Genomic DNA, 182,357 nt, shown 5'->3' on the forward strand with positions numbered 1-182,357 from the left:
CATTTCTTAATAATCTTCTTTTTTACATCTTCAAAGTTTACGATATTTGTAGTGGGTTTGATCTCAAATTGCTGTAAGTCATTTAATTCATAACGGTTAGTAAGTGTACTTATAGCTTCAACAGCAATCCACAAATCCTCTGCAAGCAGGGTTTGAATTGAGGAAGTCGCAAAATCTGTTAGTTCAGGCATTGGTAAAGTTGCGATCGCTAATTTCTATCTTAAAGACGAAACCAAACTATCGGTAGCAAGTACCGCCAACACCAAACGAATTGTGGGTAATAATTGACTGCGCCGCCATTGTGCCTGACTTTGCAAAGCATTAATAGTTGTTTGGATTTGCCTATCGGGTAAAATTTTCTGTACTGTAGCCGCCACCACTTCCCCATCAGCACCGCTATAGGTACAAAAGAAGGCTTGCGCCGCCGTGAAGGATTCATCGGGAAAAGCCGAGGTTAGGCGTTGAATTAAAGGTTGCTGCAACTGACGCTGGGAATCGGTAACGGGAAGACTTACGCAACGCCGTAGTACATCAATTCTGACTAAGGGATCGGGATGTTGTAATAAAGGTGCGAGTATTGCTGATAACTTTGCCTGTGCTGAGGTAGAAAGAGAATTGCTAGGAATCCTTGTTACCATCGTAGAAATCGCACAGGAGGCTGCATAGGCGCTTGGGTACTCACCGAACGCGAAAATACCGCCGCTATGAACCTTTAGTTGACGGCTTGTAATGCGGCAGCATTGAGCAATTGTATTATGTTTGCATTTCGCCTGGAGGCATCTAAAGATGAGATTGCCAGAACTACCCATCAGAACGCTCGATTACCGCCAAGTCAATGCCGCAAATTCCCTCTTGCCAACGCCATCAGTTCTTTCAAGTTCAGCATGGAAAGATATTCATTTCGAGCTTTTTCAACAGCCCCCTTTTGAGATCGCCGAGCATCAACACACAATGCACGTCATTGCTTGCGGGGTTCCCTATCCACAGACAGAAACAAGGCTTGACTATTCATGCGGAGAAAGGTGGCTGGATGGAAAGCTAAAAAGAGAGATACGAAATATTGGAGATATTGCGATTATACCTGCCGATATTTTCCATCAATGTAATTGGAACACCTCAGTCCAGTTTATGGTTTTAGCAATTGAGCCTTTACTCCTCAAGCAAGTCGGTCAAGATTGGGTGAATCCCGATCGCATTGAACTAATTCCTCGGTTTATGACGGCACAAGATGCCCCGATCCAAGGCATTTTTTCAACTTTAAGAAAAGAATTAGAAACTGGCGGGATCGGCGGTTCTCTGCTTGTTGATAGCCTTAAAACGGCGTTAGCAATTCACTTACTACGGAATTACTGCACTATATCACCAAAACTTTCTAGTTATGGTGGTGGTTTACCCAGTGCCAAACTAGCCTTAGTGACAGACTACATCAACGCACATCTGCATCAGGAATTGAAATTGACAGAAATTGCAGCGTTAGCTCAAATAAGTCCTTATCATTTTTTACGGTTGTTTAGGCAAAGTATGGGTATAACACCCCATCAGTATATTTTGCAGAGCCGGATTAATCAGGCGAAGTATTTATTGCAATCAAGGGATCTGAGCATCGCGGACATTGCGGTTAGAGTTGGCTTTTGCGATCAAAGCCATCTAACTCGCTGTTTCAAACGCATCCTTGGCATGACCCCAAAACAATTTCTGCAACGTTAGCCGCAAGAATGTCCTAAAATTCAGCAATTTTTTTCTAGAGTCTAGACTAACTAGTTTTCTAAACTATCAGCAGTAGTTTCTATAAAAAAAGATGACACCTATCGAACAGATGACTGTCCCGCTCTGGGGATTAGTTATTTTCATGGGATGGACGATCGCGCTCGTTGCTTTTTTAATCATTGTTAGGATTCGGCATTTATCTACTGGTGGCTCCCCAAAAGATTTTGGAATACCAAATGATGAAAGCTTACTTTGGCGATTATTTCGGGTGCAGTCTAACTTGATAGAGAACCTTCCTCTATACATGGCAGTTGTGTTTCTCATTACAGTTCGAGGAGTATCAGGAATAGCGATTAATTTGCTGATAGTTGCGTACATCATATCTCGACTTATACACTCAATCATTCATATTGCTGGTATCAATCCAACATTTCGAGTTTTAAGTTTAGCGGTTCAGTTTGCTTGTCTAATCACCTTAACTGTCATGGCAATCTTATAGTTGAAAAAAAAGAGCCAGTCACTGTGCAGATTTACACAAATTATTTATTAATCCATCATGCAACAATCAACCGTTTGATCAAGTATAAAAGTTCCTGAGCAACGGGGTTGCGATCGCTAAATTTGTTAAATAACGTTCAATAACAGCATAACGACGCTTTTTGAGTAATTGCTTGAGGAAATGGGATCTTTGTTTAGTGGGAATTGCTTCTAACCCAGCAATTAGTTGGTTATCATCTCCAAATAGCACGATTAAACCCAGTGCTAAAGAGCGTATTCTGCAAGATGAATCGCTTAGACTTTGGTTAATCAACTCAATATTTTGACTACCATAACAGGATTGTAAAGACAAACAGCTTTGATAAAAATCTCCTTGAGCAAGCTGATTTAACGTACTTGCTAAGGCTTTATTATCCCTTGACTGCCTGCCTATTTGTACCATCTGCTGCATCCTTCTTTGATGGGTCAACGGTTCTAGAGTTCGCAGCAAGGTAGTTAGATTCATAAAAAAGTTGTAGGTAACGTCAGCTATAAATTAAGGATGCCCATTTTTTGTAAAAAATCACTAATTAACGGCTATCTTAAGCGATCGCCCTTTTTGATCCAATCTTCATTAACCAAAACTTGCTTTTTAGCCCGTTTATATTAGTACAGATAATCGTCCAAAAGAATTGTCTCTACTCTTAAATACATTGTTAGATACTGGGTTAACCTAGTTCTATTTATCAAAAACGCGATCGCTAAGAGACAGCAAGAAACTGGGGTTAAATCCGCAAATCTTGTTTTTAATTAAATGCTCTAAGGCGTTAAACTTTTTGGTTATTATGTAATCTTATTCGCCGTTTTCGTATCAAAGGGATATGATTTAGCAATGGCAATTATTGATGGTATGGAAGAAAGAAGCCTAGACGTGGATATGCCTTTGAGCGTTTTATATTTAATTGCGCCTAGCTACTTACTAGCTAATTATTCTTGTACAGATATCCGAGGTAAGCGGTGTTTGAAAGAGCAAAGAATTTCCCAAGAAATTGTATTTAGCTGCTTTGCCCAATCATCGGCGGAAATTTGTACGTTACCATCAATTCCTAGCAATGTTACTATTTCTCCCGGTGTCAAATCTGGAATAGCACTAACATCTAGCATTAATTGATCCATTGTAATAGCCCCAATTTGGGGTATTTTTTTACCGCGAATTATTACCATCATTTGATTGGATAAATTACGCGGCACTCCATCGGCGTAACCAATCCCAACTACGGCAATTAGAGTCGTGCGATCGCTAATAAATTTGTGACCATAACTTACACCTGTTTGAGGCGCAATAGTTTTGACTTGCGTTATCCTGGCTTTGACTTGCAACACTGGTTTCAGATTCACGGCGCTTTGCAGAGAAGTAGCTGGGTAAAGACCATAAACAGCTAAACCCACCCGTACTAAGTCGTAATGCAACGATGGAGCGGTTAAAGTAGCCGCAGAATTGGCTAGATGCTTACAAGGTACAGGTAAGTTGATGTCGGCAAGTTGAGCAATTGCCGTTTCAAAGCGTTGTTGCTGCAAGTTCATCACTGTGCGATCGCTACTTTCGGCTGTCGCTAAATGAGAATAGATACTAGCAATTTGCAGATGAGGCAAATTATGCACCAATTGCACAAATTCAACGGCTTGCTGCCAAGATAGTCCTAGGCGCGACATTCCGGTATCTATTTTGATATGTACGAGCAGATTGTCTTTTAAAGTTTGAGAATACAGTATAGCTGCGTCCACGCTGCCTAAAGTTGGTTGAAGTTGCCAATGCGCCACCGCTTCAATTTGCTCAATAGTGTAAGTTGCTCCCAATACCAAAATTGGTGACTCGACCCCGCTTGAGCGCAACTCAATTCCTTCGGGGACTGTCGCCACGCCTAACCAGTCAGCGCCAGCTTCTATAGCCGTCTTAGCTACTGCGATCGCCCCATGACCGTAAGCATCAGCTTTAACCACTGCCATCAGTGTAGTTTGGGGCGCTAACAGGCTTTTTAATTCCTTAACATTATGTTTTATGGCACTTAAATCGATCTCTACCCAAGCGCGTTGACGAGCGCCAAGCCCAAGATCGCACCCAATAGACGTAATTTTTTGGACTTGTTGTTGTCCCATTACTCACACGCAATAAAATCGTTAGCTCTAAGTAATAGCAAAAAAGAGCCGCATTTAAGAGGTTTTTCTAGAGCGAGCGCACTTACTGAACAATCTTTTAGCGACATTTACTAAATTGTGTTAATATCAGTAAAAACTGTCTGCGATTTGATGTCAATCGATGGCAAAAGTTTTAGTTCTCAACGCCTCTTACGAACCGCTCAACATTACAAGTTGGCGACGAGCGGCTGTCTTGCTGATTAAAGGCAAAGCAGAACAAGTAGAAAATAACGGTAAGTTTATCTATACCGGGTTTCCTTTTCCCACCGTTATCCGCCTACGCCATTTCGTGCGCGTACCTTACAAAGAAATTCCCCTCACTCGTCGTAATATTCTCCATCGTGATGGTCATGGTTGCCAATACTGTGGTTATACGGGTGATGATTTGACTTTAGATCACGTGATGCCGCGATCGCGCGGTGGTGGCGAAACTTGGGAAAATATGGTGGCAGCTTGCGTTCGTTGCAACGTTAGAAAAGGCAATCGCACGCCTCAAGAAGCAAAAATGCCTCTATACCACCAACCACGCAAACCTTATAGTAGTCTTTACTTTGAAGTCAGTAAGCATCTAAAAAGTGGGCTACATCAAGAGTGGCAAAAATACATTATTGGGCTTTAGGCGATCGCTCATCATTTATATAAATAAATTAATTATGGCTACAAAGCTGTAGGTATAAGCGTTAGATGTCATTATTACCCTGTAATCAGCTACCTCTAAATGAGGATATCTTAAAAAATTATAAAAATACCTTTACAAAACTAAATAGAGGAGGTAGATTGAATACAAGGAAGCAAAAAACTTCTGATTATCCAAAAATCAAGCAATCATAAAGAAATGACAACAACATTACAAAGACGCGAAAGCGCCAGCGTATGGGAAAGATTCTGTAGCTGGGTAACATCCACCGAAAACCGTCTATACGTAGGTTGGTTCGGAGTATTGATGATCCCCACACTACTAGCAGCGACAACCTGCTTCATCATCGCCTTTATCGCCGCACCACCAGTAGACATCGACGGCATCCGCGAGCCAGTAGCAGGTTCATTGATTTACGGAAACAACATCATCACCGGTGCAGTAGTACCTTCCTCGAACGCCATCGGCTTGCACTTCTACCCAATATGGGAAGCAGCATCATTGGACGAATGGTTGTACAACGGCGGCCCTTACCAATTAGTAGTATTCCACTTCTTAATCGGAATATTCTGCTACATGGGACGTGAGTGGGAACTATCATACAGACTCGGAATGCGCCCCTGGATTGCAGTAGCTTATTCCGCACCAGTAGCCGCAGCAACAGCAGTATTTTTAATCTACCCAATCGGACAAGGATCATTTTCCGACGGGATGCCTTTAGGAATCAGTGGAACATTCAACTTCATGTTAGTATTCCAAGCGGAACACAACATCTTGATGCACCCCTTCCACCAGTTAGGAGTAGCCGGAGTATTCGGCGGTTCATTATTCAGCGCTATGCACGGTTCGTTAGTAACATCCAGCTTAGTTCGTGAAACAACAGAAACCGAAAGCCAAAACTACGGCTACAAATTCGGACAAGAAGAAGAAACTTACAACATCGTTGCAGCCCACGGCTACTTCGGACGGTTGATCTTCCAATACGCATCATTCAACAACAGCCGCAGCTTGCACTTCTTCCTAGCAGCATGGCCAGTAATTGGCATCTGGTTTACATCCTTGGGCATCAGCACCATGGCATTCAACCTCAACGGATTCAACTTCAACCAGTCAGTAATTGACTCTCAAGGACAGGTAATCGGAACTTGGGCAGACGTACTCAACCGCGCTAACCTAGGAATGGAAGTAATGCACGAGCGCAATGCTCACAACTTCCCTCTAGACTTGGCTGCGGGTGAAGCGACACCAGTTGCTCTAACTGCACCTGCAATCAACGGTTAATTTTTAACCCGACATAGCTAAAATATTTAAAGCGCTCTCCACTTGGAGGGCGCTTTTTAGTTGTTTATGTTTAAAATTAGTGTCATGACAATAATTCCTGAACCGTTAAATTTTGCCAGTGCGATTGCCTATACTCAAGAATTACTAGCACAGAGTGAAATATCAGCTTCCGAAGTAGCCCAATTAGTACAAACTGAAGAAGGTGCTAGAGGTTTTTTTGTTACTTACCTGACCTCAGATTTTGCAGTGTCGGAAGAAATTATTGTAGGATTGCGATCGCATCCTGAAATAGTAGCCGAATTACTGATAAAAAACCTAGCAATGTCTACAGCACAAGAGTTGTTTCACCATCGCCGCCAAGATGAAGAAATGGCTAAATCATCCCAACAGGTGCAAGAAAGGACGGCGCGATTGATAAAATTAGTAAACTTAGATTTGGTATCCGAGAAGTTGCAGCAGCTAGTCGCAACTATTGAAAATGGCGGTAACTATCAAGCTTTTTTAGAACGTTGGAATTACGACGACGAACAAAAACAAGCAATAAAAGTAGCAGTTAATAAAGTTTTAGGTAAATAGTAGCCTTGCAAAATTCCACCGAGTATTTTTGTGCTTATTGTGGCGAATCCAATGTTGCCTTTATCGATTTGAGTGCGGGTAATTATCAATCTTATATTGAAGACTGTCAGGTTTGTTGTCGCCCGAATGTGTTGTATATTCAAGTTGACGAAGAAACTCTAGAACTAAGCGTAAATAGCGAGTATGTAGAGTGAAAATATTTATTTTAAGGAATAGAAAGTTGTGGAAATGAAAACAATTATTTCTCGTTATTTGCCTATAGTTTTAACCCTAGTTTTTTTACTAGGAGGAACGATATTATTTTCCGGGCAAACTAAACTATTAGCAGGTACTAAACCCAATAATCTTGGTATGGCTACAGGTCAATTATTAGCTTGTCCTGCTACCCCTAATTGCGTCAATAGCCAGAGTTTAGATGCCGAGCATAAAATTACACCTCTAACCTATACTTCCTCTGCGGAAGATGCTTTTAATACTCTTAAAACTGTTGTTCAATCTTTTAAACAATCTGCGATAGCGCCAGCGCGCTCGCAGAGCTTCGCCCAAGAAACAGGTAATTATATCTACGCAGAATTTACTATTCCTGTAGTCGGATTTGTGGACGATGTAGAATTTTTGTTAGATAAAGATGCCCAAGTAATTCATGTTCGTTCAGCTTCCCGTTTAGGCGAGTCAGATTTAGGGGTAAACCGTAAACGAATTGAGACAATTAGAGCTAAATTTAATCAGTTGCAAACAGAAGTAAAAGCTTGACAATATTGGCTCTACTTCTACACCTAGATAGAGATTTTTTTTGTTACAATTGTTTACGTTAATATTAATATATACAATTGACCTCAGCGCTGACTATGTCTGACACCCTAACCAAGCTGACTTATCAGACTTTTCAAAATGGTAAAAACTACTTTGGTTTAGCTCATAAATACTTAAGTTTCCAGGTAATGGGCTTAGTATCTCCCCAGTTGAAACCAAAACCATCGCCCCTTACTCCAGCATTACTACTGAAACTCCAAGCAAGATTAAACCAATTGCTAGAAGCAGACTGGCAAGATGCGGAGAAGGGAGTATACGCTCATAGTTTACTATTTGATAATCCTTGGTCTGACTTTTTCCGTTACTATCCTGAAGTTTGGCTAGATATGCCGCAAATTTGGCAGCGACTCAATGAGAAAAACTATCAAGATTTTTCTGTAGAGGTAGCCCAAGACGACTATCCTAATTACTATTTGCAAAATTTTCACCACCAAACCAATGGTTATTTAAGCGATTCGTCAGCTAATTTATATGACTTGCAAGTTGAACTATTGTTTGGTGGTTCGGCTGATCCTATGCGGCGGAGAATTTTAGCACCTTTAAAAGCTAATTTAGCAGCTAATCCCAAGCCTCGGATACTAGATGTAGCTTGCGGTACGGGAAGAACATTGAAGTTATTACGAAACGCTTTCCCCCAATCGTCGCTATTTGGTACAGATTTGTCTTCCGCTTACTTGCGAAAGGCTAATCAAGAATTGTCGCAAATTCCTGGAGAATTACCGCAACTTCTCCAAGCTAATGCGGAGGAATTGCCCTATTTAGATAACTACTTTGATGCAGTAACTTGTGTATTTACATTCCACGAGTTGCCAAGTGCTGCACGTCAGCAGGTAATGGAGGAGTGTTTTAGAGTAGTGCAACCAGGGGGAGTTTTTGTAATTTGCGATTCTATTCAAATGTCAGATTCGCCGGAAATGTTGCCGATTATGGATAGTTTTCATGAAACCTTCCATGAACCTTACTATAAGCAGTACATTAGCGATGACTTGGTAGAACGGTTAGAAAAGGCGGGTTTTGAGGATATTACAACTGAGGTACATTTTATGAGTAAGTATTTGATTGCTCATAAAAAAGCAGCTTAATTTAGTAGAGGGGTTCAAAGCCCCCTCTATTGACGAGAGCCTATAAAATACATTGCATTGCCAATAAATCAAATAAAATACTATATGCTTACAGGCGTTAGAGTAGGTTTAAGCAATTAAAAGTAGAGTATTTTAGGAGTTATAAGTATGACTAATGCCGATGTGATCGCAAATCAACCCATAACCAGCGAACAAGTAATTAACAATCTAGTGGAAGAAGCGACATCCAGCCATATAGATGTAATTCAAACCGTAATTGCTAGTCTTGAACAAGACAACAGCGCAATGGTAAGCCAGACGGACTCCAACTATTTATGGAAATTTAAGTACGGTAGTGTTGAAGTATTTGTACAGCTTAGTGGACTAACAGACGAAGATACGATCGCAGTTTGGGCAAAGGTATTGAATCTACCAACCAAAAATGACGCGGGATTGATGCGGAAGCTGTTAGAAATGAATTGGACTAATACCTTTGAAGCTTGTTTTGGCATCGATAAAGAGCAAGTAGTTGTCTTATCAAGCCGCACTTTAGCAGAATTGTCACCAGGGGAAATTTCTCGCATCATCACGATAGTAGCCACAATCGCCGATGACAATGACGAAGCTTTGCAAGCGGAATTTGGTGCAGCCTAAACCTTGTTGGCGGCTAATTCCACTGTTAGAAGCATCTGGGCTAATGCAAATGGCAATAGATAACTGGTTGGTAGAACAACATCAGTTAGGTTTACATCCGCCAACCTTGCGTTTTTATACTTGGTCGCCTGTAGCAATTTCCTTGGGCTATCATCAGTCTAAATTTCCCCCCCATTGGCAACAAATTACTTGGAATAGTCAGCCTGTAGACTTAGTACGTCGTCCTACGGGGGGAAGGGGGGTATTGCATCAAGGAGACTTAACTTATGCTGTGGTGACATCAGGATTAGACGGTAATCGAATGCAGGTGTATCAGCAGCTTTGTAAGTTTTTGATTAGTGGGTGGCAAAGTTTAGGAGTAGAGTTGCAATATGGTGTAGCTGGGCGGGGATATATTCATAACCCTAATTGTTTTGGTACTGCTACGGGCGCGGATTTGGTGTTACTTGATGGGAATAAGTTAATTGGTAGCGCTCAGTTAAAACGCGGTCAGGTAATATTGCAACATGGTTCAATGCGTTTAGCACCGGATCAGGCATTATTTGAGCAAGTGTTTGGTAAAGAGATTTTTCAGCCTATAAAATTACCTCTAATTGAACCGACTGCTGTAGTAACAGCATTAACTACTGCTGCTAGCAATTGCTTTAACATTCAATTAGAGGTAAAACCTTTATCTGCGGTAGAGTGGGAAGCAATTTCATCTAGCCTTTCGTAGATTTAGCGATCGCACCTAATTGTAAACTAGGCGGAAAACTACCATCGTCTTTAACTCGCTTGATATCAGCGTCAGAAAATGGTTTATTGAGCTTTGCACCCACCACCCGAACAATATCGCCGCGATCGATTATTCCTGCTACAGCATCGGCGGGAGAAAGAACTACAATTCGGGGCAATTGCTGGGTTTCTAGCTTTTCAATTACTTCTACTAATGGTGTAGACTCTGTAACCGAGGGAACTTCTGTTAACGGATGCAAGATATCGTGCAAAGTTTTGTTTTCCCACTCGCTACGCTCTACAGCCCGTAAATCATCCACCGATACTATCCCCCGGTATCTGCCCTCAGAAGCGGCAAAATAGACCTCTGGGGCGGTGGTTTGGAGTAAATAAGAGTCTGCAAAGGAGCGCAGGCTTTGATCGGCATCAATCACCCTAAAATCGCTACTAATAGCATCATTAGCAACTAACTTGAGTAAAATTTCTTGCAAGGAAGTTACGCTATTGTAGGCGTTGGCATTGCGAATCCCAAACCAGCCTAGTAAAGCAATCCACAAGCCAGTAATTAATTCGCCAGTAAAAAAGTCTATGGCTAAACCAGCCGCGATCGCACTCCAACCTAAAATTACCCCCGCTCTTGCTGCCCAATGTACTGCTGTAAAGCGGTTTCCAGTAGCTTTCCATACGGCAGCTTTCAACACTTGTCCGCCATCTAAAGGTAAGCCAGGAATTAAGTTAAATAGGGCAAGAACTAAGTTTATTTTGGCTAAATCTCCCGCCATCTCACCGACTAAACTACCGCCTGGTAAAACTTGGTTAAGTACCGCCAAAATTACAAATAAACCAATACTAACGGCGGGCCCTGCGATCGCAACTTGAAAAGCGCCACCGGGAGTTTTTGATTCTTCTTCAATTGCGGCAATTCCACCAAAGAAAAATAAAGTAATCGATTTAACCTTAATTCCCTGATTTTGGGCTACTACACTATGACCTAGTTCGTGCAGTAATACTGAACCAAACAGCAGTAGAGCCATTACTAGCCCCGCACTCCAAGATAGTACGCTACCCCATTGAGTATAAGCAACGCCAAAATTTACAGTGGCGATCGCTAAAATCCCAAACCATAGCGGATCTAAAAATAAGGGTATTTCAAATAAAGATCCAACTCGCCAACCTGTTTGCATGGCATTTTCCTATAACTAAATATTTCCAGGCGACTGCTACAGCAATATGTTGAGCCGCAGCCTGTAACTCCTAGCATAGACAATTGATTGTTAACAGTGCGACGGAAAACTATTCGCATAATCCGTACTTGCAAGCAATCACGGGAATATATAACCGATAAAGGGCGCAAAAATGCGCCCCTATAGTGATTTCAAAATCAATAATAGAGACGTTGCATTGAAACGTCTCTACAATTCATCCACCTAATCAGCAATGCCAGATTTTTTAGCCTACTTCAAGACACCAATATTTGTAAGTCCCAAAACGGTAGCAATCCCCAGAATGTGACCAAAGCTCATAGAAGCTAAGAACGTACCAACGCTAGGATTATTAAATAGCGAAGGGAATGGTAAAGGCATTTTAGGGCCAGCTTGAGGATAGCGGATGGTTCTACCTGCAACAAGCAGGATAAATAAACTAATACCTACAATAATCGCTGTTCCCGTCCAACTCCATCTCACAGTATCGGGTACAGTTGGTTGTACTGCGCCTAGTAACATCAAATTAAGCAAGGTGATTCCTCCCGAAAAAAGGCTATTAACAACTAAGGATTATCAAAATAAACTGGCACAAAGCTAAAATTTGTTTTAAAAGTTAATTAAAGATTTGATAAGAATTGCAATGCGAGTCAAAATTTGCGGGATTACTAAACCAGACCAAGGAAAAGCGATCGCCTCAATGGGTGCAAACGCCCTTGGGTTTATCTGCGTACCTGCTTCACCACGTTACGTCACTTCTAGCCAAATTCGCGCCGTAAGAGAACAGTTACCAGACAATGTAGAGCGGATTGGGGTTTTTGCCAATTCCACTATTGCAGAAATAGATCGAATAGTGGCGGAGGCTGATTTAACTGGGGTACAGTTGCACGGTGACGAATCGCCAGATTTTTGCGTCCAACTTCGCCAAGTTTTGCCGCAGGTAGAAATCATCAAAGCGTTGAGGGTGAAAAACTCCCAAGCCCTAGAACAAGTAGATATTTATACAAGCTACGTTGATACATTGCTGCTTGATGCCTACGATCCTCAGCAACTAGGCGGTACAGGTAAAACTTTAGATTGGGATGCTTTGCAAGCATTTAATCCTAAATGTGCTTGGTTACTAGCTGGAGGGTTAACGCCTCTTAACATACTTGAGGCTTTAAGTCAAGTAAAACCTAACGGAATTGATTTATCTAGCGGTGTAGAACGCAATCCTGGAGATAAAGACTTAAATAAAGTATCTCAGCTATTTGAGCAACTAAAATCTAGTCATTTCGTTTAAAACTTAACCAAATGCAGAAATTGAACTTTATTAATTCAATTTCTGCATCAATTCAAAGGTTTTGTTGTCTTTGCTACAAATAAATCAGTGAATTATTATAAATGTCTTATTAGGATAATAAAACGTTAATGTAACCTAAATCAATGACAGCCAAAAAGAACCTTGTTGTAGTTGGAAATGGCATGGTAGGGCATAAGTTTCTAGAAGAAATGATTGCCACAGGTGGGAGTAATTCTTGGAACATTATTACATTCTGCGAAGAACCTCGCGTAGCCTACGATCGCGTTAATTTAAGTGGTTACTTTTCCGGCAAAACCGCCGCAGACTTGACTTTAGTTACACCCGGCTTATATCACGAAAATAATATTAAAATTTATATAGGCGATCGCGTAAGTTCCATCGACCGTCAGCAAAAAGTAGTCCATAGCGCCAATGGTTTAGAAATTACTTACGACAAAATAGTATTAGCTACGGGTTCTTTTCCTTTTGTACCGCCAATTAAAGGTAAAGATAGCGCTGGAACGTTTGTTTATCGCACCATTGAAGACTTAGAAGGGATGTCTGCGTATGCCAAAAATTGCCAAACTGGGGTAGTAATTGGTGGAGGTTTATTAGGCTTAGAATGTGCAAACGCTTTGAAAAATATGGGTTTGAAAACTCATGTAGTTGAGTTTGCACCGCGATTAATGCCTATGCAAATAGACGATAACGGCGGTAATGTTCTTCGCAACAAAATCGAAGAATTAGGTGTTAGCGTCCATACAAATAAATCTACAACAGAGATTGTCAGCATGGACGGTAAAGTTGCCAAAATGACCTTTGCTGATGGTTCGGAATTACAAACAGATATGATAGTATTTTCGGCAGGAATTCGCCCCCGTGACGAAATTGCTAGAGAATGCGGTATAGAAGTAGGCGATCGCGGTGGTATTGTAATTAACGAGCATTGTCAAACTTCTGATGCTGATATCTATGCGATCGGTGAATGCGCCCTTTATCAAAACCGTATTTATGGTTTAGTTGCCCCTGGTTATACAATGGCAAGTGTAGCCGCTAAAGTATTAAGTAACATTCCGAATAGCACGTTTGTAGGCGCAGATATGTCTACAAAGTTGAAACTTTTAGGAGTCGATGTAGCTAGTTTTGGCGATGCTTTTGCTAAAACCTCTGATGCGAAAGAGATTGCAATTACAGATTCAGTTACCGGAACTTATAAAAAGCTCGTTGTCAATTCTGATGGTAGCCGTTTATTAGGAGGAATTTTAGTAGGCGATGCGGCGAGTTATGGTACTTTGCTGCAATTTGTGCAAAATAATATCGCTTTACCACCCCATCCAGAAGACTTACTATTACCACCACGAGAAGGTAAAGTATCAACAGCAATGGGGGTAGAAAATCTCCCAGACTCGGCGCAAATTTGCTCTTGCAATAATGTAAGTAAAGGACAAATTTGCACGGCGATTCAAGAAAACAATTTCACAGATATAGGTAGCGTCAAAAAGTGTACTAAAGCGGGTACTGGTTGCGGTGGTTGCGTCCCCTTAGTAACAGATTTACTTAAGTATGAAATGAAAAAAGCCGGGATAGAAGTAAAAAATCATCTCTGCGAACACTTTGCTTATTCCCGTCAAGAAATTTACCATTTAGTCCGCACTCACAAAATTATTACTTTCGATGAATTGCTACAAAAACACGGTCAAGGTAAAGGATGCGAAATTTGCAAGCCTGCGGTAGCTTCTATTCTCGCTTCAACTTGGAATGACTACATTTTGAATCAGCCTCATGTAGGTTTGCAAGATACCAACGACGCATTTTTAGCCAATATTCAAAAAGACGGGACTTATTCAGTAATTCCTAGAGTACCTGGCGGCGAATTGACTCCAGATAAATTAATTGTTTTAGGACAAGTAGCTAAAGAATTTGGGCTTTATACCAAAATTACCGGGGGACAAAGAATTGATTTATTAGGCGCGAGAGTGGATCAATTACCGCCTATTTGGCGCAAATTAATTGAGGCTGGGTTTGAATCAGGACACGCTTATGGTAAAGCATTAAGAACTATCAAATCCTGTGTAGGTAGCACTTGGTGTAGATTTGGCGTACAAGATTCTACAACATTAGCGATTGATTTAGAATTACGTTATCGTGGATTGCGATCGCCTCACAAGCTAAAATCGGCTGTATCTGGCTGTACGAGAGAGTGTGCGGAAGCTCAAAGTAAAGATTTTGGCATCATCGCTACCGAAAAAGGTTGGAATTTGTACGTCTGTGGTAACGGCGGAATGAAGCCGCAACACGCACTTTTACTCGCTGAAGATATAGACAGAGAAACATTGATTAAGTATTTAGATCGTTTCTTAATGTTCTACATTCGTACCGCCAATAGATTAGAAAGAACTGCCACTTGGTTTAATAAGCTAGAAGGTGGAATTGACTATCTTAAGCAAGTAGTGATTTATGATTCATTAGGAATTGCTGAAGAATTAGAACAAGAAATGCAGCATTTGGTAAATACCTACGAATGCGAGTGGAAAGCAACCATCGAAGACCCCGAAAAACTCAAGAGATTCCGCCATTTTGTTAATTCTGATACACCCGATCCAAGTTTACTTTATGTAGAAGAAAGAGAACAAAAACGTCCCGCTTACGAATCAGAGAAACTAACCGCCCAAATCTCGTAGTATTGTTAGGAAAAATTAGAGGAGACACGAAAAATGGTTCAAGCTTTACCTAAAACTAAATGGGTTGATATTTGTGCAATTGCAGACATCGCCCCAAATACCGGAGTATGTGCATTAGTTAGCGGCGAACAAGTAGCAATTTTTAGAGTGGGAGATACAAACGATGTGTACGCGATAAGCAACTACGATCCATTTAGTAAAGCCTTTGTAATCTCTAGAGGAATTGTAGGCGATCGCAATGGCATAACGAAAGTAGCATCGCCAATCTACAAACAAAACTTTAATCTAGCAACCGGACAGTGTTTAGATGACGAAACCGTTAGTATAGCTACTTATGCAGCAAGAGTTATGGAGGATAAAGTACAAATAGCAACAAGCTAACTGAATTACTATAGAAGATAAGAATGCCAGGATCAGGAGTTTCGCCATGAGCCAGACTACAACCGATAGAGTGCGCTGGACAACAGCAGACATAGAACTCTTAGCCAGTAGCGAAGGTACGCGCTATGAAATTGTTGACGGAGAATTGTTTGTGACTAGATCGCCACACTGGATACACCAAGAAACTTGTGGCAATATCTACTCGCAGTTACAAAATTGGTCAAGAGCTAAAGGTTTAGGACGGGCTACTATCAATCCTGGCATCATATTTACAGATGCCGATAATGTGATTCCCGATGTAGCTTGGGCTAGTAAAGAACGACTAGCAGTTTTGCTAGATGATGCGGGACATTTGACAGGCGCACCAGAATTAGTTGTAGAGGTATTATCGTCTGGTGCAGAACAAGAGCGTAGAGACCGGGAAATTAAACTCAAACTGTATTCTCTAAGAGGAGTACAAGAGTATTGGATTGCAGACTGGCGGTTGGAGACAGTGGAGATTTATCGCCGCGAAAATGCCGCCTTAGTATTAGTAGCAACGTTGACAAGTGAAGATGAAATAAATTCGCCTTTGTTGCCAGATTTTGCTTGTTCTGTGGGGCGGTTTTTTAGGTAGAAAAGGATTAAATGCGATCGCATGAACTCGTTAAGATAGTAAAAAGCGATCACCACAATGATAAAACTACGCAATTTATCAAACAAATCTATGTACGAACACAACTATTATCAGTTGATAATTGAGTAAAATTTATGGAGGAAATAGAGATACATTCAATAATAAAGTAAAATTAGTATTAGGAGCCTTTATATAGTGATTACAGTTGAATAATGATGCAATCTAACAGATTAAGGCGATTGGAGAATATTCTCGATGAAGCGGTCACAAACGGGGCAAGAGATCAGAATTCTGCAAGGGTTTTATTGGAGGCAATGAATCTTGATTTTGCGCCTCAAAATATTGTGGGTTTCTACGAACTTTTGAGCAAAGCAAAGGAAGATGCAAAAAGTTTAAGGAATTTTTCGAGAATCGATAGATACATTAAAGTAATAGAGGATCTTAATACAGTTTTTATTACTAATCATATTTATGGTTCACTGTGGAAGACATTTGCTGATCATATTGAAAGTGGAAATGTTCTTAATACATTAGACGCACTAGCCAATTATCTGCATTCACAAGAGCCGAAAATATTTTTAGAACAAAATTTTTTAACAGAACTTAGAAATGAGCTTGAAGAGTTATTAAACAAAGTTTTGAAATCAGACTTGTCTAAAGAATTACAAAAATATTTGTCTGTAAGAATTGAAAATATCTTAAAAGCAATACGCATATATAATATCGATGGAACCAAAGGATTAGAAGATGCTGCTAAATCATTGTTAAATGATTTATTACTCACAGAACATAAACTAAAAGACGAAGATAAGCAAAACCCCATATATACACAAGTTAAGGCATGGGGAATTAACCTAACAATATTTTTGACCTCAATGATTGGGGTTGTTCCCGATATATGCGAATTTTGGATACCTAACTTTCAAGTCCTAGCCGCAGATAGTGAGAAGATAGCTGAAATTCTTAGTGAGGAATCAGATATTCAAGAGGTTTTCAAAAAAGCTTCAGATATACTTAAACAAGAGCCAAACAAAAGCATTTCAGCCAAGGAGCAAAAAGCTCTTCCTCCTTCAAAGGAGGATGTAAAAAATGACATTGAAAATTAAATTTTGATAAAGTTATTTTAGGTAAATTGGTAAGGTGTCCCATTGACTGTTTGCGAAAATGCGATCGCACTCCCACAAAAAGAAGTGCGATCGCGCTTCTTCTAGTCCAGATACGCTAATCTATTCCTAATTGGCAAAAAGGAAACGGCGATGAATTGGTGGCAACGACTGAAAAAAAATCCTTTAGCCCGATTTGGGGCGATATTACTGTTAATTTTCTATATATCAGTATTTGCGGCGGATTTTGTTGCCCCTTACGATCCCTACGATGCTCAAGCAAATGGCTCTTTATTGCCGCCAACTACAGTTTATTGGAATGACGAGGCGGGGTTTGGGCCTCATGTTTATCCTACAACTCAGGGTAAGACAGATTTGGAAACAGGCGATCGCAAATTAATTGTAGATCGTCAAAAACCTGCATGGTTACGGCTATTTGTCCAAGGTGCGCCTTATCAAATGTTTAAGTTTAGTCTGCCTTTACCTCCCACTTTTGCGGAAGTAGAAATATTTGGCGGTATTCCTGGCAATTTACACTTGTTTGGAACTTCAGGAGACGCGGAGTTTAACCTACTTGGTACAGATGAACAAGGGCGCGATCAATTTACGCGATTATTACATGGTGGGCGAATTAGTCTTAGTATTGGCTTACTAGGGATTGCAATTACTTTTCCTTTGGGTATGATTGTCGGTGGTATTTCTGGCTACTTTGGCGGCTGGACAGATAGTATTATTATGCGCTTGGTAGAAGTGCTAATGACGATTCCGAGTTTGTACCTTTTAGTTGCTTTAGCGGCAGTTTTGCCACCAGGGTTGAGTAGCAGCGAAAAATTTATTTTAATTGTCTTAATTACTTCTTTTATTGCCTGGGCGGGTTTGGCAAGGGTAATTCGCGGACAAGTGCTATCAATTAAAGAGCGCGAATTTGTCCAAGCAGCTATTGCTATGGGTGGCAATTCGTTTTACATTATTCTCCGCCACGTTTTGCCCCAAACGGCTAGTTATATTATTATCTCTGCAACTCTTGCCGTTCCAAGCTTTATTGTGGCGGAGTCGGTACTTAGTTTGATTGGTTTGGGAATTCAGCAACCCGATCCTTCTTGGGGTAATATGCTGTCGCTGGCAACTAATGCCTCAATTTTAGTGCTGCAACCTTGGCTAGTTTGGCCGCCAGCGTTACTAATTATTCTGACTGTATTGGCGTTTAATTTGCTCGGTGATGGATTGCGCGATGCTTTAGATCCCCGGAGTATTCGGCGGTAGAAAGTTATCAATCCCAAATCCGACAGCGCGATTAGGGTTAGCTAATTCGACGGCTAAGTTTAAAGCTGCTTGTCTGCCAATTTCTGTTTCAAAGGATGAGGAGAAAACAGCGTCAATGTTGTACGTTTTGCAAAACTGACGCAAGCGAGAAGGATAACCAATAATGCTAGGTTTAATCACAAAAATCCCTTGCCATCCCTTTTGATAGCAAGCTTGGAGTTGATTAAAAGTTGCCACCGATTCATCAAGAGCGATCGCAGTATTATATAAATTACTTAACTCCTGCATCTGCTCAAACTGTTCTATCCCTAGCGGTTGTTCGATAAATTCAATTAATTTACTACTGTCACTTTTTTGCAACCATATATTAGCTTCGTCGTAAGTCAATCCGCCATTAGCATCTAAGCGCAATTTTACAGGTTTTGGAATTTGGGTAAAGGCGGCAAAAATTTCTAATTCCTCCACAATTGGGTAAACTCCAATTTTCCATTTAAAAGTACGATACCCTTGTTCCCAAAGCTTACCCCATTGTTGTAATGCGTCTTTTCCGGCACTTAGTAAGCCACTGTAGGTTAGATGGTTTGAATTTTGATTTTTGAGTGCCAAAGCTGACTCAAAGCCAAATTGACAAGCTGGGAGCGAGTCAGGAATTGAGTAAATAGTTTCTGTGGTAATTTCTGTGGGTAGTTGATGACAATAATTGAGGGCTTGGGTTACAGTTTCAGTACCAAACCAGCTAATCGGGGCAATTTCTCCCCAACGGGTTTTACCTAAGTTATCTGTAAGACTTAAAATAATCCCTTCCCTAACTTCCCATTTGCCGTGACTTGTTTGCAGAGGTTGCTTAAACTTGCGTTGGTAAGGCTGAAAAGAGAATTGGTACATTAACCGTTATTGGGATTGGGTTTCTGTCTTCTTTTAGAAAATACAGACGTTCCGGTGGAACGTCTCTACATTAACCGCCTGCAATCATAAATCCCAAACTCAGCAGTAATCCGCTCCAAAAATGTAAGGCTACGGCGATAAACTTACAATTACTAACTATGTCTGGGCGATCATGATTTTGCTGTACGTGTCGAACTAATTTAACCGCAAAAGGGCAACTCAACCAAATAAGTAATGTCCACATTGGAAAGCTTCCCAAGGCTACTAATACCGTTGTCAGTACATAAATGCTTCCACCCAGCCAAGGTAATAAATTAGCAGCTTTTAAAGTACCTAAACGCACAATCGGCGATTTTTTCCCGGCGGCTAAATCATCGGCTATTTGGTGAAAGTGTGAGCAAAATAAAATTAAACTTGTAGCAACTCCCACCACAACTGAAGCTGATAAGCTAGTCAGAGAGAAGCTTTGCGCTTGACTATAGTAAGCGGCGGCGACAGCCAAGGGGCCAAAACAAATAAAGCAAATGATTTCGCCTAAACCTTGATATCCCAAGCGAAAAGGCGGCCCTTGATAGGTGTAGCCTAATCCGCAACACAATAGAATTAAGCCAATAATAGTTACGTCTTTTTGCCAAAAGGCGATCGCAAGTATCCCAAATAGACCTAAACCTAAAAACAAATTACCTAACCAAAAAATTAGCTGTTTGTTTCCAGTTAAATTTACCAGAGAATGAGCTTTATTTTTATCAATTCCTGTTTCTGAGTCAAAAACATCGTTACTAAGATTAATCCAAGCAACAATCAAAATCGCTGATATCAAAAAAGTAGCAAAATGCCATCCTTGAAATATTTTAGTTTCGGCAAAAGCTACCGCCGTTCCCACCCAAATAGGAATAATAGCAACACTATACATCGGCGGCTTAATTGCTGCCATCCACAAGTTAGGTTTTGCGTAGGAGATAAATTCGGTAGTCATAATATTAATTCAATTCTTTTTATTGTCGTTCCAAAAAAGTGTTAAATAAAAGATGCTTTGATTTATTTACGAACAACTGAATATCAAACCTTTAGTTTAATAGCATTTAATTGGGGTTTTATATTCATTTTTTTATACAACTTAATTTTTCAAATAGGACAGTTATTCGCTAACATAAAGGTATGTTGCTAACAATAGCTAGGACTTATATACTATACGGGAGACAAAGGTACAGTAATGAGCATAAAACTTAATCTTTGACTAAGTGGCTAAAGGTTGCCCCAATATGATACCCCTAGAAATATCATCACAAGAAGCCGCTTTTTAAGAACGGAAGTTTAAAAAAGTTTACTATTTTTACATCCATGCCAGTTCTACCTTGTCTTACCAGTTTTTCTTTAGACTACAAAAAACTATATCAATTTCTCTTAGCTTGCCAGCAAAAATGTTTGCTCAATAGTTGCCAGCAATTCGTTAGCATACCTATGGCAATTGAACAAGTAGATCCGTTAGTTGTTTTTGAGAATATTGCCCAATTTGAACAATTAAACTTTTATTTTGAGCATAAAGGCAAACAAGAAGCAACGGCGGCAATGGATGCGATCGCTCATTTACACTTACAAGGTAAAAATAGATTTAGTAAAGTTCAAGAGTTTATCAAATCTTGTCAGGCAAAGACAGTAATTTTTAGCAATCTTAATAATATTGCTTTACCGCCGCGTTTTTTCTGTAGTTTTAGTTTTTTTGACGAAAACGAGGCAAATTATCCTTTTCCCGCCGCCACCGTATTTTTACCACGCTGGCAAATTACTAAGTGTATCGACTTCTGTGTATTAGTTGCGAATCTAGTCATTGATGCGAAGACAAACTTAGAACTACTACTAGACGAGTTACAAAATAATATTCAAAATATTCTCAGCTTAGATGGTCGGTTAAATAAATATCATCTACCAGGCAAGTTAATCAAAAAAGATGTATCAAATATAGACAGATTCAAACAAACAATCTTATCAGCGCTTGAATCTATCAAGCAAAAAAAGCTTGACAAAATAGTTTTAGCTCAAACCTTAGATGTGTTGGCTGGCAAAGATTTCAGTTTATATAACTCTTTAAATAATTTGCGGCAAATCCACCCAAATTGTTATGTCTTTTCGACAAGTAACGGCAAAGGACAAAACTTTATCGGTGCAAGTCCAGAGCGTTTAATCAGTATACGCGATCGCCAATTAGTTATCGATGCCTTAGCAGGAAGCGCCCCACGAGGAAAAACCGCCACCGAAGACGCAGACTTAGCAAACTTATTACTAAATAGTGACAAAGAAAAACGCGAACACAAAGTAGTTATAGACTTTATCACTCAACACTTACAGGCGCTAGGGATAGAAGCCAATATATTACCCCCCAGATTGCGCCAACTATGCAATATTCAACACCTGTGGACACCGATAGAGGCAAAAATCCCCGTTAATGTGCATCCTTTGGAGATTGTGGCACAATTGCACCCTACCCCCGCCGTTGCCGGAGTTTCTAGAGAGTTAGCTTGCGCGGAAATTCGGCGTTATGAAGACTTTGAACGCGGATTGTACGCCGCACCTTTAGGATGGGTAGATTACCAAGGAAACAGCGAATTTATTGTTGGGATTCGTTCGGCTTTAATAGATGGCGATCGCGCTAGACTATACGCAGGAGCAGGAATCGTCAAGGGTTCTGATCCAGATAAAGAATTAGCCGAAATTCAACTCAAACTCCAAGCACTGCTTAAAGCTTTAGTCTAAATCCCGATGTTGAAAAGATTTAGCATCAACCCCGGTATAAGTTGCCGCAATGTGTCCGTCACCGACAAGCTGATACTTGTAAGTAACTAGCCCTTCTAAGCCCACTGGGCCGCGCGGGGGTAGCTTTTGGGTACTAATTCCCACTTCTGCCCCAAAACCATAGCGGAAGCCGTCAGCAAAGCGCGTAGAACAGTTGTGATAAACCCCGGCGCTATTAACTTGAGATAGGAAAATATTTGCAGTGGTAGAATCTTCCGTTGCGATCGCATCGGTATGTCCTGAACCATAATAATTAATGTGGGAAGTCGCATCGGCCAAAGAATCGACTACTTTAATTGACAAAATCAAATCGCTATATTCTGTCTCCCAGTCGGTATCATTGGCGAAAGCTACATCAATAATTTTGCACGTACTTTCATCGCCTCTTAATTCTACTGAGCGTTCTTTCAAAGCACTAGCTACAACGGGGAGAAACTTCGCCGCAATATCAGTATGGACTAGCAACGTTTCAATCGCATTGCAAGCGGCGGGATATTGGGTTTTGGCATCAATGGCAATTTCTACAGCTTTGGCTATATCCGCCGCCGCATCCACGTATAAATGACAGATGCCTTCAGCGTGACCTAATACAGGAATATGAGTATTATTTTGCACAAAGCGGACAAAAGAATTTGAACCTCTAGGGATAATTAAATCTACATACCTATCTAACTTTAATAGTTCTAATGTTTCTTCCCTAGTTGTAAGTAATTGCACAACTTCAGGGCTAATGTTTGTTTGAGCGAGTCCGTTGTGAATTGCTGTTAAGATTGCTTGACAAGAGTTAATCGCCTCTTGTCCGCATTTGAGAATTACGCCATTTCCCGACTTAATTGCCAAAGTAGAAATTTGAATAGCCGCGTCGGGTCTAGCTTCAAAAATAACTCCCAAAACCCCTAATGGACAAGTAACGCGCTTAAGGATTAAATTGTCATCTAGTTGGCGATGAATTTGAATTGCACCTACAGGATCGCTTAAATTGGCAACGTCTCGCACTCCAGCAATTGCATCGTTTAGCTTGGCTTCGTCCAACTTTAGGCGGTTGTATAAAGGTTTGGGAATGCCTGCACTGACGGCGGTTTGGCAATCAATCCCATTAGCAACTATAATTTTGGGCTTTGCTGATTCTAAAGCTAGTGCGATCGCATTTATTGCCCGATTTTTCTCCTCAGTGGTAAGCGTGGCGAGATTTTGGGCATGATTACGACAAATAGACGCGACTTTAATTAAAGAATTATCCATATCAATTAATTTAAGTATTGCATCGCGATCTTGATAGTTTTATTTTGACTAAAGTCAAAACTTGCTTCCGTAAACTTAGGAGGACGGGTTTTTGCTTTAGGATTGTTAGAAATCCCAAAACCTTCTGATGGAATCCCTAAAAAGTTGGTATTTAGCTTACTGTCGCTGTTTTTATCTGCATACAAAGCAACGGCATACTTACCAGGTTTTAAGCCGTAAAAGTGTTTACTGGCAACGGTTCCCGTAACTTTAGTACATCCGCTTTGCACCACACCTCTAGCACTTGCCGGAAATCCTTGATCGTTAGCGTAAACTCTTAGGCAAACTTGCCCCGATTGATGCCTCAATCCATCTATTACAACTGTTAACTTTGCGCCCTGTTGCGCCTGTACTGATAAAGGTATCAAGCCCGATAAAGTAGCTAGTAAAAATACATTAAATTTGTTCATATAAAGTAGCTAGTAAAAATACATTAAATTTGTTCATACCTTATTTTAGGAAAAATCCGCATTGGCGACAAGCAAGGCAAAGTCAATCTCTAGCATGGTGACAAGGGGAAATGCGATCGCTACTCTGAAGGAAATGTCAAAATAAGAAAGTTACAAAAATTACTATTTAGGCTCCTAATGACTAGCGTATCACCTGCAACACCGCCTTTGGAACGTCGCAAGCCAAGGGAAAACGATTGGCGACTGTTCCTCCGGTTAGTACCTTATGCGCGTCGTCACGGGCGATTGCTATCGATTTCGATGTTGTTGCTTGTACCTTTGGCGATATCTGGGGCGCTGCAACCTATTTTAATTGGACAAGCAATATCTTTAATTCGCAAAGAATCAAGTGCTTATGAATTTTTGCGAAATCTCCCCCTAGCGCAAGGATTGGGGATTCTAGAAGGATTATTACTAATAACCGTTGTCATTAGGCTAGTATTTTCCGGGATTCAAGGCTATTTGGTACAAAAAGTAGGTCAACAAATCACCGCAGATATTCGAGACGATTTATTTGAGCGCGTTACCTCTTTAGCGGTACGTTTTTTTGATCGCACTCCGGTAGGAAAATTGATAACTCGTCTGACTAGCGACGTTGAGGCGTTGGGAGATGTATTTACAACTGGGGCGATTGGGATTGTCAGCGATATATTTTCGATGCTGGTAATTATTGTATTTATGTTTCGGGAGCAATGGCAATTAGCTTTGATGTTGGTGTTGATGCTATTGCCAATTACCGCGTTAATTGTTTACTTTCAGCAGCAGTACCGCAAAGCAAATTACAAAGCTAGAGAAGAATTATCAGCGCTCAATTCTACTTTGCAAGAAAATATAGTTGGCATTAACGTAGTGCAGTTGTTTCGCCGGGAAAGATTCAACTCCCAGTTGTTTCGCACTACCAATGAGCGCTATATGAAGGAAGTAGATGCAACTATCTTCCACGACTCCGCCGTCTCAGCAACTTTAGAATGGATTGCTTTAGTTGCGATCGCTGCTGTACTCTGGCTAGGTGGAATATTTATCTTGCGCCAACAGCTAGATATTGGGCGTTTATCCACCTTTATCTTATTTGCTCAACGATTATTTGACCCTTTGCGCCAGTTTGCAGAAAAATTCACCGCTATTCAAGCAGGTTTTACAGCCGTAGAACGAGTTAGCGATATTTTAGACGAACCGATTGAAATCCGCGACCCCGAAAAAGGCAAACGGGCGATCGCGTCTATGATATCTATGGGCGAAATTCGGTTTGAAAATGTCTGGTTTGCCTACAAAGACGACGATTATATAATTAAAGACTTGAGCTTTACGATTAAGCCTGGCGAAAAAATTGCTTTAGTTGGGCCGACAGGCGCGGGGAAAAGCTCCATAATTCGTCTATTATGTCGCCTGTACGAACCTAGCCGGGGACGTATCCTTGTAGATGGAGTAGATGTAAGAGATTTACCGCAATCAGAATTACGCCGTCGTATGGGGGTAATTTTACAAGAAGGTTTCTTATTTGCGGGGGATGTCAAAAGTAATATTACCTTGGGCGATACTTACTCTATGGACGAAATTCGCTCCGCCGCCCAAAAAACCAATGTAGACAAGTTTATCGAACAATTGCCCCAAACCTACGATACCCAGTTGCGAGAGCGAGGTACAAACCTTTCTAGCGGTCAAAAACAGTTGTTAGCCTTTGCACGGGCGGCTATTCGCAATCCACCAATATTAGTATTAGATGAAGCAACCGCGAGCTTGGATGTGGGTACAGAAGCTTTGATTCAAGACGCGCTAGATAAATTGCTAATTGGACGTACTGCGATCGTGATTGCTCATCGCCTTTCTACTATCCGTAATGTAGATCGAATCTTTGTCTTGAAGCGCGGACAATTAATTGAGTCGGGTACTCATGAGGAATTATTGCAACAAGAGGGACTATACGCCAGCTTGCATAACCTGCAAATGTTTGGAAGTTAGATTATATTTTTTTTGCAATCCCAAATTCTAGGCATTTTCAGACTCAATGTCACAATATCTACAGCCTGACATTATTTGATTAATATGACAGAAGTGATAATACGTGTCAACGAACAAGGAAAAGTTGTAATCCCAGCCAATTTACGCCAGGAATTAGGTTTAGTTTCTGGGTCAAAGTTGATAGTTCACTTGGAAGGTAGAAGAATTGTTTTAGAGCAGCCAGAGGATGTTTTTAGGCGGCTGCGTTCTACTTTTAATTCTCCCAAATCTTTAGTCGATGAGTTAGTTGAGGAGCGACCTACAGAGGCGAGACATGAGTAGTTATGTTTTAGATCCGTCAGCAATTTTAGCTTTGCTTAATTTGGTGTTGCCCAATTTTTGGAACGCCTAACAATTAGTCGATTTGAGCCATGTTTGTATATTCAGTCAATAACTCATCAAGAGTGTCTGTTTCTACTTGAGGACTCCAGATTAACTCAAACATGATCAAAAGGATAAGCTAAATTTCATTTTCCTAAGTCTGCAAGTTGAGGGGGAAGTTTGATATTACCTCTAGCCGTCCGCAACTGACCTTTTTCTAAACGCACTTTACCTCTAATCATCGCTATTTGCGCCTGTCTTAGCGCTTCGGCTTTAGTTATTGATATTCTTAACTACGGATATAGTTGGGACATTAGGGCTAAAGTCCCTTCATAAATACCTCATTTAGGCTCAGTATAAGGCGAGGCTGCTAATAGGCAAGTAAAAACTGCCTATTCTACTGTGACTTTTTTAATATTCTTGGATAGTAAAAACTTTTACAGACGTGCCTTTTTGATTCTGCTTTTTAATCCGAATTAGCCTGCCTTGCAAAGAGCGATCATCTTGTAAAATAAATTCATCAATTAGCTGGACTTGTCCTTTATAATCTTGATCGTCTTTACAAATAATAATTCCACTATGAGCTTCGCCTTGTTGATGTAGAGAAACAAAATCGTCTCGATTAAGAGTAATAATAATTTTATTTCTTTCTTGAGCAAACTTCAAAACGTTTTCATCGCTAATAGACTTATTCGCTTGCTGGGCTTCGTAAGAGGTTAAAACATCATAATCAAGCTGCCGTAGTTCTTCAATTATCGCTCTTGGAAGATTCTCGTCAGCATAAAATCTAATCGTTTTCATCCCAGCTAGCGATTAATTGGTCAATTTCTTGTGAATATTGACCATAATATGACCAAGCTGCTGCTAAATCTTGTTGATTTAACCCTAGATAATTTCTCAGTAATTCTTCTTCCGATGCGCCCTGCTGACGAAAAGAAACCAGCGTCCAAACAGGGATACGAGTGTCTCGAATCCGTGCATTTCCGCCACAGACTCCCGCAGTTTTTTGAATTAGTTTATTCTGGTTGTGTTGTAGAAAAGATAACATACGCGCCAACTAGCTAAACAGCCAAACTCTTACAGTTTTTTATGAGTTCGTGTAGCATTACTGTTTACAGGTGTCAACACCGATCTCTTGATAGTATAACGTTAGCTTTGAATGCGATATCGCCTTAGTTGGTTAATCAATCTCTTTAACCTATGCCCTTATACTGCACCAAAAACCATATAAACCAGTCAGGAAGCGGCTTTTGTACCAGTTGCGGCGAAGTTTTGTGGCTGCTACCTGGGTATATTCTCGCCAGTCGTTATCGAATTAGTCAACACCTCGGACATGGTGGTTTTGGGCGCACTTATTTAGCAGAAGATTTGCATCGGTTTAACGAGCGCTGCGTACTCAAACAATTTGCCCCCCAAGAACAAGCAACTAGCCAGTTAGAAAAAGCTAAGATGTTGTTTGAACGTGAAGCCAGCGCCCTCTACAAGCTCTCACACCCGCAATTACCAGCATTTCGAGAGTTTTTTGCTGCCGATTTGGGCAAGGGGGCAAAGGGATTGTTTTTAGCCCAAGATTACATTGAAGGCACAACTTATAGCGATTTACCCAAGCCGTTAAGTGAAGCAGAGGTGAGTAAGTTAATTAGCCAATTGCTGCCAGTATTAACTTACATTCACTCCCAAGGAACAATTCACCGCGATATCTCTCCTGATAATCTAATTTTACGCAACGAAGATCGCCTGCCAGTATTAATTGATTTTGGCGGTGTAAAGCAATTAGTCACTGCAAGTATTAACCAAAACGGACAAGTATTGACTAAGTTGGGCAAACAAGGCTACGCTCCCGAAGAACAGTTAAGATCGGGGGAAGTGTTGCCTAGTAGCGATTTGTATGCGTTGGCGGTAACGGCGATAGTATTAGTTACAGGTAAAGAACCAGACGAATTGTACGATAGCTATAAGGGAACTTGGCGTTGGGGTAAGGAAATTAGAGTTAGTGGCAAGTTAGAGAAAGTATTAAAAAAAATGCTGGCTTATAAACAGTGCGATCGCTACAAATCGGCAGAGGATGTGGCAAAAGCTTTGAAATTACCTGCTAATTTACCAGAAATAACTAATCTCTCGCAAATCGCTACAGTTAATGTAGTCGGACAAAAAAACTTGCCAACGCCCATCAGCAAACCCCAAGGCAATACACAAGTTTTGGTTGCGAGTCCTAGGTTTGGTTGGCTAAAACCGATAGTTTTAAAAGTTGCAGGCGCAGGTTTGCTATTATTTGTAGTTATAAATGCCTTGCCTTTGCTAAGTTCGTTAAAGTCATTAGTACCTGTAATAGCACCTACTGTAACGGTTACAGACGCTCAAGTTGCAAACTTAGTTCGTCGCCGCCAAGCGCTCAAAATTAATTCAAGGTTTTTTAATACCACAGTAAACGAGGCTTTTTATCAGAAACACCCCAAGTTAAATCGCCGCAGTTTAAAACCTGCCCCTGAAGACGCAGATTTGAGGACTGATTGGTACAATATTGCCGAAGACTTGCTGAATAAATTAGATAGTCTCAGTCCCGAAGCAAGGCTTAAACTAGGTACTTATAGCAAAACTAATCGCCATCAGTTTAAACAAGAGAGCGATCGCAAGTTTTATCAATGGTTTCCTCAACAGCGAGGTAAAAAACTTAATCCCAATACTTATGGTCAAATTTGGGAAGCGATCGCCTTTGATAAAATCCGCCTTTAGGAAAGGGTGATAATAACAAATTAGTGATGTTTTCTTGACTGCCAATGCCGCCTACAACTCCTCAATACTGCACCAAAGGACACGAAAACCCGTCAGGAAGTCGCTTTTGTCTTCATTGTGGCGAACAAATGGTATCAGCACCCGCACCCCAGGGTATTTATTCAGGGCTAATTTTGGGCAGTCGCTATCGAGTTATTCGCCAATTAGGACAAGGTGGTTTTGGGAAAACTTATCTAGCTGAAGATGTCAACCGCTTTAATGAATTGTGCGTACTAAAAGAATTTGCTCCCCAAGTGCAAACTAGCGCGGTTTTACAAAAAGCTGAGGAATTATTTGCCCGTGAAGCTGGGGTACTTTATCAACTGCAACATCCCCAAATTCCCCGTTTCCGTGAATTATTCCGCGTCAATGTTGAAACCAAAGACTATTTATTTTTAGTCCAAGATTATGTAGCAGGAAAAAACTTATTTTCTTTGCTGCACTCCCGTCAACCACCGCGATTGACAGAAGCTGATGTAACGCAATTATTGCTAGATATTTTGCCAGTTTTAGAATACATCCATTCTTTGGGAGTAATTCACCGCGATATTTCCCCCGATAACTTAATACTGCGAGATTCTGACTCGCGCCCGGTATTAATAGATTTTGGTGGAGTCAAGCAAATTGCCGCCACTGTATCCCAATTAGCCCAGTCTGAAGCCGGAAAAGCTGCCCCTCCAGCCACGTTACTCGGAAAGGTAGGGTATGCCCCTAACGAGCAAATGCGGACGGGTACAGTTTACCCTCACAGCGATTTGTATGCCTTAGCAGTAACGGCTTTAGTATTGCTAACCGGAAAAGAACCCCAATCATTAATCGATCCGCGCACCTTATCTTGGCAGTGGCAACAAGAGGTAAATGTTAGCAATACCTTAGCTACGGTACTAAATAAAATGTTGCAGCCAAAAATGAGCGATCGCTATCAAACTGCGCGAGAAGTTTGGAGTGCCTTAAATACTTCTACTCCCGAAAATACTTTAGCCATTGCGCCAGCTTATACCGGGGCTTCGGTAATTAATACTTATCAAGCACCAACCCCTGATAGTTATCCTAGCCCCCCCGGATTCCCCATCGGCAAAACAATACTCGGATTTTTGTTTTTATTCGGGTTAGCAAGTGCGACTTTTTGGGGAGTAGGTAGCCTAATGAAGTCTACTAATGTTGTGCCAATTATCGAAACGCCATCCCCACCTATAGCAAGTGTTAGTCCATCAATTACACCCACACCTACACCCCAGTTACCCGCCGCCGAAAGAGCGATCGCCGATGCTTTAATTACTAGACGACAAAATCTAGGCATTAGTGAAACCTATTACTTTAGCGTCATGGATCGGCTATTTTGGGCAAAATATCCCGATTGGCAAGGGCGCAAACTTACAAGCGATCCAGCTTACGCAGAGATACGGAGTCAATGGTATAAAATTGCGGATGAATTGCTCGATAAACTCGAAACAATTAGTGTTACTTCACGGCAAAACTTGGGAAACTATACTAAAGCCGATCGCGATCGCACGGTAAACGCAATTAATCAAGTATTTGTCGGTAGCCGCTCGTTGTACGATCTTACCGATGCTGCCTTTTTTAACTTATTTCCCGACCAAAAAGGCAAAAATTTTGTTACTCAACCCGTCGGGCAAATTTGGAGTGCGATCGCCCAAGACAAAGCTAGTAATATTATTGCAGGTACAGCTTACGAAAAAATTGTCTTTGCTCCCGATACCACTAGCACCCAACTAAGCGGTAGCCTCAATCCTGGTGAAGGAAAGGTTTTTGTAGCCCAGTTAGTGCAAGAGCAATTGATGAAACTCGATTTGCAAGCAGAAGCTCAAGTTTTGGTTTCTATCTATTCTCCTACAGGTAAAACTTCATTGTTAGAAGACTCTGCAACTCGCACTTGGTCGCAAACTTTACCTGAAGATGGCTACTACGAAATAGTTGTAGTTTCAAATGCCTCAACGCCGATGGATTATCAACTTAATTTGAGTGTAGAAGATAAATTACCGCAGCCCATAATTGAGCCAATCGCCCCCGACGCAACCCCAACACCGACACCTACAGAAACCTTACCTAGCCAGTAATCAGGCGTAAAATCTTAAGGTTTTAGACCTAATATTATTTTACTTTTTGGCGGCGAGGCTGAATAAGATAAGTGAAAAAAATATCCGAGTGTTAGGCTGCTTGCGAAGTTGATACAGGGTAATCTAACGCTCGCCAAGCTGCGACTCCGCCTCTTAATTCCGATACATTCTGAAACCCTGCATCCCGCAATAGTGACGCAGCAAAAGCTGTTTCTTCATCGGTTTCGCCGTAAATATAAATATCGCGGCTGTTTTCTAAAGATGATTTCGCGCGATTTACAAGTTCTGACACGGGCATAGGAATAGCACCTAGTATATGCCGAAAATTAAATTCTGTGCGATCGCGTGCGTCAATAATTGTCAATGCTGGTTCGCCCCAATCTAACCTTGATTTCAATTCAAAAACTAGCGACTTAGCCTTAAATGGTGGCGGTGTGGGGATCATTCCTAAAAACTGAACCATAACTATTACATTTATTAATTTTCTTTTTCATAATGTAACAAAAAACTTTAATGTTTACAAAGTTTTGGGAATAATTCTCAGAATTTTGGGTCATTAATGAGTAACAATCTACTTATCTATATTTATTTATTGTCATAGTGTGTCCTGTCGTACACTTATTCAAATAAATAACCCACCTCTAAAAGTCTAAAGGTGGGTATTTTAAGCCCTGTTATTTTAATTAAATGCAGTTGGACTATTAATTTTTAGGAAAAAACGTTATCTACACGTCTTTCTTTAGAGTTTCAGCGTGATTTTGCAATCTAGATACTACATTGTAGTCATCCGCACCCGCCGGAGTTCTCGACTCGATAATGCCTTCAGTAGGCCCGCCGATGGCTTTCCATGCTGGTAAACCACCTTTTAGCTCAGATATATGCTCAAATCCAACACTGCGGAGTTGTTGGGCGACAAGGGAAGTTTCTTCATCGGTTTCGCCATAAATGTAAATATCGCGACTAGGAGCAATAGTATTTTTGGCAATTTCTACCACTTTATCTTTAGACATTGACATAGCGCCCATGATATGCCCATCATTGTAGACCATGCGATCGCTCACATCAAGAATTGTAAAAGCAGGTTCTCCCCACTCTAGACGGGATTTCAGTTCGTGAGCATTGGATTGCGAATCGATGGGTGGCTGGGAGGGAATAATGTCACCGATAGGATTATTCATAGGTTTGTCCTATTTGATTTGATTACACGCAATGTACCAAGGATTCCACTCTTAAACGATCTTTCTTTAGAATGAATCCTAAAACAATTGGGTATGAAGTTTGAGATGAATCTGCTTTGAACGAATTAATCGCCAAAAATCACTAAGCTTGTCACCATCAAGTTTAGAACTTTTAACTTGACGCTATCTATGGTTTTGGATACTTTATAAATCAATTTTGTAACTCTTGTACGCAAAAATTTTACAAAAATATATCTTTTGAAGGATAGAATAAGTGCTGTTGTCTAAAATCAAGTTTAAGCAAAAACTGCGTGCAGTCAAACTCCATCGAGCAAAACAATTCTTCTCTGCAAGAATTACCACATAATAGTTACTCAGAACTTCCCTTTACTCTAAAACAATTGAGAGCCGCAATTCCTGGTTATTGCTTTGAACCATCGGCGAGGCGATCGCTTTTTTACTTTTTCAGCGATATTACAATTATTGGCATCCTCTATTGGGGAGCCGCTTTTTTTGATTCTTGGTTGGTTTATCCCTTTTTCTGGCTGATACAAGGTACGATGTTTTGGGCGCTTTTTGTGGTTGGACACGACTGCGGTCATGGTTCTTTTTCCCAGAAAAAATGGCTCAATAATTTAATTGGGCATTTATCCCATACACCACTTCTTGTCCCTTACCACGGCTGGCGCATTAGTCACAGAACCCACCATCAAAATACAGGAAATATTGAAACCGACGAAAGCTGGTATCCCGTTACCGAAGCGAAGTATCGAGAAATGCAGTGGTGGGAAAAATTCCTGCGTTTTGAGGTATTTCTGCTGATGTATCCACTTTATTTGTTCAAACGTTCTCCTGAGCGGGAGGCTGCCTCTCATTTTATGCCCGATAGTCCTCTATTTCGCCCCTCTGAAAAGTGGGATGTGATTGTTAGTACAATTTGTTGGGCATTAATGGTTGGCTTTTTGGGCGGCTTAACTTATCAATTTGGTTGGTTGTTCCTGCTGAAATACTACGCCGGGCCTTATTTAGTATTTGTGGTTTGGCTTGACTTGGTAACTTTTTTGCACCACACAGAGTCTGATATTCCTTGGTATCGCGGCAAAGATTGGTATTTTCTCAAAGGTGCATTATCTACCATTGACCGCGATTATGGTGTTTTTAATAACATTCACCACAATATTGGTACTCATGTAGCGCATCATATCTTTTTAAATATGCCGCACTACCACCTAAAAACTGCTACAGCATCAATTAAGCCCCTATTAGGTGAGTATTATCGTAAATCAAATGATTCTATCTTCAAGGCACTTCTGCATTCCTGGAAGAGTTGCCATTTTGTTAAGGATCATGGGGGTAAAGTTTTCTATCAAAGCAAGAGTGATTTGACTAAAGGATAATTTAGTTAACTATCGGATTGTAGAGGCGTGTTAATAGCACGCCTCTACAACGAAAACTTGTAATTATCTAAAAACAAACAAAATAATTACTCCCAAGTAGAAATACTCCGCAGCACATCAGGAATTTGCTCCTGAGTGGCGGGAAACTCCAAAATAGTCTCGCTTAAGCCCAAATATCGGGATTCGCTAAACGATAACAGCATCCGAGATAATGCTACCCATACCTCGGCTTCGTATTCCCAGTCACGATTGCGGTAAGCTTGTCCTGCAATCGAGCGTAACGCCCAAAAATAACTATTTCTGACTACTGAGCCACCTTTTTTAAATTCTGGGACATCTTCTTTATGGATGTAAAGAACCATAGCTTCAATTTTGGCTCTCATAAATTGTAAACCTGGCGCGATCGCAACTACTCTATAATGACCAAATTTACAAACTTAAGCATCAACTATTTCAAAGTTTGATCCCAATATTTGTTGAATTTGCTCAATGCAATGAATAGTTTTTTGATAAGCTGCTTGGTTTTTTTGAGTAATAAAGTTTTTTGAAGCTTGTTGTAAGTCTTGAATAGCTGCTTGCTGGTAACCTAGCTGATGTCTAGCAATACCTCTATTTACATAAGCTTGGGAATTAGCTGGGTTGAGTTGCAAAGACGTTGTAAAGTTTGCGATCGCATTATAATAATCCCCATGCAGAAAGCAAGTACAACCTCGGTTATAATAAGCCCTAGCATCCTGGGGATTGAGCCGAATTGCTAGAGAAAAGTCTTGCATAGCTGCTTGATAGTCGGCTAATTCAAACCTAGCGAGTCCTCTATCGGTATAAATGTCTGCTAATAGAGAATGAGACATACTTGTAAGTTGTACCAAAGCAAGATTTAGATCAGCGACGGCTTTGAGGTAGTTTTTCTCGCCAGCTTCAGCTAAGGCGCGATTGTAGTAGGCGCGAAAATCGCACTTATGCAAAGCAATTACGCGATCGCTATCGATAATAGCAGCTTGATAGTTTCCTTGGCGGTAGTAGGCAATAGAGCGGCTGAGGAGGGGTTCTGTAGGGTTATTTGCTAGAGTAATTGCCTTAGTACAGTCAGAAATCGCACTTTGGTAATCAGCTAACTCAATTCGCGCATTACACAATTGACTATAAACTTCTGCTTGGCTGTTTTGCGCAGCTACCGGGGAAGTAAAGGCAAAAGTTACGATAACGAGTATTATGACTGATAATATTTTCTGCATAGGTTCTCTTTTTGCACTGTTGCTATTTTGAGTTGAAAGCCTTTTGCAGTCAAAAGACAAGTTGTAAAACTTGCAGCTAATTTTAATAAACTAAATGCAAAAAACCATCTCTGCAAACCGAGTATTAATCCAACGCTTGACTCCCTATTTATTTTTGCTTCCAGCGCTGTTGATTTTGGGATTAACGGTATTTTTACCAGCTATGCAAGCTTTTTATCTCAGCTTTACTCGCTACGAGTACGATTTGACGCAACCGCCGCAGTGGATAGGGTTAGCTAATTTTAAACGTTTATGGAGCGATCGCGTGTTTTGGAAAACTCTGCAAAACACCGTACTTTATCTTATTGGTGTCGTGCCGATTTTGGTAACTTTTCCACTTGCGATCGCAATTTTAGTTAACCAAAAACTCCGGGGAATGAACTGGTTTAGAGCCGCCTTTTATACCCCTGTAGTAATTTCTATGGTGGTGGCGGGAATTGCTTGGCGCTGGCTGTACGCCGAAAATGGCTTACTCAACCAAATTATTAAAAGTGTTTTTGCTGTTAAAGAGGGTGTCGGGTGGCTAACCAGCCCTCAATTTGCCCTATTTAGCGTCATGGCAGTAACGATATGGAAAGGTTTGGGGTATTACATGGTTATTTACTTAGCAGGGCTGCAAGCTATCCCCGCAGACTTGTACGAAGCCGCCGCTATAGATGGTTCTGACGGTATCTCTAAGCATTGGGATATAACGGTTCCTTTGATGAAACCTTATATAGTTTTGGTAGCTGTAATCTCGGCAATTTCAGCTACCAAGGTTTTTGAAGAAATCTACATTATGACTCAAGGAGGCCCGCGCAATAGCTCCAAAACAGTAGTTTATTATCTCTACGAGCAAGCCTTCCAAAACCTAGAAATTAGTTATGCTTGCACAATTGGGTTAGTGCTGTTTTTGGCAATTTTGGGCTTATCTATCTTGAATTTGAAGCTATCGGCTGGGAGATCGAGTATTAGCTAGGGATTCATAGAGCGATCGCATTTTCTGGCTGATGAATAATGCCCGCAACAATTTTCCAGGGATTAGCGGTGGCTTCTGTAGCTGGAGGTTCTGTAGCTTTAGCGGTAGGTGCAGGTGGATCTTTGCGGAAAGTGTAAGTAACGCCGATTCGCTCTAGCTCAACTTCTTTCGTATCTGTCCCTGGCTCTTTTTTATAGCGAATCGCCGAGCCACTGACGATCGCAATATTATCGCTCAACATTTTTGCGCTGAGGTTATCTACATCTAGTTTGCTACAAGTGAAGTTTTGCTTTTTCAATAGCCCCATAAATTGGGTAAAAACGCCCTCAACCTCCTGTTCTGTAGTCATTGTGGCTACGACTCCTGTAGTTATCAAAATAGAACCCAAAGCAAAGAAAGGAAGTATTAATTTAGGATCGAGTTTGTTAAATACCTCAGAATATTTGATAAATTGTGCTTTTACAGCTTCAATTTCGTTAGACATATTAGATTTGCTCCTTTTAAGTAATTTGAAAATTTCTGGATGAATGCGATAGCGCCAGCGCGCCCGGTTACGGGCTTCGCAAATTCCGGCGGGTATATCGTGTCCAACACCGTCCATTTCGATTAGTTGAGAATCAGCGATTAATTTGGCGTACTCTATAGCATGAGTAGCGGGAATTAAAGGATCGGCTGTACCGTAGAGAATGAGAGTAGGAATATCGATTAAAGCTAAATCTGGTATGGGCGATCGCGCGATCGCACTTAGTTGATGAGTTATACAATTAGGGTTGTAGCGTGTACTTTCCTCTACACTGTCTTTGTATAACTGGGTGTACAAAGGAATATCAAGCGGATAAGTTGTACCAACCAGCACCGACCAAAACCCCAAATATTCCTCTAACGATGGGACTTTAGCAAAGAAAGATAGAGATAAAATACTGCTCTTTGTCAAGGCCGAAGCATCAGCAAAAGAGACAATAGAAGTAAGAGACAAAACCCGTTTGGGGTAGCTAATAGCTATCCGTTGCGCGATCGATCCTCCCATAGATGCACCGATAACGTGCGCTTTGTCAATCTCCAATGCTGTGAGCAACTCTACGCTATCGGTAGCCAGATCATCTAAAGAATAGGGTTTTGTTTCCCAGTCCTTAGTATTGCTCCAGGTTGATAAACCTATATCTCGATTATCGAAGCGAATGACGTAGTAACCTTGTTCTACTATAGGTTCGTAGAAGTAAGGAAACCAGTTACTGACAACCCAATCCCATAATTAAGAGTACGGCGGGATGTGTGCGATCGCCAAAGGTTTCTACATAAATGTCAATATTGTTGGCTTTAACAGTTGTTTGCATGATTTTGTGGTCATAAACCATAAGTTGTTATTTTTATTACTCCGGTGAATCTCTGATTGCAATTACTACGTCACCAATCATAAATTCAGCTTCTGCAAATGCTTTGATTACATCTTGATTAGACTTTTCACCTGTATCAAATCGTCTTAGTTCTGCCGCTTTTAGATGTCTATGTGCTTGACGAAAACCATTACCTTTGCGCCCTACATCTGTGGTTTTAATTAATGCTACTGAGGTGGCACTTGTAGCCGCCAAAACTTTTATCCAAAATGGTTCAAGTTCTTCTGTAAAAGTAGCGACTAACACAGATGATACTACTGAAATCACTCCTAAAGCTATGTAAGTGGAGTGTAAGCTTATTGCACTGTAATGCCATCTTTTGAGTTGAGATTTTATTTCTTTGTCAATATTTTGGGTCATGATTGTAATCCTATCTAGTAGTCAAAGCGATCGCTTACCGATTAAGCGTAAAAACCACTAATTCTTATTAATAAAAACCGCTAAGAATATCGAGTAGTTTTTTTAAAGGTGTACGGTGATAGAGAAAACCTAATGTATTTTCTAAATACTCTAAATTTGCTGGAGGGGCTGTCAAAAGTTTGTCCGACTTTACTATATCGCTCCACCAACTTTGTGGCTGATTGATAGCAACACCAATATCTTTCATTTTCATCAAAAACTCATGAGCAACTAAGCCATAACATACAGGAGTCGGGTGAAATCCATCTAAGCCAATAAGTCCACCTATAAATCTATTTTCTGGATTATTGTCGTTAGGGTTTAGACGAATATACCGAGTGTCTATCAGAGGTTTTTCTGCTGAAGTTATTCGGTGCGGAACATTAGTTCTTAATGCGTCAATTAATTCTGTTGGAAAAGTATAGCTAACCTTTCCCCCCTGACGACGAAATGCTAATTGATCGAGCTTTTCACACAGATCAACAACATGAAATCCTTCCTGGGTAGCAACCTCTTTGATAGCTTGATTGTACTGGTCAATAATATCATCTATTAATTTGGCTTCTGTACCTACTAAATGAGGATATTGTTCAGGGTTTTTACTAAACTCATCATCCCAAATCCAAAAATGAGTATAAAACTCATAGTATCCATTTGAAGCCAGTGCGTCTGTTCCCGTTCTTCCAGGAGTAATGCCGCGACATATTGGAGGAATAGTAACATGAGGAATAGTTGCTAGAAAAACGTTTTTAGCATTTATAGCTTTAATTTGAGGAATAATTCTTTTAAGTAGTTTTCGGAAATGTTCTGGTTGCCAAAGATTGCAGCTTTGTTCGCCTGCTAATTTATAAATGTCTTCGGGTTTAGACCAATTAATTTTTAACTGAATAACCGTACCTAAACAGTTATTTGACCCTAGCCAGAAAATTAAATTATCAATTCCACCCTGCGTTTGAGCAATTTCTTGAGCAGCAGTGACTTGTGAATATTGCTCAAATTGACCATTTAAACTTGGATTTAATGTTCTCCTTGCAGCACGATACATTGCTAACTCAGGTAGTTGTTGAAAAAAGTTATCTTTAAGTTTTTGCTTTTGTAATATACGGCGGCAAACTGCGTCTGTTAGCGTGTCACAATTTCCTAGTTTAAATCCTAAAACGCCTAAATTGTGATGTAAAGAACCCGTACCGGAAGCTTTGGTTCCTTCTCCTGTTTCCCAATAATCTTCTACGCGATCAAGTAGATTTTGCACTGCTAAAAAGGCAGGAGCAATTTCAAATAAATCAATTTTATTTCCAAATTTTTCAACTAGCAGGCGTAACAATTTTTCTATATTTAGGGGTAAACCACCTTCACCTGTAAAATCAGGACGTTTGAATTGATCTAAATCTGGATCGCCAAGACAACGGGCAATTAAAGCAGGATATGCAATATCTGTACGACAAACACCCCCGCTAGTAACGCCGTGAGTCAAGCTATCACCGATCGCAACGAGTGGAACTGGCATAATTCTTCTCCATTTTTAAAAGTTTGTAGTTATCAGTGTAAAATTTTGGATGACCAAAAAACAATTTTGAGTACGAGTTTTTGATAGTTTGACCTACTAAAAACTTATGATTAACAGCGATCGCATTAATTTACTATTAGAAAATGATGGGCGATCGCATTTTCAAACTTTTGGATTATTGCCTGAAATCCTGACGAGATTGCCAACTAGGAAGCATTTTGACAAGCTTGTGCTGCAACATTTTCACTGGTGTCGGTTCTAACTTGACGGATTTCTGTTTTACTACAACTACCAAATCGAGTTTGAGTACATATCTCAACATTTTTATAAAGTAGCTTATTCACGCAACTAGCAATTCCATCGGGTGAACCACCTCTAGGCTGACTAGAACCAGTGGGAGCGGTGTTATTTGTAGGTTGAGGCTGTGGTTGGGCAGAACTTGGACAGCCAAACGGCGTACAAGCATCGCCTACAGGCGGATTAGGGCAACCAAAGGGATTACACTCTGCTGCACTTGATGGGGAACAGCCAAAGGGGTTGCAGCCAGCAATGGCGGGTTTATTGGCGAGGGCGATCGCAATGGCGCTGACTGGAATTGTTAGCAAAAATGCTGTAGTTAGCGACTTTTTGAGAGTTTGTAACATTTATTAATTCCTATTTAAGTGTGCTGATTAACTTAATCTGCTCACCAACTCCATCTTTGATCTGTTATTGAATTATTGTCTCGGTTACGTCCAGACAGTTCACAATCCCAAAGTTGTAACTGTGCGCCATTCTGTTGACCTGGAGCGCCAGCAATATCAATACACTTCCCAGACAGTTGATTTTTAATGAATCCTCTACTCGTCAATGCCCATCTTTGATCTGTATCAGGATCGGAGGTTTCACAATCATAGAGTATCAATGGCGTACCATTGGCAGTCCCTGGATAACCAGATACATCAAGACATTTTCCAGAGAGCGTATTTATGATGAATCCTCTACTCGTCAATCTCCATCTTTGATCTGTATCAGGATCGGAGGTTTCACAATCATAGAGTATTAATGGCGTACCATTAGCAGTGCCTGGATAACCAGATACATCAAGACATTTTTTAGACAACAGGTTCCTAACAAGCCGTCCACTAGCCTGTTGTGCAAAGGCACTTTGGCTTACATCAACACACATCGCCATTAAGCAAGCTGTACCGTAGCATAGAAATCTCTTTAAATTCATTTCTTACTTCCTTATTCGTAACTCAAACATGACTATTTATTTAACTGCTTAATATGGGATAACACTCACGCTAGTTAGGTTATCCTGTACATCTGCCGTTTAATTCCAGAAAGGCATTAGCAACTTTTGCTGCGCCTTAACTCAATCAATCACCTCAACGAGATCGTACTTATCAAGAAAAAAGTTTGACTGCTTGTGGTGCGAACAAATCCAAGTTAACCGTTAAATATCGGCTTTGTCAGTCGGTAAAAGGTCAGTAAAAAGTCAGATAAAAGTCAGTAACTTAGCTAAATGCGATCGCACTATTCCACCTTTTTGTCAGGAATTGCTGGGATTTGAAGGTAAAAGTTAAAATAATCTGGCATTTAAGCGCGATCGCCTCCGAAATTAAGATAATACTCTTTGTAGTGAGTAACCAACCTATCCCCCTTGTGCCAATGACTGTTGAAGATGCAATCGCATTTATTGAGCAAGTTGTACAACCCAAACAATTGAATAAGATACAACGCCTTGTTCTGGATTGCTCTTATCAAGGTCATTCTTATCAAGAAATGGCGATTGGTTCTGGGTATGACTGCGGCTATATTAAAGACACTGGTTATAAATTGTGGCTGCTACTATCTGATAGTTTGGGAGAAAAAGTAAATAAGCAAAATTGTCAAGCAGTTATTAAACGTTTGGCTCAAAAAAGTATAAATCCTGCTCCTGTAGTTTCTTTGAGTCAAGATTGGGGAGAGGCAATAGATGTCTCAGTGTTTTACGGGCGAATTATTGAATTAACTACTTTGCAACAATGGATAGTAGGCGATCGCTGTCGATTGATTACAATTTTGGGTATGGGCGGAATTGGTAAAACTGCTCTGGCGGTAAAAATTGCCGAACAAGTAAAAGCAGATTTTCAATTTTTAATTTGGCGAAGTCTGCGTAATGCACCTGCTATTGAAAAGCTGCTATCTGACTTAATTTTATTTGTTTCTAACCAGCAAGCAGGCGAAAAACCTGGAAGTATTGACGAGCAAATTTCTTTATTAATTAAATACCTCGCCTCCTCGCGCTGTCTGTTGGTGCTTGATAATACTGAAACAATCTTGCAAAGTGGCGAACGAGGAGGAAACTATCGTCAAGGTTATGAAGGGTACGGACAACTAATTAGACGCATTGCTGATGAGCGTCATCAAAGTTGTTTGATATTAACAAGTAGAGAAAAACCCGTTGGATTGTCGGCTAGAGAAGGTGAAATTCTCCCGGTAAAGTCACTCTCTATTACGGGAGTTGCTCAAGAAACCGGGCAAATAATTCTGGCATCTGTTGGTTTAACGCAATTTGACGACGCAAAAGAATTAAGTGATCGCTATGCTGGTAATCCTTTAGCGCTAAAAATTGCCGCCTCTACAATTAAATCTTTATTTGGCGGTAATATTAGCGCCTTTTTTAACCAAGGAACTATAGTATTTGGCGATATCTGGGATTTACTCGAACAACAATGCGATCGCTTATCCAACGTAGAAACGCAAATAATGCGGTGGTTGGCAATTGCCCGCGAAAGGGTGACGTTACAAGAATTATACGCAGACATCATTCCCAAAATCCCCCAGCGCGAACTAATGGAAGTGCTGGAATCTTTGCAAAAGCGATCGCTAATTGAAATTAATACTTTTGGCTGCACCCAGCAACCCTTAGTTATGGAGTATGTAACCGAGCGCTTAGTTAAACAGTTTTATACTGAAATAGCTGATCATCAATTGCAGTTACTTAATAGCTATGTCTTAATTAAAGCCTCCGCTAAAGACTACATCCGAGAAGCACAAATTCGGCTAATTCTGCAACCTGTAAGTGAAGCGCTAAAAAATAGCTTTGAAAATAAGCAGCTACTTAAAGCCCATCTCGATCAACTTCTGGGGACTTTACGGGCTAACTCTGCTTACCAAAATGGTTATGCTGCGGGAAACTTGCTTAACTTGTATTGGCATCTGCAAACTGATCGTAGTGATGCTAGGGACTATTCTTACTTGGCTGTCCGCCAAGCTTACTTACCCAACGTAACACTACATCAATTCAACTTTACTCAAACAGAATTTGATCGCTGTGTGTTTGCGGAAACTTTTGGCGGTATTACTGGTGTTGCTTTTAGCCCCGATAATCAATTACTCGCAACTAGCGATACTGGCGGCAAAATTCATATCTGCCAAGTTAGCGATCGCACGCAATTAACTATTTGCAAAGGTCATATACATTGGGCTTGGGCGATCGCATTTAGTCCTAATGGGCAGCTTTTGGCAAGTGTGGCGGATGATTATTTGGTCAAGCTTTGGGATGTAAAATCTGGAAATTGTCTAGCTACTTTAGAAGGGCATACTTATTCAGTAAATACGGTAGCTTTTAGTCCTGATGGGCAAACTTTGGCTACTAGCGGTCAAGATCGAGAGATTAGGCTTTGGGATTTGAGTAATATCAAAAATGCACCCCGCGTACTGAAAGGACACTCTGAGCGCGTGTGGTCAGTGGCTTTTAGTCCTGATGGACGAATGCTGGCTAGTGGATCTGAAGATAATGCGATCGCTTTATGGGATCTAGCAACGGGTAACTGTCATTATCTCCAAGGACATACAAACTGGGTGCGAACTGTTGCTTTTAGCGTTGATGGGCAAACTCTTGTTAGTGGTGGCTACGACCAAACTTTAAGGTTTTGGGATGTTAATACTCGACAATGCTTGAACATCATTTCCGCGCATACAGGGGTAATTACCGCCGTGAGTTTTAGTAGTAACGGGCAATGGTTGGCTAGTAGCAGTTACGATCAAACTCTCAAACTTTGGGATGTCAGAACCCTTGAATGCCAAAAGACTTTTATCGGACATACTAACCGAGTTTGGAGCGTGGCGTTTAGTCCCGACAATCAACAACTAGCTAGTGGCGCAGATGACCACGCAACGGCGTTGTGGAATATTAAAACTGGGGAATGCGATCGCACAACTATCGGACATACTAATTCAGTTTTGGCACTCGCTCTAAGTAACGACGGTAATTTATTAGCAAGCGGACACGAAGACCAAACTATTCGGCTATGGAATTTAGCTCAAGGTAAATGCTGTCAAACTATCCAAGGACATACTAACCGCGTTTGGAGCGTGGCTTTTGCGCCTCAAGAAGAAGTTTTAGCCACAAGTAGCGCCGATCGCACTATTAAATTATGGAACTATAAAACTGGGGAATGTCTGCGGACTATAATGGGTCATTCTAGTTGGGTTTGGTCGGTGGTTTTTAGTCCTGATGGCGATTATTTAGCCAGCGCTAGTTACGACCAAACGGTCAAAGTGTGGGAAGTGAAGACCGGAAAATGCCTGCAAACTTTGACAGAACATACAGCGTCAGTAACGGCGGTAGCTTTTAGTCCTGATGGCAAACACTTGGCTAGTAGTAGTTTCGACCAAACTATTAAAGTGTGGGAAGTTTCCACAGGACAATGTATTTTTACGCTGCTAGGTCATACTAATAGCATCTGGGCAGTTTCTTTTAGTCCTGATGGTCAACAATTAGCTAGTGGTAGTTTCGATTGTACTATCCGTGTCTGGAATATCACTACAAGAGTATGTACGCATATATTAAAGGGACATACCGCCCCTGTTACTTCGATTTATTATCAACCGATGCAGACAGCTTTCCCTACCGCAGATAATTGGCAATTAGTGAGTGCGGGTTTTGACCAAACTATTCGCCAATGGAATTTACAAACTTGCGAATGCACCCAAATGACCGGACATACAGGAATTGTCTATGCGATCGCCATGTCTGCGTCTATACCCAAGCAAATTGTTTTTAGCGGCAGTTTTGACGAAACTATTAAGGCTTGGAATCTGGAAACGGAAAATTGTTTTTTATCTATGCGATCGCCTCGTCCCTACGAAGGAATGCAAATTACTAAGGTCAAAGGATTGACTCAGGCACAAAAATCAACCTTAAAAGCTTTAGGTGCTATAGAAAATTAGACGTTGTTTTAGATACATTAATTTTGGTATAGAGACGTTGCAATGCAACATCTCTACAATGTGGTTATTTCTTGCGTTTACGCCAATTACTAAGACCAAATAATCCTAAACCTAATACTCCCAAAACAGAACTTGGTTCGGGTACTGCTGTGGCGATAAAACCGCGCTGTACGCCGTTATAAAGACCAACTCCAATAATATCGCCATTATTATTAATCTCCAACGCCGAAGTAAGTTCCCATCCTACGCTGGGGTCAACCAAGCTATTGAGATCGAGTATTTCGCCATCTTCCCATAAAAAAGCGTGTTGTGTAGATTCCCCTGACAGGGTGGAATCGCCAACTATCTGTTGGGAATTATTAACGCCCAAAGCCTTGCTAAAATTACCACCTAATGACCCTAAACTAACTCCGATTTGGGTAGGATCTTCCCACAAAGTAGCAAACTCTACATCATTTGAAAGGGAGTTGCTAGAGCTACCAACAATATTACCTGAATCGTTAATATCGCTTGCAGTAGTACCATATAGATAGAGTAAGGGATCTTCAGGCTCGGTTGAAGCGGGAATAAGAAAATTCTCACCGCTATTATTAGTTGTACCCTTGATACCAATTCCACTATATATGCCCGTACCAATTACTTGGTCTTGATTATTGATAGCAATATTAGAAAGGCTTCTGGTAAATATAGCTTCAATTGTCGAGCCGTCGCTTTGTTGCACTAAGCCGACACGACTATCATAATTTAGTGCTATTGTACCCGAATCGTTGATGTCTTCTGCTGTGTTGGGAGAACAAAAATCACTACAGATTTGATCGCGGGGTAAGCCAGAAATTGTCAGTCCGTCGGAAATGAAAGCTTGATCGGGTATGGTTTCTTGATACAGCGTAGATTCATTGATTGTCAGCCCACCGCCGACGATCGCACCTTTATTATTGATAGATGTAGCAAAAAGATCGCTATTGTTAGCGCCCTGAAGGGTATTTAGATTAGTGACATTGCCATTTTGCCACAAATACTGTTGTCCTACTACCTGAGCGCTATCATTGATATCTGAAGGCAGAAAATCTAAACCAGTAATTGCATACAAAGAAGCTGCATTAACGGGTGCAATGCTTCCTAGTCCAATTGCGATTCCAGCAGTAGCGATTGATAGTTTTTTGACTGAAAACATGATTTTCCTATTCTTACAATTTGACAAAATAATTCGCCTAGCCTGTTATTAGATAATTAGTCTTATCTACAATAGATTAGTTGTTTAATAAAAGCTTTTTTCTATCGCTCAATTAGTGCGTAATTTTTCAACAAGTTAAATATAACTTATAAATTTATATTTTTATGTAAAATTACTGTGAAGTTAGCCATATATAAAATTACTGTAACGTTGCTCAAGTGCTTGTGTATGGCAAGTTTAACTAGTAATGAGTATCAAATTATACTTATATAAACCTATACTTATAAGTATAATTTAAAAGCTGTTTTGGTACTCGAAAATTGCCAAACTTTCAGCGTTTAAATTTGATGAAGCTCGGATACGGACGCGATCGCTCAACCGATAACTTAAACCAAATTGGGTAGGATCATTAGTGGTGAGTATTTTTAGCACCGACACCGAAAGATTGCGCGAAAGATCGACATTTCCTTCGGCTGCTAACCCCAAGGTTGAACTGCGCGATTCTTCAGAAGTCGTGACTGTTGGAAATAGACGCAATTCGTCTAAACCCAAAGCATTACCAATGCGGCTGAACGTGCCTTGAAAATTGCCTAAGATTGCTGAACCTGCTAAGTTGGCTAAACCTAATGTGCTGTCACCCCGTCCAAGAGTATCGACAAAGCCACCACCAATTAGGGCAACAATTTCGTTTTGGCTGCGGCTAGGATCACTGGTTAATTCTAAGTTATCAAAGAGTTGACTAGCGGGGCCTTGTACTCTAGCTTGAACGCGCACGGTGCGCAGAGAGCCAAGATCGGTAGCCAAAGCTTCACTAATTTCCGAGGAAATAGGAGATGATGGAACTCGACTTGATTGAGTTACTTCGGGAACTCTAGCCACCAATCGAACATCAAGATCGGGGTCTAATCCGCGATCAGGAATAAACGTTGCTTGATTTTTGTAGTCACGAGAGAGGACAAATTGAGTCGTAAATAAATTGACCCCCCCACTACGCAAACGAATATTACCTTGGGGGCGAATATCGTCTAAAGAGCCGTTGATAGTGAGCGTACCGCCTGCTTGAAATTGTAAAATTGGCTGACGAGCGATCGCAATATTATCGCCCAAAGTCAATAGCAAATTATTAAATGCTGGAGAAGTTGAAACGGGACTAACCGTAGATGGACGTAAAGAATTAGCTATTTGTTGACGGCTAGAAGTTGCCGCATCTTGATTTTCACCCAGCAATACTTGACCATCGGCTAACAGCACTTCACCGCCAATTACAGGACTATTTGCAGCGCCAGAAACGACTACATTACCACTTGCGCCCCCCCGATACAATCCTTTGAGATTGAGTGCCAGTTGGTCTAAGTTAAAAGTTAGGGGATTAGCTAAATCGGGGTCATTGGGTGGCAAACTTTTAAAGATGGGGAGAACACCTTTAACTACTACTTGACCTTTAGAAAAATTGCCTTGGAGATTTTCAACTTGTAAGCGGTCAAAATCAAAGTCTACAGTCCCCGTTACATTGGTCAAAGGTTCCGGTAAAGCTTGGGCGGTAATTGTGGCGTTGTTGATTGTAGCAACACCTGTAGCTACTGGTTGCTTGAGCGTTCCCCGGACTTGGAGTTGCACTTTGCCTTGACCATTTTGCCAAGCTACTTGATTAGTAAATAAATTGAGTAATGCCAAACCTTCATCTTGAACGTTGATATCTAGCGTAATGCGATCGCTCTCAGGTTTAACGGTCACAAAAGGCAAGGCTAGAGGGACGTTACCACTAATTGTTACAGGTTGGGGGCTATCAACTTTAATCGTGCTATCGAAGTTTAACCGAGCGTTGTTATAACCAAAGCTGGAAGTTGCGTTATTAATTTCTTTTTGGTTTAAAGTGCCGTTTGCTAAACTAAGTTTGCCGATTACTTGGGGATTAGAAAGTTGTCCTGTTAAAGTTGCTTGCGCGTTGAGGTTTCCTGTTATATCTACAGGCAATTTCACAAAACTATTGAGCGCCTCAATAGGAAAATTGTTGATTTGCAATTGTCCGGTTTGCCTTGTACCGCCAATTTGACCGCTAAATGCTACTAATGACTGGTCTGATTGCAGACGTAAGGGGGCAAAAGTTAAAACACCGCCCATTAAGCTACCTTCTGCTTTTACTTGATTTGCAGTGTAGTAGTTGCCTAGTTTCCAGTCTGTACCGTCAATGTCAAACTTTACTGATACATTTGGTACAGTGCCATTAACTGCAATGTCTGCGTTAAAAATTCCCTCTAAGTCTTCAAGCTTGGGTATTTGGGGCGAATTGCTACGACGCTCTTGTTGCTGTAGCTGTAGCAACATATTAATTTCCGAGTAGCGGCGCAATTGAGCAAGCAAAGTTGCACCGGGTAAGCCTACGGGTAAAGCCCGGAGACTATTTGCGCCTCCTGGGGTTGGTAATACACCACTAGAATTTTGTAAACTTATTAATTGAAAAGCAGCGATCGCATCAGTGACTTTTCCATTTGTAACTTTCAGTTGTCCTTTGATTTGAGGAGCGCCCGAACCATTGGGGGCAAAGCTTCCGGTGGCTGCATAGAGACTTTCACCAATTTTAAATCGGGCATCGGTTAAACTTACAGCGCCATTATTGTAGGTAAATTGTCCGGTAAATTCTTCGCCTTTAAGCCGACCTAAAACGGGTTGAGAAATAGCTACATCGCCAGCGACGGCAATTGTTTGTTTATTAACGGTAAAATCTCCCGTTAGCAAGCCACCGACAGGTTGCGAACCCAAAGCAGTATTAGGCAAGCGTAAGGAAAGCGCCAATAAGGGGAAGTTTTCGACCTTTACTAACAGATTTTCGCCGTTAGTTTCACCTGTTGCGATCGCGCGATCGCGTTGTACAGTAAAAGAATTAGGGAGATAATTAGGGTCAAGGTTTAGAGCAATGCGATCATTATTTCCTTTAACATCTAACTCCACGCCGCTACTCGTTGTAGTCTGTACGTTTCCGGTTAAAACTCTTTCAAAAGCCAGCTTATTTACTACCAAATCGCGTAGCCGCACCGCCCCTACTACATTGGGAGTTGGTAAAGTACCGCTAATTCTCCCAGCAAAATCTCCCTTTCCTGCCAAACTTACGGTATTAGGAAGGTTAAAAGGTAAGTCTTGTAAGGCGTAGTTTTTTGCCTGGACTTGCAAGTTTAATGATTCAATAGCGGGAATTTGCGGATTAACAAAAACAACTCCACTAGCAATAGTGTCAACAGAAGTAGCTTTTAAGACGGTAACTTTTCTGCCATCCCATTTAATGTCTGCCGTTAGCGGTTGCGTTACTAAAGACACTCCTTGAGACAATATTACTTGTCCGTTGGCGCGAACTCCTGCCAAATTGAAAGCTGCAACATTTCCATTTACCTGCAATTGACCGTCTAAATTGCCGCGTAAATCTGGGGAAAATTGACTTAGTTGGAGTTGGTTGGGGTTGACAAGCGCTTGAAAATTGCCTTTATTTAGCTGAATATTTGTCGCCACAATCCTACCACTAGCAGCATTTAATTGTCCTCTCCCGGTGGCAGAAATTGCATTTAGTTCAAAGGATTCGGTAGTTCCAGAAGCCTGAAATACCCCGCTTGCTCTCCCTCTAAACTGCGGTGGTACAGTAGTAGGAACTATTTGTTGTAATTGCACATCTTCAGCTTGAACAAGGGCTTGATAATTGCCTCTATTTAGCCTGATATTGGTAGCTGTAACCGTTCCATCAGCAACCTTTAAGCGTCCGATTCCCGTAGCTGCGATCGCATTGGGCGCAAAAGATGCCGTAGTTCCAGAAGCATTAAATATACCCGTCAATCTGCCTTGTCTTAACTGTGGCGGTACAGGGACTAAACTACCTAGTTGCACATCTTGAGGTCTAACAAGGGCTTTATAGTTACCTTTATTTAGCTGGATATTGGTAGCTGTAACTGTACCACCGCCAATATTTAAGCGCCCACTTCCCGCAAGTGCGATCTCATTTGGTTGAAATGATGCCGTAGTGCCAGAAGCCTGAAATACGCCTGTTAATCTGCCTTGTCTTAACTGGGTTGGGACTTCTACTAAACTACCTAGCTGCACGTTTTGAGGTTTAACTAGGGCTTGCCAGTTACCTTTATTTAGCTTGATATTTGTAGCTGTAACTGTACCGCCGCCCACCGCTAATTGCCCAACCCCTTCAGCTAAGATCGTTTCTGGCTTAAAAGACTTTGTAGAACCTAAAACGTTAAATCGACCGCTTGAAGGCGCTTGCAAGGCTGGCGGAACAGAAGTTAGTTGTCCTAGCCTGACTCTATTTGCAATTATGGATGCTCTAAAAACTTCGCCTTTTAATTGTCCCGCCGCTTGGACTATACCGCCTGCTACCAAAAGCTTTGTATCGCGGAAGGTGAAAGTATCAGCGTTATTTATAACAATTTGTCCGCTACCAGGATAACTCGCTTGGGGTGCTTGCCAATTGACAATGGTTTGTAAGTTACCGATACCGCCGCTAACAAAAGTTTTAGCCGATACTGTACCAAGTCTTAATTGTGGCGAGATATTGTACTGACGCGCGATCGCATCTCCGGGAATATTTCGCGCCACCGTATCAAATCCTAGCTGTGGCGTTTCCCCTAATTTAATAATCCCATTTCCGGTAACTTGTCCTCCGGCGACGGGAATTGCTTGAATATTTCTAAAAGCAATTACTAATTTTGCGGGTGCATAGGCAAATTCACTGCGGATTTGCTTAAAATTTATTCTGTCAATCCGGGTGATTTTAGTATTGACTACCGTACCGGATAATACTGGCGTTTCTAAAGCGCCCACCAACTGAACCTTAGCGCTTACATTCCCGCTTACTGGTACGGGTAATTGCAACTTTAGAGTTTTTTGAGCATTAGCTAAAGTCACCGATGGGACAATTGCGCTAATATTGTAACCTCGCTGCGTATCTAAAATTCCGTTGGCTATTAGCCCAATTAAGCCGTAGCTAGTGGTAACTTTATCTAGTCCAATCACCGTACCAGTAAACCGCAGATTACCGTTTGCTTGCTTAAAAGCTTGGGGTAGTTGCTTTACTTTGGCGGTAACAGAACTTAAATTAACTGCGCCAGTTAATAATATTGGTTGCTGTGGCTTGCTGTAAATTTTTAAATTGCCACTAACTCTACCCGATTGGAGTTCTAGAGGTAACTTAATTAAGCGAGTTGCTTCTGATGCTAAAACATCTTGAGCGCGAAGCTGTAAGTTTGTTTCTTCAGTTTTAGGACGGGTTTCGCCTCTAATCGACAGGCTACCATTAGTTGACAATTGACCGTTTAGATCGTACTTAACTAACTGGTTATTTTCTAAAAGTTGAGCCGAACCATTGTCTATATTGACTTGTACTTGATTTTTGCCCTTAGTTTTAATATTTGGGACTAATACAACATTAGCGTTTTGAACCCGAATATTATCTAACTGGGTTTTAAAAGCTCCTTTACTCTCTTGGGTATTGATGGTAGTAGCAATCCACTGTCCGGTTGAATCTTGGTCAATATAGACATCAGGATTAATTAGAGTTATATCTAGCTTTAAAGTCCGCGTCAATGCTAGTTGAAATAAGTCAAACTTAACTTCTACAGCTTCCACCGTAGCGCGATCGCGATCTTTATTTGTAGCAGGTATGGCAGACTTACCAAAACGCAAGCTAGTTAGGGAAACTCTTTCAACTTGTCCTAGCTGAACATCTCGATTTAAAGTTTGAATTAAATTTGCTTGGATTATCGGCGCTAATTGCTCTTGCACAAAACCCCACAGCCACCAAGCACCCCCCGCAACTCCAATTAAAACGGGAATACCTAAATATATACCTGTGCGTCTAAATAACATAAACCAGAAACGCTGACGGGAATTATATTTATTTTTGCTATGGACTTCTGCCGATAATTTCGTCATTCCACCTCACAATTAGCAAAAGTAACCGAATCAATAGATGTTACAACTGCTGTGTTCCTACGGCAAGGGGTACAAAAAATTCTTAATGGCGCGATCGCCTAGGATAGAAGCTAAGGACGCTAATTTATTATAAGTAGTTGCAAAAAATTAATTTAAGTTAGCGCTAGTTCTTTATGGTAGAGAATGGTGAAACCTGAAAAATGAGTAATTGAGGATCGAAACTAAACATGGTCGCACCTATGCGCGTATTCGTTTTATTATTTAATGCTCGTACCGAAAACGAGGGTATCCATACAATTCAAGTAGGCGATCGCAATAAGCTATTGATGTTTGAATCAGAGGATGATGCTACTCGCTTTGCACTCATGTTAGAAGCCCAAGACTTTCCTCCAGCTACGGTAGAAAGGATGGATAGCGACGAAGTAGAAGAATTTTGTAATGGTGCTGGCTACGATTGGGAACTTGTACCCGACGGCGCTTTAGCTGTACCACCCGAAAGCAATGTTGAAGATACCGACTGGAAAGAAGAAGGTAAAAATCCCTCACCAGACGACAAAGAAATAACCGACGACGATGCAGAATTAGACAGGATTCGCCGCCAGTTTGAGGGATTGCTGTAAATGACTAATTCAGATCGGGGATACTTACTAACTGAGCAAGTTAATCCTCATAGTCAAAACTTAGACAAGCTAAGTTGTCTAGAAATTGTCGAGTTATTTAACCGCGAAGATGAAAAGGCGACTTCCGCCGTCGCCGCAGCAAAAATCCCCCTAGCGGAGGCTATCGAGCGTACGGCGGCGGCTTTAAGCAAAGGTGGGAGGTTATTTTACATTGGTGCGGGTACGAGCGGTAGATTGGGCGTATTAGATGCGGCGGAATGTCCGCCAACTTTTTGCACTCCGCCAGAATTGGTACAAGGTATTATTGCGGGGGGTGCGGGGGCTTTGCTAAAGAGTTCTGAAGACTTGGAAGATCGCGCCGAAGATGGTGCAAGTGCGATCGCAGTGCATCAAATTACCCAACTAGATGTAGTAGTAGGAATTACCGCCGGAGGAACTACACCTTATGTACACGGCGCTTTGCAAGCGGCAAGGCAAAGCGGCGCAACTACTATTTTTATCGCTTGCGTACCTGTAGAACAAGTAAGTATCCCCGTAGATATTGACATTCGGCTCTTGACTGGTGCGGAAATTGTTGCAGGTTCTACACGGCTTAAAGCTGGTACGGCGACAAAACTTGCCTTAAATATTTTATCTACAGGGGTAATGGTAAAGCTAGGCAAAGTTTACGGCAACCGGATGATTGATGTAGCAGTAACTAATAAAAAATTACGCGATCGCGCAATCAGAATGCTACAAGATTTAACGACCTTAAACCCTGAACAAGCAGATTTATTGCTCGAACAAAGCGGTAAATCGGTCAAACTTGCTCTAGCTATGCACTGGACGGGTTTAGACAAAGAAGCAAGCGCTCGCTTATTATCTACACATCAGGGCAATTTAAGAGCCGCAGTAGAAAGGGGTAATGGGTAATTGGTAATGGGTAATTGGTAATTCCCACTTCTTTAGGCAATACTGCCGCGTTTTCGGGCTTCTTTGTAGGAAATCGCTACATTTTGTAACCCGGCTTTAATCATTTGCTGTTCTAACAGCGCAAAGAAACTCGCGCGATCGCCTCCTCGTACTACTGCCTGATTGTGCGCCTCAGCCAGTGCTACGGGGTAGCCATAGCCTTTTTGCACCTGTGCCAACATCAAGCCCAAAGATTGCTCTAAAAGTACCGAATCTTCAGCTACCCAAGCTGGTAATTCAATTCGAGCGATTTCTGTACCGACATGGACGTAGCAAAAGTAAATACTATGAGTATTGTAAGATTCAGTAATTCGCGCCGAACTTCGCCAAAAAGCGCTACGTTGCCCAGGTTTTAGCTCAATTGTCCACAATGCCGCGTCTTTAAGCGGTTCTAATACCTGACAAGGCAGTTTTTCTAATTGATTAGGACAATAGGTAATACAATCGGGGTTTTCATGAATGCAGGCTTGCAAGCGTAAAAAGTTGAGAGCTTCCCCGCTTCTTGTGGCGCTAAGATAACCCATAATTGGAATGCCAAATTCCTGCATCCGATCCCAAGCATCAATAATTGGTGGCAAAATGCGATCGCGCGCTTCGTGAGGTAATTGTTCTAAAAACCAGTAAATCAACGATCCATCAACCATTGCCAATGTTGGCACAGACATCGGCGCATTTCCGGCTAATTCTGCCAAAACTACGGTTTCTGAAGCGGTACGTTTGTAACCCATCCATTCCTCAGTCCGAATTCCCCATTGCCTTGACACATACAAGTCTTCGGGGCGATAAAATACTTCAGGCAAACTATCTAATAATGGCTGGCGATTTTGCCCGTAGTGCAGCATGACTCTACCAATATTTAGCAGATAGCAATAGGCAATTTCGTGATGGTTGGGGGCAATTTGCGAACCATCAGTCGCAATTACTGTATGCACTTTTGGCGGTACAGGTAAATCAATACAGGTATTGAGGGGTTCTACGGGAGTAGCTGCATTAAATAATATGCGATCGCGCCATTGTTTTTGTTTTTCTACTAAAGCCGCCTGTTGCGCGTAGGCAGCGGTGAGTAATTGCTGCGCCAACTTTCTACGCTGAATACCCGCCGCCGCTTCCAACGTTAGGTGCTGGCTAATGCCTTGCATCGAATTTGCTAGTTTTGTAAGGTCAAGCATAGGTAGCCAATAGCCCGTGTGTTCAACGTTAGCAGATAGGAAAGTTGGTTTGCGTAAAGTCCGATAGCGATATTAGCTCAATGCCGGAGGTTTGACGGGCTTGTTCTCGCTCGGATGCCACATTGTATCCCCAGTCGGCTAAATAAAGCTTTACGGCGGCAAGAATAGGCTGTTGTTGGACTACTTGTAGTGTTTTTAGCCGATCTTCTACAAACCATATTACTTTAGTTTCTGCCATTAACTCTGTTAAAATTTGGTGCTTAGGACGCTTGGATTCTTTACCGATAATGCAGTGTTCAGGTATTTCTACTCCTTGCTGTTGCAACAACTGACGCACAAAGCGCCCTTCTTTAGTTGTAATAATCATTATATGTATGTTGCGATCGCTCACATTTTGCATTTTTTCCACTACACCGGGGTAAAATCGATGCAAATTCAACCAGCTTTCTAAATCGGTACTAATCCACTCATCGCGGATTTGGTCAAGTTTTAAGGCAATATCTGCGGCAATTAATTTGTCTTTTTGCAGGCATAATTGAGAAATTTCTCCCCATTGATGTAATATTTCCTGTTCAGAAATTCCCTCTACCAAAGCTTTAATTAGTATTGGCATTTCCCAGCCTGTTTCGATTACAGGTCTTAACCTATAGAAACTAGCAGCTATTTCTGCTGATGGCGTGTCGCTACTAGGCGACCATATTTGGCAGTAAGTACGCCAAGCCGTTTCAAAATATTCTTTCAGCCCATCACAAACTACACCGTCAAAGTCCAGGGCTAAAATGCTAGAAGTATCTACCTTCATTAGTTTTGGTGCAATAAATTTTTATCTATCATTGCACGCAATTTAGTTTAACTGGGGTGCTAGGATTCGAACCTAGGAATGCCGGGACCAAAACCCGGTGCCTTACCACTTGGCGACACCCCATTGATTTCACCTTAGCCATTCTAACAGGCATCTGTAGGAAACTGTCAAGGATGATTGAAAATTAATTTGCTAAATAAACAAAAAAGTTAACTTTTCCAGTCATATTCCATATATTCAGCCGTTTTTATAGCTTCCTCTTTGCCTAAGAGTTTGGCAACAACATAGAGAGACATATCGATTCCGGCAGAGATTCCGGCAGATAGGATTATTTTGCCATTATCTACAAAGCGATCGCCTGCTCTAATTTCCGTATTAGGAGCAACTTCTTTGAGTAAATCTATAGCCAAGTGATGAGTAGTTGCAGCTAAGTTTTCTAGTAACCCAGCTTTAGCGAGTAGTAAAGCTCCCGTACACACAGATAGTAATAATTCTGAGTGTAAATAACTTTGTCTGATCCAGTCAATCAAAACAAAGTTGTGCATCTGTTGGCGCGTACCAAAACCACCGGGTACTAACAAAATATCTGACGGCGGACAGTTTGCGATCGCGTATTGTGGGTTAATGCTTAATTTATTGCGAGCAAGTATTGGTTTTGAATGTTCGGCAACTGTATAAACGTTAAACGGTTGAGAATTATTCTGTTTACCTGTAACTCCAAATACCTCATAAGGCCCGCAAAAGTCGAGAATTTCTACATCATCAAATATCAAAATCGCCACATTTCTACTTTGAATCATAACCTTGCCGATTTAAAGGTATAACTAGAACAGAACTTTATTGTTAGCTTTTAAAACGTTATTGTTTCCGTAATTGTCCCCTATTTCATTGTTTATGTAACTATAAAAGTAATACATCTATTCTATTTTTGAGCATTAAAACTATGATCTTTGATAAGTTTAAATTTGGTTCTCTACTTACAGGAAGCATTGTTTTATTAGTTGTGGCAATTATTTTCAAACCATTTACAATCGTAAATGCTGGGGAACGAGGGGTAATGTTACAATTTGGCAAAGTTCAAGACAACGTCTTAGATGAGGGGATTCATCCAATAATCCCTATTATTACGCAAGTAAAACGTCTTAGCGTCCGCGTTCAACAAAATAGTTTTAAGGCGGATGCAGCTTCTAAAGATTTACAAAAAGTTTCTACCCAACTTGCAGTAAATTGGCATATTGATGCAAGGCAAGTTAATAAAGTTTTTCAGCGAATTGGCGACCAAGAGGAGATAATTAGTAGAATTATTACCCCCGCAGTTTCGGAAGTATTGAAAGCCGCTACTGCCAACAAAACCGCGGAAGAAATTATTACCAAACGCAACGATTTGAAACAAGAAATAGATAATAATCTCAAAAATCGGTTAGCTAATTATGGCGTACTGATTGATGATGTTTCTTTAGTTGATTTCACTTTTTCACCAGAATTTAGTAAAGCTATTGAATCCAAACAAATAGCCGAACAAGAAGCCAAGCAAGCAGAATTTATCGCTCTCAAAGCCGCCAAGGAAGCGGTAGGCGAAGTAAACCGCGCTAAAGGACAAGCCGAAGCGCAAAGATTGCAAAGACAAACTTTAACCAAAGAATTGCTGCAAAAACAAGCAATTGAAAAATGGGATGGGCGCTTTCCTACCGTAATGGCTGGTGATGGCGCATTACCCTTAATAAACCTCGATGCTGCTACTTTGTCTACGCCAAAATCTAAGTAGATAATTGAGTTAAAGAGTATAGTAAGTTTTCAGTAGTGCGATCGCTAAGTTCTTCTATGTTCAAAGTTCGTTCTACTTTAGCAAAATCTCGCTCTATAGATTGGGTGTAACTGGGATCGTAATGACATTGCAATAAGTCTTGAACAAACTCTTGCCATAGTCCACCATCAATTAGCTGCTCCCATTGATTTATTTTATCTTTACCGTAACGAGGTTTAAGTAGTTGCAATTTAGCTTTGAGGATTTCAGGATTATCGACTAAGTGCGGATAGGTTGCTAATAAAAACTGCACTCTAGCTTTTAATGGTAATTGAATCTCTGTGCAACTTGCTTGTTTCATTTTCTGCCATAAAGACGGCGGTAAATGAACTTGTCCAATCTTGTTACTTTCTGATTCTACCCACACTGGTAAACTCGGATTAAAACTTTGCAATTGTTGCAGCAGTAAAGACTCAAATTGTTTTTGTGTTGGCTGAGAAAGAGCTTTATTTGTCCATTCTTCCCCCAAAAGCGAACCGCGATGATTGGCCAAAGCTTCTAAATCGAGAACTTGTTGACTTGTGCGTTGACTCAATTGCTGCAAAATATGGGTTTTGCCTGTACCTGTAAGTCCGCAGAGTATCTTATAGGTAAATTGGGTAGGTAATTGTTCTAACTGCTGACGCACATAAGCGCGGTAAGTTTTATAACCGCCTTCGAGAACGGTAACTTGCCAGCCAACTTGTGATAATACTAGCGCCATGCTATTAGATCGCTGTCCACCACGCCAACAGTAAACCAAGGGGCGATAGTTTTTATCTTTTGATTCGAAATGGTCAATTAAGTGTTGAGATAGATTGGAGGCGACTAGAGCCGCTCCTTTTTTTCGGGCAGTAAAAGGCGATTGCTTGTAAATTGTGCCAACTTCCGCCCGTTCTAAGTTACTCAAAACGGGCAAATTTATCGACCCCGGAATACAATCTTCGGCAAATTCGGCGGGGGAGCGAACATCAATAATTTCGCTGTAAGTTTCTGTCCAAGGCTGTTTAGTAAAGTTAGGAGAAGGCGGCATTTACAATCAAGTTCTAGGTTTCTTGATTGTGACACTCAAAAGACTTTAAATGACTCGCACTTAGAAGACGTTTTCAAACATCCTCTAAGCAGCGAATATTAGCTATGAACCATTAAAAATTGACCGTTACCATTATATTCACCGTCACAACTAGCAAAGTTGCAAACAAACCACATCAAATAAAACCGCCAAATCCGGCGAAACTTAGCATAATCCATACCGTAATCTAAATGTTTGACGGTTGCTTGATTGTTATCAAAATTAGTTAGCCAAGTAGCAAAGGTTTTAGAGTAATTAGAACCATTTAGATACCATTTGTTAATAGTTTTGAGATGTTGATTGTGGCTAGGGACTGCGTCGTAATTCCAAAACCTACCGTGAGGGAAAATGTATTGATGAGTGTAAACACTAGATATATGATTGGGTGTGCGGACGGTAATTATATGAATGAAAACTTTACCATTATCTTTTAGAAATGAAGCTAATTTTTTAAAAGCGTTTGTTAAGTTGCCCACATGACAAAAAACCCCAATTGAGAGAATTTTATCAAACTTTGTTTCAAAGATTGCATCGTTCAAGTCGCCTTCGTGTAAAGTAAATCTATCCGAACTAAGATAGCTTACGGGATCAAGCTTTTTGTGGCGAATATATTCACATTGTTCGTGACTTAAATTTAGACCTGTAAACTTAACGTTAGGAAACTTAGACAAAATGTAATTAGGAACACACCCCCAACCGCAGCCAAAATCTAAAATATTATCTCCATCTTGAATGTCTAATTTCTCAATCACATCCTCAATCATCATCATTTGAGCTTGCTCAAGATTTAATGCTCCCTTTTCCCATAATCCCATACTGTATTTAGGATAAATAAGCGGATAATCCCCCAGCATTTGATTTAACATTGTTTGCGGTAAGTCGTACTGAACCTTCATTAAATCTTTTGAACCTTCTGCAAGATGTTCTGTTTCGTTTAATACCCATTCGTAAGGTGCGAGTAGTGAGGGAAAATACTGAAACATGACTGGCATACAAGTATTAAAAAGGCTCTGGATCACATAATCGGGAGCTTCTAATCCGTTGATATAAGCCTCTGCTACTGCCATTTGTAAGGTGTTAGCAATTTCAACAGCCCCACGAGTTAAGTGATATGCTAATGGGCTTTTAAGGTTGACATCTCCTACTAGCGGAATATGTTTTTGGATGTCTTGCGGCATACTGCGGTTAGTCATCTTTTATCCCTTTAATATTAAAAAGCTTGTGATATCTAATAACAGTAAGCCATAACAAAATAGTAAGTTATCTATTTAGTGAAAGTTTATATAGCTACATAGAGGGGACACCACATTGCAACATCTCTTTGCCAAAATTCATACATATAATTAGTAACGTCGAATTTTTGAATGGGTTAAAACTCTAAAAATCAATGTTCAATTGTTGAATTATGCTGGATTTCAAAGCATGAGAGGAACTGCTTATATATTTAGATGCTATGGATAATTAGTTATTAGTATAAGTATTGCGGCGCGATCGCACGGCAACACTCAGATAATATAAAACTATGGTACAAATCTCTAAAACGGTAATTATTCCCGATGACCAACTTGAATTAAGCGCAATTCGTTCTCAAGGTGCTGGCGGTCAAAATGTCAACAAAGTAGCAACGGCGATTCATCTCCGGTTTGACATTAAGGCTTCTTCGTTGCCCAACTATTATAAAGACATACTATTGCAATTGAGCGATCGCCGAATTACAAAAGATGGGGTAGTTGTAATTAAAGCCCAAGAACACCGCAGCCAAGAACAGAACCGAGAGGAAGCAATAAAAAGACTGCAAGAGTTGGTTAGAAGCGCCATTATCGTACCCAAACTCCGCAAAGCCAGTCAACCGTCGCGTAACTCCCAAAAAAGGCGGCTAGATAGTAAAACTAAGCGATCGCAAATTAAGGCAAATAGAGGAAATATTACTGAATAAGTTGGATAGTCAGGGCAGAGTATTTTTGTTAACGTTGAAAAGCTATCAATCGTACTGCTGATATGGGAGAAAAAGCTATTATTGCAGGAGCATTACTGACTTGCACTAAACAAAACATGGGTTTATGAACGAAGAAGCTCGGCAGATTCACTCTTACTTTCGGGAACATTCATTACCGCTTCCTACAACTATTGCCGAGAGCATTGCTCAAATCAAAACCTTTGCGTTGCAAGAGTTTGACCGAGAAATTGTCCAAAAGCAGCTTTACTATCACACCCGCGATCATATAAACAATGTTCAGCGACGAGCAGACCAAATTTTTGAAGTAGTTTGTCCTTATTGGAGCGCATCAAATCAAATTACCGCAATTGACATCTCGCGGCGAAAATTGCTACTAGACCTATGTGCGGTTTCTCATGACATGGTGCAGGTGTTTATTGCTCCCACCCAAGCGCACGCTCCTAGGCGGCGACAACCGGGAGTAAGTGAAATGGCAACTATTGAGCAATTGCTAGATTATATTAATCAGTTGAACCAATTGCTAGAAGATGCTCCTAAAAGCCCAGCAAGATTGACTGACGAGGATATAGCAATTATTAGAGATGCGATTTCAGCAACAATTTGTGCCTATGATTCTACAGAGCAAGCAATTTATCAACCTGATCTTTATAACCCGAATAAATCCTTATCGCCTGTCGCTCGGATTCTTGCCCTAGCAGATATTGGGGCTTTGGGTATAGACGGAGTGGAGGTTTATCACCAAGAAGGAAGCCTGATTGTTTTAGAAGAAAACCTCGATTTGATTCCACTTATTTTGGATGGAACAATCTACTCTTTAAAATCGCACAACTTTGAGCTTTATCAAAATATTCAGAAACGCTTACTCAATCGATGCCGCTTTCAAGTAAACTTTGCTAAAAGTCGGGCTGCAAGGTTGGAGCGTGAAATTGCCGACTTTCCAGAAGGTGCAATTTCACCACTCCATGAAGTGTTTAAGTACCTAAACCCAACCGCAATTGCAGAAGTTGAAGCAAAGACACCAACCGATGAAAGCGCAACTCTTGAAGTGCTACTACAATTTTTTGAATTTGAACGATACATCAACTTTAAGACGATTGCAAAAGATTCTTTAGTTCTTGCTCCCGATGATTAAGCCTTTCTGCCAACAAATTGACAATAAATCGATGAATATTAGATGCTAGGAGGGGATCTTTTGCTTCAATTTGCGTAAACGCTTCTGTAGCCAGAAAATACACAGTGCTTGGTTTATCAGCAACAACAGATGCCATCCTCTGGGTTTTGCGATAAAGACCCATTTCGCCAATTGTATTACCAACGGTATAGGTACGAATGCGCTTAGTTTGTCCCTCGCCCAGTTCTAGCACTACACTTACTTGCCCCGATCCAATAAAATATAAGCCGTCAAAGGGATCGCCTTGCCGAAACAGATGTTCCCCCGCAGCTAGTTGACGAACTTCAAGACAGTTCATTAGGCGATCGACTTGTTTTGGGTCGGCAAAATCTGATTCCAAGTGTTCGTGCAGACTTCGCTCTTTTAACTGACTTAAACTGCTCGTTTGCAGAATTTGTTGTTCGCACCATTCCAGCCCCCGATCCAAGTCAGCAAAAACATGACAGAAAGGATCGTCAGCTTCTAAACATTCTCCCTGCTGCAACAGTTGCATCGCGTCTGGTGACAAATTAGTAAACAACACGTGAATCTGCTTTTGGGTTGCAACTTGCTTAAGTTTGGCAAAACTAAGGACGGCTGAAGCATCAAGTCCGCTTACCAAACGAAAGTCTAAGACTACAAATTTAACTTCTTTGGCGGCAGAATCGTCAATGCGACTTCGGATCTGATTAAGTAATTTATTCGCCGTCCCAAAAAAGATTAATCCTTGCAATTCTAGGATAAAAGTTTGCTCTCCTTCTACTTGCAAGATGTCCGTTTCCTCGGAAGTCCTCATCACATTACTATTGTGATAATCACCAGAACTAGCGCGTTTTGTAATCGTCAAACGACTATAACTGACCACAAATAGCACGATCGCGGCAATTAATCCGACTCCAATACCCTGAAGATAGCCTAGCGTTGCAGTTACGAGGACAATCAGAACGATAGTCGCGTAATCTGAGCGCGAAAATTTGAACCATCCTCGATAGAGCCATTCATAAAAGAATTCTATTCCCAGTAGCAGTGGAATTCCCACCAAAATTAATTTAGGAATGTACGATAGCAGCGCCGCGCCACCCAATAGCATTGCTAGGCAAATACCAGCGACTAACCCACCTGCAAGGCGACTGCTTGCCCCTAAATTGCGAGAAAGCGTGTTCTCTGCCACACTGCCAAAGCCGCCGATACCGCCACCTATTCCCGACGCGATCGTGCCAGTTCCAGCAACTTTTAACTCGTGATTAAGATCCAAATCCCGCCCCGCTAGTAACTCAATTCCGTTCGCATTCAGCAACAGCGCCATAGAATCGACCAGCCAGAGTGCTGCTATACTTGGAATTTGCCTAGTAACAACACTCCAATCCGCTCCACCCAATGACTGGAATGTACCAAATTTATAAAGACCTCCTGGAGCAATTTTCGCCAGCAGCAACCCTTGCTCCTGTGCCTGTGCAATTGGGGTTCCCGTTATTGCCAACCCCACATAAAACAGTGCAATCGAACCTATAATAATCCCAGGAATTACCAAAAAATGATCGATGCGGTGGGGAAGCGCAAACATGGCGATCGCAAAAATCAAAGCGGGAACCCACTGAAGCAAGACAATCGGCTGAAACAATGCCGAAATAGTGAAGTGGTGGTGATCGATGCCACTAATGGTATGAAATGCGCCTAAAACTAACAGCGCTCCTGTTCCTGCCAAAAAGCCACCCACAACCGGATAGGGAATAAACCGGACAAATCCACCCAGCTTAAACTGTCCTAAAGCTAGAAAAATGATGCCGCTACCTACTGTGTAGACAATAATCGTGGCTGTTACTGTAAACAGCTTGTCCTCAAACGCAGCGTTGGGCATCTGCTCAAAGATTTGGCGAGCCACCAGACTCAGAACCGGAATGCTAGGCTCTGAAACCGTCGCCACAATTGGGGAATAGTAACTCAAGCAAGTAGCGATCGCACTCACAACGGTCGCACTAAATATAATCAGCCCGATCCCGGATGGCGCGGCGCTTGCGAGTTCCCCAGAGAAAATTACTGTCCCGAAGGAGGCGGCGGTAATAACGATTAATAGTCCCATAGTCGCGCCTGAAATCAGATTCAAGACGAGGGGGTTTGCAGCAGGTTTGGAATGCGCTATTTTAGACACTTTTTATAGAATTGCTGAATGTGATAGGATTTTTAGATAACTTTTTCATATTACAAGAATTATCAACTCTGTTCGCGCTAAGTAGTAACGTTTCGTTCTGGCGTGACCTTAAAGGCTAGATCAGAAAAGTAAGGCTCTAGGTTTTGCTACTGCTTAGGCGCGCAACTTAAAGTTTGTTAATATTAAGCGGGTTGTCGGCAGCTTCTCACTATGCAATTTCAATCAGCACTCGACTGGGCAAAGGAGCAAGTAGAATATCTTTTTCAATCTTTACTAAACGCCTTTAACATCAGTTTGTTCGCGTTTGGAGGAGAAAAATTTTCCTTTGGCTCGATTACAGAATTGATTGCTTGGGCGATCGCAGTTTTAGCGATCGCCGGGACGACGAAGCAACTACTAAAACAACGCATTCTGCCTTCCTTTGGCTTAGAAGTTGGCACGCGCGAATCGCTTTCAGCCATTACAAGCTATATCATTACGATTGTTGGCTTATTAATTGTTTTGCAAACGACGGGAATTAATCTTAGTTCTTTAGCCGTATTTGCAGGCGCGCTGGGAATCGGCTTCGGGATTGGCTTACAGAATTTAGCCAGTAACTTTATTAGTGGTCTAACTTTACTATTTGAACAACCAATCAAAGTAGGTGATTATGTTGAAGTCGATAAATTAGCCGGAACCGTTGAAAAAATCGCTATCCGCTCGACAACAATTCGTACTGTTAACGGCATAGTTGCGATCGTGCCAAATAGCCGTTTTCTCGACAATAATGTAGTCAATTGGAGCTACGGCGATCCTAACTGTCGGATTAATATCAAAGTGCGGGTAGTAGAGGAAAGCGACTCATTTACCGTGATGGAAGCCTTACTCGCGGCTGCTCGTCAAGAATCTAGAGTTTTATCTTCCCCTTCGCCAGAAGTTTACTTCAAAGGTGTTAAAAAAGATACTCTAAGATTTGAACTATTGGTTTGGATTCAGAATCCGATAGAAATGGATGCGATTAAAAGTGCGCTGCAATTTTTGGTTGAAACAGAATTTCGCGATCGCGCTATTGACACCAAATCAGCCCCAACAACAGTCGTATTAGACAATCTGCCGACACTAACAGCATTGCTTCAGTTGCCAAATAAGCAAACAACCAATGGTTCGATAGTAGCATCGGGCGATAGCGCAAGCACACCCGGTAACGGGCTTCGCCCTCTTAATTCCACGACTGCATTAGAAAAGCCGATTGGCGGCTTTTTGTTGCGCGATCTGCTGCGAAAAGTCAGCTATTTTCAGCAATGTAGTGATGTTGAACTGCGACAAGTAATTGAGAAGGGATACCGCAAAAAATTGGCAAGCAATGAAATTATTTGCCGAGAAAACGATCCGGGCGATTCGTTTTATATTATCTTGTCAGGCGCGGTGGAAGTTTTTGTTGAATCGATTTCTCAACAAGTTGCGATCCGTACCACTGGGGAGTTTATTGGGGAAATGTCCCTCCTAATGGGCAGTCCGCGCACAGCAACGCTGCGTACAATAGACGAAACAATCTTGTTTGTAGTAGATCGCGATAATCTGCAAAGCTTGTTGCAGAAACATCAAGACTTAGCAGACAAAATTGCCGAGGAGTTATCAAAGCGCCAAGAAACGTTGAAAAGCTTAGGAATTACAATCGGCGCAACAAATATTGAAGAAACGCCGTTTAATCAAATTCGCAAACGAATTAGAGCCATTTTTGGAATTTGAGTTAAATAAATGCTAATGCTACTGTTTCATGTTGGAGACAATCTTTATGCCCTCGATAGTTCTCAAGTCGTTGAAGTGATTGCGATGGTTGCACTAAGGAAAATTTATCATGTTCCAGAATATGTAGCTGGATTTTTCAACTATCACGGCACTATTGTTCCTGTTATTGACTTATGTAACCTTATTGGGGGCATAACTTGCCGTCCTCGTTTCAGCACTCGAATAGTTATGGTCAACTATACGGCAGAAGACGGCAGACAAACGCGTTTGGGACTGATGGCAGAACGAGTCACAGAAACTTTGACTAGGCCCGATATTGACTCAAAAAACGCGCCTGTCGCCAGCAATGTGTCTTATCTTGGTGAAATGTTTATGGATGAATTAGGCATAATTCAACTTATTCATTGGGAGCATCTGATCACAGAAGCCCAACACGCATCACTGTTAGCCGGAGGAAGCATTGAAACTAATGGCGCAAGAAGCAATTGAAGCCTTGTTGAGGCAGAAAATTGGCTTAGATGCCAATAGTATTGGTTCAAGAACGATCGCCAGAGCCGTTGAACAACGTCAAATTGCTTGTGGCTTACCTGATCGGGCGGCTTACCTGCATCACTTACAAACTGTGGCTAGAGAACTTGAAGAACTAATCGAAACTGTGGTTGTTCCAGAAACCTGGTTTTTTCGAGACACTGAACCCTTTGTTTATCTCAATCAATACGTCAGATCCGAGTGGCTAAAAGCAAATTTCAGCATTCTGCGCGTTCTCAGCGTACCTTGTTCAACTGGAGAAGAACCTTACTCTATCGCCATGACACTGTTAGATTCTGGCTTAAATCCTACCCAGTTTTGCATTGATGCGGTTGATGTTAGTAAACGGGCATTACTGAAGGCAAAACAAGGAATCTACAGCCAAAGAGCCTTTCGTGGCGGCGGCGATCGCGCTGGAGCAAAAGGGCGCTACTTTGAGCAAGTCGCTGACAGCTACCAGGTGAAACCTTTTGTCCGCGACACCGTAAAATTTATTCAGGGAAATCTTTTAAACCCCGGATTTTTAGCTGGAGGCAAATATCAAGTTATTTTCTGCCGCAATCTATTAATTTACCTTGATGGTGCTGCCCGAAATCAAGGGATGCAAGCGTTAGATCGAGCCTTAGCACCTGGAGGTCTATTTTTTGTCGGCGCGGCAGAGACAGGGCAAATTCCCACTAACTATACGCCTATTCGTCATCCCATAGCCTTTGCTTACCGTAAAGGCGATAACGTAAGCTGGAACGGTAACGGGCGTGTCCCCAATGTTTTGCCAAAAGTTACAAGGGCAATTACTACTCCCGATTCTCCGTTTCAAGCACCGCCAACTATTCGCGCCGTGTTGTCTCCTCCTCCTCCTCAACAACTTGAAATTGCTAAACAGTTAGCCGACAGAGGACAATTGATCGAGGCAGCAAAGCTAGGTGAATTATACTTGAGCGCAAACCGTACCCATGCTGAGGCTTACGTTTTGTTGGGCGAAATCTATCAAGGACTCGACCGAATTGAACAAGCAGAACAGTCTTTTAGTAAAGCAATTTATCTCAACCCCCATGCTATCAATGCCTTAATTGGGTTAGCACTATTAAAAGAGCAACGAGGGGATTTCCTCGGAGCAGAAATCTTAAGACAGCGCGTTCAACGACTACTCAAAATTCAAAACAAGGGTTCAAATAACGGTTCGAGCGATGTGGAATAGAATTACAAATCGGATTTTGCTTGGCTACTCAATTCCTTTATTGTTTCTACTGGTATTGAGCGCAGTGGTTTACTCGTCTACCGCAAACGCCTTCAAGTTACAACAAGAAGCGGATCGAACCGAACGAAACATTAGGAGTACTGATGCAATGACGGCTGCAATCAATCGGATGATCGGTGGTACGCGAGGTTATCTACTTTTCCCCAACGATCGCTCCCACGTCAGCGTCTATAACGAAGGACACAATGCGTTTGTTGAAAGCGCCAGAAATCTGACAGCTATTTCTGACCCAAGAACAAGAGAACTTGTAAATGAACTGTATCAATTGGGTGAAAGTTACGACGAAATTTCCCAAAATGCGATCCAGTTGGTAAATGAAAAAAGGTTAGCCCAAGCGAGGGTGGAAGTAAATAAACCCAGGATTTCAGCCGTACTCGAACGCCGCAATCGACTCATCAAAGAACTAGCTACTCAATTCAATCAAAGCAATCAAACTGTAAGGAACTCTCAGCAGTTTTTACTGACAGTAATTATTATTGGGACAGGGTTAACGATTCTAGCGACCATTTTAGCGGGGTTGTGGACAACTTTGCCGCTCAAAAGACAACTCCCCAAAGTAGTGAACGCGGCAATAGCGATCGCCGATGGCGACCTTACTCAAGAAATTGATGTTACAAGAGATGGCACGGAAGTAGAGCGACTCTTAGTAGCGTTTAAAAACATGACTAAAAATTTGAATGTGTTAATCGCTCAAGCGCAAAGGTCAGGAATTCAAATTGGGACATCAACAACTCAAATTGCCGCCGCCGGAAGACAGCTAGAAGCAACGGTAAACGAGCAAGTTGCGTCCATAAACGAAGTAAATGCAACCTCTAGGCAAATTGCATCAACGGCTGGCGACTTAGTAAAGGGGATGGAAGATGTGACCAGGACAGCCCAGGCAACAACTCAATCCGCAGCCAATAGCCAAATAAATTTAGAGAAAATTCAAGGGGCGATGCAGAATTTAGGGCTGGCGACTAACTCAATTTCTTTAAAATTAAAGATTATGGATGAAAAAGCAAATAATATCAATAACGTTGTTGCCACTATTACCAAAGTTGCCGACCAAACAAATTTACTATCTCTCAACGCCGCGATCGAAGCAGAAAAAGCCGGGGAGTACGGCGCAGGCTTTGCGGTAGTAGCAAGAGAAATTCGCCGTCTAGCAGACCAATCAGCAGTGGCGACTTTAGAAATAGAGCAAATGGTTAAAGAGATGCAATCGTCGGTATCTACTGGCGTGATGGAGGTGGATAAATTTAGCCGCGAAGTCAGTCAATATGTCGAGGATGTTGGCGAGATTAGCACTCAAATCGGTGGTTTTATTAAAGATGTCCAGTCTCTAGCGCCGCAGTTTGGAATTGTCTGCCAAAGTATGGACGAACAATATCGCGGCGCAGAACAAATTAGTACGGCGATTTCTCAATTAAGTGAAGCTTCTCATCAAACAGTCCAATCTTTGCAAGAAACAAATAATGCCCTGACGCAGCTAGATGATGCGACTCAAGGTTTACAGCGAGAAATTTCCCAGTTTAAGGTCTAAATCATCATGGACATCACTATTACGCCCCATCAAAGCAATAATTGCTGGAACAGCATCGGTGTATATGGCGATCGCTCCTGCAAAAAGTTAGAAACCGTAATTCATTGCCGCAACTGTCCGGTATATTCAACGGCGGGACGCAGTTTGTTAGAGCGTGAAATTCCAGTAGACTACTTAAACGAATGGACGGCGACCATAGCTTCGCCTCAAACCCAATCGCCTTTGGCAATTGGCAACCAAGCTGCTGTAAGAATTGGACGAGCAACAGACACTTTTAGTGCGATCGTTTTTCGCTTGAGCAATGAATTATTTGCTCTGCCTGTAGGCGTATTGCAAGAAGTTACTCATCCTAGCGCGATTCATACCTTGCCTCACCGCAGCAATGACCTGTTTTTGGGGCTAGTGAATATTCGCGGTGAAATCTTGCTTTGTGCGTCTTTGAGTCATCTTCTAGGGCTGGAAACTATAGAGCCACCATCTAGCGACAGAGATTGTCGGATGCTTGTTGTTGGCAAAAATGGTAAATGGGTGTTTCCGGTTGATGAAGTACATCGAATCTACCGCTTCCACCTCAACGAATTTAAAGCTACGCCTGTCGTCATTTCTAGATCGCAGGAAACGTACAGCCAAGGAGTGATTGACTGGCATGATAAAAAGGTGAATTACCTAAATGCCGAACTATTATTAGATATGCTTGCTCGCCGCATTTAGAGCAGGTTTTGGAGAAAATATGGGCGATTACTCAATGCTGGATTTGTTTCGTCAAGAAGTGGCAATTCAAGTCGCAAACTTAAAGCACTTGTCGAATTTAAAACAGCAGCCCCTTGAAGTGAGCGAATTAGAAACGGCGTTGCAGTCTTTAAGGGCGATCGCCGGATCTGCCCAGCTTGTCGAACTTGAGGCGATCGCAAATTTAGCGGCAGCAATGACGGGCTTGCTAGATGACGGCGGTTCTTCTACGCTGCCATTGACCCAAAAGCAAATCGATTCCTTACTACACGCCCTGGATCTCCTCGTCGGTATCAGCCACGCGGAAGACTTAGAAGGCTGGTTAGCAGCGCACTCTGAGGACTTGATAAGTACGCAGGCGGCGATAGATACTGCCCAGCAAGCGCCTTTAACAACTGATATCAGGGTGGAAGCAAGTTTAATTAACTCCTCTCCAGTGGAGGCAATTACAGATAGCCCTATAGCCGTTGCGTCTTCATCCCTTCTTGATAGTTCCATGCTTGACTTGTTTCGTTTAGAAGTCGAGGCACAGGTGACGACTTTAACTGACGGTCTACTGGCGTTAGAAACTAATCCTAACTCTGCTCAAGAATTAGAAGCGTTGATGCGCGCGGCTCATTCTATCAAAGGAGCCGCTCGAATTGTCGGACTAGATGCAGCAGTGGGGTTAGCTCACGTCATGGAAGATTGTTTTGTTGCCGCCCAGAACCAAACAATTACTTTAACAGGCGACCAAATTGACGTACTGTTGCGCGGAGTCGATTTACTTCAAAGCTTCAGTTCATTGAGCGATTTACATGACTCGACTAAGGAAGCGGAAATTGGCTCGATTCAAGCAACGATTTCTGCCATCCAAACTCCAGGAGTCGCTTTAGTTACACAGGCTACTCAGTCGTCGACTAAACCTACACCAAATTTTGACAGCATCAATTCTGCGCCCATAGCTGAAACTGAACCGATTTCCCTTACCGTCCCGTCGCCAGTGCCAATGGCTGAAACTGAACCGATTTCCCTTACCGTCCCGTCGCCAGTAATGGAGACATCAGTTTTATTGGTTCACGAGGCTGACGAAATTGATGTAGCAATAGAACCAATTACTACTCAAGATCGGGTAGTGCGGGTAAATGCGGAGAACCTGAATCGGATGATGGGACTAGCCGGAGAGTCAATGATTGAAGCAAATTGGCTAAATCCGTTTATTGATTCTCTGATGCTGCTAAAATCCCGTCAGTTAGAGCTTGCTAAGTGTTTAGAGAAATTACAACTAGAGGCGATTTCTAGCCGTTCCCTTAATCCAGACGAGATGACGCTATTAGAGATTGCTCGACGCAAAGAGCGAGAATGTCGTGACTTAACAGGCGATCGCGTTACGCAACTAGAAGGATTTGTTCAGCGTACTGCAAACTTATCCGATCGCCTTTATCGAGAAGTAATATCTTCTCATATGCGCCCGTTTGCCGACGGCGTACAGAGTTTTAAGCGGATGGTTCGCGATATTGCCCGCAAATTAAATAAGCAAGTCAAGCTAGATATTATCGGCGAATTAACGGCAGTTGATCGCGATATTCTCAAAAAACTAGAAGCTCCCCTTACCCATATTTTGCGAAACGCTGTCGATCACGGTATAGAATTACCAGAAGTTCGACTGGCATCTGGAAAGCCACCAATGGGAACTATTCGCCTAGAAGCTGTCCATCGCGGCGGTATGTTAGCGATCGTTGTTGCAGACGATGGCAAAGGCATTACTCCAGAAACGCTACGCCAGCAAGTAATTGACAAAAAGCTGGTAACGGCAGAAGTCGCAGCGAAACTAACTGATAACGAATTGATGGAGTTTTTGTTTTTGCCGGGATTTTCGCTCTCTAAGCAGGTGAGTGAACTTTCTGGTCGAGGGGTGGGGTTAGATATTGCTAAAAGTATGGCTCAGGAAGTCGGAGGGACAGTAAGGGCAGCTTCTCAGCCTGGACTTGGAACCAGTTTTCATTTCCAATTGCCTTTGACGCTCTCGGTCGTGCGGACTTTGTTAGTCGAGATTTCTGGCGAACCTTACGCATTTCCGTTAGCGCGAATTGACCAGATTGTCAATGTTGAAAAGTCAGAAATCGCCGCAATTGAAACTCGTCAATACTTTACGACTAACCAAAAGAACATTGGTTTGATTCCTGCTTACCAGGTGCTTAACTTGCCGCCGCCCACTGTAATCCCCGACCCGCTTTGGGTTGTGATTATTAGCGATCCCTCGGATACCTATGGAATCGTCGTCGATCGCTGTTTGGGAGAACAGGAGCTAGTTGTGCGTCCTCTAGATGCTCGTTTGGGCAAAGTGCAAGATATCAGCGCCGCCGCACTGATGGGCGATGGATCGCTAGTTTTGATCGTGGATGTGCCTGACCTGGTACGATCTGTAAACAATCTTCTTAATACTTCTCGGTTAGCCAAAGTTGGTACAGAAGCAATTGTTCCAGGTTTTGCAACCCAGCGCCAAGTCAAACGAGTGCTAGTGGTCGATGATTCGATTACGGTGCGGGAAGTAGAACGCAAACTGCTACAAAACCGAGGCTATACAGTTGAAGTTGCTGTAGATGGCATGGAGGGCTGGAATGCGGTTCGTTCTAAGCCTTACGATTTAGTAATCAGCGATATTGATATGCCCCGAATGAATGGAATTGAACTAATTAAGCAAATTAAAAGCCATCCGCGTCTAAATTCAGTTCCGGTAATTGTCGTGTCTTACCGCGATCGCGAAGAAGACAGGATTCAAGGCTTAGAAGCTGGCGCAGATTATTATTTAACTAAGAGTAGCTTTCATGACGACACCTTAATCGAGGCTGTAGTGGATTTGATTGGTGAGTAATACAAAATGAAAATCGCTCTTGTCAACGATATGCCAATCGCCGTCGAAGCCCTGCGACGAGTGCTGTTGACTATCCCAGAATATCAAGTTGCTTGGATTGCGACGGGCGGCGTTGAAGCGGTTGCTAAATGCGCCAAAGATACCCCAGACTTGATTTTGATGGATTTGATTATGCCTGGAATGGATGGGGTTGAAGCAACTCGTCAGATTATGAAACAGTCTCCTTGTGCGATTGTAATTGTAACTGCTAGTGTCGGGCAAAATGCCGCCAAAGTGTTTGAAGCAATGAGTTATGGGGCGTTAGACGCTGTTGATACGCCGATTTTAGGCAGCCAAGGAAAACAAGACCCTTCCCAAACTGCCCTGCTGAAAAAAATTGCCACGATTGGTAAACTAATCGGTAAATCTCCTCCTTCTCACCTCAATTTCACCTTAAACAAACCTCAAACAAACTTCACTCTACCCCCCCTAATTGCGATCGGCTCGTCTACAGGTGGGCCAAAAGCCCTAGCTACTATTCTCTCTCGTTTGCCAGCAGATTTTGGAGCGGCGATCGCTATAATTCAACACATTGATGCTCAGTTTGCTGTGGGCATGATCGACTGGCTGAACCAGCTTACACCCTTAACTATAAAAAAAGCATCCGCAGGTGATCGCTTAGAAAAAGGAATTGTTACAGTTGCTTGCACAAACGACCACCTCTCTCTGCAATCCAACCATACGCTCAATTACACTAAAGACCCAATTGACTATCCTTACCGCCCCTCAATTGATGTATTCTTCAAAAGTATCGCTCAATACTGGACGCACAAAGGAACTGCCGTACTGCTTACGGGTATGGGGCGAGATGGCGCAGAAGGACTCAAACTGCTCCGTAGTCAAGGCTGGCATACGATCGCCCAAGACAAAGCAAGCTGCATTGTTTACGGAATGCCTAGAGCCGCCGTGGAGCTAAATGCTGCCGTTGAGGTGCTTAATCCAGAGGCGATCGCAACTTCGCTAATTTATCGCTCGGTAGTCAACCGTTAATTATCTCCCAATGGACGATTTTATCAGCGTTCTGCTCATCGACGATCAATCTATTATTGGTGAAGCCGTGCGGCGGATGCTGGCTGCGGAAAATGATATTGTTTTTCACTACTGCAATGATCCAACTCAAGCCCTTAAAGTCGCTAAAGAGTTTCATCCGACGGTGATATTGCAAGACTTGGTAATGCCGCAGATGGATGGGTTATTACTGGTACGATTTTTGCGATCGCGCGATGCACCAACTTATCAGATTCCGTTAATCGTGCTGTCAAGCAAAGAGGAACCAATCATCAAAGCTCAAGCCTTTGAACTGGGCGCGAATGACTACCTAGTAAAGCTGCCTGATCGCGTTGAATTAATCGCCCGCATCCGTTACCACTCCAGCGCCTACACAAACCTACTCAAGCGCCAAGAAGCTGAAGCGCTGCTACAAGACGAAAACTTGCGACAGGCGTTGTACATTCAGCAGGTAGACAAATTGACTCATGCTGCTAATGCTTTTGAACAAGACGCTTTCACGCCAGAAAGCCTAAGCGATGTTGCTGCGCGCGAGGACGAACTAGGACAACTGGCACGGGTTTTTACTCATATGGTCAAAACGGTTAAAGCTCGTGAAAAAGAGTTGCTAGATGCCAATGCTCAAAACCAGGATTTGAAAGATTCCTACGCGCGATTTTTTCCTTCGGAATATCTGCAATTTCTCCGCAAAGATAGCGTTACCGAAGTCAAACTCGGCGATTATGTCAGCAAAACAATGGCAGTTATGTTTAGCGATATTCGCTCCTTTACAACCCTTTCCGAAAGCATGACTCCTCAAGAAAACTTTGACTTCGTCAATGCCTACCTAAAACGAGTCAGCCCAGAGATTCGTAATCATTACGGCATCATTGTCAAATTTCTGGGAGACGGCATGATGGCGGTGTTTCCTGAAGGCGCTGATGATGCCATTAAAGCAGGCATTGCCAAGCAAAAACGAGTACAAGAATACAATGCGGAGCGCACTGGCAGAGGTAAATTGCCTGTCCAAGTGGGCATTGGGATTCATGTCGGACACATGATGTTGGGAATGGTGGGAGAAGATAGCCGGATTCAAGGAGATGCTTATTCTGATAACGTCAATTTGACCGCACGGTTAGAAGGTTTAACCAAGTTTTATGGGGTTTCAATGCTAATTTCCGGTCAAACCCTAGAGCATCTGAGCAATCCCGCTCAATATCAAATTCGCTTTTTAGATCGGGCGATTGTCAAAGGGCGAAATGAAGCGATCGCAGTTTACGAAGTCTTAGATGCTGAAGTAGACGAAATCAGCCACCTCAAACAGCAGACTCAAACCGATTTTGCTCAAGGAATAAGCTATTACCACAATCTCAAACTCACCGATGCCAAAGCTTGTTTTGAACAAGTGTTAAGCACTAATTCCGCCGATAAAACAGCGAAACTTTACCTAGAGCGAGTCGAACGCTTGCTAGAACATGGTGTACCAGAAAACTGGAATGAAGCTTGGGTATTCAGCGAAAAATGAATTGGTAATAGAAAGGAGTTTGACAGCGCGAGCAAATTAAGAACTTTTTTAGGAATATGTCGTAAAAAGGCTGAAAACCTTGCTAAATATGATGCTTAGATATTATTAAATTAGTACATGAATACTAATCTAACCACGTTTAACATGATGATTCCATTAAATTAAATAGATTGACCGCCAGAGACTTCGATTCTCTGTGCATTCACCCATCGGTTTTCTTCAGATAGCAATGATGCGATCGCACTTTTTACCTAAAGTCAAAGGAAAATCATCACGAAAATCTAATAAACTTCATCATTTGAGCGCCAATATTGAGCATCAGCCTCAAAGCATTGTATTACCTGCATTTCACCCTAACTGAACCTGCTACCTAAAACATCAAGCTATTAATTAATCTTTCTTTGATAACTGACAATCTATTAACGCGACTGTAACTATAGATAACCGCACCGATATTACTCATCAAACAAGTGCTAGATAGCCACAGCAGCACGTAGGTAGGAATCATCACAACTCCCGCCTCAAACCATGTATAAACGTGCCACAGCAGCACTACAGCAAAAATACCTGCAACTCCGGCTGACTGCCATACTCTAATTTTTGAACGACGCAGCACCGCTAATCCCATCGTTAGACAAGTCGCCATTAAGTTAGCTGGAACCAAAAAGGCACAAAGAGAAATGCAATGAGTGCGAGATAGTTCAGCTAAATTAGTCAATTCAAACATCAGCTTTTTACTTTGAAGGAGCAGGTTTCTCTTATCGTCACTCTACAAGCCCAATTTTGACTGCTACAAATTACATTTATTGACATTTGGTAAGGACTAAAGATGAGAAAAATTTACTTTTGCCCCAAATGCTGCAACAACTCCCCCGTAGACACTCAACCAATTCGTCAACCCTGCGGCGGATGTAATTAAGTGAAAAATTGATTTAAATATTAATAAAAGTTCATATTTATAAAATTATTTAGGAGTATTACTAATGCAATTAAAGCCTATTAGCCAACAAGTAGTCGCTATAGTTGGAGCTTCTAGCGGTATTGGTAGAGAAAGCGCTTTGCAATTTGCCAAGAAAGGAGCAAAAGTAGTAGTTGCTGCCCGTAGTCAGTCGGGGTTAGAAAGTTTGGTTAGTGAAATTAAACTTTTTGGTGGCGAATCTGTAGCTATAGTAGCTGATGTCAGTGAATTTGACCAAGTAAAAGCGATCGCAGATAAAGCCGTGGAAGTGTACGGGCGGCTCGATACTTGGGTACATTCTGCCGCTACAGGAGTTCTTGCACCTTTTGACCAGATTACCCCAGAAGAATTTAAACGGGTAATAGATGTCAACCTCACCGGGCAAGCCTACGGCGCAATGGCTGCTTTACCGCACCTCAAAAAAGAAGGGCGCGGGGCGCTAATTCATATATCGTCGGTAGAAGCTAGGCGATCGATTCCTCTGCAAAGCCCTTATTCTGCTTCTAAGCATGGTGTAGAAGGTATGTTAGATTCACTAAGGGTAGAATTGCAACATGAAGGCTGGCCAATCAGCGTTACAAATATCTTGCCTTCGGTGATCAATACGCCTTTTTACAACAAAGTTCGTACTAAGCTAGGTGTCAAACCAACCGGAGTACCGCCTTACTATCAGCCGAGTATAGTTGCTGAGGCAATTTTATATGTTGCAGAACATCCCACCCGCGATTTTATTGTGGGGGATGTAGGGAAAGTGTTGGATATCATGCAGCGTATTTCGCCAGTGCTTGTGGATAATATATTGCTACTAATTGGTTTTGCCGGACAACGAACAAACGAGCAAAAGTCTGAAGATGCGCCCAATAATGTCTTTGAACCGATCACAGGTTATGACACTGTAGAAGGTGATTTTGGTAACTTGACTATTCCAACTTTTACCGATTGGCTAGATATGAATCCACCTGTTAAATGGGGTGCGGTGGCTCTAGCTGCGGCTTTGGGCTTAGGCGCGCTGTTTGGTGGAAAAGATACTTAAATTAAGGCAATTTCCACAATATCTCACATTGCTGAACTTAAATATAATTTCCCCTTCCCAATTACCCATTACCATTACCAAATATCTGTCTCAAACTTTACATAATTTAAGCCCCACGAAGGAGACAAACTAAATCCAAACTGAGATATTTTTTAATCAATACCCATTGCCAAAAAGCTATACAATCGGCATTTTCTAAAACAGCAAAAGCAAGGTCAGAGAATATGAGTAACGAACCAAATCAAGTATTGCCAGAAGATCCAACCGAAGCCGAACCCGGTAGAGGTGCGCCCGGAGACAATCATTATGGAGTCCAGACAGCGCAAACAACCGCCGTCAATGCCCCCGATGCAATCATTCCTTCTAATGCTCCGACAGAACTCAGCGAAAAGCAACTAGAAGCTTTTGAACATGAAGAAGAAGTTGAAGGAGAAGGTTTCACAACTACTGACGGTTATTTAATTGATGAAGCTGGTTTGCTAAACAACTTCGCCATTGAACCACCTATGTATATTGAAGGCGAAGAACCTAAGATTTAACTTTTAAGCTGGGACAGAGAATTTTACTCTGTTCCCAGCTTTGATATATTGCGATCGCACATCTTGTCAATTGTATTTAGGAAATCCCCGCAGAGACTAATTGCTCCTCTATTTACTCAACGCATTAATATAGAAGCAATGCTCGTACTTGCAGGAAGCTTGTGAAACCAATAGAAACTGACGAACACCGAGCAAAGCAAAATTTATTTCAAGATCCAAACCTCCTAATTGTTTTCGCAGTTTCTCTAATTGCCATTCTTGGAGTCGCCAGCGTTACGCCAAGTTTTCCTAGCTTAAGAGCAGCATTAAATGTCCCGGTAGAAAACATTGGTTTATTAATTACAGTTTTTACCTTACCTACTTTAATACTCGGCCCAATTATTGGCGTTTTTGCCGATCGCATTGGTAGAAAAAAAATCCTCGTCCCTGCTCTAATATTATTTGGTATTGCTGGGTTTTCCTGCGCCTTTGTCCGCGATTTTAACCTTTTGCTCTGCTTGCGTTTCTTGCAAGGCGTTGGCGCAGCACCTTTACTTTCTCTGAGCGTTACTTTAATTGGCGACTTGTACTCTGGTGACAAGCGCGCTACGGCTATGGGTTACAACGCTAGTGTTAGCAGCATCGGTACAGCACTTTATCCGACTATTGGCGGCGCTTTAGCAACTATGGGGTGGTATTTTCCTTTTATGTTGCCTATAGTTGCTATTCCGGTAGGATTATTGGTACTATTTGGACTCAAAAACCCCGAACCTAAAGGACAAAGAAATCTTAAAGCCTATTTGAGTAATGCGCTGATAACTCTCAAAAATCGGCAGCTATTTGGGCTATTTATTGCTAGTGCAGCTAATTTTGTACTGCTATACGGCGCTTACGTGACTTATTTGCCGAGTTTAATTGCTGACAAGTTTGGTGCAGAACCCTTTACAATTGGATTGTTTTTGTCTAGCGTCTCTGTAGCGATCGCTTTTACGGCTTCCCAACTGGGCAATTTAGCTAGGCGCTATTCTGAAACTACTTTAATTAGAGCCTCTTTTGTGTTTTATGCTGTAGCTTTAGCGATCGTTCCTTTTATATCCTCTTTGTGGTTACTATTAATTCCCACAACAATTTTTGGGATTGGTCTAGGTATTGGTTTTCCCAGCATTCAAACGCTTTTAGCTACTTTAGCTCCCAAAGAGTATCTAGCGACAGTTATATCAGTAAACGGTACATTCTATGGATTGGGTCAAACTATAGGCCCCTTATTGATGGGTTTAGCCTATGGTATCGGTGGAATTAATAGCGTATTCTATGCAGGGGTAGCTTTTGCTTTGGCTACATTGGTTGTGTTTAGATACTGCACTTGTTTGTAACGCCAGAAACTATTGGAGCATTTTATGGATATCAAAACTTCCTACACGCGGCTATTGGTAAATGACTTAAAAGCTTGCTGTGAATTCTACCGTGATGTGCTGGAATTTACCGTAGTTGTAGAAGCCTTAGAAGATGGTTATGCTGAATTTAGCATCTCAGGGATGAAACTATCGCTATTTCGACGGCAAGAAATGGCAGAAATGATCGGAAGTAATCGCCCTCCCGTAACTATCGAATGTCAAGATAAAGTCGCCCTAGTCTTTACTGTGAATAATGTAGATGAAGCGTATCATCAGCTAAAAACTAAGGGAGTTCATTTTGTCACTGATCCATTGAGCAACCCTTACTACGCTCTCAAAACCGTTTACTTACGCGATCCTGATGACAATTTGATTGGGCTATTTCAACCAATGATGTAAATTGCCCCAAGGTAGCAACTTCTAGAGCTTTTCTTGCTAATAAATTGCCAAGATGATTTCCAATCCAAAGCTAAGGATTAGCTTTTAATTAAACAATTTTGACTATTTAAGCTAGTAACTGATTCTTTTTTATTAAAATGCTTGTCAATTAGCGCCGGAATTTGGGCAGCTTCAACTCTGGTATAACGCTTTTTGTCAGGCATCATTACTATATTAGGGCCGGCTTTGCAGTCTTTTAGACATCCCGTGCCTTTAATGCTCACTTGCTCTGATAAACCGCGAATTTCTAAAGCGGCTTGCATTGCTTGACAAGCTTCTTTTCCGCCTCGTTTCATACAGCCAGACTTTTGACAAACTAATATAGTTGCTTGCCCTTTGTTGGCTGGAGCGATTACACTGATTGGCTCTTGGCTAACCGTGCTGGGAATAATTTGATCGGCTTTTAGCTTCAGCTTACAAGTTTTGCTGTCAAACTGCTTTTCTCCAGAAACTTGTACCCAGTCACCCGGTATCAAACGCAACTGAAAACTGTACCGTAGAGCCTTGGCAAGCTTAATTGTACACTCTCCGTCAGAGGTTGCAATTATCAGCTTTTTTGGTTTATTGTCTTCTACTTCAAAACCAAGAAATCGCCCTTCAATGCTAAAACTTGCTGCTTTTCTACTCATAATTTTATTGCTTATTTTTAATTACAACCAACAATCTTTAAAGGTGCTACCAGCAATGCTCTAACCATTTCACCAATTCTTGCCGGGAAGCATTTAATTGCCTAGAAATGCTCCAAAGTTGAATAGCTGCCGAAGTATTGGTAATTTGCACTTGCAAAGGTTGGTCAATTGCACAAGTACAAGGAATAGCTAATTCTTGTAGGCGCTTATAAACGTACCACCTATCTGCCCAACTCACTTCAACCATTACGCTTGCGGCTTGAAAACTTGGCAACTTCACTGACAATTATCTCCAAAGATGAAAGACATTTTTTGTAGCAAAAGTACAAGATTCGCAGTTCTAATACTTTTCATTAGCATACACTAATTGCAAATAATTCTCATAAAGATTGTAAAAAGATTTAGCGGTATTAGCGGAGACAGCGCGATCGCCTGGGTTGGGCGTAAAATGATAAGTGTTAATTGCTAAATAAATTTTTGTGCAGTCGCAAATCACTTATACGCTGTCCAAAAGAGAGGATAACTATGTCAGAATCTCAAACTCAACTACGTAACTTCGGTCAGGTTTACGACAATCCAGTGATGCTAGAGCGCAGTGTTACTGAGCCAGTTTGTGAAGGCTTAAACGTAGCTTTAGCAAGTTTTCAAGCGTTATATTTGCAGTACCAAAAGCACCATTTTGTCGTTGAAGGTGCAGAATTTTATATGCTGCATCAGTTTTTTGGGGAAAGCTACGAGCAAGTACAAGCTCACGTTCATGATGTTGGCGAACGCTTAGATGGCATTGGGGGCGTACCAGTGGCAAGTTTTAATAAATTAGCTCAACTATGCTGCTTCGAGCCAGAAGAAGACGGAGTTTTCAATTGTAGAGCGATGGTAGAACACAACTTAGTTGCCGAACAAGCAATGATTACCTTGATTCGCCGCCAAGCTACCCAAGCCGAGAGTTTAGGCGATCGCGCTACCCGTTACTTGTACGAAACAATCTTACTCAAAACCGAAGAACGAGCTTATCATCTAGCCCACTTTTTAGCTCATGACAGCCTCACCTTGGGGTTTGTAGGCAATGGCAAAAATTAATTAACCCAGGGGCGTATTTATAGATGCGCCCTGTCCGTACACAATATGAATTGCAAAAATGATAAATAAATAGCAACGAGAATTACATTAGGCGCTTAAAATAGTCAGGATTTGCCTATTCGTACTACGAATTAACTACTATGCCCCGCCGTGACGACCTCCATAAAATTTTGCTACTTGGCTCTGGGCCAATTGTAATTGGACAAGCCTGCGAGTTTGACTATTCTGGAACTCAAGCGTGCAAAGCACTGCGAGAAGAAGGTTATGAGGTGGTACTGGTCAATTCTAATCCTGCCACCATTATGACCGACCCGGAAACCGCCGATCGCACGTACATTGAGCCACTAACACCAGAATTTGTCGAAAAGATTATTGCTAAAGAACGTCCCGATGCTTTACTACCAACAATGGGTGGACAAACGGCTCTAAATATAGCTGTGGCTTTAGCGAAAAGTGGCGCATTAGAAAAGTACAAAGTAGAACTGATTGGCGCAAAATTGCCAGCTATCGAAAAAGCTGAAGACAGGCAATTATTTAAAGAAGCAATGGATCGCATTGGGGTAGCAATGTGTCCTTGCGGTACAGCGTCAACGGTCGAAGAATCAAAGGCTGTAGCGCAGTGGATTGGCTCTTACCCCTTAATTATTCGTCCAGCCTTTACTATGGGTGGTAGTGGTGGCGGTATTGCCTACAACCAAGAAGAATTTGAAGAAATGGCCCAAGTAGGGATTGATGCCAGCCCTGTTTCCCAAATTTTAATTGATAAGTCTTTGCTCGGTTGGAAAGAGTACGAACTAGAAGTAATGCGCGATTTGGCAGATAACGTTGTAATTATTTGCTCGATTGAAAACCTCGATCCGATGGGCATTCACACCGGAGACTCAATTACTGTTGCTCCGGCGCAAACGCTTACAGATAAGGAATATCAGCGCTTGCGCGATATGGCAATTAAAATTATCCGCGAAATTGGCGTAGAAACGGGCGGCTCTAATATTCAATTTGCGGTTAATCCGGTAAATGGCGATGTAATTGTCATTGAAATGAATCCCCGCGTTTCTCGTTCTTCGGCGTTGGCTTCTAAAGCTACAGGCTTTCCGATCGCTAAGTTTGCGGCAAAGTTGGCGGTAGGTTATACCCTAGACGAAATTACTAACGACATTACTAAAAAAACTCCCGCATCTTTTGAACCAACTATTGACTATGTAGTTACAAAAATTCCCCGGTTTGCTTTTGAAAAGTTCCCCGGTTCAGAACCTGTGTTAACTACGCAAATGAAGTCTGTAGGCGAAGCTATGGCAATTGGACGTACCTTTAACGAGTCGTTTCAAAAAGCTTTGCGGAGTTTGGAAACTGGGCGCGCTGGTTGGGGATGTGATCGCCCAGAAAAATTACCCAGTGGCGAACATCTCCGCCCTCAATTGCGAACTCCTAACCCCGAACGGATTTTTGCTGTGCGTCAAGCGATGCTTTTAGGGATGAGTGTAGAGGAAATCTATGAGCTAACAGGCATCGATCCTTGGTTTTTGGACAAAATGCAAGTTTTGATCGACACGGAAAAGTTTATTAAAAGAACCCCGTTAAATCAGTTGACAAAAGAGCAAATGTATGGAGTTAAACGCGAAGGATTTAGCGATCGCCAAATTGCTTTTGCAACCAAAACAACAGAAGACGAAGTTAGAATTTATCGCAAGCAGTTAGGGGTGATTCCGGTTTATAAAACTGTAGATACCTGCGCCGCCGAATTTGAGGCTTTGACTCCTTACCACTATTCTACCTACGAGGAAGAATCGGAAGTTAGACCCTCGGACAGGCAAAAAGTGATGATTTTAGGCGGAGGGCCAAACCGAATCGGACAGGGAATTGAGTTTGATTACTGTTGCTGTCATGCAAGTTACGCCCTCAAAGCGGCGGGATTTGAGACAATTATGGTCAACTCTAACCCCGAAACTGTATCGACTGATTACGATACAAGCGATCGCTTGTATTTTGAGCCGCTCACTAAAGAAGATGTCCTCAACGTCATTGAAGCTGAAAACCCCATCGGGATAATTGTTCAATTTGGCGGTCAAACTCCTTTAAAACTTGCAATACCATTGCAAAGATATTTAGCGGCAAATGCCGATACCTTATCAACAACCAAAATTTGGGGAACTTCTCCCGACTCTATAGATACAGCCGAAGACCGCGAACGTTTTGACAAGATTCTTAACGAGCTAAAGATTACTCAACCAGCCAATGGCATCGCCCGTAATTTCGACGATGCTTTAGTTGTTGCTGGAAAAATCGGCTATCCCGTAGTTGTGCGCCCTAGCTACGTTTTAGGCGGTCGGGCAATGGAAATTGTTTACTCTGACGCAGAATTAGAGCGGTACATGGTTTATGCGGTGCAAGTAGAACCTGACCACCCGATTTTAATTGATAAGTTCTTAGAAAATGCGATCGAGGTTGATGTAGATGCGATCGCCGACCATACCGGAAAAGTAGTAATTGGTGGCATTATGGAACATATCGAGCAAGCAGGAATTCACTCCGGCGACTCGGCTTGTTCTTTACCAACAATCTCGCTACCTACAGCCGTTTTAGAGACAATTCGCACCTGGACAACCCAATTAGCCAAAGCCTTAAATGTGATTGGTTTAATGAATATTCAGTTTGCCGTTGTCAATGCCCACAGCTACAACCCCCAAGTCTACATTATTGAAGCAAATCCCCGCGCCTCGCGTACTGTACCTTTTGTCTCGAAAACAACGGGCGTACCTTTAGCAAAACTCGCCTCCTTAATCATGTCAGGCAAAACCTTAGAATCGCTCAACTTTACGAGTGAACCTACCCCTAGCCATATTGCTGTTAAAGAAGCCGTGTTACCCTTTAATAAATTTCCTGGAACAGATACAATTTTAGGGCCAGAAATGCGCTCTACCGGGGAAGTAATGGGCATTGACCGCGACTTTGGACGGGCATTTGCCAAAGGTGAATTAGGCGCGGGACAGGTACTACCGTTAAGCGGCACAGTATTTGTATCATTGAGCGATCGCGATAAAGTTTTGGTAGTTCCCGTCATCAAAGAATTTATTGAGCTAGGCTTCCACGTTTTAGCCACCGATGGCACGCGCCGCACGTTGCTTGAGCATGGTTTAAAGGAAGTTGAATTAGTCCTAAAACTCCATGAAGGTCGCCCCCATGTCTTAGACGCGATGAAAAACCACAAAATTCAACTTATTATTAACACACCTTCCGGCTCGGAAGCTCAAACCGATGCTCGGTTAATTCGTCGTACCGCCATAACTTACAAAATCCCGATTATTACTACCATTGCTGGCGCTAAAGCTACGGCGGCGGCAATTCGCTCCATGCAAAGTACACCTTTAGATGTCAAAGCCTTACAAGACTACTTACAGCCTAGTATTGCTGCGGGGGTTTGAGCCAAAAACAGTATTAGCTGCCATAGAAAAATCCAATTAGGTTTCTAGAAACATAGTTGCTTAGAGCGTGTCTGCTATTTGTTGGGGGTTTGGAAACAGACTCCCCAAATCATGGGCTTCTACAACTAACCGAACCCTAGGAAAAATTGTTAAATCTTTCCCGCCAAATATCCCTAAAACAAGTAGTCATAAATATTCATAAATGTTACAATTATTAATGTAATTAAAATTTGATTTAAGCCAAAATAAAAAACAACTTAGTGTATAATTGACGCTCCCCCCTATGTAAGTTTACTGACTAATGAAAAATTATTTGTAATCGGAGTTGACAATAACTCATAATTATTGTACTAAGACTGTAAAAACATTGAACTATAAAGCGCTCCCATTTTCCTGCCAAGCCCATTAATAATAAAAAAAGTAGCGTTATGAAGACCGCTCAGACTGCCACCGACCTAGTACGTACATACTTGCGTGAAATTGGTCGCGTACCCCTGCTAACCCACGAGCAGGAAATTTTATACGGAAAGCAAGTACAGCGTTCGAGCGCCTTACAAGTAGTAAGAGAAGCGTTAGTCGCTGAACATGGACGCGAACCAACTTCTGATGAATGGGCAAAAGCCAGTGATGTAGAAGATAGTGAAGAACTGGCAAAAATCATCGCCGCCGGAGAACTCGCCAAGCGCAAAATGGTAGAAGCAAATTTGCGTTTAGTAGTATCGGTTGCCAAAAAATACATTAAGCGCAACGTAGACTTGCTCGATTTAATCCAAGAAGGAACCATTGGAATGCAACGGGGGGTAGAAAAATTTGACCCCACAAAAGGCTATAGGTTCTCAACTTATGCTTACTGGTGGATTCGTCAAGCAATAACGCGCGCGATCGCCGAAAAAGGGCGAACCATTCGTTTACCTATTCATATCACCGAAAAACTCAACAAAATTAAAAAGGCTCAACGCCAGCTTTCCCAGAAATTAGGGCGCGCACCGACGGCGGCAGAACTGGCTACTGAGCTAGAACTAACTACTAAGCAAGTTAGAGAGTATCTAGAAAGAGCGCGTTTACCCCTATCGTTAGATTTGCGTGTGGGAGATAACCAAGATACGGAACTTGGGGAATTGCTAGAAGATACGGGCGCTTCCCCCGAAGAATTTGTGATGCAATCTTCTTTGGCGAGCGACTTAGATTTATTGATGGCAGATTTGACACCGCAGCAGAGAGAAGTATTGATATTACGTTTTGGTTTAGCCGACGGACAAGCGCTAACTTTAGCAAAAATAGGCGATCGCCTTAATATTAGCCGCGAACGAGTCAGACAAATTGAACGCGAAGCCTTGACTAAACTCCGCAAGCGTAAAGCCGATATGGATCAATACCTCGCAAGCTAAGGCTAAAAGCAAGAAACCACGCCAAAATAGGTTCGGTTTCATCGACTTCAAATCAATACCTAGCTTGTTACATTAGTTAGCACAAAGCAAAATTCTAGGCAACCTAGGCAACAAATTAAGCTACGGAAGCCCAAACCCAACGGAGGCATCAAGTGAGCAATTCACCCAATCAAATCTCAGAGTTTTTCAACGGCGAATCAGAAAATACTAACTTGCTGTGGCATTACGTCCAATCTCTGAATCCAGAAACAATTAATCAGCTATCTAAGCCTAGTTCTGGTGAAGTTTTCCAAGTCATGGAGCGTAATATAGTTGGGCTTTTGGGCGGTTTACCTTCGGAACACTTTGATGTCACAATTAGCACCAACCGGGAAAATTTGGGCAGGCTTTTAGCTTCAGCAATGATTAGCGGCTATTTTTTGCGTAACGCCGAACAAAGAATGACCTTTGACAAAGCTTTGCAAGCATCAGAAGTCAGCGAGTAAAGTAAATTTGAATTCTTTAAAACAAGGGTAGACTAACTTTTGGTCTGCCCTTGTTTTGATAATTTATGATTAAAAAAACTATTGGTGTGGGCGTAATTTGGAACCAGCAAGGGCAGATTTTAATCGATCGCCGTCGCCCCACCGGAGTATTAGGCGGTTTTTGGGAGTTTCCGGGCGGCAAAATTGAAACTGGGGAAACTGTAGAAGAATGTATTAAACGAGAAATTTGGGAAGAATTAGGAATTGTAATTGAAGTTGGCAAGCACCTAATTACGATCGCCCACACTTATACGCACTTAAACGTTACATTAGTTGTGCATCATTGCCAGTATATAGATGGCGTACCGCAGCCCATTGAATGCGACGAAATTCGCTGGGTAAACTTAGAGGAATTAGACAAGTTTAATTTTCCTGAAGCAAATTTTCAGATTATCGCCGCTTTGCGTCAGGCTGGATAAATGGGAATTGTAAAGTGAAAACAACTGCCCCCACTAAGAGGCGAATCTACCCAAATTTGCCCATAATGGGCATTAATAATGCTTTGACATAGAGATAAACCAATTCCATAGCCATCAAGGGTTTGATCTCGTTCTAGACGCACCCGCTCTTCAAAAATGCGATCGCGCGCCTCTGGTGGAATCCCAGGGCCAGTATCGCAAATACTTACTTGGGCTTTTTGACTGGTACGGTGTAACACTGATAGACGAATCGTGCCATTTTCTGGCGTGTATTTAATCGCATTATCTAACAAGTTAACTAATACCTGCCGCAGCCTTTCGCTATCAGCATAGACACAAGGTAAATCCGCCGGAAGATCGGTTTCTAAAGTTTGAAACTTGGCTTGAGAGCGATCGCCCTGAGAACTTAAAACTTCAGTGCAAAGCGCGTTTATATCTAATTTAGTTGGTTGAATATGCAATTGAGCGCCCGTACCGTGAGCTACCTGCAATAATCCCGCAATCATGCGATCGATACTTTTAGCTTGATTCCGAGCTTGTTTAAACAACTGAGCGGCTAATTCTGGCTTGAGGCGAGAAACTTTGTTTTCTTGAACAACTAAATTTGCTTCTAAAGTTTCCAGCGCAATAGATACTGCCGTCAAAGGATTGCGGAGATCGTGAGCAAGCATAGCAATTACTCGATCTTTGAACTGTAGTTGCTCAGTGAGTTTTTCTTGTTCTCGCTTTAAACGGAAAATTTCGTCAGTAAGTTTGATTAATTCAGCAGAGTCACTCACAGAACGAATCGTTGATTGGGATAAGTTGATATTATAGTCTTGGTCTAAAATTTCGGGAAGTTGCGCTACTTTTAAGTACGCTGCTACCGATTGTTGCCAGCGAAACCACCAAGTTTTTATTTGCACGTCTAAATTGCTACCCGCTATAACTTGTACGGGGTGAATTTTGACTAAAGCAGGCGTTGCTACGAGCTTAAAATGTTCTACTAAATAGGGCTGTTCGCCCACATTGATAATTTGCAATTGCCAGGGGTAATCGGCTTGTAACTGTTTGAGATAACGGCGAATTTCTAATTCTTGACTTCGCGCACTCGGACGTTCATCAACAAATAGTAATAGTTGAAGCGGTACTTGGGAGTAAGTAGACTGGGGCAAAACCTGCATACAAACTGTTTTCAGCACTGAAAACAGGCAACTTTTTGAATTTGGGCGGAAGTATAAACTAATAATGTATTAGATTTACTTCTATATAAATTTAATATTAATTTAAGATTTTGAACATAGGTATAGCTCAATATTTACCTTAACTTCTCACAATCAAGATTTTTAAAACGCCAACATCTACTTACTGAGAGCTTTTGTAACTAAAACTTATCGCGCCTTCAGGGGTTTCACAAAAAATCTGGAGTAGTTCGGCGCAAGCAGAAATCGCCCCCAAATGGGCAATCTCAAACCCATGAGTATTTTGGGTAGGAAAAGCCAAACACGCCGCACGGGCGACATGACCTAGTTTCATGGCAATAGAGCCATCACTACCAAAGCCGCTAATTGCTGCTAGTTGGACGGGCATATTTAGTTGTTTTGCTGCGTGACGCAGTTGGGCGTTTAAGCCTTCATCGTAAATTCCGTAACCATCTTGAACTAAAATCACTGGTTTAGCTCCGTCTTCTATAGGGTACTCTGGGGCTAAAGGGCAAATTTCTAAAGCAATTAAGGCATCTAATCGTTGCTGCCCACTAAAATAAAGCGCTCCAATCGCGCCTACTTCTTCCTTAGCGGAGGCGACTAAATAAGTATCGTAAACAGGTTGAGTTAGGTTTTTTGCTAAAGCAAGCAATATAGCGAGGGAAGCTTTGTTGTCTAACGTATAACTTGCAATATAATCTTTTAACCTAACTGGGCGCTTGCGGTGTTTGCCTATTACAATGCGCGTTCCAGGGCGTACCCCAGCTAATTCTAATTCTTCCGCAGTGCATTTAGTTTCAATCCAAGCATCTTCCCAACGCACCGCCTTATCTTCAAAAAGCTGTTTTTGGGGCGATTCGTGGGAGACATGGCGCGAACCAAAGCTAAGAATACCGCTAATAGTGGCATTATCTCCGAGTAAATCGACAACACCTTCGCCGTATACCCAAGGAAAAGAGCCGCCTAATTTGCGAGCCGATACGGTACCATCAGTTCCGATAGTTTTGGCGATCGCCCCTATTTCGTCTTTATGCGCTGTAATAGCAATAGAACCAGCTTCTCGTCCAGGAATTTTAGCAATAATATTGTCTGCTTTGTCTTGCCAAACTTCAACGCCAATTTCGGCAAAGCGGCGCAGTAATAGCTGATTAATCTCAGTTTCTACACCGCTAGGAGAATGGTGCATAACCAATTCTTCAATGGTTAGAAATAGCTCGTCGTAGTTTAAAAAATTATTGCTCAAAGGACTAAGGGATAAGAGTCGTTTTTTTGTACTTGCGTTTAGCTATTGCGCCAAAGCCTAATGCGCCAAAAGCTAGTATCCCAATGCCGCTATTAGGTTCGGGAATGGGCTGAGAATTTAACCTTTGTGAAGCTAAGTCGCCAATTAGTTCATGCGCCGCCGTTGTAGGATGTAAGTCGTCCCAGAATAAATATTCATTAGGGTTTGAACATATACTAGCGGCAGTTAAGTTTAAGCAAGTATCGGTGACATTTGTAAACCCAAATAATGATGGAGTTGCGATCGCATCGGCAAATAGCGAACTTACATCAACGTCGTAAATATCTATACCATTACTTAAGCTCAGGCTATCAAGTACGCTATCTAAGCCCGAATTATGGGCATTAGTTAAACCAGTAAGGCTACTTGAAAAAATACTACTACTGGTCGCGGGAAGCTGCCCCAAGTCTGGTAAGTTCAATACTAAAAAGTTTTCTGCGCCATAATCTGCAAGGGTAGTAATAGAACTTGCTAAATTACTTACAGGTACGCTAGGGTTAGTGATCCCTGCGCCAAGATAGTCATTAGAACCCGCCCAAACGACGTAAAGCGCATCAGAATCGGCAAAAGAATTAGTGGCTTGAAAATGAGTAATTTGCTGCTCTAGCCCAATCAAACCGGATACAAAGGTATTGACACTGCCAGTAGTTGCACCAGCGAAAGCATAATTAGTTGTAGTTGCGCCTAAGTCTTCTGACAAGTATTCTATCCACAGGCGATCGTTAGAAGCACGTCCTTGGTTATAAGGCGGACTAGGAGGCAGCAAACTCCCCGTTGCAGCAAATAAATTGCCCGTATCTGACAAGCTATCGCCAAAAACATAAATATCTGTAAAGCTGGCTGCAAATGCCCGTAATGGAAACAAGGAAGATAGAAAAACAATACCTATAGTCAAAAATAGTTTTTGCATAAGGAAAAATGTCCTAAGTTTGCCTATTGTTTTCATTGCTCTAGCTTAAATATGCGCTGCTTTTTACAAGTACCAGCAAAAATACTTAAACTTTTTCAACTATACCAAGTGTTTAAAATTTATTTCTAGATTAAAGTCTCCTATCTTAAACTACTGAGGCGGAGGTTCTATCGTTTCTGGCGTACTGTTACCTTTATTAATCTGCAACATTTCTTGAGCCGATAAGCCCTCCGTAGCGTTGCCAAAGTACCACAAAACGGCAGCAGCTTCGGCACGAGCAACAGTTTTTTTAGGTTGAAACAAGGTTGTATAGCCAAAAGCGCGGCGAATATTCGATCTGTCGCTATTTTGAAAGTCTGCAAGAATTGCCCGTAATGCTTTAGGTTCAATTTTCCCCGCATCTTGAAAGCCCCAAGTATCTTTTACGGCATCTAGCGACGCATTAGGCAGGGCTTGGCGGGTATCTAAAGGAACTTTCCAGGCAATTAACTGTTCGCGGGTTAAAGGCGCGTTAGGGCGAAATAATACAGCGCTGCTATCTCCCGATAAAGCACTAGGAATTAAGCCAGCGTCGGCTAATCCTTGAATTGCAGCAAAATCTGGATCGCTTGAGGGGACATCTTGAAAGGTTTTTTGGTTGCCAAAAGCCGCCTCTCGAATTTGCAACGCCGGACGGCTGCTATTAATTTGATTATTAGCTGCAAACAGTAAACGGGCGTATTCGCGGCGAGTGATAGTTTTTGCTGGGTAAAATAGCTGGCTTTGAGTGGTTTTATTAGCTGGATTTGGGAGAGACAATATACCTAATGCTGCCAAATCCTGAATATATGGGCGCAATTGTTGCGGCGCTTTGTCTATATCTGTAAATACTTGAAACGTCGTTGTTGCAGTAGTAGGCGATGGTGTACTAGGCGATGGTGCTACAGGGCCAATAAAGTTTTCATCCCCACTTTGAGGAACTGAGGCGGTTGAATCTGGGGTAGTTTGGGTTGTAACTCCATTGCGAACATACTCAATCGTAAATTGTGTCGCCCCTGGTGAATCTTGAATTGCTACGGTTGCTTGCACATCGTTTTTAGTGGCGATTAAAGCGTTGCTTTGCTCTGTTGGCTGGCTGACAATTTGCCAATTTTGAGCTTGTAACTGGTTTTGATAAAAGCTTGTAACTAGGTTCGCAGGATCGGAACTAACCCAAGTAGTTAATATAATTGATGTATCTGCCGTTGGTGTTGCTGGAATTACTCCTTGCAATTGAGCATTGGGATAAAGCGGAAAATCTGTCGGTAAGCCAGCAATGGGTTGAGAGGGGCGATCGCTTTGTCCGTTTTCTGTAGCCGATAACCGAGGCTCGGCGCTCAATATTTGCTCTAAATTATTGCCTGTAGTACCATTTGCACAGGCTGTTAATACGCTCAGTACGAATAAACTAACAATTTTGGCAGCAAGTTTGTCTGGCAACACGGCAAGTAAGAAAAGAAACTATCAGTTCCTACGCTAACGCAATTCAATTAAGTAGTAATAATCATTAAATTAAATCCGGGCGATCGCCGCTAGTTTCTACAATAAAAGTAGCAAATTTTAACTGGTAGTAGTTCAAAAAATGTCTAGAACCGTTGCTGACGCGATGACTCCTACGCCCATCGTTGTTAAGCCCCAAACTCCCCTAAATGAGGCTGTTAAAATCATGGCAGAGCGCCGAATTAGTGGGCTTCCTGTCGTTGGAGAAGACGATCGCTTGGTGGGGATTCTCTCGGAAACTGACTTAATGTGGCAAGAAGCTGGTGTTACCCCTCCCGCCTATATTATGTTTCTCGATAGCGTAATTTATCTGCAAAATCCTGCCACCTACGAACGCGACTTACACAAAACTTTAGGGCAAACTGTAGGCGAAGTTATGAGTAAAAACCCTTTGAGTATTGCTGCCGATAAACCCCTGAAAGCCGCCGCTCAATTGCTACACGATCGCGATATCCGGCGTTTGCCTGTAGTTGATGGCAATAAGCTCGTAATTGGCATCTTAACTCGCGGTGATATTGTCCGCGCTATGGCTGCAAATCAAGACTAAATTATCCTTTTAACCACACAAATTAAATGACTGCTAATTCTGAATCTATCAAGCAAAAGCTCACCTCCGAAGACTTGGGCGAAAGATTACGGGCGGTAAATCAAATTCGCGAACTAGAAGATAAAAAAATTGCTTTTGACTTGATCCAAATTGCCACAAGCGATCGCAATACCCGCGTTCGTTACGCGGCGGTAAGTCAAATGGATACTTTGGGCGGACAAGATTTACAAAAATCCCTAGAATTGTTGCTCGAAAGGCTGCACAACGACCCCGAACCCGACGTACAAGCCGCCGCCGCCGATTGTTTGGGCGCTTTGAAACTTACTGAGGCTTTTGAAGACTTGCAGCAACTCTATCACAGCACTCCTGAATGGCTAGTAAAGTTTAGTATTGTGGCGACTTTAGGCGAGCTTGGCGATCCGCGCTCCTTTGACTTGCTTAGTGAGGCACTACAATCGGATAACGATCTAGTCCAAACGGCGGCGATTAGCTCTTTGGGAGAATTGGGCGAAAGCCGCGCTGTTGAGCTATTAGTTCCCTATGCGACAAATTCTGACTGGCAAATTCGCTATCGGGTTGTTCAAGCTATGAATAATTTGGGCGGCGATCGCGCTCGTGCTACTTTAGAAGCCTTGGCAAAAGATGATGTAGAGGCTGTAGCTACCGAAGCTCAAAGCTATTTGCCTTAATTTAACTCAAAGAATCTATCATCCCTAGAGACATTTCCTAAAATGTCTCTACTGCAAGGTTTTTTAACTCAAATTCGATTGCCCTAGAGCGATTAACTTTAGGGTTAGGTATGGATTATGGATATTTGTAATTGGTATCTTTAGGAACATCAATAATTATCTATAAATTTTGCTATAACGATTAATCAAGTTGGGGAGGTGATTTAGCTCATCCAACACGGCAAGGCGCACTATCAGGGGATATAAAATTATGGATATGTGAGAAAAGGACAAGTTTTGCGAGTTCCTAAAGGAGCCGTCAAAGAGCGGATTATCTTCATCAACCGCATCTTTGGAGGGGTTGCATAATCTAAACCCCTACAACAGACATTCTCTGTTCTCACAAAGTTTTTGCAATACAACCTTTTTCTCCCCCTTCGAAGCGAGAGGGTGTGCAAATTATTTATATCTAGATTTACCGACTCACTGCCGTATTTACACTGAACTTATCTCAATTTTGATTTAATCTTATCAAAATTGGGAATTATTAAGATAGACCTAATCTCAGCACCAACTATGCAATTTAATAATCGGCTTCTGAATCTAGAGAACCAGGCGCAGAAACCTATAGTACATCCACCAGAGCAAATCAACTATGAGCGGATCTTAGCCAAGATTGCCCTCCATATCCGCCAATCTCTTAATCTGGATGAAGTTCTTAATACCGCAGTAGCTGAAGTCCGGCAATTTCTCCAGACAGACCGAGTGGTTATTTACCGCTTTAAGCCAGACTGGAACGGTATTGTAGTTGTAGAATCTGTAAGCCCAGACTGGCTACCTACCCTAGGAGTATTAATCCCAGACACTTGTTTTACTACCGAGACTCATATTCTGCCTTACAAGCTGGGTCGCGTCCGAGCTATAGAGGATATCTACACAGAAGATATTGCTCAGTGTCACGTTGAATTACTAGCTCGGTTTCAGGTCAGATCAAACTTGGTAGTCCCTATCTTGCAAGGGGAGAACTTGTGGGGACTGCTGATTGCTCATCACTGTTCAGCGCCACGACGATGGCAGCCTTGGGAAATTGATTTGTTGGAACAATTGGCAACGCACATGGCGATCGCTATTCAGCAGTCGGAACTGTATCTACAGACCCAAACTGAATTAATCAATCGCCAACAGGCAGAAGCCGCTCTACAGGAAGCTAAGAATGAACTTGAAATCAAAGTGGCGGAGCGAACTCGTGAACTTAGAACAACCAACCAGCTAATGCAGAGCGAAATTGTTGAGCGTCAGCAGGTTGAAGTGGCATTGCAGAAGAGCCAGAGAAAGCTGAATACCTTAATTGACTCGCTTCCAGGCATTGTCTTCTCTTCTGCAAACGATCTTAAGTATTCAATGACATACCTCAGTGAAGGTTGCCTTACGCTCACTGGTTATACAAGTGAAGAACTCACGGGGAATATTAAGGGTGCATACAACTGTATTGTTCATGAGTGTGATTTACAAAAACGTCTTAATACGATTGAGACAGCAACCGCTCCTAAGCAACCTTACATAGTTGAATATCGTATTCGTACTCAATCGGGTCAAAATAAATGGCTATGGGAGAAAGGCAATAGAGTGTTTGATAGCAACGGTGAAGTGAGTTTTGAGGGATTCATCATCGACATTACAGAGCGCAAGCAGGCGGAAGAAGACATTCGCAGTGCTTTGGAGAAAGAAAAAGAACTCAATGAACTCAAGTCCCATTTTGTGACCATGACATCCCACGAGTTCCGCACCCCTTTAGCCACTATATTATCTTCTGCCGATATACTCCAAAAGTACAGCCACAAGCTGCGTGAGGAGCAGAAACTTACCCATCTTCAGCAGATTCAAACAACTGTCAACCATATGACTCAGCTTTTAAACGATCTGTTATTAGTTGGCAAAGCCGCATCAGGAAAAGTACAGTTTGAGCCAACACCACTGGATTTGATCTCCTTGTGCCAAGCTTTGGTTAAAGAATTAGAACTGATTAATAACACCCATGCGATCGCCTTTGTAAATAAAGGTAATTGTACTACTGCCTGCATGGATAAAAAATTACTCCGACATATCCTCAGCAACTTGCTCTCCAACGCTATCAAATACTCAGTTTCTAGTAGCATTGTCCATTTTGAGCTTACTTGCCAACAGGGGGAAGTGATTTTCCACATCCAAGACGAAGGGATCGGTATTCCCGCATTAGACCAAGCCCAAATGTTTGAGCCGTTCCATAGAGCCAGCAATGTCGGCACTATTTCAGGTACAGGACTGGGATTAGCGATTGTTAAAACCTCTGTAGACTTACATGGTGGCACTATTATTGTTGCTAGTGAAGCTGGAGTTGGCACAACGTTTAGAGTCACAATTCCATTAGATAACCGGATAGAAATAAATGACTAAAATTTTAGTGATAGAAAACGAGCAACTCCTGCGAACCAATACTATTCAAGTGCTTGAATTTGAAGACTTCCATGCGATTGGCGCAGAAAACGGTCTTGTGGGTGTACGTTTGGCACAGGAACAGATACCTGATTTAATTCTTTGCGATGTGATGATGCCGCAACTCGATGGTTACGGTGTGCTGGTTGGATTGCGCCAAAATCCAGCTACTACAAAAATTCCCTTCATTTTTACCACTGCTAAAGCTAGTAAAGCCGATCTGCATCAAGGGATAGAACTAGGAGCCGATGATTTTCTTACTAAGCCTTTTACCTCCGATCAACTTTTGGCAGCGATCGCTACCTATTTGAAAAAATAGGGAGCCATTACTGGTGCGTTCATTAAAGGCAGCGATCGCACTTGAGCCAATTATTGGGAATACTAATTAGTGAAACCAAGATCGCCTCTCTATTGGGCAAAACTACAAAAGTTATAGTTTAGTAAAATTGGAAATAAGACAATGAAAGCTCTATTGCCTGATAACGAAGCTTCCAGGCTTGATACACTGTATCAATACGAAATTCTTGACACCCCTGCCGAAGAAGCCTTCGACGATCTTACCCGCCTAGCTGCACAGATTTGTGGAACTCCAACTGCGCTAGTTAGTTTAATTGACCGTGACCGACAATGGTTTAAGTCAAAGGTGGGGTTAGAAGCTTCACAAACTCCCAGAGATATTGCCTTTTGCGCCCACGCTATTTTACAGCCTGACCTGTTTATAGTTCCAGATGCTATCTTGGATGCCCGGTTTACGAATAATCCTTTGGTTATTGAAGACCCTAATATCCGATTTTATGCTGGTGCGCCTTTAACGACTACAACAGGGGTTGCTTTAGGAACCTTGTGTGCGATTGATTATGTACCGCGAAATTTGAGTTACGAACAGAAAGAAGCTTTACAAATTTTGGCTCGTCAAGTGATGACACAAATGGAGTTAAGACGTAACTTAGCAATTTTGGAGCAAGCTATTACTCAAAGTAAGCAGTCAGAGGAAGCATTAAAAGAAAGCGAAGAACGCTATCGCCGTCTAGTGGAACTTTCTCCTGAAGCGATCGCTGTTTGCACTGAAGAAAAATTTATTTATATAAATACTGCTGGTGTAAAACTTCTCGGTGCAACTAACGTAGAGGAGCTTATCGGCAAGCCCATCCTAAATTTCGTTCATTACGACTCTCAGGACATCATTAAGGCGAATGTTTGGCTTCAGGAAGAAGGACAAAAAACAGAACTTATTGAAGGCAAATTTGTTCAGCTTAACAATCAGATCATAGATATCGAGCTAAAAGGAATAACAATTGTCTATCAAGGTCAACCAGCGATCCAGGTTGTGTTTAGAGATATTACCGAACGTAAGCAGGCAGAAGATGCACTGTTGCGAGCGAAAGTAGCTGAAGCTGCAAAACTTGTGCTAGAAACAGAAATTATTGAGCGTAAACGAACTGAGGAGACGTTGCGGGAGAGCCAGCGAAGACTAGCTCTCTTGATTGATTCACTACCAGGTATTGTCTTCTCTCGTAATAAAGACTCTCAGTGGTCGATGAAATATTTAAGTGAGGGCTGCTTCGCTCTTACTGGGTATACAAGTGACGAACTTGTTGGCAATGAGAGGAGTTTGTACAAGACCGTTATTCATGCTGAAGATTTAGCCAAAGTTGACAAGGCAATCGAACGTGCGATCGCCAACAAACAACCTTATGTAGTCGAGTATCAGATTTACACTAAATCCGGTCAGGTGAAATGGCTATGGGAAAAAGGTAGTGGAGTATTTAACAGCCAAGGGCATTTACTTAGTCTCGAAGGCTTTATTACTGACATCACCAAACGCCAGCAGGCAGAAGCAGAAATTCGTAATGCTCTGGAAAAGGAAAAAGAACTAGGAGAACTTAAATCCCGCTTTGTAACTACAACTTCTCACGAGTTCCGCACCCCTTTAAGCACAATATTGTCTTCTGCTGAGATATTACAACGTTACAACCATAAGTTGACGGAAGAGAAAAAGCTTCATCACCTAGAGGGCATTCAAGCAACAGTCAAAAATATGACTCAGCTATTAGATGATGTGCTGCTAATTGGTAAAGCCGCAGCAGGAAAACTAGGGTGCAACCCTGCACCACTTGAGCTTGTAGAATTTTGCCGCAATCTAGTCGAAGAAATGCAAATCAGTAATAACACCCATGCGATCGCCTTTAGTCCTCACGTACAATCTACTTATGCTTGTATGGATGAGAAATTGCTGCGACACATCTTGAGTAATTTGCTCTCGAACGCCATTAAGTATTCCCCCTCTGGTAGTCTTGTTAAATTTGACTTAATTTGTAAACAAGAAGAAGCAATTTTTAGCGTTCAAGATCGGGGCATTGGTATTCCCACGGCTGACCAAGGCAATTTATTTGAGTCCTTTCATCGAGCTACCAATGTCGGCACTATTTCAGGGACAGGACTAGGGCTAGCGATAGTCAAAAAATCTGTGGACTTACATGGTGGCAAGATCGCAGTCGAGAGTGAAGTTGAAATTGGCACTACTTTTACTGTCACTATTCCATCGCAGAACTGCGGAGCAACAAATGAAAAAAATTCTTGTAATTGAAGACGAAGAGCCATTAAGAACTAATATTGTCCAGATTCTTGAACTTGAGAATTTTGTAACTATTGAAGCTAACAATGGTTTTTTGGGCATTGAATTAGCTCAAAAACATCTGCCCGATTTAATTCTTTGCGATGTGATGATGCCGGAAATTGATGGCTATGGCGTAATAGCTGCGTTACGCCAAAACCTAACTACTGCTAGTATTCCCTTCATTTTTACTACAGCTAAAGCAAGCAAAGCCGACTTCCGTCAAGGGATGAATTTGGGAGCAGATGACTATCTCATTAAGCCAATTACCGCAGACGAACTCCTAAGTGCAATTTCTACTCGCTTTGAAAGACAAGCAACTCTTTCCCAAAGTTGTATCTCTGAACTCAAGCAGGCTGAAGAACAACTGCACCATCTAATTCACTACGATAGTTTAACAAACCTACCTAACCAATTTTTGTTACGAGAGCAACTCAATCAATTAATAATTCAAGCTGATTATGAAGACCGACTGATACCAATTTTTATAGTTCAATTAGATCGACTCGATCAGATTAATAATGTTTTAGGACATTTAGCTGGAGATTTGTTACTTAAAGCTGTAGCTCAGAGATTAGTAATCTGTTTAGGCAAAAATCAAACTGTAGCTCGGTTACAAGCAAAGCAATTTGCAATTCTTTTAGAAACTGTTAAGCAAAAACAAGAAATAGTTAACGTAGCTCAAGATATCATACAAAGTTTATCTCAATCTTTCATCCTAAAAAACCAGGAAGTTTTTATTACTGCTAATATTGGTATTGCTATCTATCCTTTTGATAGTAAAGATCCAATTACGCTGCTCAAATCTGCCAATATAGCCGTTAATTTTGCTAGAAAGCAAACATCAAATGGTTATCAATTTTACAATAAAGCAATTGACAAGCGTTGTGCCAATACACTCCTATTAGATACAGACTTACATTATGCTTTAGAGCGAAACGAACTCCAACTTTACTATCAACCCCAAGTTGAGCTACAAACAGGAACAATTGTTGGCGCAGAAGCATTGTTACGCTGGTATCATCCAGACAAAGGTATAATTTCCCCATTGGATTTTATTCCTATAGCAGAAAAAAATGGTTTAATAATTCCTATTACTGAATGGGTATTGATGACTGCCTGTAAACAAAATAAAACTTGGCAAACAGCAGGTTTTCCTCCTTTACGAGTAGCAGTTAATTTGTCAGGTCATTACTTTAGTCAGCCAGATTTTAGCAAAAGATTATTTTCTATTATAAAACAAGTTAATTTGCAACCCAAATACTTAGAATTAGAGCTTACTGAGAGTATTTTCATCAAAGATGCAGAGTCGGTAAACTTAATATTAAAAGAAATGCAATCTTTAGGAGTTCAAATAGCAATTGACGATTTCGGTACTGGGTATTCATCTCTTAACTATTTAAAGAAATTTTCCTTTAACACGCTAAAGATAGACCGTTGCTTTGTTACTGGTATTGTAAATGATGCACAAGCCGCAGCCCTGACAACAGCAATTATTCAAATGGCACGTAGTATGAGTCTAAAAACGGTTGCTGAAGGTGTAGAAACCGAGGCTGAACTTTCTTTTCTTAGACAACAAAGGTGTGATGAGATTCAAGGCTATCTATTTAGCCGTCCACTGCCAGTTATAGAATTTACCAAATTACTTGCTAGGGGTACCCTACTATCTTCTTCTATTACGTTAGATGAATAAAGCTTATCGCTAGTCAAGTAAAACACATCAAAATTATATGTAATGAAATTTGTATATTTTTTGCTAAAGGAAGTATCTTTATATTCAAAAACGGGAATAATCTAATTAAGATATTAAATATTTATATGAAAAATGCTATGAAAAAAGACAGACAAATTCACCATCTTTTAGTAATTGAAGATAAACAAGGGAAACGTGTGATTAAGTTAGAAGATAGTACTTGTTCAATTGGTCGTGATTCAACAAACGCTATTGTGCTGCACTCTAAATTGGTTTCCCGCCAGCACGCTATTTTACTACGAATATCAATTCCTGAAACTGCCAGTTACTCATTTCGGCTAATTGATGGCAACTTACAGGGAGACAGAAGTACCAATGGCATTATTATCAATGGGCAACGTTGTTTCTCCCATGACCTCAAACCTAGCGATGTTATTGTATTTGGCGGGGATGTAGAAGCAAAATACTATGCTAGTCATAATCTTTCAGACGTAGATTTATTAACATTTAGTAAAGCTGAGGAGCTACCAGATTTATTGTCCAGCTTAAGCAGTCCTTTTCAAACTATAATTGGAGAAAATATAGAGTTTGAAAATTCAATTGAATCAGCGCTTGTTCGATTAGCTTCCTTTCCTGAATTATTGTCCAATCCAATTGTTGAAATTACGCTAGATGGCACAATTACTTATCTCAACCCAGCAGCTATTACACAATTTCCAGGTCTGAGAGAAGCACAATTACAGCATCCAATTTTATTTGGATTACTTGCAAAAGTCAAAAGTAGTGAAGAAAAATTTTTTATTCGTGAGGTTAAATATAGAGAGCGAGTTTTCGAGCAATCCATACACTATATTGCTGAGAGCGATTTAATCCGAAGTTATATTTTAGATATTACTGAGCGTAAGCTAATAGAAGCAGCACTAATACAAGCTCACGACGAATTAGAAAGCAAAATACTACAACGCACCGCTCAGTTAACCAAAGTTAATGAGCAGTTGCGAAATGAAATCGTCGAGCGCCAGCGAGTGGAGCAGGCGCTAAGAGCAAGTGAGCAGCAACTCCAAGCAATATTAGATAACTCCATAGCACTAATTTATGTTAAAAATATTCAGGGTCAATACATTTTAGTCAATCAATGGTACGAAACAATTTTTCAGATTAGCAAAGAGGAGATAAAGGGTAAAACTGACTACGATTTATTCCCCAAAAAGATGGCTGAAATATATCGAGCCAACGACCAAAGAGTTTTTCAAGCTGAAGCTGCTTTAGAGTGGGAGGAGGTCTTTCCACAAGATGATGCTCTTCATACCTACTTATCAATTAAGTTTCCACTTTATGACAGTAGCGGAAATATCTACGCGATTTGCGGAATTTCTACTGATATTACTAAGCGCAAACGAGCAGAAGAAAATATTATTAAAGCCTTAGAAAAAGAGAGAGAATTAGGTGAACTCAAAACTCGTTTCGTCACTATGGCATCTCATGAATTTCGTACCCCTTTAGCTACAATTTTATCTTCCACAGATATTCTCGAACGTTACAATCACAAGTTGACTGAGGAGAAAAAAAATGAACATTTCCGGCGTATTCAATCATCGGTTAAACACACAATAAGTTTATTGAATGACGTATTGTTAATTGGCAAAGCAGAAGCGGACAAGTTAGAGTTTCAACCAACACCGCTTGAACTTGTAAAATTCTGTCATGACTTAGTAGAAGCTATTCAATCTACTACAAACTCACATACGATAACCTTTTGTAGTCAAGAACAATTTATTAATGCTTGTTTAGATGAAAAACTCCTAAGGCAAATTCTTAGTAATTTACTCTCAAATGCAATTAAGTATTCCCATCAAGGTGGTATTATCCAGTTTAACTTAATTCGCGAACCCGAAAAAATTGTTGTTCGCATTCGAGATGAAGGTATTGGAATTCCTGTAATAGACCAATCTAAACTGTTTAATTCTTTTCATAGAGCTAGCAATGTTAGCAATATTTCTGGTACAGGATTAGGACTTGCCATTGTTAAAAAATCTGTAGACTTGCACAACGGTTCAATCGATATTGAGAGCGAAGTAGGGGTTGGCACAACGTTTTTAGTTACACTTCCATTAAACAATTAGGTATAAATAAATGAAAAAAATTCTTGTAGTTGAAGACGAGTTAACAGTTAGAAGTAATATTCTGGAAATACTTGAGTTTGAAGAGTTTGACGCTGTAGGTGCTGAGAATGGTTTGATTGGCGCTTTATGGGCGCAGGAATACTTACCAGACTTGGTTATTTGTGATGTAATGATGCCAGAAATCAATGGTTATGAAGTCTTGAGCGCCTTGCGTCAAAGTCCGATGACGGCAACAATCCCGTTTATTTTTCTTACTGCTATGGCTGATCAACCTGATAGAAGGCGTGGCATGGAATTAGGCGCAGACGATTATATTACTAAACCGTTCACTGCAAATGAATTATTGACAGCAATCTCTACTCGGTTGGCGAAACATGAAGTTGTAATGCAACAGTACAATAACGAGCGCCAAAAAATTGCAGCCTTGCAACAAGAAGTACAACAGTTACAGCACCATGTTGATACTAACAATGAAGTTTTAAAGCAATTCCCTCAAGAGCTTATTAATGTAATACCCAAGCTAAGTATGGCAATTTATCTGCTAAAAAACCTCCAACCCGGAACACAACGAGATCGCTGTTTAGAAGTTTTGCAACAGTTATGTAAGGAAGAAACTACATTACTCAATCAAATGCCCTACCTACAAGATGTTCTCAGTCCTGAAGATTTCAACATCTTACAGCAGTTTGCGATCGCACAAAGGCACAGTAAAGCATCAGATAAATAGGATAGCAATCAAGCCATATTCCGCAGATTTACGAGCGAAGATAGTCAGCGCCAAAATCAATCAAATCTTTGGCGCGGTGGCATAATTCAAAGCCCTGCAACGCCAAATTTTCTGTCCTCACATTTTTGTAACACAACCAAAAGAGTCGTAAAATCGGCATTTATGGCAAGGTGGCCGGTAAAGGTAGCTTTTGGTCTACTTTATAGTTGCGCTGTTTGATTAATTGCTGGATTTCTTTAACTCGTCTAGCTGGTGCGGGATGGGTGGCTAAAAAGTCTATATCTAATGCTTGTTTTTTACTCATTCTCGCAAAAAAATCTGTTGCACCAGCAACATGACCGTAAGTTTGCTGTAGTAAGGTTAAACCAACTTCATCAGCTTGACTTTCTTGAGATTGGGAAAATTGAGCATTGCTTAAACTTTCCACGCCAGAGACGGCTATAGAGCCAATCGTACCAATATCGCCGACAAAATAAGCGATCGCAATTTGCACAATTACCGCCCGTCCTAAGCTGCGTAAATGATCTCTATTGGCAAAGTGTCCTAATTCATGCCCCAATACCATCATTAATTCATTTTCTGATTGGGCTTGTTTTACTAACCCTATTTTAATTTGTGGTTCGTAAGCGACCAAATGACCGCTATCAACGATAAACTCGTTACTTATGCGTTTTTTAATAGTCCCGGTATCAGCCCACCCGAAAACTCTGTTCGCATCGATAGTTGCGAATCCATGCTAGTCATAGCCCCAGCTTCTGCCGTAATTGTTTCACCAGGGCCCAGAGTCAGAAAAATTGTTGCGAAAGCTGGTTTGTAACGAATCTCAGTTTTCACAGGTTGATTTACTTTTTTAGGGGGACGCATACAATATGCTCTAGAAGTAAAGCACTGTCCAGTTTTCGTAAAGAAATTAGAAGTTTTCAGGATAATTTGCTTTGCTGCGTCCCAAAAAAGGAGCAATTAAAAATCAAATTATTTATTCTGCTTTTGCTCAAAAAATTCTTAGTTACCTCTATCTTTAGTTAGGTTATACACCTCTATCTATAGTGGGTTTAATTGTTATTTATGCCTTTGTTAATCTTGATAAAAAAGTTGTCATGTTAGACATTTTTTAGGTATCAAAGTAAACACAGTATAAAGATTTCAATTTATTTGAAAGAGCGCTGTTGTTATTCAATTAAGCAGAGGTTACTATGACATTTACTGAAACTAACGATCCAGAGATTAAGCAGGCTGTACAATCATTTCAAAGCTTGGAAGTAGACGATCAATTAGCTTTGTTCTACTTTATATATAAAGAAATGGGTAAATCAATTACTCCGGCTGCGCCAGGGGCTAGTACCGCCGGAACAGATATCGCCGAAGGATTGTTTAATCAAGTAAAAGAAAAGTCTCACGAAGAGCAATTGCAGCTACAACGCGACTTAATTAATAATGCAGATAATGAGTATACCCGGATGTATGGCTCGATGAGCGAAACTACTAAACTACTATTTTGGTATCGTTTATCGCAAGGTATGGATAGCGGCGAAATTATCCCCATGCCTTCAGATTACAAAATCTCCACTCAAGCTGAAGAATTATTTGGCAAGATTAAAGAGATGGAATTTCAAAAGCAAATTACTATGTTCCGCGATTATGTCGGCCCAATGGGTGCGGAAGCAAAGCCCGGTGCAGATATTTAACTAAAGCTAATCTTTAGCCATTAGTAATTGAGTTGTTAGGCTAAAACAAACCTTTTAGCTTAACATTTGCCCAAAATTGTTAACTTCTAAGTATTAATTATGACCTCCGCCCAACCCGACGCTATTAAGCAATCTATAACCACATTTCGTAGTTTGAAAATAGAAGACCGCCTAGCAGCCTTAGCGCTAATGTACAAACATATCGCCGGACAAATACCTGCAAATGCTGTTGACAATTCAGCAAAAGCAAGCGGATTAGTAAGTAAAGTTGGGCAGTTATCGCCCGAATTGCAAACCCAAGCTTTGCGCGATATGCTAGATGCTCAAAGGCAAGATGGCGATGAAGTTGCTTTAGATCCAAACCCTAGTAAAGCCCTAGCTGAACTCGTAACGGGAAGCAACCAGACGATCCCAATAGATGAATATAGTTCGTTAGGTAAAGATGATAAACTTGCCTTTTGGTATCAAATGGGTCAAAAAGTAGAGAGTAGTGTAAGTGATCTTAAGCCGTCATCAGAAGTCACTGAATTTTTGCAATCTCTCCAGTCATTAAGTGCTGACGATCGCGTAGCTTTTATCAGTAAAGCACTTTAAAGCGTAGCTATCGGGCTTTGGATTGCCAAAAGCCTCTATTCTAAAATATAGAGGTATAGCCATGCTCGATATTTCAATAGTGCTGTGGAGCGGCGGGGTTATCCTCGCCGCTATTGCTGTGATCGTATTTGTTTTGTACTTTCGGGGAACTTTTCGCGATCGCATTGAATACAAATTAATCAATGTTCCTAGTCCTGACGAGCCTCGATTTGGTTTAGCATTGGCAACTTTATCAAACTCTGTATTTACTACAGGAAAATATATAGAGCATTGGGTTGAAGCTGAAAATATATATGCAGCAAGAATTGCAGCGATTAAATCAGCCAAGCACAGCATCCATTTTGAAACATTTTTTATGACTCCAGGGCGACGGGCGACGGAGTTTGCAGATGCTATATGCGATCGCGCCTCTGCGGGAGTTGAAGTGCTAATGATTATCGACCATCATGGCTCAAAAAAGCTATCAAAACGTTACTGGAAAAGATTAAAAGCTTGTGGCGTAGATATCCGATTTTTCAATAAGTTTAATTGGAAAGCCCCGATTGATTACTTCGCTCGCACTCACTGGAAGTTGCTAGTAATTGACAACAACAAAGCTTTAATTGGCGGCGCTGGAATTTCAGATTTTTGGGATGGAGTAGATGACATTAAAGACACTGGGGCTTGGTACGATTTTGAAATGAGTTTTACCGGGGAAATTGTCGCCGCCTTGCAAGGTATGTTTATGCAGCATTGGATGTATGTTCATGGTACGGCGGATCTAAACGTTCAAGTATTTAACCCCCAACCGATAAGAGATCCGGCAATTATGGTAACGGCGGGAGACGACCCTTCCTATCGATCTTCGTCTGTAAAAGCTTTATTTTTGACCAGTATTCACGCCGCCCAAAAAAGAATCTGGATTTCTAGCCCTTACTTTTTACCCGATCGCAATTTAAGAGCATCTTTAATTATTGCCAAGAAAAAGGGGGTAGAAGTTCGCATCTTAACTAATGGCTCTCAGTGTGACAAAAAGTTTGTTTATTACGCCTCCTGCGAATTATACGGCGATTTATTAGCCGCCGGAATTGAAATCAATGAGTATCAACCCAGTATGATGCACGCCAAAGCATTGTTGCTTGATGATTGCTGGATTAGTACGGGAAGCGCAAATTTTGATCCGCGCAGCTTTTTCCATAATGACGAACTTGATATTTCTACCGCTCAACCAGAATTAGTCAAACATATCGAAAACCTCTTTATTACCGGGTTTTCGCGGTGCAAGCAGATAAATGTCAATAGCTGGCGCAAGCGAGAACTTTGGAAAAGAGTATTAGGGCGCGTGGTGTTGTTTTTCCAATCGCAGTTGTAATCTAATAATGGTAAAATCCTGCCTGAGCAACCTAGGGGAAATTGAATGCCAGTAGTAGCTACACAGGAAATAAAATTTGGTACAGATGGCTGGCGGGGAATAATTGGCGATGACTTTACTTTTGATCGCCTAAAATTAGTCGCCCCGCTCGCGGCAAAAGTATTAGCGCAGACTTACGGGGCTACCGTAGGCAACAATCTGATTATTGTGGGCTATGATCGCCGTTTTATGGCAGAAACTTTCGCCCAAAAAGCCGCCGATGCAGTCGTCGCCGCAGGTTTTGACGTGCTACTAGCTGAGGGCTACGCCTCAACTCCAGCGTTTAGTTGGGCTGTTAAGCGTTACAACGCTTTAGGTGCATTAGTTATTACTGCAAGTCACAATCCTGGTAGCTATTTGGGCTTAAAAGTTAAAGGCGCTTTTGGGGGTTCAGTACCAGAAGACGTAACCAAACAAATTGAAGAATTATTAGCTGTCGAATCGTCTCCCCCGCCTAAACCTGGTACGCTGCAAACCTTTGAGCCTTGGGCTAATTATTGCCAGACTTTGAGCCAAAAAGTAAATATAAACAAAATCAGAAATAGCATTACGTCCGGTAAATTAACGGTATTTGTGGATGTGATGCACGGTGCAGCCACTGGAGGAATGGCGCAGATATTAGGCGTACCCGTACAAGAAATAAATAGTAATCGTGATCCTTTGTTTGGTGGTGGTGCGCCGGAACCTTTACCCCGTTATCTATCTAAGTTATTTCGCACGATGCGGACTCACAACCGCTCTAAAGCCACAGGTAGTATAGCTGTGGGCTTTGTCTTTGATGGAGATGGCGATCGCATAGCCGCAGTTGATGGGCAAGGAAATTTTCTTTCTTCTCAAATATTAATTCCGATTTTAATACAACACTTAGCTTCAAAGCGTGGGTTGACCGGGGAAATTGTCAGAACTGTTAGCGGTTCCGATTTGATTTCGCACGTTGCCCAGATGTACAATTTGCCAATATTTGAAACTCCTGTTGGTTACAAATATATAGCCGACCGAATGCTAGTAAGTAATGTATTGCTAGGCGGTGAAGAATCGGGGGGTATTGGCTTTGCTGACTACATTCCCGAACGGGATGGTTTATTGTCAGCTTTGTATTTGCTAGAAGCGATTGCTGCGGAGGAAAAAGACTTAAGCGAACTCTACAAGGGCTTGCAAGCTAGTACAAACTTCTATTCTGCCTATGATCGCATAGACCTACCTTTGGCGAGTATGGACGTGCGTAGTCGGCTATTAACCCAACTGCAAACCCAGCCACCTCAAGAAATAGCAGGCATTGCGGTAGTAAATTGTCTTAGCATTGACGGTTACAAATTTCGCTTAGCTGATGACAGTTGGTTAATGATTCGGTTTAGCGGTACAGAACCCGTCTTGCGTTTGTATTGCGAAGCCCCCACTATCCAACAGGTACATCAAACCCTAGCCTGGGCGAAAGAGTGGGCAGCATAAAATGAGCAAAATACTTGTAGTAGCTACAGGAAATCCTGGCAAATTGCAGGAAATGCAAGCTTATTTAACAAGTTTAGATTGGGAATTGCAACTAAAGCCTGACGATTTGGAGATTGAGGAAACGGGAACAACTTTTGCTGCTAATGCTTGTCTCAAAGCCTCTCAAATTGCCATTGCTACTGGGAACTATGCGATTTCCGATGACTCTGGCTTAGAAGTTGCGGCATTAAATGGCGCACCGGGCATCTATTCGGCACGTTATGCCAACAGTGACTCTGAGCGGATTTCACGCTTACTTGCAGAGTTAGGAGACACCGCAAATAGGCAAGCGCAGTTTGTTTGCGCGGTGGCAATTTCTGATCCTAGTGGGGAAATTGTTTTGCAATCGGTGGGAATTTGCCCAGGTGAAATTCTCGATAGTCCGCGCGGGATGGGTGGTTTTGGCTACGATCCGATTTTTTACGTTCCAGCTTATCAAAGTACCTTTGCCGAAATGTCCAAAGAAGTAAAGCACCAAATTAGCCATCGCGGACAAGCATTTCAGGCGTTACTTCCCCAGTTACAAGCCTTGCGCCTAAGTTTGTAGCAAGTACAAGCAATTAATCACCCCCCATTTTTGGGGGGCATTTATTACACAGCCTCTAGATTCTTTTCTCCGGTACGAATCCGAATTACTTGTTCTACCGGGGATATAAAGATTTTGCCATCGCCGATTTCTCCAGTTCTGGCGGCGGCAATTACTTTATCGACTACCATATCTACTTGACTGTCTTCTACGACAATTTCTACTTTAAGTTTTTGCAAAAACTCAACAGTATATTCCGAACCTCGATAGCGTTCGGTTTGTCCTTTTTGTCGTCCAAAACCTCGAACTTCGGAAACTGTCATTCCCACAATTCCAGCGTTGACTAGAGCAATTTTGACTTCATCTAGTTTAAATGGTCGGATAATGGCTTCAACCTTTTTCAATTTCTTCACTCCTTACTGCGTGTAGCACTTTATTTAGAGAGTTTACCAAGTATTTCCATCGGTACAATACTAGAATATTTCCCTAATCCAAATTGTTATAAATTAAACGCGCTAGTCCTAGCATATTTAATACCCACGGACATTGAATATCATTCAACCGTGCCAGCAATGCGTAACAAGTAATACAATTTGCTGAAAGTTATCGACGGAGAACCAAAGGACGCATCATTAAGTATCCTGCGCCAAAAGCTGTCACCATAATTAACACTAGGGCGATCGCCAATGACCAGCCGCTAATATCGGCAACTTTTTCTTGTGGATAACGACGATAGCGCCCTTGTTCTTGTTCGGTGATTTCGGCAAATGCAGCCTTAGCTTGCTTGGGAAGAAAGGGTAACGATCCTGCGGGTGATGGCGGCGAATCACGGTTAACGGCTTGCGTTTCAGAAAAAGGACGATTAGGAGCCTTATTTGTCTGTCGCCAATACAAAACTGACTCTATAGCTTTATCTAATTCTTGTTGCAGTTGATTATTTTGTCTAAGCAATTGCTGATTTTGAGCATTTAAAGCCTCTGATAGCGCCTTGGATGCTTGCAATTCTGTGGCTAATTCCTTATACACCGACAGAGGTACAGAGGGCGCATAGGCGACGGCGGGGTTCGATAAATTTTGATCTTCAGGGGTAGGGCGCGATCGCATGGGCAAATTTGCTTAAAAGTAGATAGCACACTGTAGCCAAAATTAAACTTAGCTACAGCTAGTCTTGAAGACTATGCCCAACGATACTGGAAATTAGTACAATTTGAACGTTATTTTCTAAAAATATGGAAAGTTTTAAACTTTGACCTATTTATTTTTAGGGATTAATATTTTTTTACTCCAACGGGCAAAGAAACGGTTGAGGTTTTCTACTAGCGCGATCGTCTTTACCGTAACCCTTATAGTCAAAACAAGGTAAGGGTAAGCAGCACCTACCCTTACCTCAACAATTTTATAGTTTTACTTTATTCATCTGCTGGCGCTTGCGCTTTAGCAAAGAACCGCCGCCTAAAGCACTAAGAGCCAATATACCCAATACAGAACTGGGTTCAGGGATAGGTTCCGAGTCAGGAGCAGTAGTAATTTTACCAAAAAGCCCAGCCGTAGTGCTTTCACCTTCAAGGACACGGAACTCTTCAACAGTTGTGACACCTCCGTCTTGGCTAAAACCACTTAATGCAAGTGTATATTCAGTTGTGCCAACAGTGAAAGTCTGAGAGCCAATGCTATTAATAGGGAATACAAAGTCAGCATTTTCCTCCGCAGTCCCCGTATTAGGCGTACTATCGTTCTGAAAGTTGAAGCTGAAAGCTTGAGTAACACCACTAGGATCGGTAAAGTCAAAGGAAATGTTTAGAGGCACAGAATCAACGGTTGTACCTACAAAAGTAGCCCCGTTGTAGTAAGTGAAATCTCCAACTTGAAACAAAGAGTCAAGAGTAGTTGAGAAAGAATTTCCGGCAAAGCTATATTCATTTGGGCCTGTTCCGACACTATCTCCAAAGGTAAATGTATCGGTTCCAATTCCTGAAAACACTGCATCACTGTTAGTGCCGGAGTTAGGAATACCAAAAGTACCACTAGAGTCTCCTACAAACGTTTGGGCGTAGCTAGGTGTTGCGAGACTGATAAGCGCTACTCCCCCTCCGACTGCACATCCGATCAGATTTGTTAATTTCAAAACTCTGTTCCTCCAAAAATTAAGGTGTACTTTTAGATGCGATCGCGTTTCACTCTGACCCTGGTAGAATCCCTGATCCTGTAAAAGTGCGATCGCATACCTCTAACAAAACATTACCAACCTCAATATTATTTGTATGTAGTTTCCCTGCCACTTCACTGTTTCTTCACAAAACACTTACGTCATCTTCACAAAAATCTAGACTTTTCTATACATTAATCACAAACATATAGATTTTTCTATACATTAATCACTAAATGAGTCACAATTTGAGGTATAGTCCCTAGTTATATTTACTGAGATGATTTTGCAACGACTGACGCATGATATCGACAGGTACAGGTTGTTGCAACCAAATTGCCAAAGCAGCCGCTCCTTGTTGTACAAGCATTTCTAAGCCATCAATAGCCGTCGCACCTCTTTGTTGCGCCTGTTGTAAAAACTTTGTCGGACGAGGAGTATAAATTAAGTCATAGGCGATCGCATCCGCCCGTAATAATGCCATTTCTTCATCACTCAAAGGCGACTGAGTAACGTTAGGATACATCCCAATAGGAGTTGTATTGATAATTACCTGTGCGTGGGGAATTAGTAACGGTAATTTATCCCAAGTACGGACTAATAACTTTGTAGCTAGTGAATCCCAACTAGCAATAAATTCGGCTAACTTTGTGGCATTTCTCCCAACTACATAAGTTTCCCCAAAGCCTAATTGAGCGCAACCTGCTACTACAGCCCGTGCTGCGCCACCATTGCCTAAAACTACGGCGGTTTTTTGACTCCAATCTTGGTTGTAAGTCTGCAAAGGCGCAATAAAACCTTCGACATCAGTATTCGTACCTGCCCAAGTACCGATACTTGTCTTCCAAACTGTATTGATAGCGCCAATTGCTTTAGCTGTGGGTGATATTTCCGCGATTAAAGGCTTAATTGCTTGTTTATGAGGAATTGTGATATTAATACCCACTAGATCGATTGCCGCAAAGCCAGAAATTGCCGCTTGTAAATTGTCTGGATGCACTGGAAAAGGTAGATAGACATAATCTAAACCCAAGTGTGCGATCGCGGCATTGTGCATAATTGGCGATAGGGAATGTTCGATAGGATGCCCAATTACGCCCAATAGTTTAGTTTTTCCGGTAATTATTTGTGACATAATCCGTGTTCTAACCCTTGCTCGTTAGAATTATTAAAGTAACTTAACATTATTTATAATTAAATCATGCAGGTAACACCAGCCGTTTCTACCACTCCAACTCCCGGTAAATATTGGCAGTGGCGCGGACAGTCAATTTATTATGTCAAAGCGGGAGAAAAGCAACAACGCCCACCTTTATTACTCGTGCATGGGTTTGGTGCTTCTACAGATCACTGGCGCAAAAATATCGCTCAATTGCAAGCAGATTTTGAAGTATGGGCAATTGACTTACTGGGTTTTGGACGTTCGGCAAAACCTGAAATGGCTTACAGCGCCGACTTGTGGCGAGATCAATTAAATGATTTTATTACCGAAGTTATTGGTCAACCAACGGTGTTAGCCGGAAATTCTCTCGGCGGCTATACTTGTTTGTGTGTAGCAGCCCAGCGCCCAGAAGCCGCTTTAGGAGTAGTATTGCTCAATAGTGCGGGGCCATTTTCCGCCGATCAGTCATCAGATGAACCCGATCCTTTGCAAGCAGAGGTACAACCGCCCAAACAACCGGAAGTGTGGCAAAAGTTTCTAGGCGAGGCGGCTAAATGGATATTTGGGCAACCATTGGCGCGGTTAATATTATTTCAATACGTGCGCCAACCTTGGGTGATTCGCCAAACTTTAGAAAGAGTTTATTTAGACAAAAGCGCTGTCACCGACCAATTAGTAGAAGAAATTTATCGCCCTTCCTGCGATGCTGGTGCAGCCCAAGTATTTGCGGCAATTTTTAGCAATCCTCAAGGAGAAAAAGTTGATATTTTACTGCAACAGTTAAAATCCCCCTTACTAATGCTGTGGGGAGAAGGAGATCCTTGGATGAATACTAAAGAGCGATCGCCAAAATTTCGCCAATACTGCCCTAATTTGACCGAATACTTCTTGCGCGCTGGTCATTGTCCCCATGATGAAGTCCCAGAACAAGTTAATTCTCTGCTAAAATCCTGGGTTTTATCGATTGCAGATGTAGTTTAAACAAATTTGGCGTTGCTAAATTCAGAGCGCGAAAATGATTGCAAAACAAATGCTAGAGACGTTGCATTGCAACGTCTCTCTGCAATACAAATTTAAGGGGTCTTATCCGCTTACGACAAGACCCCTTAAATTTCGGGATTCAGTTTATTCAAAGAAGTTAACAAATAAAGTGGAGAAATAACTAAAGTTTACATCTCTCGTAATTCCAGCACAGTAGCGTCTTTCTAGACCTGAGTTTGGCTACGGCTTTATTAGAGCTTTTTGCCACTAACCCTATGCTTGGAACAATTACAAGTTTGGCTCTCTAACAGGGGACACGAGGTTGAGCGCCTTTTTTGGTTTAGCTGTTTTAAGCTTTTTGCGTCCTATTACTTAAGTTATCACTACTTTTTGTTTTAGCAAGGGTAAGTTTACTAAAATTCAACCTTCTTGAAACTTCTCAACATTATTTTAAGCGGCAAAATTCCACATTACCGGGTTGTCGTCTAAATGCTCCGTAACGGTGCGCCCGATCGCATCAATTTCTTGAAGTTCATCTGTAGAGAGTTCGATATTTGCAGCTAGAGCATTATTTACAGCTTGTTCGGTATTTCTTGCACCGACAATGGCATTAGTTTGAGGTTGAGCAATTAGCCAAGCAAGAGCCAAATTACCTAAAGTAGCTTGATGGCGATCGGCGATTGGACTCAGTTTTGTTAAAGCCAATTGCGCCCTTTGATAATTTTCTCCTTGAAACAGCTTGTTTTTAGCCCGATTATCTTCAGCATCGAATTTGTGATCGGCGGCAAATTTGCCCGTTAATAATCCTTGCGCCAAAGACGAGTAAGCAAGAATAGATATATCGTTTTCAATGCAATAAGGTACAGTATCTTTTTCTACCTGTCGCCAAAATAGCGAGTAAGGCGGCTGGATGCTATCAATTCGTCCGTACTGCGAAGCTTCTTCTAGCTGATCGCGGGAAAAATTAGAAACCCCAATAGCGCGAATTTTGCCTTGCTCTAGCAGCTTATTTAAGGCGCTCATCGTTTCTTCAATGGGGATAACAGCACTATTAAAAGTGCCACTGGGCCAATGAATTTGATATAAATCAATATAATCAGTTTGCAGATTTTGTAAAGAGCGATCACAAGCTTCAATTACTTGGTCATATTTCAAATGATTGGCAAAAACTTTAGTAGCATAAACGGCTTTATCTCTCACATCAGACAAAGCTTTAGCAACAATTTGCTCTGAATGTCCCTCCCCATAAACTTCCGCCGTATCAATGGTAGTAATTCCCGCATCAAAAGCGGCTCTAATTGCCTTAGTTGTCTCCTCATCGGAAATTCCCACCCACATTCTTTTCCCAGCTTGCCAAGTTCCCATCAAAATCGGGCTAATCTGTAGATTGGATCTACCTAAGCGGCGCATTTCCATAACTAAGTTAAAAATAGGCTATTGTTACTTTCCTTTAATACATCGAGCAACAATTAAATTAATCTGTCTTAAGTCGCCTATTAAGATGATTTGGGGCATAATATCGTCAATTGAAATATTAAATGTTACTCTACAAAAATTAGCGTATCCTTTGCCAAACCTCCCATTTATGAAACTTTTTATTGCTGCTACGGTACTTACTACAATTAACTTTGCTCATCCAGCTTTATCAGAAAGCATTGCTCATACCAGACAGTTGCTTGCAACTAAACAATGTCAAAGCTGCGATTTAAGTGGTGCGGGGCTAGTTATGGCGAATTTATCGGGAGCAAATTTAACGGGGGCTAACTTAAGCGGAGCAAATTTGAGCCGTGCAAACTTGAGTGGGGCTGATTTGACGGGTGCAAACTTAGTTGGTGCTTCTTTGTTTGGAGCCAATTTAACGGGTGCAAAGTTAGGGGGAGCGCAAATAGCTGGGGCAGATTTTAGAGATGCTTACTTGTACAATGTCAGCTTTGGCGATGCTGATGTAAATGTAGCTCATTTGCAAGGTGCGATCGGTATCCCTATAGCCGCCGGGAAAGCTGAAGACTTTTATCGCTGGGGGATGTTACAAGGGCAAAAAGGCGACTCTCAAGGGGCGATTGATTACTTTAACCAAGCTTTGACTATAGATCCAGAGTTTGCTTTAGCTTACATGGGTCGAGGTGTTGCACGTTACCAATTACTAGACCGTAAAGGCGCTAGAGATGATGCTAGAGTTGCTGATGAATTGTTTTTAGCTCAAGGTAATGTTCCTGGAACTCAGACAGCGCAAGCATTTATCAAAGAGTTGGAAGCGCCACTACCAAGCGATGCCAAGCCAAAAAGTAAAGGTAACTTTATGAATATTTTAGGACTATTAGGCTCGGCTGCTGTAAAAATGTTTCTGCCATTTTAGACAGTTACGTTACACAGGATTAAAGAAGTATTTTGTTAGTTTTTCACCAGGTTTAGTTCGTCTTTAGATTCATCTCTGGCTTTGAAGTACCAGTAAAGATTTGCAACAGCTAAGTCAGAAGCCTTTTCTAGATTAGATGGTACTAAGCTTTTATGATGAGCTATTACAGCTTGCTGAGTAATATAATTTGTATACTCCTGACGCAATTGTGATGTAAACATCATTGATAGCTGGTCAACCAAAGAAGCAAAATGAGATTTTTGATACAAAGTCTCATAACAGACTTGTTCTAACGGAATTAAATCATTACTATCTGTGTTCAGGGTTAATTCATCAGCGCTAAAATCAGCACTTTCGAGTAGTTTGAGTTCGGATGATGGCAAAGTTTGCATCCAATCAATTTGATTTTGCCAGGATGCTAACGCCGCTAAATCGTGATTATAGATTCGGGTTAATTCAGGAAACAGAAAATCTAGCTCGTCTTCAGTTTCACAATTATTTATCACATTTTGGGCATCAATACGAATTTTAGCTTGAAGATGGGATAAGCGATCGCACACGGCGGCGGGTTCACTTTGCAGTTGATAAGTTGAAATAATTGCTTGCTCTATTACCCAAGCGCACTCTAAACGGCGCAGTTGTCCGGCGGAACAAGTAACTTCTAATAATTCACGATTGTCATAATCTGCCAAAGCTTGAAACAACATTCCTCTGGCGCCATCAATTTCAGCATTTCTCCGGCTGGTATCTTGAATTTGCATTGCCGAACGCAAACGGTGAAGCGCTTGAGTAAATAAGCCATAAGCTCTAACTAAAATTGTCCGGTGGTTTTTAAAGTCAACATCAATTGCTACTTGCTCGATAAGTTCTCTAATTTCTGCACCTTGGTCTTTTAAAGCTTGTTTGAGGTCGATAAAACCATCTTTGACTTCTATTCTGAGTTGTCCTACTTCCTTTCTCAGTTTTAATGTCTGCTGCAAATTAACGGCAGACAATACACCCACAGCAACCGTTCCTACGCCGATAAAGGCGGTTGTCGCTTGCAATACCCCTAAACTAGATTGGATAGATTGCAAGCCTACCTGAACAGCCGCAAAGCCTTGATGTGTCTGATACATCTGTGCTGCTCCCATTACCATCTGAACAGGACTAAATAAAGGTGACAGGGGGGTATTTTGAGCCATCATCCCGACGGCTTGAGCTACAAACTTTCCTGTAGAAGCATCTCTAGCCAAACCTATTGGGACTCCCGCAGATGTAAAAACCTGTACGTATTTGCCAGCTTCGATAGCCGCTTGAACAGCCGAAGTAAATTGAAACAGCATAGCTCTGTTTGTGTTATCCACTAATTTTTTTGAGCCTAGCTTGAATACCAGATTGAAGATAACCGTATTTTCTCGGTACTTTGTCTCCAAATTTGGGAATACTAAGTCGAAAGGAACGTTATGAGGTTGACTGGTATGAATACTACACCGATTGGCACTGAAACAATTGATTTGTTATCACGTATTACTGGACAAAAGCTTAGTCAAAGAGACATTACCCCACAATTGGTTTTTCTGGCTACTTTAGTAACTATTCTGTCAGGCGTAATTTATGCTGACGGTACGGTTACAGAGGAGGAAAAGCAACGGCTACAAGAGACGCTGAATCAATTTATTCCTGCTGGTGAAGATTTGCATCAGTTGATGCAACTAACAATGACGGGTGTAAAACAGCATAAAATTTACAATAACCCTAGAGAATTAGTGTCCTTGATGGCTTCGCTTTCAAAAGCACAAAGGTTATTAATAATAGGTTTTGGCTATGAAATATCTGCCGCCGACGGCAATCTGGATAGTGCGGAAAAGAAGTATTTACAAATTGCTGCTAATCGTTTGGGTATCGAGCCTAAGCATTTAGCAGTTTTAGAAGCTACCTTTAGCAATCAAGAAGATGTTGAGCCAAATGATTTAGCAGAGGTGCAATCTTTGCTTGACGCTGCTCGATTCCATGACTTGGATACTTTGTTTGTTAAGGCTGCAAGTGAATTGGTTGCAATGTTGGCTAATGAAGTTGAACCTATAGCATCTCAACAACATTTTTCTGCTTATCAGCAATTAAACGATTTTCAGAAACATCAACAGCAACTTGATAATTTATGTTTTCAGGTTTACAACATAATCAAAGATTGTGCAGATAGTGATTGTTTATCTAATATCCTTGTAAAAGAAATAGAAGCAGTATCTAAAAAACTACAATCGCAAAAGTTTAGAGTAGCGGTTATAGGCGAATTTAGTCAAGGCAAATCTACTTTATTAAATGCTTTACTTGGTCAAGAAATTCAACCTGTAAGAGCAATTCCTTGTAGCGGTACAATCACAGTTCTTAGATATGGAAAACAAGAACGAATAGTTTGTCGTTATAAGGATGGACGGGAAGAAGAAATTTCATTTAAGGAATACAAGGAAAAAGCAGCTATTTCTAAACAAGCAGCAATAGATAGCCGTACTGAGGAACTTGAGCGCTCTGACATAGAAGAAATTATTTTTGAACATCCCGATTTGAGTTTGTGTAGGAGTGGGGTAGAAATTCTTGATTCACCAGGATTAAATGAACATCCGCAGAGAACAGCTATTACTCAGAAGTTGCTTAAAGAAACAGATGCAGCTATTTTCTTAACAAATGCTATGCGGCTGCTTCCAGAAAAAGAAAAAGAGTTATTACAAGATGTCTGCATTTCGCTAAATGGAGGGCGGAAAAATGAACCTGCTGAAAATCTCTTTGTGTTAGTTAATTTTATGGATTTACTAGATAACGAAGAAGATATCACTGATGTAAAACAAAGGCTTGATAATTTTATCCATAGTGAAAACCCACTTGTTAAAGGTGAGAATCGCAGCCATTATATATCTGCTAAAACTGCTCTTAAATCTATCTTAAATGGGACAAGTAATGAACATTTACAAGCTTTTCAGGATTTCACTAAGTATTTAGAGCAATTTTTAATTTTTGAACGGGGAAAGATAAAAATTAATCAAGCTATTACTAAAATTCATGAGTTAATCAACTCAAGTTTGGAAGGATTAGAGCAAGAAGTCAAGTTTTTAGATGGTAATATCAAAATTTCGGCAACAGCAAGGCAACAGATAATAGAGAAGATTGGCGAAGCAAGTGGGCGAGATGTCAAAATTCGTATATTGGCAAATAATCTATTCGACAATAGCTTTGAACAAGCTAACGAATCATGGAAGAAATGGCTTGAAGGATTAGATGAACGTTTAGTAGAAAGGGCTGAAAAATGGACTTCTCAACATTCACCAATATGGAGCCGTAGTGAATTAGCGAAAGATTATGCTCGTCAATTCAATCAAGACCTGTTATCGGAGTTAGATAGTTGGATAAATAATCAGTTGAAGCAAGCTGTTTTAAAGGAACCTTTAGAAATATTGGATGATGCAATTAAGCAAGAATTGCAGGCAATTCAGTTAAACTTTCAAAACATTAGCCATTTATTAAATAAAGATTCAATAGATATGCAATTCCTTAAAGAAAGTCAGGTAGACTTCAATACTAATGCCACCAAGGGTTTTTGGGGTGGTTTTGGCTCACTTGGTATCGGTGCGGCTATATTACCAGTAATTTTTCTTTCTGGCCCCATTACGGCTATTATTATAGGTATGGGTGCTGGGGGTTGGGGTCTTATAGGAATAACTGCACTGGAAGAATCTATCAAGGCAAATGTTTTTCAGATGGGAGGCGAACAGTTTAGCAGCTCCTTAGATGATATTTTTGACAAAATAAATCAAATTATTGATTCAGTATTTATTAGCAGAATTGAATCAGCTAGTCAAATTATTGATCAAGCAATCTCAATTTCTGAGAACTTATTAGAGCAGCAGGATAAAGTGCATCAGGCAACATTAGAACAACGTAATGGTGAAAAAGTTTGGATTGCCCAAAAGTGTGAAGAACTTAAGCAATTGCAAATAGAAATAGATAAAGAATACTTTTAAAGACTATCAACAGCCAGAGTCAGCCAGTTTATGAACCATAAGTAGCATCATTGCCAAGCCGATATCATCTTGCTGCAAGCGCGATCGCATTTGCCTCACTATATATCCTAGATGAAGGGAGTAATGCGATCGCAACATAACTAATGCGCCGTCAAGCGATCAATGATGAGCTTCCATATATGCTCGCAACAAACTATTAATCTGGGTTTGATAGCCTCGTCCTTGAGACTTGTACCACTCCAGCACATCACTGTCAATCCGCAGAGTCACTTGTACTTTGTTCTTATCCACTGGTAAACCGCTTCGCACCACTGCTTTAGCAAACTTTTCTGGTGTAATTTCTGGGCAGTCGGATAGATCGATATCTTCATCCGTCATAGTATCAAGCCGTTGCCAGTCTGTTTCAGATTTGCTCGAAATAGGTTTTTTGCTCATTTTTGGTTGCCTTTCTTGTAGAAATAATCCGAATGTAGTCATAGCTTTCTGTATGAACCACTGCAACAAGGTATCCTTGAAGCAAACCGAAAGTTACAAACCTCTGTTCTCCGTAGTCAAAGCGCTCATCTTCAACCGTTACGATCAATCCGTTAAAAACTACCGGAACATCTGAAAAATCGATTCCGTGTTTGCGAATGTTAGAAAGCCGTTTCGACTCATCCCACTCAAATTTAATGCTCTTATTGTAACTACATTTTGTCGTTACAATAACTTCACTGAAGGATTTTTGAACTACAGTATAGATAAATTTTTGGGCGATCGCAGTATCATAAAAATGTGTATTTTGGGTTATTACCTGTTTAGGCAAAAGATATTTTCATGAAATTTAGTAAATGTACTCGTTGAACCAATCAATAACTAGCCAGTAAAATATATTTGTTGACGTAGGGCGATTATAACTGTAATGAGTCAAAATACTGACGCAAAAGAAAATAGCAGTTACTATGTTTTACTAGGGTTGCATCCTTCAGCATCAGTCATAGATATTCGTCGCGCCTATCGAGAATTAAGCAAGCATTATCACCCCGATACCACTAAATTATCTACAGAAATTGCTACTATTAAGTTTCAAGAGCTTAACCAGGCTTACGCTACCCTTAGTAACCCCGAACGGCGCATAGCTTACGATTATTTAATTGGCTACTCGCGTATAGCTGTAATTCAAGCGCCGTCCTATTTAGATCGCCCTAACTTTACAAAATCTTCTGCTTATCTCGATCCTACCGATCGCCCTTTATCGGCTGGAGAAATCTTTGCTGTGTTTATTTTAGGGCTAACATTTGTTGGTTGTTTGATACTTGCTTTCGCTCTAAGCTTAATTCGTGGCGACACTTGGCAACCAATATCAACAATTGAGTTACAAATTGTTACGCAGCAGTTTACAATAGCTGTAAATGTTGCTTTGCAAGCACTGAGCAATTTTTAATCGAAATATTTATATTTTTCTTACCACAATTAAGCCTTAATTTATATGTCACTTCCTAACGCCAATACTCCTTTATACAACCATGCTTTGCCAAATATTGAGCAGTGGTTAATTAGTCAAGGTTGCCAGCAAGATAGTTCAGCGCCTCATTGCTGGCATATTCAAAAGGCTGATTGGAAAGCGGAGCTTTGCCTTGAAGTCGAAGATATCACAGTCCGTTATTTTCAAGCTGGAGAAAAGCAAGATATTCAACGCGCCTTTAAGTATTCCCTAAGTCGGCAAGATATAGAACAGGCTGTATTTGCTGGCCCTTAGTAAAAAGAGTTTACGAGCTTTTTATCTATCGGTATGATCGCACGTTGAAGGTGTTGAGATGCTCAGTGAAGCTCAGGAGAACTAAACTTTACCAAAACGGCGATCGCGCTTTTGATAATTAAACAAAGCTTTGTGAAACTCTGTGCGGTCAAAATCGGGCCACAATGTATCTGTAACATAAATTTCCGAGTAAGCCATCTGCCACAATAAAAAATTACTAATTCGCATTTCGCCACTGGTACGAATTACCAAGTCAGGATCGCAAATTCCCTTCGTGTAGAGATGGCTTTCAAACAATGCCTCATCAATATCTTGGGGTTGAATTTTACCTTGCTGGACTAAAAGCGCGATCGCCTTTGTGGCATCAATAATCTCTTGTCTACCGCCGTAATTGGTTGCTACGGTAAATTGAATATCTTGATTGTGTTGAGTTTCGCTCATTGATCGTTCAATTTCCGCTTGCAGAGAGTGCGGCAGAGCGTCTAATTTACCCACAAAATGGATCTGGACGTTTTCCTGCATCATTTCCCGCAGTTCTTGACGCAGCACCCTTTGAAACAACGTCATTAAAAAATCTACTTCCTCTAACGGTCGGCTCCAATTTTCCGTAGAAAAAGCGTAAGCCGTCAGAGCTTTTATGCCCCAATCTTTGCAACAACGCAAGAGGTCTTTGAGCGCATCTACGCCCTTTTTATGACCCATAAGGCGGGGTAAACCTCGATTTTTAGCCCATCGACCATTTCCATCCATAATTACCGCTACGTGCTTGGGCAAACGTTCTAGCGTTAGGTCTGGGGGCAATTGCTGTAATACACTTGGCGTTTTCATTTTTTCTTCCGAGAAACTGATGATGGTAGACCGAGTAAACGTGAAAAAAGAAGTTGCCCTCTAGTTTTGATTTGATGCCCCAAACTTCGTAGACTAGGAGCAACCGCTTCTCGTTCCACTACAGGCGAAAATCTCACTTCCAACAGTTCCTTTAGTTTACTGCTGGTCAGGGGTCTATTTAGTATTCCCCGTTCTGCTAAAGAAATTGAACCTGTTTCTTCCGATACCACTACACAAATACAATTTTCTACCCGCTCAGTAATGCCCATCGCCGCCCGGTGACGGGTTCCTAGCTGACGGGAAGCAGTGCGTTCGCTAAGCGGTAATATTACTCCCGATGCCATAATTCTCGAACCGCGAATCAATGTTGCTCCGTCGTGCAGTAAAGTTTTTGGCTGAAAAATTGTTTGCAATAGTTCCTTAGAAATTTCCGCATTTAGCTTTACTCCTGGAACAGAAAAATAGCGATCGTCAAGGGGGCTATCTGTTTCCAACACCAGTAAAGCCCCAATTCGATTTTGCGATAGTTCTTTAACCGCATCAACAATTTCATCAACTACACTATCTGGCTTAGATGTGTTGCTAGTGGCTGGTTGTAACAACTGTTTAAATTCTCCCCGCCCCAACTGTTCCAAAAATCGTCGAAACTCTAATTGAAACACTACTGCCATTGCTACCGCCGAACCAACTACTAACTTTTCTAAGACAAAATTTAATAGTTCTAGGCGCAAAAGTGCGGATAAGCGCTCGGCGAGGATTAAAATAATAAATCCCCGCACCATCCACAAAGTACGGCGTTCACCGACAATTACCAGCACCATATAGGTGAGCGCCAACACCAAGCCCAAATCGAGAGTTTGAAGCAACAAAGGCTGCGCCCAGCTTAAGTTTGTCAGCCATTGCTTCCATAAATCTCTCATTAGTTGCAAGTTTACCTTAAGGGTGTTACGGGGAGTATTTCTACTTATTATTAACTACTCAAGCGTTCTGGTAGTCGGTCTTGTCGAATTAAATCTTGATAAGTTTCTCGTTGCAAAATAAGATTTGCTTCACCTTTATTAACTAATACGGCTGCCGGACGGGGCAAACGGTTGTAGTTAGATGCCATGCTGTAATTGTAAGCACCCGTTGCCATGACAACGAGAATATCTCCGGGGTTTGTAGTCGGTAAAGTTGCGTTTTTAATGACAATATCGCCAGATTCGCAGTGTTTCCCAGCTACCGTAACTGTTTGAGTTATAGGCGCAGACATTTTATTAGCAACTACAGCGCGATAAACTGATTGGTAAGTAATCGGACGCGGGTTATCGGACATACCTCCATCTACAGCAATATAGGTACGGATTTCGGGAATGACTTTTGATGAGCCGATAGTATAAGCTGTAATGCAAGCAGAACCAACAAGACTACGTCCCGGTTCGCATAATAATTTAGGTAAAGGTAAGTTCTCAGCTATGCAAGCGTCTTTTACACCGTGACAAATAGTTTGTACCCATTCGTCAATACTTGGGGGATCGTCAGATTCGGTGTAACGTATACCTAAGCCACCGCCAACGTTTAATTCACTAATTTTTAGACTATACTTCGCCGCTTTTTTAATCCACTGCACCATTACCGCACCTAAGTCTTGATGAGGTTGGCGTTCAAAAATTTGCGAACCGATATGAGCGTGAAATCCCACAAAATTTAAGCACTCTTGCTGACTTACAAAAGCAAATACTTCATCTAATTGGTTAGGATCGAAACCAAATTTGCTATCTAAGTGACCAGTGCGGATGTATTCATGAGTATGACATTCAATGCCGGGAGTTAGCCGGAGCATAATGCGAGTAGGGGCATTGATAGTTACTAGGTTGTGTAATTCTTGCCAATTATCGACCACAATCGTACAGTTAGAGGCGATCGCATAGTTTAATTCTGAGACAGACTTATTATTGCCGTGCAGGTAGAGTTTATCAGGTGTAACCCCCGCCGCAATCGCCGTATAGAGTTCGCCCCCGGATACCACATCAATGCCCAAACCTTCAGAATGAGCGATCGCGCATAGAGCCAAACAACTCCAAGCTTTAGAAGCGTATAGTACCTGAGACTGACCCGGATAGTAACGTTCCATTGCTTGTTTGTACTGACGGCAAGCAGTGCGGAGAGTTTCTTCATCTAGGATGTATAGAGGCGAACCAAATTGTTTTACAAGGCTAGGAACATCGCAACCGCCGATTTCTAACGCATCGCCGTTGTTAATTTTAGCTGTAAGCGGTAATAGTTCTTGGTTAGGGGAATTTGTTGGAGTATGATTTGAATTGGGTAGATAACCCAAACCAGAATTTTCACTTTCTACGGGGTGAAACGTGGATACCATAATTTAAAAGATATTCCTGACTGGAATTGATAGATAGGAGTTAGTTGTTAATTTCTAGTGTACTAAGCGCTCGTACCAATAATTCGTGTGAATTTATTAGAACTTAAACCAATTACAACTCAAATGCTCAAAGCAGTAGTAGAACTAGACCAGCTATGCTTTGGCGGTTTGTGGACGATGGCAGGCTACGAACGAGAGATAGATAGCCCCAACGCCGATTTACTCGGTTTATCGCTCCGTGGCTATCCGGTCTTGATAGGAATGGGGTGTTTGTGGGCAATTGTAGATGAAGCGCACATTACAATTTTGGCAATACATCCCAGGTATCAAAGTCAAGGTTTCGGGCAATTTATATTGTTAGCAATGCTGAGATTGGCACAGAAAAGGGGATTAGAAAGAGCAAGCTTAGAAGTCCGCACGTCTAATAAGGGTGCGATCGCACTCTATCAAAAATTTGGCTTCAAAACGGCGGGAATCAGGAAACGGTACTACTCAGATACGGGGGAAGATGCCTTAATTTTATGGAAAGGAGGATTACAAGAAGTTGAATTTGTACAAAATGTAACGACTTGGCAACAAGAATTGCGATCGCGCATTGTTAAAGATACAGGCTACCAATTAAGAGTACATTAGTTGCAGTTTTAATTAGCTGTGCTGCTCAAACTGATAGGTGTGGGGCTAGATAGAGGACAAGGTCTAAGCTAAAACAACGAGTCTATCCTTACCGTCTTTATGAGTGAAACTGTATACATTGAAACCAGTATTTTGGGCTATCTCACAGCCAGATCGACTAGAAACCTAATCTTGGCAGCAAACATGGAGGTCACAAAGGAGTGGTGGGAGTCTCGCCGAAGTGGATTCACGTTATACATTTCACAAGTTGTTTTAGATGAGGTAATACGAGGAGACGCAGAGATTGCGGTTAAGCGTCTGGAGATGCTTAATGGGTTGCCGTTAGTGGAACTCAATCAGGCTGTACGAAACTTGTCAGTACAGTTTCTCCTACGAAGTAATCTTCCTGCTAAAGCCTCAGATGATGCAGTTCATATTGCTGCCGCAACCGTGCATAGACTGGATTACCTGCTAACTTGGAATTGTAAACATATTGCTAATGCCCAAATTCAAAGGAAGCTGGCAGAAGTTAGTCTTGATTTTGGATATCAATTACCTGTAATTTGCACCCCTTACGAACTATTAGGATATTAAGCTATGTGGCAGAACGAAGTTTTAGAGGAAATTTATAAAATTCGAGAAGAACACGCCAAATCCTTTGACTACGACTTGGACGCGATGTTTGCAGATTGGCAAAAGAAGCAAGCCGAAAGTGGAAGGAAAGTTGTTAACTTATCGCTAAATCGCGACCGCACAATACATTCGAGCGGATGGGATGAAAAGGATACTAGCCACTGCTCAACTTAGTCGTTAGCTAGATTCGTTTCTGGGTGACGGGGTAGTTTCGAGATTGTCGTTTGGTGATTCCATCAATAGTGAAGTTAGTTCTTTTTGATTTAGATGTAACGCTGCGATCACACTTCATTTTTAAATAATGCTTAACTGAGTTTAGCAATGCTGTGTCAGCTTAAAGGAACTCGAAACAAATGGAGAAGTATAAACAACGGTTTTTGGAGATTGTGAGTGGCTTGGTGGTAGTTGTGTTAAGCGGGTTCTTCATCTGGCTTTACATTCCAAAAGCAGACTTGGAGGGCGCGAAAAGAGCGCTTGAATCTGCTGGTTATCGAAACATCCGAATTACGGGCGTGCAAGTGTTTGGCTGTGGCAATGGTGATTTGTATCGTACTGGCTTTTCTGCCACTGGTTCCACCGGAATCGAAACAAGCGGTGTTGTTTGTGGTGGGATACTTAAAGGTAGCACAATCAGAACCAACTAACAGCCTTATGACAAAACGCTGCACCCGACTTCCTACGGCTCATTCCTTATCTTTGAAGGTTGAGAAACTTGGCTTTATCTTAATTCCTTCGATTGGAATGGTACAAATTAACAGCGATCGCCCACAATTTTTAGCAGTCCAAGATGTTAATGATCGCACCTTAAACTATTAACTTAAATTTTAGATTCCTATCAATCGTTTTACCTGGATTTGTACATCAGCAAAGGCTTGAGGCGACACAACCCCAGTTGTAAAAGTTTTTTGTGTAATATAGCGCCCATTTTCTAAATCTCGAAAAACTGAAACTTCCCTACCAGCAAGATTTACTACCTAATATTCAGCAATACCCGCTTCGCTATAAATTGCTTTTTTCTCGTTTAGGTCTTTGCTAAGAGTAACTAGGGAAAACTCAATTAGCCAAAAGATATCTTCAGGATAGGGATGATGTTCTAAATAAATTGTTCCTAGTGGTTTGACGATCGCTAAATCTGGGATGGGTTCGGAATTATTAGGGAGGGTAATCGGGTGTGCTTCGCGGATTTTAACTTTAGCCCCTAGAATAGCCCGTAAATAATCCCCAACTTCACTATTATAATAGGCGTGGGTTTTTCCTTCTGGGGGCATAACTATAATATCTCCACTCAATAGCTCGACGGATTCGTTATCAAAAAGCCCCGCAGCGATCACCTGATGATACCGTTCAATTGTCCATTTATAAGTAGTAACACTCATAGCAATCCAGCCTGACAACGCCTAGATGTCTTTAAGTATGGCTTACTTGCAATGCGTGTTAATTTTTTGCCCCAGAGCGCGATCGCACGCTAATCTTATTTAGGGCATAGGAACTTATACTTATGTAAAGCATTTAAAACAGCATACTTTTACAAAAAAATAAAAATTGTTTCCTAAATAGTGAGGAAAACCGTACTGGTTGTAGCTATCATCAGAAGACAGCCAGAAATATAGCCTGTGCTAAAATCAGCGTACTGGCAAGACTCAGGGGAACCAAAAACGCTATGTTTGAACGCTTCACAGAAAAAGCCATAAAGGTGATCATGCTGGCCCAGGAAGAAGCCCGCCGCCTGGGTCACAACTTCGTAGGAACAGAACAGATCCTCCTGGGTCTGATCGGCGAAGGAACGGGCGTAGCAGCAAAAGTTCTAAGGTCAATGGGTGTCAATCTCAAAGATGCCCGAATTGAAGTAGAAAAAATTATCGGTCGTGGTTCAGGCTTCGTCGCTGTAGAAATACCATTTACGCCACGAGCAAAGCGAGTTCTAGAACTATCTCTAGAAGAAGCACGACAATTAGGACATAATTATATTGGCACAGAACACTTACTACTAGGCTTAATCCGTGAAGGAGAAGGCGTAGCAGCAAGGGTACTCGAAAACTTAGGCGTAGACTTATCGAAAGTTCGCACCCAGGTAATTCGGATGCTAGGAGAAACGGCGGAAGTAAACGCTGGTTCGCCGTCAGGACGTACCAAAACACCCACGTTGGATGAATTTGGCTCTAACTTGACGCAAATGGCAGCAGACGGCAAGCTAGATCCCGTAGTTGGTCGTGCTAAAGAAATTGAGCGAGTAATTCAAATATTGGGTCGTCGCACAAAAAACAACCCCGTATTGATTGGCGAACCTGGCGTTGGTAAAACAGCGATCGCCGAAGGATTAGCCTCAAGAATTGCTAATAAAGATATACCAGACATCCTTGAAGATAAGCGCGTAGTCACCCTCGATATTGGATTATTAGTAGCTGGTACTAAGTATCGCGGTGAATTTGAAGAACGCCTGAAAAAAATCATGGACGAAATTCGTTCGGCGGGGAACGTGATTTTGGTGATAGACGAGGTGCATACTCTGATCGGTGCGGGAGCAGCCGAAGGAGCCATTGACGCAGCAAACATCCTCAAACCAGCCTTGGCAAGAGGAGAATTGCAGTGTATCGGTGCAACCACTTTAGATGAGTACCGCAAGCACATCGAACGCGATGCAGCTTTAGAACGTCGTTTTCAGCCAGTAATGGTCGGCGAACCCTCGGTAGATGAAACTATTGAGATTCTATTTGGTTTACGGGAACGCTACGAGCAACACCACAAACTAAAAATCTCTGATGAAGCTTTATTTGCTGCCGCCAAACTATCAGATCGTTATATTAGCGATCGCTTTTTGCCCGACAAAGCAATCGATTTGATGGACGAAGCAGGTTCACGAGTAAGGCTAATTAATTCGGCACTTCCACCCGCCGCCAAAGACCTAGACAAAGAATTGCGTAAAGTCTTGAAAGAAAAAGACGACGCAGTACGCGGACAAGACTTTGGTAAAGCTGGAGAATTGCGCGATCGCGAAATGGAAATCAAAGGCGAAATCCGAGCGCTATCGCAAAATAAAACCAACACCACCCGCCCAGATGGGGAAGATTCCCCCGTCGTTACTGAAGAAGACATTGCTCATATCGTTGCTTCTTGGACAGGCGTACCTGTAAGCAAATTGACCGAATCAGAATCCGAGAAACTGATGCACATGGAAGACACCCTGCACCAGCGCTTAATCGGTCAAGAAGAAGCAGTTAGAGCGGTTTCTAAGGCAATTCGCCGCGCTCGTGTGGGCTTGAAAAACCCCAACCGACCGATCGCAAGTTTTGTGTTTTCTGGCCCCACTGGAGTTGGAAAAACTGAGTTAACCAAAGCATTAGCGGCTTATTTCTTCGGTTCAGAAGACTCAATGATCCGGCTTGATATGTCGGAATACATGGAACGTCACACTGTATCTAAGCTAATTGGTTCGCCTCCGGGCTATGTAGGTTATAACGAAGGCGGTCAGCTAACAGAAGCTGTACGTCGTCGTCCTTACACTGTGGTGCTTTTTGATGAAATTGAAAAAGCCCACCCCGATGTATTCAATATGCTCTTGCAAATATTGGAAGACGGGCGGTTGACCGATGCTAAAGGTCGGACGGTAGACTTTAAAAATACGTTGCTGATTTTGACTTCTAACATTGGTTCTAAGGTCATTGAAAAAGGCGCGGCGGGTTTAGGTTTTGAATTGGCTCAAGACGTGGCTGAATCCCAATACAACCGGATTAAGTCGCTAGTTAATGAAGAACTTAAGCAATATTTCCGTCCAGAGTTCTTAAACCGACTAGACGAAATTATTGTCTTCCGTCAGTTAAGCAGAGACGAAGTGAAGGAAATTGCCGACATCTTGCTCAAAGAAGTATTCAATCGGTTAATGGAAAAGGGTATCACCTTAGACGTAACCGAAGCCTTCAAAGATCGCTTAGTAGAAGAAGGTTACAACCCCAGCTACGGAGCAAGACCTTTGCGCCGAGCCATTATGCGCTTGCTTGAAGACAGCCTAGCTGAGGAAATTCTCTCTGGTCGAGTCCGCGATGGCGATACAGCCTTAGTTGATGTCGATGAAACGGGAACTGTAAAAGTAGTTTCTGAGCAAACCCGCGAGTTACTACCCCAAGGAGTCGATTTAACTAAAAGTTCGTAGAGTTTAGTTACAAGCTAAAGGAAGCATAATTATAAAAAAGGTAGAGTATTTAATGCTCTACCTTTTTTTTGAGAAAAGGCGTTGCCCAATTCAGAGCGCGAAAATGATTTTGCGTGATTTCAAAACCAATGTAGAGACGTTGCATTGCAACGTCTTGTTGCCAAAATTCATACATCTAATCGGCAACGCCTTTTTTGAGAAAATAGTAGTAAGGTCGGCAACAGTCATACTGAAGATAGATTAGATAAACCCTAGCCACAAGCAAAGTACGAACAAGTTAAGACTTTGCGTTTATTAGTCAGCCAGTACCGCAACTCGCTATGAATTCCCTGAAATTAGCAGAAAATCCGCTTTTGGTTTTGGTAGTTGATGACGATAAATTTATGCGCCTCCAACTACGCGAAGCTATGGAACAAGGCGGCTATATAGTTACAGAAGCAGAAAATGGCGAACAAGCTTTAGATTTGTATACAAAAATAAATCCCGATGTTGTACTGCTAGATGCTTTGATGCCTGTAATGGATGGGTTTAACTGCTGTAAACAAATGCGTTGTCTGCCAAGGAAACATCCCACGCCTATACTCATGATTACAGCCTTAGAAGACCCAGAATCGGTAGACTTAGCCTTTGAAGTTGGGGCTACAGATTATGTAACCAAACCGATTCATTGGGCAGTATTGCGCCAGAGAGTGCGCCATCTGCTCCAAGTAAGTCAAGCAATGGTGCAGTTGCAAGTTCAAAAAGAAAAGTCGCACCTCAAAGCCGAACAACTAAAATTAGCCTTAGAATCGGCGGGGATGGGTACTTGGGATTGGAATCTATTAACCAATGAAGTTATTTATAGCGAACACCTAAAACCCTTATTTGGTTTACCTGCGGACTCAAATTACCGTACTTATCAAGCTTTATTAAACTCCATCCATCCCGAAGATCGTCATGCTGTTACTCAATCAGTGGCGCAAGCAATTGAGCGCGATAGCGCAAGCGCGCACGCAGGGCTTCGCAACTTTAGCACCGAATTTCGCGTTATTTGGGCTGATGGTAGCATCCACTGGGTAGCAAATCGAGGTCAAGTTTATTACGAAAATGCTAAACCGATGCGCCTGTTAGGAATAGCAATGGATATTACCGCTCGTAAAACTACCGAACAAGAGCGCCTAGTATTATTAGTTCAACAAGCGGCGCGAAGTCAAGCCGAAATCAGCCGCAACCAAATTACAAATATTATTGAAAGTATTACCGATGCTTTTTTTGCCTTAGACAAACAATGGCAATTTACTTATATCAACCGCCAAGCTGAGTTAATTTTACAAAAAACGCGATCGCAACTAATCGGCAAAAATTTTTGGCAGGAATACCCAGAAGCCGTAAACCTAGCTTTTTATGAGCAGTATCATCAAGCCGTATCCCAACAAGTAAGCGTCCAATTTGTTGAATTTTACCTACCGTTAAATATCTGGGTTTCCGTCCACGCTTACCCCGCAAAAGATGGACTATCAGTTTATTTTCAAGACATTACCGAACGCAAGCAAAACGAAGTCAAACTACTAGAATCGCAAAAAAGGTTGCAATTACTCTCGGAAGTTACGCTAAAAATTCGCCAGTCTTTGCAAATAGATGAGATCCTTAAAACTACCGCGACAGAAGTATTAAACTTGTTGCAAGCTGACCGAGTGCTAATTTTTCGCTTGTTTAAAAACGGCTACGGACAAATAGTTGTAGAAGCGACAACGCCGGAATCGGCTTCAATTGTGGATAAAAATATCACTGATGAATGTTTTGGAGAAGAATACTTAAAGAAATATAGTCAAGGACGAATTTATAGTATCAACGATATTGAAAAAGCCCAGATCAAACCTTGCTTAGTAGAATTTATGCAAAGCTTTGGGGTCAAAGCTAAGTTAGTTGTGCCAATTTTGCTAAAACAAAAGCTTTGGGGATTAACAATTATTCATCAATGCAGTAAGCCCCGTAATTGGACAAATTTTGAGATTGAAGTTTTACAACAATTAGCCGATCAAATCGGTATAGCTTTAGCTCAAGCTCAACTCCTAGAAGACGAAAGCCGTCAGCGCCAAGAACTTGCGCGATCTAACTCCGAGTTACAGGAATTTGCTTACATTGCTTCCCATGATTTACAAGAACCATTAAGGAAAATTCAGGCTTTTGGCGATCGCTTACAGGCACAATATAGCGAAAAACTAGGCGATCGCGGCAAAGATTATTTAGCGCGGATGCACAACGCCGCCGCACGAATGCAGGCTTTAATCCATGACTTATTATCTCTTTCCCAAGTCATTACTAAAGCTCAACCTTTTGTTAGCGTGGATTTGAATCAATTAACCCAAGAAGTATTATTAGACTTAGAATTAGCAATTGAGCAAACGGGTGGACGTGTTGAAGTGGGACAATTATCAACCATTGAAGCCGATCCTTTACAAATTCGCCAACTGATTCAAAACTTGATTAGTAACGCTTTAAAGTTTCACAGCGCCGAAGTAACACCTGTAATCAAAGTTAGCAGTCAAATGTTAGAAGTTGAGCAGGGAGTTGCGGAAAAGTTGGTAGTTACACTCTGTCAAATTACTATAGAAGATAACGGCATTGGCTTTGACGAAAAATACCTAGATCGCATTTTCAATGTTTTTCAACGCTTGCACAATCGCAGCGAATACGAAGGTACGGGAATGGGGCTGGCAATTTGTCGTAAAGTTGCAGAACGTCACGGTGGTACTATTACCGCCCTAAGTACACCCGGACAAGGAGCGACATTTATTGTCACACTACCGATCAAACAGGCTGGGGAGCAACATTATAGTGAAACGGCGAACGGTACTAACAATTCTGATGGCTGATGATGATGAAGATGACTGCTTGCTTGCCCAAGAAGCGTTGACAGAAAGTTGTTTAGCTAATAATTTGTATATCGTTTGTGATGGCGAACAGTTAATGGACTATTTGTATCGTCGTGGCAAGTATAGCGATATTGACCTTTCACCTCGTCCGGGGCTAATTTTGCTCGATCTAAATATGCCGAAAAAAGACGGGCGCGAGGCATTAAAACAAATTAAAGCAGACGCAAATTTAAGACGAATACCTATTGTGATTTTAACTACTTCAAAAGCTGATGAAGATATTTATCGCAGCTACGATCTTGGTGCAAACTCTTTTATTACTAAGCCTGTGACTTTTAGTGGTTTAGTGGAAGTAATGAAAACTATTGGTAAATATTGGTTTGAAATCGTCGAACTACCGTTGTAATCGGTTAAATACAGATTATGGATAATCATCTAGTTAAAGTTTTATTAGTTGATGATGACGAAGATTACTTTGTACTCATCGGTGACTGGTTGAACGAAGTAAGTGCAGCTAAATTTCAATTAGAATGGGTGTCAACTTATAGCGCTGCAATTACAGCAATTTCTCAACAGCAGCACGATGTTTATCTATTTGATTACCGTTTAGGAAGTCGCAACGGTTTAGAATTACTACGCGAATCGATTTCTATTGGTTGTACAGCGCCGATAATTATGCTTACAGGAATTGGCGAACCCAAAATTGACTTGGAGGCAATGCAAGCCGGGGCGGTAGATTATTTAGAAAAAAGTTTAATAAATTCAGCAATCTTAGAAAAATCTTTGCGTTACGCGATCGAACGCAAGCGCTCTGAGCAAAAAATCCGCGAACAAGCAGCTTTACTTGATATTGCCACCGATGCGATTTTGGTGCAAGATTTGCAGGGCAAAATTTTGTTTTGGAATAAAGGCGCAGAAAAATTGTATGGCTACTGTGCAGCCGAAGCAATTGGTAGTTTTGTTAGTAAACTTGGGGATGCGGAATTTGCCAAAGAGCAAGAATTAGCTAAAGCAGTTTTGCTTTCTAGCGGTGCTTGGCAGGGGGAATTAGAGCAAGTTAGTAAGGATAATAACAAAGTTGTGGTCGAAAGTCGGTGGACGCTGGTACGCGATCGCACGGGGCAACCAACATCAATTTTAGTTGTTAATACCGACATTACCCAAAAAAAGCAACTAGAGGCGCAGTTTTTACGCGCTCAACGTTTGGAAAGTGTAGGCACTCTAGCTAGTGGGATTGCTCACGATCTTAACAATGTCCTCACGCCAATTTTGATGTCTGTGCAGCTATTAAAAATCAAGTTTCCCGAACCCCAGCATCAGCCGTTGCTGAAAATGTTGGAAAGCAATGTTAAACGCGGTGCGGCTTTGATTAAGCAAGTTTTGTCATTTGCGCGGGGAATTGAAGGCAAAAAAGTAACATTGCAAGTTAGACATTTAATTTTAGAAATTGAGCAAATAGTTAGAGAAACCTTCCCTAAATCAATTAAATTTTCTAGCGATATAGATTCTAACTTGTGGACGGTATCAGGAGATGCAACTCAACTACATCAAGTGCTGATGAATCTTGTAGTTAATGCTTTAGATGCAATGCCCAATGGCGGAACGTTGAAAACAACTGCAAAAAATATCAATATAGATGAACATTATGCTAGGTTGCATATTGACGCGCGAGTAGGAGCATATATTACAATTGCGATCGCTGATACAGGAATGGGGATTGCTCCTGAGACTTTAACAAGAATTTTTGAGCCATTTTTTACAACTAAAAGTCTTGGTGCAGGTACGGGTCTCGGTTTATCGACAGTTTTGGGCATAGTCAAAAGTCATGGTGGTTTTATTCAGGTGTATAGCAAAGTGGAACAAGGAACAGAGTTTCAAATTTATTTACCTGCAATTCAATCTACAGCTACTCAAGAAAATTCTGACTTTGAGTTACCTTTGGGACAAGGAGAATTAATTTTAGTAGTGGATGATGAAAGCGCAATTAGAGAAGTTACCAAAGTATCTTTAGAAATTTACAACTATAAAGCCATCACTGCTGCCGATGGTAAGGAAGCTGTAGCTTTATATACCAAGCATCAGGCAGAAATTAGGGTAGTTTTAACTGATATGATGATGCCCGTAATGGATGGGCCGACTACCATTCGCACCTTGCAACAAATTAATCCTAATGTCAAAGTTATTGCTGTTAGTGGATTGAGTTCTAGTGACAAGTTAGCCGCCGCCGCAAGTAGTGGGGTGACAAACTTTTTATCAAAACCTTTTTCAGCAAAGGAATTATTGCAAACTCTTAGCAGTGTTCTTAATGCTAATTAAGCTTTTCCGCTACCCATTAAGTACAGTAAAGCCATGCGTACCGCTACACCGCTAGTTACTTGCTTAGAAATTAAACTTAAACGCGGGTCATCCATCAAATCAGAGCTAATTTCTACACCACGATTTACGGGACCAGGGTGTAAAACTTTAACGTCAGGCTTACATAGTTGCAAGACTTCGCGGGTAATGCCAAATAATTGCTGATATTCCCGCAAACTCGGCAATAAATGGCTCGTCATTCGCTCTTTTTGCAATCGCAGTGTCATAACAAAATCGGCATCAATGAGGGCGTTTTCTAGCTTCCAGTGCAAAAATAACTTACCAGTATCATTACCAAAACCTGTAAATAACTGCGGTAAAAGCGTCGGTGGCGCGGCTAAATGTACCTCAGCGCCACTAGCGGTCAAACTCCAAATATTCGACCTTGCTACCCTTGAATGCAAAATATCTCCGACAATAGCGACCTTTTTACCTGCTAGTAATTCTAAATGTGGCTGTTCGGGATCTAGTACCGTACAAATAGTAAATAAGTCTAGTAAAGCTTGGGAGGGGTGTTCGTGCTGACCGTCTCCGGCGTTGAGTACGCCAACTTTTACTCCTAGTCTATCCATTTCATTGGCGATCGCACGAGGGACACCAGCTTCTTTATGGCGAATCACCATCATATCTGTACCCATTGCCAAATAAGTTTTAGCAGTGTCTAAAATTGTCTCGCCTTTGGAGAGAGAAGAAGTAGCGGCGGCAAAATTGAGAGTATCGGCAGAAAGGCGTTTAGCTGCAAGTTCAAAACTGCTACGAGTCCGGGTTGATGATTCAAAAAATAAGTTTGCAACTACTTGTCCTTGCAACGACGGTACTTTTTTAGTTCGCCGCAAAAGCACTTCACTAAAACTCGCGGCGGTTTGCAACACCGTATTGTATTCATCGCTAGTAAAATCCTCTAGAGACAAGACATGGCGACGAGTCCAAGTATTAGTATTCATGATTCAATAGGGTTAAAAAAACTAGAGTCTAAATAATTGATTCTCGCCGCCGGATGGAGCGCCGCTAGTACCTGAGCGCCATAACTGCGATGCAGAATACGACTATCTAATAATGCTACTACGCCTTGTTGTTCTCGTAAGGGTGCTATCGCTCTTGCTAGTTCAGTTAAGGCTGTAGGTAATAAATACAAGCGAAACCAATCTAAATGCGACTTCCGGTAATAATCTACTCTACCAGCAACTAAGGGATTTTCTAACGATGGCAAAGGTAACGTAGAAACGACTAATAACTGCGGTGCGGGTAAAACTTCTTGATGTTGCTTCCAAAACTCCCAACCGCTAACTAAAATACCGTTGTCATCTAAACAGGTTTTTTCTACCTGCACTCTTGAACCAAATTCCGCAGCCAAAATTGTCCCAACTTGAGCTTTTAGCGGCACATCTCCTACCAAAATTAGTGTTAAGCCTAAACTTGTTGTCCTTAAACTTAGCAAAGAGTGAAGTTTGTCAATCAGGGCGCTTTGATATTCGGGAGTATTGGGCAAAGGTAAGCGATCGGGAATGTATAGTTGAATTAAGTTAGTTTGGCGATCGTCGGAAAACTTTAAACAAGTTAAGTCTGGCAATCCTAACGATTGGCGAAAAATTGGCGCAGCAGCTTCTTGTTCAATTGCACTACCAACTAAAACTACTGGCTGCTTAGACCAAACGGGGGCAAGACTTTCAGCTACTTGTACTGGGGCAGAATGTAAGGAAAATAAACCAACTGAACGCACCACACGGGCGTAAAGTAATTGATTATTTGATTTTAAACTTTGCCCAAACTTTACCCAAGCTGGGGGTAAACAATAACTTTCTAAGTTTGCATACAAACTAACTAAAATCTCTCGTTCTGACGGCGAGATTAAATAACACTCATACGGGTTTAAGGGGTGCTGAAAGATAGATTTAGCAATTTGCACTCTAGCAGTGCGGATAGCTTCGCTTTGCCAGGGACAATCTAAGATGAGTTCGTCCCAGTTTTGGGAGTTAATGCTAAGAGTTAGTTGCAGACGTACCCAATCTTCTAAATCGTCCGCGCCATCAATGATTGTGGGAATACCAGGGGGAAAGGGCGATCGCGTTTGTTCTAACTGTGCTGAGAGCCAATTAGAGGGGGATATTAGCAACACTCCTTGAAAATTATCATCGGGAAAGCAGTCGCCTGTACGGATAGCTTTATTTGCCCCTAACCACTGTTGCAGTCTAGGAATTTCTATTTCTTTGAGGCGCTGCTGTACTTTTTCTTCGGCTACCACAACTACGGGCTGATGCCACATTAAGGCGGGTGCAAGGTAACTAAGACGATAACGCCCTTGATAACCACTAGCTGCGCCTACTTGCATTAAAGCACTGCGTCCAACGCGCAAAGCCCTAGCTACTAACCGCGCCATAGTTAAATGATGCGACCAAGAAGCCTCGCTTTGCGATCGCAAAAAGTTGTGCAGTGAATAATGTACGTCTGCTTCAATCACAAATCCTATCTCATAAACGTAGTAGCAGTTACTAGCGCCGCCAGTTCCATTATGTACGAAAGACAAACTAGAGTTTGTAGAGAAAGATAATTTTCTCTTTGTGAGGACGCACCCTTTTACGGTCAAACGTATAACTTTTATGCAAAAATGGGCAAATTCATCAGAGTATCATAGAGCTACGTCAAGGAAATTATCAAAGCGTACTCTGCTGTTAATGTAAAATTAACTGCTACCGATGACCACGTAGACAAAAAAAATAACTTCAGAAATTATCAAGTCGTAGTCTGACTAATATCCTGTAAACAAACTAATTATCTAGATTTAACGTATGTCTTCCGACCAAACAACACCTCAAAGTAACTCAAATCTAGATGAACTTCGTGCTGCCAGAATAGAGAAAATAGCGCAACTCCAACAGGCGGGGATAAATCCTTATGCTTATAATTGGGAATCAACCCATCATGCGGCGCAACTCCAGGAAATGTATGCAGAGTTGGCAAGTGGTGAGGAAGTAGATGTTAATGTAGCGATCGCGGGTAGAATAATGGCGCGGCGAGTTTTTGGTAAGCTGGCTTTTTTTACCTTGCAAGATGAAACCGGGATTATTCAGCTATACCTAGACAAAAATCGCATCTCCGAAAGCATGGCAGATACTGATTCTGATGCTTTTAACCACCTCAAGCAACTAACCGATATCGGGGATATTATCGGCGTTAAAGGCACAATTAAGCGTACAGAAAAAGGGGAATTATCGGTTTATGTTCATCAATACACCATATTAACCAAGTCACTTTTACCATTACCCGATAAATGGCACGGATTAACTGATACAGAAAAGCGTTATCGCCAAAGGTATGTAGATTTAATTGTTAACCCCCAAGTGCGACAAACTTTTCGTCGTCGCGCTCAAATTACCGCCGCATTACGACGTTATTTAGACAATTTGGGCTTTATTGAAATTGAAACCCCCGTACTACAATCTGAAGCTGGGGGAGCGGATGCGCGTCCTTTCATCACCTATCACAACACTCTTGAGATGGAGTTGTATTTGCGGATTGCGACAGAGTTACATTTAAAGCGGCTAATTGTCGGTGGCTTTGAAAAAGTCTTTGAATTAGGGCGAATTTTCCGCAATGAAGGCGTTTCAACAAGGCATAATCCCGAATTTACAACCATTGAACTGTATCAAGCATACGCAGACTACTTTGATATGATGGCGCTAACAGAAAATGCGATCGCAAGTGTCACAGAAGAAGTATTAGGTACATTGCAAATCAACTACCAAGGTCAAGAAATTGACTTTAGCTTACCTTGGCGCAGAGTCACCATGCACCAAGTAGTACAAGATGCCACAGGTTTAGATTTTAGTTCTTTTTCTACCTTCGCAGAAGCAAAAGCCGCTACAGAAAAGGCAGGAATTACAGTTTCTCCCGAAGTAAATTCTATTGGACGCTTGCTAAACGAAGTCTTCGAGGAAAAGGTTGAGACAACATTAATTCAACCTACATTTATCACAGATTATCCCGTCGAAATTTCACCTTTAGCTAAACCCCATCGTTCGCAACCTGGCTTAGTAGAGCGTTTTGAGCTATTTATAGTAGGTAGAGAGACAGCTAATAGTTTTTCTGAGCTTACCGACCCCATCGATCAACGTCAACGCTTAGAAGCCCAAGCAGCACGTAAAGCCGAGGGAGACTTAGAAGCACAGGGAGTAGACGAAGACTTTTTGACCGCCTTAGAGTACGGAATGCCGCCTACTGGGGGTTTAGGGATTGGAATCGATCGCTTAGTAATGGTATTAACAGATTGTGCCAGTATTCGAGATGCGATCGCATTTCCGTTATTGAAAAGTTCTAGCAGCTTTGTTAAAGAGCATAATTACGACGTTGCAACTCAAATATTAACTATAAAGTTCAACAATGGCAGCATCTACAAGTATCAAGATGTTCCGGTGAGTATTGCTCAAGGATTAGAAACTGCAACATCCGCAGGACAATACTTTAACGAAAGTATTAAGGAGAAATATGCTTTTGACCAGGTGCGTTTAAGTAGTAGTTAGGGAGTGTAAAGATGTTAGCAATTCGACTTTACACTGATACCGATCTTGATAACGTAGTAGCCCTTTGGTATCGGAGTTGGACACACGCTTTTCCTGAACTTAACCACCCTCAGCCTTTCGAGCAATGGAAATCCCGGTTCCAAAATGACTACGCGAAGCAAGGTGGTGTTTGGATTGCAACGGATCAAGGTCAAATTGTTGGTTTTGTCGTTGTGAGCAATGATGTAATTGCCCAGATATTTGTAGAGGTGGAAATGCAGAATCGTGGGATTGGAACGGGCTTGCTAAATCATGCAAAGAGCCTGTATCCAAATGGATTAAGCTTAACAACCCTTAAGCGAAATGACCAGGCACAGCAATTTTATGAAAAACATGGGTTTGTAGCTGGAACAGCCGGAGTCAATCTAGTCAATGGACAACCTAGTATCAACTATGATTGGAAGCCCTAAAGTGTGGCAGCAGAATAATTAGCTCTGAGCGGAATGCTTCACGAGCCTCGTACATTTGGTTATATTGCTCTAGTATGTTGAATTTTTGACTAGCGGTTGAGTACAAAGTGCGATAGCGCAAGCGCGCCCGTTACCGGGCTTCGCATCTCCAAAAATAATAGCTAAGACTTCGCTGTATAACAAATACAGTAGTTGATTGTAGGCGATCGCATTTCTTGCAAAGATACTCAAAACTACAGGTAAAATTAGGAAGTTGTAGGAAATTGCAGTGCTTGCTGCTACTAAGTTATGACTGAATTGCTTCGACAAGCGATTTCTCTTATTGAGAAACTTCCAGCCGAACAACAAAATGCGATCGCAACTCAGCTTCTGGCAGATTTGCAAGACGACCAAAAATGGGAACCTCGTTTTGCAGCGACGACCGACGATCAGTGGGATCGAATGGCGGCAATGGTTCGGCAAGAAATCGCCAGTGGCGAAACAGTGACCCTTGATACTGTTTTCCTTGCTTAAAAATGGAATCGAGTGTAACCAAAACATTTCGCAAACAACTTGCCTTACTTCCGGCATCGGTTCAAGAGCAAGCGGTTAAAGCCTATGGGATCTGGATTGAAGATCCCTATCACCCCAGTCTTCAATTTAAACGAGTCAGTCAAAGACAGCCGATCTATTCTGCCCGTGTCAGTCTTAACTATCGTGTTCTAGGTTTGTTGGAGTCTGATCGTATTTACTGGTAATGGATTGGCGCACATGATGAGTATGATGAGTTACTTCAACGGATGTAGACTAGCGTGGATTGTGAAGCGCGCAGGGCTTTGCACTTCCAAAAATAATAGCTAAGACTTTGCCGTACAGCAAGCTTAGTGGTTGATTACGTGCGATAGCGCAAGCGCGCACGCAGGGCTTCGCATTGCCAAAGATCCATGAATATCAAGGGCTTAATCCGTCACGCATCCATCACATATTCGATCTGGTAGACTGAAGGCATTGATTGGGCTAAGTTGACCTATGACTATTGCAATCGATCAACCAATACAACAGAAGCTACTCAGCTTTGACGATTTTCTCGCCCGTTATGGTGGCAATAACCGCTATGAACTGATTGATGGAGAGGTCTTTGACTTGGAGCCAACAGGACTACACGAAGAAATTGCAGCCTTCATCACTACAAAAATCTGTGTCCAGATAGACAAAACAAGCTTACCTTGGTTTGTCCTTCAACGGGGATTATTGCGCCCTTCTAACATGGGTATGACAGCGTTTAGACCTGATGTTGCAGTTGTCAATCGAGATGAACTGACCGAGGAACTGCTTTGGTTTGACCAGTCGATCCTGACGCTGGGTAGTTCGATAAAATTTGTGGCGGAAGTTGTAAGTAGCAATTGGCAAAATGATTATGCCCGTAAGGTCGAAGACTATGCGGCTCTGAGCATTTCTGAATATTGGATTGCAGATTATGCAGCTTTAGGTGGTACTCGACACATTGGGAAGCCCAAACAACCTACTCTCTCTGTCTGTACGTTAATGAATGGGGAGTATGAAATTCAGCAGTTTCGGGGCAATCAGACTATCGTTTCTCTAACCTTCCCAGATTTAAAGCTGACGGCTGAAAAGGTGTTGAGGGCTGGTAGGTAAAATCGACATAATTCGATACTCTGATGAATGTGCGAGCAATAAATATTAACAAGCGATCGCACTTCCAAAAATAATAGTCAAAACTTCGCGGTATAAAAATCAGTCCTTGATTACGTGCGAAGTCTTTTCTTGCAAAAATACTAGATAAATTGGGTGGGAGAGGCGATCGCGCTAAGTATCGTTAAAATAACCGTATAACTTTGCTTTTGCCAAACATTTATTATGGTTTCCCAGCAAATTGAAGCTCAATCTTCACACATCGAATTGAGAGTTGCAACTTTAGAAACAGAACTAGCACAAATGAAACAGATGCTTTCTGTAATTGTTGAGAAAAAAGATCCTTGGTGGCTAAAAGTTGCTGGTAGCTTTGAAAACGATCCTACCTTTGATGAAGCCATCCGCCTCGGACAAGAATGGCGTAAATCGGCGCAATAGCTCGTTGCCATGTATATTTTTGACTCAAAATATTGCCTTAGTTCCGGCTTTTTACTAGATTGGCAACCCAAATATCTATAATAGGCAATTTACGCGCTCAGTTTAGCAAAAGTAAGGGTGCACGCCGCGATTAAAGCAAAAGTCAAAAAACTTTTAGTCAAACAGAAACACGTTGACGAAAAAAACGTCATAGATTAGGAATGGTTGCAAAACTAAAAAAAAGAGTCGTTTAACGAAATCAACAGGGGTTTTATGTCACCAAACAAGTTTAAGTTTCCAGTAAAAAGTTTGAGTTTAGTTGTCGGCGCGGCTTTGATGCTCGGACAAAATAGCCTAATAGCTAATGCTCAAACCCCCGCCGATGTAGTGGTCGATACTGGCTCCAACGGTGGCTCTAATAGCGGCTCTAATAGCGGCACAAACCCTATTTACGATCGCAATACTCGTTTTGCTTGCGAGTCTACTAGCGGTCAATACACCGTGATGTACTTCCCCGAAAGCCAACCCAATCAATCTTTTGCTTGGGCAACTCCTTCAGCTTTAGGCGGTGGGTGGAGTCCTCAAAAACGTTGCAACGAAATTGCTAGAAGATTAGAGCAGTATAGACCAGACGGCTTAATTGAACTAACTACCAGTGTCGAAAATGGCTACAATACCGTTTGCGTAACTACCGAGCAAGTTCCCACTTGTCGGATTGTTTTAACTGTACCCCCCGGACAAGATCCTTTAACTACCCGCGATCGCGTTTTTGAAAATTTGACTGTAGCCGATAGCGGACAGCAAACTCAAGGAGTTTATACCTACTCCGCCGGACGAGGAAACTCTCAAGTAGACCAACTAATAAATAGAGGGAGAGCGATTTTAGGCGGCTCAAATAATAGCCAACAGAGTAATGCTATCAATCTGCGACCATTTTTAGATCGCGCTGATGGCGGAACGGGTGCAATGCTAAATAACGGCGTACCAGCAAAAACCCAACGCCAGCTAAAACCTGGTAGTTTCCGTTAGTCCGCTATTTAATTTGCCAGAGTAAGTTAAATTTGAGTAGAAATTAACTTACTCTGGCTCAACTAAAAATGTTTAATCGACAACGTATTGAACCCCAGCCTGGTCAAGAATCCGTATGGGATTACCCACGCCCCCCGCGCTTAGAAGATACAAATAAGCACATTCAAATTATATTTAACGATATTGCGATCGCCGATACCCATCAGGCAAAGCGGGTACTCGAAACAAGTCATCCACCTGTTTATTACATTCCGCCCTGCGATATATTAATCGAGCATTTAGTATTAATGCCTCATTCTAGTTGGTGCGAGTGGAAAGGTAGAGCCGCCTACTACACCGTATTAGCTGGCGAAAAACAAGAACAAAATGCCGCTTGGTATTATCCAGCGCCTACAACAGAATTTGCAGACATCAAAGATTATGTAGCTTTTTATCCGCACTTAATGGATGCTTGCTATGTTGACGGCGAGAAAGTGCAGCCCCAACCCGGCGATTTTTACGGTGGTTGGGTTACAAGCGATATTATCGGCCCATTCAAGGGCGGAGCCGGAACTTGGGGTTGGTAGTTCAAGCTTTTTTAAACGCCCTTTGCCAAATAACATAGAAACAGAAATAGAGCAGGCGATCGCTCAAAATCACAAACCATTACTTTAATTCCATCGCCTGTTGCAACCTTGACTTGTCTTGTCCAAGCTGATGCAGAATTAACCAAGATTGCATTAAATCTGGCCCGTGCATAGCTTTTGTTAAGGCGGCTCTCAAACTCCGCATTACTAAGCCTTTTTTGACATTTTTCTCTTTGACAACTTGTTTAATAATTTCTTGGATGGCTGCTTCATCAAATTCTGAGGTGTTATTCAAAGCATCAAGGATACCTTGTAAAACGTTACTGGCTCCCTCTTGCTGCAAGGCACTAGCCGCTTCCGAGCTATATTCCAGCGATTTAAGAAAAAATAGCTTAGTCATGTCTACAGCATCGGGGAGGCGAGTTAGACTAGCACCAATTAAACTTGTAACTTGTTCAAGCCAAGGGCGATCGCCTGTTGGATCAAATTCGTACCCAGCTTTTTGCCAGTAAGGAATCAACAAGTCTGTCAGCTTGCTTACAGGCATACTATGCAAGTATTGACTATTGAGCCAATCTAGTTTGTCCCAGTCAAATTTTGCCCCAGCTTTATTAACTCGCTCAAACCCAAATTGCTGCGCGGCGGTTGCTAGATCAAATATTTCTTGAGTCGAATCTGGAGGCGACCAACCGAGCAATGTCATGTAGTTTACCAATGCTTCGGGGACAAAGCCCATTTCTTTGAAGTCAAAAATTGAAGTGACACCATCGCGCTTAGACAGCTTTTTGCCTTCTATGTTCAAAATCAAAGGTGTGTGAGCAAATTGGGGAATTGTTGCATCCATTGCTTCGTACAACAATATTTGTTTAGCCGTATTAGCAATATGATCCTCTCCCCGAATCACATGACTAATTTGCATATCAATGTCATCAATAACCACTGCAAAGTTGTACAAAGCTTGCCCAATCTCATTTTCGGCAGCACGAGCAATCACCATATCGCCCCCCAAATCGCTACCGCGCCAACTCATTTGTCCGCGTACCATGTCATTCCAAACAATTTCGCGATTGTCTTCTATTTTGAAACGTATTACCGGGTGACGACCTTGGGCGACAAAAGCCGCTTGTTGCTCGGTAGTTAAGTTACGATGGCGATTGTCATAGCGGGGTGCTTCGTTTCTAGCTTTTTGCTGTTCCCGCATTTCTCCTAATTCTGCTTCACTGGTATAGCAGTAGTAAGCCAATCCTTTATCTAGTAGGGTTTTAACCCCTTCTTTGTACATTTCTAAGCGCTTTGACTGGTAAAAAGGCCCTTCATCCCAAGTTAGTCCTAGCCATTGCAAGCCATCAAATATATTTTGGGTATATTCATCACGTGATCGCTCGACATCTGTATCTTCAATTCGCAAAATAAACGTACCGCCCTGATTACGGGCGTATAACCAATTAAATACAGCAGTTCTCGCCGTGCCAATGTGTAGGTTTCCGGTAGGACTTGGAGCAATGCGGACGCGAACAGTCATAGATTAAGGTTAAATCAACAAATATAATTTTGTTCTATTCTAAACCGGAACGGTAAGAACTAATTAGTAACTCTCCAATGGCGATCTGTTCTCATATTTCGCTACTATTAACGCCTAGAAAGGCAATTTTGTGTAGAGGAATGAAGTAATGAGGACACTATACTTTTTAGTCCCTGGTTTGGGTGCTAAATTTGCCTGTGGTGGTTTGTGGGCGGAGTTAAAAACCTTTAACCTGGCTAAACAAGTTTGTAACTCCGAAGTTGTGACTTATCGTCAACGAGAAAAAGATACTTTATTTATTGATGAAGTCCTGCAAAATAAAGACTTAGACCAGGGAATTTTTGTAATTAGTTGGGGCTTTGATATTGCTAAACTTGTTGCCAAGTTAAAGTCGTACAATGTCGTCTATCATGCCCACAGCGCAGGTTATAAGTTTAATTTGCCTGCAAATATGCCGATTATTACTGTTAGCCGCAATACTATGGGTTATTGGGGGCAAAAGTCACCAAACTCGCTGATTTATTACTTACCTAATCAAATTAGTGCAGAATTTAGCAATTTTTCCCTCGAACGCGATATTGATGTTTTGGTGCAAAAACGCAAGTCTTCGGAGTATTTGATGCAACAATTAATACCAACGTTGCAAAAAAAGTGTAATGTCTATGTAGTTGATTCCTACGTGGAAGATTTGGCAAAGTTATTTAATCGCGCCAAAGTTTATCTTTACGATTCTGCCGAATATTGGGCATTGCAAGGAGTTAGCGAAGGCTTCGGACTGCAACCATTGGAAGCAATGGCGTGTGGATGTCAGGTTTTTTCGAGTATTAATCATGGATTGTCTGATTATTTAGATCCGGGTTTTAATTGCTACAAAATTGCTGGGTACTCCCAACACTACGATGTGCAACGTATATTAAAAGTAATAGAAAGTCCTTTAGAATTTAATTTGCCAGAATATATCTTAAATGAGTATCGAGTAGAAAATATTACTCAACGGCTACAAGTAATTCTCCAAGATATCAATAACTTTTTTGACGGCAAAAATTCTTACAGCGCTGATATTAAAAGCTTGACAAGAATTCAAACTACTAAGTTATTTGCCCAAAGTACACTCAATAAGCTGAAAAAAAGGTTATCTAAGTAAATATGGGCAATATGACAAAAATCCGTTCGCGCCTTGCTAATACTCTCAAAAAACCTCGTAAAGATTATTTTAACGAGCAACCCGGTAGTATACCTGGAACTTTAAATATTGCTGCCGATGCGTCACCATCACAAATTGAGTTAATCGATTACGAAGAGATAAACTATATTCACGAGCAAATAGCTTTGCCAGAAGACTTGATTCCGTACCTTGACAGTGAATCGGTTTCGTGGGTAGATGTCCAAGGTTTGGGTAGTGAAGATATTTTGCAAAGGATTGGAACAATATTCGCTCTGCATCCACTGGTTTTGGAAGATATTGTTAATGTACCTCAACGCCCAAAAGTAGAAGATTACGACGATCAATTGGTGATTATTACTCAAATGGTATTGCCTTTAACTAATACTGCTGGCTTTCATCAAGAACAAGTAAGCTTTGTTTTGGGAAAACATTATTTACTGACAGTGCAAGAAGAAGCACAGTACGATTGCTTTAACCAAGTGCGATCGCGCATTTGCAAGGATAAGGGTATACTCCGTAAGCATGGACCCGATTACTTAGCTTATACACTCATTGATGCGATCATCGATGGTTTTTTCCCAGTATTAGAAGCTTATGGCGAGCTAATTGAGGAATTAGAAGAAGAAGTAGTAGCAAATCCTACCCGAAAGACTCTAGAAAAAATTTATCGCCTCCGCCGAGAATTATTATCGTTGCGTCGGGCAATCTGGCCACAGCGAGACGCTATTAATGCTTTAATTCGAGATGATAGCGACCTAATTAGCGACCATGTGCGCGTTTATCTGCGCGACTGTTATGATCACGCAGTTCAAGTTATGGATATGGTAGAAACCTACCGCGAGTTGACTTCAGGCTTGATGGATGTGTATTTATCTGCCGTTGGTAATAAAATGAACGAAATTATGAAGCTGCTAACAGTAATTTCCTCAATATTTATTCCCTTAACTTTTATTGCCGGAATTTATGGCATGAATTTCAATACCGAAAAATCGCCCTGGAATATGCCAGAATTAAATTGGTACTTGGGTTATCCAGGTTGTCTAGCCTTAATGGCAATAATTGGTGGTGGTATGGTGGTTTTCTTCTGGCGGCGTGGCTGGTTTGAGAATTTTTCGACAATTCAAGACGACTACAACACTAACAACGCAGCACAGGAATTAATGCAAAATCACCCCAATCGTTCTAAAAAAATCCGGCGTTAAAACTAAACTTAGCAGCAATTAGGCTCTAAACTCGGAAAATAGTTGTACCTGTCGAAGGTGATGATTTTAGAGATATATTGTTAAAATTGGTAACAAAGATGAAAAGTTAGGGCATTGTAACTGTTATGGGTCGTATTGGGGTATTGCTACTTAATCTTGGTGGGCCAGATCAACTAGAAGATGTGGGCCCCTTTCTGTTTAACTTATTTGCTGACCCGGAGATTATTCGCCTCCCCTTTACGTGGTTACAAAAACCCTTAGCTTGGTTTATTTCCACTCGGCGCACAACTACATCTCAAGCCAATTACAGGCAAATTGGCGGCGGTTCTCCTTTGCGACGGATTACTGAAGAACAAGCGCAAGCTCTCAAGCACCGATTAAATGAATTGGGAAACGAGGCTTATACTTATGTAGGAATGCGTTATTGGCATCCTTTTACCGAAGAAGCGATCGCCCGGATTAAACGCGACCAAATTGATAAATTAGTTATCTTACCTTTATATCCTCAATTTTCTATTAGTACCAGTGGTTCTAGCTTTCGCTTATTAGAAAGAATTTGGCGAGAAGATCCAAAACTTGCCCAGATTGAATACACAGTTATTCCTTCTTGGTACAAGCAACCTAACTATCTTCAAGCGATGGCTGATTTGATTGCTGGAGAGTTAGAAAAGTTTTCTGACCCTGACAATGCGCATATATTCTTCAGCGCTCACGGTGTTCCTCGCAGCTACGTTGAGGAAGCTGGCGATCCTTATCAGCAAGAAATTGAAGAATGTACAAGCTTAATTATGCAGACTTTGAGGCGACCGAATCCTCATACTTTAGCTTACCAAAGCAGAGTTGGCCCTGTAGAATGGCTCCAGCCTTATACGGAAGATGCTCTTAATGAATTAGGCGCAAAAGGTGTAAAAGATTTGGTTGTAGTACCGATTAGCTTTGTCTCCGAACACATTGAGACGCTACAAGAAATTGATATTGAGTACCGCGAAGTAGCAGAAAAAGCCGGGATTCACAACTTCCGGCGCGTCCCGGCTTTAAATACGCACCCTTTATTTATTCAATCTTTGGCAGATTTGGTGATAGAAGCGGTTAATAGTCCCGATTTGAAGTTGTCTCAAGTCAAACAAATTAAGAAAAATCTAAAAATGTATCCTCAAGAGCGTTGGCAATTGGGGATGACAACATCGGCGGAAGTTTGGAACGGTCGGATTGCGATGCTGGGCTTTATTGCATTAGTTTTCGAGTTAATAACTGGTCGCGGACTGCTGCATTTTGTGGGAATTTTGTAGATAAATTAATTCGCGCGATCGCCCGATTTGTTTTTGCTGTACCATTTGGCTGAAGATTGATAACTCCGAATCGCCCACCACAATAAACTTAGGGCGATAATCCCGCCCAATTGAGGTAGTTTAACTGCTAAGAATGTTAACAAAATAGCTACTATGTCTTGAGCAAAGACAAACCCTACTTTTAGCCTCGGTTGTCGATAAAACCAAGCAGTCTGAACGCTTTGGAGTACAAAGGCAAACAAACCGCCCACTATCCCAGTTAGCCAAATTGGCAAGGCGATCGCATTAGAAGTTGCAGCAATTGCTCCAGCAATTGGGCTACTTACTAGCATAATAAATTGCAGCAAACGTTGACCAAGCAAGTGTTTTGAAATCAATAGTTCAAGCAAAGACAATGTGCAAAGAACAGCTAACCTAATTGATGGATTGATAGCAGCTATAAATGGGATCGCGGACCACAAAGCCTCGCCCCGCAACAGTTCGAGGCTAAGTAAAGGTAAGGCAATTCTGATTCCCACCGCCGCCGAAGCAGAAAGCGCCGTTAAAATTTCAACCATAGAGAAATAAAGTCAGCGCTCTCGACTCAGTTAATATTTAGACGAGATTTTAGATGTTTGGTTTCTTTCTAAATACTTAGTCTTTGATAAATTTCGTCTAAGTGCTTTAGATGATGCTTAGGATCGAAACAACTTTTAATTTCTGCCTCTGATAGAACATCCATTACACGAGAATCTTTGCTAATTAAGTCTTGAAAGTTCCCTTGGGGTTGATTCCAAGCTTGATGAGCGCAAGATTGTACCACTGTATAAGCATCCTCTCGACTCATACCTTTGTCCACCAAAGTTAGCAATACCCGTTGACTGAACACTACACCCCCGTAACAATTCATATTACGTTCCATGTTTTCAGGATAAACCAACAAATTTTTAATTAAATCTGTAGCCTCACGAATCATAAAATGCGTCAAAATGCAAGTGTCTGGGAAAATGACTCTTTCTACCGCACTATGAGAAATATCTCGCTCGTGCCATAAAGCGACGTTTTCTAAGGCTGCAACCGCATTACCGCGCAAAATTCGTGCCAGTCCCGTCAAGCGCTCCGAACGGATGGGGTTGCGCTTATGAGGCATAGCTGAGGAGCCTTTTTGACCTTTAGCAAAAAATTCTTCAACTTCTAAAACATCAGTTCGTTGCAGGTTACGAATTTCTACAGCAAATCGTTCTAGAGAAGATCCCAGTAATGCTAATTGTTGCACGTAGTCGGCATGGCGATCGCGCGAAATTACCTGAGTAGAAGCAGTATCTGGCTGTAAACCTAACTTTTGACAAGCGATCGCTTCAATTTTTGGTTCAACATTAGCATAAGTTCCTACCGCCCCAGAAATTTTACCGACGGCGATATTTTGACGCAGATTAACTAAACGCTCTTGACTTCGCAATACTTCCGCCAACCAGCCAGCTAGTTTAAAGCCAAAGGTAATTGGTTCTGCGTGAATTCCATGCGACCTCCCAATCATGATCGTATAACGATGTTGTTTAGCTTGCCCTCTAATTGCTGCAATTAATTCTTCCAGTTCTATTAGCAACAAGTCTAAACTAGCTACTAATTGCAACGCCAAAGCCGTATCTAAAATATCGGAACTCGTCAAACCCAAGTGTATGTAACGTCCCGCATCGCCTACATATTCGTTGACATTAGTTAAAAAGGCAATCATATCGTGGCGGACTTCAGTTTCAATTTCTAAGACGCGCTTGGGGTCAAAATTTGCCTTTTCCTTAATTTCCTCTACGGCTTGGCTAGGAATATAACCTAACTCCGCCTGAGCTTCACAAACAGCTATTTCTACTTGCAACCAAGTTTTAAGTTTGTAGGTTTCTGTCCAAAGTTCGCCCATTTGGGGCAATGTATAACGCTCAATCACTCGTCCGCCACAGAATACAACTGTTGTATTTTACAGCTTTACTCAACCTACTGCTGTTTCCGTGGCAGTTTCTTCTAGTTTGCTATGTGACACATCGTCCGTAGACTGATAGTCATTAAACTTTCACAATCAGCAGATGAATGGAGCAAAAAAAAAGATTCTTGCTGCCTTGGGTCAACTTGTTAAGCAGCGCCGAGTAGCATTGAAAATTTCTCAAGAAGAACTAGGGCTACGCGCTAACTTAGATCGAACATACATTTCTGGAGTAGAACGAGGCTTACGCAACCCTTCTTTAACGGCTCTTACCAGCCTTGCTAGTGGATTAGGTATTACTGTTGCAAATCTTCTGGACAATTTAGAGATAGAAGTGGAAAAGATAAAGTGAGTAAGGGAACTTTAGCAGAAACGATTAAATCGCAACTAAAAGCAGACTCAAGCCAATATAAAGTCTTTAATCTTCTATCCGATCAAAAATGGCATTGTCGGCAATGTGAGGGAAAACAAATAGCTTCAGGTCAGTATGCTGGTGGTGGCGGAATCCAAGGTTTACAACGCGGGGGAACAAAGCGCCGATCATCGGTTTCCAATGGAGCGATGGAGAGAAAGTGAACCACCACACCTTAGTTCTATGAGTGAGAATGAAATAAAAAAAAAGTTTCAGTTATTGAAAAAAGATGCGTCTGGCAATCATAATCTTTTAAAATCAAGAAGTTGCGAACGCTGCATTAAAACAGACAATAGAGGTACGCCCTTTAACATCAAGTTTTGGTACGAAGGCGGCGAAAAATGGTCTTCGAGCCACAAAAAAGGTGCGGAAGCTGAAGCGGGTTGTGTAGGATGTGGTTGGTATGATTTTGCCGCTTGGCGCAACGCTCTTAATCAAAAACTATCTTCTCCTCACAATGATTGACAACAACTTGAGTTGAAGATGCGATCGCATTCAAATTAGGTATGAGCGCATAACCTATACACTCGGCTAGCCGGGGAGGTACAGCATTACCAATTTGCCACATTGCCTTTTTCATTGAACCCGCAAAAATAAAACTATCGGGAAATGTTTGAAATCGAGCCATTTCACGGGCAGAAATTACGCGGTTAAGGTACGGATGGATGTGAGTACCGCCGTGATTTTCCTTAATAGTCATGCTAGGTTTGCCTGGATACTGGCGTTTAAAAGCATCAACATAGGTTTCGTACAATGAACCGCCTGGAGGAACTTTTGCCAGTCGTTCCATGTATTCTTGTGAATGTCGAGTCCACTGATGGTTTATTTCAGGAATAGGAGTATAGGCTGGAAGATCAAAAATAGCTGACTCAATAGGTTTGTAGTTTTCCATCGCTAATTGAGCTTTCGGGTATGGGTTGCTTTTTCCAAATCTGTTAGCAATAAAAATTGCTCTGGGGCGAATTTGTGGTAATCCATAATCCGCAGATTCAAGAATGGCAATAGAAATATGGGGATAACCAATGGCTGCAAAAGCGTCACAAATGGCTTTTTTGACAGCGCCATTTTTAATAGTCAAAATCCCCGGTACATTTTCCATGACAACATACCAAGGTCGAATTTCTGCAACAATGCGGATAAATTCTTGAAATAAACGATTGCGATTGTCCTCTGGATTGCGTTTTCCGGCAACAGAGAAACCTTGACACGGCGGGCCTCCTACCACAAGATGGACTTCAGTAGAAAGAAGATCGCCCTGCCAATTTTTGGGATTGAAGGTTTCTATGTCACCACAAAAATGATGGCATTCTTGAAAGTTTCTTGTATAAGTTTCTGAAGCAACTGGGTTAACTTCTACACTCGCTACTGGTTTAAATCCTGCTGTTAGTAAGCCTTGGGTCATGCCTCCTGCACCACAGAAAAGATCGACAAATGTATAGTTAATCATTGGATTAACAGGCGATGCAACGTCTACAAATATTTTGGATGTGTCGTAGTTATTTGCATCTAATTCGCGTTTAATGCGTTCGTAACGACCCAACTTTGCTTTCTTTTGCTTCTTAATGATGTCTTCTTTGATTTTAGAAAACAAAGATAGCTGTATGTTTTGCATTGATGTTGTAATAGATATGCTTTATTGTGACACATCGTCTACATGACCTCAAGAAAGTATTGAAAGGCTAGTTTGTCAGGTCTTGATCTAGATGTCGGAATTGTTAACAATTAGCGATCGCTAATTGTTAACAGTAACTTGAAAGGGTTAAAAAACTGTTTTTGAAAACTCACACTTATTGCATTCGGTCGATAGTTCGGTACTGCACAGCCTCCGCAACGTGGCTTGTAAGTAAATTTTCTTCCCCGGCTAAGTCGGCAATAGTTCTTGCTACTTTAAGGATGCGATCGCTTGCTCTAGCTGATAGACCGAGTTTACGAATCGCTACTTCTAATAAATTGCGGCTAGAATCATCAAGCTGACACCACTGCTGTAAATGGCGGCTTTGCATCGCGGCATTGCAAAGTAGGTTTTTTTCTGCCTTAAAACGATTGTAAGCCATGTCGCGGGCTTGCTTGACGCGGATACGGACAGGTTCGGAGGCTTCTCCCCTAGGTTGAGCGGTAATTTCTTCAGGCTTTAATCGATTAACCGCAACTTGCAAATCGATTCTGTCCATCAACGGCCCAGAAAGTTTTGCCCAATATTGTTCTCTTTGCCTAGGTGAACAACTGCAAGCTTGAATAGTGTCGCCAAAATAGCCGCAGGGACAAGGGTTTGTGCTGGCAATTAAAGTAAACTGTGCTGGAAACATCACCGATTGGCGAGTACGTGACACTGTTACATAGCCGTCTTCTAAAGGCTGGCGGAGAAATTCTAATACATCGCGCTTAAATTCTGTAAGCTCATCCAAAAAAAGTATACCCCGGTGGGCTAAAGATATCTCTCCAGGACGCGGAAAACTACCGCCGCCAACTAGCGCTGGGCCAGAGGCGGAATGGTGCGGACTGCGAAAGGGGCGATCGCGTACCAACAATCCACGATTTTTTAATAACCCAGCGACAGAATGAACTTGAGTAACTTCTAAAGACTCCTCAAAACTCAAAGGTGGCAAAATGCCCGGTAAACGCCTAGCAAGCATAGTTTTTCCACTCCCCGGCGGCCCCACAAAAATTAAATTATGCCCTCCCGCCGCCGCTATCTCTAAGGCTCTACGAGCATGAACTTGTCCTTTGACATCTTTTAAATCTGCACTATTTACTAGCGACGTTACTAAGATTGTTTCATCTAGCTTTACTGGCTCATAACGCTCTGGTTGATTTAAAAAAGTTGCTACTTCTGCTAAATATTTGAAACCATATACATTTAATCCGGCAACTACCGCCGCTTCTTGGGCATTGTCAAAAGGTACAACTAAGCTAGTAATCCCTAGTTTTTTTGCCGCCGCCGCAATAGGTAAAACTCCCGCCACCGATCGCAATGTCCCATCAAGGGAAACTTCGCCTAAAAATAAATGATCTCCCAATAACTGAGCGCTCACCTGCTCGGAAGCTGCCATAATGCCTACACTAATTGGTAAGTCAAAGCTCGGCCCCTCTTTGCGTAAGTCCGCCGGAGTTAAGTTAATAATGATTTTTCGCAGAGGAAAAGCATAACCAGCATTTTTCAGCGCGGCTTTTACCCTTTCGCGGGATTCTTGGACGGCGGTATCGGGCAAACCTACAAGCACTATTGCTGGTAAACCGCCTGATACATCAACTGTACAGTGACTAATTGTTTGTCGTTGGGACAAATTGTTGTCATCTGATAAAGCCTTATACAGCAGACATTGTAGCTATTTAATATCATATGGTCAATTCATTAGTAGTGACATAATAAATGTCATTTTCTATGATCTTGACAAGTTAACTGTCGCTTTAAGAATTGGGGAAAAGTTTTGTATATTTTCATAATGACAAATTGACTGTCGCTTTTCAAACAGTTAAGATAACATTATGTGTTTATAAAGTTTGCTTTTATGAGCAGAGAGGAAAGTTTTGATTTGACTGTTCATACCCTAGAAATCCCTGGGAAAGACATACCAATAGCAGATAACACACCCTCTGAAACTAATGTAATTGTGACAAATCTCTCGGAGGAAGCTCAACTTAAGCTAGAAGTCTTAAAAAGTTTGATCGAACTGTGCGATCGCACTACCTATGGGCAGAAGTTGCAGGAGGCGGCTGGAAAACTAGGTGTATCGGTGCGAACTGTGCAAAGGCTAGTCAAAAAGTGGGAGCAGGATGGCGTAGCTGGACTCACTCAAACTGGCAGGGCTGATAAAGGAAAACATCGAATTGGTGAGTTTTGGGAAACCTTCATCCTCAAAACCTATCGGGAGGGTAATTAGGGTAGTAAACGCATGACCCCCAAACAAGTTGCTCTTAGAGTCCAGGCTAAAGCCCATGCGCTAGAGGACGTTAAGCCGCCTAATTACAAAACTGTATTACGAGTATTAGCACCCATCTTAGAAAAACAAGAAAAAACTAAGAGTATCCGCAGCCCTGGTTGGAGAGGGACAACACTTTCAGTTAAAACTCGTGAAGGAAAAGATTTATCCGTTGATTACAGCAACCATGTTTGGCAATGCGACCACACCCGTGTAGATGTATTACTGGTAGATCAACATGGTGAACTCCTAAGCCGTCCTTGGTTAACAACAGTAATCGATACTTATTCACGCTGCATTATGGGTATTAATTTAGGCTTTGATGCACCTAGCTCTGAGATTGTGGCATTAGGATTGCGTCATGCTATTTTGCCCAAATTGTACGGTGCAGAATACAAGTTACATTGCGAGTGGGGAACCGATGGTAAGCCAGAACATTTTTACACTGATGGCGGTAAAGATTTTCGCTCTAACCACTTGAGTCAGATTGCAACGCAATTAGGTTTTGTTTGTCATTTACGCGATCGCCCTTCTGAAGGTGGAGTAGTCGAACGTCCCTTCAAAACATTAAATGACCAGCTATTTTCAACACTTCCTGGCTATACAGGTTCTAATGTACAAGAACGCCCAAAGGATGCAGAGAAGGATGCAAGACTAACTCTGAGAGAACTGGAACAGCTACTTGTGGGTTACATAGTGAATCGTTACAACCAAAGTATTGATGCTCGTATGGGCGATCAAACTAGATTTGGGCGTTGGGAAGCAGGATTGCCTACAGTGCCAGTATCAATATCAGAACGAGAGTTGGATATCTGTTTAATGAGGCAGTCACGGCGTACTGTGCAAAGAGGTGGTTACTTGCAGTTTCAGAACTTGATGTATCGAGGGGAATATCTGGAAGGTTATGCAGGGGAAACTGTGAACTTAAGGTTTAACCCTAGAGATATTACAACGATTCTGATTTATCGTCAAGAGAAAAATCAGGAAGTATTTCTCACTCGCGCTCATACTCAAGGTTTGGAGACAGAGAAACTGTCATTAGATGAGGCTGAGGTAGCAAGCCGCAGACTTCGCGCCGCAGGTAAAACTATCAGTAATCAATCATTATTGCAAGAAGTTCTTGAACGTGATGCTTTTGTGACCAGTAAGAAAAGCCGTAAGGATCGGCAAAAGTTGGAGCAAGCTGTTTTACGACCTACTCCGATCAATGAAAGTAAAACAGAGTTTTTGTCTTTTCAAATAGTTGAACCGGATGATTTGGAGTCAACGGCTGAAATTAAATTCACTTGCGAAGAACTTGAGGTGTGGGACTATGACCAACTTCGTGAAGAATATGGGTTTTAGACAATGATAGAAGCTCAAGACTTCGCCAATCAATTGGGTGGAGTGAAACCAGATGATGAGTGGTTACAAATTGAAATTACTCGTCTCAAGGGAAAGAGTATTGTTCCATTACATCAAGTAAAAACTCTCCACGATTGGCTAGATGGAAAGCGCAAATCCAGACAATCCTGTCGAGTAGTTGGGGAATCAAGAACTGGCAAGACTGTTGCCTGTGATGCCTATAGGTATAGACAAAAACCACAGCAAGAAGTTGGTAGACCCCCGATCGTACCTGTTGTTTATATTCAGCCTCCACAAAAATGTGGCTCTAAGGATTTATTTAAGGAGATGATTGAGTACCTTAAGTTTCGTGCAACCAACGGGACTGTTTCAGATTTTCGTGGTAGAGCGATGGAGGTACTCAAGGGGTGTGGGGTAGAAATGTTGATTATTGATGAAGCAGATCGTCTTAAGCCTGAAACGTTTGCTGAGGTGCGAGATATTTATGACAAGTTAGGCATTGCTGTAGTATTAGTAGGAACAGACCGCTTGGAGGCAGTGATCAAGCGGGATGAACAAGTTTATAACCGTTTTCGGGCTTGCCATCGCTTTGGTAAGTTATCGGGGAAAGAATTCCAAGATACAGTGCAAGCTTGGGAAGAGAGGGTTTTAAAGCTGCCTTTATCTTCTAATTTAACTAGCAAGGATATGTTACGAATTCTCACATCGGCAACTGGAGGTTACATTGGTCGGCTAGATGAAATTCTCAGGGACGCAGCGATTCGGTCGTTATCCAAGGGGTTTAAAAAGATTGATAAGGCTGTTTTACAGGCAGTTGCTCAGGAGTATAAGTAATGACAGCACCAGATATTAAACCTTGGCTTTTCATTGTAGAACCATATCTAGGGGAAAGCCTAAGCCATTTTTTAGGTCGATTTAGACGTGCTAACCATTTGTCCCCTGCTGGGCTGGGTAATTTAGCAGAAATTGGTGCTGTAGTGGCACGTTGGGAAAGATTTCATTTTAACCCTCGCCCTAGTCAGCAAGAATTGAGTGCGATCGCATCTGTTGTAGAAGTGGATGCCAAGACGTTAGCCGAGATGCTGCCACCTGCTGGGGTGGGTATGCAGCATGAACCCGTTAGGTTATGTGGTGGTTGTTATGCAGAAATACCTTGTCACCGGATTGCGTGGCAGTTTAAGGAGACGGGGAAATGCGATCGCCACAATTTGCGTTTACTGTCTAAGTGTCCCAAGTGCGAGGCTAGATTCAAAATTCCAGCTTTATGGGAGGATGGATGCTGCAATCGCTGTCGGTTGCCGTTTGGTAATATGGTAAGTTGTCAAAAGTTAGCGCTCTAAGCTAATTAAAGAAAGCCAGTTCAACTGTCATTCAGAGAAAAGGCATAGTTACCATCTGGAAATCTGATAACTGGAACCCAGAAAGGTACTCCATCCCAACCACCTTGAGCATCAACGTTACCTCTTAATCTAGTCATCAACAAAGTAGGATAATTGGGGTCAACACCATAAGGTATGTTCCCTGCATCACCAGGCATAACGCTACCAAGTTGGGTATAGTTCCTACTAGCGCTTTTCTTTAAATTTGAGTCTCTGTTAATAATTAATAATATACCTGTGTTTTGATATCTGGGATTATCTCGCAGAGTAAAAACAGCTTGCCTGATCAAATCATCATTCCAAGCACCACTTGATTCAGGCGTTGCATAGTGAAACTTAAGAATCTCTAACATCTCATCAATTGTTGCGTTATATGGCTGTTTCAGACTAGGATACTTAGCTATAGACAGAAGATTATCAAGTTCCTGAGTTTGGTTACTCAAAGTATTAGGTTCAGATATTGGTAGGGATGGAAAATACTGCTTTCCTCCTTGATAAGTTACCAAATTAACCGTATTTTCATTTAATACATTACGGCGAGTCGGTTTTATTCCTTTCGCTACCAAAGGAATCACCTGAATAGGTAAATTAGTTGCCTGACACTGCTCTCTAACTAAATTATCACTGACATGAATATCTACAAATCTTTGAGCTAAATGAACTGGTAAATAAATACGAGTTGCTGGTAGTTCATTTTGACGGTATCCATACATTCTTGCGTGCTGTAAAACTGTATCCATCTGAGGTTGTTGAGCATCTCTACCATAGTAAGTAACTAGAAGATCCTTGACAGTCACACCCCGCCCTATCTTTGTACCACCTATGTAAAGGGTATGTTTTCTTGCTGGAGTAGGTTTAATTCCTTCACCACTATCAGAGTTAATTTCTATAATTTCTGTAGAGGTTATTCGTCTTGCTGTTTCTACTAAAACATCATGAAATGGTGGAACATTTACAAAAGTTTGTTGTAAATCATCGTAAGCATTTTGTAATTGTGTTCTGAGCGCAGAAGATACACCTATTATTGGGTCATTAGGATTTTGTCTAAGCTGGTTCATCAATTCCTGCTTAAATTTATCAACTAATTCTGCTGCTAAATGATGCTGTTCCTGTCTAAAGCTAGTATGCAGCAGATATGTATAGTTTTTTCGATTTTCCTGTATCCTTAAAATTGCTGCCCCTAGAAAAAATACCAACATTGACTGTATCACAGTATCAGGAATACGATTGCTAGTCTGCAACCTACCAAGCTCAATGTCAGGTACTAAGCGAATATGATTTGAATTACTAAAGTTACTGTCACCAAAAAAATAGTTACCACCAACGTAACCTGTACCAGGTATAGTAACAACTACAAAATTTGGTCTAAAAGCACTTTGACTATCTTGTAATAATAATGATTGAGGAGTAGCGGTAGTTTGCAAGTATGTATGAGAATTAAGATAAGTTCTTAAATCAACAATTGCTCGATTTACTGCGCTTGTAGGTTTGTTTAGATCATTAATATTAGTATCTAAACTAGCTTGATCTGCCTCATCGTCAATAATGATAACTGATTGAGCTTGCCAGTTTGATATCCGAACAATATTTAAAGCACCTCGCAAATGGGTTGGATGTTTAGGACAAACTAAAGCTAGTAGTAAACCAGGAGTAGCTCTTGAATTTTGTTTAATTTCTGTCTTACCAAAAACTTGAAAACTATCTAATGCTCCTTTGATTCTTTCAAGCGTCTGCTCATAGATATCATTTAGATTTGATGTCATAACTACGAAATTATTAAAGCCGTTATCTGCGGCTAATGCCATCGTTGTCAGAATAACGGATGTTTTCCCGCTTTGGATATGTCCATAAATTAATCCTTTCACAGAACCAATTTTTGCAGGCTCTAAACATCTTTCTAATACTTCAATTGCCGTCTTAAGTATTAACTCAAAATCAGCATATGAAATATTTTCTTCATCATGTAGATACTCTTTGAGATTACTAATATTATCTCCTTCTAAAGTATTTATCTGTGCCATATTATACCTCATTAAGTTATTAGAAATTTAGTAAATAAAAGCTATAGCTTTAGTATGTATCGCGCTATCGCTAGTGTTAAAAGAAAACTAACAGTATTAGCTAACTGCTGTTGCTTGTGCGCTAAACCCAGACCTTTAGAATTATCAGTAGTGCCACAAAAAGTAAACCAATCAGGAAGAGACTGTAGACGACTGGCTTCCCGTAATGATAATCCTCTATTTTGCTCTGGATGAATTATCATGCTTTTACGATAATTACCAATTGTGATTGAAGGTTCATCCCATCTTAACCGTCTGTAGATATTGCTATGGGTATTTTCTATGTCAGAATAATTAGTCATCATGTGTCGAATATTCTTCCAGTTTCCACCCGCCGGAATGTGTCTATACCTATCAATTACATAATCCGCCTGTTTTGAAACAATGTGACCTTCAATAGTATCTAGGCTTGCCATTTGGCGCATTTGTTGCAAAAACGGATTCGAGTTTAATTGTTCCTGTGTAGGTTCGTCGTACTCTTGAACAACTCGGCTTTCACCATTCTCAACCACAGGTAGACTGGCAATTGCTTCTTTGACTGTCACATAGTTGTATCTACCTATTGCTCCATGTGTAGGTAAGGGAAATGCGCCCCATTCACCAAAACTATCAACTTTATAACCTAAACTTTGGTGCAATGCCAATAAAAAAAATCTATTCCGGTGTTGTGGAACTCCATACCAAGCAGCATCTAAAACTGCGGGGAAAAGAATATACCCAGCATCCGCAAATTTTCTGGCAATATAATCAACTACCGTTAATTTGTGCTTATTTTTGCCTTTGTTAGAACGAGGTGTCCATAAAATACCCTGTACATTTTCCAAAAGAATTGCTTTCGGTGCTAGTTCTAAGGAACATTCGATAAAGTATTCAACGAGTTGATTATAAGTATTCTTAGCATTCCAATTACTTCGATTGGATTGTGAAAAACCTTGGCAAGGTGTTCCACCAATAACAAGATCGACACCATCTGCTCTTTTAACGCTTTCATATACCAGTTGGCAATCGTGTTTTTTGGTTAAATCGATAGGGATAAAGTTGTTAGGAATACTGTCTTGGATGCTTTTAGTTGAGTGATTATAAAAATGTTTATAATTAGTTTCGAGACTTCTTAAATATATCGGATTAATTTCGGCAGATTTTATAATTCTGAAGCATTTTTTTTTGTCCCCAGCCATCAGAAATCCAACCCCCATTCCGCCTGCTCCAGCAAAAAGCTCAACTACACGTACATCATTTCTGGAGGCTGTGAGCGCACCATGTAGAGCAATATCTTGCTTTACTGGAGACAAAGAGCTATTAAGTTCCTGATCTTGTTCTTTAGATAATTTAATATTAGCTCTATAACGAACCCTCGACCCTGGATTGCAAGCTGGCTTGATCATAAAATATTTTTTTTAAGCAAGGAATTGAATTATAAGACAGTTTGCATCTGGGCTAAATACCCACGTACAAGTTGAAATTAGTATCAGGATTACAGTATTAACACTTATTTAACATAACTTTGGAGATTATCCCTTAATTGTTGATGCACGTGATCGCACCAAAGAGGAATCACAGTTTGCCCCTGACAAAGTGCTTCTAGCGCTACTTGCTTGTCAAACTCTGCTATTCGCAAAAGTTGTCCCTGCGATCGCCTGGCTAAAAACATCAGTCGCTTCATCTGTTTTTGGGTAACAGACGGCTCGAATAACCAAGGTTCTTCCTCACGTAATGTCTCTAAAGCTGCATGGCAAACCTCAAAATTTAAACCGATTGACAGCAATTGTTCCATCACTGCCAGTGCCAATAAGTCAGCCTTGGAATAGTAAACATTACGACCCTTACCAGTCGTGTTGACCGTAGGTACAATAATTCCCTTCTCACGCCAATACTGTAACTGTCGCCGAGAGCAATTAGTAATTTTTGCTGCTTCTGTGCTGGTATAGAACTTTTCTTCCATAAAACCATCCTATAGAAGCATTTCCTGAAACACACTAAATTTTTAAACAACATTATGTGTTTTTGTGATATTGTATTTTCATGAGTCAAAGTACCGTTCAATGCCGCTTAATTGCCAGTACATCCACTCGTCAACAACTTTGGAAGTTGATGGCACAATTAAATACACCCCTAATTAACGAAATACTTCAACAGCTTAATAAACATCCAGACTTTGAGAAATGGCGGAAAAATGGCAAACTGCCATCAACTGTTGTTAGCCAACTTTGCCATCCCCTGAAAACGGATCTTCGCTTTGTAGGTCAGCCCAGTCGTTTGTATACATCAGCAATTCATGTTGTCGATTACATCTACAAATCTTGGTTAGCAATCCATAAACGTTTACAGCAGCAGCTAGATGGCAAAATACGCTGGCTAGAAATGCTCAACAGTGATGCTGAATTAGTAGAAACTAGCTTTTGTAGCTTAGAGGAGATTCGTACCAAAGCTGCTGATATTTTGGCAATGACTACGCCAGAATCTGACGCTAATGCTCCTTTAATTGAAAGAAGAAAGACTAAGAAATCAAAAAAATCATCTACTTCAAATTCTGACCGGGGATTATCTCATAAATTATTTGATGCTTACCAAAATACCGAAGACAGACTCCGTCGTAGCGCCATCAGCTATCTGCTGAAAAATGGCTGTAAACTGAAGGACAAAGAAGATCCGGAACAATTTGCTAAACGCCGTCGTAAGCTAGAAATCCAAATTCAAAGGCTGACAGAAAAGCTAACAAGTCGAATTCCTAAAGGTCGAGATTTGGCTAATGCCAAATGGTTGGAAACACTCTTTACTGCTACAACTACTGTTCCAGAAGACAATGCTGAAGCCAAACGCTGGCAAGATATTTTATTAACCAGATCGAGTCTCCTCCCCTTTCCCCTGGTCTTTGAAACAAACGAAGACCTTGTTTGGTCAACAAATGAAAAAGGTCGGCTATGTGTCCACTTCAATGGCTTGAGCGATTTAACTTTTGAAGTGTACTGCGATAGTCGTCAACTGCATTGGTTTAAACGCTTCTTAGAAGACCAACAGACTAAACGTAAAAGCAAAAATCAGCATTCTAGTGGCTTGTTTACCCTTAGAAATGGTCGTTTAGCTTGGCTTGAAGGCAAAGGTAAAGGCGAACCTTGGGAACTTCACCACTTAACTCTCTACTGCTGTGTTGATACTCGCCTGTGGACTACTGAAGGCACAGAACAAGTGCGCCAGGAAAAAACAAATGAGATTACTAAATTTATTACAAAGATGAAGGAGAAGACAGACCTGAGTGTCACTCAGCAAGCTTTTGTTCAGCGTAAACAATCAACACTTACTCGAATAAATAATTCCTTTGAGCGTCCCAATAAACCTGTTTACCAAGGTCAATCAAACATTTTGGTTGGAGTAAGCTTAGGACTAGAGAAACCTGCCACAGTAGCGGTAGTAGATGCGCTCACCAACAAAGTCTTGGCTTGCCGGAGTACCAGACAACTACTTAATGAAAATTACGAGCTTCTAAATCGCCAAAGACGACAACAGCAATCTTTATCCCACGAACGCCACAAAGCCCAAAAAAGCTTCTCTCCCAACCAACTTGGAGCTTCTGAGTTAGGGCAGTATGTAGACAGATTATTGGCTAAAGAAATTGTAGCGATCGCACAAAGCTATTTTGCAGGCAGTATAGTATTGCCTAAGCTGGGTGATATGCGAGAGATTATTCAATGTGAAATTCAAGCCATAGCCGAGGCAAAATGTCCTGGTTCCAAAGAAATTCAAAAAAATTATGCCAAGCAATATCGAGTAAACGTCCATCAATGGAGCTATGGCAGATTACTTCAAAACATTCAAAGTAAAGCTACTCAGATGGGAATTGTGATTGAAGAAGGTAAACAACCTGTTCGTGGTAGTCCCCAAGACAAAGCACAAGAATTAGCACTCTCTGCTTACAAGCTGCGCCTAGCTAGGCAAAGTTGACAGATATCCGAACCTTGATAATAGAATATTTAATAGCGCCGCAGTTCATGCTGTTTACAGCCTCTGAACTGTGTTAAATGAGGGTTAGTTTGGCTGTAGCAATATAGTCTTGCTTTCTGACCCTAGTAGCTACTCACCCTGATGCTGCTGTCTTTATGACAGGATAGGTGCGCTCCCAGCAATAAGGGCGCGGATGTACTGCTGTAGTGGCTACTGAATCACCCCCGATCAAGGGGGAACCCTCCCCAATTCTTCCTTTGAAGAACTAAATTTGAGGCAAAATTTCTCAGATACCCGCGCAAGTTCCAAATAGCTTGTCCAGTCTGGCTTTTATCGTTTTTTTATCAAAAAGTGATTCTTAAGGCTGAGGCTCAGATAGTAAATTGAGGGACATTCGCGCTTGTGACATCTAGAAACATTGCCCCACAGTATTTTAAGCTTGGTGGTGTCACAACAACCCTCCAGGTACTCAGGCGGGTTGAAAGCGACAGTAAATATTAGTATTTTTATATAAAAAAGTCACAACAACCCTCCAGGTACTAGGCGGGTTGAAAGTTAAATCTACTTATTCTAAGTTATTAAGGGATACGTCACAACAACCCTCCAGGTACTAGGCGGGTTGAAAGGAAAAGCTGGTATGCCCCAGAGGTGACACTAGAGTCACAACAACCCTCCAGGTACTAGGCGGGTTGAAAGTTGTTTCTACTGGAAATAAAGGAATCACCCCGCAAGTCACAACAACCCTCCAGGTACTAGGCGGGTTGAAAGTAATAATTTCGCAAGCAAACAGTGGAGCCTGGATGTCAAACAAGCCTCCAGGTACTAGGTGGGTTGAAAGAGCAAGAGTATGGATTGAAGCCAAACTCAAAATATCCCTCGATAATAGCTTTAAAGGCTGCAAACTTTCGTTAGTGTGCAGAACGAACAGCAGGTCAAGGAACAGGTAAGTCTTAAACTAAAAGGGATGGCAATGGAAAAGAATATGCCGAAAAGAAAGCAACATGAGTTCAAAATGTTTCTCTGCAATTTGTAATAGTTGACAGTCAAATTCTACATTTGGTGTTTGCTTATTTATCCAGATAATATACGTGGAATGTAGCTACCAATAACTGAGGACTATTACGACTAAGAATTTTTTGCAACACAACCTTGAGCAAAGTTCGTTTAAAGTTAAAGAGTGATACGTTGACATCATCGCTACAGTCTCTGTAAGTTAATGACATTAATCCGTCACTGACACTTAAAAGACATTAATTTGTCTCGACGACAATTAAATAGTAATAATGACACTAATGTGTCACCGACGACAAATAATTAGTCACTGTATATCAACCTCTACACCTACTTTGACGGCATCAATCCCAACAATTGCCGCACTCCATACTCTTGCTAACATTTATTTCATTACCATAACCATTTAGAATCTGTAGCAGAAATACCTGTGAATCTGCATGAGTGAAACTACAGAGACAATTTTTAGTAAAATTATTCGTCGGGAAATACCCGCAGATATTGTTTACGAAGATGAATTGGCGATCGCCTTTAAAGATGTCCATCCTCAAGCCCCCGTCCATATCTTAGTTATCCCCAAGCAGCCAATTAAATCTTTAGCTGATGTTACATCTGGCGATCAAGACTTAATGAGTCATTTATTAGTGACGGCTCAACAAGTTGCTCTCAATGCTGGGCTTACTAATGGCTACCGCTTGGTCATTAATACTGGCAATGATGGCGGTCAAACCGTTTCCCACATTCACTTACACATTTTGGGCGGCAGACAAATGACTTGGCCCCCCGGTTGAACTATAAGCAAAACTGATTACTCTCATAACCTTAGCCAAATTAAAATACCTTTACAAAACTAAATAGAGGAGGTAGATTGAATACAAGGAAGCAAAAAACTTCTGATTATCCAAAAATCAAGCAATCATAAAGAAATGACAACAACATTACAAAGACGCGAAAGCGCCAGCGTATGGGAAAGATTCTGTAGCTGGGTAACATCCACCGAAAACCGTCTATACGTAGGCTGGTTCGGAGTATTGATGATCCCCACACTACTAGCAGCAACAACCTGCTTCATCATCGCCTTCATCGCCGCACCACCAGTAGACATCGACGGCATCCGCGAGCCAGTAGCAGGTTCATTAATCTACGGAAACAACATCATCACCGGTGCAGTAGTACCATCCTCGAACGCCATCGGCTTGCACTTCTACCCAATATGGGAAGCAGCATCATTGGACGAATGGTTGTACAACGGCGGCCCTTACCAATTAGTAGTATTCCACTTCTTAATCGGAATATTCTGCTACATGGGACGTGAGTGGGAACTATCATACAGACTCGGAATGCGCCCCTGGATTGCAGTAGCTTATTCCGCACCAGTAGCCGCAGCAACAGCAGTATTTTTAATCTACCCAATCGGACAAGGATCATTTTCCGACGGGATGCCTTTAGGAATCAGTGGAACATTCAACTTCATGTTAGTATTCCAAGCGGAACACAACATCTTGATGCACCCCTTCCACCAGTTAGGAGTAGCCGGAGTATTCGGCGGTTCATTATTCAGCGCCATGCACGGCAGCTTGGTAACATCAAGCCTAGTTCGTGAAACAACAGAAACCGAAAGCCAAAACTACGGATACAAATTCGGACAAGAAGAAGAAACCTACAACATCGTTGCAGCCCACGGCTACTTCGGACGGTTGATCTTCCAATACGCATCATTCAACAACAGCCGCAGCTTGCACTTCTTCCTAGCAGCATGGCCAGTAATTGGCATCTGGTTTACATCCTTGGGCATCAGCACCATGGCATTCAACCTCAACGGATTCAACTTCAACCAGTCAGTAATTGACTCTCAAGGACAAGTAATCGGCACTTGGGCAGACGTACTCAACCGCGCTAACTTAGGAATGGAAGTAATGCACGAGCGCAATGCTCACAACTTCCCTCTAGACTTGGCTGCGGGTGAAGCGACACCAGTTGCTCTAACTGCTCCAGCGATCAACGGTTAATTTTTAACCCGACATAGCTAATATATTTAAAGCGCTCTCCATCATGGAGGGCGCTTTTTATTTGTTTTTAATATGCGATCGCACTTCCTTCACTTCAGAGTGTCATTATAGATATAGAACGTTTTGGAGATAAGACAACGGTTTACGCACGCCCTTTAGCTCGATTAATAGAGCAACTACAACGCTTACCAGGAGTGGGGCCTAAAACCGCTCAACGCCTAGCGCTACATATACTTAAACGCCCCGAAGCTGAGGTACAAGCTTTAGCTCAAGCCTTAGTTGAAGCTAAACAACAAATTGGCTTATGTTCAGTTTGCTTTAATTTATCTGCCCAGCCGACTTGCGAAATCTGCCGTAACTCTAACCGCGATAATAATACAATTTGTGTGGTTGCCGATGCTCGTGACGTAATTGCTCTGGAAAAAACTAGAGAGTATAACGGCAAATATCATGTATTAGGGGGAGTGCTTTCGCCTATGGAAGGTATTGGTACAGAGCAACTAAACATTCAACCCCTGGTGCGGAGAGTTAGTCAAGAGCAGCCTAAAGAAATTATCTTAGCTATTAGTCCTAGCGTAGAAGGCGAAACAACAACTTTGTATGTAGGACAATTGCTTAAGCCTTTTACAAAAGTTACGAGAATTGCTTTTGGGCTACCTGTGGGTGGCGAATTAGAGTATGCAGACGAAATCACTTTAGCTAGAGCTTTAGAAGGTCGCAGAGAGTTAGATTAATCATACTTGCTACCAATAAAACCAGTAGCAAAATTTTGACTCCGCGTTGGCGATAAAGTCCTAGCTTTGAGAATCGCCGCCATCAAAAAAGCGTAAGACAATATCCCCACCAGCGCTAAGAATAAGCCGCTAAGTAGACCTGTAGCATTCCATAACGCATGAAGAGCCGCCGCCGTGAAGTATCCCACCGCTAAAATTTGCCAGCGTTTGCGCGGCTTTAATACGCTTAAACCAATGAAATAACCCAAATAGCCACTATAAGCCATGTGTCCGGCTACAGAGCCAATAATTCGGGGAATTAATAACTGCAATCCTACCAATTGACCAATCCCCTCTCCCGATTGCCAGCCTACATTGCGGCTAATTTCTGGGACGTATTGACCGAGAGTTTCGATTAGTGTAAAGCCCACCGCCGAAGCTGTACCTAACAAAATGCCGTCTAAAGGCTCCCAAACACCGATGCGCTCTCGCCAAGGAGTGCGAAGCTTCTGACCGATCAAATAAGCAGCTATTATCGGCAAAGCTTTCAGTAATTCTTCCATCAACCCAGCGCCGAAGAACATTCTTAGCAACAATTGAGGAAAACCAATTGCTTCCTCAAGTAGGGGTAAGCGTCCGGGGAGAATATTACGGAAAATTAAAATAAATAGGGGTAATATCGGACTTAGTAAGATTAATCCGGTAGCTATTGCCATGCTAAACAATACCCACCAAGGTTTATGTTTGCCACAAAGTTGATAAACAAAATAGTAGGCAATTCCAGCTAAATAGATAGCTACAAGCATTTGATTAAAAAATGCTGTCTCTGGTTGTCCTACAGTGGCAAACATTAATATTACAAATACGACAGTAAATATACCTGGGATTAAATAACCTTTTTTAGTTAAATCTCGTCCGGTGGAAAAGATCGGAAATAACTGAGTAAAACTGACTCCGGGATCGGTTTGCGAGTTTGGAGTTAGGCTACCTGGCGGTGGCGGGGCTTGGAAAAATTGAAAGCTAAACTCTGGCCCGTTGTTACCAAGAATAAAGCGATCGCCTACAAGTAACTTTCGGCATCCTAATAGCGATTCTCCATTGATATACGTGCCATTGACGCTATTGAGGTCGCAAAGGAGCCAACTATTCGTTGTTAAGGGACGGATGGCGACATGGCGGCGGGACACTACACCATAGGAGCTATCAAGCACAATTTGGCAGCTAGGATCGCGTCCGATCGCAATCTCTTGGTCTGGGGAAAGTAAGTAGCGGCGAGAAACGGGTGGCGCAGCATTGGCGATCCCTGCGGTGGTCGGCAATTGCTGTAAATAATACCCCTCACCAAATTGCTCTTTCATCTTTGCCATGCTGCAAGTAGCAACAGCATACAACTAAAGCGCGAATTTATTAAACGTAATCAAGGCAACTGCTACTGCTTATTGGCATCGCGGACAGCAGCAAAGAAACAGAACACTGTTAAAGGAACACTCAGGGCTAAAATAATACTTGTATTCAAGCTGCCTAAATCAGGAGTACCAGAAGCTAGTTCAAAAATTGAACCTACTGAAGCGATCGCACTTATACAACAACCACCTAAAAATAAACCGCTTTTGGGGGTCATTGCATTCATGACGATTTACCTTGAGGGATGGGTTTTACAGCTTTTGCCGAAAAGCCTTGTTTAGTTAATTCTTGAGTTAATTGGATGCTATTTTGAACGCGATCTACAAATAGTATGCCATTAAGGTGATCGATTTCGTGCTGAATGCAGCGCGATAGTAATTCTGTCGCTGTTAAGGTTTGCGGACGACCATGTTCGTCTTTGTAGGCTATTTCTACCATTTGAGGGCGCGTTACATCCATATACACATTGGGGATGCTCAAACAACCTTCCGAAGCTACGCATAACTCTGGGCTGAGGCGCGCGATCATCGGATTAATTAGTATTAAGGGTGGATTAGCGGGATTCTCTGGATCGCAGTCGATGACGATTAGCTGTTTTTGTACGGCTACTTGGGGCGCGGCTAAACCAATCCCATCGGCACTGTACATTGTTTGAAGCATTTCCCGTGCTAATTGACGAATTTCTGCGTCTACTTTCGCCACCCGTTTATTGTTTTGCCGTAAAGCCCGATCGCCCAAATAGCAAAGTTCTAAGGGAGGATTAGTTAACTTGTGCTTTTCAACTGCAACTATAGAAGCCATGAAATACCTATAACTCGTCTTTACCAAGACTATATTAGTTTTTATCTTAACAATTGTTGGCAAACTCCGACTATTTTTACAGGTACGCAAAGGTTAAACGGCTATGCTCAATTATGTTGGCGATAGCGCAAGCGCGCTCGCAGAGCATCGCACCTAATGTATGTCAGGCTTGCTAAAATTATGAAGTTGGGTAGTGCCGCCCTAACTTACTTAAAAGTGCAAATTGTCAGAAAATAGATGTGTTGTAATAAATGTCTGGTAACAAATGCGCAATCGCCCAGACAGAGCAAAAAATATAAGTTATCCTTGGACAACACTCTACCTAGATTTTTTTTACAAGTAGAGCCGCCCTAATTATTTAAAACAGCAAGTTGGATCGCAAATAGTGGAAAGTCAAGCTAACGAAGCTTTATTACAAGAAATAGCGCAAAGACAACACCTAATTGCAGAATTAGGTCAGCAAACCGAGCGCGAAAGATTGATGAGTGCGATTAGTTTGAGAATTAGCGCATCCCTAAATCTAGAGGAAATTCTTAATATTACTGTCACCGAAGTTCGCCAGTTTCTCAATTGCGATCGCGTATTGGTTTATCAAGTTGAACCCAAAACTGAAATAACTACCGTAGTCGCCGAATCAACTCAACCAAGTTACACCTCACTGTTAGATATAAAAATTGCTACACCTTTGTTTGGGGAACGTTTAGGAGAATATAGTCGAGGCAATATCCGCGTACTTAATGATATTGAACAGCAAAAAAGCGCCACTGTCATCAACCAATTTTTGCAGCAAGTGCAAGTTAAAGCTAGTCTAACAGTGCCTTTGCTCTATGGAGGTAAGTTTTGGGGTTTGCTTGCTATTCATCAATGCTCAGGGCCGCGCCAATGGCAGAAACTAGAAATAGACTTGCTCAAGCAATTGGCTACTCAATTATCTATAGCAATTCAGCAATCGGAGCTATACCAGCAAGTTGTTGAGCTAAATACTAACTTAGAAAATCAAGTTAAAGAGCGTACCAAAGAATTACAACAATCTCTCGACTACGAGGCAATTCTCAAACGTATTAGCGACGATGTGCGCGATAGTTTAGACGAAAACCACATTTTGCAAGTAGCGGTATGGGAACTCGCTGTAGCTCTAAATGTTGATGGTTGCGATAGTGCTTTGTACAATATCTCCGAAGCAACAGCAACAATTAGCTACGAATACACCACGTCTTTACCCACCTGTCAGGGAAAAGTCATTAAAATGACAGATTTTCAAGACGGGTACAACCAATTATTGCAAGGTCAGTATTTTCAATTTTGCCAATTAGTACCAGGTTGGAAAGGTAAAGTGGCAATGCTGGCTTGCCCAATTTTTGATGATCGCGGGGCTTTGGGCGATTTATGGTTATTTAAGCAACGAGATAAAGCTTTTAGCGACTTAGAAATTCGGTTGTTGCAACAAGTGGCTAATCAATGCGCGATCGCTATGAGACAAGCAAGATTGTATCAAGCATCCCAAGTCCAAGTACAGGAATTAGAAAAACTAAATAATCTCAAAGATGACTTTTTAAGCACGGTTTCCCACGAACTCCGCACGCCTCTATCTAATATGAAAATGGCTATTCAAATGCTAGGAATATCTTTAAATCGTTCTCAAGAGTTGTTTGCCGAAATTAGAAAACCCCCCAACGAACAAAACAAAGTTGCCCGTTATTATCAAATATTACAAAATGAGTGCGAACGAGAATTGAATTTAATCGATGACTTGTTAGATTTGCAACAAATGTATGCAGGGATACAACCTTTATTATTGACATCAATCAATTTGCAAACCTGGCTATCAGAAATTGCCGAACCTTTTAGCCAGAGACTCAAAAATCAACAACAGCAGTTAACTATAGAAGTGGCAGAAACAGTACCAAATTTGATTGGCGACTCTGCTTCTTTAGAGCGTGTTTTTACAGAATTATTAGATAATGCTTGCAAATATACTCCTCCCGGCGAAAAAATTGTAGTTAAAGCTGTCAATTGCCAAGAAGTGATGCAAATAAGCGTCTTAAATTTTGGGGTAGAAATTGCCAATAGCGAACGCCAGAAAGTATTTGAGCGTTTTTACCGCATTCCTAATAGCGACCCTTGGAAGCGTGGCGGGACAGGCTTAGGACTTGCTCTAGTGAAGCAAATACTTAGCCGGATCGGGGGAACTATTGTTGTCGCCCATAGCGATCACAATCAAACTTGTTTTATGGTGGAAGTACCGCTAACACCAGTATTATGAAATCTCAATGGCAATGTTTCTTAGAAAATCTAGGCGAATGGCATGGTTCCTTTACGCGCTTGTCTCCTCAAGGTGAGTTGCTAGAAGACACACCAACGGTAGTTTCTTTTACAGGTTTGAACGATAATCAAACAATTCATCAAATCGTCCGCCGCTTACCGCTAAATTCACCTCCAGAAGAAAAAACTTTTGACTATAGTTCGAGTTCCTTAGGACGGGGAATTTTATTTTTTGAGGATGGGGCTTTTTCTACAGGTTCAATTCAACTTGCCCCTTTTACCGAATTTGGCGCAGAGTTAGGATTAATACATCAAAGCCGCCGTCTGCGTTTAGTTCAATTATTTGATAAAAGCGGTCAGTTAGAAAGATTAACTTTAATTCGAGAAAAACTTGCTGATGCTACAGAATTAGGAAAACCACCACTAACAGTAAATGATTTAATCGGGACGTGGCAAGGGGAAGCTATAACTTTATACCCCGATTGGCGATCGCCCGATACTTACTCTACGCTGCTCAAAATCGAACGGGTAGGGGAAAGTAAACTATTACAGCATTTAACGATTCCCGAACGCACTATTACATCCAGTGCTACGGTTGCAGGTTCGATTATTAGTTTTGATACCGGATATCAAGTCTTGCTGCTCCCTGATAGCGCTTCTGCTACCTGCCCCGTGCAACTAAAATCGGCAACTGGTTTTTTTCTTGAAGTTGGATGGATGAAGTCGCCTAATGAGCGTCAAAGGCTGATTCGTACCTACAATAACCGGGGAGAATGGGTTAATCTTACATTAGTCACAGAATACCGACTTTAGCATATTTTCCGTATAATTACGCACATTGATAGATTAAACGATATAAGTTTTAGAATAGAATCTAGTGATAATACTGAGACGCATCGTGAAATCATTTGCTAAGTCAATAAATTTACAAAGTTTTCAATTAAGCAAGTCTGAGAACCCTGTACAAGAAGGTGTAAAAACTATTGGGTTGACTTTAGCTTTAGCTTTTGGGGTAAAAATAGCCGCCGCTCAATGCTATTTGATTCCTTCAGTTTCAATGGAACCAACTTTAGAAGTCAACGATCGCTTAATAGTAGATAAAATCAGCTACAACTTTATCAGCCCTCACCGAGGAGACGTAGTGGTATTTACCCCACCTCAAGCAGTTGTAGAAAAAGAAAAGTCAAACGATCCTTTTATCAAAAGAGTTATTGGCTTACCAGGAGAGCAAATCGAGGTCAAAGGTGGGCAAGTATACGTTAATAATCAACCCTTGCAAGAAAATTATATTGCTGCTCAACCAAACTACAACTGGGGGCCACAAATTGTCCCAAAAAAATCTTACTTAGTTTTGGGAGATAATCGCAATAAAAGCTACGATGGTCACGTTTGGGGATTTTTAAACCGCGATCGCATGATTGGCAAAGCTGTTGTTCGTTTTTGGCCCCCCCAACGCCTGAGTAACTTTGCTAGTAAGTAATCAAGGCATGAAAATTTGGCAAGCTGACTTTTATCGTCGTCCTCTGCAAAACGAAGCAGGGGAAGTATTGTGGGAATTATTGCTATGCGATGGCGATCGCTCATTTACTTATGTTGCTTTTTGTCCTCAGTCTCAAGCAACCGCCAAGTGGTTAACTGAGCAATTACAAATAGCAATCAAAGACCAAAAACCGGATTTAATTCAAGTATTTCGTCCGCAATCGTTAAACTTAATCCAATTAGCCGCCGGAAACTTGGGAATTGCCGTAGAAGCAACTCGCCGGACTTTTGCCTTAAAACAGTGGTTGCAAGAACGTTCCTATCCCGCTAACAACGGCGAATATAACCCTTTAGCCCTCGATAAACCGCCACCCACACCGTTACCAGCCAACTTATGGGGTCAGCAGTGGCGTTTTGCAAGTCTTAGCGCTGGAGACATTGTAGAAGGCTTTTCCCAGCGTCTCATTCCTGTCAAAGAGATGCCAGAATTTTTATTACCGCTCAACCTAGGATTAGCTTCTACTGTTGCTATTCCTGGCGTTGTAATTGATGGCGGTAAAAAATCAATGCAACTAGCACGGTGGTTGCAAAGTGTTAATCCGGTGGCGCTTAACTATATTCCTGGCGATCCTAGTGGATTGGTATTAGAAGCAGGTTTAAGAGATCGCTATATTGTCAATACCTTTACAGACAAAGAAGTAATTTCTGCGGCGGTTACTTACGCAACTCGTCAACAATTAACAAAAAGATTGCATTTTTTATTAATACAACCTGACAATTCGGGCATGACTTATAGTGGCTTTTGGCTATTAGGGAGAGAGTAAAGAAATTTATAGGTTCTTGTCTAATTATTAATAATTTATTAGCTAAAAATAATAGTTAAGACTGAGGGTAGATACATTTAATTAGAAATAGTTGTAATGTAATCAAACATAATATATCAACCTTTTTTAAGGCAAGATTCATGAATAACGAAGCTTCTTCAAAGGAAAAAACTACTATAAATGATGAAATGGCTACTTCTACCGCCGATAGAGGCATTGTTCCTGCGGAAGTAGCCGCACGGATGGATAGAGAAGGTGGCGATTATCGAGAAACTGCTCACGAACAAGCCGCCGACAAAAGCCTTGATACTACTGGTGGTGCAACGGTAGATCAAGAAGGTTTAGCAAATAATTACGCTGTTGAACCAGAGATGTATTATGATGAACCCGGCGATCGCCAGCAAGAAGAAGCACAAGAAAAAGCTGATCGCATCGAAGAATTAGCCGAAGTCAATCACGATAAAGAAGGCGAACTAACAATGGACGGCGATCACCGTGGTAAAGGTACAGGCGTAATTTAGAAACCTCCTTTGACTGATTAAATATTACCTAAAACCGTTTGTAAACTTATTGAAAAACAAAGTTTGAACGGTTTTTTATTGCCATAAAGATATTAAGTTTTACATAGTTAGCTTGACATTTTAACTTACTAACTAACAGAAGATTAGCAATATTTGAAATAACTAAAAAGGGAGCTTCCTTTTCCAGTAAAATAGCTGGACATTGCAGCGAAATAGAGGAAAGGCAAGATGGCTGAAACAAAAATTGGCATCATTGGCGGTAGCGGACTTTACAAAATGGAAGCTCTCAAAGATGTCAAAGAGGTAAAAATTTCTACCCCGTTTGGTTCGCCTTCGGATGCTTTAATTGTGGGGACTTTGGCAGAAACTTCTGTGGCATTTCTAGCGCGTCATGGGCGCAATCATACGCTGCTACCGTCAGAAGTGCCTTATCAGGCGAATATTTATGCAATGAAGCAGTTGGGAGTAGAGTATATAATTTCTGCTTCCGCCGTTGGTTCGTTGAAAGCTGAAGCAAAACCGCTAGATATGGTAGTCCCAGATCAATTTATTGACCGGACAAAAGATCGAGTTTCAACCTTTTTCGGTGAAGGGATCGTTGCCCATATTGCTTTTGCTGACCCCGTTTGTTCGCAATTAGCCAAAGTTTTGAGAGAGGCGATCGCGTCTCTCAATTTAACGGACGTGACTTTGCATCGTGGCGGTACTTATATATGTATGGAGGGGCCAGCATTTTCGACTAAAGCTGAGTCTCATCTTTACCGTAGTTGGGACGCTACAGTTATTGGCATGACCAATTTACCAGAGGCAAAATTGGCTAGAGAAGCAGAAATGGCTTATGCTACTTTAGCTTTGGTGACAGATTACGATTGTTGGTATCCAGACCACGACAGCGTAACAGTAGAAATGGTAATTGCTAATTTACAGCGCAATGCAACGAACGCTCAAAAAGTAATTCAAGAAACTGTTAAGCGTTTAAGCGAAAATCCGCCGCCTTCGGAAGCGCATTCAGCTTTAAAATATGCAATTTTGACTCCGTTGGATAAAGTTCCTCAAGAAACTAAGCAAAAGCTAGAATTGTTGCTGAAAAAGTATATATAGTTTGATTTTTAAAAGGTGGGAGAATAATGTAGAGACGTTGCATTGCAACGTCTCTACATCAAAATTCGTATCTATTCCACGCCTTCGATGGGTGCGAAACCTTGGCGCTGAATGTTCTCGGTAATGGTGCGCGGTTCTAAAAATTGGAGTAGGTAATCAGGGCCTCCGGCTTTTGACCCTACACCAGACATTTTGAAACCGCCAAAGGGTTGTCTAGCAACAATAGCTCCCGTAATTGTGCGATTAATGTACAAGTTTCCGACTTCAAACTCTGCTTGCGCTTGTTGAATGTGGGAAGGAGTACGAGAGTAAAGTCCGCCAGTAAGGGCGAAATTTGTACCATTGGCAACAGAAATCGCTTCGGTAAAGTTTTTTACTTTTATTACGGCAATTACTGGCCCAAAAATTTCTTCTTGAGCGATCGCGCTCTGCGGCGCAACTTGACTAAAAATTGTCGGACTGACAAAATAACCACTATCAGAAACGGGCATTTCTAAGACAAGTTCGGCTGATTGCTTGCCTTTAGCGATGTACTCTTTAATTTTGTCTCTAGCATTGGCATCAATTACCGGGCCTACTTGGGTACTAGGCAATTCGGATAAACCAATGTTGAGGCTGCGCGTAGCTTCAACTAAACGCTTTACAAATTCATCGTAAATTGGCGCTAAAACTATTACCCGCGAACAAGCAGAACACTTTTGTCCGCTATAACCAAAAGCAGATTGGACAACGCCAACGACAGCTTGATCGAGATCGGCGCTTTCATCAACAATTAAGCCATTTTTCCCGCCCATTTCGGCAATTACGCGCTTGAGATGCTTTTGTCCTGGCTGTACAACGGCTGCATCGGCGTAGATTCGACAGCCGACCTCTTGAGAACCTGTAAAGGCAATTAAATGGACATCAGGATGCTTGACGAAATACGCCCCAACAAGCGATCCTACTCCTGGCACATATTGAAATACACCTTTAGGAATCCCTGCTTCTACCAAGATTTCAGCAAATTTAGCCGCAATTACACAAGATGTCTCCGCAGGCTTAAGCAACGTACAATTTCCTGCCACTAGCGCCGCTACTGTCATCCCTGCTGCGATCGCTAATGGGAAATTCCAAGGCGAAATAACTACAGCAATTCCGCGCGGTTGATAGATATAACGGTTTGTTTCTCCAGCGATATCATAGCTAAAACCTGCGTCTAATCTTTCCATTTCGTCAGCGTAATAGTTGCAAAAGTCGATTGCTTCGGAGACTTCCCCATCGGCTTCTTTTACAGGCTTACCTACTTCTAAAACTATCCAAGCAGACAACTCTGCGCGTCTTTGCTCCATCAAATCGCCAGCAGTACGCAATATCGCCGCCCGTTCTTTTACAGGTGTCTTGCGCCACGCGGGAAAGGCTGCTTTTGCCGCCGCCATAGCGATCGTTGCTTGTTCTACAGAAATTAGCCCAACTTTACCAATAACTTCACTGTAGTTGGAAGGATTAACGGAATCAACGGTTTGTTCTGTCTGTTGATATTCGCCGTTAATTAGCGGTAAATAATGCTTACCTAGTTGTTGACGGACGTTAATAAATGCTCTACTCGCTGCTTCTCTTAATTCCATGTCTGCATAGTCCGTATCTGCTGCATTTGCAAAGCCTAAAGTGTGTTTAGGAGTAGTGAGATTATCTACAACTGGGGGCGCTAAAAGCTCCTCTACCGGGCGTTCTTCCATGCTTTGACGCAAAAACGAGCTATTAGCAGTGTTTTCAAGCAAACGCCGGATTAAGTACGCCATTCCCGGCAATAGGTCGCCGTAAGGACAATAAACGCGCACTCGATGCCCTCTAGCTACTAAAGCTGAGGCTAATTTGTCGCCCATGCCATACAATACTTGCATTTCAAAGCGACGGCGGGGAATTTTTAGGGTTTCAGCGATCGCAATTGCTAATGCTTGACTCCGCACGTTATGACTACCAATGGCTGAATACACATACTCGTGATTTTCTAGCAACAACTGAGTAATGGTTTCAAAATTGGCATCTGTTGCCGCTTTATCATTGTAAACTGGCTGTTTCCAGTCTTTCTGCATTGATTTGATTGTCTCTTGATCCCAATACGCGCCCTTAACTAGCCGAATTGTTAAAGGATAACCGCGCCGAGTAGCCCAAGCAATCAAATCTTTGGTATCTTGTTCGCTATCACGCAGGTAAGCTTGAATTGTCATCCCGACATCAGTACGATTGCGAAACTCATCTTCCATCAACAGCTTTTTCAATATCGATAGAGTTAAGTCTTTATAGGCGTATTGTTCCATATCAAAATGGACGCTTGCCCCTAATTCCTTGGCGCGGCGTAGTAATATGCGAATGCGATCGCAAACTATTTCTTCACTACCCGCCGCATCTAACGGATCGAACTGAGAATAAAAGGCTGTAAGCTTTACAGATACTTGAACTTGCGGCAAGATTTCGCCATCAGCGCTATCAATACTAGGGATCTGCGTCCACTTTTTAGAAGCTTCTACCAATTGCGTCATCAAATCAAGATAGCGATCTAAATAAAATTGCGCCTCAGTTTCCGTAATTACGGCTTCTCCTAGCAAATCGAGGGTAAACGCCATTTTATTTTTGCGTAAACGCTCAATAGTTTTCAGCGCTTCTTTCATGCTGTCGCCAGCAATATATTTATGCGCTAGAGTTTCTACCGCCGTCGAAACCGTTGTCGCGGCTACTTGTCCAGGGATTGAGTCAGGAGCGGCAAAATTGAGCAATCCCTTAAGCGCGGAAGGAAGTTCTACCGAATCATCTTGCAAATACTCTTGCATATGGGCGGCTATTTCTGGCTTATTGTGCAAAGCAGGTAAGCAGTCAATGAAGCGAAACAACTGCACCCGTAAACCTGGATTGCTCATCGTCCAGGCTAGTAATTTATCATCCCAACGCATTTGATCGCGCAACGAGGTTAAAAACGAGCGATTCTCCCGCGTAGCAGCTAGGAGTTGCTTGGCGATTTCTTGAACTTTAGCTTCGTAGGTGTTTTTTTCTACTTGTAATACCACTATTAACTGACTCCCAGTTTTCGGCGCTTTAGACGAGAATATTTATAATTTATTATTGTCTCTTTTCTCGCCAGCCTTGGAAGTATTGTTTTTGTTGATAATTATCAAACGATCGCAAAGGTTGCCTATTTCCATTCAAAAATAGACAGCAAAAGCAGCTACAACTTAATTAATGCGGATGAAAGGACTTGAACCTTCACACCTTGCGGTACTAGAACCTAAATCTAGCGCGTCTGCCAATTCCGCCACATCCGCCTATTTGGCTTAACGATTGTAGCAAACATTTAAACAAATTGCTACAAATATTACATTTAACAAGAGGAGATTTATGGTCACTCAACTATTAAAACGACAATTTACTACCCAAGATTATCACCAGATGGTAGTTGCAGGTATTCTAAGCGACGACGAGCGCGTTGAACTAATCCAAGGAGAAATTGTCAAAATGTCACCCGTTGGTATTCGTCATGCTAGTTGTGTCAAGCGATTAAATAGGCTTTTTTCGCAAGTATTGGGCGATCGCGCTATAGTTGCCGTACAAGATCCCGTAGAATTAAGCAACCTGTCTGAACCTCAGCCTGATGTGGCTTTACTTAAGCCCCGCGATGACTTTTACGCCGCCGGACATCCTCAGCCCCAGGATATATTGCTATTAGTAGAGGTTGCCGATACTACTATTGAAAGCGATCTCGCTGTCAAAATTCCGTTGTATGCGAGTAGTGGAATTATAGAAGTATGGCTAGTAGATGTAAACGAGCAAGTCGTAGAAATATTCAGAGAACCTACAGATAATAGTTATCAGAATATTCAAAAGTTTCAGCAAGGTGAAATATTTGTACAAGCCTTCGCCGATGTTATTATTGCTGTAGAACAGATACTAGGATAATTTTTAGATAAAGTTTGTTCTTATTTCAGGGGTTTGAATTCTTTTGCGCGCCTTGCTAGTACAAGTATACTAATCGGCTACTTTCCTTGTTCTTCTAGTATTTGGCAAACTTCCCGCGCTGACAAAATCTTTAAGCTACCCAACCGCTACCTCTAGCCTAGTAATAAAACCTCAGCTTTGGTACGGTTTTGTATTTCCACTGGATTGGCACATTCAAAAAATAATTCTAAAGCTTCAGCTAAGTTACTTTTTGCTTGCTCAACGGTATCGCCTTGACTGGCAATATCTAATTCAGGACATAAAGCAACATATCCGTTGCCTTCGCGTTCAATGATAGCTGTAAATTGTTTGATGGTTTTCATATTGATTTTAAAATTATTCTCCATATTTTTTATGCGATCGTACTTTCAGCCTATCTTTAAATAGGGGCATAACGCCCCCTAATACTACGATTCGACTTTTACGCCTTTCCAGAAAGCTACATAACCTTCAATATTCTTGGCTTTTTCCTTGGTGCTGGGATAGTACCAGGCAGCATCTTTGTTTACTTGCCCGTCTACTTCTACGCTATAGTAACTAGCCTGTCCTTTCCAAGGACAACTTGTGTGGGTGCTGCTTTCCTTGAAATATTCCTTGTTGATGGAGTCAATCGGAAAGTAATGGTTTCCTTCTACAACTTCTGTGCGATCGCTCTCGGCTAAAACTGTACCATTCCAAACTGCTTTCGGCATGATTTTGAGGTAATTTAGGTAAGTGTACATAAATAAACCTAACCTCCCTACCCCCTTTGCTACAAGATCGGATTCCCACTTGTCAATGCGAAAATATATTTATAATCCTTGCAAAGTTCGGCTAATATGCCTCAGTTACAGTCTTTAGAATCTGCCTTAAAAAAATATTTTGGTTACACTAGCTTTCGCTTAGGTCAACAGCAGATTATTGAACAAGCGCTAAATAATCAAGATTTGCTAGTGGTAATGCCCACTGGTGGCGGTAAATCTTTATGCTTTCAGTTGCCTGCGTTGCTTAGAAAAGGCTTAACAGTAGTGGTATCGCCGCTAATTGCCCTAATGCAAGATCAAGTGCAGTCGTTGAAAAATAACGGGATTGAGGCAACGTTTCTCAATAGTACGCTAACTTCCTACCAAGTAAAGTCGCGCGAAGAAGCAATCCTTAGTGGTAAAGTAAAACTGCTTTATGTTGCCCCCGAAAGGTTATTAAGCGATCGCTTTTTACCGTTTATAGATTTAGTACAGCATCAAATTGGGATTGCCAGTTTTGCCATTGATGAGGCGCATTGTGTTTCAGAATGGGGGCATGATTTTCGCCCGGATTACCGTCAATTACGCTCTTTGCGCCAACGTTACCCAACCGTTCCTACTATAGCTCTTACGGCTACAGCTACCGATCGCGTTCGTACTGATATTATTCAACAACTCAATCTAACAAAACCAATAATTCACGTTGCAAGTTTCAATCGCCCCAATCTTTACTACGACGTACAACCCAAGCAAAAGCAAGCTTACAACCAATTAAAACAATTAGTAACCAAAACTGAAGGTGCGGGGATTATCTACTGTCTCAGCCGCCGCAAAGTAGATGATATTACAATGAAATTGCAACAAGATGGCATTTCTGCTTTGCCTTATCATGCTGGCTTAAGCGATGGAGAGAGAGAATCTAATCAAACGCGGTTTATTCGAGATGATGCCCGTTTAATGGTTGCAACAGTTGCCTTTGGGATGGGAATTAATAAGTCAGATGTCAAGTTTGTAATTCATTATGACTTACCTCGCAATATCGAAAGCTATTACCAAGAATCGGGTAGAGCAGGGAGAGATGGCGGCGCGGCGCGGTGTACAATCTTTTTTGGTTATGGCGATGTCAAAACTGTTGAGTATTTGATTGAGCAAAAAACTGATGTTCAAGAACAACGCATTGCTAAACAACAACTGCGGCAAATTATAGACTACGCTCAAGGTACAGTATGCCGTCGCACAATTCAACTAGGGTATTTTGGCGAAAGTTTTGGGGGTAATTGTGGCAACTGCGATAATTGCTGTAACCCCAAACCCGAAGAAGATTGGACAGTTGAAGCGATGAAATTTCTTTCTTGTGTGGCGCGTTGTCAAGAAAGATTTGGCATGAGTCACATTATTGATGTGTTGCGCGGCTCAAAAGGTCAAAAAGTCTTACAGTACAATCACGATAAATTGACTACTTATGGCATCGGTAAAGATAGAACTGCCGATGATTGGCGGCTTTTGGGGCGAAGTTTGTTACATCAAGGTTTATTAGGGCAAACGAATGATGGTTACTCTGTTTTGCGGCTAAATGCTCTTAGTTGGGAAGTAATGCGGCGAAAAAAAACAGTTTTAATTGCTATTACTACTGCACCAAACCCTGTAGTTGATAACAAAGAAACGCCGAAAGCTGCGGATATAGAGATGCTATATCAAAAGTTACGCAGCTTACGCAAGAAACTAGCCGACGAACAAGGAGTAGCGCCTTATATAGTATTTGCTGATTCTAGCTTGAAAACAATGGCTCAATTGCAGCCGCAAACTTTAGAGGAATTTAGTAAAATTTCTGGAGTCGGAAGTAGTAAGTTAGCTCAGTATGGACAGTATTTTGTTGCAGAGATCGCCTCTTATACTCAGCAGTCAGTTAAGGTAGAGGTGAGAAGTGCGATAGCATCTTTCCCATCAGATAGTCAATTATTGACTCTTAAACTGCATCGCCAAGGACTAGACACCGCAGAAATAGCCACTGAGCGCAGTTTAAGCACAAGTACAATTGCAAGTCACTTAGCTGAACTGATCGAAATGAATCAGCCTGTAGACTTAGATCAATTAGTAATTCCTGTGCGTCAGCAATTTATTATCAAAGCGATAAAAACTGTTGGTGCAGATTCCCTCAAGAGTATCTACGAGCATCTGGGGGAAAGCTATACCTATGATGAGATTAAGTTAGTCCGGGCTTTGTGGCGGCGGCAAAAAGGTTAGATACTACTTCTGTTCTTGCGGAGGTTAAATACAGAGATTGCTTTGGGTAGAGCAATGCAGATTACAGCGTTTGCCAAGGTGAGAAATAAACAATCAATGAAGCTCATAGCTGTAAATTTCCTAGTAAAATTACTGTTTACATAAGTTGGGTTTGCTTATATCTTAATTTTGTAGGAAAACGGCTGTAATTAGCTATTCGTAGGCTTTTGAAAAACTTTTGCGTTTTATAAGTAAATCTTATGGAAAGTTAGCCTAGATTTTTCAGCTTTGATGCGATCGCCCAATTCCCCGAAGCCAATTTAAGATAAAGTTGTAAAACTTCTCTGCTCTACCAGTGATTGACAACATCTCAAAGTTCCTCATTGAGCAGTATTCCGCCGATTTTGCCGCTTGGTTATTGGGCGAATCAATTACTCTTACTACCATCAATCCCACTGAAGTCAATGTAGAACCAATTAGAGCAGATTCAGTGATGTTACTGCAATCAAGTGAGGTTATTCTGCATACTGAGTTTCATATCAAGTCCGTTAAATGACTTATAGTTAAGCTCCAATTCTAGTCCACCAATGAAAACCAGTTAGTCCTTAAATCAAATCTTGCTGCTGAAGTAGAGATTGGCATCGGTGAAATAAAACCTCCTCTAAATCATCCAAGGTTTCAAAAG

169 protein-coding genes, 2 tRNA genes, 3 pseudogenes and 1 CRISPR repeat array are annotated in these 182,357 nt (G+C 41.6%); of the genes and pseudogenes, 103 read left to right on the top strand and 71 right to left on the bottom strand.

From position 1 onward, the window contains the following. A partial coding sequence (locus C7B70_RS02475; RefSeq protein WP_146134003.1) for a hypothetical protein occupies nucleotides 1-191 on the bottom strand: 191 nt, incomplete at its 3' end. 24 nt (nucleotides 192-215) lie between these two features. Beyond that, the gene (locus C7B70_RS02480; protein ID WP_146134004.1) at nucleotides 216-809 is read right to left on the bottom strand and encodes a hypothetical protein; all 594 of its coding nucleotides are present in this window, start codon (nucleotides 807-809) and stop codon (nucleotides 216-218) included. Between C7B70_RS02480 and C7B70_RS02485 the strand changes: the two genes are divergently transcribed. Together C7B70_RS02485 and C7B70_RS02490 are read left to right on the top strand one after the other, a co-directional pair. After that, nucleotides 787-1,707: an AraC family transcriptional regulator gene (locus C7B70_RS02485; protein WP_106367500.1), complete on the top strand. Its 921-nt coding sequence runs from the start codon at nucleotides 787-789 to the stop codon at nucleotides 1,705-1,707. The genes C7B70_RS02480 and C7B70_RS02485 overlap by 23 nt on opposite strands. A 91-nt stretch (nucleotides 1,708-1,798) precedes the next feature. Continuing rightward, a complete protein-coding gene (locus C7B70_RS02490) occupies nucleotides 1,799-2,206 on the top strand; it encodes an MAPEG family protein (protein ID WP_106367501.1) in 408 nt (135 codons plus the stop codon). Between the two features lie 78 nt (nucleotides 2,207-2,284). Here the strand turns inward: C7B70_RS02490 and C7B70_RS02495 are convergent, their stop codons facing one another. Both C7B70_RS02495 and alr read right to left on the bottom strand, forming a co-directional pair. Continuing rightward, on the bottom strand, nucleotides 2,285-2,710 hold the full coding sequence (locus C7B70_RS02495; RefSeq protein ID WP_106367502.1) for a hypothetical protein: 426 nt from the start codon (nucleotides 2,708-2,710) through the stop codon (nucleotides 2,285-2,287). A 461-nt stretch (nucleotides 2,711-3,171) separates the two neighbouring features. Then, on the bottom strand, nucleotides 3,172-4,341 hold the full coding sequence (gene alr / locus C7B70_RS02500; RefSeq protein ID WP_106367503.1) for an alanine racemase: 1,170 nt from the start codon (nucleotides 4,339-4,341) through the stop codon (nucleotides 3,172-3,174). Between the two features lie 160 nt (nucleotides 4,342-4,501). Between alr and C7B70_RS02505 the strand changes: the two genes are divergently transcribed. The 8 genes from C7B70_RS02505 to C7B70_RS02540 all read left to right on the top strand — a co-directional run bounded on the left by C7B70_RS02505 (nucleotide 4,502) and on the right by C7B70_RS02540 (nucleotide 10,117). Then, the gene (locus C7B70_RS02505; protein WP_106367504.1) at nucleotides 4,502-4,999 is read left to right on the top strand and encodes an HNH endonuclease; all 498 of its coding nucleotides are present in this window, start codon (nucleotides 4,502-4,504) and stop codon (nucleotides 4,997-4,999) included. A 216-nt stretch (nucleotides 5,000-5,215) separates the two neighbouring features. After that, the gene (psbA, locus tag C7B70_RS02510) at nucleotides 5,216-6,298 is read left to right on the top strand and encodes a photosystem II q(b) protein (RefSeq protein WP_106367505.1); all 1,083 of its coding nucleotides are present in this window, start codon (nucleotides 5,216-5,218) and stop codon (nucleotides 6,296-6,298) included. An 84-nt stretch (nucleotides 6,299-6,382) separates the two neighbouring features. Beyond that, entirely contained in the window at nucleotides 6,383-6,874 is a 492-nt protein-coding gene (locus tag C7B70_RS02515; RefSeq protein WP_199192014.1) for a hypothetical protein, read from the top strand. A 5-nt stretch (nucleotides 6,875-6,879) separates the two neighbouring features. Beyond that, complete coding sequence (locus C7B70_RS02520) at nucleotides 6,880-7,068, top strand: CPXCG motif-containing cysteine-rich protein (RefSeq protein WP_009633097.1); 189 nt, start codon at nucleotides 6,880-6,882, stop codon at nucleotides 7,066-7,068. Nucleotides 7,069-7,102: 34 nt separating this feature from the next. Then, nucleotides 7,103-7,627, top strand: a complete 525-nt coding sequence (locus C7B70_RS02525) for a DUF1499 domain-containing protein (RefSeq protein ID WP_199192022.1) — start codon at nucleotides 7,103-7,105, stop codon at nucleotides 7,625-7,627. A 95-nt stretch (nucleotides 7,628-7,722) separates the two neighbouring features. Beyond that, nucleotides 7,723-8,769, top strand: coding sequence for a class I SAM-dependent methyltransferase (locus C7B70_RS02530; protein ID WP_106367508.1), 1,047 nt, complete (start codon nucleotides 7,723-7,725; stop codon nucleotides 8,767-8,769). Nucleotides 8,770-8,934: 165 nt separating this feature from the next. Further along, nucleotides 8,935-9,402, top strand: a complete 468-nt coding sequence (locus C7B70_RS02535; RefSeq protein WP_106367644.1) for a YbjN domain-containing protein — start codon at nucleotides 8,935-8,937, stop codon at nucleotides 9,400-9,402. After that, nucleotides 9,365-10,117 (top strand): lipoate--protein ligase family protein, encoded by a 753-nt coding sequence (locus C7B70_RS02540; RefSeq protein ID WP_199192016.1) that lies wholly within the window; start codon nucleotides 9,365-9,367, stop codon nucleotides 10,115-10,117. The genes C7B70_RS02535 and C7B70_RS02540 overlap by 38 nt, the downstream gene beginning before the upstream one ends. Here the strand turns inward: C7B70_RS02540 and C7B70_RS02545 are convergent. Both C7B70_RS02545 and psaK read right to left on the bottom strand, forming a co-directional pair. Next, entirely contained in the window at nucleotides 10,104-11,300 is a 1,197-nt protein-coding gene (locus C7B70_RS02545) for a site-2 protease family protein (RefSeq protein WP_106367510.1), read from the bottom strand. The two genes, C7B70_RS02540 and C7B70_RS02545, sit on opposite strands and share 14 nt — an antisense overlap. A gap of 270 nt (nucleotides 11,301-11,570) precedes the next feature. After that, the gene (psaK, locus tag C7B70_RS02550; RefSeq protein ID WP_199192017.1) at nucleotides 11,571-11,852 is read right to left on the bottom strand and encodes a photosystem I reaction center subunit PsaK; all 282 of its coding nucleotides are present in this window, start codon (nucleotides 11,850-11,852) and stop codon (nucleotides 11,571-11,573) included. Nucleotides 11,853-11,961: 109 nt separating this feature from the next. Here psaK and C7B70_RS02555 point away from each other — a divergent pair, with 109 nt between their 5' ends. The 6 genes from C7B70_RS02555 to C7B70_RS02580 all read left to right on the top strand — a co-directional run bounded on the left by C7B70_RS02555 (nucleotide 11,962) and on the right by C7B70_RS02580 (nucleotide 18,644). Next, nucleotides 11,962-12,600, top strand: coding sequence for a phosphoribosylanthranilate isomerase (locus C7B70_RS02555; protein ID WP_106367512.1), 639 nt, complete (start codon nucleotides 11,962-11,964; stop codon nucleotides 12,598-12,600). A 143-nt stretch (nucleotides 12,601-12,743) separates the two neighbouring features. Then, nucleotides 12,744-15,281 carry a nitrite reductase large subunit NirB gene (gene nirB, locus C7B70_RS02560; protein WP_106367513.1) on the top strand — a complete coding sequence of 846 codons (2,538 nt, stop codon included), beginning with the start codon at nucleotides 12,744-12,746 and terminating at the stop codon, nucleotides 15,279-15,281. A gap of 33 nt (nucleotides 15,282-15,314) precedes the next feature. Further along, nucleotides 15,315-15,662 carry a nitrite reductase small subunit NirD gene (gene nirD, locus C7B70_RS02565; RefSeq protein ID WP_106367514.1) on the top strand — a complete coding sequence of 116 codons (348 nt, stop codon included), beginning with the start codon at nucleotides 15,315-15,317 and terminating at the stop codon, nucleotides 15,660-15,662. A 46-nt stretch (nucleotides 15,663-15,708) separates the two neighbouring features. Next, a complete protein-coding gene (locus tag C7B70_RS02570) occupies nucleotides 15,709-16,278 on the top strand; it encodes a Uma2 family endonuclease (protein WP_106367515.1) in 570 nt (189 codons plus the stop codon). 212 nt (nucleotides 16,279-16,490) lie between these two features. Continuing rightward, entirely contained in the window at nucleotides 16,491-17,384 is an 894-nt protein-coding gene (locus C7B70_RS02575; protein WP_106367516.1) for a hypothetical protein, read from the top strand. A 150-nt stretch (nucleotides 17,385-17,534) separates the two neighbouring features. After that, nucleotides 17,535-18,644 carry an ABC transporter permease gene (locus C7B70_RS02580; protein ID WP_106367517.1) on the top strand — a complete coding sequence of 370 codons (1,110 nt, stop codon included), beginning with the start codon at nucleotides 17,535-17,537 and terminating at the stop codon, nucleotides 18,642-18,644. Here C7B70_RS02580 and C7B70_RS02585 read toward each other — a convergent pair. Together C7B70_RS02585 and menA are read right to left on the bottom strand one after the other, a co-directional pair. After that, nucleotides 18,618-19,529, bottom strand: a complete 912-nt coding sequence (locus tag C7B70_RS02585; RefSeq protein ID WP_106367518.1) for an o-succinylbenzoate synthase — start codon at nucleotides 19,527-19,529, stop codon at nucleotides 18,618-18,620. The two genes, C7B70_RS02580 and C7B70_RS02585, sit on opposite strands and share 27 nt — an antisense overlap. 70 nt (nucleotides 19,530-19,599) lie before the next feature. Further along, complete coding sequence (menA, locus tag C7B70_RS02590; RefSeq protein ID WP_106367519.1) at nucleotides 19,600-20,505, bottom strand: 2-carboxy-1,4-naphthoquinone phytyltransferase; 906 nt, start codon at nucleotides 20,503-20,505, stop codon at nucleotides 19,600-19,602. A gap of 485 nt (nucleotides 20,506-20,990) precedes the next feature. Here menA and C7B70_RS02595 point away from each other — a divergent pair, with 485 nt between their 5' ends. After that, the gene (locus C7B70_RS02595; protein WP_233220799.1) at nucleotides 20,991-22,280 is read left to right on the top strand and encodes an isochorismate synthase MenF; all 1,290 of its coding nucleotides are present in this window, start codon (nucleotides 20,991-20,993) and stop codon (nucleotides 22,278-22,280) included. Here the strand turns inward: C7B70_RS02595 and C7B70_RS02600 are convergent. Then, nucleotides 22,272-23,561: a glutamate-5-semialdehyde dehydrogenase gene (locus C7B70_RS02600; RefSeq protein WP_106367521.1), complete on the bottom strand. Its 1,290-nt coding sequence runs from the start codon at nucleotides 23,559-23,561 to the stop codon at nucleotides 22,272-22,274. The genes C7B70_RS02595 and C7B70_RS02600 overlap by 9 nt on opposite strands. 5 nt (nucleotides 23,562-23,566) lie before the next feature. Then, the gene (locus C7B70_RS02605; RefSeq protein WP_106367522.1) at nucleotides 23,567-24,010 is read right to left on the bottom strand and encodes a DUF2141 domain-containing protein; all 444 of its coding nucleotides are present in this window, start codon (nucleotides 24,008-24,010) and stop codon (nucleotides 23,567-23,569) included. A gap of 177 nt (nucleotides 24,011-24,187) precedes the next feature. On the opposite strand from C7B70_RS02605, the gene C7B70_RS02610 reads away from it, so the two are divergent. Next, a complete protein-coding gene (locus C7B70_RS02610; RefSeq protein ID WP_106367523.1) occupies nucleotides 24,188-26,008 on the top strand; it encodes an ABC transporter ATP-binding protein in 1,821 nt (606 codons plus the stop codon). An 84-nt stretch (nucleotides 26,009-26,092) separates the two neighbouring features. Further along, nucleotides 26,093-26,329, top strand: coding sequence for an AbrB/MazE/SpoVT family DNA-binding domain-containing protein (locus tag C7B70_RS02615; protein ID WP_106367524.1), 237 nt, complete (start codon nucleotides 26,093-26,095; stop codon nucleotides 26,327-26,329). A 73-nt stretch (nucleotides 26,330-26,402) separates the two neighbouring features. Here C7B70_RS02615 and C7B70_RS28660 read toward each other — a convergent pair whose 3' ends face one another. From C7B70_RS28660 to C7B70_RS02630, 3 genes are all read right to left on the bottom strand, one after another. Then, the gene (locus tag C7B70_RS28660; protein ID WP_339376724.1) at nucleotides 26,403-26,492 is read right to left on the bottom strand and encodes a DUF1517 domain-containing protein; all 90 of its coding nucleotides are present in this window, start codon (nucleotides 26,490-26,492) and stop codon (nucleotides 26,403-26,405) included. Nucleotides 26,493-26,779: 287 nt separating this feature from the next. Continuing rightward, nucleotides 26,780-27,169: a DUF5615 family PIN-like protein gene (locus C7B70_RS02625; protein ID WP_199192018.1), complete on the bottom strand. Its 390-nt coding sequence runs from the start codon at nucleotides 27,167-27,169 to the stop codon at nucleotides 26,780-26,782. Continuing rightward, entirely contained in the window at nucleotides 27,156-27,416 is a 261-nt protein-coding gene (locus tag C7B70_RS02630; protein WP_106367525.1) for a DUF433 domain-containing protein, read from the bottom strand. The genes C7B70_RS02625 and C7B70_RS02630 overlap by 14 nt, the downstream gene beginning before the upstream one ends. Before the next feature lie 152 nt (nucleotides 27,417-27,568). Between C7B70_RS02630 and C7B70_RS02635 the strand changes: the two genes are divergently transcribed. After that, nucleotides 27,569-29,101, top strand: coding sequence for a serine/threonine-protein kinase (locus C7B70_RS02635; RefSeq protein WP_106367526.1), 1,533 nt, complete (start codon nucleotides 27,569-27,571; stop codon nucleotides 29,099-29,101). Nucleotides 29,102-29,145: 44 nt separating this feature from the next. Next, the gene (locus C7B70_RS02640) at nucleotides 29,146-31,218 is read left to right on the top strand and encodes a serine/threonine-protein kinase (RefSeq protein WP_106367527.1); all 2,073 of its coding nucleotides are present in this window, start codon (nucleotides 29,146-29,148) and stop codon (nucleotides 31,216-31,218) included. A gap of 91 nt (nucleotides 31,219-31,309) precedes the next feature. Here C7B70_RS02640 and C7B70_RS02645 read toward each other — a convergent pair whose 3' ends face one another. After that, nucleotides 31,310-31,681, bottom strand: coding sequence for a rhodanese-like domain-containing protein (locus C7B70_RS02645; protein WP_106367528.1), 372 nt, complete (start codon nucleotides 31,679-31,681; stop codon nucleotides 31,310-31,312). A 262-nt stretch (nucleotides 31,682-31,943) separates the two neighbouring features. Then, nucleotides 31,944-32,396 carry a rhodanese-like domain-containing protein gene (locus C7B70_RS02650; RefSeq protein WP_106367529.1) on the bottom strand — a complete coding sequence of 151 codons (453 nt, stop codon included), beginning with the start codon at nucleotides 32,394-32,396 and terminating at the stop codon, nucleotides 31,944-31,946. Between the two features lie 347 nt (nucleotides 32,397-32,743). Between C7B70_RS02650 and C7B70_RS02655 the strand changes: the two genes are divergently transcribed. Then, on the top strand, nucleotides 32,744-33,793 hold the full coding sequence (locus tag C7B70_RS02655; protein WP_199192024.1) for a fatty acid desaturase: 1,050 nt from the start codon (nucleotides 32,744-32,746) through the stop codon (nucleotides 33,791-33,793). Between the two features lie 86 nt (nucleotides 33,794-33,879). On the opposite strand, the gene C7B70_RS02660 is transcribed toward C7B70_RS02655, so the two are convergent. After that, entirely contained in the window at nucleotides 33,880-34,176 is a 297-nt protein-coding gene (locus C7B70_RS02660; protein WP_106367531.1) for a hypothetical protein, read from the bottom strand. Between the two features lie 54 nt (nucleotides 34,177-34,230). Then, nucleotides 34,231-35,028, bottom strand: coding sequence for a tetratricopeptide repeat protein (locus C7B70_RS02665; protein ID WP_106367532.1), 798 nt, complete (start codon nucleotides 35,026-35,028; stop codon nucleotides 34,231-34,233). A 94-nt stretch (nucleotides 35,029-35,122) separates the two neighbouring features. Between C7B70_RS02665 and C7B70_RS02670 the strand changes: the two genes are divergently transcribed. Further along, on the top strand, nucleotides 35,123-36,025 hold the full coding sequence (locus C7B70_RS02670) for a carbohydrate ABC transporter permease (RefSeq protein ID WP_106367533.1): 903 nt from the start codon (nucleotides 35,123-35,125) through the stop codon (nucleotides 36,023-36,025). A 4-nt stretch (nucleotides 36,026-36,029) separates the two neighbouring features. Here C7B70_RS02670 and C7B70_RS02675 read toward each other — a convergent pair. From C7B70_RS02675 to C7B70_RS02695, 5 genes and pseudogenes are all read right to left on the bottom strand, one after another. Next, nucleotides 36,030-37,241 (bottom strand): annotated as a pseudogene (locus C7B70_RS02675) (alpha/beta fold hydrolase); the annotation flags it as partial. A 154-nt stretch (nucleotides 37,242-37,395) separates the two neighbouring features. Further along, nucleotides 37,396-37,779 (bottom strand): hypothetical protein, encoded by a 384-nt coding sequence (locus C7B70_RS02680; RefSeq protein ID WP_106367535.1) that lies wholly within the window; start codon nucleotides 37,777-37,779, stop codon nucleotides 37,396-37,398. A gap of 67 nt (nucleotides 37,780-37,846) precedes the next feature. Further along, a complete protein-coding gene (locus tag C7B70_RS02685; protein ID WP_106367536.1) occupies nucleotides 37,847-39,325 on the bottom strand; it encodes an SGNH/GDSL hydrolase family protein in 1,479 nt (492 codons plus the stop codon). 206 nt (nucleotides 39,326-39,531) lie between these two features. Beyond that, on the bottom strand, nucleotides 39,532-39,969 hold the full coding sequence (locus tag C7B70_RS02690) for a hypothetical protein (protein ID WP_106367537.1): 438 nt from the start codon (nucleotides 39,967-39,969) through the stop codon (nucleotides 39,532-39,534). Between the two features lie 41 nt (nucleotides 39,970-40,010). Then, on the bottom strand, nucleotides 40,011-40,541 hold the full coding sequence (locus C7B70_RS02695) for an RICIN domain-containing protein (protein ID WP_106367538.1): 531 nt from the start codon (nucleotides 40,539-40,541) through the stop codon (nucleotides 40,011-40,013). Between the two features lie 407 nt (nucleotides 40,542-40,948). On the opposite strand from C7B70_RS02695, the gene C7B70_RS02700 reads away from it, so the two are divergent. Beyond that, entirely contained in the window at nucleotides 40,949-44,527 is a 3,579-nt protein-coding gene (locus C7B70_RS02700; RefSeq protein WP_233220800.1) for an NB-ARC domain-containing protein, read from the top strand. 64 nt (nucleotides 44,528-44,591) lie between these two features. Here C7B70_RS02700 and C7B70_RS02705 read toward each other — a convergent pair whose 3' ends face one another. Both C7B70_RS02705 and C7B70_RS02710 read right to left on the bottom strand, forming a co-directional pair. Further along, nucleotides 44,592-45,701: an HAF repeat-containing PEP-CTERM protein gene (locus tag C7B70_RS02705; protein ID WP_106367645.1), complete on the bottom strand. Its 1,110-nt coding sequence runs from the start codon at nucleotides 45,699-45,701 to the stop codon at nucleotides 44,592-44,594. Nucleotides 45,702-45,995: 294 nt separating this feature from the next. Beyond that, on the bottom strand, nucleotides 45,996-51,623 hold the full coding sequence (locus C7B70_RS02710; RefSeq protein WP_106367540.1) for a translocation/assembly module TamB domain-containing protein: 5,628 nt from the start codon (nucleotides 51,621-51,623) through the stop codon (nucleotides 45,996-45,998). A 239-nt stretch (nucleotides 51,624-51,862) separates the two neighbouring features. Between C7B70_RS02710 and C7B70_RS02715 the strand changes: the two genes are divergently transcribed. Both C7B70_RS02715 and murQ read left to right on the top strand, forming a co-directional pair. Continuing rightward, the gene (locus tag C7B70_RS02715; RefSeq protein ID WP_106367646.1) at nucleotides 51,863-52,243 is read left to right on the top strand and encodes a DUF3110 domain-containing protein; all 381 of its coding nucleotides are present in this window, start codon (nucleotides 51,863-51,865) and stop codon (nucleotides 52,241-52,243) included. Further along, entirely contained in the window at nucleotides 52,244-53,155 is a 912-nt protein-coding gene (murQ, locus tag C7B70_RS02720; RefSeq protein ID WP_106367541.1) for an N-acetylmuramic acid 6-phosphate etherase, read from the top strand. It abuts the gene before it with no gap. Between the two features lie 32 nt (nucleotides 53,156-53,187). Here murQ and C7B70_RS02725 read toward each other — a convergent pair whose 3' ends face one another. The 4 genes from C7B70_RS02725 to C7B70_RS02740 form a co-directional block, all read right to left on the bottom strand. Further along, complete coding sequence (locus C7B70_RS02725; protein WP_106367542.1) at nucleotides 53,188-54,363, bottom strand: DNA double-strand break repair nuclease NurA; 1,176 nt, start codon at nucleotides 54,361-54,363, stop codon at nucleotides 53,188-53,190. Nucleotides 54,364-54,391: 28 nt separating this feature from the next. After that, on the bottom strand, nucleotides 54,392-55,165 hold the full coding sequence (locus C7B70_RS02730) for an HAD family hydrolase (protein ID WP_106367543.1): 774 nt from the start codon (nucleotides 55,163-55,165) through the stop codon (nucleotides 54,392-54,394). A 51-nt stretch (nucleotides 55,166-55,216) separates the two neighbouring features. Then, a tRNA-Gln gene (locus C7B70_RS02735) sits at nucleotides 55,217-55,288 on the bottom strand. Between the two features lie 86 nt (nucleotides 55,289-55,374). Then, nucleotides 55,375-55,965 (bottom strand): DJ-1/PfpI family protein, encoded by a 591-nt coding sequence (locus tag C7B70_RS02740; protein WP_106367544.1) that lies wholly within the window; start codon nucleotides 55,963-55,965, stop codon nucleotides 55,375-55,377. Nucleotides 55,966-56,108: 143 nt separating this feature from the next. Between C7B70_RS02740 and C7B70_RS02745 the strand changes: the two genes are divergently transcribed. Further along, nucleotides 56,109-56,930, top strand: coding sequence for a prohibitin family protein (locus C7B70_RS02745; RefSeq protein ID WP_106367545.1), 822 nt, complete (start codon nucleotides 56,109-56,111; stop codon nucleotides 56,928-56,930). Here the strand turns inward: C7B70_RS02745 and mnmH are convergent. Together mnmH and C7B70_RS02755 are read right to left on the bottom strand one after the other, a co-directional pair. Then, nucleotides 56,923-57,981, bottom strand: coding sequence for a tRNA 2-selenouridine(34) synthase MnmH (gene mnmH, locus C7B70_RS02750; RefSeq protein ID WP_106367546.1), 1,059 nt, complete (start codon nucleotides 57,979-57,981; stop codon nucleotides 56,923-56,925). The two genes, C7B70_RS02745 and mnmH, sit on opposite strands and share 8 nt — an antisense overlap. Before the next feature lie 98 nt (nucleotides 57,982-58,079). Continuing rightward, a complete protein-coding gene (locus C7B70_RS02755; protein ID WP_106367547.1) occupies nucleotides 58,080-59,213 on the bottom strand; it encodes a cyclopropane-fatty-acyl-phospholipid synthase family protein in 1,134 nt (377 codons plus the stop codon). Between the two features lie 329 nt (nucleotides 59,214-59,542). Here C7B70_RS02755 and arfB point away from each other — a divergent pair, with 329 nt between their 5' ends. After that, nucleotides 59,543-59,956 (top strand): alternative ribosome rescue aminoacyl-tRNA hydrolase ArfB, encoded by a 414-nt coding sequence (gene arfB, locus C7B70_RS02760; protein WP_106367548.1) that lies wholly within the window; start codon nucleotides 59,543-59,545, stop codon nucleotides 59,954-59,956. A 124-nt stretch (nucleotides 59,957-60,080) separates the two neighbouring features. Next, nucleotides 60,081-61,109, top strand: coding sequence for a hypothetical protein (locus C7B70_RS02765; RefSeq protein WP_106367549.1), 1,029 nt, complete (start codon nucleotides 60,081-60,083; stop codon nucleotides 61,107-61,109). Here C7B70_RS02765 and C7B70_RS02770 read toward each other — a convergent pair. Further along, nucleotides 61,063-63,231, bottom strand: a complete 2,169-nt coding sequence (locus C7B70_RS02770; protein WP_233220801.1) for a SulP family inorganic anion transporter — start codon at nucleotides 63,229-63,231, stop codon at nucleotides 61,063-61,065. The genes C7B70_RS02765 and C7B70_RS02770 overlap by 47 nt on opposite strands. A gap of 255 nt (nucleotides 63,232-63,486) precedes the next feature. Between C7B70_RS02770 and C7B70_RS02775 the strand changes: the two genes are divergently transcribed. From C7B70_RS02775 to C7B70_RS26245, 9 genes are all read left to right on the top strand, one after another. Beyond that, nucleotides 63,487-65,004, top strand: a complete 1,518-nt coding sequence (locus C7B70_RS02775; RefSeq protein WP_106367551.1) for a mechanosensitive ion channel domain-containing protein — start codon at nucleotides 63,487-63,489, stop codon at nucleotides 65,002-65,004. 15 nt (nucleotides 65,005-65,019) lie between these two features. Then, nucleotides 65,020-65,493, top strand: coding sequence for a chemotaxis protein CheW (locus C7B70_RS02780; protein ID WP_233220802.1), 474 nt, complete (start codon nucleotides 65,020-65,022; stop codon nucleotides 65,491-65,493). Beyond that, nucleotides 65,474-66,730, top strand: a complete 1,257-nt coding sequence (locus tag C7B70_RS02785; RefSeq protein WP_106367553.1) for a protein-glutamate O-methyltransferase CheR — start codon at nucleotides 65,474-65,476, stop codon at nucleotides 66,728-66,730. Before C7B70_RS02780 ends, C7B70_RS02785 begins: the two co-directional genes overlap by 20 nt. After that, on the top strand, nucleotides 66,720-68,315 hold the full coding sequence (locus C7B70_RS02790) for a methyl-accepting chemotaxis protein (RefSeq protein WP_106367554.1): 1,596 nt from the start codon (nucleotides 66,720-66,722) through the stop codon (nucleotides 68,313-68,315). Before C7B70_RS02785 ends, C7B70_RS02790 begins: the two co-directional genes overlap by 11 nt. A 6-nt stretch (nucleotides 68,316-68,321) precedes the next feature. Next, on the top strand, nucleotides 68,322-69,026 hold the full coding sequence (locus C7B70_RS02795; protein WP_106367555.1) for a chemotaxis protein CheW: 705 nt from the start codon (nucleotides 68,322-68,324) through the stop codon (nucleotides 69,024-69,026). Between the two features lie 19 nt (nucleotides 69,027-69,045). Then, on the top strand, nucleotides 69,046-71,898 hold the full coding sequence (locus C7B70_RS02800) for a hybrid sensor histidine kinase/response regulator (RefSeq protein ID WP_106367647.1): 2,853 nt from the start codon (nucleotides 69,046-69,048) through the stop codon (nucleotides 71,896-71,898). A 6-nt stretch (nucleotides 71,899-71,904) separates the two neighbouring features. Further along, nucleotides 71,905-72,927, top strand: a complete 1,023-nt coding sequence (locus tag C7B70_RS02805; RefSeq protein WP_106367556.1) for a chemotaxis response regulator protein-glutamate methylesterase — start codon at nucleotides 71,905-71,907, stop codon at nucleotides 72,925-72,927. A 10-nt stretch (nucleotides 72,928-72,937) separates the two neighbouring features. Then, on the top strand, nucleotides 72,938-74,449 hold the full coding sequence (locus C7B70_RS28610; protein WP_106367557.1) for an adenylate/guanylate cyclase domain-containing protein: 1,512 nt from the start codon (nucleotides 72,938-72,940) through the stop codon (nucleotides 74,447-74,449). A 196-nt stretch (nucleotides 74,450-74,645) separates the two neighbouring features. After that, nucleotides 74,646-74,810 carry a hypothetical protein gene (locus tag C7B70_RS26245; RefSeq protein ID WP_158260465.1) on the top strand — a complete coding sequence of 55 codons (165 nt, stop codon included), beginning with the start codon at nucleotides 74,646-74,648 and terminating at the stop codon, nucleotides 74,808-74,810. Between the two features lie 9 nt (nucleotides 74,811-74,819). On the opposite strand, the gene C7B70_RS02815 is transcribed toward C7B70_RS26245, so the two are convergent. Next, entirely contained in the window at nucleotides 74,820-75,176 is a 357-nt protein-coding gene (locus C7B70_RS02815; RefSeq protein WP_106367558.1) for a hypothetical protein, read from the bottom strand. A gap of 256 nt (nucleotides 75,177-75,432) precedes the next feature. On the opposite strand from C7B70_RS02815, the gene C7B70_RS02820 reads away from it, so the two are divergent. The 4 genes from C7B70_RS02820 to C7B70_RS02835 all read left to right on the top strand — a co-directional run bounded on the left by C7B70_RS02820 (nucleotide 75,433) and on the right by C7B70_RS02835 (nucleotide 78,751). After that, nucleotides 75,433-76,440, top strand: coding sequence for an SDR family oxidoreductase (locus tag C7B70_RS02820; protein WP_106367559.1), 1,008 nt, complete (start codon nucleotides 75,433-75,435; stop codon nucleotides 76,438-76,440). 224 nt (nucleotides 76,441-76,664) lie between these two features. Then, entirely contained in the window at nucleotides 76,665-76,979 is a 315-nt protein-coding gene (locus tag C7B70_RS02825; protein ID WP_106367560.1) for a hypothetical protein, read from the top strand. A gap of 161 nt (nucleotides 76,980-77,140) precedes the next feature. Further along, nucleotides 77,141-78,331 carry an MFS transporter gene (locus C7B70_RS02830; RefSeq protein WP_106367561.1) on the top strand — a complete coding sequence of 397 codons (1,191 nt, stop codon included), beginning with the start codon at nucleotides 77,141-77,143 and terminating at the stop codon, nucleotides 78,329-78,331. Nucleotides 78,332-78,355: 24 nt separating this feature from the next. Then, the gene (locus tag C7B70_RS02835) at nucleotides 78,356-78,751 is read left to right on the top strand and encodes a VOC family protein (protein ID WP_106367562.1); all 396 of its coding nucleotides are present in this window, start codon (nucleotides 78,356-78,358) and stop codon (nucleotides 78,749-78,751) included. 77 nt (nucleotides 78,752-78,828) lie between these two features. Here the strand turns inward: C7B70_RS02835 and C7B70_RS02840 are convergent, their stop codons facing one another. Together C7B70_RS02840 and C7B70_RS02845 are read right to left on the bottom strand one after the other, a co-directional pair. Then, nucleotides 78,829-79,419, bottom strand: coding sequence for a (2Fe-2S) ferredoxin domain-containing protein (locus C7B70_RS02840; protein WP_106367563.1), 591 nt, complete (start codon nucleotides 79,417-79,419; stop codon nucleotides 78,829-78,831). A 46-nt stretch (nucleotides 79,420-79,465) separates the two neighbouring features. After that, a complete protein-coding gene (locus C7B70_RS02845; RefSeq protein WP_106367564.1) occupies nucleotides 79,466-79,699 on the bottom strand; it encodes an Asr1405/Asl0597 family protein in 234 nt (77 codons plus the stop codon). Nucleotides 79,700-79,944: 245 nt separating this feature from the next. Between C7B70_RS02845 and C7B70_RS02850 the strand changes: the two genes are divergently transcribed. The 5 genes from C7B70_RS02850 (at nucleotide 79,945) to mutT (ending at nucleotide 86,252) form a co-directional block, all read left to right on the top strand. Then, complete coding sequence (locus tag C7B70_RS02850) at nucleotides 79,945-80,499, top strand: Dps family protein (protein ID WP_106367565.1); 555 nt, start codon at nucleotides 79,945-79,947, stop codon at nucleotides 80,497-80,499. A gap of 140 nt (nucleotides 80,500-80,639) precedes the next feature. Continuing rightward, the gene (gene carB / locus C7B70_RS02855; protein ID WP_106367566.1) at nucleotides 80,640-83,921 is read left to right on the top strand and encodes a carbamoyl-phosphate synthase large subunit; all 3,282 of its coding nucleotides are present in this window, start codon (nucleotides 80,640-80,642) and stop codon (nucleotides 83,919-83,921) included. A 428-nt stretch (nucleotides 83,922-84,349) separates the two neighbouring features. Further along, the gene (locus C7B70_RS02860) at nucleotides 84,350-85,309 is read left to right on the top strand and encodes an RNA polymerase sigma factor, RpoD/SigA family (RefSeq protein WP_106367567.1); all 960 of its coding nucleotides are present in this window, start codon (nucleotides 84,350-84,352) and stop codon (nucleotides 85,307-85,309) included. Between the two features lie 152 nt (nucleotides 85,310-85,461). Then, nucleotides 85,462-85,794, top strand: a complete 333-nt coding sequence (locus C7B70_RS02865) for a DUF760 domain-containing protein (RefSeq protein ID WP_106367568.1) — start codon at nucleotides 85,462-85,464, stop codon at nucleotides 85,792-85,794. Between the two features lie 65 nt (nucleotides 85,795-85,859). After that, nucleotides 85,860-86,252 (top strand): 8-oxo-dGTP diphosphatase MutT, encoded by a 393-nt coding sequence (gene mutT / locus C7B70_RS02870; RefSeq protein WP_106367569.1) that lies wholly within the window; start codon nucleotides 85,860-85,862, stop codon nucleotides 86,250-86,252. Here the strand turns inward: mutT and C7B70_RS02875 are convergent. From C7B70_RS02875 to C7B70_RS02890, 4 genes are all read right to left on the bottom strand, one after another. Beyond that, nucleotides 86,240-87,415 (bottom strand): histidine kinase, encoded by a 1,176-nt coding sequence (locus C7B70_RS02875; protein WP_106367570.1) that lies wholly within the window; start codon nucleotides 87,413-87,415, stop codon nucleotides 86,240-86,242. The two genes, mutT and C7B70_RS02875, sit on opposite strands and share 13 nt — an antisense overlap. Nucleotides 87,416-87,596: 181 nt before the next feature. Next, nucleotides 87,597-88,622 carry a M42 family metallopeptidase gene (locus C7B70_RS02880; protein ID WP_106367648.1) on the bottom strand — a complete coding sequence of 342 codons (1,026 nt, stop codon included), beginning with the start codon at nucleotides 88,620-88,622 and terminating at the stop codon, nucleotides 87,597-87,599. A 61-nt stretch (nucleotides 88,623-88,683) separates the two neighbouring features. Further along, nucleotides 88,684-89,628 (bottom strand): SGNH/GDSL hydrolase family protein, encoded by a 945-nt coding sequence (locus C7B70_RS02885; protein ID WP_106367571.1) that lies wholly within the window; start codon nucleotides 89,626-89,628, stop codon nucleotides 88,684-88,686. Between the two features lie 150 nt (nucleotides 89,629-89,778). After that, nucleotides 89,779-91,089 carry an S-layer homology domain-containing protein gene (locus C7B70_RS02890; protein WP_106367572.1) on the bottom strand — a complete coding sequence of 437 codons (1,311 nt, stop codon included), beginning with the start codon at nucleotides 91,087-91,089 and terminating at the stop codon, nucleotides 89,779-89,781. A gap of 139 nt (nucleotides 91,090-91,228) precedes the next feature. Between C7B70_RS02890 and C7B70_RS02895 the strand changes: the two genes are divergently transcribed. The 8 genes from C7B70_RS02895 to C7B70_RS02930 all read left to right on the top strand — a co-directional run bounded on the left by C7B70_RS02895 (nucleotide 91,229) and on the right by C7B70_RS02930 (nucleotide 101,990). After that, entirely contained in the window at nucleotides 91,229-91,693 is a 465-nt protein-coding gene (locus C7B70_RS02895) for a CBS domain-containing protein (protein ID WP_106367573.1), read from the top strand. A 26-nt stretch (nucleotides 91,694-91,719) separates the two neighbouring features. Further along, nucleotides 91,720-92,382, top strand: coding sequence for a phycobilisome degradation protein NblB (gene nblB / locus C7B70_RS02900; RefSeq protein WP_106367574.1), 663 nt, complete (start codon nucleotides 91,720-91,722; stop codon nucleotides 92,380-92,382). Nucleotides 92,383-92,937: 555 nt separating this feature from the next. Further along, nucleotides 92,938-94,794: an ATP-binding protein gene (locus C7B70_RS02905; protein WP_106367575.1), complete on the top strand. Its 1,857-nt coding sequence runs from the start codon at nucleotides 92,938-92,940 to the stop codon at nucleotides 94,792-94,794. After that, nucleotides 94,787-95,152 (top strand): response regulator transcription factor, encoded by a 366-nt coding sequence (locus C7B70_RS02910; protein ID WP_106367576.1) that lies wholly within the window; start codon nucleotides 94,787-94,789, stop codon nucleotides 95,150-95,152. The genes C7B70_RS02905 and C7B70_RS02910 overlap by 8 nt, the downstream gene beginning before the upstream one ends. 141 nt (nucleotides 95,153-95,293) lie before the next feature. Then, nucleotides 95,294-97,420, top strand: coding sequence for a PAS domain S-box protein (locus tag C7B70_RS02915; RefSeq protein ID WP_106367577.1), 2,127 nt, complete (start codon nucleotides 95,294-95,296; stop codon nucleotides 97,418-97,420). Next, nucleotides 97,398-99,140: an EAL domain-containing response regulator gene (locus C7B70_RS02920; RefSeq protein WP_106367578.1), complete on the top strand. Its 1,743-nt coding sequence runs from the start codon at nucleotides 97,398-97,400 to the stop codon at nucleotides 99,138-99,140. Before C7B70_RS02915 ends, C7B70_RS02920 begins: the two co-directional genes overlap by 23 nt. 125 nt (nucleotides 99,141-99,265) lie before the next feature. After that, complete coding sequence (locus C7B70_RS02925) at nucleotides 99,266-101,263, top strand: ATP-binding protein (RefSeq protein ID WP_106367579.1); 1,998 nt, start codon at nucleotides 99,266-99,268, stop codon at nucleotides 101,261-101,263. 10 nt (nucleotides 101,264-101,273) lie between these two features. Beyond that, nucleotides 101,274-101,990: a response regulator transcription factor gene (locus C7B70_RS02930; RefSeq protein WP_106367580.1), complete on the top strand. Its 717-nt coding sequence runs from the start codon at nucleotides 101,274-101,276 to the stop codon at nucleotides 101,988-101,990. 160 nt (nucleotides 101,991-102,150) lie between these two features. Here C7B70_RS02930 and C7B70_RS02935 read toward each other — a convergent pair whose 3' ends face one another. After that, nucleotides 102,151-102,624 carry a M48 family metallopeptidase gene (locus C7B70_RS02935; protein WP_233220806.1) on the bottom strand — a complete coding sequence of 158 codons (474 nt, stop codon included), beginning with the start codon at nucleotides 102,622-102,624 and terminating at the stop codon, nucleotides 102,151-102,153. 38 nt (nucleotides 102,625-102,662) lie between these two features. Continuing rightward, nucleotides 102,663-102,824: pseudogene (locus C7B70_RS02940) on the bottom strand (AIM24 family protein); the annotation flags it as partial. 359 nt (nucleotides 102,825-103,183) lie between these two features. Here C7B70_RS02940 and C7B70_RS02945 point away from each other — a divergent pair. The 5 genes from C7B70_RS02945 (at nucleotide 103,184) to rdgB (ending at nucleotide 107,694) form a co-directional block, all read left to right on the top strand. Next, on the top strand, nucleotides 103,184-103,675 hold the full coding sequence (locus C7B70_RS02945; protein ID WP_106367581.1) for an orange carotenoid protein N-terminal domain-containing protein: 492 nt from the start codon (nucleotides 103,184-103,186) through the stop codon (nucleotides 103,673-103,675). Between the two features lie 99 nt (nucleotides 103,676-103,774). After that, nucleotides 103,775-104,269, top strand: coding sequence for an orange carotenoid protein N-terminal domain-containing protein (locus C7B70_RS02950; RefSeq protein WP_106367582.1), 495 nt, complete (start codon nucleotides 103,775-103,777; stop codon nucleotides 104,267-104,269). Nucleotides 104,270-104,330: 61 nt separating this feature from the next. After that, complete coding sequence (locus C7B70_RS02955) at nucleotides 104,331-105,620, top strand: phosphatidylserine/phosphatidylglycerophosphate/cardiolipin synthase family protein (RefSeq protein ID WP_106367583.1); 1,290 nt, start codon at nucleotides 104,331-104,333, stop codon at nucleotides 105,618-105,620. Between the two features lie 45 nt (nucleotides 105,621-105,665). Beyond that, nucleotides 105,666-107,108 (top strand): phosphoglucomutase/phosphomannomutase family protein, encoded by a 1,443-nt coding sequence (locus tag C7B70_RS02960; RefSeq protein WP_106367584.1) that lies wholly within the window; start codon nucleotides 105,666-105,668, stop codon nucleotides 107,106-107,108. Nucleotide 107,109: 1 nt separating this feature from the next. Further along, nucleotides 107,110-107,694 (top strand): RdgB/HAM1 family non-canonical purine NTP pyrophosphatase, encoded by a 585-nt coding sequence (gene rdgB, locus C7B70_RS02965; protein WP_106367585.1) that lies wholly within the window; start codon nucleotides 107,110-107,112, stop codon nucleotides 107,692-107,694. Between the two features lie 44 nt (nucleotides 107,695-107,738). Here the strand turns inward: rdgB and C7B70_RS02970 are convergent, their stop codons facing one another. The 4 genes from C7B70_RS02970 to C7B70_RS02985 form a co-directional block, all read right to left on the bottom strand. Beyond that, nucleotides 107,739-108,077 (bottom strand): P-II family nitrogen regulator, encoded by a 339-nt coding sequence (locus C7B70_RS02970; protein WP_009632395.1) that lies wholly within the window; start codon nucleotides 108,075-108,077, stop codon nucleotides 107,739-107,741. A 199-nt stretch (nucleotides 108,078-108,276) separates the two neighbouring features. Next, nucleotides 108,277-108,777 carry a hypothetical protein gene (locus tag C7B70_RS02975; RefSeq protein WP_106367586.1) on the bottom strand — a complete coding sequence of 167 codons (501 nt, stop codon included), beginning with the start codon at nucleotides 108,775-108,777 and terminating at the stop codon, nucleotides 108,277-108,279. A 292-nt stretch (nucleotides 108,778-109,069) separates the two neighbouring features. Beyond that, nucleotides 109,070-109,798 (bottom strand): PEP-CTERM sorting domain-containing protein, encoded by a 729-nt coding sequence (locus C7B70_RS02980; RefSeq protein ID WP_106367587.1) that lies wholly within the window; start codon nucleotides 109,796-109,798, stop codon nucleotides 109,070-109,072. 283 nt (nucleotides 109,799-110,081) lie between these two features. Next, on the bottom strand, nucleotides 110,082-110,954 hold the full coding sequence (locus C7B70_RS02985; protein WP_106367588.1) for a shikimate dehydrogenase: 873 nt from the start codon (nucleotides 110,952-110,954) through the stop codon (nucleotides 110,082-110,084). Nucleotides 110,955-111,020: 66 nt separating this feature from the next. Here C7B70_RS02985 and C7B70_RS02990 point away from each other — a divergent pair, with 66 nt between their 5' ends. Then, nucleotides 111,021-111,962 carry an alpha/beta fold hydrolase gene (locus C7B70_RS02990; protein ID WP_106367589.1) on the top strand — a complete coding sequence of 314 codons (942 nt, stop codon included), beginning with the start codon at nucleotides 111,021-111,023 and terminating at the stop codon, nucleotides 111,960-111,962. Nucleotides 111,963-112,412: 450 nt separating this feature from the next. Here the strand turns inward: C7B70_RS02990 and C7B70_RS02995 are convergent, their stop codons facing one another. Then, nucleotides 112,413-113,378 carry an aldo/keto reductase gene (locus C7B70_RS02995; RefSeq protein WP_106367590.1) on the bottom strand — a complete coding sequence of 322 codons (966 nt, stop codon included), beginning with the start codon at nucleotides 113,376-113,378 and terminating at the stop codon, nucleotides 112,413-112,415. 169 nt (nucleotides 113,379-113,547) lie between these two features. Between C7B70_RS02995 and C7B70_RS03000 the strand changes: the two genes are divergently transcribed. Next, nucleotides 113,548-114,318 (top strand): pentapeptide repeat-containing protein, encoded by a 771-nt coding sequence (locus C7B70_RS03000; RefSeq protein WP_106367649.1) that lies wholly within the window; start codon nucleotides 113,548-113,550, stop codon nucleotides 114,316-114,318. 35 nt (nucleotides 114,319-114,353) lie between these two features. On the opposite strand, the gene C7B70_RS03005 is transcribed toward C7B70_RS03000, so the two are convergent. Beyond that, nucleotides 114,354-115,664 carry a hypothetical protein gene (locus C7B70_RS03005; protein ID WP_233220807.1) on the bottom strand — a complete coding sequence of 437 codons (1,311 nt, stop codon included), beginning with the start codon at nucleotides 115,662-115,664 and terminating at the stop codon, nucleotides 114,354-114,356. A 114-nt stretch (nucleotides 115,665-115,778) separates the two neighbouring features. Here C7B70_RS03005 and C7B70_RS03010 point away from each other — a divergent pair, with 114 nt between their 5' ends. Further along, on the top strand, nucleotides 115,779-118,313 hold the full coding sequence (locus C7B70_RS03010) for a dynamin family protein (RefSeq protein WP_106367592.1): 2,535 nt from the start codon (nucleotides 115,779-115,781) through the stop codon (nucleotides 118,311-118,313). Nucleotides 118,314-118,319: 6 nt separating this feature from the next. Here the strand turns inward: C7B70_RS03010 and C7B70_RS28230 are convergent, their stop codons facing one another. Genes C7B70_RS28230 through C7B70_RS03020 form a run of 3 tightly spaced genes read right to left on the bottom strand, consistent with a single transcriptional unit; the run spans nucleotide 118,320 to nucleotide 118,986 of the window. Further along, nucleotides 118,320-118,451, bottom strand: coding sequence for a hypothetical protein (locus C7B70_RS28230; protein WP_255409303.1), 132 nt, complete (start codon nucleotides 118,449-118,451; stop codon nucleotides 118,320-118,322). 21 nt (nucleotides 118,452-118,472) lie between these two features. Beyond that, a complete protein-coding gene (locus C7B70_RS03015) occupies nucleotides 118,473-118,748 on the bottom strand; it encodes a BrnA antitoxin family protein (protein ID WP_106367593.1) in 276 nt (91 codons plus the stop codon). Next, nucleotides 118,717-118,986, bottom strand: a complete 270-nt coding sequence (locus C7B70_RS03020; protein ID WP_106367650.1) for a BrnT family toxin — start codon at nucleotides 118,984-118,986, stop codon at nucleotides 118,717-118,719. Before C7B70_RS03020 ends, C7B70_RS03015 begins: the two co-directional genes overlap by 32 nt. A 228-nt stretch (nucleotides 118,987-119,214) precedes the next feature. On the opposite strand from C7B70_RS03020, the gene C7B70_RS03025 reads away from it, so the two are divergent. Further along, nucleotides 119,215-119,736 (top strand): J domain-containing protein, encoded by a 522-nt coding sequence (locus C7B70_RS03025; RefSeq protein ID WP_106367594.1) that lies wholly within the window; start codon nucleotides 119,215-119,217, stop codon nucleotides 119,734-119,736. Between the two features lie 45 nt (nucleotides 119,737-119,781). Next, the gene (locus C7B70_RS03030; protein ID WP_106367595.1) at nucleotides 119,782-120,051 is read left to right on the top strand and encodes a DUF3143 domain-containing protein; all 270 of its coding nucleotides are present in this window, start codon (nucleotides 119,782-119,784) and stop codon (nucleotides 120,049-120,051) included. A gap of 81 nt (nucleotides 120,052-120,132) precedes the next feature. Here the strand turns inward: C7B70_RS03030 and C7B70_RS03035 are convergent, their stop codons facing one another. Genes C7B70_RS03035 through lysA form a run of 3 tightly spaced genes read right to left on the bottom strand, consistent with a single transcriptional unit; the run spans nucleotide 120,133 to nucleotide 123,238 of the window. After that, nucleotides 120,133-120,879, bottom strand: a complete 747-nt coding sequence (locus C7B70_RS03035; protein ID WP_106367596.1) for an isoprenyl transferase — start codon at nucleotides 120,877-120,879, stop codon at nucleotides 120,133-120,135. Next, on the bottom strand, nucleotides 120,876-121,799 hold the full coding sequence (gene cdaA / locus C7B70_RS03040; protein WP_106367597.1) for a diadenylate cyclase CdaA: 924 nt from the start codon (nucleotides 121,797-121,799) through the stop codon (nucleotides 120,876-120,878). The genes C7B70_RS03035 and cdaA overlap by 4 nt, the downstream gene beginning before the upstream one ends. A 50-nt stretch (nucleotides 121,800-121,849) precedes the next feature. Continuing rightward, the gene (gene lysA, locus C7B70_RS03045) at nucleotides 121,850-123,238 is read right to left on the bottom strand and encodes a diaminopimelate decarboxylase (protein WP_106367598.1); all 1,389 of its coding nucleotides are present in this window, start codon (nucleotides 123,236-123,238) and stop codon (nucleotides 121,850-121,852) included. An 87-nt stretch (nucleotides 123,239-123,325) separates the two neighbouring features. Between lysA and rimI the strand changes: the two genes are divergently transcribed. The 5 genes from rimI to C7B70_RS26250 all read left to right on the top strand — a co-directional run bounded on the left by rimI (nucleotide 123,326) and on the right by C7B70_RS26250 (nucleotide 125,299). Then, entirely contained in the window at nucleotides 123,326-123,871 is a 546-nt protein-coding gene (gene rimI / locus C7B70_RS03050; protein WP_106367599.1) for a ribosomal protein S18-alanine N-acetyltransferase, read from the top strand. 99 nt (nucleotides 123,872-123,970) lie between these two features. After that, nucleotides 123,971-124,444 carry a type II toxin-antitoxin system VapC family toxin gene (locus C7B70_RS03055; RefSeq protein ID WP_106367600.1) on the top strand — a complete coding sequence of 158 codons (474 nt, stop codon included), beginning with the start codon at nucleotides 123,971-123,973 and terminating at the stop codon, nucleotides 124,442-124,444. Nucleotides 124,445-124,447: 3 nt separating this feature from the next. Next, on the top strand, nucleotides 124,448-124,657 hold the full coding sequence (locus tag C7B70_RS03060; protein ID WP_106367601.1) for a hypothetical protein: 210 nt from the start codon (nucleotides 124,448-124,450) through the stop codon (nucleotides 124,655-124,657). 179 nt (nucleotides 124,658-124,836) lie between these two features. Then, a complete protein-coding gene (locus C7B70_RS03065; RefSeq protein ID WP_199192019.1) occupies nucleotides 124,837-125,127 on the top strand; it encodes a hypothetical protein in 291 nt (96 codons plus the stop codon). A gap of 7 nt (nucleotides 125,128-125,134) precedes the next feature. Continuing rightward, nucleotides 125,135-125,299, top strand: a complete 165-nt coding sequence (locus tag C7B70_RS26250) for a hypothetical protein (RefSeq protein WP_158260466.1) — start codon at nucleotides 125,135-125,137, stop codon at nucleotides 125,297-125,299. 158 nt (nucleotides 125,300-125,457) lie between these two features. On the opposite strand, the gene C7B70_RS03070 is transcribed toward C7B70_RS26250, so the two are convergent. Then, nucleotides 125,458-125,859 (bottom strand): Uma2 family endonuclease, encoded by a 402-nt coding sequence (locus C7B70_RS03070; RefSeq protein ID WP_233220808.1) that lies wholly within the window; start codon nucleotides 125,857-125,859, stop codon nucleotides 125,458-125,460. 284 nt (nucleotides 125,860-126,143) lie between these two features. Between C7B70_RS03070 and C7B70_RS03075 the strand changes: the two genes are divergently transcribed. From C7B70_RS03075 to C7B70_RS03090, 4 genes are all read left to right on the top strand, one after another. Beyond that, nucleotides 126,144-128,630 carry an ATP-dependent Clp protease ATP-binding subunit gene (locus C7B70_RS03075; protein WP_106367602.1) on the top strand — a complete coding sequence of 829 codons (2,487 nt, stop codon included), beginning with the start codon at nucleotides 126,144-126,146 and terminating at the stop codon, nucleotides 128,628-128,630. Nucleotides 128,631-128,950: 320 nt separating this feature from the next. Continuing rightward, nucleotides 128,951-131,485, top strand: coding sequence for a response regulator (locus C7B70_RS03080; protein WP_106367603.1), 2,535 nt, complete (start codon nucleotides 128,951-128,953; stop codon nucleotides 131,483-131,485). Then, nucleotides 131,478-131,891, top strand: a complete 414-nt coding sequence (locus C7B70_RS03085; RefSeq protein ID WP_106367604.1) for a response regulator — start codon at nucleotides 131,478-131,480, stop codon at nucleotides 131,889-131,891. Before C7B70_RS03080 ends, C7B70_RS03085 begins: the two co-directional genes overlap by 8 nt. A gap of 17 nt (nucleotides 131,892-131,908) precedes the next feature. After that, on the top strand, nucleotides 131,909-133,801 hold the full coding sequence (locus C7B70_RS03090) for a response regulator (protein ID WP_106367605.1): 1,893 nt from the start codon (nucleotides 131,909-131,911) through the stop codon (nucleotides 133,799-133,801). Here C7B70_RS03090 and C7B70_RS03095 read toward each other — a convergent pair. Both C7B70_RS03095 and C7B70_RS03100 read right to left on the bottom strand, forming a co-directional pair. Further along, nucleotides 133,798-134,784, bottom strand: a complete 987-nt coding sequence (locus tag C7B70_RS03095; RefSeq protein WP_106367606.1) for an aspartate carbamoyltransferase catalytic subunit — start codon at nucleotides 134,782-134,784, stop codon at nucleotides 133,798-133,800. The genes C7B70_RS03090 and C7B70_RS03095 overlap by 4 nt on opposite strands. Next, complete coding sequence (locus C7B70_RS03100; RefSeq protein ID WP_106367652.1) at nucleotides 134,781-136,298, bottom strand: helicase C-terminal domain-containing protein; 1,518 nt, start codon at nucleotides 136,296-136,298, stop codon at nucleotides 134,781-134,783. Before C7B70_RS03100 ends, C7B70_RS03095 begins: the two co-directional genes overlap by 4 nt. Before the next feature lie 328 nt (nucleotides 136,299-136,626). On the opposite strand from C7B70_RS03100, the gene lysS reads away from it, so the two are divergent. Continuing rightward, nucleotides 136,627-138,357 carry a lysine--tRNA ligase gene (lysS, locus tag C7B70_RS03105; protein ID WP_106367607.1) on the top strand — a complete coding sequence of 577 codons (1,731 nt, stop codon included), beginning with the start codon at nucleotides 136,627-136,629 and terminating at the stop codon, nucleotides 138,355-138,357. An 11-nt stretch (nucleotides 138,358-138,368) separates the two neighbouring features. Beyond that, complete coding sequence (locus C7B70_RS03110) at nucleotides 138,369-138,806, top strand: GNAT family N-acetyltransferase (RefSeq protein WP_106367608.1); 438 nt, start codon at nucleotides 138,369-138,371, stop codon at nucleotides 138,804-138,806. Nucleotides 138,807-138,875: 69 nt separating this feature from the next. Here the strand turns inward: C7B70_RS03110 and C7B70_RS25850 are convergent, their stop codons facing one another. Beyond that, complete coding sequence (locus tag C7B70_RS25850; RefSeq protein ID WP_146134006.1) at nucleotides 138,876-139,115, bottom strand: hypothetical protein; 240 nt, start codon at nucleotides 139,113-139,115, stop codon at nucleotides 138,876-138,878. On the opposite strand from C7B70_RS25850, the gene C7B70_RS03115 reads away from it, so the two are divergent. From C7B70_RS03115 to C7B70_RS03140, 6 genes are all read left to right on the top strand, one after another. After that, complete coding sequence (locus tag C7B70_RS03115; RefSeq protein ID WP_106367609.1) at nucleotides 139,095-139,319, top strand: hypothetical protein; 225 nt, start codon at nucleotides 139,095-139,097, stop codon at nucleotides 139,317-139,319. The genes C7B70_RS25850 and C7B70_RS03115 overlap by 21 nt on opposite strands. 2 nt (nucleotides 139,320-139,321) lie before the next feature. Continuing rightward, complete coding sequence (locus C7B70_RS03120; RefSeq protein WP_106367610.1) at nucleotides 139,322-139,543, top strand: hypothetical protein; 222 nt, start codon at nucleotides 139,322-139,324, stop codon at nucleotides 139,541-139,543. A gap of 271 nt (nucleotides 139,544-139,814) precedes the next feature. Further along, nucleotides 139,815-140,441 (top strand): Uma2 family endonuclease, encoded by a 627-nt coding sequence (locus C7B70_RS03125; RefSeq protein WP_106367611.1) that lies wholly within the window; start codon nucleotides 139,815-139,817, stop codon nucleotides 140,439-140,441. A gap of 222 nt (nucleotides 140,442-140,663) precedes the next feature. Next, the gene (locus C7B70_RS03130; protein ID WP_106367612.1) at nucleotides 140,664-140,876 is read left to right on the top strand and encodes a hypothetical protein; all 213 of its coding nucleotides are present in this window, start codon (nucleotides 140,664-140,666) and stop codon (nucleotides 140,874-140,876) included. A 252-nt stretch (nucleotides 140,877-141,128) separates the two neighbouring features. Further along, on the top strand, nucleotides 141,129-141,884 hold the full coding sequence (locus C7B70_RS03135; RefSeq protein ID WP_106367613.1) for a COP23 domain-containing protein: 756 nt from the start codon (nucleotides 141,129-141,131) through the stop codon (nucleotides 141,882-141,884). Between the two features lie 68 nt (nucleotides 141,885-141,952). Continuing rightward, entirely contained in the window at nucleotides 141,953-142,450 is a 498-nt protein-coding gene (locus C7B70_RS03140) for a DUF427 domain-containing protein (protein WP_106367614.1), read from the top strand. 79 nt (nucleotides 142,451-142,529) lie between these two features. On the opposite strand, the gene gltX is transcribed toward C7B70_RS03140, so the two are convergent. Then, nucleotides 142,530-143,972, bottom strand: a complete 1,443-nt coding sequence (gene gltX / locus C7B70_RS03145; RefSeq protein WP_106367615.1) for a glutamate--tRNA ligase — start codon at nucleotides 143,970-143,972, stop codon at nucleotides 142,530-142,532. A 148-nt stretch (nucleotides 143,973-144,120) separates the two neighbouring features. Here gltX and C7B70_RS03150 point away from each other — a divergent pair, with 148 nt between their 5' ends. The 3 genes from C7B70_RS03150 to hemH all read left to right on the top strand — a co-directional run bounded on the left by C7B70_RS03150 (nucleotide 144,121) and on the right by hemH (nucleotide 147,628). Further along, the gene (locus C7B70_RS03150) at nucleotides 144,121-145,116 is read left to right on the top strand and encodes a glycosyltransferase (RefSeq protein WP_106367616.1); all 996 of its coding nucleotides are present in this window, start codon (nucleotides 144,121-144,123) and stop codon (nucleotides 145,114-145,116) included. 11 nt (nucleotides 145,117-145,127) lie between these two features. Next, entirely contained in the window at nucleotides 145,128-146,339 is a 1,212-nt protein-coding gene (corA, locus tag C7B70_RS03155) for a magnesium/cobalt transporter CorA (RefSeq protein WP_106367653.1), read from the top strand. 125 nt (nucleotides 146,340-146,464) lie between these two features. Beyond that, entirely contained in the window at nucleotides 146,465-147,628 is a 1,164-nt protein-coding gene (gene hemH, locus C7B70_RS03160; protein ID WP_106367617.1) for a ferrochelatase, read from the top strand. 5 nt (nucleotides 147,629-147,633) lie between these two features. On the opposite strand, the gene C7B70_RS03165 is transcribed toward hemH, so the two are convergent. Together C7B70_RS03165 and purB are read right to left on the bottom strand one after the other, a co-directional pair. Continuing rightward, a complete protein-coding gene (locus C7B70_RS03165; RefSeq protein WP_106367618.1) occupies nucleotides 147,634-148,185 on the bottom strand; it encodes a DUF4126 domain-containing protein in 552 nt (183 codons plus the stop codon). A 68-nt stretch (nucleotides 148,186-148,253) separates the two neighbouring features. Continuing rightward, nucleotides 148,254-149,549: an adenylosuccinate lyase gene (gene purB, locus C7B70_RS03170; RefSeq protein WP_106367619.1), complete on the bottom strand. Its 1,296-nt coding sequence runs from the start codon at nucleotides 149,547-149,549 to the stop codon at nucleotides 148,254-148,256. A gap of 136 nt (nucleotides 149,550-149,685) precedes the next feature. Here purB and C7B70_RS03175 point away from each other — a divergent pair, with 136 nt between their 5' ends. Then, nucleotides 149,686-149,934 carry a helix-turn-helix domain-containing protein gene (locus C7B70_RS03175; protein WP_106367620.1) on the top strand — a complete coding sequence of 83 codons (249 nt, stop codon included), beginning with the start codon at nucleotides 149,686-149,688 and terminating at the stop codon, nucleotides 149,932-149,934. Between the two features lie 144 nt (nucleotides 149,935-150,078). Next, entirely contained in the window at nucleotides 150,079-150,459 is a 381-nt protein-coding gene (locus C7B70_RS26790; RefSeq protein WP_233220809.1) for a hypothetical protein, read from the top strand. Here the strand turns inward: C7B70_RS26790 and C7B70_RS03190 are convergent. Both C7B70_RS03190 and C7B70_RS03195 read right to left on the bottom strand, forming a co-directional pair. Beyond that, a complete protein-coding gene (locus tag C7B70_RS03190; RefSeq protein ID WP_106367623.1) occupies nucleotides 150,425-151,606 on the bottom strand; it encodes a DNA cytosine methyltransferase in 1,182 nt (393 codons plus the stop codon). The genes C7B70_RS26790 and C7B70_RS03190 overlap by 35 nt on opposite strands. A 175-nt stretch (nucleotides 151,607-151,781) precedes the next feature. After that, nucleotides 151,782-153,278, bottom strand: coding sequence for a YifB family Mg chelatase-like AAA ATPase (locus tag C7B70_RS03195; RefSeq protein WP_233220810.1), 1,497 nt, complete (start codon nucleotides 153,276-153,278; stop codon nucleotides 151,782-151,784). A gap of 225 nt (nucleotides 153,279-153,503) precedes the next feature. Between C7B70_RS03195 and C7B70_RS03200 the strand changes: the two are divergent. The 3 genes and pseudogenes from C7B70_RS03200 (at nucleotide 153,504) to C7B70_RS03210 (ending at nucleotide 156,598) form a co-directional block, all read left to right on the top strand. Further along, a pseudogene (locus C7B70_RS03200) lies at nucleotides 153,504-155,258 on the top strand (Mu transposase C-terminal domain-containing protein). 3 nt (nucleotides 155,259-155,261) lie between these two features. Continuing rightward, nucleotides 155,262-156,092 (top strand): TniB family NTP-binding protein, encoded by an 831-nt coding sequence (locus C7B70_RS03205; protein WP_106367624.1) that lies wholly within the window; start codon nucleotides 155,262-155,264, stop codon nucleotides 156,090-156,092. Continuing rightward, on the top strand, nucleotides 156,092-156,598 hold the full coding sequence (locus C7B70_RS03210; RefSeq protein ID WP_106367625.1) for a TniQ family protein: 507 nt from the start codon (nucleotides 156,092-156,094) through the stop codon (nucleotides 156,596-156,598). Before C7B70_RS03205 ends, C7B70_RS03210 begins: the two co-directional genes overlap by 1 nt. A 20-nt stretch (nucleotides 156,599-156,618) precedes the next feature. Here C7B70_RS03210 and C7B70_RS03215 read toward each other — a convergent pair whose 3' ends face one another. The 3 genes from C7B70_RS03215 to C7B70_RS03225 all read right to left on the bottom strand — a co-directional run bounded on the left by C7B70_RS03215 (nucleotide 156,619) and on the right by C7B70_RS03225 (nucleotide 160,639). Continuing rightward, entirely contained in the window at nucleotides 156,619-158,658 is a 2,040-nt protein-coding gene (locus C7B70_RS03215; RefSeq protein WP_158260467.1) for a Z1 domain-containing protein, read from the bottom strand. A 41-nt stretch (nucleotides 158,659-158,699) separates the two neighbouring features. After that, complete coding sequence (locus C7B70_RS03220) at nucleotides 158,700-160,082, bottom strand: DNA cytosine methyltransferase (RefSeq protein WP_106367627.1); 1,383 nt, start codon at nucleotides 160,080-160,082, stop codon at nucleotides 158,700-158,702. A 104-nt stretch (nucleotides 160,083-160,186) separates the two neighbouring features. Further along, nucleotides 160,187-160,639 carry a MerR family transcriptional regulator gene (locus C7B70_RS03225; protein ID WP_106367628.1) on the bottom strand — a complete coding sequence of 151 codons (453 nt, stop codon included), beginning with the start codon at nucleotides 160,637-160,639 and terminating at the stop codon, nucleotides 160,187-160,189. An 80-nt stretch (nucleotides 160,640-160,719) separates the two neighbouring features. Between C7B70_RS03225 and cas12k the strand changes: the two genes are divergently transcribed. The 4 genes from cas12k (at nucleotide 160,720) to recR (ending at nucleotide 166,390) form a co-directional block, all read left to right on the top strand. After that, nucleotides 160,720-162,636, top strand: a complete 1,917-nt coding sequence (gene cas12k / locus C7B70_RS03230) for a type V CRISPR-associated protein Cas12k (protein WP_106367629.1) — start codon at nucleotides 160,720-160,722, stop codon at nucleotides 162,634-162,636. A 447-nt stretch (nucleotides 162,637-163,083) separates the two neighbouring features. Further along, nucleotides 163,084-163,474: direct repeats of the CRISPR family, unit length 37 nt; unit sequence GTCACAACAACCCTCCAGGTACTAGGCGGGTTGAAAG. A 613-nt stretch (nucleotides 163,475-164,087) separates the two neighbouring features. After that, a complete protein-coding gene (locus C7B70_RS03235) occupies nucleotides 164,088-164,438 on the top strand; it encodes a histidine triad nucleotide-binding protein (RefSeq protein WP_106367630.1) in 351 nt (116 codons plus the stop codon). 135 nt (nucleotides 164,439-164,573) lie between these two features. Beyond that, the gene (psbA, locus tag C7B70_RS03240) at nucleotides 164,574-165,656 is read left to right on the top strand and encodes a photosystem II q(b) protein (protein ID WP_106367505.1); all 1,083 of its coding nucleotides are present in this window, start codon (nucleotides 164,574-164,576) and stop codon (nucleotides 165,654-165,656) included. A gap of 113 nt (nucleotides 165,657-165,769) precedes the next feature. Further along, the gene (gene recR / locus C7B70_RS03245; protein WP_106367631.1) at nucleotides 165,770-166,390 is read left to right on the top strand and encodes a recombination mediator RecR; all 621 of its coding nucleotides are present in this window, start codon (nucleotides 165,770-165,772) and stop codon (nucleotides 166,388-166,390) included. On the opposite strand, the gene C7B70_RS03250 is transcribed toward recR, so the two are convergent. The 3 genes from C7B70_RS03250 to def form a co-directional block, all read right to left on the bottom strand. Continuing rightward, nucleotides 166,387-167,727, bottom strand: coding sequence for a PrsW family glutamic-type intramembrane protease (locus C7B70_RS03250; RefSeq protein ID WP_106367632.1), 1,341 nt, complete (start codon nucleotides 167,725-167,727; stop codon nucleotides 166,387-166,389). The genes recR and C7B70_RS03250 overlap by 4 nt on opposite strands. 71 nt (nucleotides 167,728-167,798) lie before the next feature. Beyond that, the gene (locus tag C7B70_RS03255; protein ID WP_199192029.1) at nucleotides 167,799-167,990 is read right to left on the bottom strand and encodes a hypothetical protein; all 192 of its coding nucleotides are present in this window, start codon (nucleotides 167,988-167,990) and stop codon (nucleotides 167,799-167,801) included. Between the two features lie 5 nt (nucleotides 167,991-167,995). Then, entirely contained in the window at nucleotides 167,996-168,574 is a 579-nt protein-coding gene (gene def, locus C7B70_RS03260; RefSeq protein ID WP_106367634.1) for a peptide deformylase, read from the bottom strand. Nucleotides 168,575-168,959: 385 nt separating this feature from the next. On the opposite strand from def, the gene C7B70_RS03265 reads away from it, so the two are divergent. The 6 genes from C7B70_RS03265 to C7B70_RS03290 all read left to right on the top strand — a co-directional run bounded on the left by C7B70_RS03265 (nucleotide 168,960) and on the right by C7B70_RS03290 (nucleotide 174,761). Next, nucleotides 168,960-170,837 (top strand): GAF domain-containing protein, encoded by a 1,878-nt coding sequence (locus tag C7B70_RS03265; protein ID WP_106367635.1) that lies wholly within the window; start codon nucleotides 168,960-168,962, stop codon nucleotides 170,835-170,837. Then, nucleotides 170,834-171,649, top strand: coding sequence for a DUF3598 family protein (locus tag C7B70_RS03270; RefSeq protein ID WP_106367636.1), 816 nt, complete (start codon nucleotides 170,834-170,836; stop codon nucleotides 171,647-171,649). The genes C7B70_RS03265 and C7B70_RS03270 overlap by 4 nt, the downstream gene beginning before the upstream one ends. Before the next feature lie 85 nt (nucleotides 171,650-171,734). Next, a complete protein-coding gene (gene lepB / locus C7B70_RS03275; RefSeq protein WP_106367637.1) occupies nucleotides 171,735-172,316 on the top strand; it encodes a signal peptidase I in 582 nt (193 codons plus the stop codon). Between the two features lie 7 nt (nucleotides 172,317-172,323). Next, nucleotides 172,324-173,139 (top strand): Tab2/Atab2 family RNA-binding protein, encoded by an 816-nt coding sequence (locus C7B70_RS03280; RefSeq protein ID WP_106367638.1) that lies wholly within the window; start codon nucleotides 172,324-172,326, stop codon nucleotides 173,137-173,139. A gap of 140 nt (nucleotides 173,140-173,279) precedes the next feature. Beyond that, nucleotides 173,280-173,660 (top strand): hypothetical protein, encoded by a 381-nt coding sequence (locus C7B70_RS03285; RefSeq protein ID WP_106367639.1) that lies wholly within the window; start codon nucleotides 173,280-173,282, stop codon nucleotides 173,658-173,660. A gap of 228 nt (nucleotides 173,661-173,888) precedes the next feature. Further along, a complete protein-coding gene (locus C7B70_RS03290) occupies nucleotides 173,889-174,761 on the top strand; it encodes an S-methyl-5'-thioadenosine phosphorylase (RefSeq protein ID WP_106367640.1) in 873 nt (290 codons plus the stop codon). 71 nt (nucleotides 174,762-174,832) lie between these two features. On the opposite strand, the gene pruA is transcribed toward C7B70_RS03290, so the two are convergent. Together pruA and C7B70_RS03300 are read right to left on the bottom strand one after the other, a co-directional pair. After that, nucleotides 174,833-177,802 (bottom strand): L-glutamate gamma-semialdehyde dehydrogenase, encoded by a 2,970-nt coding sequence (gene pruA / locus C7B70_RS03295; protein ID WP_106367641.1) that lies wholly within the window; start codon nucleotides 177,800-177,802, stop codon nucleotides 174,833-174,835. A 173-nt stretch (nucleotides 177,803-177,975) separates the two neighbouring features. Further along, a tRNA-Leu gene (locus C7B70_RS03300) sits at nucleotides 177,976-178,057 on the bottom strand. Nucleotides 178,058-178,130: 73 nt separating this feature from the next. Between C7B70_RS03300 and C7B70_RS03305 the strand changes: the two genes are divergently transcribed. Continuing rightward, on the top strand, nucleotides 178,131-178,688 hold the full coding sequence (locus C7B70_RS03305; RefSeq protein WP_106367642.1) for a Uma2 family endonuclease: 558 nt from the start codon (nucleotides 178,131-178,133) through the stop codon (nucleotides 178,686-178,688). Nucleotides 178,689-178,840: 152 nt separating this feature from the next. Here C7B70_RS03305 and C7B70_RS03310 read toward each other — a convergent pair whose 3' ends face one another. Further along, nucleotides 178,841-179,050, bottom strand: a complete 210-nt coding sequence (locus C7B70_RS03310) for a type II toxin-antitoxin system HicB family antitoxin (protein WP_199192020.1) — start codon at nucleotides 179,048-179,050, stop codon at nucleotides 178,841-178,843. 84 nt (nucleotides 179,051-179,134) lie between these two features. Then, nucleotides 179,135-179,419 (bottom strand): DUF427 domain-containing protein, encoded by a 285-nt coding sequence (locus C7B70_RS03315; RefSeq protein ID WP_106367655.1) that lies wholly within the window; start codon nucleotides 179,417-179,419, stop codon nucleotides 179,135-179,137. Between the two features lie 126 nt (nucleotides 179,420-179,545). Here C7B70_RS03315 and recQ point away from each other — a divergent pair, with 126 nt between their 5' ends. After that, the gene (gene recQ / locus C7B70_RS03320; protein WP_106367643.1) at nucleotides 179,546-181,693 is read left to right on the top strand and encodes a DNA helicase RecQ; all 2,148 of its coding nucleotides are present in this window, start codon (nucleotides 179,546-179,548) and stop codon (nucleotides 181,691-181,693) included. A 334-nt stretch (nucleotides 181,694-182,027) separates the two neighbouring features. After that, nucleotides 182,028-182,228, top strand: a complete 201-nt coding sequence (locus C7B70_RS03325) for an Rpn family recombination-promoting nuclease/putative transposase (RefSeq protein WP_199192021.1) — start codon at nucleotides 182,028-182,030, stop codon at nucleotides 182,226-182,228. Nucleotides 182,229-182,357: the final 129 nt, after the last annotated feature.

Source organism: Chlorogloea sp. CCALA 695 (assembly GCF_003003885.1).
Classification (GTDB): domain Bacteria; phylum Cyanobacteriota; class Cyanobacteriia; order Cyanobacteriales; family Chroococcidiopsidaceae; genus Aliterella.

What these genes read in the sequence shown, in the direction of transcription:
- C7B70_RS02485 (WP_106367500.1), top strand. Translation starts at nt 787, where the DNA reads ATGAGATTGCCAGAACTACCCATCAGAACGCTCGATTACCGCCAAGTC.
- C7B70_RS02480 (WP_146134004.1), bottom strand. Translation starts at nt 809, where the DNA reads ATGGGTAGTTCTGGCAATCTCATCTTTAGATGCCTCCAGGCGAAATGC.
- C7B70_RS02490 (WP_106367501.1), top strand. Translation starts at nt 1,799, where the DNA reads ATGACACCTATCGAACAGATGACTGTCCCGCTCTGGGGATTAGTTATT.
- C7B70_RS02495 (WP_106367502.1), bottom strand. Translation starts at nt 2,710, where the DNA reads ATGAATCTAACTACCTTGCTGCGAACTCTAGAACCGTTGACCCATCAA.
- alr (WP_106367503.1), bottom strand. Translation starts at nt 4,341, where the DNA reads ATGGGACAACAACAAGTCCAAAAAATTACGTCTATTGGGTGCGATCTT.
- C7B70_RS02505 (WP_106367504.1), top strand. Translation starts at nt 4,502, where the DNA reads ATGGCAAAAGTTTTAGTTCTCAACGCCTCTTACGAACCGCTCAACATT.
- psbA (WP_106367505.1), top strand. Translation starts at nt 5,216, where the DNA reads ATGACAACAACATTACAAAGACGCGAAAGCGCCAGCGTATGGGAAAGA.
- C7B70_RS02515 (WP_199192014.1), top strand. Translation starts at nt 6,383, where the DNA reads ATGACAATAATTCCTGAACCGTTAAATTTTGCCAGTGCGATTGCCTAT.
- C7B70_RS02525 (WP_199192022.1), top strand. Translation starts at nt 7,103, where the DNA reads ATGAAAACAATTATTTCTCGTTATTTGCCTATAGTTTTAACCCTAGTT.
- C7B70_RS02530 (WP_106367508.1), top strand. Translation starts at nt 7,723, where the DNA reads ATGTCTGACACCCTAACCAAGCTGACTTATCAGACTTTTCAAAATGGT.
- C7B70_RS02540 (WP_199192016.1), top strand. Translation starts at nt 9,365, where the DNA reads ATGACGAAGCTTTGCAAGCGGAATTTGGTGCAGCCTAAACCTTGTTGG.
- C7B70_RS02545 (WP_106367510.1), bottom strand. Translation starts at nt 11,300, where the DNA reads ATGCAAACAGGTTGGCGAGTTGGATCTTTATTTGAAATACCCTTATTT.
- C7B70_RS02555 (WP_106367512.1), top strand. Translation starts at nt 11,962, where the DNA reads ATGCGAGTCAAAATTTGCGGGATTACTAAACCAGACCAAGGAAAAGCG.
- nirB (WP_106367513.1), top strand. Translation starts at nt 12,744, where the DNA reads ATGACAGCCAAAAAGAACCTTGTTGTAGTTGGAAATGGCATGGTAGGG.
- nirD (WP_106367514.1), top strand. Translation starts at nt 15,315, where the DNA reads ATGGTTCAAGCTTTACCTAAAACTAAATGGGTTGATATTTGTGCAATT.
- C7B70_RS02570 (WP_106367515.1), top strand. Translation starts at nt 15,709, where the DNA reads ATGAGCCAGACTACAACCGATAGAGTGCGCTGGACAACAGCAGACATA.
- C7B70_RS02575 (WP_106367516.1), top strand. Translation starts at nt 16,491, where the DNA reads ATGATGCAATCTAACAGATTAAGGCGATTGGAGAATATTCTCGATGAA.
- C7B70_RS02580 (WP_106367517.1), top strand. Translation starts at nt 17,535, where the DNA reads ATGAATTGGTGGCAACGACTGAAAAAAAATCCTTTAGCCCGATTTGGG.
- C7B70_RS02585 (WP_106367518.1), bottom strand. Translation starts at nt 19,529, where the DNA reads ATGTACCAATTCTCTTTTCAGCCTTACCAACGCAAGTTTAAGCAACCT.
- menA (WP_106367519.1), bottom strand. Translation starts at nt 20,505, where the DNA reads ATGACTACCGAATTTATCTCCTACGCAAAACCTAACTTGTGGATGGCA.
- C7B70_RS02595 (WP_233220799.1), top strand. Translation starts at nt 20,991, where the DNA reads ATGGCAATTGAACAAGTAGATCCGTTAGTTGTTTTTGAGAATATTGCC.
- C7B70_RS02600 (WP_106367521.1), bottom strand. Translation starts at nt 23,561, where the DNA reads ATGGATAATTCTTTAATTAAAGTCGCGTCTATTTGTCGTAATCATGCC.
- C7B70_RS02605 (WP_106367522.1), bottom strand. Translation starts at nt 24,010, where the DNA reads ATGAACAAATTTAATGTATTTTTACTAGCTACTTTATCGGGCTTGATA.
- C7B70_RS02610 (WP_106367523.1), top strand. Translation starts at nt 24,188, where the DNA reads ATGACTAGCGTATCACCTGCAACACCGCCTTTGGAACGTCGCAAGCCA.
- C7B70_RS02615 (WP_106367524.1), top strand. Translation starts at nt 26,093, where the DNA reads ATGACAGAAGTGATAATACGTGTCAACGAACAAGGAAAAGTTGTAATC.
- C7B70_RS28660 (WP_339376724.1), bottom strand. Translation starts at nt 26,492, where the DNA reads ATGTTTGAGTTAATCTGGAGTCCTCAAGTAGAAACAGACACTCTTGAT.
- C7B70_RS02625 (WP_199192018.1), bottom strand. Translation starts at nt 27,169, where the DNA reads ATGAAAACGATTAGATTTTATGCTGACGAGAATCTTCCAAGAGCGATA.
- C7B70_RS02630 (WP_106367525.1), bottom strand. Translation starts at nt 27,416, where the DNA reads ATGTTATCTTTTCTACAACACAACCAGAATAAACTAATTCAAAAAACT.
- C7B70_RS02635 (WP_106367526.1), top strand. Translation starts at nt 27,569, where the DNA reads ATGCCCTTATACTGCACCAAAAACCATATAAACCAGTCAGGAAGCGGC.
- C7B70_RS02640 (WP_106367527.1), top strand. Translation starts at nt 29,146, where the DNA reads ATGCCGCCTACAACTCCTCAATACTGCACCAAAGGACACGAAAACCCG.
- C7B70_RS02645 (WP_106367528.1), bottom strand. Translation starts at nt 31,681, where the DNA reads ATGGTTCAGTTTTTAGGAATGATCCCCACACCGCCACCATTTAAGGCT.
- C7B70_RS02650 (WP_106367529.1), bottom strand. Translation starts at nt 32,396, where the DNA reads ATGAATAATCCTATCGGTGACATTATTCCCTCCCAGCCACCCATCGAT.
- C7B70_RS02660 (WP_106367531.1), bottom strand. Translation starts at nt 34,176, where the DNA reads ATGAGAGCCAAAATTGAAGCTATGGTTCTTTACATCCATAAAGAAGAT.
- C7B70_RS02665 (WP_106367532.1), bottom strand. Translation starts at nt 35,028, where the DNA reads ATGCAGAAAATATTATCAGTCATAATACTCGTTATCGTAACTTTTGCC.
- C7B70_RS02670 (WP_106367533.1), top strand. Translation starts at nt 35,123, where the DNA reads ATGCAAAAAACCATCTCTGCAAACCGAGTATTAATCCAACGCTTGACT.
- C7B70_RS02680 (WP_106367535.1), bottom strand. Translation starts at nt 37,779, where the DNA reads ATGACCCAAAATATTGACAAAGAAATAAAATCTCAACTCAAAAGATGG.
- C7B70_RS02685 (WP_106367536.1), bottom strand. Translation starts at nt 39,325, where the DNA reads ATGCCAGTTCCACTCGTTGCGATCGGTGATAGCTTGACTCACGGCGTT.
- C7B70_RS02690 (WP_106367537.1), bottom strand. Translation starts at nt 39,969, where the DNA reads ATGTTACAAACTCTCAAAAAGTCGCTAACTACAGCATTTTTGCTAACA.
- C7B70_RS02695 (WP_106367538.1), bottom strand. Translation starts at nt 40,541, where the DNA reads ATGAATTTAAAGAGATTTCTATGCTACGGTACAGCTTGCTTAATGGCG.
- C7B70_RS02705 (WP_106367645.1), bottom strand. Translation starts at nt 45,701, where the DNA reads ATGTTTTCAGTCAAAAAACTATCAATCGCTACTGCTGGAATCGCAATT.
- C7B70_RS02710 (WP_106367540.1), bottom strand. Translation starts at nt 51,623, where the DNA reads ATGACGAAATTATCGGCAGAAGTCCATAGCAAAAATAAATATAATTCC.
- C7B70_RS02715 (WP_106367646.1), top strand. Translation starts at nt 51,863, where the DNA reads ATGCGCGTATTCGTTTTATTATTTAATGCTCGTACCGAAAACGAGGGT.
- murQ (WP_106367541.1), top strand. Translation starts at nt 52,244, where the DNA reads ATGACTAATTCAGATCGGGGATACTTACTAACTGAGCAAGTTAATCCT.
- C7B70_RS02725 (WP_106367542.1), bottom strand. Translation starts at nt 54,363, where the DNA reads ATGCTTGACCTTACAAAACTAGCAAATTCGATGCAAGGCATTAGCCAG.
- C7B70_RS02730 (WP_106367543.1), bottom strand. Translation starts at nt 55,165, where the DNA reads ATGAAGGTAGATACTTCTAGCATTTTAGCCCTGGACTTTGACGGTGTA.
- C7B70_RS02740 (WP_106367544.1), bottom strand. Translation starts at nt 55,965, where the DNA reads ATGATTCAAAGTAGAAATGTGGCGATTTTGATATTTGATGATGTAGAA.
- C7B70_RS02745 (WP_106367545.1), top strand. Translation starts at nt 56,109, where the DNA reads ATGATCTTTGATAAGTTTAAATTTGGTTCTCTACTTACAGGAAGCATT.
- mnmH (WP_106367546.1), bottom strand. Translation starts at nt 57,981, where the DNA reads ATGCCGCCTTCTCCTAACTTTACTAAACAGCCTTGGACAGAAACTTAC.
- C7B70_RS02755 (WP_106367547.1), bottom strand. Translation starts at nt 59,213, where the DNA reads ATGACTAACCGCAGTATGCCGCAAGACATCCAAAAACATATTCCGCTA.
- arfB (WP_106367548.1), top strand. Translation starts at nt 59,543, where the DNA reads ATGGTACAAATCTCTAAAACGGTAATTATTCCCGATGACCAACTTGAA.
- C7B70_RS02765 (WP_106367549.1), top strand. Translation starts at nt 60,081, where the DNA reads ATGAACGAAGAAGCTCGGCAGATTCACTCTTACTTTCGGGAACATTCA.
- C7B70_RS02775 (WP_106367551.1), top strand. Translation starts at nt 63,487, where the DNA reads ATGCAATTTCAATCAGCACTCGACTGGGCAAAGGAGCAAGTAGAATAT.
- C7B70_RS02780 (WP_233220802.1), top strand. Translation starts at nt 65,020, where the DNA reads ATGCTACTGTTTCATGTTGGAGACAATCTTTATGCCCTCGATAGTTCT.
- C7B70_RS02785 (WP_106367553.1), top strand. Translation starts at nt 65,474, where the DNA reads ATGGCGCAAGAAGCAATTGAAGCCTTGTTGAGGCAGAAAATTGGCTTA.
- C7B70_RS02790 (WP_106367554.1), top strand. Translation starts at nt 66,720, where the DNA reads ATGTGGAATAGAATTACAAATCGGATTTTGCTTGGCTACTCAATTCCT.
- C7B70_RS02795 (WP_106367555.1), top strand. Translation starts at nt 68,322, where the DNA reads ATGGACATCACTATTACGCCCCATCAAAGCAATAATTGCTGGAACAGC.
- C7B70_RS02800 (WP_106367647.1), top strand. Translation starts at nt 69,046, where the DNA reads ATGGGCGATTACTCAATGCTGGATTTGTTTCGTCAAGAAGTGGCAATT.
- C7B70_RS02805 (WP_106367556.1), top strand. Translation starts at nt 71,905, where the DNA reads ATGAAAATCGCTCTTGTCAACGATATGCCAATCGCCGTCGAAGCCCTG.
- C7B70_RS28610 (WP_106367557.1), top strand. Translation starts at nt 72,938, where the DNA reads ATGGACGATTTTATCAGCGTTCTGCTCATCGACGATCAATCTATTATT.
- C7B70_RS02815 (WP_106367558.1), bottom strand. Translation starts at nt 75,176, where the DNA reads ATGTTTGAATTGACTAATTTAGCTGAACTATCTCGCACTCATTGCATT.
- C7B70_RS02820 (WP_106367559.1), top strand. Translation starts at nt 75,433, where the DNA reads ATGCAATTAAAGCCTATTAGCCAACAAGTAGTCGCTATAGTTGGAGCT.
- C7B70_RS02825 (WP_106367560.1), top strand. Translation starts at nt 76,665, where the DNA reads ATGAGTAACGAACCAAATCAAGTATTGCCAGAAGATCCAACCGAAGCC.
- C7B70_RS02835 (WP_106367562.1), top strand. Translation starts at nt 78,356, where the DNA reads ATGGATATCAAAACTTCCTACACGCGGCTATTGGTAAATGACTTAAAA.
- C7B70_RS02840 (WP_106367563.1), bottom strand. Translation starts at nt 79,419, where the DNA reads ATGAGTAGAAAAGCAGCAAGTTTTAGCATTGAAGGGCGATTTCTTGGT.
- C7B70_RS02850 (WP_106367565.1), top strand. Translation starts at nt 79,945, where the DNA reads ATGTCAGAATCTCAAACTCAACTACGTAACTTCGGTCAGGTTTACGAC.
- carB (WP_106367566.1), top strand. Translation starts at nt 80,640, where the DNA reads ATGCCCCGCCGTGACGACCTCCATAAAATTTTGCTACTTGGCTCTGGG.
- C7B70_RS02860 (WP_106367567.1), top strand. Translation starts at nt 84,350, where the DNA reads ATGAAGACCGCTCAGACTGCCACCGACCTAGTACGTACATACTTGCGT.
- mutT (WP_106367569.1), top strand. Translation starts at nt 85,860, where the DNA reads ATGATTAAAAAAACTATTGGTGTGGGCGTAATTTGGAACCAGCAAGGG.
- C7B70_RS02875 (WP_106367570.1), bottom strand. Translation starts at nt 87,415, where the DNA reads ATGCAGGTTTTGCCCCAGTCTACTTACTCCCAAGTACCGCTTCAACTA.
- C7B70_RS02880 (WP_106367648.1), bottom strand. Translation starts at nt 88,622, where the DNA reads ATGCACCATTCTCCTAGCGGTGTAGAAACTGAGATTAATCAGCTATTA.
- C7B70_RS02885 (WP_106367571.1), bottom strand. Translation starts at nt 89,628, where the DNA reads ATGCAAAAACTATTTTTGACTATAGGTATTGTTTTTCTATCTTCCTTG.
- C7B70_RS02895 (WP_106367573.1), top strand. Translation starts at nt 91,229, where the DNA reads ATGTCTAGAACCGTTGCTGACGCGATGACTCCTACGCCCATCGTTGTT.
- nblB (WP_106367574.1), top strand. Translation starts at nt 91,720, where the DNA reads ATGACTGCTAATTCTGAATCTATCAAGCAAAAGCTCACCTCCGAAGAC.
- C7B70_RS02905 (WP_106367575.1), top strand. Translation starts at nt 92,938, where the DNA reads ATGCAATTTAATAATCGGCTTCTGAATCTAGAGAACCAGGCGCAGAAA.
- C7B70_RS02910 (WP_106367576.1), top strand. Translation starts at nt 94,787, where the DNA reads ATGACTAAAATTTTAGTGATAGAAAACGAGCAACTCCTGCGAACCAAT.
- C7B70_RS02915 (WP_106367577.1), top strand. Translation starts at nt 95,294, where the DNA reads ATGAAAGCTCTATTGCCTGATAACGAAGCTTCCAGGCTTGATACACTG.
- C7B70_RS02920 (WP_106367578.1), top strand. Translation starts at nt 97,398, where the DNA reads ATGAAAAAAATTCTTGTAATTGAAGACGAAGAGCCATTAAGAACTAAT.
- C7B70_RS02925 (WP_106367579.1), top strand. Translation starts at nt 99,266, where the DNA reads ATGAAAAATGCTATGAAAAAAGACAGACAAATTCACCATCTTTTAGTA.
- C7B70_RS02930 (WP_106367580.1), top strand. Translation starts at nt 101,274, where the DNA reads ATGAAAAAAATTCTTGTAGTTGAAGACGAGTTAACAGTTAGAAGTAAT.
- C7B70_RS02945 (WP_106367581.1), top strand. Translation starts at nt 103,184, where the DNA reads ATGACATTTACTGAAACTAACGATCCAGAGATTAAGCAGGCTGTACAA.
- C7B70_RS02950 (WP_106367582.1), top strand. Translation starts at nt 103,775, where the DNA reads ATGACCTCCGCCCAACCCGACGCTATTAAGCAATCTATAACCACATTT.
- C7B70_RS02955 (WP_106367583.1), top strand. Translation starts at nt 104,331, where the DNA reads ATGCTCGATATTTCAATAGTGCTGTGGAGCGGCGGGGTTATCCTCGCC.
- C7B70_RS02960 (WP_106367584.1), top strand. Translation starts at nt 105,666, where the DNA reads ATGCCAGTAGTAGCTACACAGGAAATAAAATTTGGTACAGATGGCTGG.
- rdgB (WP_106367585.1), top strand. Translation starts at nt 107,110, where the DNA reads ATGAGCAAAATACTTGTAGTAGCTACAGGAAATCCTGGCAAATTGCAG.
- C7B70_RS02975 (WP_106367586.1), bottom strand. Translation starts at nt 108,777, where the DNA reads ATGCGATCGCGCCCTACCCCTGAAGATCAAAATTTATCGAACCCCGCC.
- C7B70_RS02985 (WP_106367588.1), bottom strand. Translation starts at nt 110,954, where the DNA reads ATGTCACAAATAATTACCGGAAAAACTAAACTATTGGGCGTAATTGGG.
- C7B70_RS02990 (WP_106367589.1), top strand. Translation starts at nt 111,021, where the DNA reads ATGCAGGTAACACCAGCCGTTTCTACCACTCCAACTCCCGGTAAATAT.
- C7B70_RS02995 (WP_106367590.1), bottom strand. Translation starts at nt 113,378, where the DNA reads ATGGAAATGCGCCGCTTAGGTAGATCCAATCTACAGATTAGCCCGATT.
- C7B70_RS03000 (WP_106367649.1), top strand. Translation starts at nt 113,548, where the DNA reads ATGAAACTTTTTATTGCTGCTACGGTACTTACTACAATTAACTTTGCT.
- C7B70_RS03010 (WP_106367592.1), top strand. Translation starts at nt 115,779, where the DNA reads ATGAATACTACACCGATTGGCACTGAAACAATTGATTTGTTATCACGT.
- C7B70_RS28230 (WP_255409303.1), bottom strand. Translation starts at nt 118,451, where the DNA reads ATGTTGCGATCGCATTACTCCCTTCATCTAGGATATATAGTGAGGCAA.
- C7B70_RS03015 (WP_106367593.1), bottom strand. Translation starts at nt 118,748, where the DNA reads ATGAGCAAAAAACCTATTTCGAGCAAATCTGAAACAGACTGGCAACGG.
- C7B70_RS03025 (WP_106367594.1), top strand. Translation starts at nt 119,215, where the DNA reads ATGAGTCAAAATACTGACGCAAAAGAAAATAGCAGTTACTATGTTTTA.
- C7B70_RS03030 (WP_106367595.1), top strand. Translation starts at nt 119,782, where the DNA reads ATGTCACTTCCTAACGCCAATACTCCTTTATACAACCATGCTTTGCCA.
- C7B70_RS03035 (WP_106367596.1), bottom strand. Translation starts at nt 120,879, where the DNA reads ATGAAAACGCCAAGTGTATTACAGCAATTGCCCCCAGACCTAACGCTA.
- cdaA (WP_106367597.1), bottom strand. Translation starts at nt 121,799, where the DNA reads ATGAGAGATTTATGGAAGCAATGGCTGACAAACTTAAGCTGGGCGCAG.
- lysA (WP_106367598.1), bottom strand. Translation starts at nt 123,238, where the DNA reads ATGGTATCCACGTTTCACCCCGTAGAAAGTGAAAATTCTGGTTTGGGT.
- C7B70_RS03055 (WP_106367600.1), top strand. Translation starts at nt 123,971, where the DNA reads ATGAGTGAAACTGTATACATTGAAACCAGTATTTTGGGCTATCTCACA.
- C7B70_RS03060 (WP_106367601.1), top strand. Translation starts at nt 124,448, where the DNA reads ATGTGGCAGAACGAAGTTTTAGAGGAAATTTATAAAATTCGAGAAGAA.
- C7B70_RS03065 (WP_199192019.1), top strand. Translation starts at nt 124,837, where the DNA reads ATGGAGAAGTATAAACAACGGTTTTTGGAGATTGTGAGTGGCTTGGTG.
- C7B70_RS26250 (WP_158260466.1), top strand. Translation starts at nt 125,135, where the DNA reads ATGACAAAACGCTGCACCCGACTTCCTACGGCTCATTCCTTATCTTTG.
- C7B70_RS03070 (WP_233220808.1), bottom strand. Translation starts at nt 125,859, where the DNA reads ATGAGTGTTACTACTTATAAATGGACAATTGAACGGTATCATCAGGTG.
- C7B70_RS03075 (WP_106367602.1), top strand. Translation starts at nt 126,144, where the DNA reads ATGTTTGAACGCTTCACAGAAAAAGCCATAAAGGTGATCATGCTGGCC.
- C7B70_RS03080 (WP_106367603.1), top strand. Translation starts at nt 128,951, where the DNA reads ATGAATTCCCTGAAATTAGCAGAAAATCCGCTTTTGGTTTTGGTAGTT.
- C7B70_RS03085 (WP_106367604.1), top strand. Translation starts at nt 131,478, where the DNA reads ATGGCTGATGATGATGAAGATGACTGCTTGCTTGCCCAAGAAGCGTTG.
- C7B70_RS03090 (WP_106367605.1), top strand. Translation starts at nt 131,909, where the DNA reads ATGGATAATCATCTAGTTAAAGTTTTATTAGTTGATGATGACGAAGAT.
- C7B70_RS03095 (WP_106367606.1), bottom strand. Translation starts at nt 134,784, where the DNA reads ATGAATACTAATACTTGGACTCGTCGCCATGTCTTGTCTCTAGAGGAT.
- lysS (WP_106367607.1), top strand. Translation starts at nt 136,627, where the DNA reads ATGTCTTCCGACCAAACAACACCTCAAAGTAACTCAAATCTAGATGAA.
- C7B70_RS03110 (WP_106367608.1), top strand. Translation starts at nt 138,369, where the DNA reads ATGTTAGCAATTCGACTTTACACTGATACCGATCTTGATAACGTAGTA.
- C7B70_RS03115 (WP_106367609.1), top strand. Translation starts at nt 139,095, where the DNA reads ATGACTGAATTGCTTCGACAAGCGATTTCTCTTATTGAGAAACTTCCA.
- C7B70_RS03120 (WP_106367610.1), top strand. Translation starts at nt 139,322, where the DNA reads ATGGAATCGAGTGTAACCAAAACATTTCGCAAACAACTTGCCTTACTT.
- C7B70_RS03125 (WP_106367611.1), top strand. Translation starts at nt 139,815, where the DNA reads ATGACTATTGCAATCGATCAACCAATACAACAGAAGCTACTCAGCTTT.
- C7B70_RS03130 (WP_106367612.1), top strand. Translation starts at nt 140,664, where the DNA reads ATGGTTTCCCAGCAAATTGAAGCTCAATCTTCACACATCGAATTGAGA.
- C7B70_RS03135 (WP_106367613.1), top strand. Translation starts at nt 141,129, where the DNA reads ATGTCACCAAACAAGTTTAAGTTTCCAGTAAAAAGTTTGAGTTTAGTT.
- C7B70_RS03140 (WP_106367614.1), top strand. Translation starts at nt 141,953, where the DNA reads ATGTTTAATCGACAACGTATTGAACCCCAGCCTGGTCAAGAATCCGTA.
- gltX (WP_106367615.1), bottom strand. Translation starts at nt 143,972, where the DNA reads ATGACTGTTCGCGTCCGCATTGCTCCAAGTCCTACCGGAAACCTACAC.
- C7B70_RS03150 (WP_106367616.1), top strand. Translation starts at nt 144,121, where the DNA reads ATGAGGACACTATACTTTTTAGTCCCTGGTTTGGGTGCTAAATTTGCC.
- corA (WP_106367653.1), top strand. Translation starts at nt 145,128, where the DNA reads ATGACAAAAATCCGTTCGCGCCTTGCTAATACTCTCAAAAAACCTCGT.
- hemH (WP_106367617.1), top strand. Translation starts at nt 146,465, where the DNA reads ATGGGTCGTATTGGGGTATTGCTACTTAATCTTGGTGGGCCAGATCAA.
- C7B70_RS03165 (WP_106367618.1), bottom strand. Translation starts at nt 148,185, where the DNA reads ATGGTTGAAATTTTAACGGCGCTTTCTGCTTCGGCGGCGGTGGGAATC.
- C7B70_RS03175 (WP_106367620.1), top strand. Translation starts at nt 149,686, where the DNA reads ATGAATGGAGCAAAAAAAAAGATTCTTGCTGCCTTGGGTCAACTTGTT.
- C7B70_RS03190 (WP_106367623.1), bottom strand. Translation starts at nt 151,606, where the DNA reads ATGCAAAACATACAGCTATCTTTGTTTTCTAAAATCAAAGAAGACATC.
- C7B70_RS03205 (WP_106367624.1), top strand. Translation starts at nt 155,262, where the DNA reads ATGATAGAAGCTCAAGACTTCGCCAATCAATTGGGTGGAGTGAAACCA.
- C7B70_RS03210 (WP_106367625.1), top strand. Translation starts at nt 156,092, where the DNA reads ATGACAGCACCAGATATTAAACCTTGGCTTTTCATTGTAGAACCATAT.
- C7B70_RS03215 (WP_158260467.1), bottom strand. Translation starts at nt 158,658, where the DNA reads ATGGCACAGATAAATACTTTAGAAGGAGATAATATTAGTAATCTCAAA.
- C7B70_RS03220 (WP_106367627.1), bottom strand. Translation starts at nt 160,082, where the DNA reads ATGATCAAGCCAGCTTGCAATCCAGGGTCGAGGGTTCGTTATAGAGCT.
- C7B70_RS03225 (WP_106367628.1), bottom strand. Translation starts at nt 160,639, where the DNA reads ATGGAAGAAAAGTTCTATACCAGCACAGAAGCAGCAAAAATTACTAAT.
- cas12k (WP_106367629.1), top strand. Translation starts at nt 160,720, where the DNA reads ATGAGTCAAAGTACCGTTCAATGCCGCTTAATTGCCAGTACATCCACT.
- C7B70_RS03235 (WP_106367630.1), top strand. Translation starts at nt 164,088, where the DNA reads ATGAGTGAAACTACAGAGACAATTTTTAGTAAAATTATTCGTCGGGAA.
- psbA (WP_106367505.1), top strand. Translation starts at nt 164,574, where the DNA reads ATGACAACAACATTACAAAGACGCGAAAGCGCCAGCGTATGGGAAAGA.
- C7B70_RS03250 (WP_106367632.1), bottom strand. Translation starts at nt 167,727, where the DNA reads ATGAAAGAGCAATTTGGTGAGGGGTATTATTTACAGCAATTGCCGACC.
- C7B70_RS03255 (WP_199192029.1), bottom strand. Translation starts at nt 167,990, where the DNA reads ATGACCCCCAAAAGCGGTTTATTTTTAGGTGGTTGTTGTATAAGTGCG.
- def (WP_106367634.1), bottom strand. Translation starts at nt 168,574, where the DNA reads ATGGCTTCTATAGTTGCAGTTGAAAAGCACAAGTTAACTAATCCTCCC.
- C7B70_RS03270 (WP_106367636.1), top strand. Translation starts at nt 170,834, where the DNA reads ATGAAATCTCAATGGCAATGTTTCTTAGAAAATCTAGGCGAATGGCAT.
- C7B70_RS03280 (WP_106367638.1), top strand. Translation starts at nt 172,324, where the DNA reads ATGAAAATTTGGCAAGCTGACTTTTATCGTCGTCCTCTGCAAAACGAA.
- C7B70_RS03285 (WP_106367639.1), top strand. Translation starts at nt 173,280, where the DNA reads ATGAATAACGAAGCTTCTTCAAAGGAAAAAACTACTATAAATGATGAA.
- C7B70_RS03290 (WP_106367640.1), top strand. Translation starts at nt 173,889, where the DNA reads ATGGCTGAAACAAAAATTGGCATCATTGGCGGTAGCGGACTTTACAAA.
- C7B70_RS03305 (WP_106367642.1), top strand. Translation starts at nt 178,131, where the DNA reads ATGGTCACTCAACTATTAAAACGACAATTTACTACCCAAGATTATCAC.
- C7B70_RS03310 (WP_199192020.1), bottom strand. Translation starts at nt 179,050, where the DNA reads ATGAAAACCATCAAACAATTTACAGCTATCATTGAACGCGAAGGCAAC.
- C7B70_RS03315 (WP_106367655.1), bottom strand. Translation starts at nt 179,419, where the DNA reads ATGCCGAAAGCAGTTTGGAATGGTACAGTTTTAGCCGAGAGCGATCGC.
- recQ (WP_106367643.1), top strand. Translation starts at nt 179,546, where the DNA reads ATGCCTCAGTTACAGTCTTTAGAATCTGCCTTAAAAAAATATTTTGGT.